We start from the raw sequence: 219,263 nt of genomic DNA, 5'->3' as shown, positions 1-219,263 counted from the left end.
GTGTGTTGGGTCTCGTCTTTTCCGGTCACTTTGAGGACGGCGCCGTCGGGCGCGAGGTTCCCCGTGAGCACGGTGATTGCACCCGTCTCGTGGAACGGGTCGTCGACGGGCTTCAGGAAGTCGACATCCCCGTCGACCTCGCCTGCTCGCGGCTCGTCGCCGCTCGCTGATTCCGACGTGCGTTGCACGTCGCCGTCGACGCCGAGGTGGTCGAGTTCCTCCTCGATGGTGCGGCCGGTGACAGTCATGGCGTCGCCGTGGATGAGGCCAGCGTCGAGCAGGCGCTTGATGACGACCGGAACGCCGCCGACCTCGTGGAGGTCGTTCATCACGCGCGAGCCGCCGGGCTGGAGGTTCGCGACCTTCGGCGTGCGGTCGCTGATCGTGTTGAAGTCCTCGATGTCGAGGTCGACGCCCGCCTCCGCGGCGAGCGCGAGCAGGTGGAGGACGGCGTTCGTCGACCCGCCGAGCGCGACCTGCACGGCGATTGCGTTCTCGAAGCTCTCCCGCGTGAGGATGTCCGAGGGTCGGCGGTCCTCGCGGACGCACTCCGCGGCGAGTTCGCCGGCGCGCTCGGCGACGTCGTAGCGCTCGTCGGACTCGGCGGGCGCGCTCGCGGAGCCAAGCGGCGCCATCCCGATGGCTTCCGAGATGGAGGCCATGGTGTTGGCGGTGAACATCCCGCCGCAGGAGCCCGCGCCGGGGCAGGCCTCGTGTTCCATCTCCTCCAGTTCGTCCTCGCTCATCTCGCCGGCGGCGACGGCGCCGACGCCCTCGAAGACGTTCTGGACGGTGATTTCGCGGCCGTCGTGCTGGCCGGGCATGATGGACCCGCCGTAGAGGAACACGGACGGGAGGTCGGTGCGGATGGAGGCCATCATCATCCCGGGGAGGTTCTTGTCGCAGCCCGCGACGGTGACGAGCGCGTCCATGCGCTCGCCGAACGCCACCAGTTCCACGGAGTCCGCGATGACTTCGCGGGAGATGAGCGACGCGCGCATCCCCTCGGTGCCCATGGAGATGGCGTCCGAGATGGTGATGGTGCCGAACTCGATGGGCATGCCGTCGCCGTCCTCGACGCCTTCGACGGCGGCGTCGGCCACGTCGTCGAGGTGGACGTTACACGGCGTGATGTCGGCGGCGGGGTTCGCGACACCGACCATCGGTGAGGAGAAGTCGGCGTCGTCGTAGCCCATCGCGCGGAACATCGCGCGGTGGGGCGCGCGCTCGACGCCTTCGGTGACGTCGGCGCTCGGGAGGTCTTCGTCCTTCTGCTTGCTCATGTATGGTGGTTACGCGCGCAGCGGTTAAAGCACGCCGACTGAACAGATGTTGCCGGTGACCGGGAAGCGCGACGGCGCGAGCGCTCACCGGCGTCGGCGAACAGATGTTGCCGGTGACCCGCGACGAGGCGATGATGTTCGCCCGAATCGGGTACCGGGAAGGTTTGCCAGCGGCAGAACCACCAACACCGCCCGCGCCGAAGTCGAGAGTATGCCCACTCGGGTCGAGAGCGGTTGCCGGCTCCACTTCGGCTTCCTGAACCTCTCGCTGTCCCACGACCGACTGTACGGGAGCCTCGGCGTCGCCCTCGACCAGCCGCGGGTCGCGGTGGAAGCCGAGCCAGCGGACGGCGTTCGCTGCGACCACGAGCGGGCGCGCGAGCACGCCGAGCGCGCCTGCGAAGTCCTCGACGTCCCGGGCGTCGACCTCACGGTTCACGAGGAACTGCCGCCCCACGTCGGCCTCGGATCGGGGACGCAACTCGCGCTCTCGGTGCTGGCGGCGGTGGCGCGAGCGCACGACTCGGACGCTGACTTGCGCGCGCTCGCGCCGGAACTCGGACGCGGCGGGCGGAGCGGCGTCGGCGTCGCGACGTTCGAGGCCGGGGGATTCGTGCTTGACGCCGGCCACCCGACGGGGTTGTTTACGACGGCGGCGCCGCCCCGGGGCGAGTGGACGGTGCCGGCTGTCGCGGCCCGTCACCGAGTTCCAGACGACTGGCGGTTCCTGCTCGTGGTGCCGGACGCGCCACCCGGAAAGGAGGGCGACGACGAGGACGCGAGCATGCGGTCGGCGGTAGAGGCCGCCGACCCCGGGCTCGCGGACCGAATCTCGGGCGTCGTGACGCGGCGCGTGCTCCCGGCGTTGGCGGGCGAGGACGTGGCGGCGTTCGGCGCGGCGGTCGCGGAGGTCGGGCGGCTGAACGGCGCGTGGTACGCCGATGAGCAGGGCGGCGTCTACCGGCCGCCGGTCGGCTGTATCGTGGACGCGCTCGCCGGAAGTCCCGCCGTTTCGGGCGCGGGCCAGTCGTCGTGGGGGCCGGCCGTGTACGGCGTCACGGACGCGGCTCGCGCCGAGGACGCGCTGGCGGCGGGCCGCGACGCGCTCGACGAAGCGGGCGTCGACGGTGACGTGCGCGTGGTCGCGCCGCGAAACGACGGCGCGCGGGTCACGGAGACGGGGCAGGGAAAAGCGTAAACGCCGCCCGCGCGAGTTCCGGGTATGACGACGATTCCGTTCGGCATCTCGCGGCTGGACGGCCGCATCGGGGGCGGCGCCCCCGAGGGGAGTGTCGTGTTGCTGTCGGGGGAGGCGGGCGCCGGCGCCCGCGAGTTCCTCTACACGAGCGCGGTTCTGAACGGCCTCCGGGCCGCCGACCCGGAGCTGTTCGAGTTACACTACGGCGACCTCCACGGCTCCGCGGTGCCGCCCGAGGACATCCACTACGTCTCTTTCACCGCCGACGAGGCCGAACTCCGCCGCGAAATATCGTTCACGATGGACCGCGAAATCGTCGAGGCGGGCCTCGACGCGGTCACGTTCGCGGACTTCTCGCCGGAGTACTTCCAGTTGAGTCCGGTGCCGCGAGAGTGGTACGCGGGCGCGCACCGCTCGATTTCCGACCTCGGGCAGTCCGACAGCGACCGCCGGGACGTCCTCGAAGCGTTCGCGGACTACCTCGACGAGCACGCCAGCGGCAGCCTCGTGGTCGTGGACTCGCTGACCGACCTCATCGGCGCGCGCGAGCAGGAGATGGCGTTCAGCGACGTGGTGATGACGCTGAAGGGACTGCGGAAGGCCGCCCGCGGCTGGGACGGCCTGCTCTTGTTGCACTTGACTCGGGACGCGGTCACCGAGGAGGAGTTCGGGAGCCTGATGACGTCCGTGGACGGCACCGTGCAGTTCGCGTGGGAGAGCGGCGGGAACGAGCGCGTGCGGACGATGTTCGTCCGCGAGTTCCGCGGCGTGCTCGGGCGCTTGGAGGAGGACGACATCGTGCAGTTCGAGACCGAGATTCACGACGCGGGCTTCGACGTCACCGACGTCCGGAAGATTCGGTAGCGCGGGCAACGATTAAGACGGCCGCGTGCCAAAGACGGGTGAATGGCCGATGGCACGTCGGACGCTGTCGAGACGACGCTGGAGGGACCCGTGGCGTCGTGGCTGTCTGAGCGCGCCGACGACCTCGGGGTGTCGCCCGAAGAGTTCCTCGAACGGGTGCTGGCGGCGTACCGCGAGGCAGACGAGCAGACTGACGTAGCCACCAGCGACGACCTCGACGACCTGCGCGCGGACATCGAGGCCGTGGACAGCGAGTTCGACGAGAAGATTCAGGACGTCCGCGAGCGCGTCATCCAGGTCAAGCGCGACGCCGACGCGAAGGCGCCCGAAGACCACGACCACCCCGAACTCTCCTCGCGGGCCGACGAAGCGGTGGACGCCGCGCGGGACGCCCAAGCCGAGGTCGCGGAGGTCTCGGAGGCGGCGCGGCGGCTCCGCGAGCGCGTGGACGCGGGCTTCGACAACTTCGAGGAGGTGTTGACGTACCTCCGCGACGAGAGCCGGGACCTCGGTCGGAAGACGACGACGCTGGCGACCGCGGTCGTGTCGATGCGGGACTCGGTGGCGTCGCTGGCGGCCGCGGAGGCGCGCCGCGAGCGCGCCGAGCGCCTCCAGCAGCAGGCGAACCTCGCGGGCGTCCGGGAAGCCGAGTGTGAGGAGTGCGAGGAGACGGTGACCGTCGCGCTGTTGACGGCGCCGGAGTGCCCGTTCTGCGCGGCGACGTTCGAGGAGGTGGAAGCGAACCCGGGGTGGTTCGGCACACACGTGCTCGTGACGGGGTCGGCGCCCGCGCTGCCGACCGACGAGAGCGCGCTCGACGAGGAGTCCTGGCTCGGCACCGACGGGGAGACGCTGGAGGCGATGGCTACCGGCAGCGACGACGGCGACGACGGGCCGGAGGTCGTCGACCCGGAGCGCGTCGAGGGCGACGCGACGACGGACTTCGACGGCGCGGGCGACCAGCCCGCGGGTGAGCGCGATGAGTGAGGACGAGCACGAGACCGAATCCGAGGCCGAACCCGAGGACAGAGAGCCGCTAGCGGACCTGCGCGAGGACATCGAGCGCAGCCGCGAAGCGGACGCGGAGACGGACGACGACTTCGAGGACCTGTTCACGGATGTCGATGTCGGCAGCGTCGACGAGGACGAGGTTTGGAAGGACCTCTCGGAGTCCGCGGACGAACCGGTCGCGGACGCGGCGGGCGTCGCGGCGTCCGTGGACGTCGACGGGATGGAGGAGGTCGACCGCGACGTGACGGTCGTCCAGAAGCGCCTCTGTCAGGGCTGCCAGCACTTCTCGGACCCGCCCGAGACGGCCTGCAGACACGACGGCACGACCATCGAGGCGGAGGTCGACACCGACCACTTCCGGGTCGTGGACTGCCCAGTCGTGGCGGCCCGCGAGGAAACCGAGGCGAGTGATTTTTCCGGAGACGAGCCCTAGCTCGGGTATGCAGTTCTGCGACGAGTGCGGGTCGATGATGCACAAGCAGGACGACGAGCTCGTGTGTTCGGGCTGCGAGCACACCGAGCCGGCCGGCGACAGCGGCGAGTTCGTCACGACCGCCGCTCAGGACACCAGCGACGTCATCGAGACGAGCGAGGACGCCAACTTCGAGGGGAAGCCGACCGCCGAGGAGACGTGTCCGGAGTGCGGCCACGGGAAGGCGTGGTACACCATCAAGCAGACCGGGAGCGCGGACGAGCCGCCGACGCGCTTCTTCAAGTGTCAGGAGTGCGGGAGCCGGTGGCGCGAGTACGCCTGATTACTGCAACAGCAGCCACGCGGCGGCGACGGCGAGCCCGCCGAGCGCGGTGGAGGCGACGGCGTGGAGGCGGAGGCGGTCGAGGACGCCGTGGTCGTGGTCGTCGAGGCCGCGGGTGGCGGCGTCGTGGACTTCGCTGCCGGTCTCGCACTCGGGGAGGAAGTCCATCGCGACGTGGAGGAAGATGCCGGCGGCGAACCCGAAGAGGACGGCGCGGAAGGTGGCTCCCGTCGGGAACGAGAGGATCGTGACCGCGAGCGCGGCGATGCCGACGCCCGCTGCGGGGAGCAACAGCATCATCGGGGAGCGACCCTGCGAGACGAGGCGGCGGGCGGCGGCGTAGCCCGCGGGCCCCTTGTGGGAGACGATGGCGAGGCCGAGCAGCGGGCCGAGGTCGGGCATCGCGGTGTAGACGACGCCGATGATGGAGCCGGCGGTCAGCGAGTGCGCGGCCAGTTCCGCGGACGTGCGGTCCAGCGGGAGGTCGCGGTGCGTGACGAGGTGGCCGATGGTGTGCGCGCCGAAGCCGACGAGGATGCCGGCGGCGATGCCGAAGCCGCCGGGTTTGGGGGCGTAGCCGATGGCCTGCGGGACGAGGAACGCGGCGGAGCTGGCGACCATCGCGCCGCTGGCGAGGCCGTACCCCCAGACGAGGCCGGTGGGGTGTTCGGTGCTGGCGCGCGCGCCGAGCGCGGCGGCGCCGGCCATCGCGGCGAACGCGACCCACGCGATGCCGAGGAGCTTCCGGGCGTCGCCCGTGCTGAAGACGTACGCTGACAGCACGAGGAACGCGACGAGGCTGACGCCGCCGAGCCAGGAGGTGCGTGCCCGCGCGCTGGCGACGGACTGCGTGACAGACATTCAGTTATTAAATTATACTGGAGTGTTAATAGGGTGTCGGTTGGCCGGCACGCAGAAGGCCCCTCGGGACCCACGAGCGGTATGGACGTCGTCTCGATGGAGTGGCGTGACGTGTTGGTCGCGAGTTGGCCGGTCGACCCCGACGTCGTCGCCGCCCGCCTCCCCGACGGTATCGACGTGGACACGTTCGACGGCCGCGCGTGGCTGTCCGTGGTGCCGTTCGTGATGGGGAACGTCCGACCGTTCGGCATCCCCGCGTCGATCAGCCGAACGTTCGGCGAACTCAACCTCCGCACGTACGTCACGGGGCCGTCCGGGCCGGGCATCTACTTCTTCAACCTCGACGCCAACGACCGCCTCGGCGTCGCGCTCGCGCGCACCCTGTTCCGCCTGCCGTACTACCGCGCGGAGATGAACGTCACGCGCGAAGGCGACGCAGTCGAGTTCCAGAGCCACCGCACGCACGGCGGCGTTCCGGGCCTCGACTTCGACGCGTCCTACCAGCCCATCGGCGACACAGAGACGGCCACTCCCGGCAGCCTCGAAGCGTTCCTGCTGGAGCGCTACCGCTTCTACGTCGACGGCCGCTCGCGGCTGTTCTGCGGGGAGGTCAGCCACGACCCGTGGCAGCTTGCGCACGCCGACGCGACGTTCCGCACGAACGACCTGTTCACGGCCAATGGCTTCGACCACCCCGAGTCTATGCCTCACCTCGTCTACAGCCCCGGCGTCGACGTCACCGCCGAGCAGGTCCGCGTGGTCTGACTACGCGGTCGCGTCCCGCCACTCGGCGAGGTCCAGCACCGCACCGTCCAATTGCTCGGGCACCGACGCCGCCCACGTGAACAGCCCCGCGACCGACTCGGGGTCGCGGCCGCCCATTCCGTGAAGCGCGGTGTCGACGGTTCCCGGGTCGACGCAGCCGACGGCCTGCTCGCAGTCCGCCGCGAACTGGCGCGCGACGCCCTCGCTTGCGGCCTTCGAGACGGCGTACGCGCCGAATCCGTGTTCGGCGTCACGGGCGACACTCCCGGTCGGCACCACGACCCGCCCGGTCTCGTCCATGTGCGCGAGCGCCTCGCTGACGGCCGCGAACACGCCACGGGCGTTCGTCCGCATCGTGTCGTCGAACGCGCTGTAGGACTCCTCCGAGAGCGATGTCTCCCCAGGTTCGCCGTGGTAGACCGCCGCGCACGGCACCACCACGTCGATGCCGGATGCGTCGCCGGCCTTGGACGCGTGTTCCATGAGCCGTTCGAGTTCGTACTCGTCGCGCACGTCCGCCCGCAGGTACTCGCCGCCCAGTTCCGCTGCGAGCGCGGCCAGCGAGTCGCTGTCCCGGCCGCCGAGCACGACCGTCGCACCGTCGTCGGCGAACGCCCGTGCGACCGCTTCACCGAGGCCGCCGGTCGCACCAGTCACCGCTACCGTGGTCGTCATGGCGGAAGCGACGGCGCGACCCAGCGTAAACCTCCCGAATGTCAGAGCCCGAGCGTGTCGCGGTGCGCGTCGAGGAAGTCGGCGGGCGTGGTGTCGTGGAACGACACGCGGTAGTCGACCTGCACGATTGGCGCGTCCACGTCGACGTACTCGGACAGCGAGTGTGGTGTCCCCGCGAGAACAACTTCGGGGTCGACGTTCCGAATGGTGGCTTCGAGGTCCGCGATCTGGTCGTCGGTGTACCCCATCGCCGGCAGCAGCCCTTCGAGGTGGTCGTACTTCTCCAGGGTGTCCGCGATGGAGCCGACGGCTTCCTCGCGCGGGTCGAGGCGCGTGGCGTCGTAGCGCCGTGCGGCGACCGTCCCCGCGCCGTAGTCGGTGCCGCCGTGCGTCAGCGACGGGCCGTCCTCCACGACGAGTGCTTCTTTCCCCCGGACTGCTTCGGGGTCGTCGACGCTCACCACCGAGTCGGCGTGCAGCAGTTCGGCCTCCGGGTTCACGTCGCGGACGTTCCCGACGACAGTCTCGATCTGGTCGCTGCTGGCGCTGTTCTCCTTGTTCACGACCACGACGTCCGCGTCCCGAAGGTTCGCCTCCCCGGGGTGGTGGGTGAGTTCGTCGCCCGCGCGCAGCGGGTCCGCGAGCACGACGTGGAGGTCCGGCCGGACGAACGGCAGTTCGTTGTTCCCACCGTCCCACACGATGACGTCGGCTTCGGCGCTCGCGCGTTCGACGATGGCCGCGTAGTCGACGCCCGCGTACACGACGTGCCCGCGCTCGACGTGTTGCTCGTACTCCTCGCGCTCCTCGATGGTGAGGCCGTCGAGGTCCGACTCGTCGGCGAAGCGCTCCACGCGCTTGGCGGTGAGGTCGCCGTACGGCATCGGCTCGCGGACGACGGCGACGTCGAACCCCCGCGACTGGAGTTCGCCCGCGAACGCCCGCGCCACCTGACTCTTCCCGCAGCCTGTACGCACCGCGTCCACCGCAAGGACGGATACGTCGGCGTCCAGTTGCATCTCGTCGGGGCCGACCACGCGGAAGTCTGCGCCCGCCGCCAGCGCCCGCGAGGCGACGTGCATCACCTTCTCGTGGGAGACGTCGGAGTACGAGAATACGACCTCGTCGGCGCCGCGCTCGTCGACGACCGATTCGAGGTCGGCCTCCGGGACGATGGGGATGCCGTCGGGGTGGTCCGGGCCCGCGAGTTCGGCGGGGAACGGGTCATGGCCGTCGCTCGCTTCGCCGAGATTCTGGCCCGGCGCCGCGGTGAACGCGACGACCCGGTGGTCGGGGCTGTCCCGGAAGACGGTCAGGAAGTCGTGGAAGTCGCGGCCGGCCGCGCCGACGATGACGACTCGTCGCATACCGTGGTGTCGCCGTGCCACCCTCGTAAGCCTACTCGCCGCTATCCGAGGAAGAACGTCGGGACGTAGAGCACGAGACACGCCAGCGACCCGGCGCGGCCGACCGGTCGGCGCGTGTAGAGGACCGCCAGCACGAGCGCGCTCGCGGCAATCATGTAGCCAACGGACGTGAGCACGCCGTCGACGCCGGTCACGTGGACGCCCGCGAGCGCCGCGCCGACGCCCAGCGAGAACAGCGGGTCCGTGATGTTCGACCCGAGCAGCGTCCCGACGGCGATGCCGGTGCGGTCGCGGCGGACGGCGACCAGCGCCACCGCGATTTCGGGCGCGGTCGTCCCCAGCCCCGTGACGAGCCCGACGAGGTAGCTCGGGACGCCGAGGCTGACCGCGAGGCGCTGGCTCCCGGTCACGAGGAGGTGCCCGCCGACGACGACCAGCGCGACGCCCAACAGGACGTAGCCGGTCGCGCGCTGGAGGGTAAGCTCCGACTCAGCGACGTGCTCGGCGTAGTCCTCGTGTTCGGCGAGCACGGCGAGAAATCCCAGGTACGCCAACACCATGAGCGCGCCCTGAGCGCGCGTGATGGTGCCCGACTGGAGCGCGACGGCCATCACCGCCATCGCGGCGAGCATCCCGCCGCCGTAGACGCGGGTCTTCTGCCGGGCGACCGACAGCGGCGCGGCCAGCGAGAGGATGCCCACGCCCAGCGTAATCTGGGAGGTCGCAGAGCCGACGATGTGGCCGACCACGAGGTCGCCCGAGCCGTACGCCGCGGCGTACAGCGATGTCGCGATTTCGGGCACCGAACTCCCGACGGCGACGACGGTGACGCCGACGAAGAACGTGGAGACGCCGGCGTGCCGGGCGAGCTCGCTCGCGCCGTCGACGACGCGGTCGCCGCCGTAGACGAGCGTCGTGACGCCCGCCAGCAGCGTGAGCAGTGCCGCGAGCACGTTACCGGGCGCGGCCTGCGGGGTGGCGGTCGGAGGCGGAACTACGCATTGCGAGGACGGAGACGCCGCAGGGGGAAAACAGCCGGGGCCGGTCAGCCGGTCAGCACCGCACCGGTGAGGTCACCGAGCGGGCGCGTGACCTCGAAGTCCGGCGTCTGGACGTGAATCGGGGCGTCCGCGGAGAGGTCGTAGAACTTGAAGTGAACCGCGAAGCTCCCGTCCTCGGCGATTGGTGCGGCCTCCGACTGGCCGGACGCCTCGTGGGTCGCCCACGCGTACTCGCCGGCGTACTCGGGGTCGACCGCGCCCTGTATCTTCGCTTCCTGTGGCGGGTCGAAGTTCGTGCCCCGCATCGCGTAGCCGTTGTTCCGCCACGGGACGAACCCCTCGTCGATGACGAAGACGTTCGAGAAGCCGGCCTGCTGGAGCGCGGACGCGCGCACCGACGAGAGGTGGTGCGGGCACCCGCAGTAGCAGACGATGCGGTCGTCGTTCGCCCACCCGCTGATGCCGCCGCCCGAGGACCCGGGCTGTGCGGGGCTGTTCACCGCGCCGTAGATGTGGGCTTGCTCGTAGAACTTCTGTCCGCGGGCGTCCACGAAGCGCGCGTCCGCGCGCTGGTGCCAGTAGTGGGCGACGTCGATTGGCGCGAGGCGAATCGTCTCGCCGTTAGCGGTCGTCGTCGGGAACGACGACGGGTCGACGCTGCGCTCGTCGGGGTCGCCGTAGGCCGGCGGGTAGCCGTCGTCGGGGTTCCCGTCGGCGGGCAGTTCCATGTTCGTGTTGACGTTCGACGAACCGAACAGTCCGAGACAGCCCGAGACGGCAGCCAGCGACCCCGCGGCGCCAGCAGCGAGAAACGCGCGACGGTTCATACTCGACAGTAGTCGTCACCGAAGTAAGGACTGTCGCTGTCGGCGGCCACGGCGGGGAGTCAATTGGTTCACTGCCCGCGAATGCGGCCGAGTTTTCTTCAGTGATGCCGACCAACCCCGACCACGATGGGTCTCCGCAGGCGCCTCCGAACCGGTATCACGCTCGCCCGCCTCAGCGCCACCGTGTTACGCGACCACCCGACGCTGCTTTGGTTCCCGCTGTTCGCCGGCATCGCCGGGGTCGCGTTCTTTGCGCTCTCGGTCGGCGTCGGTCTCGGCTTGCTGCCGCTGGCGGCGCTCGCGAACGCGCCCGACGCGGCGCTGTACGTCGCGCTCGCGGTCGGCTACTTCGGCGCGTCGTTCGTCGTCGTGCTCTTCACCGCGGGGTTGATGTTCGCCGCGAAGGACGCCATCGACGGCCGCGAACCCAGCGTGCGCGGCGGCCTCGCGGCGGCGTGGGGCCACAAGCGCACGCTGTTCGCGTGGGCGCTCGTCAGCACGCTTGTCGGTCTCGTGGTGCGCGCGCTCGAAGAGTCGGACAACCTCGCGGGCATACTCGCGGGCCTGCTGTTGAGCACGTCGTGGGCGGTCGTGACGTACTTCGTCGTCCCCGTCGCCATCTTCGAGGACGAGAACATCCGGGGTGTGTTCGGGCGCAGCATCGACATCGTGCGGGACACGTGGGGCGAGTCGCTGGGCGCGGAGTTCGGCCTCGGGTTCGTCCACGCCGCGCTCTTTCTGGTGGCCCTGCTCGTCGCCGTTGTCGCGTACGTCGTGTCGGGGAGCGTCGCCGCAGCGGCCGCCGTGGGCCTGCCGCTGGTCGTGGTCGCGTTCGTCGTCGCGGCCACGCTGAACGGCGTCGCGAAGGTCGCCCTCTACGAGTACGCGACCACGGGCGAACCGCCGAACTACTTCGAGAACGTCGACTTCGACGTCGGCGGCGGAAACGACGGTACCCGACAGCCCAAGTCGCTGCTCGGGAAACGGCGCCGCGGTGGCATCTAGAGTCGCTCCAGCTCTTCGACAGTCAGGTCGCTGTCGTCCGCGTCGCCCGTATTCGTCGTGCCCGACGGTTCGAACAGCATCACTTTCGTCTCCTCGTGGGCGACCGGGCGGTGTTCGACGCCCGCGGGCGCGACGGTCAGGTCGCCGGGACCGAGGTGGACCGCGTCGTCGCGGTCGTCCTCGCGGTACTCGATAGTGAGGTCGCCGTCGACCACATAGAACAGTTCGTCGACGTCCTCGTGGGCGTGCCAGACGAACTCGCCGTCCAAACGCGCGACCTTCACCTGCTGGTCGTTCAGTTCGGCGAGCACGCGGGGCTCCCACGTCTCCTCGAACGACGCGAACGCTTCGGCGAGCGAACGAGCTTCCATGCGCGGAAGTGGGGGTTGCGGGGCGAAAGGTCGTTCGGCGCCGGCAGCCGTGTGCGAGGGCGTCACAGACTACAGCGGGGACGCAACCCGTTTGTACGGCGGTCACCTGTACCCAATAATGAGTTATCGGATTGGGCTCGTGGGCAAGCCCTCTGTGGGGAAGTCCACGTTCTTCAACGCGGCGACGATGAACGACGTGCCGGAGGGCGCGTACCCGTTCACGACGATCGACCCGGCGGTCGGCGAAGCCTACGTGCGCGTGGACTGCGCGGCACCCGAATTCGACGAGACGTGCACGCCCTCGACGGGCTACTGCGCCGACGGCACGCGCTTCGTCCCGACGAAACTCGTGGACGTCGCGGGGCTCATCCCCGGCGCTCACGAGGGCGCTGGCCTCGGCAACCAGTTCCTCACGGACCTCAACGAGGCGGACGTGCTCGTTCACGTCGTCGACTTCTCCGGGACGACGGACATGGAGGGCGAAACCACCGAGGGCCACGACCCCCGGGAGGACATCGACTTCCTCGAAGACGAACTCGACCAGTGGTACCTGGACATCCTGGAGAAGGGCATCGAGCGCTTCGAGGGCCAGCACGCCGGCGAGACCGCCCTCGAAGTCGAGCTCGCCGAGCAGATGAGCGCGTTCCGCACCACCGACGAGGAGATCAAGCAGGTGATTCTGTCGCTGGGCCTCGAACTCGACCCCGAGACGTGGGACTCTGAGGACCGGATGGCGCTCGCCCGCGAGATTCGCAAGCGCACGAAACCGATGGTTGTCGCCGCGAACAAGATGGACACGGCGGCCGCACAGGAGAACTGGGAGACCATCACCGACGACCCCGACTACGACCACCTGACGTTCGTGCCGACGAGCGCGCACGCCGAGAAGGCGCTCAAGCAGGCCCACGAGGGCGGCGTCGTCGACTACCGTCCCGGCAGCGACGACTTCGAGATTACGGGCGAGGTCGGCGACGAGCAGGCCGCCGGCCTCGAATCGATTCGCGGGTTCCTCGACGAGTTCGGCGGCACGGGCGTCCAGCAGGCCTTGGAGGCCGCGCTGTTCGACGAACTCGGCGTCGTCCCCGTCTTCCCGGGCTCGGCGAACGGGCTCGGGACGACCGACGGCCGCGTGCTCCCGGACATCTTCCTGCTGCCCGAGGGCGCGACCGCCGAGGACTTCGCGTACCACGTCCACAGCGACGTCGGCGAGGGCTTCCTGCACGCCAAGGACTGCCGCGCGAACCGGCAGATTGCGGCCGACCACGAACTCGACGACCGGGATGTCGTCGAAATCGTCACCACGAACTGAGCGCGGGACCGACGCGTTCAGGGACCGGGAGACGAACGGTTCGGCCATGTCACCGTGGCTGGTGTTGCTCGTTGCCGGACTGTTCGAGACCGTCTGGGCGGTCGGCCTCGCGTACACCGACGGGTTCACGGAGCCGCTGCCGTCGGTCGCGACGCTGGCGGCGATGGGCGTCTCCGTCTACTTGTTGTCACGAGCCGTCCAACAGATTCCGGTCGGGACGGCGTACGCCGTCTGGACGGGCATCGGCGCGGTGTCGACCGCGATTCTCGGCGTCTACCTCTTCGACGAACCGGTGTCGGTGCCGCGCGTGCTCTGTATCGGCCTCGTCGTGGTTGGCATCGCTGGCCTCCAACTCACGAGTAGCGGCCACGCTTAGAGCACGACGCCCGAGCGCAGCACCGCGATGAGCGCCGTGAGGACGGGGATGCCGAGGAGCGTGGTGACGAGCACGCTCGTCGACACGTACTCGGGGACGGAGACGCCGTCCGAGCGCGCGCCCGCGGCGAACTCGCCGACGAGAATGACGGGAGTGACCGCGGCGGGCATCGCGGCTTCGAGGACGAATACGCGCGCAACAGTCACGTCCCCGAACGGGACGGCGAGCGCCACTGCGAGCCCGACCAGCGGCGCGACGCCGAGTTTGAGGACGGTCGCGGGCCACGTCCGGGAGACCGCCGCGCCCGTGTCGGTGCGCGCAATCTGGATGCCGAGCACGAGCAACATCACGGGGATCGAGGCGTCGCCGACGAGCTGTAGCGTCTGCATACTGGTGCCACCGGCCGGCGGGACGACGCCGAGCGCGCGAGCCCCAAGCGCCGCGAGAACCGCGTACACGAGCGGCAGGCGGAACACGCGCCGGACGCCGACAAGTCCCGCCGACCCGCCGCTTCGGGAGGCGGCGTAGACGCCGACCGTGTACATCAACACCGACTGCACGGAGAGGAACACGACCGCTGTCTGCCGGCCGACGTCGCCGAACGCGAAGTCCGAGACGGGGATGCCGAGGTTGCCGGAGTTCGTGAACATCGCGACGAGCACGAGCGCGCTCAGAATCGGCTCGCGCTCGCCGACAGCGCGGCCCGCGGCCTCCGCGACGACCCACATCGCGAGCGTGAACGCGACGACAGCGACTGTCAGCCACTGGAGGGTCGACGCGCCGAGCGTCGACCCGGCGAGGCTGTGGAACACCAGCGCGGGCGCGAGCACGTAGACGACCACAGTGTTCAGCGGCTGGGGGTCGACATCTCTCAGCGCACCGAGCGCGTACCCGACGGCCGCGATGGCGACTGTCGGCCCGACCGCACCGAGGAAGATGCCGGTGACGTCGACCATCAGGCTCTCTCCGGGCGCCGCGAGCGGTTCGTGGGCGAGGCGACGGGGCGTGGGTCCGGAAGCACGGTCTCGATTCGATGCTCGCCGTTTGGACGTTTCTGTATTTCGACAGCAGCGCGACCCCGCACCCGAGTGAGGTGTGGTACCACGCCTTCCCGTTGATTTAAACGTCTCGGACGGCTATATCAGGTGTGAGCGAAGAATCTGGGCGCCGCAACCTGCGGATGCCCGACGAAGACGAACTTTTCGCCGTCGTGACCGAACACAACGGCGGAAACCACGTTCGTGTGCGGTGCGAAGACGGCGAGAACCGAATGGGCCGCATCCCCGGCCGCATGAAGTACCGGACCTGGATCAACGAGGGCGACGTCGTGCTCGTCGAGCCGTGGGACTGGCAGGACGAGAAAGCCAACATCGAGTGGCGCTACGACGAGCAGGACGCCGACCAGCTCCGCGAAGAAGGCCACATCAACTGATTCGCGGTCTGCGACGCCGGACTGCAGTTCTCTCTGTATTTCGAGTTCGTAGCGCCGCCGCCGTTCTCACTCCTCGTCGGCCAGCGACACCGTAAGTACGGGCACGTCCGCGGACGCAACGACCTCTCGGGAGACGCTGCCGAGCATCGAGTTCTCGAAGTCGCTGCGCCGCGTCCCCATCACGACGAGGTCCGCCTCCGCGTCGCCAGCGTAGCCGAGAATCTCCTCGCCGGGGTCGCCGCGGCGCAGTTCCGTCTCGACGGCGACGCCCTCGGCCTCGAAGGTCTGTTTGGCCTCGCTGAGCGCGCTCCGTCCCTCCACCCGGAGCTGCTGGACGGCTTCGTCCTGCATCGCTTCGTCGAGCGTGAGGAACGCGCGGTCGTCGACCACGTAGAGCACGTGGACGGTCGCATCGCGGCGCGCGGCGATGTCCGCGGCGTGCGCGAACAGCTTCGAGGACGCGTCGCCGCCGTCCGTCGGGACCAGAATCCGGTCGTACATGGTCGCCGGTAGCACCGACGCCGTAATAGGCGTCGGGATTTCGGCTGGCCGCTTGCGACTACCGCGGCGCCGCCGCTATCTAACGAAACTCCGAAAGAAGCGTGGTGTCGGTGTCGCCGTGAGGCGACGAAAGAACCGAGTTAGAGTCGGACGACGTTCGTCGCGCGCGGACCCTTCTCAGCCTCTTCGATGTCGAATTCAATCTCTGTGCCTTCGGTGAGGTCCTCGCCGCCGACGTCCTCCATGTGGAAGAAAACGTCCTCGTCCGCGTCCTCAGTCTCGATGAAACCGTAACCGCCAGTGTCGTTGAAGAAGTCAACCGTACCTTCTGCCATTACAACCACACGAAAGCCGGGTAGACGGTTAAGGGTTGGCATCCGTCTTTCGTGGCGACGAACGCCTGAAACACGCGCGTTCGCCGGCCTGCGTTTGGCCCTCGGCGGCCAACTGATTTTTTGCGACTCGCGACGCACGCCCGATAATGGCGACACACCACATTCCGAAGGGCGTGAGCCTCGACACGCTCGAGGACATCGTCGCTGGGTGGGACACGGTAGGCGCGGCCGCGGAGCCGAAGTACACGACCGACGTCGCGGACGCGACCGGCATCTCGGACGCGGTCGGCCGTCAGACGAAGTTCCTCGAAGAAGTCGGCGTGCTCGACTCGGACGGACAGAAACACCGCCTCACGGACGAGGGGCAGGCGCTAGCGGGTGCGCTGGCCGTCGACGACGACGAACGCGCGAGCGAGCGCGCCAACGACCTCCTCGCGGACTGGGCGGTCACCGAGGCGGTTCGGGGTATCGTCCGGGAGAATCCGTCCAGCGAGGACGACCTCGTGCCGCTGGTCGGGGCGGTCACCGGGCAGGACCCCGAGAACGGCCGCGCCCGCAGCGGCATTACGACGCTGCTGAACCTGTACGACTGGGCGGGGCTCCTCGACCGCGACGACGAGCGATACGTGCTCCCGGAGGACGAGCGACCGGCGGAGCCGGCAGCAGCGGGCGAGGCCGGTACGGCGGACCACGAACGCGCCGTGGAGCGCGCGGCCGAGCGCGCAGCGGCGGCCGCCGAGCAGGCCGAACGGGCCGCCGACGCGGCGGGCGAGACTGCGGTCCGCGCCGAAGACGCGGCGGAGCGCGTCGCGGCGGTCGGAGAGACTGTGGTGGACGCCGCCGCCCGCGTGGAGCGCGCCGAGGAGTCGGTCGCTTCGGCGACCGCGGACGTCGAGGACGCGGCGGTGGAAGCCACCGAGGCCGGCAGCGAGAGCGAGGCTGAATCAGAGCACGAGGACGTGCTGGAAGCGGAGTTGGCGGACGCCGTGGAGTCCGTCGAAGCGGGAGTGGAGGCGGCCGGCGAGGAAGTCGACGAGCCCGCGGAATCGGGGGCCGAGTCGGTCTCGGACCTCGCGGAAGTGGCCGACCGCGCCGGGCTTCCGGGCGGGAGGGGCGCGACTGAAACGGCCGAGGCGGCGGTCGAGGCGGCGGAGGATGCGCCCGAGACGGCGGTGGAAGCGGCTGAACCGACCGACAGCGCGGCGGGCGCGCCGGCGGTCGACTTGGCGTTGAGCGACGGCACCGAGGTGAGCATCGCGGTTGACGAGGAGAACGGCGTCGAGATATCGGTGGACGGAGACGTCGACCTCGCGGATCTCGACGTACGGGGTGCCGGGGACGCTGCGGAGGCAGCCACCGATGACGACCTGCGAACGGACGGCGGCGCCGAGAACGGCTCGGACGCCGACATCGACGTGTCCGAGGAGGACGGCGCCGTGACCGTCGAAATCGGCGCGGACCCGGGCATCACCATCTCCATCGGCGGCGAGGACGCTGACGGCGAATCCGCGGAGGCGTCCGGGGAAGCCGAGGAAGAGAGCGAAACCGCCGACGAGGCCGTCGAGAGAGTAGTCGAGGAGTCGGCGGGAGAAGCCGGGGAGACGACTGATGAAGCCGCGGGAGAAGCCGAAGAAACCGCCGAAGACGAGGGGGAAGAAGTGGCCGAGGACGCAGGCGAGGACGGCGAACCGACGGCGGTCCCCGGCGAAGCTATCGAAGCGCTCGTGGAGGCGACCGAGGCTTCGGACGTCGAGTCGCTCGTCGAGGACGTTGCGGCCGCCGCCGACGCGGAGACGGACGCGGCCGGCGACAGTGATTCGGGCGGCGGCGAGCACGCGCTCTCGCTGGAAGTCGACTTGGACGCCGACCCAGAGGACCTCGAAGTACTCGTGGGGAGTATCCGGCGCGGGCTGACCGGCGAGAGTGAGGACGACGAGCAGTCCTAGCGGAGCGGGTCGGTGGTGACGAGCAATTTCGGTTTCTGCGACGCAATTTCGCCGTCGTTGCCTCGCTGTTCGTCACGCTCAGCGACAGCTACTCGGTACGAAGAAGTCGGCCTCGGCACTCATAGGGCTCGTCGTCCCGCGGGAGCCACCCCGGGTCGGCCCGGTGTCGTCGTCATCGGCCGCGTGGATGTACTGGGGCCACGGACAAGAGGATTCCGAGCGCGCGTTCGCGCGGCGGCGTCGAGGCGTTCAGACGCCGTCGGGCATCGCGTGGTTCTCGTCGTCGGTGAGGTTGCGGAGGCGGTCGCTGTGTCCCGCGTCGAACTGGGACTGGCACTGGGCGACCCACGACGCGGCGGTGTCGTCGTGCTGTTGGGCCGTGTCGTCGCCAGCGGGGGGTGACGTCGGTGTGGGTGTCGCGTCGGTCTGGGTTTCGGTGGTCGGGTTCGGTTCGGTCGTGGTTCGGGTGTGTGTGCTCAACGTCTAGAGTGTGGTGGAGAGTCGGTCTGGGGGCTGTACGGCCGGGAAGGAGTTACTCGCGTACAGGTACGACCGACATGACGTATCTCCCACTGCGAGGACGAATATAATAAATGTTCCTGTATGATTCCGAAGCGAGCGCAGACCGACCGGGAGCCTACCCGCTACTGAGCGCTGAATCCGGTCCGAGAAACGAGAATCGCAGGCGGCAGAACGAGCGTGGCCGAGCGCTACGCGGGCTCGTCAGTCGTCGTCGGCGGCGGCCGTAGCGGTGGCGTCGTCTTCTTCGGCTTCGGCTGTCTCGTCGTCGACGCGCGGGAAGTTCCGGATGGTGGCGTCGCGGAACGCGTCCTCGTCGAACTCGTGGTCGTCCTCGAAGAACTCGAGGAGCTGCTCGGTGTCCCGCATCGCGTTCTTCAGGCACGTCGATGCGCCCGGCGAGGGCGTGATGTTGAAGATGATGCCGTCGCCCGTAATCTTGGCTTCGCCCATGTCGAGGGACTTCGCCTCCGTGTCGACAATCTGTGGGCGGACGCCGCCGTAGCCTTTCGCGCGCTCGATGTCGTCGAGGGTCGCGCTCGGCACGACCTTCTGGACTTCCGGGAGGAACGTGCGCTTCCCGATTTCGGGGACGTCGTAGACGAGGTTGCGGACGACGTACGGGAAGAGGATGCGGTCGGCGAGGATGTTCGCGTAACTCAGGAACGAGTCGACGTTCAGCCCGAAGACGTCGAAGAAGTCCCCGACAGTGTCGAGTTCGCCGCGTTCGAGCGTCGGCACGAGCTTCGCGGTCGGGCCGAAGCGCGTGATGGAGTCGTCGTGGACGTCGGCGTCCCCGTGGACGGCGGCGAACGGGAGCTTCTTCATCTGGAGCGTGTACACTTTCCCGTTGAGGAAATCATCCGCGAGGAAGAAGCTCCCCGCGACCGGCAGCAGGCTCTTGTTCTCGCCGTAGCCCATCTCCTTGGCGATCTGGAGGCTGTGCGAGCCGGCGGCGACGACGGCGACGTCGGACTCGAACCAGCCCTCGTCCGTCTCGACGAGGAACTCGTCGCCGGTGTCGTTGAGCTCCTTCACTTCAGTGCCGGTGTAGACGTCGACGCCGTCGACTTCCTCGGCTTCGTCGACGAACGACTGAGCGGTCATCCCGTAGTCGACGACGTAGCCGTCCGGCGTCTGGAGCGCGAGCATCTCCTTGTCGTCGTCCCGGCCCTTGACGACGTTCGGTTCGAGGTCCGCGATCTCGTCGCGGTCGATAGCTCGGAGCTTCGGGTAGAGGTCGCCGAACCCCTCCTCGTGGTAGCGGGACTCCAGTTTCTCGACTTCCTCCTCGCCGACCCCGAGGACCATCTTCGAGCGCTTGCTGTGCATCTCGCGGTCGGCGTCCGCGTCTTCGAGGTAGCCGGCGAGCAGTTCGGCGCCCTCCTTGACTTCCTCGGCTTTCTCGAGCGTGTAGTTCGTCTCGATGTCCCCGAAGTGCAGTGTCTGGGAGTTGTTCGTGCTGTGGGAGTTGATGGCCGCGATCTCGTCTTCTTTCTCCACCAGCGCGATGTTCTCGATGTCCGTGAACTTCGCAGCCGTGTACAGCAGCGAAGCTCCGCTGATACCCCCGCCGACGATGAGTAAGTCGTATTCGTCTCTCATGCTTGAGTGTCTCCCGCGCGGTAGTCCGTACAGTAACCTGGGTGGCGATTCTGCTACTTAACTCTCCCTTTCCACGGACGACAGAAATTCTCTCGAAAACGGCGTCGAAGTCGCCTCATTCGGTATTTTTCGCTGGAAGATCGCTGCGTGACGAAGGGGGGTTTCGTCAGTCGTCGTCAGCCGTGGGCGCGCCGCCTGAACTCCGGTCGGCGGCGCCGGCGACGCGATCGATTGCGTCCGCGCCCAGCACCGCGAACGCGACGAATCCGACCTTACTGATGAAGTCGAGGTAGACGACCACGATGGTCTCCATCTCCGGTTGGAGGATGCCGATGCCGGTCGGCGCGAGCACCCACACCACGGGGTACAGCGTCCACAGCACGACCGTGAGGTTCCGCAGCGTCGTGAACGTCGCGTCCACGCGCGGGTCGGCGTTCTCGCCGAGCGCCGCGGGCAGCGTGCGCATCAGCCCGTAGAGGAGCGCGACGTACGCGACGCAGCCGACCGCATAGAACGCCCACTTCTCGGGCGTCGGCGAGAGCGCGGCGCCGATGCCGGCCGCGATGACGACGATGTCGGCCACCACGAGGGCCGCGTACACTCGCTTGCCCGGACGGGACAGCATCGCGAGGTACAACACCAGCAGCGGCGTCGTCGCCAGCCAGTCGGCGTACCGCGCGAGCTGGACTGTGTAGTCGTTCACGTCGAGCGCGCCGACGCCGACCGCCATCAGCGCGTACGCCACCGCGGCGATGCCGGTGACGCCGACGAGGACGGCGTGGAAGCGGCGCCGCGAGGGGTTGTAGATGGCGTCACGCACGGGCAACAGCGTGCCCAGCGTCATGCCGATGGCGCCGACCCAGAACCACGTTTCCAGCGCCATCTCAGTTCACCTCCTCCTCGCCGCGGGCGTCGAAGTCCGCGAGCAAGTCCTCCAAGGTGACCGCCCGCTCCGCGAGGTCGGCGGCGGCGTCCCCGACCTCCGAGAGCGTCTCGGTCTGTTCGTCCGCCGCGTCCGCGACGTCCGTCGACTGCGCGGCGGTCTCCTCGCTGATGCTCGCCACTTCGTCGACGGCGGACGCGACCCGCGAGGCGGCTTCGGCCTGCCGGTCGGTCGCCTCCCGAATCTCGCCGGCCGCGGAGTCCGTCTGCGCGACGAACTCCACGACGTCGTCGAGGGCCGCCGCGGTCTCGTCCACGGTTTCGCGGCCGTCCGCGACGTACTGGCTGGTCTCGCGCATCTCGTCGGCGACGTCGCTGACCTGCTCCTGTAAGTCCAGCAGCCGGTCCTCGACGTCTTGGGCGGCGGCGTGGGACTCCTCGGCGAGGCCCTTCACCTCGTCGGCGACCACCGCGAACCCGTCGCCCTCGGCGCCCGTGCGCGCCGCTTCGATGGACGCGTTCAGCGCGAGCAGGTTCGTCTGCTCGGCGATGTCCGCGATGACGTCGACGACCTCCCCGAGGTCGTCCATCTCGCCGTCGAGAGCGTCCATCGCGGCCGCCGCGTCCTCGGCTTCCGCCGCGACTTCGTCCATCGTCGCGACCGCGTCGTCGGCGGCGTCCTGGCCGTCCTCGACCGCGTCGGCGGCCTGTCCGGCCGTGTCCGCGAGCGACGCGACGGTCTCGGCGACCTCCTCGGCGCTCGCGGAGAGGTCGTCGACCTCCCCAGCGACCTCGTGGAGGCGCTCGGTCTGCTCGGTGGCGCCGTCCGAAATCTCGTCGACGGCGCCGGAGACGTTCGCGCTGGCGTCCATGGCGTCCGTCGCGCCGTCGTCGACGCTGGCGGCCGCCGTGGAGACGTGGTCGGCGAACGAGGACGCCGCGGCGACGCTGTCCTCGATGTCGTCGAGCATCGCGTTCAGCGACCGGCCGACCCGCGCCATCGCGTCGTGGCCGCGGTCGGCGTCGACGCGCCGCGTCAGGTCGCCGTCAGCGACTGCGTTCATCGCGTCGTCGTAGTCCGCAGCCGCGGCCTCCAGTTCGCGCGCTGTCTCCTGGGCGGACTGGCGGGCCTGCTCGGCTTCCTCGCGCTGCGCTTCGGCGTCTTCGCGGGCCGCCTCGGCGTCGGCCTTCGCGGCTTCGGCCTCCGAGAGCGACTCCGACAGCGAGTCCCGCATCCGGCGGAACGACCCGGCGAGCGTGCCGAACTCGTCGTTCCGGTTGGTCTCGATGGTGGTGTCGAGGTTGCCGTCGGCCATCTCGTCGGCGCGCGCCGACAGTTGGCGCAGCGAGATGACCGTCGTCGACCCGAGCGTCACGCCGACGAGCGCGAGACTCACCACCGTCAGGAGGATGAGTCCGACGACGCTGGACGCCACGTAGTCCCCGAGCGCGAACGCCTGGCTCGCGGGCGCGTGAACCATCACGGCCCAGTCGGCGCCCTCGACGGGCGCGGCAGCCATCACGGTCTGACCGTCGTTCATGAACGTCGACTCCGAGAGCGAGCGTTCGAGCATCATCTCGCTGCCCTCGTGGCTCCCGAGCACTTTCGAGGCGTCGGTGTGCGCGACGTTCGTCCCTTGGCTGTTCACGACGACGGTGTCGCTCCCGTCGACGACCTCGTCGAAGCCGCTAGTGAGTTGGTTCACGTTCACCATGTAGACGAGGCGCTTGTCCGGGGCGCCGTCGACCGGCGACAGCACAGCAACCACCGGGAAGTCGACGACGCCGACCTCGAACGGCGCGGTCACGGCGACGTCGCCGGTCCCCTCGAACTCCGGCGGGTCCGTCGCGAACGCCGCGCCCTGTTCGCCGGCGTTCACGCCGGTCAACTCGTCGCTGGAACTCTCGACGATTTGCTGGCTGGCGGCGTCGTAGTAGTGGACCGCCACGACACCGTCGGGCAGTGACTCGCTGGCCGCGAGTTCGTCGAGGAACGACGAAATCTGCTCGCTGTCACCGGACGCGAGCACCGGCCGCGACGACGCCAGCCGCGTCTGGCCGCGCACGTTGTCGAGGAATGCGTCCAGTTGCGCAGCGCGGGCGTCCGCGGTCGCGGACAGCTCCGAGCGCACGTCGTCCTGTAGTTGGTCGTTCGTCTGCTGGTACACCATCGCGCCGACGCCGACGGCAATCGCGACGACGACGAGCAGGGCTACGGCGAGTTTCGCTCCGTAGCTCCCCCGGACTCGTTCGAACTGGCGGGCAATCCCCATCTTCCTCCGTCCAGTCTCCGGGATACGTCAAAAGGGTTGGCCCCCGATTTTCGCTCGTGATACTGTCTCTCGGCGAGTCTCGCCGGGAGACAGCAGATGCGGTGGCACCGCGAAGCGGCGGCGCGCTCAGAGCCCGGTCGGGTGGTCGACGAACGTCGTCCCGACGCCCCAGTCGTCGGCCACCGACTGGAGCGCGCGCACGCCCAGCGTCTCCGTCGCGTAGTGGCCCGCGAGGAACACAGAGATGCCGGCTTCCCGGGCTTCGTGGTAGAGCTTCTGCTTGCCCTCGCCGGTGACGAACGCGTCCACGCCGTCGGCCTCGGCCTCCCGAATCCAGTCCGCGCCGCTGCCCGTGAGTACCGCGACTTCTTCGAGGGTTTCGGGGCCGAAGTCGAGCACTTGCACACCGCCCTCGGGGTCGAGTTCGTCGTCGAGGGTGGCCGCGAGTTCGTCCGTCGTGAACCCCGACGGTGCGGTCCCCCGCGACCCGAGGTGTTCGCCGGCGTGCGCGCCGAACGGCGCGCGGTTCTCCAGCCCGAGCAGGTCGGCGAGCCGCGCGGCGTTCCCGAGTTCCGCGTGGCCGTCCAGCGGGAGATGGGCCGCGTACAGCGCGCAGTCGCCGTCCAGCAGCGCCTGCACGCGGTCGTATTCGCGGCCGGTCACCGCGTCGATGCCGCCCCAGACGATGCCGTGGTGGACGACCAAGAGGTCCGCGCCCCACTCGACGGCTTCCTCGATGGTCGCTGTCGCGGCGTCCACCGCGAACGCCACTCGCTCCACGTCGGCCTCGCCGGGGCCGACCTGCAGGCCGTTCGTGGCGGCGTCCTCGTAGTCGTCGACGCGCAGTCGCTGGTCGTACTTCGCGACGATGTCCGAGAGGTCCATGTACGACTGCGCGGGCCCCGGGAACTTCTAGGCGTCGGCGTACCTTTTGCTGCGCGCGGCGCGAAATCGCGCCGCGCTGGCAAAAGCTACGCCAAAAGCACTCCTCACTCCCTACGGTCGCTCGTCGGCCCGCTCACTCGCTGTGCTCACGGCTGCGCCGTTCGCGCGTATCGAGTCGCGTAGCGGCTCGCTGTGCTCGTTCGCGGTGAGTGTTCTCTCAGAGTAGGGGATAGCGACGCTACGCGTCGGCGTGGGTGTGTATGAACTCCCGGAGGAGTTTCGCCGCGAGCGTGGCGGCCTGTCCGTCGTCGCGGTCGTTGACCTCCACGACGTCGAACGCGACTGACTGCGGGGCGAGCGCGCGAACGAGGTCGCGCATCGTCGCGGAGTCGAGGCCGAACGGCTCCGGCGTCCCCGTCCCCGGTGCGTACGCGGGGTCGGCGGCGTCGATGTCCACTGAGAGATAGACAGACCCCTCCACGTCGGGCGTCCAGTTGGCCGCGTCGTCGGGACGCACAACCGTAACATCACTCTCGGCGGCGCGTTCCCACTCGGCTTCGTTGCCCGAGCGCGCGCCCACGACGATTGCTTCGTCGGCGACGTCGAGCGCGTGGCGGGTGACCGTCGAGTGACTCAGCGCGTCGCCGCCCAGTTCCTCGCGGAGGTCGAGGTGGGCGTCCAGCGCGACGAACGTGTCGGGGTCGGCGGCGCGCACGCCCGCCACGGAGACGGTGTGTTCGCCGCCCAGCACGACCGGCACGGCGTCCGCCCAGTGGACGTCAGTCAGGACGCCTTCGAGGTAGTCGAGGTACTCCGCGGTGTCGTGCCACGCGTGGACGTCGCCGTGGTCGGCGACCCGTAGCTCGGAGAAGTGTGTCCCCGTCGCGGGGTGGAAGTCCTCGAACGTGCGAGCGAACTTCCTGATGCGGTCCGGGCCGAAACGCGCGCCCGGACGGAACGACGTAGAAGCGTCCAGCGGCGCGCCCACGGCGACGTAGTCCGCGTCGGCGAACGGCGCGTCCGCGGACTCGTCGGCGGGGCTGGCGCCGGGGAACATCCGTTACTGGAGAATCTTCCGCTTGTCCTCGAACTCGAGGAACTCGATGTTGTCGTCCGCCGAGAGGTCGAGGTCGGCGGGAATCTGCATCGTCACGGTCTCGTAGGTGTCGAGGTCCATGACCTGCGCGACCGTCTCGGACTCGATCGAGACGACCTGCCCCTGCTTTCGCTCGATGATGGGGACCCAGACCTTCGCGTCGACGGGCTGACTGAAACTGCGCTTCTTCCCGTCGAAGACGCCCTCGGCCTCGACGCGGGCCTTCGCGCTCCCGTGCTTGCCGGGCTTGGCGGTGCTGTAGGCGTTGATCTGACACGGCGTGTCCTCGATCATGACGTAGTTGCCTTCCTGCAGTTCCCGGACTTCGGTCTGCTCTTTCGCCATACGCCCGGATTCACGCCTGCCGTGTATAAACGGTTTGGAACGCGTTCTGGCCGGGAGAGGCCCCCACGCTCGCGGAGACCGCACTTAGAGCACGTCGTCGACGCGCGCCAGCCCCTCGCGGAGTTCGTCGGTCGGCAGCCCGAAGCCGAGCCGGAAGTGGTCGTCGTAGGACTCCCCGCCCGTCGAGAAGCAGTCTCCGGGCGCGAGCACGACGCCGGCGCCCTCGACGACCGTCCGGCAGAACGCCCGCGAATCCTCGAAGCCCGCGGGCACGCGCAGGAAGACGTTGCAGCCGACGGGGTCGGGCCAGTCGAGGCCGTGGCCGCGCGCCCACTCGGCCGTAATCTCGTGGTTCTCGCGGACGTGTTCGAGCGCCGCCGAGCGCAGGCTCTCTTCCTCGCCGTCGAGTACCTGCCGGGCGACGTGCTGGCCGAACTTCGACGGGGAAATCGTCGTGTAGTCCTTCCAGCGCTCTGCGGCCGCCACGACCTCCGCAGGCCCGGCGAGCCAGCCGAATCGGAGGCCCGCGAGCCCGTACGCCTTCGAGAGGCTGGCCGTGCTGATGCCGTACTCGCCCATGCTCGCGACTGGCGGGACCGGGTCCTCGGCGAGCAGCCGGTACACCTCGTCGCCGAGCAAGTAGGCGTCGTTGGCCGCGGCAACGTCGTAGAGCGCGCGCATCGCGCCCTTGGAGTGTTTGCGGCCGGTCGGATTGTTCGGGTTGTTCACGACCACCAACTCGGTCTCGGGCCGAATCGCGTCCGCGACCGCGTCCACGTCCAGCGTCCACTCGGGTTCGTTCAGGGGGACGCGGGTCACGTCGCAGATGGAGTCGGGGACGGCGTGGAGGCTCTGGTAGGTGGGCGTGACGACGACGGCGTGGTCGCCGGGCGACAGCAGCGACTGGAACGCCAGAAAGTTCGCCTCTTGGGTGCCCACGGTACACAGCACCTCGTCGGCGCTCCGGCCGTAGTCCGCGGCAATCGCCTCGCGCACGTCGGGCGCGCCGTCGGTCGGGATGACGTAGCCGAGGTCGCCGGGGTCGGTGTCGAAGCGGTCGGCGGGCACGCTGCGCACGCCGCTCTCCGCGAGCATCACGTCGGCGTCGTGTTCGTACTCCGCGAACCACCGCTCCAACTCGAAGGGGTCGACGTCCACAGTCGGCGTTCTCGCGGCAGCGTCAAAACAGGGCCGGTGGCGGCGTCAGTCCTCGCGGCGCTCGCTGAGGTTCTGCCGCGTGAACTGCGGAGTCGCAAGCGTCCCGCGGCGCTTCCGGAACGACTTGAAGAGGGCGACGCCGACCGCCGCCGTGAACGCGCCCACGACGCCGGCCGCGAGCAAGTCGGCTTCCACGTAGAGGAACGCCGTCGTGGGGAGGCTCGTTGCGAACGTGAGTCCGAGCACCACCCGGCGCGCCAGCCGGTCGACCACGCCGTCGCTGTCTTCGAGGTCCGCGCGCACGTGGAAGTCCTCGCGCTCCACGCGGTCCAGCGCGGACTCCAACTTCGGCGGCACGCGCACCGCAGACTGGGCGGCCTGCTGGAACTGGTCGGCCGTCTCCTCGGCGAACTGCCGAATCGACTCCTCGCGGTAGCCCTCCTCGGAGAGGTAGTCGGTCGCCACCGAGATGAAGTCGAACTCGGGGTCGAGGGTGACACAGACGCCCTCTACGACGGTCGCCACCCGCAACACGAGCGCGAGGTTCGACGGCAGGCGAAGCGGGAACTCGTAGATGGTGTCCTCGACCTGGCCGACGATTTGCTGGACGCGGTACGTCTCGATGTCCTCCCCGCGGGCGTCCTGAATGGCGAGTTCCATCACGTCCGCCATCGTCGCGCGGTCGGCCTCCGGGGAGAGCGTCCCCATCTCGATGAGGGCGTCCAGAATCGCGTCGATGTCCTGGTTGGCGACGGCGACGTAGAAGTCGACGATTTTCGACTGGACGAACTCGTCGACGCGCCCGCTCATCCCGAAGTCGTAGAACACCACTGCGCCGTCGTCCCGCACCGCGAGGTTCCCCGGGTGCGGGTCGGCGTGGAAGACGCCGTCCTCGATTATCATCTGGAGGTACGCGCGCTCGACGGTTTCGGCGACCTGCGAGCGGTCGACGCCGCGGCGGTCCAGTTCCGCCACGTTCGAGATTTTCGTCCCCGGGATGTACTCCATCGTGAGCACGCGGCTGCTGGAGTGCGTCTCGTAGACGGACGGAATCACGATGTCGGGTTCGTCGGCGAAGTTCCCGCGAATCTCCGTGAGCATCTCGGCTTCACGGGCGTAGTCCATCTCCTCGCGGATGGTCTTCGCGAACTCGTCGGCGAGGTTCTGGAGGCTGAACGCCCGCGACTCCCCGACGAAGCGCGCGACCACGGGCAGCGTCCACCGAATCACGCGTAGGTCCGCCTCCACGAGGTCCTCGATGTCGGGCCGCCGCACCTTCACCGCGACCTCGTCGCCGTCTATCTTCGCGGTGTACACCTGGCCGAGGCTCGCGCCGCTGATGGCGTCCGCGTCGAAGTCGTCGAAGCGCTCGTCGACCGGCCCGAGTTCCTCCTCCAGGACGACCTTCGCGTCCTCGTAATCCGCGGGCGGCACGCGGTCTTGGAGGTCCGCCAGCACCTCCACGTACTCCGGCGGGAGCACGTCCGGCCGGGTCGACAACAGTTGCCCGAGTTTGATGAACGTCGGCCCGAGCGTCAACAGCGAATCCAGCAGTCGACGGGCGCGCGCCACCCGCATCTCTGCGGTGACGCGGCGCTTCCCGCCGAACAACACGAACCGCCGCCGGTCACGCAAGTACCCCCACACGAGCGGGAGGAACTGCCAGACCACGACGACGAACCGCCGGTACGCCCTGAACAGCGCCACTCGTCTACCCCTCGATGGGTACGGTGTGGCTGTCGGCGCCGCGCTTGGGCAGTTGGACGTCGAGCACGCCGTCCTCGACGCTCGCGGACGCCCCCTCGTCGGTGGCGTTCGGCGGCAGCGGGAGTTCCAATTCGAGGAACAGCGACCGCTCCTCGCTGCGGTAGTCGAAATCTGCAGGGACGTCCTTCTCGCGGCGCGCGTCCACCGCGAGCGTCCGCCCCTCGATGCGGACGTCGACGGTGTCCGCGGTCGCTCCCGGCACGTCGACGACGAACGCGTAGGCGTCGTCACTCTCTAGGACGTCGACGAACACGGAGTCGGGCAGGCTCCCCAGTGCTTCGCGCAAGCGGGACATACAACGGCGTTGGGTCGGCGCGGCGTTAAACCCGGTGGTCGTCGGCGGGAACGACCGCGAAAACGAAGTGGACCGTCCACGATGGACGGGCGCGCTCGCAGTGGGGGACGACGACGAGCGCGCGAAACCGGCTGTGCTTCGACACACCGGATGGCGTCCTGACAGACTCTGACGCGGACCACGCGGATGGGGGAGTAGCGCGGTCCAACTGCGTCGCCAACGACGAGGGGGATTGGGGGATGTCCGGCGACGCACCGTGACGCTCAGTGTGCCCTGACCGGCGGCGAACGTCTGCCGCCACTCGACTCGAAGGGCGCCGGGGTATTCAACGATGCAGTCGCTCACGCCGGATTACCGACGGTTAAGCCGAATTAAGCCCGGTTTTCGGGCTGTTGGACGGGTTCGTGGGGTGGTTCGGTCGTCGGGGTGGGTGCGCTGGGGTGTTCACGGGTCGGTCGCGAGTCGGTGACCGGTCGCGGGTCGGTCGCGCTGCTCGCGGGTCGCTTCGGTCAGCCACGCTGCTCGCGGGTCGCTCCGCTCCCCGCTCGCCATAACGTGCTCTCCCTACGGTCGAGCACGCGCGCCCACCCTGCTCACGCATCGCTGCGCTCCGCGTTCGCAATAACGCGGCGCGCCTCAGGCGCGCCGCGCTGCTCACGGCTCACTCCGTTCGCCGTTCGCATTAACGCGGCAGTCCGCTGGACTGCCGCGCAGCCTTTACCCCGACCCCAACCCAACACACGCTCATGACCGAACACGACCGGCACGACGCCGGCTTCAAGGAACGAACACGCGTCGAGGCCGCGCGCGAGCGACTCCTCGACCGGGTCGCGGTCCACGACCGCACCGAGCGCGTCGCCCTCGAAGACGCGGACGGGCGGACGGTCGCGACTGCCGTCACCGCCGAGCGGGACGTTCCGCACTACCGGCGCGCGGCGATGGACGGGTTCGCGGTCCGCGCACCGGACACGTTCGGCGCGAGCGACCGCTCGCCGGCGGTCCTCCGCGACGGCGACGCCGAGCGCGTCCACACGGGCAGTGCGGTCCCGGAGTGGGCGAACGCGGTCGTGATGGTGGAGCAGACCGACACCACTGCCGGCGACGTGGAAGTGTTCTCGGCGGTCGGCGAGGGCGAGAACGTCGCGCCGGTCGGCGAGGACGTGGCGGCGGGCGACCGGCTCTACGAGCCCGGACACCGCCTCCGGCCCTCCGACCTCGGGCTGTTGAAGTCCGTCGGCCTGCGCGAGGTCGAGGTCTACGAGCGCCCCGAAGTCGCGGTCGTTCCGACCGGCGAGGAACTCGTGCAGGACGACCCCGAACCGGGCGAGGTCGTGGAGACGAACGGTCTCACTATCTCTCGGCTCACGGAACGATGGGGTGCGAACACTCGCTACCACGATGTCGTCACCGACGACGAGACGGCGCTCGCGGCGGCCGTGGAGGGCAACGTCGACGCGGACATCGTCGTGACCACGGGCGGGTCGTCGGTCGGCGAGCGCGACCTCATCCCGGAGGTCGTCGACGACCTCGGCGAGGTGTTCGTTCACGGCGTCGCGCTGCGGCCCGGCCACCCGGTCGCACTCGGCGAGGTCGCGGGGACGCTCGTGGTGATGCTGCCCGGCTACCCCGTCGCGTGCATCGTGAACGCCGTGCAGTTCCTGCGGCCCGCAGTCAAGCGCGTCGGCGGGATGCCCGTCGACGACCCGCCGAGCGTGCGGGCGCGCCTCGACGGAAAGATTCGCTCCGAACCGGGCGTGCGGACGTTCGCCCGCGTTCGTCTCGGTGAGGGCGGCGACGAGCGCGTCGCGACGCCGGTGAGCGCGAGCGGGAGCGGCGTGCTCTCCAGCGTCGCGCTCGCTGACGGCTGGGTGGTCGTCCCCGAGCAGACGGAGGGCTTCGACGCCGGCGAGACAGTGGCCGTCGAGAACTGGGAGGCGCACCGATGAGCGACCGCAAGCAGTTCCGTGACCTCGCCAGCCCCGAGGAGGCCCACGCGGTCATCGACGGCCTCGACCTCTCGCCGGGCGTCGAGCGCGTCGAACTGGACGACGCGGACGGCCGCGTGCTCGCGGACCGCATCGACGCCCGCCTCGACGTGCCGGGGTTCGACCGCGCGAAGGTCGACGGCTACGCCGTCCGCGCGGCGGACACGTTCGGCGCGAGCGAGACCGACCCCGTTGAAGTGGAGTGCGTCGGCGACATCCACGCGGGCAGCGAACCCGACGTCAGCGTCGGCGAGGGGACGTGCGCCGAGATTTCGACCGGCGCGCCCGTGCCACCCGGCGCGGACGCCGTGGTGATGGTCGAACGCACCGCGCGCGTGGAGCAACGCTCCACGGAAGGAGCGAGCGGTGAAACCGCGAGCAGCGACGGAGACACGGTCACGGTCAGAACCTCGCTCGCGCCCGGCGACGGCGTGATGGTCGCGGGCGCGGACGTGGCGGCGGGCGACCGCGTCCTCGGCCCGGGGACGGTGCTCACGTCCCGGGAAATCGGCCTGCTCGCCGCGCTCGGGATGGAGACGGTGCCGGTGCGCGAGAAGCCCCGGGTCGGCATCGTGTCCACGGGCGACGAACTCGTGCGGCCGGGCGGCGAGGTGAGCCACCGCGCGGGCCAGATTTACGACGTGAACAGCTACTCGATTGCCGCCGCCGTGCGCGACGCGGGCGGCGAACCGGTGCTGTACCCGCACGCCGGCGACGACTACGACGAGCTAGCGCGCGTGCTTCGCGACGCCGCGGACGACTGTGACCTCGTCCTTTCCTCGGGGTCGACCTCCGCGAGCGCGGTCGACGTCGTCTATCAGGTCGTCGAGGAGCGCGGCGAACTCCTCCTGCACGGCGTCAGCGTCAAGCCCGGGAAGCCGATGCTCGTCGGGGAGATGGGCGACGCGGCGTACGTCGGCCTCCCCGGCTATCCGGTCTCGGCGCTCACCATCTTCCGGGCGTTCGTCGCGCCCAAAATCCGGGACGCCGCCGACCTCCCGGAGCCGCGCTCGGCGACCGTCGAGGGACAGATGGCGGTCCGCGAGCGCTACGGCGAGGGCCGCACGCGCCTGATGCCCGCCGGACTCGTGGAGTCCGGGGACGGCGAGACGCTCGTCTACCCCGTCGACAAGGGCTCGGGCGCGACCACGAGCCTCGTCGAAGCCGACGGGACCGTCACCGTCGATGCCGACACCGAGTACCTCGACGAGGGCGAGACCGTCGACGTGGAGTTGTTCTCGCCGTCCGTCCGCCCGCCCTCGGTGTTCGCGGTGGGCGAGCGCGACCCCGGCTTCGACCGCGTGCTCGACCGACTCTCGAACCCGCGATTCCTCGGACTGGGCGCCCGCGAGGGCGCGCGCCGCCTCCGCAACGGTGTGCCGGACGTCGCCGTGACGACGGACAGTCGAGGAGAGGGTGAGGAACTCGCGTCGTGGACCCGGGAGTGGGGGTTGGTCGTCCCCGCAGGAAATCCGCTCGCAATCTCCGGCGTCGCGGACCTCGTGGACGCCGAGGTGACGCTGTCGAATCGTACGACGGCGAGCGGGCTGCGCGACGCCTTCGACGACGCGCTCACCGAGTTGGCCGACGAACGCGACAGCGACCGACGGACGCTCGCCGAGGAAATCGACGGCTACGAGCGCGAGACGAAAGGGACGGAGAGCCCGGCGCGAGCGGTCTTGGAGGGCGACGCGGACGCCGGCCTCGCGCTGCGCGCGACGGCGGACCGCCTCGGCCTCGAATTCGTGCCGGTCGGCGAGCAGGCGGTGCGCGCGCTCGCGAACCCCGAGCGCGTCGAGAAAGCCGGCGTACGGGAACTCGCGGCCGTCCTCGACGACGCCACTGACGTGTTCGCGGACCTCGCGGGCTACGACGCCTAGTCCGCGCTCCGGGGCGCGAAGAAGAGGTCGTCGAAGGACTCGACGCGGTGGTCGCCGAGGACGCAGTGCCCGCGCTTGTGCGGGTCGTGGCGCTCGACGTGGACGCCGTCGAGGCCGGCGTTCCGAGCGGCGCCGACGTCGCTCTCGGCGTCACCGACGTAGACGCCGTCGTGGTCGGGCGCCACGTCGAGGCCGTCGAGCGCGAGTTCGATGGGGCGCGGGTCGGGCTTCCAGCCCGTGTCGTCGTCACAGCAGACCACGACATCGAACCAGTCGCCGATGTCGAGGCTGTCCATCACGGGGCCAGTGAGGAACTCCGCGCAGTGCGTGACCACGCCTACGGGCCCGTCGAGGTCCGCGACCTGCGCGGCGTCGTCGTAGAGGTACGTCGCTTCCGCTCGCGTGGCCGGGTCTTCGACGTCGTGGAACGCGTCCCAGAACGCCGACGGCTCGAACCCCCACTCGCGCAGCTGGGCGTCCCGCGAGCCGCCCAGACCGTGCCACAGCACCTCCGCTTGGTAGTCCGAGAACTCGTGGCCGACGCGGTCGCCGACGCGGTCGAACACCTCCCGCGTGTACGACCACTCGGTGTCAACGAGTGTGCCGTCGAGGTCGAACAGCCAGACGTCGTAGTCGGCGGCCTGCATCAGACCAGCCAGTAAGGGGTTCGCCGCCAAGTGTTTTGCCCCGGCGCGTCAGTCGGTCACTTCCACCGAACTCCCGAGGTACTTGTTCAGCACCTCGGGCGTGCTGTCGGCGTTGAACAGGTCGAGGTGCGCGCCGATTTCCTCCTTGAGCGCGTCGTAGTACTCGCGGTCGGTCTCCAGCGCGCGGTACGCCACGGAGTCGACCGGGACGCCGAGCGCGTCACTCGTCACTTCCCGGAAGTGGTCGGAGTCCCCGATTTCACCGCGCCAGAGGTTGTCCCGGAAGAACAGCCACCCGGGTTCGCCGGGGTCGGCGGCCGCGCGCTCCACGCGCGTCTCGAAGACGTCGGGGTCGACGCGAACCCCACGTTCGGGGTCGAGGCGGAACCGCACGGCGAAGGCGTACCGGGCGTCCATCCTACCGGAGTTCGTCGCAGAGCTCCGCGAGGTCGATGTCCTGTCCCGTCACGCCGCCCGCCTCGTGGCTCGTGAACCGCACTTCGACCTCCTCGTAGCGAATTCGAATCTCGGGGTGGTGGAACTGCTCTTCGGCGAGTTCGCCGACTTCGGAGGCGAACGCCACGCCCTTGAGGTAGTCGTCGAACTCGTACGTGCGCACGATTTCGTCGCCCTCGCGCTCCCAGCCCTCGGGCGTCCGTTGGTCGATTTCGTCCTCGGAGAGGAGTTCTGCCATGGTCGTGCCGTCACACGCCAGCCACAAAACCGTATCCGCCGTCACGACGAAGGACCTGCGCGACGACCCCGGAACTGATGGCCGCGAACTGGTCGCTGACAGTCGCCACCGCGGTCGGCGTCGCGCTCGTCCTCGCGGTCGCGGTCGCCGCGGACGCCGCCGGCCTCACGGGCGCAGCGGCGCTGCTGCCGCCGCTGGCCGCCGGAATAGTTATCGCAGCAGGAATCAGGCTGGGGTACGCTTAGTCCTCGGACTCGGCGGGCGTTGCCTCCCCGGCGGGCGCGTCGAACGGCATCCCGTCCTCGAAGTCCGGGTCGAACAGCTCCAAGGCGGTCGCGATGGTCGACCAGTCGTCCTCCTCGGCGGCATCTCGCAGGCTCTTCGTCGGCGCCGCGAGCAGTTGGCTGACGAGCGCGTCCGCCATCGACTCCAGCACTTCCCGCTCCTCCTCGGAGACATCGCCGCCCGCCGCTTCCAGTTTCGAGACCGCCGTCGAGACCTCGCGGGCCTTCAGGCGGTCGGCGCTCTCGTACATGCGCGCGATGACCTCGTCGGCGCGCTTGCGCTTGTACTGGGCGAGCAGCCGCTGGAACTCCGCTTCCAGCATCGCCTCGACCTCGCGGGCGGCGTCCTCGCGCTGCTCGCGCGTGGACTCGGTGACCGCGTGGAGGTCGTCGAGGTCGTGGACCGAGACTGCGTCGAGGGTTGTCGCGTCGGGCGCGACGTCGCGCGGACGAGCAAGGTCCACGATTACCGTCTCGCCGGCGTCGGCCAGCGCCGTCTCGTCGAGCACGTGTTCGGGGCTGCTCGTCGCGGTGACGACGACGTCCGCGTCCGTCGCGTGGTCGGGCGCCTCGTGCAGCGACGCGGTCTCGGCCTCCGCGTCGACGGCCTCGGCCACCCGGTCGGCGCGCGCGGTCGTCCGGTTCGCAACGACCACGCGGTCGACGCCCGAACTCGCGAACGCCTTCGCCGCGAGCGCGCCCATCTCCCCTGCACCGACGACCAGCGCGCTCGCGCCCTCCACCTCAACTTCGCCTTCGACGAGGCGGACGGCGGCGCTCCCCAGCGACGTGACGCCCTCGTTGATGGCCGTCTCGGTGCGCGCGCGCTCACCGACGTGGATGGCCTTCGTCACCGCCTGCCGGAGCACGTGCCCGATTGCGCCGGCGTCCTGCGCGGTGTCGTAGGCGTCCCGCACCTGGCCGAGAATCTGGTCCTCGCCGACGACCAGTGATTCGAGGCCGGCGGCGACCCGGAGGAGGTGGCGCAGGCTCTCCTCGTGTCCCATCGAGACGGCGCCCTCTGTAGCCGGGTCGAAGCCCGCGGCGGCCAGCGCTCGCTTGCCGGCCCGCGGTTCGTCCGCGACGACGTACGCCTCCGAGCGGTGGCACGTCTGAATCACGAACGCTTCCTCGACGGCCGGCTCGACGAGCAGCGCGTCGAGCGCGTCCGCTTCGCTGTCCGCACTCGCGGCCTCCAACTCCGAGAGGGAGGCCGACTCGTGGGAGACGCGCACGCCCGAGACGACGCCTGTGTTTCCGTTCACGTGGACCACTCTGAGTTCCCCACGACGCCTGTGACGACGTCGTCGGCTGTTTGCCGGGCGTTTGTCCCACCAGTACGTAAAGCCTTCCAAACCGGCCCCGAGCGCACCACCGCCCTGACCGCATCTCGGCGCGTCCCGGGGTCGACGTCCGCGGCTTTCAGTTCCGCCCGGAGGGCCGCTGTCAGCTCCGCCATCCCGCCCGCACCGGCGAGTTCGTCCGTCAGCTGCTCGCGGAGGTACTTCGAGAGCGCGGGACTCGAACCACCAGTCGACACCGCGACCGCCACGGGGTCGTCGCGAACCGTCGCCGGCACGACGACGCTGTCGGCGTCCCGCTCGCCGGACTCGTCCGCGCGATTCACGAGCGCGCCGGCGTCCCGCGCCGCGGCCGCGAACGCGTCGTTGACTTCGCCGTCGTCGGTCGCCGCGACCACGAGCACCGGGTCGGTTCTATCCACCCAGTCGGCTGCGTCCTCGGGGTCGGGAGCGGTCTGCACGCGCTCGGCGTCGCCGAAGTTGGCGTCCGCGAACGCCGGACTGAGAACCACCACGTCGGCCTCGCGGGCGAACTTGCGGGCCTTCCGCGCGCCCACCGGTCCGCCGCCGACGACCAGCACCGTCTCGCCGGTGAAGTCGTGGAACAGCGGAATCACGCGACCGCCCCGCTCATGCGGTGTTGGCGTCCGCGCGCTCGGCCAACCGGATGCCGGTCTTCTTCAGGATGCGCGTCGAGAACAGCGTGTCCCAGTCGTCGTCGCCGACGTCCCAGTACTCGGCCATCACGTCCCGGACTTGCTCGATGCGCTGCTGGCTCTCCGCCTCGCTGCGCCCGTGCGTCATCGCGAAGAAGTTGTACTCCCAGACGCCGTCGTGGCGCGGGCGCTCGTAGCAGTGCGTGACGAAGTCGAGGCTCGCCACCGCGGGACCGACCTCGTCGACGAGGTTGTCGGGCACGTCCCAGACGGTCATCCCGTTCTCCGTGTACCCCAGCGAGTAGTGGTTCGGGATGACGCCGACGCGCCGGACCTTCCCTTCCTCGTTGAACCGCCGCAGCGTCTCCACGACCCAGTCGGTCTCCTGGCCGATTTCCTCGGCGACCGCCTGATACGGCGTCTCCACGACCGGGAGACCGTCCTGCACTTCCAACACGAGGTCGCGCTCGGCCGGCGTCAGCGTGTCGCGGTCGGTCGGGTCCGGCGTCGGCCCGAGGTGCGAGAGGTCCACGTCGCCGTCCGAAATCGGGCCGTCGACGAGGAACTTCGCCTCCACGCGGAACTCCCGCTGCTTCGGGAGGTTGTACGTCGTCTGCCCGGTTTCGGCCTCGATTTCCGTGAGCACGTCCTCGACGTTCTCGTCGTCCGCGACCGACACCACGAACCACATGTTCAGGTGCGGGTGCTCGCGCTCGTAGTTGTGCGCGACCTCGCGGAACCCGTTGACCGTCTCCGCTATCTCGTCGAACTCGTCCTCGGGCGCGTGCATCGCCACCAGGGACGCGTTCCCGCCGATCTCCTCGGCGTTGATGAGCGCGCCGAACCGCGTCAGCACGTCCTCGTCGTCGAGGCGGCGAACCCGGTCGAGCAGGCCCGCCGGGTCGATGTCCACGCCCCGCGACCGGAGCGCGTGCGCCGCCGGCTCGAACGGCCGGTGTACGACCGGGAACCCCCCCTGAAACGCGTTCAGTACCGCGCGGTCCCGGTCGTCGAGGTCCGCGATATCCATAGCCACAACTGAGGGGGCGCGAACCATAAACGGCCCGACTCACGCTACGCACTGGGAATAGAGAAGTACGACAGCGCTTCCGACACCGGTACAGCCGACGCTTCGTGTTCGCGCAGCCGTCCCGGGGTTAGGCGTCGAAGCCGTCCTCCTCGATGCCGACGACGTGTTCGACGCCGTCGAGGGCGCGAATCTCGTCGAGGATGGCGTCGTGGTCGCCGGTCGCCTTCCAGTACAGCACGAGGTCGAACGTCCCCTCGCGGAGCAACTGCTGGCACTCCCAGACGAACTCGTCGCCGTCGAGGGTGAGCCCCTGGTGCTGGTTCACGCCGAACTCGTCGCTGTCGTTGCCCGAGTAGACGTACGTGTCGCCGACGTCGGCGTGCTCGGCGGCGGCGCTGCCGGCGTCGAGGGTGAGCTGGTGGAGCATGCTCTCCGCGCTGGACTCGTAGCTCGTGTGGACGACTGCGCCCGCGAGCTCGATGTCGCCGGGCTGCAGGAGTTCGACCGTCTCCCGGTAGAGGTCCTCGTTGACCGTCTCGCTCATAGCTGAGCCGAGACGCTTCCGTACCATACGTGTGGCGGTTCGCCGCCGCGGAACGCCACGGAGGAGACGCTACGCGTCGGTTACGGAAGTTCGAGGAGAAAGCCCGCGTGCTTTAGCGCGGGGATGAATCCGAGAAATCTTCCGTGAACCACGTTCGAGGTGCGGAACGATATGTTTTAAGTAATCAGCTATCGTGATATTATCTGACTGAGGCGGTCTATCCGCCCGATTAATCGGACAGTATCAGGATTCCCCGACTCCAAGCGGAAGACACCCTCTTCCGTGTCGGAACTCGGGTATAGGCAGTAAGAAGTACCTCCGAATCCCATGCCGGGATAGGAGTAACGGCTGGTTGGCACAGCCCGTCGCCGTCCTTCGAGGTGGCGACAAACCTTGAACATCCCAACTCAGCGGCTCGGTGCCGTGGGAATCTTCTCCCTTCACGGCGGAGAGGATGTCAAGCGGACCCTGACAATCCTCCTGGCGCGACGAGGGTGACGCGAGTGTCCCGCCAACAGACCGCAACCACCACCGAGCAGAAAACTGATACGTGCGACTGTCCTCCTCACGCCTGATGCGAACGTGGCTCCGCTCGGTGTTGAACGCCGGCTACGAGCGCGTGCTCCGCCGCGAGGTCGACGGCGCGCCCGAGCACGTCGCCGTCATTCAGGACGGCAACCGTCGGTACGCCCGACAGCGCGGCGACGACGCGACCGACGGCTACGAGTCCGGCGCCGAGACGACCGAGCAGGTCCTCGACTGGTGCGCCGAACTCGGCGTCCAGGAGCTCACGCTGTACGCGTTCTCCACGGAGAACTTCGAGCGACCACCCGAACAGCAACAACACCTCTTCGACCTCCTCGAAGCGAAGCTGACCGAGTTCGCGGACGCCGACCGCGTTCACGACGAGCGCGTGCGGATTCGCGCTATCGGCGACATCGAGCGCCTCCCAGAGCGCGTCCGCGAGGCCGCGGAGTACGCGGAGGCCCGGACCGCGGGCCACGACGGATTTACGCTGAACGTCGCGCTCGCGTACGGCGGCCGCGCGGAACTGCTCGGCGCCGCCCGCGGCGTCGCGGAAGCCGTCGACGCCGGCGACCTCGACCCCGAAGACGTCGACGCCGCCGAAATCGAGGACCGACTGGCGACCAGTCCCGTCCGCGACGTCGACCTCATCGTGCGCACGGGCGGCGACGAGCGCACGTCGAACTTCCTGCCGTGGCACGCCAACGGCAGCGAGGCCGCCGCGTTCTTCTGCACGCCGTACTGGCCGGAGTTCTCGAAGACGGACTTCCTGCGCGCCGTCCGCACCTACGAGTCTCGGGAGGCGTCGTGGCGGCGGACGCGAGCAGAGCGCGCACTCGCGCTCGTTCGCGCGCTCGGCAGCGAAGTCGGGGAAGCGCGACGCGTCCTCGACCGGCTCCGCGACCACCTCCCCGACCCGCCCGAGGACGTCGAGGCGGAGGGGCAGTCCGCGGACTAACAGTAGAAACACTGCTAGCCAGCGACAATCGCCGTCGGACAACAGATCTTATACGACGGCCGCCCTATCTCGGATTACAGATGGCCATCAATAATAGCGAATTCAAGCGAGTACTCCGCGAAGAGGCGGGTGCTCCATCTGATCTCACGGAGGAAGGTCGAGAGGTGGCCCGTGAACTCGTCGTACTTCCGGACTGACCCTCTGGATGGTGATACGGGAGGACGTTCATCCGTTCTGTGAGCGTCAGTATCGCCGGCTCAAATAGTTAACTTGGATAGCGCCTTTGAACCGCGGCGAACAGTACCTTGTTAGCGGCCGAACCGCCGCTGTCGGTTCTCGTAGTCCAGCACCGCGCGCAGGTAGTCGCGCTTGCGGAAGTCCCGCCAGTTGACGTCCGTGAAGTACAGTTCCGAGTAGACCGACTGCCAAATCATGAAATCGGAGAGGCGCTCGGCGCCCGTCTTGATGACCAAGTCCGGCTCCTCGGCGAAGACGAGTTCCGACTCCACGACGCTCTCGTCGACGTCCTCGGGCTCCATCTCGCCGGCGTCGACGGCTTCGGCGACGTTCCGGACGGCCGTCGCGAACTCCTGTTTGCCGCCGTGGCCGACGCTAATCTGGATGGGGGCGTCCGCGCGCGCCTCGTCGTCGGGGCCGCGGACGGCGACCTCGCGGGGTGCGGACACCCGCGCAAGTTCGCGTTCCAGCGTCGGAACCGCGGCCTCGTCGAGGACGCTCACGTAGACGGTGATGCGGTCGGCGCCGTAGTCGAACGCCCACCCGAAAAAGTCCGCGAGCGTGTCGTACGCGCCGGCTTCGAGGAGGTCGCGCTCCGTGATGACGAGCGCGACGTGGTCGGGCGCGTCGGCGTCGTGGCGGCGCACGCGGAGCGCGAGGTAGCGGTCGTAGAGACCCACACCGTCGCATCCGCCGTCGCGGCTCAAAACCTTGCGGGTCTGCGGGCGTGGCGACCCGACTCCCGGCGGGCAGCGGGTGTCGCGGTTCCCGCTTCGGGGAAGTTAAGTACGGCCCCGGGCAACCCACGACGGACGTGAACTGGAGTCTCCGGCGCGCCGCGGGGTTCGCGCTCGTGGCGTCGCTCTCGCTGCTCGCGCCGTTGCTCGGCCGGGCAGCGGCCGCCCCGTTCGTGCTCGTCGCCGCGGCAGCCGCCGTCGTCCCCGAGGGCCGACTGTTCGAGGTGTTCTCGACGCCGCGCGACCGCCGCGAGGGGCGGCTGTTGGCACTCGTCGGATTCTCGCTGGCGGCCGCCGGCGTCGGCCTCCTCGTGCCGCTGTTCGAGGTGTCCGCGGGCGTGTTCGCCGCGAGCGTGCTCGTCGTCGGGTACGGCGACCTCGGGCGACGACTTGTACTCGTCTCCCGCGAGGACCGCGCGCTCTCGATGGTCGGATTCGTCGTCGCGGGCGCGCTCGCCGCGCTGGCCGGACAGGCCGTCGTCGCCGCGATGGCCGGTCTGCCCGTCGTCACCCCGACGCACGTGTTCCTCGCGTCGAGTGGCGCGCTCACGGCCGGCATTCTACGGTCGGTGTTCGTCGGACGCGACGACCCGGTCGTGCTGGTGACGGTCGCGCTGTTGCTGTGGCTGTTCGCGGTGCTCGCGCCGTTCGACGGCGTGGCGGCGGCGACCGCGTGGGAGCGCGTCGGCGTCGCGCTCGCCGTCACGGCTGGGTTCGGCTACGTCTCCTACGCGCTGGACGCGACTTCGGTCGCTGGGATGCTGACGGGCGTGCTTCTCGGCCTGCTGGCGGTCGTACTCGGGGACTACGGCTGGTTCGTGGTGCTCATCGCGTTCTTCGCCATCGGCAGCCTCACGACGAAGTTCCGCTACGACCAGAAACTCGAACGCGGCGTCGCCGAGGACAACGAGGGCGCCCGCGGCACCGGGAACGTGCTCGGGAACTCCGCCGCGGCGCTGGCCGCGCTCCTGTTGTACGCCGCGCACGCACACGTGCCGCTGTCGGACCTCGCGTACCAGTTCGCGTACGCGGGCGCCGTCGCCACCGCGCTCGCGGACACGCTCTCCAGCGAAGTCGGCGGGCTGTTCGACACGCCGCGGCTCGTCACGACGTTCGAGCGCGTCGAACCCGGGACCGACGGCGCGGTGACGTGGCAGGGCGAGCTCGCGGGGCTCGCGGGCGCGGGCCTCATCGCCGCCATCTGCATCGCCGTCTTCGGGTTCGGGCTCGCGGGCGCCGGCGTCGTCGTCGCCGCAGGAGTCGTCGGCATGACGGCGGACAGCGTCGCTGGCGCGGTCATCGAGGGCGGCGTCGTCGGGAATCAGGCCGTGAACTTCCTCGCGACGCTCTCGGGCGGTATCGCCGGCGGCGCGGTCGCGCTGCTGGTCGGACTCGCGTAACGGTCTCGTTCTGCAGAATTAGTAGTCGTCTGCGGTGTGTACGCGCACGCTCGTCGGCTGTTTGACGAACTCCTCGGCGCTCGTGCCGACGAGCTTTGCGACACCGCGCTGTGCGGCGACATCGAGCAGGCGCTGCGTGACGGTGCCGTCCAGAACCACGACGCGCGGCACGGTCGTCGCGGAGTCGAGTGCGGCTGCCGCGCCGTCCGCGTCCGCTTCCGCGAGCACGCTGAGGTCGTCGTCCAGCAGTCGAACCGTCCCGGAGCCGACGACCGCTTCGACGTGGTCGGCGACCGTTTTCGAGGCGGGTTCGGGCGATTCCGGCGCGGCCTCGCGTTCGGTCTGGACCGCACCCGCCGTGGCGGATGCGGGCGCGGGTGTCGCACTGCCGTCGGTCGCCGCGGTCGCCTCGTCGCCGGGCGTCGGCTCGACGGCCGAAGTCGCTGCGTCCGCGCTCGACTCGTCTCGCTCCGCGTCGCCGTCGTCCTCGCTCACGAGCGTCGCGGAGTCCGCGGGGGTCTTCTCGCGGAGCGCGGCGTCGACGGCCCCCCGGGAGAGGTCCTCGACGGACTCGCCGTCGGGCGGCCGCGCGACGTAGTCGAGGTCGCCGACCTGCCGGAGTTCCCGGAGGATGAGGTCGCCACCCCGGTCGCCGTCGAGGAACGCGGTCGCGGTGCGCTCGCGCGTGAGGGCCGCGACGGCGTCCGGGACGTTCGTCCCCTCGACGGCGACGGCGTTCTTGATGCCGTACTGGAGGAGGTTCACCACGTCCGCGCGCCCCTCCACGACGAGTACGGCATCGCTCGTCGCGACGTTCGGCCCCGCCGGGAGGCCCTCGTACTCGGTGGCGTCCTCGACGCGGACGCTCTCGCGGACCTCGCGGAGGATGTCCTCGGAGTCGATGGCGCCCTCGTCGAACGCCGACGCGAGCAGTTCCTTCGCGCGGTCGACGATCTCCCGGCGCTTGGCGGCGCGCACGTCCTCGATGCGTTCGACCTCGACCTGCGCGCGACACGGACCGATGCGCTCGACGGCTTCCAACGCCGCCGCGAGCGTCGCCGTCTCGACGCGGTCGAGGCTGGACGCGATAGTAATGGTGCCGAAGGACTGGCCGCCCTCGCTGTCGACGGAGACGTCGATGCGGCCGAGTTTCGCGGAGTCCTGCAGGTCGCGGATGTCGAGGTCGTCGCCGAGCAGGCCCTCCGTCTGCCCGAAGGCGGCGCCGACGACGTCGGTGCGCTCGACGACTCCGTCGGCGACGAAGTCCGCGTGAATGAGGTACTTCGCGGTGTCCTCCATCAGTATTGTTCTCTCCTAGAAGTATGGTGGCGTCCGGGAAATAGCTGTCGCGACGTCGTTAGCGGTGACTGGTAGCCGCTGGCTGACGGTCTCACTGGATTCGTTCGAGTGCCGAACTCGCCTGTCACGAGAGCGAGCGGTGTCACTCCGATAAACTGTAGAAAAATTTTCTCTGGTAGCGAGTACAGAGGTTTTCAGCAACATTTAACCGAAGTAGGTAGGCACGTTGCAATACGATGCCTTCACGTTCGGCGGTCGGTTGGGGAATCGGCTTCGTCGTACTCGCCGCGCTCGCCATTCCGTGGTTCCTGTGGGACGACGCGTCGATGGTCGCCGGTCTCCCGGTGTGGATTTGGTGGCACATCGGGTGGATGGTCGTCACCGCCGCGGCGTTCGCCGTGTTCGCGCGCCGCGACTGGGGGCTGTTCGCGGGGGTGGCGCGATGAGCGCGCTCCTCGAAATCAGCATCGTCGCGGCGTACATGGTCGTCGCGCTCGCCGTCGGCGCCGTCGCGTACCGCGTCACCGACCAGACCGCCGAGGACTACTACCTCGCGGGCCGCGGGCTCGGTACTGGGGTGTTGCTGTTCACGACGTTCGCCACCCTCCTCTCGGCGTTCACGTTCTTCGGCGGCCCGAACACTGCCTACAACTTCGGCCCCGAGTGGATTCTCGTGATGGGGCTGATGGACGGCGTCCTCTTCGGCCTGCTGTGGTACCTGCTGGGCTACCGCCAGTGGCTGCTCGGCCGCGCGCACGGCTACGTCACGCTCGGCGAGATGCTCGGCGACCGCTTCGGCTCGAAGACGCTGCGGGGGCTGGTCGCCGCGGTCAGCATCTTCTGGCTGTTCCCGTACGTGATGCTCCAGCAGGTCGGCGCCGGCACCGCGCTCGAAGCGCTCACGAGCGGCGCGGTCCCGTACTGGGCAGGCGCGGGCTTCATCACGCTGTTCATGATTGCGTACGTCGTGCTCTCGGGGATGCGCGGCGTCGCGTGGACAGACACCCTGCAGGGCGTGTTCATGCTGTCGATGGTGTGGCTGGCGTTCGCGTGGATAGCCAGCGCGCTCGCCGCCGAACCCGGCGGCATCGGCGCGGCGATGCCCGCGGAGTTCCGCGCGCTCGGCGGCGGCGTCTACTCGCCGCAGTGGATGCTCTCCCAAGCAATCGGCATCGCGTTCGGCGTGACGATGTTCCCGCAGGTGAACCAGCGGTTCTTCGTCGGGAAGTCCGAGAAAGTCCTCAAGCGCACGTTCGCGCTGTGGCCGGTGCTGGTCGTGTTGCTGTTCGTGCCCGCGTTCCTGCTCGGGTCGTGGGCGCAGGGCGTCGGCCTCGCGATGCCCGACGGCGGGAACATCCTCCCCGTGCTGCTCGCGGAGTACACGCCGGGCTGGTTCGCCGCGCTCGTCGTCGCGGGCGCGCTCGCCGCGATGATGAGCTCCTCGGACTCGATGCTGCTGTCCGGGGCGTCGTACTTCACGCGCGACCTCTACCGGCCGTTCGTGAACGCCGACGCCAGCGAGCGCTACGAGAACAAACTGGGTCGAATCGGCGTCGTCGTCTTCGCCTCGGCGACGTTCGTCGCCAGCCTGTTCACGCCCGGCACGCTCGTCTCCATCGGGGAGACGGCGTTCGGCGGCTTCGCCCAGCTAGCGCTCCCGGTCGGCGTCGCGCTCTACTGGCGCAACACCACGCGCTCGGGGATGCTCGCGGGCGTCGGCGGCAGCCAACTGTTCTATCTCGTGACGGTGTTCGGCCCCACCGTCTACGTCGGCGGCTTTCCCGTGTTTGCGGACGCCTACTGGGGCTGGCTCCCCTCGGTCGTCGGGATGGCTATCGGGCTCGTGCTCACGGTCGGCGTCTCCGCGGTGACCGCGCAAGCCACCAGCGAGGACGCCAGCGTCTACTTCGAGGGCGCCGACTAGCTACCAGTCCGCGAGCCGCTCGTCGACCCACTCGCGGTGCTCGCGGAGGCGTCGCTCGCCCGCATCCGTGAGCAGGAGGCGGTCGTGAACGCCGTCCCGTTCGCGCTCGACGAACCCCGCGTCTTCGAGTTTCCGCACTGCGCCGTTGAACCGCTTCGGGCGGATGCGCTCGTCGTTCTTCCGCTCGATGGCGCGCTTGACCGACTGCTGGGTGGGGTCGCCCTCGCTGGCGACGACCACGCAGACGTCGCGGCGCAGCCCCGACGACAGCCACTTGCTCATAGTTGCGGTTGGCGCGAGCCGGAGAAACCGCTGACGGTCTCGACGAACCACCAGAAATCCCCGGCTCGGCGGCGGCGTTTCGCACGAGCGTCGAACGAACTGTGGCCGCGGGAAACACAGAAGGGGGACGGCTGCACACGTTCGGCCATGAACGAGGCCGAACTGGGCGCGGTCCTCGACCACGAGACCGCCACCGAGCGCGTCGAGGCCGGCGCCGTCCCCGAGTGGGCGCAGCGCCACTTCCGGAACTTCACCGAGTCCGTCACCGGCGAGCGCGACGGCGAGCCGTTCCCCTGTTTCTTCGGGAAGGCGTCCGTCGAGGAGGGGCGGCCGCTGTACGCGTTCGTGGACTCGATGACGCACCCGGACGCGCTGTTCGCGCTCCGCGACGCGCTGCTGGAGTTTCTGGACGTCTACGAGGACCACGGCGACCGCGTGAGCTTCGCGGTGTTCTTCGCGCCGCCCGAGGAGTCGCTGCCGGAGGCGCGCTGGCACGAGCACTTCTGGCACGTCCTCCAGTTCCTCCACGTCGAGGACCCCGAGCCGTGGCCCGCCGACATCCCCACCGACCCCGACGACCCCTACTGGGAGTTCTGCTTCGGCGGCGAACCCATCTTCCCGACCGCCCGCGCGCCGTTCTACGACACCCGGCAGAGCCGGAAGTGCCCGGTCGGCCTCGAAGTCACCTTCCAGCCGCGCACCATCTTCGAGGGCATCACGGGCGACACCGACGCCGGCCAGCAGGCCCGCGACCGCATCCGCAGCCGGCTCGAAGCGTACGACGACGCGGCGTGCCCCCACGCCGACCTCGGCGAGTGGGGGAACGAGGGCGACCGCGAGTGGCCGCAGTACCTCCTCAGCGAGGACGACGACCAGGCGCCGGAGACGTGCCCGCTGAAGGTGACAGCGTGACGGCGGGCGCGACGGGGCGCGTGCTCCTGCTCGTGGACTTCCAGACGGGGTTCGACGACCCCGCCTACGGCGAGCGCAACAACCCCGACGCCGAAGCGAACGCCGCCCGGCTGCTGGCGGCGTGGCGCGAGCGCGGCGACCCCGTCGTCCACGCCCGCCACGACTCCACGGAGCCCGACAGCCCGCTGCGCGCCGACGAACCCGGGTTCGCGTGGAAGCCCGAGACGGCGCCTGCGGACGACGAACCGGTGTTCGTGAAGCGCGTCAACAGTGCGTTCGTCGACACCGACCTCGAAGCCTGGCTGCGCGAGCGCGGTCACGACGAACTCGTCGTCTGTGGGTTGACGACCGACCACTGCGTCTCCACGACCACCAGGATGGCCGAGAACCTGGGTTTCGACGTGTCGGTGGTCGCGGACGCCACCGCGACGTTCGCCCGCGAGACCCACGACGGCGGCACCATCGACGCCGCGGCCAACCACCGCGCGGCGCTCGCGCACCTCCGCGGCGAGTTCGCGGATGTCGTGACCACCGACGCCCTCGTCTAACTCGCGTCGGCGCCGCCGAGCAGGTAGCCGCCGAACGCCAGCACCCACGCGACCCCGAGGTACGCTACCCACCGTTCGATGCCGCCGATACCGAGCGGCGTCCCGTCGCCCAGCGCCACGAACAGGACGAGCGCGAGCAACTCGGAGACGCCGAGCGCGACGGAGACGTACCGCATCGGCCCCCGGACCGTGGCCGCCGCAGCGAGCGCCGCGCACCCGAGACCCGCGAACGCGACCATCGCGGCGACGAAGTGCGGGGCGCCGGTCTGAGAGGGGAACACGCCTACGCCGACGACGCCGACTCCCGCGGCCGCGACGATGCCCGTGAGCAGCACGCGGCCGTACACCGTGTGGAGGAGGACTGCGACGAACGCCATCGCGAGCCCCGTGACTATCATCGTTCCGTTGAACACGACTTGGGGCGCCGCGGGCGCGTCCGCCGCGCCGAGCGCGCTTATCGTCTGGTCGGCCGCACTGTACCCCGGGTAGAGCACTTCCGCGGTGACGAATCCGAGTATCGTCAGCACGCCGCCGACGACGAGCAGCGTGCCGCCGAACGCGCGAGCGCGGCTGGAATCCATGCTCGCCACATCGGCATCGTCCGGCAAGTAAGTACGCCCACCACGGTAGCCTTTTCAGCCGGATTCCCCAAGACTCGGGCATGCAGACGCACGTCGTCCCGGTCGGCTTCGACTACGACCGGCTCATCGCGCCGCTCGTGCGCGAACAGCTCTCCGTCGACCGCGTCGTCCTCCTCGAAGGCGCGGTCGGCAGCGAGGCGAACGTCGAGTACAGCCAGCGCATCTCCCAGAAGCTCGAAGACGACTTCCGGAACCTCCTCGGCGCCGAAACCGAGCGCGTCTCCGTGGTCGACGTCTACGACTACGACGCCGCCTTCGAGCAGGCGTTCGACCTCATCGAGGACGAACTCGACGCCGACCCCGACGGCGAGGTCTGGGTGAACATCGCGTCGATGCCTCGCACCGTCTCGTTCGCGTTCGCTATCGCCGCCCACTCCATCATGGTCGAACGCCCCGAGGACCGCGAACGCATCCACACCTACTATACCGCCCCCGAGAAGTACCTCGAAACCGAACTCGCGGAGGAACTGCGCGCGAGCGCGGACCTCCTCGAAGCCGTCGCGGACGGCGACGTCGACGCCGACGAGGTGCGCGACCAACTCGCGGACGCCCGCGACCTCCTCGCGGAGTTCGACGAACGCGGCACCACCATCGGCGCGAAGGAAATCGACGGCAGCCACGTCGTCGAACTCCCCGTCGCCTCCTTCTCGAACGTCAAGCCCTTCGAGGAACTCATCCTGTTCACGCTCGGCGACCACGGCGAGTTCGACTCCGTCAGCGACCTCGCGAAGACGCTCGCCGCGGAACTCAACGAGGAGTACACGGACAGTTTCCGGTCGAAGGTCACCTACACCGTCGACAAACTCGGCCCCGGTGGCAAGGGGTACGTCGAGCGCGAGGAACACGGGAAGTCGTATCGCACGCGACTGTCTCGCATCGGCGAGCTCTGGGTGCGCGCTCACGAAAACGACGACTAGCGCTGGTGGCTCGTTTGGTTACTGCTCTCGACGACGGTGTTCACTCCTCCTGAAAGCCCTCGGGCGTCTGCGGTCCCGCCGCTCGCTGCGCGCTTCGTTCGCTTCGCTCACTACAGTGCTTGCGTCGCGGGGGTTCCCGCAGCCGCCCTCGCCCTTTCAATCCGCCAGGTGGCCGGCAAACAGGGAGCTACAGGCCAAATCCAACGTGATTCTCCGGGGCCGAAATCGGACTTTTCGGCGGGTCCTCGGGGAGTTCGGGGTCGTTGTAGGCGCCGGGCGCGACGTCGTTCGGGCCGGCGGGGTAGAAGAGGCTCGCGAGTTCCTGAATCTGACCGCGGCCGACCGAGAGTTCGAACTGGCCGCCGCCGTAGAGCGCGACGTCGTGTTCGAACGCCCAGTCGAGGGTCTCGAAGAGGGATTCGAGCGTGCCGAATCGCGAGGGCTTGACGTTCAGCCAACGCACGTCGAAGGGCGTGTCGAGCACGTCGTCGAGGCCGTGAATCGGGGCGTCCCACGCGACGCGCTCGGCGTGGCCGGCGACGACGTCGCGGGTGGCGTCCGTGACCGCGGGGTCCTCGACAGTGGCGTCGGGGAACGTTTCGAAGACGCGCTCGTAGAGGTCGGGGTCCGGGGACTGGTCGACGTCGGTGCCCTCGTAGTGTCCCTTCAGGTCGAACACGCGGACGGCGTCGGTGTCGGCGAGGTACTCGAAGGTCTTGTCGGGCCAGTCGCTCGTGGGGTCGAGTTTGAGTTCGGCGTCCGGGTACCGAGCGAGCAGCGTCTCCACGCGCTCGGTGTCGCCGTCGGGGAGGCGGCTGCTGACGACGAAGCGCACCGGGTCGAACGCGCGGTCGAGGCGGTCCGCGAGCGTCTCGCCCGCCTGCCGGAGCGCGAGGTCGAGCGCGGCGGCCTCGAACCCCCAGCGGCGGTAGTTCCGGAAGGCGTCGCGCTCGGGGTCGTCCGCGGGCCAGAGGTCCGTGTCGTCGAGCGCCGCGGAGAACTCCGCGAACGTGTACTCGCCCGCGAGGTCGAACGCCGCTCCGTCGGTCGTGGCTTCTTCGTGTTCTCGGAGCGCGTCGTGGTGGGCGGTCTCGTAGGTGACGTCCTCGCCGCGGCCCGTCTCGTCGACACCGGAGAGCGCGACGACGGTGGTGGCGCGCGTGAACGCCGGCGTCTCGCGCTCTACGCGGTCGAGACTGACGGACTCGACTGTCAGGGGGAGGTCGGCAATCGCGTCGTACACGGGCGCACAGAGGGCGGCGGAACGGAAAAACCGGGCGGCGGTCAGTCGGCGACCCGGTTCTCCAGCGTCTTCACGCGCGTCGACAGCGCGAGGAACGTCGCCAGCAGCGTGAGCACCACTGCGCCGGCCGCCGCGGTGTCGTGGGCGGGAATCGTGTGGCCCAGTCCGGCGACGACCTCCGCGCGGAGGAGCGTGTGGTGGGGGCCGCCCGCGACGGCGACGAAGTAGTCGACAATATCGTTGAAGCCGTACCACACCGCCGCGACGGCGACGGCGCCGACCGAGAATCGCGCGTAGCGGTGAATCACGAACGCCTCGACGGCCATCCCGAGGTGGCTCAACACGAGGAACCAGTACATCACCCACCAGAGGTCGCCCTGTCCGTTGACGACCAGTTGGACGAACGGCGTCCACAGCCCGAGTTTGATGCAGCCGAAGAACGCCAGCGCGTGCAGCCAGTCGGCGTCGAAATCGAGCTTGTACGCGGCCAGCGACAGCCCGATGAACAGCGTCGCCACGGGACTGTCCGGGACGACCGGCCACGCCACCAGCGGCGTCCCCTCGAACTGCACGCGGTAGTACCAGAACCCGAACGCGGTGCCCGCGAGGTTGATTGCGACGATGACCCACGCCAACCGGAGCGCGACATCCTCCAGCCAGTCGGGTAGCGGCGCGAGATACCACGGGAGGTCCGACCGGGACGGCAGCGACATGTCTGGGGGGTCGCGGGACCGCCGCATAGCTCTGACGGAAGCGGGCCGCCTACCGACCGAACAGCCGCTGGAGGAGGCCGCGGTCGGTCGCGCGCTCGGCGAGAATCATCGAGGTTTCGACATCCTGCACGATGTCGTAGTGGAGGGCGTTCCGGGCGAGGCGCGCGAGCAGTCCCTGTGAGGTCGCACCGATCAACAGCAGCGTGTGGTCGCCGCACTCGCCGGCGATTGCGGACTCGACGTCCCCCGAGTCGTCGACGCGCAACGTCGCGTCTTCGAGGTCGTGTTCGGCCGCCCAGTCGGCGAGGAACCGCTCGCCGGCCTCGTGGTCGTCGGGGCTGTCGACGACGCGCAGGAGCGTGACCTCCGACCCGGCGGTCTGGCGGAGCGTGCGCGCGACCTCCGCGTTCAGGTCGGCGTGGGGGTTGTCCACGACCGGGAGCAAGATGCGGGAGGCGTCGAGCCCGCGGTCCCTGAACACGAGCACGTCCGACGGCAGCCGGTTCGTGAGTTCGTCCAGCGGGCGCTCCGCGCGGCCGTTCGACCAGAGGCGGTCGTCGCCCCACCCCATCACCATGAGGTCGGCGCGCTTGCGCTTCGCGGCGTCGAATAGCTCCTCGAACGAGCGGTGCGAGACCACGGTCGACGTCTCGCAGGGGACGTCGTAGCCCGCGGCCAACTCGCGGATGTCGGACATCAGGTCGTCGGAGTTCTCGACGATACGCTCGTGCTGGTCGACCCGGTAGCCGCCGGGGGTCCGGTCGGGCATCTGGACGATGTGGACGACGTGGACGGACGCGCCGGGCTTCTGACTGGCGAGCGTGCACGCCAACTCCACGAGGTTGGTCTCCGTGCGCGGGTTCGATATCGGGACGACGATGCGGTACTCGTCGGCCTCCGCGAGCGCGCCCTCGGTGTGGTCGATGAGGGGGACGTACGAGCGACCGACGAGCCCACCGAACAGCCACTCGCGGACGGAGAGCTGGCGGTCAGCGCCCTCGAAGCGCGCCGAGGCGAGGCGGTGTTCGGTCGTCTGGAAGTAGTTGACGACGGTGACGAGCAGGACGCCGCCGACGGTGTTCCCGAGCAACACGGGAAGCACGAACTCCCAGAGGCCGGTCGTAACCGACAGCGACCCCCGGAGGACGAGGTACGTCATCTCCGTGAACGAGACGACGGAGTGGTAGAGTCCGCCGAGCGGAATCGCGAGGAACGCCACGTAGACCACGACGATTCGGGAGATAGTGTCCCGGGCGGCGTACTCCACCCAGACGACGCCGGCGACGACCAGTCCCGCGAACGCGGCCTTCGAGAACAGGTCCCACCACGGCGTCGCAACGCCCTTCTGCCCGAGGTACATCGCGACTTCGGCGGCCTCCGGGGAGATGACGCCGCCGAACGCGAGCGCGGCCGCGCCGAGCGCGCCGCCGAGGAAGTTCCCCGCGAGCACGACCGTCCAGTTGCGCAACAGCGCGGGGATGCTCGCGAGGCGTTCCAGCGTCAGCGCGACCGGCGGGAGCGTGTTCTCGGTGTAGAGCTGGTAGCCGCCGATGATGATGTAGATGAAGCCGAGCGGGTACAACAGCGCGCTCAGCACGGGGTCGCCGCCGGTCGTGGCGGTCAGCGAGACGTACAGCATGAACGTGATGGTGATGGCGAAGCCGGCCGCGAGCGCGCTGAAGAACAACTCGCGGCTGCCCGAGGTGATCTCCTCGTCGGCGGCCGCGATGATGCGCTGGAAGATTTCGTTGGACGTGAAGCGGTCGCGGACGACCGAACCGACCGCGGGCGCGCCGCTGCGAGAGCGCTCGATGGCCTCCCGGACGGACTCCTCGGGGTCGGGTGCGTCCGCCGAAGTCGAACCGCCGCCCGGCTCTCGCTTCGGTGGACGGGCGTCGGGCGCGGACGGCGCGTCCGAATCGTCTCTGTCAGTCATTATCGGAGCGTTGGCTGGGGCTCCCTAATCGTTTGCCATCGGGGTGGCGCGACCCGGTCGTTCCGCAACCAACCCAATTAAGCGGCGGCGCCCGCAACACCCTCGTATGGCTACCGAGACCGACCTGGAGGACTTGCGGCGCGGCAGCGACCTCGTGAAACGCGGGTTCGCGAAGATGCAGAAGGGCGGCGTCATCATGGACGTGGTGAACGCCGAGCAGGCCAAGATTGCGGAGGAAGCCGGCGCGGTCGCCGTGATGTCTCTGGAAGCGGTGCCGGCGGACATCCGCAAGCGCGGCGGCGTCGCGCGGATGGCCGACCCCGCGGACGTCGAGGAGATTATCGACGCGGTCTCCATCCCGGTGATGGGGAAGTCCCGCATCGGCCACACGAAGGAAGCCGAGATTCTGGAGGCCGTCGGCGTGGACATGATAGACGAGTCCGAGGTGCTGACGCCCGCCGACGACAAGTACCACATCGACAAGCGCGAGTTCACGTCGCCGTTCGTCTGCGGCGCGCGCAACCTCGGCGAGGCGCTCCGGCGCATCGACGAGGGCGCGGCGATGATTCGCACGAAGGGCGAGGCCGGCACGGGCGACGTGAACCAGGCCGTCCACCACCAGCGCACCATCAAGGGCGCCATCCGCGAGCTCGAGGGGATGACCCACGAGGAGCGCGAGCACTACGCCCGCGACATCGAGGCGCCCGCCGACCTCGTCCACGAGACCGCCGAGATGGGGCGGCTGCCGGTCGTGAACTTCGCGGCGGGCGGCATCGCGACGCCCGCCGACGCGGCGCTGATGATGCACCACGAGTGCGACGGCATCTTCGTCGGCTCCGGTATCTTCGGCGCGGAGGACCCCGAGTCGATGGGCCGCGCCATCGTCGACGCCGTGAACAACTGGGACGACCCCGAGCGCCTCGCCGAGATTTCGTCGAACATCGGCTCTGGCATGAAGGGCGAGGCGAACGCCGACCTCCCCGAAGAAGAGAAACTGCAGGACCGCGGCAACTAAGCGTCGCTCTCGTTTTTGCAGCCGTCGGCGGCAACCACAGCCTGCCGAGCAGCCGCTATCGGGTGGGACTGAAAGGGGCGGCGCGCTCCGGGAAGCACGCCGAAGCAAGCACCGCAGCGGAGCGAGGAGCGCAGCGAGGCGCGCAACTGGAGCGCGCCGGGGCTTTCGAAAACGCGTCGTCTGCCGCCTGTGGGTTGGTTTCGCTCGAGCGAACTAGAAGCCGCCGTAGCGGATGTACACCATCGTGGCGACGACGGCCAACTGGAAGACGCCTTGAATCCCGCCGAGTTTGGCGTTTCGCATCCCGATGTCGGCGATGACTTCGGTGTCGGGGTTCTCGGAGGTCATCTGCTGGTACATCCGGACTTCGCCGGGCATCAACACCCCGAACCCGAGAACGTTGAGGACGGCGACGATGGCGAGCGCGACGACGAAGACGGGTTCGGTCCAGCCGAAGTCTGGCAGCGTCACGGCGAGGTAGCCGAGGCTGACGGCGAGCGCGGCGCCGAACCACGCCTGCCAGCGCCAGTCGCCGAACGCGTCGAACTCCCAGCCGACGAGCAGCAGCGTCGGGACGAGCGCGACGAACGTGAAGATGGCGAGCCAGACGTGGGCGTGCTCGAAGAGGCCGGGGAGGCGGAGCGCGAGCGTGATGCCGCCGGCGATGGTGACCGTGGCGAGCGACGGCAACAGGAACGACGTCTTCGGGGTGAGTCGTTCGAAGAAGTTGGCGCGCTGTTCGACGTCGAGGCCGCCGAGAACGGGGCCGAGGACGACGGCCATGAAGACGTCGATACCGGTCCAGAGGACGCCCGCCATGACGTGGACGTACGTGTGGTGGATGACGTCGGCGAACGTGGTGGCGTACACGAGCGCGAGCAGGGAGACGCCGACGACGCCGACGGCGAACGCGGGGTTCGCGCGGACGGCGAGGCCGCGGACGATTTCGCGGACGCTCATTCGTCCACCGCGGGGAACCCGCGAGTCGGGAGTCTGTCCGTGCCGAGTGCAGCCTGTCGGTGTTGCACACCATCCACGTTTCAATTCCATATCATAACTGTTACGCACGCCACGATGGGGCGTGGTGAGCGCGCGCACGCCGCGGACCATCGACGAATGTCCGGTTTTGCCCCCGAATCGGCGTTCGAGGCGAACGTTCGGACATTCATGGATATAGTGTGGGTAATCCTCCTAATATTTCCTTTGACGTACTGCTGTCTTGCGGTTCTCTGCTTCTACAGGAACGACGATGACAAATCTCGCCGCGCAAAATTCTGTCCAGGGGAAACACGTAAATGGTCGGCGCCCTGCGAGAGTGGTACGATGTCTCACAACGAGGCGCCCGGTGCAAGTCCGGGGGAACGGGTTCTTCCAGGGCACATTAGCCCAACGTAATGAATTCGAGACGGTACGAATCTTCGACACCACGCTGCGTGACGGCGAGCAGACGCCACGGACCTCCTTCAGCTACGAGGACAAGCGCGCCATAGCGGCCGCGCTCGACGACGCGAACGTCGACGTCATCGAGGCCGGGTTCCCGGCCAACAGCGAACAGGAGGCCAAGGCGGTCGCCGACATCGCCGCTTCGACAGACGCGACCACGTGCGGGCTCGCCCGCGTCGTGGAGTCCGACGTCGAAGCCGCTGTGGACGCCGGCGTGGGGATGATCCACGTCTTCGCGTCCACCAGCGACGTGCAGATCGAAGACTCGATGCACAGCACACGCGAGGACGTCGTCGCGCGCTCGGTCGCCGCGGTCGAGCAGGCCGCCGAATCCGGCGCCGAAGTGATGTTCTCGCCGATGGACGCCACGCGGACGGACCCCGAGTTCCTCGCGGAAATCGTCGAAGCGGTCGACGAGGTCGGGGTCGACTGGATCAACATCCCCGACACCTGCGGCGTCGGGACGCCCAAGCGGTTCGGCGAACTCGTCGAGTTCGTCGGCCAGCACACCGACGCCCGCATCGACGTGCACACGCACGACGACTTCGGGTTGGCGACCGCCAACGCCCTGACGGGCGTGGAGTACGGCGCCGACCAGATGCAGGTGTCGGTCAACGGCATCGGCGAGCGCGCCGGTAACGCCGCCTTCGAAGAGGTGGTGATGGCCGCCGAGAGTCTCTACGGTGCCGACACGGGAGTCGACACGACCGCTATCACGGACCTCTCGAAGCTGGTCTCCGAGCGGTCGTCGGTCCCGGTCCCGGTGAACAAGCCCGTGGTCGGCGCGCACGCGTTCGCCCACGAGTCGGGTATCCACGCGGCTGGCGTCATCGAGAACAGCGAGACGTTCGAACCGGGCGTGATGACGCCCGAGATGGTCGGCGCCGAGCGTGAAGTCGTGCTCGGGAAGCACACGGGCACGCACGCCGTCCGCGACCACCTCGAAGACGCGGGATTCGACCCGACGGACGAGGAGGTACGCGAGGTCACGAAGAAGGTGAAAGCCCACGCCGGCGACGACGAAGTCGTCACCGATGCCGTCCTCCGCGCGTTCGCGGGCGAGGTCGGTATCGACCGGGAGACGGAGGAGGTGAAGGCGTAATGTCTCCCGGCAGGTATTGCGCGCCCAGCAACGGCTTTATTCGTCGAGCCCGACTGTCGGGCTACGATGCTGTCCGACGCCACACGCGCGGTCTTTCTCGCGGACAGCGGTGCGATTGTCGGTATTGTAGGGGCGTAAGCTCCCCTACTATCACTTCTCTGCGAACCGACCGGACCAACCGACCACCGACAGCCACCGCAGCATCCGCCATGACACAGTCCACACACGACGCGACACAGCGGGAGGGGTATCGATGACAGACCACGGCGCAGTGACCGAACCCGGCGACGCCGAGCCGGACGCCGACAGCGAGGCCGCCGAGCCGACTGACGCCGCCGACGGTGACGCGACGAAGCGAACGGGCGCGGAGTCCGTCATCGCGTCGCTGGAAACCGCGGGCGTCGAGACGGTGTTCGGCGTGCAGGGCGGCGCCATCATGCCCGTCTACGACGCGCTGTACGACTCCGAGCTACGCCACGTCACGATGGCGCACGAGCAGGGCGCCGCGCACGCAGCGGACGCCTACGGCGCCGTCACGGGCGACCCCGGTATCTGTATGGCGACGTCCGGCCCGGGCGCGACGAACCTCGTGACCGGGCTCGCGGACGCCGACATGGACTCGGAGCCGGTTGTCGCGCTCACCGGGCAGGTCCCCACGGACCTCGTCGGGAACGACGCGTTCCAGGAGACCGACACCGTGGGCGTGACGACCCCGATTACGAAGTCGAACTACTTCGCGTCCAGCCCCGACAGCGTCGGCGAGGACGTCAGCACCGCGTTCGCGCTCGCGAACCACGGCCGACAGGGGCCGACGGTCGTCGACCTGCCGAAGGACGTCACGACCGGCGAGACCGAGGTCGACCCCGTCGAGCCGGAAGTTCCGGGCACCGTCGACGTGCAGACGCACGCCGACGACGAGAAGGTCGCGGCCGCCGCGCAGACGCTCGTGGACGCCGACGAACCCGTGATTCTGGCGGGCGGCGGCGTCGTCAAAGGCGACGCCACCGAGGAGCTGTACGCGTTCGCGACCGAGCACGAAATTCCGGTCGTGACGACGATGCCGGGCATCGGCGCGTTCCCCGAGGACCACGACCTCGCCCTGGAGATGGCGGGGATGCACGGCACCGGCTACGCGAACATGGCCATCACGCTGACCGACTGCCTGCTGGCAATCGGCACGCGCTTCGACGACCGCCTGACCGGCGGCGTCGACTCGTTCGCGCCGGACGCGACGGTCGTCCACGTCGACATCGACCCCGCCGAGATTTCGAAGAACGTCGAAGCCGACCACCCGCTGGTCGGCGACGCTGGCACCGTCCTCGACCAACTGGACGAGGCGATGCCTGGGTCGCCCGAGACCGATGACTGGGTGGCGCAGTGCCGCGAGTGGTACCGAGAGTACCCGTTGGACTACGCGGCGCCCGAGGACGAACCGGTGAAGCCCCAGTACGTCGTCGAGGCCGTCGACGAGGCGACCGACGACGACACCGTGGTCACGACCGGCGTCGGCCAACACCAGATGTGGGCCTGCCAGTACTGGACGTACACGGAGCCGCGGACGTGGGTGTCCTCCCACGGCCTCGGCGCGATGGGGTACGGGCTGCCGTCGGCTATCGGCGCGCGCGTCGCCGCCGACGACGACCAGTCCGTCGTCTGCTTCGACGGCGACGGCTCGTTCATGATGACGTGTCAGGAACTCGTCGTCGCGGTCCGCGAGCAGATGGACATCACCGTGTTCGTGTTGAACAACGAAGCCATCGGGATGGTCCGCCAGTGGCAGGACGCCTTCTTCGAGGGGCGCCGGATGGCCTCCGAGTACCCGTGGGTGCCGAAGTTCGACACGCTCGCGGAGGCGTTCGGTGCGGACGGCTTCCGCATCGAGGACTACGACGACGCCCCCGGCGTCATCGAGGACGCGCTCGCCACCGACGGCCCCGCCGTCGTCGATGTCTACATCGACCCGACCGAGGACGTCTACCCGATGGTTCCGTCGGGCGGTGACAACGGCCAGTTCGCGCTCACGGGTGACCACCTATGAGCGAGCGAGACGCCGACGCAGAGGGGCTGCCCGGCCCCGCTCCGGAGGACCGTCGACGACCGACGGGGCGCCGGAGTTCGCAGGGCATCCGCATCGACCCCGAAGCGGAAGCCGAGCATCCGCCGCGGCGCACCGTCATCTCCGCGCTCGTCGAACACGAGCCGGGCGTGCTCGCGCGCGTGTCCGGGCTGTTCAGCCGGCGGCAGTTCAACATCGAGTCGCTGACCGTCGCTGACACCCAGAACGACGACTGGGCGCGAATCACCGTCGTCGTCGAGGAGCCCGACCCCGGCATCGACCAAGTCGAGAAGCAACTGGAGAAAGTCGTCCCGGTCATCCACGTCCGCGAACTCGAGACCGACGCGGTGACCCGCGAGCTCGTGGTGGTGAAAGTCGACGCCGACCGCCCCCACGAGGTCCACGCGATTACGGAGATGTACAACGGCAAGACCCTCGACGCCGGCCCGCGCACGATCACGGTCGAGCTGACGGGAGACGAGCAGAAGATAAACGACGCCATCGACGCCTACCGGCAGTTCGGCATCCGGGAGATTGCCCGGACCGGACAGACGGCGCTGGCGCGTGGCGAAACCAAGACAGCAGTCGTTCCAGACCACCTCAAATGACAGCAGAAGACGCAGACTTCACGCAGCCAGTGTACCGCGAATCGGATGTCGACCGCGACTATATCGACGACAAGACCGTCGCCGTACTCGGGTACGGCAGTCAGGGCCACGCCCACGCCCAGAACCTCGACGACAGCGGGGTCGACGTGGTCGTCGGCCTCCGAAAGAGTTCCTCGTCGCGGTCGGCGGCGGAAGCCGACGGATTGCGCGTCGAGACCCCGAAGCAGGCCGCTCGGGAGGGAGATGTCGTCGTCGTGCTCGTCCCCGACACCGTGCAGCCGTCCGTGTTCGAGACCATCGAGCCGGAACTGGAGGCCGGCGACACGCTCCAGTTCGCACACGGGTTCAACATCCACTACGGCCAAATTGAGCCGCCGGCGGACGTCGACGTGACGATGATCGCGCCGAAGTCCCCCGGCCACCTCGTGCGCCGGAACTACGAGGCCGACGAGGGCACGCCCGCGCTGCTGGCGGTCTACCAGGACGCCACCGGCGACGCTCGCGACGAAGCGCTGGCGTACGCCGACGGCATCGGCTGCACTCGCGCCGGCGTCCTCGAAACGTCGTTCCAGGAGGAGACCGAGTCCGACCTGTTCGGCGAGCAGGCCGTCCTCTGCGGCGGCGTCACCAGCCTCGTCAAGCACGGCTACGAGACGCTCGTCGACAACGGCTACAGCCCCGAGATGGCGTACTTCGAGGTGCTGAACGAGCTCAAACTCATCGTCGATCTGATGTACGAGGGCGGCAACACCGAGATGTGGGATTCGGTCTCTGACACCGCCGAGTACGGCGGGCTGACTCGCGGCGACGAAATCGTCGACGACGACGTCCGGGAGAACATGGAGGAGGTCCTCGAAGAGGTGCAGAACGGCGAGTTCGCTCGCGAGTGGATTGCGGAGAATCAGGCGGGCCGGCCGTCCTACCGCCAGCGCCGTCAGGCCGAGCAGAACCACGACATCGAGGACGTCGGCGAGCGCCTTCGCGGACTGTTCGCGTGGGCCGACGACGAAGACGAGAGCACCCAAGAAGCGGAGGTGTCCGCGGATGACTGAGCAGACGCTCGCGGACGTCAGCCAGCGCAACCCCGACGCGCCCGACGGCGTCGGCTCCGTGTTCCGACGTGGGCCTGTGGTCGCCGCCGACGGGGGTAAGCGTGCGGCCGAAGGACAGACGATGAAGGACGTCGACCAGACGCCCCCGACCGAGGACGACAGCGCAAACTCGGTCTGGGAGCGCGGCGGCGAACCCGTAGCTGACGAGGACGACGATGAGTGAGGGGACACTGTACGACAAGGTCTGGGACCGGCACACGGTAACCGAGCTTCCGACGGGACAGACGCAACTGTTCGTCGGCCTCCACCTCATCCACGAGGTGACGAGCCCGCAGGCGTTCGGGATGCTGAAAGAGCGCGACCTCGATGTCGCGTACCCCGAGCGCACGTACGCCACCGTCGACCACATCGTCCCGACAGCCGACCAGTCGCGGCCGTACAGCGACGACGCGGCCGAGCAGATGATGAGCGAACTGGAGGAGAACGTGCGCGCCGCGAACATCGAGTTCGCGGACCCGACGACGGGCCGGCAGGGCATCGTCCACGTGGTCGGCCCGGAGCAGGGACTCACTCAGCCCGGGATGACCATCGTCTGCGGGGACTCCCACACGGCGACGCACGGCGCGTTCGGCGCGCTCGCGTTCGGCATCGGCACCTCCCAGATTCGGGACGTGCTGGCGACCGGCTGTGTCGCCATGGAGAAACAGAAGGTGCGCCGCATCGAGGTCACCGGCGAACTCGACGACGGCGTGACCCCGAAGGACGTCATCCTCCAGGTCATCCGGAAGCTCGGCACCGACGGCGGCGTCGGCTACGTCTACGAGTACGGCGGCGAGGCCATCGAGGACATGGACATGGCCGGCCGCATGAGCATCTGCAACATGTCCATCGAGGGCGGCGCTCGCGCGGGCTACGTCAACCCCGACGAGACCACCTACGAGTACCTGAAGGGCCGCGACCGCGTCCCGGACGACGAGGAGTTCGAGGAGCTGAAGGCGTACTGGGAGTCCATCGCGTCGGACGCCGACGCCGAGTACGACGACGTCGTGGAAATCGACGGCGACGCGCTCGAACCCACGGTCACGTGGGGGACGACGCCCGGACAGGGTATCGGCATCTCCGAGGAGATTCCCGCGCCCGAGGACCTGCCCGCAGACAAGGAAGACAGCGCTCGCGCCGCGCAGGAACACATGGACGTCCAGCCCGGCGACACGATGGCGGGCTACCCCGTCGACGTCGCGTTCCTCGGCAGTTGTACGAACGCGCGCCTGCCGGACCTCCGGGAGGCCGCCGAGGTCGTGAAGGGCCACGAGGTCCACGACTCCGTGCGCGCGATGGTCGTGCCGGGCAGCCAGCGCGTCAAAGCCGCCGCCGAAGCCGAGGGCCTCGACGAGGTGTTCGAGGACGCCGGCTTCGACTGGCGCGGCGCCGGCTGTTCGATGTGTCTCGGCATGAACGAGGACCAGCTCGTCGGCGACGAGCGCTGTGCCTCCTCGTCGAACCGGAACTTCGTCGGCCGACAGGGCTCGAAGGACGGCCGCACCGTCCTGATGAGTCCGCCGATGGTCGCCGCCGCGGCGATTACCGGCGAGGTCACGGACGTGCGTGAACTGGAGCGCTTCGAGGAGGTGCGCGCATGAGCGACACCGAATCCGGACCCGCGGAGACCGTCGAGCGCGTCTCGGGGACGGCTGTTCCCGTACGCGGGAACGACATCGACACGGACCAGATTATCCCCGCGCGGTTCATGAAGGTCGTCACGTTCGACGGCCTCGGCGAGTTCGCGTTCTTCGACGTGCGATTCGACGACGACGACAACCCCAAGGAGCACCCGTTCAACGAGGACCACTTCCAGGGCGCGTCAGTGCTGGCTGTGAACTCGAACTTCGGCTGTGGCTCCTCCCGCGAGCACGCGCCGCAGGCGCTGATGCGGTGGGGCATCGACGCCATCGTCGGCGAGTCGTTCGCCGAGATTTTCGCGGGGAACTGCCTCGCGCTCGGCATCCCCACGGTCACGGCCTCGCAGGAGGACATCGAAGCCCTGCAGGACTACATCGATGCCAACCCCGACGAGGAAATCGACGTGGACGTGGTGAACGAGGAAGTCCGGTACGGCGACACGACCATCGACGCGGAAGTCGACGACGCGCAGCGGCGCGCGCTCGTCGACGGCGTCTGGGACACGACCGCGCTGATGGGGGCGAACGCCGACACCGTGCGTGAAACAGCCGAGAGCCTCCCCTACACGAATGTCTGAGGAGATCGCGGTCATCCCCGGCGACGGCATCGGTCAGGAGGTCGTCCCAGTCGCGGTGGACGTCCTCGACGCAGTCGGTGACTTCGAGTTCGTCCACGCCGACGCCGGCGACGCGGTGAAAGCCGAGACCGGCACGCCGCTGCCGGCGGAGACCCGCGAAGCGGTCGAGGCCGCGGACGCGACGCTGTTCGGCGCGGCCGGCGAGACCGCCGCGGACGTCATCCTGCCGCTGCGCTCCGCGGTCGAGTCGTTCGTGAACATCCGTCCCGCTCGCGCGTACCCAGGCGTGGATGCGCTCCGCCCGGAGACTGACGTGGTGTTCCTCCGGGAGAACACGGAGGGCGTCTACGCGGGCCACGAGGACGACCTCAGCGACGACCTCTCGACGCTCACGCGCGTCGTCACGTCGTCGGCGTCCCGACGGCTCGCGGAGTTCGCCTGCGAGTTCGTCGAGGCGGGCCGCGGCCCCGAGGGCACCGAGGGATTCACGGTCGCCCACAAGGCGAACGTGATGCGGAAGACGGACGGTCGCTTCCGCGACGCCGTCGTCTCCACCGCCGCCGAGCACGGCGTCGAGACCGACGAGGAACTGATGGACGCGTTCGCGACGCGCCTGCCGCTGTACCCCGACGACTACGACGTGGTCGTCTGTCCGAACCTCGCGGGCGACGTGCTCTCGGACCTCGCGGCCGGCCTCGTCGGCGGCCTCGGTCTGCTGCCGTCGGCGAACGTCGGCGAGGAGCGCGGCCTCTTCGAGCCCGTCCACGGCACCGCGCCGGACATCGCGGGCGAGGGCGTCGCCAACCCCGGCGCGACCGTGCTGTCGGCGGCGATGCTGCTGGAGTTCCTCGGCTACGACGAGGACGGCCAGCGCGTCCGCGACGCCGTGGAGGGCGTGCTCGCGGACGGCCCGCGAACGCCCGACCTCGGCGGTGACGCCACCACCGAGCAGGTCGGCGACGCGATTCTCGACCGCCTGTAAGCGCCCGCGACCGCGGTCTTCGACTTCTCGCACACGACGTCTCCCAGAGTGACGACTGCCGAGCCATTTGGAACGCGAACACCGCCGAAGAGGAGGCACCGGGTCCCCGCCTAGCAGCGGTGGCGGTGCTCGGCCGGCACGTCGACACCGACCTCGTCGCCGACCGCCGGGGGTGCGTCGGTGAACGCCTCGACGGTCGCGTCGTCAAGCGACAGCGTCACGCGGTAGGTGGCGTCCTCGCGGACGACGCGCTCGACAGTAGCGCGGAGTCCAACCGTGGCGTCCTCGTGGAGTTCGACGTGTTCGGGGCGGAACGCGACGTGGTTGTCCTCGCTGGCGCCGTCGAGACCGCTGGCAAGCGAGGGGACAGCAGTCACGGGAATGACGTTCGCGCCGGTGAAGGCCGCGACCAGCGGCGATGCTGGCTGCTCGAACACGTCCGCTGGCGTGCCGGTCTGGACGACTTCGCCATCGTTCATCACGACGATGCGGTCGGCGAGCGCTCGCGCGGTCGTCCGGTCGTGGGTGACGTAGACGGCAGTCACGTCCGCGAGAACGTCCGCGAGGTCGTCTCGCAGCGACTGGCGCGTCGGCACGTCGAGCGCGGCCAGCGGTTCGTCCAGCAGGAGGACTTCGGGGTCGACGGCCAGCGAGCGCGCGAGCGCGACGCGTTGCTTCTCGCCGCCGGAGAGCGTCGGCGGCGAGCGCTCCGAGAGGTCGCCGACGCCCATCGAGTCGAGGAGGTCGTCGGGGTTCGGGAGCGGGGCGTTCGCTCCGTCTTCGGCCGCCGGTTCGGGGTTCTCCGTTCCCTCCTCGGTTGCTGATTCTGCGTTACTGCGGTCGGCCACGGGGCGGTCGCTGTACCGCTGGCCGAACGCGACGTTCTCGCGGACGGTCCGGTGGGGGAACAGCGCGTAGTCCTGGAACACGAACCCGAACCCGCGGTCCTGCGGCGCGCGGTCCTGAATCTGCTCGCCGTCGAGGCTCACCCGGCCGTCGTGTGCGTGGAACCCCGCGACCGTCTCCAACAGCAGCGTTTTCCCGCTGCCACTCGGACCGAGGACGACCACCGTCTCGCCGGTCTCGACGTCGACGTCGGCGTCGACCGTGAACGGCTCCGCGCCGTCGGCCGCGAACGTCGCGGTGATGTCGGCGGACAGCCCCATTAGGGCATCCCCCCCGCTGCGGAGTCGTCAGTCAGGTACCGCAGAATCAGGAAGACGACCGCCGAGACCGCCAACAGCAGGAACGCGACCGCGCCGCTCTCTTCGAGGCCGCCCTGCAGGTAGGTGTTGTAGACGAACACGGGCGCGTGCTGGGCGGTCACGCGCTCGCCGGCCGGGAGGTAGAAGAACTCAACGCTGTAGGCGACGACGGCGACCGCGCCGAACTCGGAGACGGCCCGCGCCCACGCGAGGAGTCCACCGGTTATCATGCCGCGGGCGGCCAGCGGGCCGGTGACCCGCCGGAACGTCTGGAAGCGGTTCGCGCCGTGAACCTGGGCGGCGTACTCCAGTCGGTCGTCGATGGCTTCGAACGCTTCCCGGGTCGCGTTGACGGCGTACGGCGCGGAGACGAACGTCATCGCCAACACCATCCCGGTCATCGTGCCGAGCACCGAGAGCCCGGGGAAGGCCCCGTCCTGCCCGAAGCCGAAGAGGATGATGATGCCCGCGACGCTGTGCGGGACGACCAGCGGGAGGTCGACGAGGCTCTCCACGAGCGGCTGCCCGGGGAAGCCTTCCGCCAGCAGGTGCGCCAGCGGGACGCCGAACGCGAGACTGAACACCGCAGCCAGCAACGGGCCGTAGACGCCCAGATACAGCACGCGGTGGACGTCGGGGTCGAGTGCTTTCTCGACGACGAGGCCGGGCTGTTGGCGCGCGACGAACAGGGAGACGGGGAGTCCGAGGGCGACGAGCAGGATGCTGCCGGCGGTCGCGGTGGCGACCGCGAACGAGTCGCGAGTCAGCGCGTACGCGGTGACGGCCGTGCTGCCGACGACGAAGTACGCGTACAGCGTCGGTCGGTCGAAGGCGTACGCGGCCGCGAACACGGCCGCTTGGACGGCGAGGAACCCCGCGACCAGCGGCGCGCGACCGAGCCGGTCGAGGCCGCGACTCGTCTCAGACCCGGTACTCATGCTGGCTACTCGTGAGTGGGTGCATTAGTTAACTCGGGTGGTAGCGGCGGCTACAGCTGGAGCGGACCGAGGTTCTCCTGCGCGCTGGCGACGTCCATCACGCGGTCCGGGACGGCGTCCTCGCTGGACGCCGGAACCACGACGGGGTCGACCGGTACCAGCCCCTGCTCTTCGAGGATGGTGCGGCCGGGTTCGGTAGCGAAGTACTCGACCCACTGCGCGCCGCGGCCGGGCGATTCGGCGACGCTCGGTACGGTGAGCCCGTACGCGATGGGCGCACCGGTGAACGTCCCGGAGCCGGTCTCGACTTCTGCTTTCGCGTAGTGTTGGGCGTACTCGCTGGTCGCCTGCGAGAGGTCGACTTCCGGCTGGAGGTCGATGAACGGGAGCCCGGAGGTCGCGGAGATGGACTGGTAGTAGAAGACGTAGTCCAGTTCGCCGGACTCCAGTTGGCCTTCGAGGTTCGTCTCGGTGCCCGTCGGCACGACGGAGTTCTCGCGGAGCGCCTCGTAGGTGGCTTGGTCGTAGAGGCGTTCGCCCTCGAACTCCTCGGCGCCGAGCTGCTGGGTCATCACCGCGCGGTAGCCGCCGGGGTCGACGGCGGGGTCGGAGTGCCCGATGGTGACGTCGTCGCGCGTGAGGACTTCCCACCAGTTGTCCTTCGAAATCTCGTCGGCGCCCGGGGAGTCCTCGCGGTACTGAATCGACATCGAGTTCGTCGTGAAGATGGCGTACCAGTCGCCGAAGTCGGGCACGATGCGGTCGCGGATGAGTCGGAAGTCCGAGACGCCGAGAACGTCCGCGGACCGTCCCTGCTGGGTGATCTTCTGCGTGGACGCCACCGACCCCTGCGCCTCGCGCGTGACGTCGACGCCGTACTCGTCCTCGAACTCCGGTTCCGCCGCGGAGAACGGCGGCGCGAGACTCCCCGCGTGGAAGATGGTCATCGAGTCGGCGAGGTCCGACCCGCCCTCGGTCCCGGTCGCGGTACCCCCGCCGCTGCCGTCGGTCGTCTCGTCGCCGTTGCCGTCGCCGCTTCCCAGAATACCCGAACAGCCTGCGAGGCCAGCGGCCGCACCTGTTCCCAGCGTCGCGAGGAACTTCCGTCGTTGTATTGGCATGGATACATCGGTTGAACTGAACCCACAAAAGTGTTGCTCGACGAGCGTAGCCACTCGCGGTTACGTGTCTCGCGTTCCGCGCAGAAACGTGACCGAGAAGGGGTGCGACCGGCTCAGCGGATGGTCGCTCCGTCGCCCACTCGCGACCGGTACGCGGTGGCGTCCACGCCGTCGCGTTCGAAGCCCCCGACGAGCGCGCTCGCGACCCGGCGCTGGTCGTCGTCGCGACAGACCGCGAGCACCGCCGGCCCCGCGCCGCTGACCGTGACGCCCGTCGCGCCGGCCTCGCGAGCGGCCTCGCAAGCGGTGTGGTAGCCGTCGATGAGGTCCGCACGAGCGGGCGTGACGAGGTGTTCTTCGAGGCCGCGGCCGACGCGCTCGGGGTCGTTGCGACACATCCCGATTGAGAGCGTCGCCGCCGACCCCACGGTGTCGACGAGGTCTTCGATGGATGCGGTTTCGGGGACGACGCCACGGGCGTCGCGCGTGGAGACGACGATGTCCGGGAGGCAGACGACCAACGCGAGGTCCGCGGCGACGCGCTCGATGCCGTCGTCGCGGACGACCGTGAACCCGCCGAGGATGGCGGGCGCGACGTTGTCCGCGTGCGCGTCGCCGGAGACGGCGGCCTCGCCCTGCGCGGCGACGCGGACGAGTTCGCGCTTGCTGAGGTCGCGGTCGTACAGCGCCGCGAGCGCGACGGCGGCGCCCGCGGCGCTGGCGGCCGACGACCCCAGTCCGGAGGACGGTCTGACGCCCTTGTCGATGGTGATGTGTGCGGGTGCGCCGAGTTCCTCGGCGACGACGCCGGCGGTGTTGTCCGCCGGCTCCTCGGGGATGAAGTCCGCACCCATCCCGGTCACGTCGATAGTCGTCTCGGCGGCGCGCTCGACGTGGACGACGTCCGCAGGTCGGTCGAGCGCCACCCCGAACACGTCGAAGCCGCTGCCGAGGTTCGCACTCGTTGCCGGCGCGCGGACGGTAACCATGCCCCACCGTTGCGTGGGGCCTCGCAAAAGCGTAGCGGACTCCGCCACCCGGCGGCGACCACAACGTTAACCCGGAGTCGCGCCCGACCTGAGAGCATGATTGCCATCGTCGGGGGCGGCATCGCGGGCCTCGCGGCCGCGCGCCGCCTGCAGGGCCGCGGCCACGACGTGCGCGTCTTCGAGGCGGCCGACCAGGTCGGCGGCCTCGCCGCGACCACGGAGACCGCCGGCGACCCCATCGAGACGTTCTACCACCACCTCTCGGCCAGCGAGGAGACCATCGTCGACCTGCTGGACCACCTCGGCCTCCGCGAGGACTTGGAGTGGCCAATCGGGAAGAACGCCTACTACGTCGACGGCACCGTCCACCCTATGGACAAGCCGTGGGAGATTCTCGCGTTCCCCCACTGGAGCATCTACGACAAATTCCGCCTCGGAATGCTCACACTCGATGTCGACGTCCGCGGTGGCATCCCCAAGTTCGACACGTACGACGACCTCGAAGACTTCGAGGACGTCCCCGTCAAGGAGTTCTGTATCGAGCACACCACGCGGAACGTCTACGAGACGTTCTTCGAGCCGCTCCTCGAAGCGAAGTTCGGCGAGCGCATGGAGGACGTCTCCGCGGCGTGGCTGCTCGGCCGCATCAAGTTCCGTGGGGAACGCGACCTGCTGCGCGGCGAGCCGCTGGGCTACCTCGACGGCGGCTTCGGCCGCCTGAACGACGCGCTCGTCGAGGACGTCGGCCGCGAGCACATCGACACGAACGCGCGCGTGACGAACGTCGACACCACGGACGGCGAACTCCAGTCGGTGACCGTCGAGCACAGCGACCCCGACGAGGACGGCTTCACGAACGTCGAGACGGTGGACGCCGACGCTGTCGTCGTCGCCGCGATGCCGAACGTCCTCGAATCGCTCACGGGCTACGAGTGCGAGATTACGTTCCAGGGGACGGTCTGCTCTGTCGTCAGCATGGACCGCCAGCTCACCGACACCTACTGGCTGAACATCGCCGACGACGCGCCGTTCGGCGCGCTCATCGAGCACACGAACTTCGTGTCCCCGGAGCGCTACGGCGGCGAACACATCTTGTACGTCCCCAAGTACATTCAGAGCCCCGAGGACCCCGTCTGGCAGATGAGCGACGACGAGGTCAAAGAGCACTGGCTCGACGGCATCGAGGACCTGTTCCCCGAGTTCGACCGCTCGCACGTCAACTGGATTTCCACCGCGCGCAACCCCCGGACGGCGCCCGTCTACGAGCGCGGCTACCTCGACATGGTGATTCCGTACCACCTCGACGACGAGGTCGCCGAGGGCGTCTACTACGCGGGGATGGCCTCGCGCGCCCAGTACCCCGAGCGCTCGCTGAACGGCGGCATCGTCGCCGGGTACGAGTGCGCCGATCGCATCGCCAGCGGAGAGTAGGAGAAGCGAGCGCTCAGTACTGCGTCGCGGGGCGCGTGCCGAGTTCGAGGTCGACGGTTCCTCGGCTGCCGTCACGGAGGACTGTGAGTTCGACGGTGTCTCCGGGCCGCGTTTCGAGCGCGAGGTAACTCCAGAGGTCCTCGGGAGTCGGCACGGTTGTCCCGTCGATTTCGAGGAGGACGTCGCCGCCGACCGGGAGTCGACGGCCGTCGACGTACGCGGCCTCGGAGGGTCGGAGAACGCCCGTGGCGGGGCCGTCGGACGCGACGTTGAGGACGAGCAGGCCGCGGGATTCGTCGAGGTCGTTCGCCGCGGCAATCTGTGGCGTGACGTTCGTGAACGACGCGCCGACGTACGCGTGGTCGTAGTCGCCGGACCGGACGAGTTCGGGGACGACTCGCTGGGTGAGCGCCGCGGAGATGCCGAACGCGATGTTCTCGCCGCCGCCGGAGTTGATGACCGCCAGCACCGACCCGTCCAGAGACATCAATGGGCCGCCGCTGTTCCCGGGGTTGACGGCGGCGTCGGTCTGGATGGCGTCCGGAATCCGGTACCCGGTCGGGGAGGGGATGAGGCGGTCGAGGCCGGAGACGACGCCCGTGGTCGCGGACCCGTTCAAGTTGTAGGGGTTGCCAATCGCGACCACTTCCTGCCCGACGACGGGTTCGCTGTCGGCGAACGGTAGCGGCGTTGCGGGTTCCGGGACCGAGTCGACTTCGACGACTGCGAGGTCGCTGTGCGGGTCGGTTCCCACGACAGACCCCGTACTCCAGTCACCCTCACTGAATCGGATTGCTGCGTCGTCGGCCCGGCCGACCACGTGGGCGTTCGTGACAACGTGTGTTTCGTCGTACACGAACCCGGTGCCTTGACTCCCGTCAGCGCGGACCAGAACCACGGAGTCGATGGTTTCCCGATACACTTCCGCGTACGGGCTGTTTAGCTCGGATTCGGTCTGCGAGATTGTCTCCTGTGGCGCGTCCGAATTCCCCGCGACGCCGGCCGTCGTCTCGCCTCCCGGTGCGGACGACGAGCAGCCAGCGAGCGCTGCGAGTGTGCTCGCACCGCAGAGTTCGAGAAAACGACGGCGGTCCACTGACGACTCAGACATGACGTCAGAGGGAACGCTCCAGCAGCCTGTATGTCTGATGGCGGCTACGTTCCGGGGCTCTTCGTCGGGTCGACGTCGTCGGGCTCCTCGATGTCGCCGCGCTGGACGTCGCCGTCTTCGGTCTCGACGTAGACGTCGTCGGCGTAGCCGCCTTCGGCGTGCTCGAAGTCGGCCTCGTCGAGGCGCTCGGGGGTCGCGGGCGCGTCCTCGATGCCGCCCGCGGGACGGAACTCGCCGAGCGGGTCGTCGACGCTGATGCCGTGCGCGTCGAAGAACGCCTCGTAGCGCTCGTAGTGGTCGGTGAGTTCGTTCGGCGGGAACTCCAGCATCTCCGCCCAGCCGTGGTTGTAGAAGTCGAAGTTCGCGACGATGTGCGTGGTCTCGCGGGCCTCGGCCTCCGAGTAGCCGGCTTGGAGCGCGGCGAGGTACATATCCATCGTCGCGTCGAAGAAGTCTTCGAGGTGGGCCTCGCGCTCCTCCCGGTGGGCTTCGTCGGCCTTCCCCGAGAAGATGCGGACGTGCAGGTCGACCAGCCCCCGCTTCGCGACCGAGCGCACGCCGGGCAGCTCCAGCGCCTTCCGCGACGCGAAGTGCTTGACGTTCTGATGCAGTTTCACGTTCCCGGCTACGGACGCGTGCCTAAAGAACGTCCCGACGCGCCAGCGGCAGCGCTCCCCCACGGCGTGGAATCGACGGCCTGCGTCGTGTTCGCGCAACATTCTCGTCGCGCCGGAGAGATAGCAATCCACTTTAACCCTGAATGAGACAAGCCGTCTATGAGCGAGTCCTACGTGATAATCGGCGACGGCATCGCGGGTAGTTCCGCCGCCGAGGCCGTCCGCGAGGAGGCTCCCGACGCCGACGTCACCGTCGTCACAGACGAGGGCGAGGCCCTCTACAACCGCATTCTCATCAAGGAGTTCGCGAAGGGAAAACTCCCGGAAGCCCCCATCAGCATCCACGAGACGGACTGGTACGACGAGCGCGACATCGACCTCCAGTTGAACACGCTGGTCACCGGTGTCAATCCCGACGCCCACACCGTCGAGACCCACGAGGGCGACGAGATCAGCTACGACAAACTGCTGGTCGCGGCGGGTGGCACGCCCAACCAGCTCCCCGTGGAGAACTCCGACGCCGAGGGCGTCCACCACTTCTGGACGTTCCAGGACGCGCGCAAGATTCGCGAGCACGCTGACGAGGCCGACACCGGCGTGGTCGTCGGTGCGGGCCTGCTCGGCATCGACCTCGCGGCCATCTGCGGCGGGCAGGGCGTCGACGCGAAGTATCTGATGCGCGGCGACCGCTGGTGGCGGTACGCGCTCAGTTCGGAGGGCGCCGAAATCATCCACGACGGCCTCCGCGAGATCGGCGTCGAACCCGTCTTCGAGTCCGGCGCGGACCACTTCGAGGTCGACGACGGCGAGGTCGTCGCGACCGTCGACGGGAACGGCGAGCGCCACGAGTCGGACTTCGTCGGCGTCGCTATCGGTCTCGACTTCAACGTCGAAATCCTCCAAGACACCGAGGCGACCATCGACAACGGCGTCCACGTCGACGAGTACATGCGCACCGACGTCGAGGACGTCTACGCGGCCGGTGACATCACCCAGTACTGGGACACCATCATGGACGAGCGCGCGCAGAACGGCTCGTGGGGCTCCGCGAAACAGCAGGGCGCCCTCGCGGGGCGGACGATGCTCGCGGACGAAGGCCACGACGTCGACATCGAGCCGTTCCGCTGGGTGTCGTCGTACTCGATTACGCACTTCGACTTCCCGTTCCTCTCGTTTGGCTTCCCGACGATGGGCGACGAGTCCTGCGAGCGCAAGTACAGCGACACCGAGTGGCGCCGTCTCGCGTTCAAGAACGGGAAGCTCATCGGGGGCGTGCTCATCGGGAACCTCGCGCCGCAGTCGAAGTACAAGCAGCTCATCAAAGACGAGGCCGTCGTCGCCGACCAGCAGGACATCCTCCTCCAGGAGAACTTCGAAATCGACGAACTCGCGCTCGCCCAAGAACAGTAGCGCTCGCTCCTGTCTCTCGTTCTGCCGTTCGCTGACTGCGTAGTTCCACCAGCCGAGTCGCCAGTATGCTTATGTTCTTTCGTGGCATACGTTGTCACGGCACACGGTACTGCCGGTGAGCACATGAACCCGATTCTGGAAGCAACCGAGACCGCGCCGACGACCGTCGACGAGACGGTCCGCGACTACGACGAACTCCACGACCGAGCACAGGCCGCCCTCCCGGACGCCGTCGACGGCGACGGCGTGACAATCCCCGAGGAGGTCGCCGACGACCTCGCCGACGGCGAAGTCGTCCGCTTCACCGGCTACTATCGCCTCGACATCGCCCAGTAGCGCGGCCCGCGACCGAAGCCGTTTTTCCCGTTCGCGCCCCACGTCCGGCCATGAGCCAATCCGGCGGGAGCACGGACATGACCCTCGCGTTCGAGCTGTCCGCGCTCCAGGAACTCGCGAAACCCGGGACCGCGTTCGCGGGCGCGCGCCAGTGGACCGAGTACGTCGGCGTCGTCTCCGACGAACCCACGTACGTCGTCACCAACTTCACCCGCAAACGCCGCATCCGCCAGGACTTCTTCTCCGGCCCGAAGGGCCGCAAGGAGAGCCTCGAATCCGTCAAACGCCAGTTCGACACCGAACGCCACGTCTTCGTCGGCGTCGACGACGACGACCGCGCGCTCGCCGAGGAAGTCGGCTGGGAGTACCTCCCGCTGGAGGACGCTGCGGAGAAAGCCGACTGGGACCTCGCTAGCGAAACCGACGACGAACCCGAGGAAGAAGCCGAAGTCCGCGACGACTGGCCCTAAAGACGCACTTTTTGCGCTGCACGAGGCGCGGCGAAGCCGCGCCTCGTTCGGCAAAAACTTGCGGAAAAAGCACTCCTCCCTCACTTCGCGCCTGCGGCGCTCCGTTCGGTCGTCGGCCTCCGCTCCCTCGCTACACTCGGTCGCGGAGTGAACCGCTCGCCTCGGGCTCTTCGAGCCGCTCGGCTCACGGATGCTCTTCGACGTTTTACCGTCAGTTCACGTCCTTCCGCCGGAAGTACAGTTGACTGCCCGTAACGAGCAGCAGCGTCGCGGCCACGAGGATGGCGGCACCAGCCAGGTCGTAGGTGCCGTCGACGAGAATCGCGGTCGGGTCGAAGTACCGCATCGGCGCGACGGCGCCGGCCCACGCGTAGTCCGTGCTCGCGAGCAGCGATTCGAGCAGGAACAGCCCGAAGACGGTCGCCATCGCCGCTCGCTGGGCGATGCTCTCGCGGTCCGCGAGGACGCTGAACGCCAGCCCGATTGCCGCGCACGCGAACAGGTACGGGAGCGAGAGGAGGTGGACGACGACGAGTTCGACGGTCCCGATTGGGTAGCCGATGGCGCGCGTCGCCAGCCACGTCACCGCGGCGACCACGACGTTGATGAGGAGGACACCAGGGACGAGGGAGAGGAATCGCTCGGCGACGAGGCGGGCGCGGGAGACGGGCAGCGAGAGCAACACGTCCATGCGGCCGCTCTCGACGTCACTCGAAATCAGGGAAGCGGCGCTGTACGCGAGGTAGAGGCCGAGGAGGATGACCCACGCGAACTGATAGAGCTCGGTCGCGAGGAACCCCTCGATGGTGTTGAACGCGCGCAGGCCGAACGCCTCCACGAACACGGGCGGGAGCGCCTCGACGTACTCCTCGAGGTCGAGATTCCCGGTCAGCGACGGGAAGAACGCGGCGTACATCGCGCTGAACGCCGACAGGCCGACCGAGAGCGCGAGCGCGCCCTTCACGCGCTTGCGGGCGCCGTACGCAGCAATCTCAAGCACCGCCGTCACCCCCGTAGAAGTCGAGGAAGACGTCCTCGAGTGGCGCTTCCTCGACGTCGAGTTCCTGCAGCGGGTAGCGGTCGAGTTCGTCCACGAGCGCGTCCACGTCGCCCGTGAACGTGAACGAAATGCGTGTCGCGCCGTCTGCAGACCGGCGGGTGAAATCCGAGACGCCGGGTACGTCGAAAGCGCCCTCTGGGACGTCGCCGGCGACGCGAGCGCGAACGACCTTCCCGCTGCGGTCGAGCAGGGTTCCGACGTCCTCGACGGCGACGAGTTCGCCGTCGCGGAGCACGGCCACGCGGTCGCAGATGCGCCGCACCTCACTGAGGACGTGACTGGAGAACAGGACCGTGACGCCGCGCTCGCGCTCGTCGCGCACGAACTCGTTGAAGCGGTCCTGGAGCAGCGGGTCCAATCCCGACGTCGGTTCGTCGAGGACAACGACGTCCGGGTCGTGCATGAACGCCTGCACGATGCCGAGCTTCTGGACGTTCCCGGTGGAGTATTCGCGCACGGGGCGGTCCAGCGGCGGTTCGAACCGGTCGAGGAGGTCGGCGCGCCGAGAGCCGCCCTTCAGCGACTCGTGGAGGTCCAACACCTCGCGCCCGGTCGCCTGCTCGTCGAACTGGGGGTTGCTCGGGAGGAAGCCCGTGTCCGCGAGCGCGTCGAGGCGCTGGGATTCGACGGTCGTGTCGTGCCCGAGAATCGAGACGGTCCCCGAACTGGGTGCTTGCATTCCGAGGAGCGTGCGGAGGGTCGTCGTCTTGCCGGCGCCGTTCGGCCCGAGGAACCCGAACACTTCGCCGGCGTCAACCTCGAAGGAGACGTCGTCGACGGCGACGAGGTCCCCGTAGCGCTTGGTGAGGTCGCGGAGTTCGATGGCGGCCATAGCGGACAGACGGACACCCGCACAAAGAAGATTCGGCCCAAACGCACGCGATGCCGAACGACGCAGCCGGTAGCGGGTGGACTGAGCGAACGCCGCGCGTTCGCGAGGGTCGGCAGACGAACGTAGTGAGTCTTCCGGGACTGAAAGGGGCGGCGGAGTCGACGAAGGCGGCCGACGCAAGCACCGCAGGGAGCAAAGCGACCGAGGAGCACAGCGAGGCCCCCGAGTCGACCCCGCCGGGGCTTTCTGGACGTTCTGGTCGGCTTCGCATCCAGCGCGGACGACGGATATTGTTCTGGGCGGCGTTCGCGGGGCTTAACCGCTCGGCGAGTCAACACGGAGCTAATGACCGAGCCGCGCGTACCGGGCGCCGAGGACGACGACGCGTGGGTGGACCTCCCGTGCGGGGAGCAGGCTCACGTGAAGGACTTCGACTTGGGGATGCGGGAGTACGAGTGCTCGTGCGGGGAGACGCACGCGGTCGTGATGGACATGCATCCGCCGTCGCGGTTCGTGCCGGAGGACATCGTCGCGGTGTTGAAGGAGGCGGTGACGCCCGCGCCCGACGACGAGTTCGAGGAGTTCGGGACGGCACACTTGATGGGCGCAGTGATGGAGCAGCTCCCCGAGGACATCGTCGCCGTGGACGAGAGCGAGAACGGCAGCGTCGGCTACGCGCTGTTGTGGGTGACGGACCTCGAAGCGCGCGAACTCCACGAGGTCGTCGTCGAGTTGGTCGTCGAACTGATGGACCACGCGGTGAGCCACGCCGACGACAGCGGCACCGAGAGCGAGTTCGAGCAGCAGATGCAGGAGTTCGACGTCAGCGAGTTCGTGGACGCGTACCGCGCGCAACGGGACTTCGAGGACGAGTACGACACGCCCGCGTAAGTGTCGTCGTCGAAGTCCCAGCGGGAGTCCCGCGAGTAACGCGAGCGGGACGTTGGCGGACTCGTCCGCCAGAACTTCGAGGACGAGTACGACACGCCCGCGTGAGTGTCGTTCGGTGCGCCACCACGAGACTGATTTCTGCCGTGTGTGTCGCGTAGCGACGTTCAGTCGGCGGTGTCGTCACGCTCCACGAGAGCTTCGATTTTCGTAACTCTCCTTCGAACTTCTGTCCGTTCCGCGGGGCTTATTACGATGGGCGAACTCGTCACGAGTAGTAATGAGCGAGCACGACGAACGCACGATACTGCTCATCGGGAGCGGCCCCATTCAGATCGGACAAGCGGCTGAGTTCGACTACTCCGGCGCGCAGGCCTGCCGCGCGCTACAGGAGGAGGGGGTGCGAGTCGTGCTCGTCAACTCCAACCCCGCGACCATCATGACCGACCCCGAGATGGCCGACGCCGTCTACATCGAACCCATCACGACGGACGCTATCTCGGAGGTCATCGCCAAAGAGAATCCCGACGGCGTCATCGCCGGACTCGGCGGTCAGACCGGGCTGAACGTCACCGCGGAACTCGCCGAGGAGGGCGTCCTCGACGAGTACGACGTCGACATCATGGGGACGCCGCTGGACACGATTTACGCGACCGAGGACCGCGACCTGTTCCGCCAGCGCATGGAGAACCTCGGCGAACCCGTCCCGGCGTCGACGACCATCACGCTCGACGAGGGCGAGTCCGTCGAGCACTTCGACGAGGACGCGCTGCGCGAGCGCGTCGAGGCCGCCGCCGACGAGGTCGGCGGGCTGCCGGTCATCGCGCGCACGACGTACACGCTCGGCGGGAGCGGCTCCGGCGTCGTCGACGACATGGACGAACTCGTCGCTCGCGTCCGGAAGGGCCTGCGCCTCTCGCGGAACGACGAGGTGCTCGTCACCGAGTCCATCGAGGGCTGGGTCGAACTGGAGTACGAGGTGATGCGGGACGCCGACGACTCCTGTATCATCGTCTGCAACATGGAGAACATCGACCCGATGGGCATCCACACGGGCGAGTCCACCGTCGTCACGCCCAGCCAAATCATCCCCGACGACGGCCACCAGGCGATGCGCGACGTCGCGCTCGAAGTCATCCGCGACCTCGGGATTCAGGGCGGCTGTAACATCCAGTTCGCGTGGCGCGACGACGGCACGCCCGGCGGCGAGTACCGCGTCGTCGAGGTCAACCCCCGCGTCTCGCGCTCGTCGGCGCTGGCGTCGAAGGCGACCGGCTACCCCATCGCGCGGGTCACCGCGAAGGTCGCGCTCGGCAAGCGCCTCCACGAGATCGAGAACGAGATTACCGGCGAGACCACCGCCGCCTTCGAGCCCGCAATCGACTACGTCGTCACGAAGGTGCCGCGCTGGCCCAAGGACAAGTTCCCGGACGTGGACTTCGAACTCGGCACGGCGATGAAGTCCACTGGGGAGGCGATGGCCATCGGCCGGACGTTCGAGGAGAGCCTCCTGAAGGCGTTGCGCTCCTCGGAGTACGACCCCGACGTCGACTGGGGCGCAGTCGGCGACGACGAACTGGAGGCGGACTACCTGGAGACGCCGACACCCGACCGTCCGTACGCGGTGTTCGAGGCGTTCGACCGCGGCTACACCGTCGACGAAGTCCACGCCCTCACGAACTTCCGCGACTGGTATCTCCAGCGCTTCCAGAACGTCGCGGAAGCCGCAGAGGCTGCCAGCGAGGGCGACTTCACGACCGCCGCCACCGCCGGCTTCACGAACCACGAGATCTCGGCGCTGGCGGGCGGGGAGTTCGACGACGCGAACGCGTCGTGGCTGCCCGGCGCGACCGACGACGCCGAAGACGAACTCGCGCCCGACGGCGCCGGCGCGAGCGTCAACGAAGTCGAGGAGGCCGTCCCCGGCCGCTCGTACAAGCAGGTGGACACGTGCGCCGGCGAGTTCGCCGCACAGACGCCGTACTACTACTCGTCGCGGCGCCCCGAGTGGTTCAACGGCCCGCTCAAGGGCGACGCGGCCGCGGGCGAACTCCGCGTGAACACGGACGTCGACTCGGTGGTCGTCGTCGGCGGCGGCCCCATCCGCATCGGGCAGGGCGTAGAGTTCGACTACTGTTCGGTGCACGCGGTGCGCGCGCTCCGCGAGGAAGGCATCGAGGCCCACGTCGTGAACAACAACCCCGAGACCGTCTCGACTGACTACGACACCAGCGACGGCCTGTTCTTCGAGCCGATTACGGCCGAGGAGGTCGCCGACGTGGTCGAGGCGACCGACGCCGACGGCGTAATGGTGCAGTTCGGCGGGCAGACCTCCGTGAACGTCGCGGACCCGCTGGAGGCCGAGTTGGAGCGCCGTGACGGCGTGGACGCCGAGATTCTCGGGACGAGCGTGGACGCGATGGACCTCGCGGAGGACCGCGACCGGTTCAACGTGCTGATGGACGAACTCGGCATCAGCCAGCCCGACGGCGGCTCCGCGACCAGCGAGGAGGAGGCGCTCGACCTCGCGCACGACATCGGCTACCCCGTGCTCGTCCGCCCGAGCTACGTGCTCGGCGGGCGTGCGATGGACGTCGTCCACAGCGACGAGGAACTCAAACACTACATGGAGGAGGCCGTCCGCGTCAGCCCGGACAAACCCATCCTCGTCGACGAGTTCCTCGCCGACGCGGTCGAACTCGACGTCGACGCCGTCGCGGACGGCGAGGACGTCCTCATCGGCGGCGTGATGGAGCACGTCGAGACCGCGGGCGTCCACTCCGGCGACTCCGCGTGTACGATTCCGCCGCGCTCGCTCGACGAGGAGACGATGGGCCGCGTCCGCGAGGTCACCGAGGCCATCGCGACGGCGCTGGACACCGTGGGCCTGCTGAACGTCCAACTGGCGGTGCAGGACGGCGAGGTGTACGTGTTGGAAGCGAATCCGCGCTCCTCGCGCACGGTGCCGTTCGTCTCGAAGGCGACCGGCGTCCCGATTGCGAAGCTCGCTGCGAAGGTGATGGCCGACTTCTCGCTCTCGGACCTCGACGTCAGCGAGGGCGTCCCCGAGCAGTACAGCGTCAAAGAGGTCGTGTTGCCGTTCGACCGGCTGCCGGGCTCGGACCCGCGCCTCGGCCCGGAGATGAAGTCCACGGGCGAAGTGATGGGCACCGCCGGGAAGCCCGGGCTGGCGTACTGGAAGGCCCAGCGCGCCGCGGGCAACGACCCCGAAATCGGCGGCACCGCGGTCGTCGACCTCCCGGTCAGCGGCTTCGAGGAGTTCTTCGATGTCCAGCAGTTCGACGACCTCTCGGAGGCGATTCGCCGCGGCGACGTCGACTTCGTAATCTCCGACGAGCGCGACGCCCTCGAGACCGCCGTCGAGGAGGAAGTCCCGTACCTCTCGACGGTCGAGAGCGCGAAGGCGATGGTCGAGGGCGTCGCCCACCACGACGACGACCTCGACGTGCTGCCGGTCGGCGACCGCCCGATTCGCGACGAGCAGTGGGGCTAACTCACGCGACGGCGAGTACGGCGGCGCCAGCGACGGCGAACGCGGCGAGCGCGTACCACGGCTCGCGGCGGACGGTGCGGCCGGCGACGCTGCCGTAGCGCCGGAGGCCCAGCGCCGCCGCGACGAACACGACCGCGAGCCCGACGCCGAGGTCGGTGTAGTTTATCGCGTGGAGGTAGCTGGCGAACGCGCCGACGGCGGCGCCGAGCACGCCGGCGTGCCACTCGCGGAACGTGAACTCGTTCTCGGAGAGAACCGAATCCGACATTAGTTTCGACTTTTACGCTCGCGGATTTATACCTTCGGCTGGCGAATCACTCCTGTCAACGCTCCGCCCAAACGGCTTAGTGACCGCGTCGAAAAGCGACGGACAGCATGGCGCTGCCGACGTGGGCGACGCACGTGACCGTCGCGCTCAACATCCTGACGCTCGTTGCGACCACCGTCGCGTGTACGTTCGCGACCATCGCGGCGGTGGGGTTCCGCGGCACGGAGTGGGGGCGCGCGCTCGCGCCGCTCCCGGTGGTGTTCGCGGCGATGACGGTCTCGACGGGCGTGACGTTACACCCCGCGACGCCCGCCGACGGCGGCCAACCCGCGCTGGCGCTGTGGGCGATCGCAATCGTCGCCATCACGGTCTCGTGTTGGCGGTTCGTGACGCTGTTCACGGAACGACGGGTGGTCGGCCGGTGACGTGGCTCGCCAACGCGACCGCGTGGCTGATCTGGTTCGCGGAGGTCGCGGTGCTCGTGGTGCTGTGCGCGGGCTTTGCGTACCCCGTCGTGGCGTACTCGCGGAACGTCCTCTACCGGGAGGGCGTCCTGTTGCTCGTGGCGTCGCTGGGCTGTCTGATGGCCGGGTCGGTGCTGGAACTCCTCGTGGACGTCACCAGCGCCGGCGCGGTCGTCGAAGTGGCGGCGTACGCCGCGTACGCGGCCAGCGGACTGGTGAGCGTCGCGGCGACGTGGCGGTTCGCCCGCGAGTTCGTCGACATCGACCGCGACGGAATCGACGTCGAGACCGCCGAGTTCAGCGGAGGGTTCGAGCGTGACTCCTGAGTTGGACCGGCGGCTCGGTGACCTCGCGGCCGGCGATATCGCGTTCTGCGTGCAGTCCAGCGGCGAGCGAATCGTCGACGCGCTCCCCGAGTCCGCGTTCCGGAACCTGCTGTTGGTGACCACGGACGGGAACCTACGGAAACTCGAACGGAGCATCGAGGCGCGGGGCGGGGACCCGCAACGCGTCGGCGTCGTCCCCGTCGCGGGGACGGAGGTCGACTACGACGGGCCGTTGTGGGTGACCGACCGCGTCGCACCCGGCGACTTGACCGGCGTGAGCATCCAGTTCTCGAAGGCGTTCGAGCATGTCGAACCGGACGCCGGCTGGGTGGTCGTCGACGGTATCGGCGTGCTCTCGATGTACGTCGACGGCGAGCGGCTGTTCCGCCTGCTGGACACGCTCGTGACTGCGATACGCGCACGCAACGCTCGCGGTGTGTTGGCGACCGCTGACGGGGTGCTCGGCGAGCGCGCGATGACGCAGCTACGGGGGCTCGCCGACCAAGAACTGCGCTGGGATTAGTCGGCCGTGGCCGTCGTGGGGCTCGACGCCAGCGCGAGCACGTCGTCGAAGAAGTCGAGGCTGTCGTGGGGGCCGGGGTTGGCTTCGGGGTGGTACTGGCGCGTGATGACGTCCAGTTCCTCGGAGTCCAGTCCCTCCGGAGTGTCGTCGTTGACGTTGATCTGCGTGACTTCGAGGTCGCCGGGTTCGGCGACCGTGTAGCCGTGGTTCTGCGTGGTCATCACGACGCGCCCGGAGTCGTAGTCCAGCACGGGCTGGTTGACGCCGCGGTGGCCGAAGTCCATCTTCTCGGTGGAGCCGCCCATCGCGCGGGCGACGACCTGCTGGCCGAGACAGATGCCCGCGACCGGGAGGTCGCCGACGAACTCGGAGACGAGCGTCTCGGCGGCCTCGAAGTTCGCGGGGTCGCCGGGGCCGTTCGAGATGAACAGGACGTCCGGGTCGACGGCCGCCAGTTCCGCGGGCGTGGTGTCGTAGGGAAGGACGTGGACAGTCGCGCCGCGCTCGACGAGCGAGGAGACGATGGAGCCTTTCGCGCCGCAGTCGACGAGCGCGACGTCGACGTCGCCGTCACCGTGGACTTCGGGTTCGGAGACGCTGACTTGGCCGCCGATGTCCGTGATGTCGCTCATGTGCGGGCAGTCGTCCAGTTGCGCGCGGGCGTCCTCGGGGGTGGCGTCGGGGCCGGCGGCGATGCCGACTTTCATCGCGCCGCCCTCGCGGATGTCGAGGACGAGGTCGCGGGTGTCGAGGCCGTCGACGGCGGGGACGCCCTCCTCGGTGAGCCACTCGGCGACGTCGTCGGTGAGTTCGCGGGCGACGACGGCGCTGGGGTGGACGCGGTCCGACTCGAAGCGTTCCTCTCGGACGCCGTAGTTCCCGATGAGGGGGTACGCGAAGGTGAGCACTTGTGCCTCGTAGGACGGGTCTGTGAGGCTCTCCTCGTATCCGGTGTACGCGGTCGTGAACACGAGTTCGCCTCGCGCTTGCCCGGGTGCGCGGGCGTTGGCTTCCACCACGTCGCCGGTCTCTAACGCGAGGTAGGCGTCCGACATTACGAGATTCAAACGCAGCGCCGGAGTATAAATCTTGCTTTCGTAGATAAGTTACGATATTCGAAATTCTTTTTGTCCGGTGGCCCAACACTGGCGCATGGACGACATCGACCGGCGCATCCTCGACGCGCTCCGACGGGACGCCCGAACCCCCTACACCGAAATCGCCGACGACATCGGCGTCAGCGAGGGCACCGTCCGCAACCGCGTCGACAGCCTCCTCGACGAGGGGGTCATCGAGCGCTTCACCGTCGCCACCTCCACGGGCAACGTGAAGGCGATGATAGAAATCGGCGTCGCGATGGACGTCGACACCCACGAGGTCGGCGACCGCATGGTCGAGTGGGAGCCAGTGGACTTCGTCTGGCAGGTCTCGGGCGAGGACGACATCGTGCTCGTCGTCGACGCCACGGACACCGGCGGCGTGAACGAGCTCGTCTCGAAGGCCCGCGAGCAGGAGGAAGTCGTCTCCACGAAGACCCGCCTCATCCTCGACGAGAAGCTCGGGTGACCGCGACGAGTCGAAGCGCTATTTACCCACGTCCCCGTCGTTGCCGCCATGAGCGACTCAGGGGCAGACGTGCCCGTCCAGTCCGCGCGCGACGACGAGACCGCGGAGAACGCCGAACAGGACGTCGTGGCGGTCGACGCCTACGACGAGAAGGAAGGCCTCGCGAACCGCCTCGACGCCCACACGGGCGACGGCATCCGGCACCGCGCGTTCACGTGCGTGCTGTTCGACGAGGACGGTCGCGTGCTGCTCGCCCAGCGCGCCGCCCGCAAGCGCCTCTGGGACACCCACTGGGACGGCACCGTCGCCAGCCACCCCGTCGAGGGACAGACCCAGAAGGAAGCCACCCGCGAGCGCCTCGAAGAGGAACTGGGCATCACGCCCGACCAGTACGACGACCTCGAAGTCGCGGACCGCTTCGAGTACAAGCGCCACTACCTCGACGAGGGTCTCGAGTGGGAGGTCTGCGCGGTGCTGGTGGCGACGCTCTCGGACACGAGCCTCGACCCCGACCCCGACGAGGTCGGCGGCGTCCTCTGGGCGGACTACGACGACCTCTACGAGAACCCCCGGTACTACCGCCAGCTCCGGCTGTGCCCGTGGTTCGAAATTGCGATGCGCCGCGACTTCGAGGGCGACGCCGACCCCGTGCCGGACGGCACCCGCGAGTAGCGCGAGCCGTCGGTCGGATTTTTCCGCGCTCGCCACGAAGGGTAGCTGTGCTCGAACTCCGACGCCGGGTCTACGACGCGGTGCTCGACCACGCGCGAGCGGACGCGCCGCGGGAGGCCTGCGGCGCGCTGCTCGGCCGCCGGGACGGCGACCGCGTCGTCGCGGAGGCAGTTCGGCGCGTTCCGAACGTCGCGGACGCTCCCCGGGTCACGTACGAACTCGACTCGGAAGCGACGCTCTCTGTCTTCGACGAAGCGGAGGCGACGGGTCGGTCGGTCGTCGGTTTCTATCACTCTCATCCCGCCGGCCCAGCGCACATGAGCGACACCGACCGCGAGCAGGCGTCGTGGCCGGGCTACGTCTACGTGCTCGCGTCGCTGGCCGCGCGACCACCGCTGCTGGACGCGTGGACGTGGACGGGCGAGAGCTTCGAACCCGAAGCTGTCACGCTGTACGAGGACTGAAGACCTATCGGCCGCGGACCGCCGTCCAGACGCCGATTGCGCCCAACAGTACCGCAGGAATCATCGGCACCGCGAGGTACGTGTCGCGGAAGCCCAGCCCGAAGCTCCCGGGCCCGACGACGTAGAGGTACAGCGGCGCGAGCACGCCGGAGACGACGAGCGCGGCGACGACTAGCCACTGCGCTCGCTCGCTCATGCCGCCGGCGTCGTCGTGGTCCTCGCGGGGGTCGTGGGTAACCATTAGCGTTCGCTGTCGGGGATTACCACTACCTTCCCAAAGCCCTCCCGGTTCTCCAACAGTTCGTGGGCGCGCGCTGTCTCGCTCATCGGGAGGGTGTCCCGAACCCGCACGTCGAAGGTGCCGTCCCAGACGTGCGAGAGCGCGTCGTCGGCCTCCCCGGGGGTCGCCATCGTCGACCCGAGCACGGACAACTGGTTCCAGAACAGCCGCTGGACGTTCGTCTCTGGGCTGCCGCCGGTAGTCGCGCCGCAGGTCACGAGCCGTCCGCCCTTCGCCAGCGAGCGCAGCGAGTCGCTCCACGTCGCCTCCCCGACGTGGTCGACGACCACGTCCACGCCGCGCTTGCCAGTCCGCTCGCGGATTTCGGCGGCGAAGTCCTCGGCCTCGTAGTCGATGGCGTGGTCCGCGCCGACCTCCTCGGCGTACCGGAGTTTCGCCTCGCTGCTCGCGGTGGCGTACACCTCCGCGCCCGCGTGGTCGGCAATCTGGACGGCAGCGTGCCCGACGCCGCCGCTCGCGCCGAGCACGAGCACCGATTCGCCGGCCTCGATGTCTGCGCGCGTGTGGAGCATCCGCCACGCCGTCTGGAACACGAGCGGCGCCGCCGCCGCCGTCTCCCAGTCGACGTGCTCGGGCACCGCGACGAGGTTGTCCTCGGGGACCGCGGCGTACTCGCTGTGGACGCCGGGCACGTGTTCGCCGAGGACGTGGAACGACGTACACAGCGGGTAGTCGCCGTCCCGGCAGAACTCGCAGTCCCCGCAGAAGACGCCCGCCGAGACCGCTACACGGTCGCCGGTCTCGAAGCGCGTGACGTCGGAGCCAGTCTCCGCGACGACGCCCGCGGCGTCGCTGCCCGGCACGTGGGGCATCGCCAAATCGAGTTGCGGCATCCCGCGACGCGTCCACACGTCGAGGTGGTTGAGCGCGCCCGCCTTCACGTCCACCAGCACCTCGTCGCGGCCGACCTCCGGGTCCGGGACTTCGCCGTACTCGACGACTTCGGTTCCGCCGTGGCCCGCGAACTGGACTGCCTGCATGCGCGAGGCGTCGCGGCCCCCGACCAAAACTGTGGGGTTCACGCTTTTCCCGTCGGCGCGCGAACCCGCCCCCATGGTCGATTTCCAATCCCGGGAGACGCGACGGGACGACGACGAAGAAGAAGCGCCGGACGACGGCAGCAACGAGCCCGACGACGACCCGCTGACGGAGGAGAGCGAACACCACGAACACGACGAAGACGAGGAGGAACACGACCACCATCACCACGACGTCGAGCGCGTCGGCGTCGCGATTCTCACAGTATCGTCGTCGCGCTCGCTGGACGACGACCCGGCGGGCGACGCCATCGCCGCGGCGTTCGAGGCCGACGGCCACGAGGTCGTCACGCGGGAACTCGTCCGCGACAGCTACGACCGCGTGCAGGGCGGCATCGACAACCTCGCGGACCGCGGCGATGTCGACGTCGTCGTCACCACCGGGGGGACGGGCGTCACGCCCGACGACATCACCGTCGAGGCCGCCGAACCGCTGTTCGAGAAGGAGCTCCCTGGGTTCGGCGAGCTGTTCCGACGCCTCTCCTACGAGGAAATCGGCGAGAAGGTCGTCGCCACGCGCGCCACCGCGGGCGTCGCCGACGGCGTCCCCGTGTTCTGTCTCCCGGGCAGCGAGAACGCCGCTAAACTCGGCAGCGAGGAAGTCGTCGTCCCCGAAATCGGGCACCTCGTCGGACTCGCGAGCCGCGAAGACACGTAGCCTGCGGCTACGCGGCGAGTCGACCGGAAAAGAACGGCGCTACGGCGCGGAAGTTACGGGAGCGTTACGCGAGCGGGGCGACGCTCGCGGACGTGGTCGTCTCGTTGTCGACCGTCTCGTTCTGCACGTCTTCGTCGTCGAGGGTCTCCTCGTCGACCGTTTCGTTGGTGACAGTCTCGTTGTCGACCGTCTCGTCAGCGTCCTGCTCGTCGGCGTCGCCGCCCAGCAGGTCACCCAGCGCGTTCCCGAGGTTGTCGACCTCACCGCTGAGGAACGACTGAATCTGCTCGTGGATGGTGGTCACGTGCTCGGGGACCTGCTCGGGGAGGCCCGTCGGCGGGCCGCGCTCGCCGGCCGCGGAGCCGTTCCGGACCTCGTCGGTCTCGTTACCGGCAGCGTCCGTGCCGTTCGCAGCGGCGTCAGTTCCGTTCACCCCGGCGTGAGCGGGTGCGTTCGCCGCGGGGCCGTCGTCGGTCTCGTTCTCCTCGCCGTCAGCCGTCTCCTCGGCGTCGTCCGCGTCGGAGTTGTCGGCGTCCGAGTCGTCGCCGGCGTCGGCCGGGGCGTTCCCGTTGGCTTCGTCGGGCGCGTTGTCTGTCGGTGCGTTGCCGGGGGTCGCGGCGCCAGCCGCTGCGGCACCGCCGACGAGGACGGTCGCCGCGACGGCCAGCGTGAGCAGTTTGCGTGCGTTCATCGCAGTCGCTTCTCGGACCCGCTTGCACTTAACCCGCGGTATCCCTGAACCCGAATTTCCGGCTCGATAGGCCGTCTAAACCCGAATTAAGCCGAATTAAGCGCCAGTAAAAACTCGCGGCGCGTCCCGACACGGCAGGCCGATGCCTCGCGAGTCGCCGCGCGGCTTCCGCGACGGCCAGCTACTCGTGAGTGAGCACGAGCTTCCCGTGGAAGTCCCCGGCTTCGCCGCGGCGGTGGGCCTCCGAGACGTCCTCGAACGGCAGGTAGTCGGCGATGACGGGTTCGACCACGCCGTCGTCGACGAGCGCGGCGATTTCGCGGAGTTCGTCGCCGATTCGGTCCTGTCCCTCGCCGCGCAGCACGGGGAGGATGACGAGCACGAGGCCGAGTTCGAGAGAGTTGGCGTGCATCGCGGAGAGGTCCTGCGTGGAACTGGACTCCGTGGTGACGACAGTCCCGAACGGCCGCACCGCGTCGAAGGCCGTCTGGAGGTGGTCGTCGCCGACCGGGTCGAACACCACGTCGAAGCCGTCGCCGGTGGCGTGTTCGGCGACGTACTCCTCGACGTCCGTCGTCGTGTAGTCGACGGTGGCGTCAGCACCGAGGTCGGCAGCGAGGTCGCGCTTCTCGGCGGTCGAACCGGTCGCGGTGACGTCCGCGTCGAGGTGGTCGGCGAGCTGGACGCCGATGTGGCCGACACCGCCCGCGCCGCCGTAGACGAGTACTTCGTCGCCGTTTCCGACTTCGGACTTGTCGGTGAGCATCTCCAGCGCGGTGAGGGCGACGACGGGGAGCGCCGCGGCGTCCTCCAGCGGAATCGACTCGGGTGCGGCCGCGAACGTGTCGGCGTGCCCGACCACGTAGTCCGCGAGCGCGCCCTGCCGGCCCGCGCCGCCCGGCATCCCGTACACCTCGTCGCCGACCTCGAAGGCGTCCACGTCCTCGCCGACAGCGTCGACGACGCCGGCGACGTCACAGTGCAGGGTCGCCGGGAACGGCGGCGTGAAGTCGGGGATGTGGCCGCCTCGAATCTTGTAGTCGACGGGATTGAGGCTGGTCGCCGCTACCTCGACGCGGACCTCCTCGGGGTCGGGTTCGGGTGTGTCGACGGTCGCCTCCTCGAAGACGTCCGGAGGGCCGTACTCCTCGACGACGTACGCTGTCATCTGCGAATCAGTCACGTCCGAGCCGACGGGCGTCGCGGGGAAAGAGACACCGGCGTCGGCGCACAGTTCCGGCTCGCGGGACCGTGGATTCACGTCCCGGCGGCGCGCACGCCCACCATGGACAAACAGGACCGCCGCGAGCGCGTCTGGGACGACCTCGAAGCCAGCGGCGAAGCCCGCTTCCCGTTCCCGCCGCACGGCCGCATCCCGAACTTCGCGGGCGCCGACGAGGCCGCCGACCGGCTCGCCGACACCGCCGTCTGGGCGGACGCGGACGTGGTGAAGGCGAACCCGGACGCCCCGCAGTTGCCGGTGCGTCGCGCGGCGCTGCGCGCGGGGAAGACGGTGTACGTCGCGGTGCCGCGCCTCCGAGACGAACGGTGTTTCCTCCGCCTCGACCCCGACGAAGTCGCAGACGTCGACGACGCGACGACGGTCAGCGGCATCAGCGAGTACGGGGAACCGGTCGGCCCCGAGGACGTGGAACCGGTCGACCTCGTCGTCTCCGGGAGCGTCGCGGTCACGGAGCGCGGCGAGCGCGTCGGCAAGGGCGAGGGGTACAGCGACCTCGAATTCGCGCTGCTCCGGGAGTTCGGCCGCGTCGACGACGACACGGCGACGGTGACGACGGTCCACGAGCGCCAAGTCGTCGACGACGCGGTGCCGACCGACGACCACGACGTGCCGATGGACTGGATAGTGACGCCCGAGCGCGTCGTCGAGACGGACTCTCCCACAGGGAAACCCGCAGGAATCGAGTGGGACGCCGTCGACGCCGAACGCCGCGAGGAGATTCCCGTACTGGAGCGACTCGCGCCCTGACGCGGGCCGAAGTTTAAACGGGAGAACGGCGTACGAGGGCGTATGACGGCTTCGAGCGGCGACGACGCGAACGCGAGCGCGGAGGCGGCGCTGTCGGCAGCCATCGACGCGGTCGACGGCGACCCCGAGTGCGCGCTCTGCTCGAAGCCCGCCGACTACTTCCTCTACGAGCCCGGGAGCGTCGAGAAGTTCGTCTGCTGGGAGCACGTCAGCCCGCACTCCGCGGCCGTCGACGGGGAGGGGCGGCGGCCGGGGCGCCCCGTCGCGCTCTCTATCTAGTCCATCGGCGCCATCGTCGCCGTGAACACCGCCACGTCGTCGCTCTCGTTGCGCGCGCCGTGGGCGACGCCGCGCTCGTGGACGACGACGCCCGGCGCCTCGACGGCTTCCTCGTCGTCGCCCTGCACGACGACGAGTTCACCCTCTAGAACGTGGAAGGCGTTCGTCTGGTCGCCGTGCTCGTGAGGTTCGACCTCGGCGCCGGGGCCGAGCGCGAACGCCTTCACGAGTTCGTCCTCGCTGAAGAACAGTTCCTCCGTCACTACTTCGCCCGGCTCGGGGTCGAGGTCGGGATAGCGGTCCAGTGACACGCGAGAACGAAGCCGGCGGAGGCCCTTAGCTGTCGGGTTCGACGAGCTCTTCGGCGACCGTCTCGGGGTCCAGCAGCGCCGGGTCGACCGCGAGGTCGAGGACGCCCTTGACGAACTCGGGCATCGAGTCCGGCGTGTACGCGACGATTCGCAGGTCCGCGTTCTGCTCGCGGGCGACCGGAATCGCGGTCGCCTCGGCGGCGTCCGTGATGACCAGCAGGTCGGCGTCCGCGACGCCGGCGTCTTCGAGGCGGTCCCCGGACGCGACGCCCTCGATGCTGGTGACTTCCACGCCCTCGGCTTCGAGGGCGTCGACGATGCCGCGGTCGGTTCCGACGGCGATTGCCTTCATTCGTATTCGATTGTCGCGGGTGGTTTGTGGGTGACGTCGTAGACGACGCGGGAGACGTTGTCGATGGTCCCCGCGATGCGGGACTGGAGGCGCTGGAGGGTCTCCCACTCCAGTTCCTGCGCCCGCGCGGTCATCCCGTCACGCGACTCGACGGAGCGCACGGCGACGACGTGGCCGTGGACGCGGTTGTCGCCTTTCACGCCGGTGGCCTTCCCGAGCACGGCGGCGAACGCCTGCCACGGGTCGTACTCCTCGAGTTCCTCCTCGACGACGGCGGTCGCCTCGCGGCAGACTTCGACCTTCTCCGGGGTTGCCTCCCCGATGACGCGAACCGCGAGGCCGGGACCGGGGAACGGCATGCGCTCGCTGATAATCTCTTCGAGGCCGAGGTGCCGGGCGACCTCCCGGACCTCGTCCTTGTAGAGGTCGCGCATCGGCTCGACGATGCCCTCGAACCCGACGCGCTCTGGCAGCCCGCCGACGTTGTGGTGGCTCTTGATGGTGCCCTCGCTCTCGATGCGGTCCGGGTAGATGGTACCCTGCACGAGGTAGTCGGCGTCGACCTCCTCGGCGACCGTCTCGAACTCCCGGATGAACTGCTCGCCGATGACGTGGCGCTTCTCCTCGGGGTCGGTGACGCCCGCGAGTTCGTCGAAGAAGCGGTCCTGCGCCTCGACGACGCGGAGGCTGTCCATGTAGTCGAAGACCTCTCGAATCTCGTCGGTCTCGCCCTTCCGCATCAGGCCGGTGTCGACGTAGACGGGGACGAGCTGGTCGCCGACCGCCTCGTACGCCAGCGCGGCGGCGGTAGAGGAGTCGACGCCGCCGGAGAGCGCGATGATAGCGGTGCTGTCACCGAGCTTCTCGCTGATTTCTTCTTTCGCCTCTGCGACGAATTCCTCGACGTCGACCATCAGTTCACCACCTCCGCTTCCGTCTCTGTTTCGTCGAGGACGGCGTCGAGCAGTCCGACGAACGGCGGACTCGCGCGAGTCGGCCGCGACCGGAACTCGGGGTGGAACTGCGTCCCGAAGAAGAACGGGTGGTCGTCGTACTCCAGAATCTCCATGCGGTTGCCGGCCTCCCCGGAGAACGTCAGGCCGTTCTCGGTGAGGTCGTCGATGTACTCGGGGTTGACCTCGTAGCGGTGACGGTGGCGCTCCGTGCAGGACGTATCGCCGTACACCTCGTGGGCGAGCGTGTCCGGCTGAATCTGGGTGTCGTGGGCGCCCAGCCGCATCGTCCCGCCGAGGTCTTCGAGGTCGTACTGCTCGGGCAGCAGATCGATGACCGGGTACGGCGTCTCCTCGTCAATTTCGGCGGAGTGAGCGTCCTCCCAGCCGAGGACGTTACGGGCGTACTCGACGACTGCGAGCTGGAAGCCGAGACAGAGGCCGAGGAAGGGCACGTCGTGTTCGCGAGCGTGCTGAATCGCGCGAATCTTCCCCTCCGTACCGCGGGAGCCGAAGCCGCCGGGGACGACGACGCCGTCGGCCTCCTGGAGACGCTCCTCGTGGTCGTCGTTCATCTTCTCGGAGTCCACCCAGAGAACGTTCACGTCCACGCCGCGCTCGAGGCCGGCGTGCTTGAGCGCCTCGTGGATGCTCATGTAGGCGTCCTCGAGGGCGTACTTTCCGACGAGCGCGATGTCGACCTCGCCGCTGCGGTCGCGGGTCACGAGGTCGCGCCACTCCGTCGAGCGCTCGGCCTCGGGGAGGGCGTCGTCGGCGATGTCGAACTCCTCCATCACGTACTCGTCGAGGCCTTCCTCCTCGACGACGAGGGGCACGTGGTAGACGTCCTCGACGTCCGGGTTCGAGAAGACGGCGTCGGTGGGGACGTCGCAGAACAGCGCGATCTTCTCCTTGACGTCGGGGTCGAGTTCGTCCTCACAGCGCCCCACGAGGACGTCCGGCTGGAGACCAATCGACCGGAGTTCCTTCACGGAGTGCTGGGTTGGCTTGGTCTTCTGCTCGCCCGTCTGGGAGTACGGCACGAGCGTGACGTGCGTGAACAGGATGTCCTCGTCGTCCTCCTCGTGGCTGAACTGGCGCAGCGCCTCGAGGAACGGCATCCCCTCGATGTCGCCCACGGTCCCGCCGACCTCGACGATGCAGACGTCGGAGCCCTCGGCGGCCTCGCGGACGCGCCGCTTGATGTTGTCGGTGACGTGGGGGATAATCTGGACGGTCTTCCCGAGGTAGTCGCCGGCGCGCTCGCGCTCGATGACGTTCTGGTAGACTTTCCCCGTGGTGACGTTGTGGTCGGAGGTCATGTCGACGTCGAGGAACCGCTCGTAGTTCCCCAAGTCGAGGTCGACCTCCCCGCCGTCCTTGAGCACGTACACTTCGCCGTGCTGGTAGGGGTTCATCGTCCCCGCGTCCACGTTGAGGTAGGGGTCGATTTTGACCGCCGTGACGTCGAATCCGGCGTTCGAGAGCAGGCGGCCCAGACTCGCGGCAGTAATGCCTTTCCCCAGCCCGGACATCACCCCGCCAGTAACGAACACGAACTTGCTTCCCAGTGTCGGGTCGTACCCGGTCTCCGTCGGCATACTGACCGTGTGGCGGGCGCGGCAAAAACGGTTTCGGGACGCCGCCGACACGGACGCGCAACCCGAGACTCTCTGTTACTTCTCGGAGATGCCGGGGACGCCCTCGCCGCCGTCGCCGAACAGGAACAGGCCGGGCGACTCGGTGCGCCGGGAGATGGCGGCGACGCGCACGACGTACACGGACAGCAGCGCGAACGGCGCGAGCGCGACGACGTGCACCGAGACCACGACGGAGTGCGAGGTCGGGAGTCGCGACAGGTGCAACAGGAAGAACGACACCACGCCAATCGACGGGACGGCGACGTAGACGAGGTTCTTCGACAGCGCCGCGAACTCCCGGCGGAGGTAGAGGCTCTTGAAGTACGCTCGCGCCACCGCGAAGAACTCCAAGAGGTCTAGCATCTCCTCGAGCGTGTTCGCGGCGTTCTCCGGGAGGTCGTCGCCGTGTTCGGCGCGCAGCCAGTGGAGGTCGTCGACCTGTCGCGCGTAGTCGAACTGCATCGTCGCCAGCACGATTTCCAGCGGGCGTTCGACGTTCCGGAGGTGTTCGTTCATCTCGCCGGACGCGTCCCCGAGGCGACTGAGGTAGGCGTCGAGGTCCGCGCGCACGTCGACGTCGGCCGGTGGGATGTCCGCTTGGAGTCGCTGCCCGCGCTCGACGATGTCCCCCGTCAACAGTTGGAGGAACCCCTCGCTGCTGGCGGGCGCGTGGTCGGCTTCCACGAGTTCTTCGAGCTGTCGGCGGAACTCCGCGGTGTCGCGCACGCGGCCGAACTGCTGGCCGAGCGGGTCCTGTTCGCCGGAGACGAACACGGAGTTGATGGAGACGACGATGGAGACGAGCACGAAGTTCCCCGACAACAGCGTCGTCACCAGCGGCACCGTGGTCTCGTGGGAAGGGGTGCCGCCGACCGTGAGCAGGTGCCCGATAGGACCGAACGCCACCGCGAACGCGGCCAGCAGCGCGCCCGCGACGACTCGGCGGTCGCCGGTCAACACGACCCAATCCCAGACGCCCCTGAAGCGACGCTTCGGCATACACGACCCGTCGGCCAGCGCGGAGAAAGGCATTACGACAGTCCTCCGGGCGAACACCGTAGGTGTCCGGCGAACACTCGGTCAGCAGGCGTCCGCGAGGAACGGCGCCGCGGCGTCCGCGACGTTGTCGGTGCGCCCGACGAAGAAGTGGTCCGCACCGAGTTCGACGACCTCGCAGTCCAACTCTCGGGCTGCCGCCACGACCGGCTCCCAGTCGGCGGTCGTGTCCCGGGTGGCGAAGACGACCTGCAGGGGCGCGGTAATGTCTGCGAGCGCGTCGGCGGCGTTCAGTCCGGCTTCCAGTTCCGCGGCGGGCGCGAGCAGCGACACCGCGCACAACTCCACGTCGACGCTCGCGGCCGCGAGCGCCGCAATTGACGCGCCGAAACTGAACCCGAACAGCCCCACGCGCTCGTAGCGCTCGCTCGCCCACCGGACGGCGTTCCGGGCGTCCTCGCGCTCTCCGAGCCCCTCGTCCCAGTCGCCGTAGTCGAAGCGCAGCGCCGCGACACCGCGCTCGACGAGGGATTCCGCGACGGCGACGAGGCGTTCGTCGCCGCGGTGGCCGCGGTGCTGGGGATGAGGCGGACACAGCACGACGCACGTCGACGCGCCGTCGTCGGGGGAATCGAGCGTCGCCTCCACGTCCCGCGCGCCCGGCACCAGCACGGTCTCTTGTCGCATATGCGCAGATTCGCGGGCCGATGTCGTGTAGGCTGCGGTTCCGTCGGCCCGCTTCGCTCTAGCGTGGGTTACGGAAGTTCGACTACGCGGCTCACGGTTCGCTCTAACGTGACCTCACTGCGTTCGGTCACGCGGCTCGCGGCTGCGCCGCTCGCAAAAACGTGCTCGACCGAAGGGAGAGCACGCCGGTGAAGATTATATGTCCAGAGCCACAAATCACGTGTATGGGTATCGTATCACGCATCTCGTACGCGGTCCGGTCGAAGGTGAACGCGGTCGTCAGTTCCGCCGAGGACCCGACGGAGACGCTGGACTACTCCTACCAGCGGCTCCGCGACCAAGTCCGGGACGTCGAGCAGGGGCTGGCCGACCTGACCGCCCAGAAGAAACGCCTCGAAGTCCAGCGCGAGCGCCTCGCGCAGAACGTCGAGAAGCACGACGACCAGGCGTGGGAGGCAGTCAATCAGGGACGGGACGACCTCGCGCGTCGCGCGCTCGAGAAGAAGCAGGCGAAACGCGATCAGGTCGCGGAGCTCGACGACCAGATTGCGGACCTCGAGCGGACCCAGCGCGACCTCGAGGAGAAGAAAGACGACCTCGAGCGGAAAGTCGAGACGTTCCGCACCAAGAAGGAGACGATGAAGGCGCGCCACGATGCTGCCGAGGCCCAGACGCGGGTCTCCGAGGCCGTCTCTGGAGTGGGAGACGACGACGTCACGAGGGCGATCGAGCGCGCGAAAGACCAAACCGAGGAGCTGGAGGCGCGCGCAGCCGCGATGGACGAGCTCGGCGACCGCGGTGTCCTCGACGGACCGCTGTCCGAGGAGGACCACATCGACCGCGAGCTCGCTGCCGAGCGTGGCGACGACGTCGAGTCCGAGCTGGACGCGCTACGCGCGGAAGCCCGCGACGAGGAATCCGACGAAGCCGTCGACGTGGACGTCGAGGGAACTGGAAGGCACGCGTCCGACCTGGCGGACGAGGACGCCGACGTGGTCCACGAGACTGTCGACGACGCGGTCGAGGAGGAGCTGGCAGCCATTCGCGAGGACGAGCAGGCGTAGCCGGACACGGCCATCGGGTCGCAGCGCGCACTGTTTTTCCGTGCGTGCGTCGAAGGCAGGGTATGGCCGACAGCGACGAGGACAAGCCGAGCAACCGGCTGCGCGAGCGCGTTCCGCGCAGCAACCGGTGGTTCTGGGTCGTGTTGGACGCCGACCGGCGGGCGGTCGCGGGCGGACTGCTCGCGGTGTTGTTCTGCGCGCTGGTCGCTGTCGGGACGCTGTTACCGACGCCGGCGTACGAACTCCTCACCCACGGCGACCCGCACGAGACGCTGTTCGACGCGCTGGTCGCGGCGACGATTACGGGCGTGACCCTCGTGCTCACGTTGAGCCAACTCGTGCTCTCGCAGGAACTCGGCGCGGTGGGCGACCAGCGCGAGCGCATGGAGGGTGCGTTGACGTTCCGCGAGGACGCCGCCGACGCAGCCGGAATGGACGTCGCGCCATCGGAGCCATCGGCGTTCCTCCGCGGGCTCGTGAAAGCGACCCGCGAGCAAGCGGACGCGCTCGCCGACGCCGCGCCCGACGGGGAAGCGGGCGACGCTATCGACACCTACGTGAACAACCTCACGGAGAACGCGCGAGCGGTGACGAGCCAGCTCGACGGCGCCCAGTTCGGGGAGTTCGACGTGGTGTGGGCGGCGCTGAACTACAACTACTCGTGGAAGATTTACGCGGGCGAACGCCTCCGAGTCGAGCACGGCGACGCGTTCGACGAGGAAGCCGACGCCGCCCTCGACGACCTCTTGGAGACGCTGGAGCTGTTCGGGCCGGCGCGCGAGCACTTCAAGACACTGTACTTCCAGTGGGAGCTCTCGGACCTCTCGCGGACGCTGCTGTACGCCGCCGTGCCCGCGCTCGCCGTCGCCATCGCGTCGCTCTTGTTCTTCGACCCGTCGGCGTACCCCGGGAGCACCGTCGGTGTCAACCACGCGCTGCTCGTCGTCAGCGCCGCCGCGACGGTCGCGGTGCTGCCGTTCGCGCTGTTGCTGTCGTACGTCCTCCGCATCGTCACTGTCACGAAGCGCACGCTCTCCATCGGCCCGTTCATTCTCCGGGAGACCGAACGCAGCGGCGACGTCGACTGAGCGCGCCGACGCACCCGACACTTACGTGGCCGTCCGTCCTACCCCGGCGCATGTACGACGCGGTCCTCGTGCCGACGGACGGCAGCGACGCTGCCTCCGCCGGCGTCACGCACGGCCTCGACCTCGCCGCGGAGTTCGACGCGGTCGTCCACGCGCTCTACGTCGTGCCCGAGTCCGAGCGCGCGAGCATCGTCGGCAGTTCGAGCAACCCCGGCGAGTCGAGCGTCGCCGCGGCCGCCGAGCGCGCCGTCGAGACCGTCGCCGCGGCCGCCGACGACCGCGGCCTCGACGCCGAAACCGAGATTCGGAGCGGGACGCCACACCGCGAGATTCTCGACTACGCCGAGGAGGCGGGCGTCGACCTCGTCGTGATGGCGACCCACGGTCGCACGGGCGTCAGCAGGCTGCTCTCCGGGAGCGTCACCGAGCGCGTCGTCCGGAAGGCCGACCGGCCCGTGCTCGTCGCGCGCCGGACGTCGTGACGGCACGAATCGTAAGCTACGTCCCCGCTCCGAGCGTCGGACCGGTGTAATGGACCAGCGTCGGTTCTCGAAACTGCTCGCGTGCGCCGCCGTGCTCGGCGTCGCGGTCGGCCTCGTCGCCACGGGGTTCCGGATTGCGTGGCTGGCCGCCAAGCACGCGCTCTGGCACACCTTCGAGGCGACCTACTGGCGCGTCCCGGTCAGCGTGGCGGCCGGCGTCCTCATCGGCGCCATCCTCTACAAGACGTACTACCCGGGCGCGCTCGCCGCGCTCGTCCGCCAGTTCCACGACGAGGGCAGCGTCCCGCTCGCGGAGAACATCCCCACAGTCCCGGTGGGCTTCGTCGGGCTCATCGCGGGGCAGAACGCCGGCCCGGAAGGAGTCATGAGCGTCGTTGGCGGGAGTTTCGGCACGCAGGCCGCGGAGACGTTCGGCGTGCCGAACGCCGAGAAACTCCTCACGCTCGCTGGCATGGGCGCGGGGTTCGGCGCCATCCTCGGCGCGCCCATCGGCGGCGCGCTGCTGTGGCTGGAACTCCCCCACGAGCGCGGCCTCGAGTACTACGAGGCCATCATCCCGACGTTCGTCGCGAGCTTCGCGGGCTACCTCACGGAGGCCGCAATCGGCGGCTTCCACCTGTTCCCGACGTGGCACGTCTCCGCGGTCGCGCCCATCTCGGGCGGCCAGTTGGTCGCCGCGGCCGCCGTCGCCGTCGTCGCCATCCCGTTCGGCGCGCTCTACACGACCATCTTCGACACCGTGGGGCGGCTGTTCAACCGGTGGTCACCCGCCATCTACGTCCGGACGACCGTCGCCGGCCTCGGCATCGGCCTGCTGGGGTACGCGCTCCCCCTGACGTACTTCTACGGCGGCAGCAAGATGAACCAGCTCGTGGGCACCGACCTCGGGCTCGGGGTGCTGGTGGCGACGTTGCTCGGGACGATGGTCGCGGCCGCGTTCACCATCAACGGCAACTGGATCGGCGGGCTCATCGTCCCGCACATGTTCATGGGCGCGGTGCTCGGGCTCGCGGCGTCGACAGTCGTCCCCGCGCTCCCGCCGATACTCTCGATGCTCGCGGGCATGGCCGCGTTCAACGCCGTCGTCACGGGAACGCCGCTGTCGTCGGCGCTCATCGCCATCGCGCTGACCGACGGCGCGAGCATCACGCCCGTCTTCCTGGCGGCGCTGGTCGGGTTCGTCGGCAGCCCGCTCGTTGGCTTCCTCCAGACCGCGGCGCCGCGCCGCGAACCGCCGAACTTCCACGTCGGCGACTAACCGCGAAAAACGAGTGGCGGGTTACTCCGCGAAGTCCGGTTCCGTGTGCTTCTGTTCGACCTCGTTGTCGAGGTGGTCGAGGAACGCCTCGAGGTCGACGTCGTTGCGCTCGCGCTCCTGGCGGTCGCGCACCGAGACCGTTCCGGCTTCCTCCTCGTCGTCGCCGAGGACGAGCATGTAGGGGACGTTGTCGTCGTGGGCCTGCTGGATTTTCCGGCCGACCGTCCAGTCGCGGTCCTCGACCTCGACGCGGTAGCCGTCCAGTTCGTTCTTCACGCGGTGGGCGTACCCGAGATTGTCGTCGGTCACGGGCAGGATGCGGACCTGCTCGGGCGCCAGCCACGTCGGGAAGCGGCCGTTGTAGTGCTCGATGAGCACCATGAAGAAGCGCTCGTAGCTCCCGTAGAGCGCGCGGTGAATCATCACCGGCTGGTGGGCTTCGTTGTCCGACCCCGTGTATTCGAGGTCGAAGCGCTCGGGCATGTTGAAGTCCAGTTGGACGGTCGGGCCGTCCCACGTGCGCCCGAGCGCGTCCTCGAACGCGAAGTCGACTTTCGGCCCGTAGAACGCGCCGTCGCCGGGTTCGAGGTCGTAGTCGACGTTCTGCTCTTCGAGTACGTCCCGGAGTTGGCTCTCCGATTGCTCCCAGATTTCGTCGCTGCCGACGGACTTCTCGGGACGGGTCGCCAGCGCGACCTCGTAGTCGAGGTCGAAGGTGTCCAGCACCTCGAAGATGAGGTCCATGATGCGCCGCACTTCCTCCTCGATTTGGTCGGCGCGCGCGAACACGTGGCCGTCGTCGATGGTGAACGCCCACACCCGGGACAGGCCGGAGAGTTCGCCGCGCTGCTCGCGGCGGTACACCTTCCCGTCCTCGAAGTACCGCACGGGGAGGTCGCGGTAGCTCCACGAGGACTGGTCGAAGATGGTGGCGTGGCCCGGGCAGTTCATCGGCTTCAAGCCGTACTCCTCGTCGTCGACGTCCATGAGGAACATGTCGTCGACGTAGTTCTCGTAGTGCCCGGACTGCTTCCACAGTTCCGTGCGGAAGAGGTGCGGCGTCTCCACCTCGTCGTAGCCCATGTCGCGGTTCAGGCCGTGGACGTAGTCCGAGAGTTCCCGCAGGACCGTCTTCCCGTTCGGGTGGTAGAGGGGGAGCCCGGGACCCGTGACGTCCGGAATCGAGAACAGGTCCATCTCGGAGCCGAGTTTCTGGTGGTCGCGTTCTTTGGCTTCCTCGCGTCGCTGGAGGTACTCCTCGAGGCCGTCCTCGGTCGGGAACGCCGTGCCGTAGACGCGGGTCAGCGTCTCGCGGTCCTCGTCGCCGCGCCAGTATGCCGCCGAGGTCTCCAGCACTTCGAAGCCCCCGATTTCGCCCGTGGAGTCGACGTGGGGGCCCTGACAGAGGTCCTCGAAGTCGTCCTGCTTGTAGAAGCTCACGGGGTCGTCGCCCGCCGCCTCGGTTTCGAGAATCTCGCGCTTGAAGGGGTTGTCCTCGTACTTCTCGACGGCTTCATCGCGGCCGTACTCGACGCGCTCGACGTCGTAGTCGGCCGCGATGATGTCCTCGGCCTCGTCCTGAATCTCGGCGAGGTCGTCGGCGTCCAGTTCGACGTCCGCGATGTCGTAGTAGAACCCCTCCTCGGTGTACGGTCCGATGGTGAGTTTCGCGTCGGGGTGGTGGCGGACGAGGGCCTGCGCGAGCACGTGCGCGGCCGTGTGCCGGAGGACGTCGAGGTAGTCGTCGGAGCCCTCGGTGACGATTTCGATTTCGCGGTCCTCCGTGATGGGTTCCTCCTTCGCGACGAGTTCGCCGTCCAGCTTCCCGGCGACTGTGTCACGGCCGAGGCCGGGCCCAATTTCGTACGCTACGTCCTCGACCGTCGCCCCGGCTTCGACGTCCAACGTGGCGCCGTCCGGGAGCGTCACAGTAACGCTGCTCATTCTGTCCGTTAGTTCGCCCGGAGGCACCCATAAGCCTGTTGAGACGGTGCGAGTGCGTGCCGAACGCCCGAAACACTGAAGAGGGAACTCAGACCTCTCGCGCGCCCGTCCCCGCTCGCTCGACGGCCTGTAGGTCGACGTGGCCGGCGGGCAGCGGCACGCCCTCGAAGTCGTCCTCGGCGAGCAGCAGCGAGCCGTCGAGGTCCACGTAGTCCAGCAGCGGCGCGAGGTGGCAGGCCGCCGCGATGGAGGCGTTGGACTCTATCATGCAGCCACACATCACTTCGAGGCCGTTCGCGCGAGCGGCGTGAATCAGGCGCTTGGCCTCGCGGAGGCCGCCGGTCTTCATCAGTTTCAGATTCGCGATGTCACAGCGGTCCGCGATGTCGGGCACGTCGCTGGCGACGACGCAGGACTCGTCGGCGGCAATCGGGAGCGGCGAGCGCTCGTAGACGTACTTCAGTCCCTCGCGGTTCTCGGCGGGCACCGGCTGTTCGACGAACTCCACGCCGTACCCTTCGAGCCACTCGATGTTCCGGACGGCTTCCTTGGGCGTCCACGCCTCGTTCGCGTCCACGCGGATGGTGGCGTCCGGCGCGGCCTCCCGGACCGCCGACAGCAGTTGCTCGTCCCGGCTCGTGCCGAGTTTCACCTTCAGCGTGCCGTAGCCCGCGTCGACCGCCTCCGCGGTCTTCTCGCGCATCGTTTCCTCGTCGTCGATGCCGATGGTGAACGAGGTGTCGAGCGCGTTCGTGCCGTCCAGCCCCCAGTAGCGGTACAGCGGGAGGTCGACACGCTTCGCGGCGAGGTCGTGGACGGCGATGCTGACCGCGGCCCGCGCCGCGGGGTTGTCCGAGACGACTTCGCGCATCCCGGTCTCGATGCGCGCGAGGTCGTGGGGGTCGTCGACGCGCTCGACGACGGCCAGCAGGTCCGGCAGTACAGCCTCGACGGTGGCCGCCGTCTCTCCGTAGTGCGCGGAGGGCGCGGCGCCGCCGACGCCGACAGTGCCCTCGTCGTCTTCGACGCGAACGACGACGTTCGCGGCGGTGTCTTGGGTCCCGCGGGCGATTGTGAAGGGGTGTTCGAGCGGGAACTCGCGGCGTTCGAACTCCGTTCTCATCGAATCACCTCGACGACCGACTCGGAGTCGAACCGCACGGGGTCGTCGGCGGGCACGCCCACGGCGTCCGCGAAGTCCGCGACCGCCTCGCGGGCGTCCTCGTCGCTGTCGACGCTGCGCGTGTTCAACATCCCGCCGACGACGTCCGCCTCGGCGACGGGTTCGGCGAACGCCTCGTAGCGCTGCACGAACGACGCGACCGGCGGGAGTTGCTGGTCGTAGCCGTGGACGGAATCGCGGCCGACTTCGTGGCAGAGCACGAGGTGGTCGGGCATCGCGCCGTGGACGATGCTCGCGGTGACGCCCGAGTACGCGGGGTGGACGATGCTCGCCTGCCCCTCCACGAACACGTAATCGTGGTCCGCGCCGGCTTCGAGCACCATGCGCTCGACGGCGCCAGCGGCGAAGTCAGAGACGACGCGGTCGACCGGGATGCCCTCGCCCTCGATGAGGATGCCGGTCTGCCCGGTCGCGACGAACGCCGCGTCCATCCCCTCCTCGCGGGCGGTCTCGTAGAGTTCGCGGGTGGCGGTCATCTTCCCGACCGAGCAGTCCGTGCCGACGGTCGCGACGACGGTGGCGTCGACGCTGTCCGCGACGCCGTCCGCGACGCCGAGGTCCTCGGGGGGCTTGCGCACGTCCCAGAGTTCGCAGCCGTGTTCGGCGGCGAGGTCGGCGAACTCCTCGTCCTCAGCGAGGAAGTAGTGGAGGCCCGAGTAGACGTCACAGCCGCGTTCGAGCGCGTTGCGCACGTCCGGTCGCCACGACTCGTCGAACGCCCCGCCGATGGGCGAGATGCCGACGACGAGCGCGTCCACGTCGTCGGGCACGTCGCTCATCGACGCGACTACGGGCGCGTCCTGCACGTCCGGCACGTGGTCCGAGACCCGGGTTCCGTCGTTGTCCCGGTCGAGGACGGCGACCACGTCGTAGTCGGCGTACCGTAGGACACCCACTGCGGTCTTCGCGCGGCCGGGGAACTGCTCGTGTGCGAGGAGTGCGACTTTCATACGACGACGGAGGCCCCCCGCTGCCTTAAGCCTGAAGCCGGCGGCGCGTACGGGACAGCCACGAGACAGGTCACAGCAGCGACAGCGGCACCGTCCAGAACGTGTCGTGGGCGTCGTCGAGCGCGGCCTCGGGCTTCCCGGTGGCGTCGACGGCGGCGGTGGCGTCGGTGTCGAACTCGTCCAGCAGCGTCCCCTCGCCGACGACGAACACGCGCTCGGCCTCGACGCCCTCGAGCGCACGCTGGCACTTCTGGAGGTGTTCGCTAATCTGCCCCTCGCGGCGGCGCTCGAAGCGGTCCTGCGAGAACCCGCCCTTCGAGTGTTTGCCCTTGACGTCGCTTTCGAACCCCTCGAAGTGGACGCGCTCGGGGTTCGCGCGCGCCCCCGGCTCCGCCTGATACACGCCGAGCGCGAACAGGTCCGCGCGCACGACGGCGAGCGCGTACCGCCCAGTCGGCGCGACCCACTCGCGTTCGACCTGCACCGTCGAATCCCGCGCCACGAACGCCTCCGGGGGGTTCGGCGGGCGCAGCGCCGCGGAGAGCAACCCCTCGCGGTCGCGGACGACCAGACAGGGCGCGGCGCGCTCGACGAGCGGCGCGCGGTCGCCGAACACCTCCCGCACCGCCTCGGGCGGGTCGTCGGGAACGTAGGCCGTGAGCACGCCCTCCTCCGTGCTCTCGACGCTTTCGAGCAGCGAGACGACGCGCTCCCGGCGCTCGCCGCGGAGGTCACGCCGCCCCCTGAACTCGGGGCCCGCGTCCTCGTCGCCGTGCCGCCGCACGCGGTCTTCCAACTCCGTGACTCTGTCTTCGAGTTCGTTGACGCGCTGCTCGGCGTCCTGTCTGTCGCGGACGGCCTCGCTCCGGCGCTCGCTCTCGGCCTCGAGTTGCGCCGCCAGCGACTGCCGTTCGTCCTCCAGTTCCTCGATGCGCTCTTTGAGTTTCGCGCGCCCGAGGAGTCTGTCCAGCATGGACGAACGGCGGCGTCCCGGCCGCTTAGGCGTTTCCCACCGACGCCTCCGACTTCGGTTCTGCCGTCTCTCGCGGCAACCGCACGCACGTTCGACAGTCACTCACCGAGATTCGTGACAAGACACTTAGCGTATGGCTTCTACCGAATATCCGTGCCCTCCGTCCGCTCGGTCGCCCGCGCCCTCCTCGCGGTGGTCGGCGTCGCACTCGTCACGCTCGGCGTCGCCATCGGCGTGCCCGCGCTCGGGCAAGACGGCTTCCCGGTCGGCCTCGCTCTCGGCCTCGCAGTCCTGTCGTTCGCCGCCGGCGGCGCCGAGCGCGGCGCCGCCGCGTTGCTGTCCGGCCGCGGCCTCCGACCCGCACAGCGCGCCGTCCTCAAACTCGCGGGCGTGCTCGCCGTGCTCGCGTTCGTCCTTCCCGCGACCGGACTGTTCGTCGCCCCAGAACTGCTGTACGACCAGTTCGGAGTCGATGCCCTCGTCGCCGCGATACTCGGGTGGCTGTACCTCTCCACGGGCGCGCTCGCCGTCGCCGTGCTCGTGGCGCTGTGGCGCGCCGCCGAACTCGCGTACGCCGCGGTAGCCTACTGAACGGCAACCGCCGCCGCGCCCAGCACGTCCAGCGCGCGCTTGACTTCCGCGCCCGTCGTCACGAACACCAGCAGGCGCGCCGGCTGTCCGCCCACCGGCCGCGCTCGCAGGTCGCGCTCTTCGGCTGTCCGCTCGGCGGCTTCGAGGCCCGCGTACAACTCCACTCGCGCGCGGTCGGACTGCACGTAGACCTCCGCGAGTCGCTCGCCGTCGCACACCACGTCGTAGGCGCGCGCGCCGTCCGTCGTCGGCTCCACGTCCGGGTCCGCGTTCGTCACCGCGAGCGCGTCGTAGGGCGCGTTCTCGTGGCCGGTCACTTCACTCGACAACAGTTCCGCCAGCCGCTTCCCGTCGGTTTCTGTGTTCTCGACCATCTCAGCCCTCCAGTTCGCTGCGTGCTTTCGCCGCCGCGCCGTCCACGTCGACGCCCCGCCGGCGCGCGTACACGACCGCTGCCGCGTCCGCCGTCACGCCCAGCTCCTGCTGGAGTTGATTCACCGCGGCGACCGTCTCCTGTCGGTCGTGGCCCGCGTCGACGACGGCGTCGAGCGCGCGCTCGAACGCCGACCGCTCCTGGAACAGCGACGCGTCCGGCGCGAAGTCGTCGGGAATCTCGACGTCCTCGGGGTCGAACGACGCCGCGAGTTCGCCGTCCTCGCGCTCGACGAGTCCCTCGCCGGTCGCGACGTCCAGCAGGCGCTTGGCTTGGTCCGGGCTCATCCAGTCGCGGTCCAGCGACAGCGCCACCACGAAGGCCTGTTCAGGTATCCTGCGCTTGCCCTTCTGTTTGAACGGCGCGGCGACCGCGACCCGGAGACTCATGCCCGAAGCGACGGCGCCGACGCCGGTAAAACCCGCTGTTCCCGTCCAACCGAGTCTTTCAAGTGCGTCCTTCGCCACTTTCCGGGTATGCAATATCAAGGCCGCTCCAAGCGCTCGAAGACCGGCGCGCGACTCCGTCCCCAGAGCAAGAAGAAGAAGTCCAAGACCGGCCGCTCGCCCACGGAGACGACCGTCGGCGAACAGCGCTTCCGCACCGTCGACGCGCGCGGCAACAACGAGAAGGTCCGCGCGCTCTCCACGAACGTCGCCAACGTCGCCACCGACGACGGCGCCGTCCGCGCCACCATCGAGGACGTCGCCGAGAACGGCGCGAACCCGAACTACGCCCGCCGAAACATCATCACGAAGGGCGCCATCATCGAGACGGACGCCGGCCGCGCCCGCGTCACCTCCCGCCCCGGTCAGGACGGGCAGGTCAACGCCGTCCTCGTCGAATAACGCGGCTTCTCTCTGTCTTCTCGCGCCCGACAGCCGCAGCTGAACCGGCCCCACAGTCTCCCGCGCCCGCACGGAATCTTCCCGTTCAGCCGAACTTATCACGCGCCGCGCCGTACCACGGTCACACTCGAATGTCTGCGACACTGACTCCGTCACCATGAAGACCGGGCGCTACCTGAACGCGGGACTGTTCGTCCTGCTCGCGGTGCTGTGGGGGTTCTCGTTCGTCGCCATCAAGACCGGACTCGGCGAGCTACCGCCGGTGTTCTTCGCGGCGGTTCGGTTCGATGTCGCCGTCCCGTTCCTGCTGGTGTTCGTCGCGTGGCGCTACGACACGTGGCTGCCCCAGAACCGCGCGGACTACGCCGGCGTCGTGGTCGGCGCGGCCGCGCTCATCGCGGGGAACAACGGCTTCCTCTTCCTCGGGCAGCAGGCGATAACGCCGGCCGCCGCGTCCGTGATGTACGGCCTGAACCCGATTCTCGCGCCCGCGCTCGCGTTCGTGCTGCTCGACCAGCGCCTCGACGCGGTCGGCCTCGTCGGCATCGCCGTCGGACTACTCGGCGTCGCCATCATCGTCCAGCCGTCCCCCGAGACGCTCACGTCCGGGTCGACGGTAGGCCAACTGCTCGTACTCGCTGCGGCGATGTCGGTGGCGCTCGGCAGCGTCCTTCTGCAGCGCGTGGACGCCACCCTCGACAGCATTCCGCTGACTGCGTGGGCGATGGCGCTCGGCGCCCTGCTCCTCCACGTGGTGAGCGTCGCCATCGGCGAATCGGCAGCCGGCGCCACCGTCACGATGCCCGTCGTCTACGCGGTGCTGGTCTTGGGTGTGCTCTCGACGGCCGTCGCGTACCCCATCTTCTTCACGCTCATCCGGAAAATCGGCCCCGTCCGCACGAACCTCGTGGCGTACGCCGTCCCCATCTTCGCCGCCATCACGTCGTGGCTGCTGTTCGGCGAGAGCGTCACGCAATCGACGGCAGTCGGCTTCCTCGTCGTCGTCGCGGGCGTCGCGCTCCTCGAACGACAGGTCGTCCGGGAGGAACTCGGCCGCGTCTACCAGCGAGTCAGCCCGACGGCGTAGCTGTGCCGTAGCTGCTGTGAAGCATACGCGCGGCGAAGCCGCGCGTTTCCGCCGCGACGAGCGTAGCGAGTCGCGGGACGTTTTTAGCGTAGCTTTTTGCAAGCGGGGGTGCGCCTCCGGCGCACCCCCCGCAGTAAAAAGGTACTATTGGAACCCGATGTGGCCGCCCTGCTCGCGGCGGGTTTCGGGGTTCTGACTGCCTTTGAACTGTTCTTCGACGCGGTCGTAGTAGTCCATGAGGTCTTCCGTGACGGTGGGGCGGACGTCCTCCATGCCGCGGCGGAAGTGGCGCATCTCGACTTCTTCGGCGTCCTCGTCCTCGCGGAGCGCTTCGATGGCGGCTTCGCGGGTGATGTTCGCGAGGTCGCTGCCGACGTAGCCGTCGGTCACTTCCGCGAGTTCGCGGAGGCTGACGTCGGGCGCGAGCGGGATGTCCTGGGTGTGAATCTTCAGAATCTGCTCGCGGCCCTCGACGTCGGGCTGGCCGACCTGGACGAGGCGGTCGAAGCGCCCCGAGCGGATGAGCGCCGGGTCGATGATGTCGGGGCGGTTCGTCGCCGCGATGACCATCACTTCCTCCATCTCTTCGAGGCCGTCCAGCTCCGTGAGGAGCTGGTTGACGACGCGCTCGGAGACGTTGTTCCCGACTTCTTGCCCGCGGCCGGGCGCGAGGCTGTCGAGTTCGTCGAAGAAGATGACCGTCGGGGAGACTTGCCGGGCTTTCCGGAACGTCTGCCGGATGGCCTTCTCGGATTCACCCACCCACTTCGAGAGCAGCTGCGGGCCGCGGACGCTGATGAAGTTGGCGTTGGTCTCGTTGGCGACCGCTTTCGCCATCAGCGTCTTCCCGGTGCCCGGCGGCCCGTACAGCAGCACGCCCGCGGGCGGGTCGATGCCCATGCGGGTGAACTTCTCGGGCTGATTGAGCGGCCACTCGACGGCCTCCTTGATGTCGTTTTTCGCGTCGTCGAGACCGCCGACGTCGTCCCACGACAGTTTGGGGAGTTCGACGAGGACTTCCCGCATCGCGGAGGGTTCGACCTCGTTGAGCGCGCCCTTGAAGTCGTCGCGCTTGACAATCATCCGGTCGATGAGGCTCGGCGGGATGTCCTCCTCGTCGAGGTCGATTTCGGGGAGGTAGCGCCGGAGCGCGCGCATCGCGGCTTCCTTCGTGAGGCTCTCGATGTCGGCGCCGACGAAGCCGTGGGTGTCGTCGGCCAGCGACGAGAGGTTCACGTCGTCGCTCAGCGGCATGCCGCGGGTGTGAATCTTCAGAATCTCCTCGCGGCCCACCTCGTCGGGGACGCCGATTTCGATCTCGCGGTCGAAGCGACCGGGGCGACGGAGCGCCGGGTCGACGGCGTCGACGCGGTTCGTCGCCGCGATGACGATGACTTGGCCGCGGCCTTCGAGGCCGTCCATCATCGTCAGCAGCTGGGCGACGACGCGGCGCTCGACCTCGCCCGTGACGTCCTCGCGCTTGGGCGCGATAGAGTCCAACTCGTCGATGAAGATGATCGAGGGGGAGTCGTCTTTGGCGTCCTCGAAGATTTCGCGTAACTGCTGTTCGGACTCGCCGTAGTACTTGGAGATAATCTCGGGGCCGGCAATGGAGAAGAAACTCGCCGACGTCTCGTTAGCGACGGCTTTCGCCAGCAGCGTCTTCCCGGTGCCCGGCGGGCCGTGCAGCAACACCCCCTGCGGCGGTTCGATGCCGAGCTTCTGGAAGATTTGGGGGTGTTTCATCGGGAGTTCGACCATCTCCCGGACGCGCTGAATCTCGCTCTCGAGGCCGCCGATGTCCTCGTAGGTGATGCCGCCGCCCGTGCGCTCGAAGCCGCTGATCGGCTCCTCGCGGAGTTCGACGTCCGTGTCCTCCGTGATGAGACAGACGCCCTCCGGTTCGGTCTCGACGGCGATGAGCGGGATGGCCTGCCCCGGCGAGCGCATGAACGGGTGGTTCGTGCTGCTCATCACGGGCACGATGTCCCGCGAGACAACGGGGCGCTTGAGAATCTGTCGTTTGACCATGCCGGCGGCGTCGCTGCCGAACTGGACGCTGGCGTCCTCCGGCGGCGCGAGCACGAGCCGGTCGGCCTTCTGGGCGTCGGCCTTCCGAATCTTGACGCGTTCGCCGATGCCGACGTCGGCGTTCTGCCGGGTGAACCCGTCGATGCGGATGGTGTCGGTGTTCCAGTCCTGCCGGTCGGCGCGCCAGACCTTCGCGGCGGTCGTCTCGGCACCCTCGATTTCGATGATGTCTCCCGGGCTGAGCTTCAGATGCAGGAGCGTGTCGGGGTCGAGGCGAGCGATGCCCCTGCCCGAGTCGTTCGGGTAGGCTTTCGCCACCTCAAGTTGGACTTCGTTCATGATTGGAGGCTACGGCGGATGTGTGCGATTCCGGCGTCGTAACGGAAGTACTTTCCGCCACACCCCACCGTGGCTGTCAACGACTAACACACGAAGGCAGAAAGGCGTGCCGTCTCCCGTTCGTTCTGCCGGGACCGGAGCCGGTCACTCCTCGCGGTGCCTCTCCAGCGCCTCGTCGAGCGTGAGTTCGCCGCGCGCGACCTGCCGCGCGAGCGCCTCGGTGATGGTCCGATTCTGGTCGCTGGCCTCCCGCGACCGGCTCTTGATGACCTGAATCTCGCCCTCCGTGGGTTCGATGCTCCGGCCCTCGACTTCCTCGCCGGTCATCAACGCGATGTTCGCTGCCGCGAGCACGTCGCCCATCCCTCGCGCGCCCGGCCCGAGGAACGGCGTCGTCCCCGTCTCGTCGACTAACTCCACGCGCACGTCGTCGAGGCCGTCGATGATGCGCGCGCCTTCCAGCCGTGCGCCGTCACCCACGCGCACCACGGCGTCGTCCTCGCCCGCGACCTCCTCGCTCACCACTTCGGCGGCCCGCTCGACCGGCACTTGGAACGCCGAGACGACCATCCCACCGCGCAGCACCGCGATGCCGGGCCGGGTCCCCGGGTCGACGCCGACGACGGTCCGCCCCTCGCCGCCCCGCAGGTAGACGAGCGCCTCCTCGACGGTCTGACGGGCGTGATCGGGGTCGGCGACCACGACTGGCGCGTCCGCGTCGATGTCCTCGCCCGCCGTGATGACGACGCCCGTCGTCTCCGGCAGCGGCTCGCCCGGTTCGACCGTCGTGAACGTCACGTCGCGGTCCCGCAGCTCCTCGACGACCTCGTGGTAGACTTCGAAATCCTCGGTCGCGACGACTATCACGACCGCACGTCCGGCCGCCGACAGCAAAACGCTTGCCCGCGGGACGCGCCCCCGGCACACCGGGGGTCTTTTGCCCGGGAGCGACCAATCCCGCAGTAGTGAGCGACGACACCCACATCTCGACTGGCTGTGCCGTCCTCGACGACCTGCTCGGCGGGGGCGTCGAACGCGGCACGGTCACGCAGGTCTACGGGCCGCCGGGCGCCGGCAAGACGAACGTCGCGCTCTCGACGGCCGTGGAGGTCGCCGCCGACGGCGGGACCGCGGTCTACATCGACACCGAGGGGCTGTCCGTGGAGCGCTTCGAGCAGGTGCTGTCCGCGCGCGCCGACGACCCGGAGGACGCCTCCAGTCGCATCGTCATCTCCGACGCCCACGACTTCGAGGAGCAGGCCGAGGCCGTCCGCGACGCCGCGGACTTCGCGGAGCGCGCGGACCTCGTCGTCCTCGACTCCGCCACGGGCTTCTACCGGCTCGAACGCGACGACAACGACGGCGGCGACGCCCTCCGCCGGGTCGCCGACCAAATCACGCATCTCCTCTCGCTGGCGCGCAAACACGACCTCGCTGTCGTCGTCACCAACCAAGTGTTCACGGACGTCGAAAGCGGCAGCGACCGCGTCCGCCCGCTCGGCGGCCACACGCTCAACCACTGGACGGGCGTCGTGATGCGCGTCGACCGCTTCCGCGGCGGCAACCGCCGCGCCACCCTCGAAAAACACCGTTCGAAGCCCGAGGGCGAACACGCTCGCTTCAAAATCACCGACACGGGTATCGAGGGCGCCGACGGCGACGACTACTGAGACGCCCGGTACTCGCCGTGTTTCATCCCGAGGAGGAACGACACCGCCGCGAACACAATCATCGACGGCAGCACCATCATGAAGACGGTGTCCATCCCCATCACGTCCATCGCGGCCAGTCCGGTGACGCCCACCGCGACAATTGCTACCAAGATACCGACCGCTCGGGGGAAGTCGAACTCCATACGACTGCGTTGTGACGCGGCCGACAAATAGGTTCGCGAGTCCGCGACCGCCGCCGAAACCGGCTGGGGAATCGGCCGAACCGAGCATCCGCGAGCGGCACGAGGCGCGAAGCGTTCGAAAATCGCAGAGCGATTTTCGCAGCCCATCAGAACCGCGTTGCGGTTCTGAGGACGCCTCGTTTGTGCGAACGGGGCACGGAGTGACCCGTGAGCGGCGCGAGCGGTTCACTCGCGGCTTCGCCGCGAGGCCGACGAGCGACCACCGCGCCCGGAGGGAGTGGTTCGAAAGGCGCGTCGCGCCTTTCGTCATCACGAAAGACGGTGAAGCCGTCTTTCGAACGACGAGGAGTGCTTTTTCCGCAAGTTTTTGCCAGCCGAGCGGTGCTCTGCACCGCTCGCACAGCAAAAAGTGCGTTTTAGCTGAAAGTAGGCGCTAAGCCCCCTTCCTCAGCGAGCGCCGACCGAACGGGAGGCGCGAGCAGGAGGGGATACAGCGCCGCACAGTTCTCCTACACGGTTCGGTAGCAGACCCATAGGCCCACGTAGTCACAACGTTCTTACAGTAGGATAGTATAATATTGACCGAACCCAATGGAGTACGGCCTCGATTCGGGAGCGCATTCGACGTATTCCCTGCACTACCACCTGATACTCACCACGAAGTATCGGCGCGGAGTGCTCACCGAGGAGCGAACCCAATTCATTCGCGGGGTCATCAGCGGGTTCACGGACAACTACGGCGTCGAACTGACGAACCTCGACGGCGAGGACGACCACGTCCACATCCTGTTCCGAGCGAAACCCACCACGGACCTCGTGAAGTTCATCAACACGGTCAAGGGCGCGACCGCCCGCCGTATCCGCAACGAGTACGCGGACGAACTGAAGACCGAACTGTGGGGAGACTCGTTCTGGAACGACTCGTACTGCCTCATCTCGACCGGGCAGGTGTCGCTGGATGTGCTGAAACAGTACGTAGAGGACCAACGCGAGTAGAATGTACTACGCCTACAAGTACCGTCTCAAGCCGTCCAATGCCCACCGCGAGGAGTTGGACCGCCACCGCGATATTTGTCGGCAACTGTACAACCACACGCTCTACCGCCTCAACGAGTACCAAGACGAACACGGCGAACTGCCGTCGATGACCACCCTGCGGTCGGAGCTACCCGACCTCAAGACGTGGTGGGACGGCCTCTCGGACGTGTACTCGAAGGTTCTCCAAACCGTCGTGGAACGCCTCTTCGACAATCTCAAAGGACTCTCCAAACTCAAGAAGAACGGCTACGGCGTCGGTCAACTCAAGTGGAAGCCGCCACGGGAGTTCCGCAGTTTCACGTACAGTCAGTCTGGCTTCAAGCTCGACAAGAAGGGCGGTCAGACTGTCCTGTCACTCTCGAAACTCGCGGACATACCGATACGGCTCCATCGCGCCATCCCCGACGACGCCACCGTGAAACAGGTCACGGTCAAGAAGGAACCGACGGGCGAGTGGTTCGCCACGTTCGGCGTTCAGAAACCGTCGATGACGGTTTCTGCAGCCCATCAGAAGCCGAAGGCTTCTGAGGACGTCGAAATGGACCGTGAACCGCCCGAACCGCCTGAGAATCCCGAGCGGTGCGTCGGCATTGACGTGGGGATACTCACGTACGCCCACGATACCGACGGGACCGCCGTCGGGTCGCTCGACCTCTCCGCCGAACGGGAACGACTGGAACGCGAACAGCGGTCTCTCTCACGGAAAGAACACGGGTCAAACAACTACGAGAAGCAACGGCGGCGGGTCGCGGAGTGTCACGCCGACCTCCGACGGAAGCGCCGCGACTTCTTGCACAAACTCTCGAACTACTACGCTCGGGAGTACGACCTCGTAGCGGTCGAAGACCTGAACGTGAAGGAGATGATGGAGTCGCCGTCGAACAGTCGCAACACGGCGTCTGCCGCGTGGCGGACGTTCCTCTCGTTCCTCGAATACAAGTGCGAACGGGAAGGAACGCACTTCGTCGCGGTCAACCCGAGCGGGACGACCAAAGAGTGCGCGTCGTGTGGCGTTTCGACCGACAAGCCGTTGTGGGTCCGTGAACACTCCTGTCCTGCCTGCGGGTTTGAGGCGGACAGGGACGCGAACGCGGCGTGGAACATCCTTTCTCGCGGCCTCGAAGACGTAGGAGTGGGACACTCCGAATCAACGCCTGTGGAGACTGCGCTCCCTGTGGATACATCCGTATCTGCAAAGCGCGTCGTGGAAGCAGGAAGCCCTCCCCTCAAGGAGCGAACGACGTCAGCCGTGAGCGAGTAGGGTAGGGTAGTTCACAGTTCGTTCAGTTTCCGGAGGAGCTGGCCCTTGTACTCCTCGTCGCGTTCGACGCCCTTCTGTTCGAGGACGTTGCGTTCGAGGGTGTCCAGCGCCATGTGGAAGGAGTTGTCGGCGCCGTAGCCCTCGCCGCTGCCGGCCATCTGGCCCTTGTTGGTGCGGAGTCGAATCTGGGTCTGGATGAGCGGGGTGCCGCGGAGCTTCTCCTTGTGCTTGTGGAGGCGGACGTGCGCGTGGTGGACGTTCATCTCGCTGTACTTGTTCGCGACGTCCTCGATGCGCTCTTGGACTTCTTCGCGGGAGAGCGCGTCCAGCAGTTCGATGTTCGTAATCTGGACGTCCATGTGCTCCTCCTCGGTGTAGGAGAGCGCGCGCAGCACGTCCGTCTTGGTGACGACGCCGCCCACGACGCGGTCGTCGTCGGCGGGCGTGACGACGAGCCCCGAGAAGTCGTTGTCCAGCATCGTCTGGACGGCGTCCTGCACGGAGTCGTCGACGGTCACCGTCTCGACGGGGCTGGTCATCACGTCGTACACCGGGAGGTCGAGCATGCGTTCGACCTCGCCGCTGCGGTCGCCCCGCGTCGTCTTCGAGATGTCGCGCACGACGAAGTCGACGACGTCGTGGACGGTGACGACGCCCGTGAGGGAGCCGTCCTCGTCGAGGACGGGCAGCCGCGAGATGCCGTGCTTGCGGAGGCGGTTGATGACGACGCCCATGTTGTCATCCTCGGTGACGGTGATGACGTTCTCGCTGAAGATCTGGCCGACGGTGAGCGCGTCGAGGCTGTCGATGACAGCTTCGAGGATGGCGTCCTCGGTGACGACGCCCCAGAGTTCGCCGGCTTCGAAGACGGGCGCGATTTTCGTCCCGCCCTCGACGAGCATGCGGGCGGTGTCGCGGACGTCCTCGGTGCGGTCTACTTTCGGTGCGGAAATCGTGAGCGCGCCGATGCGCGTGTCGTCTTCGATGTGCGAGCCGAGCAGTTGGCGTTCCGTGAGGACGCCCTCGTACTGGCCGGCTTCGGTGACGATGATGCCTTTCGGGTTCTCCTCCTCGAAGATAGAACGAGCCTTCCCCAGTCGTTGTTCAGATTCGACCTCGATGTAGTCGTTGGTCGCGATGTCAGAGATATCCATGGGCCTTCAGTTGGAACGTCGCGGACCAGCGCCTTCAACTTTGTTGCGGCCCGCAGAATCCCGGACTCCCTCCTATGGTTTTGGTGCTGGCGCCCGTAACGTGGCCCGTGTTACCTGTGGGCGTCCCAGACATCGGCGCAATCTTCGGCCCGTACACGTACTTCGCGTCGGAGGTGGCGTTCGGCGCGCTCGCGTTCGCACTCCTCTACCGCGCGGACGCGCTCCGCCGGGCCGGCGTCACCGTCGCCGTGCTCTACCCCATCGCGTACGTCTGGGACTGGTACACGCTCACTATCGGCGTGTTCGCCATCCAACTCCGGACCGGCGTCGACTTCCTCGGCATCCCTGCGGAGGAACACGTCTTCATGGTCGTCGTGCCCGCGCTCGTCGTCGCGTTCCACGAGACCATCCACGGACAGGACTGAAGGCCGTGGCCGTGGTACGACACCTCATGGGAGACCGAGCCTGCTGGCTGGCGTTCTGTCCGGACTGCGACGCGCAGGTGACCGTCGTCGACGAGGAGTGTCCGGACTGCGGGGCGGCGCTGGACTGACCGACCGTCAGTCCGCCCCGAGGGCCGCGCGGAACCGCGCGTCGTCGAACGCCGCGTCAACCCGGGGGACGCGCAGGCAGACCTCGCGGTCCCACGGGTTGACGCGGCGCAGCTCCCGGACGACGCGGGCCGGCGCGGAGTACGTCTCGGCGTCGCCGAACACCGTCACCGTCGCGTCCGCGTCCGCCGGCGGCGCGTCGTGGTCGAGACTCCGGGACTCGTAGACCGCGCCGTACGCGGGCGCGTCCGTCCCGGGGAGCGCCTCCACGTCGAACGCGCTCGTCGTGTCCGTCCCCGCGTGGTGGCTGACTCGCAGGACGGTTCCGTCGGCCTCGATGCCCATACCGGGAGCGCGGCCGCGAGCCCGATAAGCGATGCGCCGTGTGTCGCGCGCTCGACCGACGCCGCGCCGGGTATCCGGTAGATTGACGTGCGAAAGCGGCAATCCGCGTAGTAGACCCGCCACTCGTGCTCGCCGCAACCGCCATCATGGTCCTCGGTATTTGCGTGACTGCTGCCGTCTCCCAGTCCAGCGGCTACCGACTCGGCGGCGTCATGGTGTTGCCGCTACTGGTCGTCTACACCTTCCGCGAACCGGTGACGCCGGTCGTGTTCGCCGTCGCGACGGCGGCCGCGTGGGGCGCGCGCTGGACGCGGAAATCCAGCGCCGCGCGGTCGCCTGACTACTCGACGGCCAGCACGCGCACGTCGAAGACGAGCGTCTTCCCCGCGAGTTCGTGGTTGAAGTCCACCGCGACGTGCTCGTCGGTGACGGCAGTCACGTCCCCGTGGAGGCCGTTCTCGGCTTCGACGTGGAGACCGACCTCCGGGGTCTCCCCGACCATCCCCTCGAACGTCTCGGGGTCGTACTCGCGCACCCGGTCGGGGTCGTGGTCGCCGTACGCCGCCTCCGGGGGGACCGTCACTTCGGCTTCCTCGTCGACGGCCATCCCGACCACGGCGTCGTCGAGCCCCTCGATGACGTCCTCGCGGCCGACGGTGAACGTCAGCGGCTCGAATTCTTCGCGTTCCTTGCCCTGTGCTTCGAGGAGGTCGTGTTCGGCGGCGACGTCGGGGTCCGACGTCGCGAACACGCTCCCGTTCTCGAAGCGACCGACGTACGCGAGGCGCACGCGGTCGCCTGACTCGATAGTGTCTGTCATCGGTGTTCGGACTACTGTCGGAGGTCGTACAGCCGGCGGAACGCGGTCGGCGGGAACCGCAACTCCAAGCGGCTCGGCGGCCGGCCCTTGCCGGCGCGCTCCTCGGCTTGCACGCGCTCGACGACGCCGCTCTCCGCGAGTTCGTAGAGGTAGCGTTTGACCGTCCCCGCCGAGAGGTCGACCCCCGCGCTGATGGCCTCTGTCGTCGCCGTCACCGACGCTCGGTCGTCGGGCGCGAGGTCGACCAGTTCCCGGAGCACGAGTTGCTTGTTCTCCGGGAGCGCGAGCACGCGCCCCAGCGAGACCGACGGCTCGGGCACTTCGGCTATCGCTTCGTCGACGTCCGCGGGCGCGAGGCGGTCGCGGCCGTCGCGGTTCGCGCGGTCGGTCGCGACGAACAGCGCCGCGAGCGCGTCGTGGGCGTTCCCGTCGGCCCAGTCCGCGATGCGGCGCGCGAGTTCGTGCGTGAGCGCCTGCTGGGCCAGTCCCGCAGACGCGCGTGCCATCAACACGTCGACCAGCACTTGGCGGCGGTAGGGTTCGACGCGAATCGTCGTCGCGGTGTACTCCGTGAGTTCGGTCTCCTCGGGCGGCTCCCGGCCAATCGCGAGCCAACTCGCGTTACTCGGCAGTCCCGCGAACAGTTCGACGAGGCGGTCGGCGTCCACGTCGTCGGGCGCGCCCACGTGGTCGACGCCGACGACGACGCCGCCCCGCGACTGCCCGACGCGCTCGTGGAGGCGGTCGCGAATCTCGGCGGTGCCGATTCCGTGCTCGGGCACGCGCTCGTCGACGAGCGCGTCCAGCACGTGGTGGTAGAACGCGAACTCGCTGTTCGTCTCGCGGGCGTCGACGTAGACGAACCCCGGAGCGCTCGGCGACCCGGCGCGCGTGCTCGTGTAGATGACCGACTGCGTCTGCGTGGACAGCCGTTCGAGGTGGCCGAACAGCGCCGTCACCACCGCGGTCTTCCCGGAGCCGCGGGGGCCGTGGACGTACGCGTTCGGCGGCAGCCGACTGTCGAACACTGGTTCGAGGTGGTCCAGCAGCCGTTCGAGGACGGGGCCGCGGTCCGACGGCTCGTCGAGGTGCGTCACCGGCGCCAGCGCCTCGTAGTCCTGCACGAGCCGTGGGGCCGCGTCCCGTCGCTGTCGGCGTTTTATTCGCGCGTCGATGTCCATGAGGTGGGGGAGAGTTCGTTATCCACGGTACCAACCACGTAGTAAAAAGGACCGGGGTTGGTGCGGTTCAGAGCCCGAGGTAGCCCGCGTTCGGGACGACGCCGAGCAGGTAGAGGACGCCGACCGCGAACATCACGACTGCGATGGCCATCGCGGGCGGGTCGACGTGCGTCCCCGAGTGCGAGTAGAACACGCGCTGGGAGACCTCGCCGACCAGTCCGCTGGCGCCGCCGACCGCGCCCGCGGCGAGCAACGCGGCGGCCTCGCTGCCGAACACCGGCAGCGCGAGGACGGCGCCGACCGCGCCCATCAGCGTGATGTGGTGCGTGACCGGAATCTTCTCGACGCCCAACTGGAGGAACAGCAGGCTCATCGCGGAGATGCCGTACCCGAGGAAGATGCTCCCGGTCTGGAGCCAGATGTAGCCCGCGAGCACGCCGCCGACCAGCCCGATTGCGGTGACGCCCGACCAGCGGTACTGGTGGGGGAGCCACGGCTGGGTCGCCAGCCGCCCGGTGGCGGTCCCGCCGTCCGTGGCGACGCGCTCCTCGCCGCGCTCGAACGGCGTCATGTCGAGGAGCCCGGAGCCGGCGGGGCTGCCGACCAGCGGGTAGCCGAAGGCGACGCGCGCGAGCAGCGCCGTCAGCACCACGGAGAGCGCGATGCCGTCCGTGGGGACGCCGAGCCCGCTGGAGACGCGGCTGACGAGCATCCCGAGCGCACCGAACACCGCGCCGACCGCGAGGATGTCCGGCTTCGTGCCGAACGCGTACGCGATGTCCTTCCCGAAGTGGTAGTCCGCGCCGTCGGGGGCCATCTCGGGGTACTTCTTGCCCGCGTACGCGGACGCGGCGACACCGCCCGCGAACGCGATGTGCGGGCCGGTGATGGCGCCGAACCCGATGACGCCGGTCAGTCCCGTGGCGATTTCGCCCTTCGGGACGGCGTCGATGGCGCCGAACTGGCGTTCGAGAATCGCGAGCCCCTCCCCGAGGAAGACGACGAATCCCGTGAGGATGAACGACGGCAGCGCGCCGAGCGCGGCGCCGAACGCGCCGCCCGCGAGCGCCGTAATCAGGAGGACGGCGAACGGCTCGACCTCCATCCCGATGACCGGAATCTGGAGAATCCCGTACATGGGTTAGTCCTCCTGCGCCCAGTCCAGCGAGCGTTCGACGGCGTCGTCCCACCGGCCGTACATCTTGTCGGCTTTCGACTCGTCCATGTCGGGCTCGAACTGGCGGTCGACCTGCCAGTTCGAGCGCAGCTCGTCGACGTCGTCCCAGTAGCCGACCGCGAGGCCGGCGGCGTACGCCGACCCGAGCGCCGTGGTCTCGTCGACCTCGGGGCGCGCGATGTTGGTCTGGATGATGTCGGACTGGAGCTGGCAGAGGAAGTTGTTCTTCACCGCGCCGCCGTCCACGCGCAGCGACGTGGTCTCGACGCCGGAGTCGGCCTCCATCGCTTCCGCGATGTCCCGCGTCTGGTACGCGATGGATTCGAGGGTCGCGCGGACGATGTGTTTCTTCTCGGTGCCGCGGGTCATCCCGACGATGGTGCCGCGAGCGCGGCCGTCCCAGTGGGGCGCACCGAGTCCCGTGAACGCCGGCACCATGTAGACGCCGTCGGTGGACTCGGCGGAGCGCGCGAGTTCGGCGGTCTGGGCGGCGTTGTTGATGAGGTCGACGTCTTCGAGCCACTCGATGGCGGCGCCCGTGACGAAGATGGACCCCTCCAGCGCGTACTGGACGGGTTCGCCCGAGCGCTGGAAGCCGATGGTGGTGAGGAGGCCGTGGTCGGACTCGACGGCCTCGTTGCCGGTGTTCATGAGGTAGAACGAGCCGGTGCCGTAGGTGTTCTTGGCGTCGCCCTCGTCGAAACAGGTCTGCCCGAACAGCGCGGCCTGCTGGTCGCCGAGCGCGCCCGCGACGGGGACTTCGGCGCCGAGGAAGCCGTCCGGGTCAGTGTGGCCGTAGAACTCCTCGTCGGAGGACGGCCGGACTTCCGGCAGCATCTCGGCGGGGACGTCGAACTCGTCGAGCAGGTCGTCGTCCCACTCTAGGTCCCGGATGTTGTACAGCATCGTCCGGGAGGCGTTCGAGACGTCCGTGATGTGGTTGCCGGTGAGGTTGTAGATGAGCCACGCGTCGATGGTGCCCATCAGGAGTTCGCCGTCGCGCGCGCGGTCGCGGAGGTCCTGCGTGCGGGAGGTCTGGAGTTTCAGCGGTTCGGCGTTGTCCAGAATCCACTCGGTCTTCGTCGCGGAGAAGTACGCGTCGGCTTCGAGGCCGGTCTTGTCCCGAATCTCCTCGATGGAGTCGTCGGCTTCCAGTTCCTCGACGCGGTCGGTGGTGCGGCGGTCCTGCCAGACGAGCGCGTTGTGGACGGGTTTGCCGCTGGCGGCGTCCCACACGACGGTGGTCTCGCGCTGGTTCGTGATGCCGAGCGCCTCCAACTGCGTGGCGTCGAGACCGGCGGCGTCCAGCCCCTCGGTCACGGCAGTCTTCGTGTTCTCCCAGATTTCGACGGGGTCGTGTTCGACCCAGCCGGGTTCGGGGTAGAGCTGTTCGTGTTGTTCGTACGCGTTCGCGACGACCTGCCCGCTGTGGTCGAAGACCATGAACCGGGTTCCGGTCGTCCCTTGGTCTATCGAGCCGACGTAGGTGTCTGGCATTGGTTGGTGTGCTCCGTGCGGCGGCCGATTAGTTTACCAGCATCGCCGCTTTGCCAGTAAATAAGAATGGATTATAATAAATGTTACTGTCAGTCTCACGCTCGTCGTGATTCCATCGAACGCGAGTGTACGGCCTATTCGCCCACTACAAGCCCTGTTTCGTGCGCGTTACTGGCTCGTCGGCGCGTGTCGGCGACGACAGCGACGGGAGCGGCAAAGGGCGCGGATACGCCTAAATTTACTGCGAGAGTGGATTCTACGATAAAATAAAGTGTGTGGGCTCCGAACCCCAGCACAGATGGCATCGGTACCACACATCGCCGTCGTCGGCGGCGGTTCGACGGGGGCTGGCGTCGCCCGCGACCTCGCGATGCGGGGCTTCGACGTGACGCTCGTCGAACAGGGCAACCTCACGCACGGCACGACCGGCCGAATGCACGGGCTCCTCCACAGCGGCGGTCGGTACGCCGTCGCCGACCAAGCGAGCGCGCGCGAGTGCATCGAGGAGAACCGCGTGCTCCGCGACATCGCGAGCCACTGCGTCGAGGAGACCGGCGGCCTGTTCGTCAAGCGCCCCGAGGACTCCGAAGAGTACTTTCAGGAGAAACTCCGGGGCTGCGAGGCCTGCGACATCCCCGTCGACGTGGTTTCGGGCGCGGAGGCCCGCGAGATGGAACCCCACCTCGCGCCCGACGTCGAGAAGGCGATTGCCGTGCCCGACGCCGCTATCGACCCGTTCCGGCTGGTGGTCGCCAACGCCGCCAGCGCGCAGGAACACGGCGCGCGCGTCGAGACACACTCCACAGTCACGGACTTGCTCGTCGAGGACGGCGAAGTCGTCGGCCTCGAAGTCGAACACGACTCCGGCCCGGGCAAGCACGTCCACGGCAAGGAAGGCGGCACCGAGGAGATTCGGGCCGACCACGTCGTCAACGCGACGGGCGCGTGGGCGGGCCGCATCGGCGACATGGCGGGCGTGGACGTGGCGGTCCGCCCGTCGAAGGGCGTGATGACTGTGATGAACGTCCGGCAGGTCGACACCGTGGTCAACCGCTGCCGGCCGAAGGGCGACGCCGACATCGTCGTCCCCCACGAGACGACGGCCATCCTCGGCACGACCGACGTGGAGGTCGACGACCCCGAGGACTACCCCGAGGAGCAGTGGGAGGTCGACGAGATGATAGACACGCTCTCGGAGCTGGTGCCGATGCTCGCGGAGGCGCGGACGGTGCGGTCGTTCTGGGGCGTCCGGCCGCTGTACGAGCCGCCGGACGTCGCCAGCGACGACCCGACGGACATCACGCGGGACTTCTTCCTGCTCGACCACGCCGACCGCGACGACGTGCCCGGGCTGACGACCGTCGTCGGCGGGAAACTCACGACCTATCGGATGATGGCCGAGTCGGTCGCCGACCACGTCTGCGAGCGCTTCGGCGTCGACGCCGACTGCCGGACGGCGGACGTCCCGCTGCCCGGCAGCGAGGAGTTCTCCGTGCTCCGGGACTACATGGACGAGTTCGGCCTGCGCTCGCCGGTCGGCCGGCGTAGCGTCGAACGTCTCGGGTCGCGCGCCGACGACGTGCTCGACACCGACGAGCCGAACCCGGTCGTCTGCGAGTGCGAGGGCGTCACGCGCGCCGAAATCCGGGACGCAGTCGAGCAGTCCGGGTCGGACCTCAACGCCGTCCGCATCCGCACCCGCGCGTCGATGGGGAACTGTCAGGGCGGGTTCTGCGCGCACCGCATGGCGAGTGAACTCCACGGCGACGGCGGCTACGACGAGCCGACCGCGCGCCGCGCGTTGGACGACCTCCTACAGGAGCGCTGGAAGGGCCAGCGCCACGCGCTCTGGGGCGAACAGCTCTCCCAAGCGATGCTGAACTACGCGCTGCACGCCACCACGCAGAACCGCGACGCGGACCCCGCCGACGGCGGCGACGTGGACTTCACCGCCTTCGACAGCGGTCCAGATGCGGCCCGCACGGACGGAGGGAACCGTGGCGATTGACTCGGACGTCCTCGTGATTGGCGGGGGACTGGCGGGACTGACGAGCGCGCTCGCCGCGGCGCGAGCGGGCGCGGACACCCGACTGGTCTCCTACAAGCAGAGCACGCTCCGGCACGCCTCCGGTCTCGTGGACGTGCTCGGCTACACGCCCGACGGCGACGGCCCGCTCGTCGACCCGTTCGACGCGATTCCCGACCTCCCCGAAGCTCACCCCTACCGGACCGTCGGCACGGAGATGGTCCGCGAGGCGCTGGCGCTGTTCGACGACGCAGTCCCCCACTACCGGGGGTCGCACACGGACGCGAACGCGCTGGTGCCGACCCACGGCGGGACCGTAAAGCCGACCGCGCGCTACCCGGTGGGCGCCAGCGCCGGCGTCGCCAGCGACGACCGCGACGCGCTCCTCGTGGGGTTCGAGGCGCTGGCCGACTTCGACGCGCCGCAGGCCGCTGCACACCTCGACGCCGCCGGCGTCCCCTTCGACGTGCGCGGCGCGACGATTCGGTTCCCAGGCGACCTCCGCGCGGACGCCAAAATCACGCGGTACGCGAAACTGCTCGACGCCGACAGCCGGGTGCCCGTCGACGGCCGCGACCAATCAGTCAGGGCGGCGCTCGCCGAGCGCGTGCGGGCGGAACTCGACGGCGAGGAGCGCGTCGGCTTCCCGGCGATTCTCGGCGACGACGATGCCGCCGGCGTCCGCGAGGCGCTCGCCGACGCCCTCGGCGCGGCCGTCTTCGAGGTTCCGATGGGGCCGCCGTCGCTGCCCGGCCTCCGCCTCGAAGATGCGCTCTTCGACGCGCTCGACTCGGCGGGTGCCAGCATCGAGACGGGGAACCCCGTCGTCGACTACGACGGCGGCGACCGAATCGAGCGCGTGTCCGTCGAGAAGAACGGCGCGCGCATCCCGTACGCCGCCGACCAGTACGTGCTCGCGACCGGCGGCCTCGTCGGGAAGGGTGTGGAGTCCGACCGCGACGCCGTCTACGAACCAATCTTCGACTGCCACGTCGCGCACGCCGGCGACCGCTACGACTGGTTCGAGGACGACGCGTTCGGCGACCACGCCTTCCCCCAGTTCGGCGTCGCCACCGACGACAGCCTGCGGCCCGAGGAAGCGGACGGCAGCACCGAGTTCCCGAACTTGCGGGCCGCGGGGAGCGTGCTCGGCGGCTACGACTTCGCCGCCGAGAAGTCCGGCGGCGGCGTCTCGCTCGCGACGGGGTACGCCGCCGGCCGCGCGGCGGCCGAGGAGACACGATGAGTGACAGCCAATCCACCGACTTCGACCCAGTGGCACCGAACACCGGAGAGGACTTCGAGCCCGTCGACGTCTTCGACGACAGCGACGACTTCGACCTGCGCCCGGGCGCCGACTCCTGTTACAAGTGCTCGACGTGCGACACCAACTGCCCGGTCGCGGAGGTCGACGACGACTTCCCCGGGCCGAAGTTCCAAGGCCCGGAGCAGTGGCGCCTCAAGCGCCGCGACGACGACCACAGCGTCGACGACTCGGTGATGGACTGCTCGAACTGCATGCGCTGCGACAACGCGTGCCCGTCGGGCGTGAACCTCTCCCAGATGCACAACACCGCCCGCGGCGAGTACGTCAGCGAGGAGCTGAGCAAGCTCTCCGTGGAGTACGTGCGCAACCGCCTGCTCGCGAACTACCGCAAGTCGGCGTGGCTGGCGAGCAAGGTGCCGCGGCTCGCGAACGCCGCGGCGAACTTCGGGCCGGCGCGCTGGCTCGGCGAGAAACTGCTCGGCGTCACCGGCGAGCGCGAGTTCCCCGACTTCGCGACGGAGACGTTCACGGAGTGGTGGGCCGCGCAGGGCGGCGCCGCCGGCTCGAAGGAGCGCGCCCGCGAGGCCCGCGAGCGCCGCGGCGAACCGCTGGACGCCGACAAGCGGGTCGCGTACTTCCACGGCTGCTACGCGGAGTACAACACGCCCGAGGTCGCGAAGGCGCTCGTCCGCGTCTACGAGCACTTCGGCTACGAAATCGTCGTCCCGGAGCAGGGCTGCTCGGGCACCCCGATGTTCGCCAACGGAATGCTCGACGACGCGCGCCGCGACGCCGAACTGAACGTCTCCTCGTTCGCGGACCTCGTCGACGAGGGCTACGACGCCATCGCCTCCTGCACGTCGTGCTCGATGGCGATTCGACAGGAGTACCCCGAGCTGTTCGATATCGACGGCATCGACGACGTCGCTGCGAACACCTTCGAATCCGTGGAGTACCTCCGCATCCACGAGGACCTCGAGGGCGAACTCGCGGACGCCGATGTCGGCGACGACCTCGCCGCGGAGTTCGCGTACCACGCGCCGTGTCACGCCCGCAATCAGGGACTGGACCGGCAGGCCGTCGAACTGTTCGGCGACCTCGACGGCGTCGGCGTCGAGGACGTCGGGGACTCCTGCTCGGGCATCTCCGGGACGTACGGCTGGAAGGCCGAGAAGTACGAGACGTCGATGAAAATCGGCGACGAGATGTTCGACCACATGGAGGCCGCCGACGGCGAGACCGGGATGACGGAGTGCCCGACGTGCGCGATGCAGATGGAACACGGCACGGGCTACGACGTCCGTCACCCGCTGGAACTGCTCGAAGCCGCCGTGGTCGCGTGACTCCGGGCTACCAGAGCAACTATGCGGTCGCGCGAACGCGTGAGGCATATGCGAGCGCGTGTCCTCCTCGTCGTGGCGCTGGTACTCATCGCGGGGTGTGGCGGACAGACAAATCCGAACGCCACGGCGGGCGCGAGCGGACCGACTGACGCGACGACGCAGACGGCGACCGAACCGATGAACCCGTGGGGGACAGAGCGGCTGACCGTCGCCGTCCAGACTGGCGCGTACACGGCCCCGGGATACGTGTCGGCAGTTCGGCGCGCGACGGCGTACTGGAACGACCACCGTGCGGCAAGCGAGTACGACGTCGAACTCTCCTTCGAGCGGAACGCGTCGAACCCCGATGTACTCGTCACGTACGAGCCGCGTATCTCGTTCTGCGGCGGCGAGACGAGCGACGGAACGTTCTACTCATGTGTGGACACGTACGCCAGCGGCGAGCGAGCGTCGGGGACGTCGACCGTCCAGTTGGCCGGCGGCTATACGGCAAACGCCACTGAACGCATCGCGACGCGCGCGTTCGCGGCACTACTCTCGGTTCCCGACGGCGCCGAGACGGCTGATTTCCCGGAGCTGGCTTCGCCGTCGAACCGCGACCCGTGGCCCGAACCGGGTCCCGTCGTTGTCGGCGTCGACCAGACGGCGGCCTCGCGGAACGTGACACCGCTGGTCGAGCAGACCGTCGCCTACTGGGAGAGCGTCAACGACACCGCGAAAAACTACACGGCCGACTTCCGCGTCGATGCGAACGTGTCGGACCCCGACGTACTCGTCCAGTTCGTTCCGAACGTCACCACGTGCGGCGTCGAGTCCGGAACGAGTATTCTCGGCTGTGCGCCCGTCCTTGGTGCCGACGACCGCACGTACGAACTGGAAACAATCGAAATCCAGACCGGCTACACCGACGAGAGCACGCTCGAAACACTGAAACACGAGTTCGGTCACTTGCACGGTCGGCTCCATGGGCAGGCGCCGATGCCGCTGATGAGTGCGACCTCTGATGCCGACCGGCTTCCGATTCCCGATGCGAAAACGGTCGCGTATCCGTGGCGAACGACGAACATCTCTGTGGCGGTCGAGGGCGACACCACGGCGTTCGAGCAGGAACAAGTCGACGCGGCGCTGGGATACTTCGAGTCGGGCGCCCAGGGGTTCTTCGAGGCGGAAAAGCCGTCGTTCACGCGCACGCAGAACACGTCGGCGGCGGACATCGTGATTACCGTGTCCGACGACCGTTCGGCGTGCGGCGACGGCTACGGCGGCGGGTCCTGCGGGAACGTCTTTGGCTACAGCACGGACGCCGACGACGCCCTCGAATACTATACCGACGCGACGATTACGACAGCGAACGCCGACGAGGACAGCGTCGCGTGGCATGTCGGCTACTGGCTCGCGTACTCGTTCGGCGCGCAGGACGGAGAGTTCCCCGAGCCGCTGGACGGCGAGAACGACGACCGCGACGGCCGCTGGTGGGAGTGACCGAGAGACGAATCGCGATTACCGCTCGCTACCGCCTCACAGCGGGTAGTCGCGCGGTTCGTGCTGGACGGAAATCCACTTCGTCTCCGTGACCTCGTGGAGGAAGGCGTCGCTGTTGTACGTCCCCATGCCGGACGCGCCGATGCCGCTGAACGGGACGTGGGCTTCGTCGTTGATGGGCTGGTCGTTGATGTGGACGTTGCCGGTCTCCATGCGCTCGGCGATGTCTTTCGCGACCGAGAGGTCGCCGGCGTGGACGCTGCCGGAGAGCCCGTACTCGGTGTCGTTGGCAATTTCGACAGCCTCGTCGACGTCCGAGAACGGGATGACGGGCGCAATCGGCCCGAAGTGCTCGTTGTCCGCGGCCGCCATGTCGTTCGTGACGCCGGAGAGAACGGTCGGCTTGACGACGAGGGAGTCGTCGACGCCGTCGATGTCGGCGGTTTCGCCGCCGGTTTCGAGGGTCGCGCCCGCGTCGATGGTTTCCTCGACGTATTCGAGCATCTCGTCGCGCTGGGACTCGTCGATGATGGGCCCGACCACGGTGTCGGGCTCGTGGGCGCTGCCGACGGCGAGTTCTTCGGCGCGCTCGGTGAGCTTCCGGACGTACTCGTCGTAGACGTCCTCGTGGACGATGTGGCGGTTGATGGAGATGCAGACCTGGCCCTGGTGGACGAACGACCCGAACGTCGCGCCGTCGACGGCGCGGTCCACGTCGGCGTCGTCCGTGACGACGTGGGCGTTGTTGCCGCCGAGTTCCATCGCCGGGATTGCGAGGTTCTCGCCGGCGAGACCGGCGACGTGTTGGCCGACTTCCGTGGAGCCGGTGAACGAGACGACGTCGCTCTCGGGATGGCTGGCGACGCGGTCACCGATTTCAGAGCCACGACCGGTGACCACGTTCACGACGCCCTCGGGGAGGTCGGTCTCTTCGAAGAGCTTCGCGAACAGCAGGCCGCCCGTAATCGGGGAGTTCGTCGACGGCTTGAGGACGACGCTGTTGCCCGCCGCGATAGCCGGGAGGACCGCCCGCGCGCTCAGATTCAGGGGGAAGTTCCAAGGAGAGATGACGGTGACGACGCCCTTCGGGCCTCGCTCGACGATGTTCTCCTTACCGGGGATGTTGGAGTCGGCGTGTTCGCCTTTCATGCGTCGCGGGAGCGTCGCCGCCTCGCCGGCGTGGTCGGAGGCGATTTGGATGGACGTCTCGCCCATAATCCGGGAGCCACCGACCTCGTGGGCCAGCAGGTCGACAACGCCCTCGTCGTGTTCTTGGAGTGCCTGCAGGAACTGCTGGACGACAGCCGAGCGCTGCGCGGGGGGCGTCTGCGCCCACTCGGTCTGGGCTTCGGCGGCGGCCTCGTAGGCGGCGTTCACGTCGCTCTCGGTCCCAGCGGGGACTTCTGCGACGACTTCGCGCGTCGAGGGGTCCTCGACGGCGATGGTCTCCCCGCTGTCGGCGGCGACCCACTCGCCGTCGATGTACTGCTCGCTCCAGTCGGCGTCGATGGACAGGTCGGTAGTCATCTACGTTTTACCAAACGGTAGAAGGCGGTAAAAGCGGGTGGAATGGAGTGACATCCGCCGATTCACAACCGGCGAACAGGTCGGGAGTTTGGGAGAGCGCCGCTCCCATCCGACGTGTTTTACTGTCTGGTAAACAAAGGAGAACCATGAGCCGCAACGACGCATCCACCGACCACGGCCCCGTCCCCGGCGAGCGAGTCCGTCACGGGACGGGCGTCAACTCGAATCGCGCGTTCCCGACGAACAACCACCCGCAGAACCTCGACCCGTTCGTGCTCTTCGAGCGGTTCTACATCGACCCCGAACAGGGGTTCCCGATGCACCCCCACCGCGGGTTCGAAATCGTCTCCTACATGATCGACGGCGGGATGGAACACGAGGACTCGCTGGGCGTCAGCAACGTCGCCGAGGAGGGCGACGCCATGCGCATCACGACCGGCAGCGGCATCCGCCACTCCGAGTTCCCCGCCGGAAATCGGGGCTGTAACGGCCTCCAGTTGTGGGTGAACCTCCCGCGCGACAAGAAAGACGCCGACCCCGACTACGTCGACGCCACCAGCGCGGACCTCCCCACGACGGAGTACGAGGACGCGACGGTGACGACGGTCGTCGGCGACGAGTCGCCGCTGGACCTCCACACGCCCATGGAGTACCTCGACGTCCGCGTCTCGGACGCTTGGGAGTGGACGATTCCCGAGGACTGGACGGGCTTCGTCTACGGCGTCTCCGGCGACGGAACCGTCGACGGCAGCGAGTTCGGCGAGGGCGACGTCTTCACAGTCACGGACGAGACCGCGGTCGAACTCCGCACCGACTCCGCCCTCCGCGTGGTCGCCGTCGCCGGTCAGCCCCACGACGAGCCGATTCAGCAGCGCGGCCCGTTCGTCCTCTGAACGGTCGTCCCGTCGCCGCTGACAGTTCTCTGTTCCCCGATTCGGCAGTCGCTGCCGGCTTTTACCTGATGGTAAATTACTTCCTCGGGGAGCACGGACACACGACTATGGTAGACGTAGCAGTCGTCGGCGGCGGTCCCGCCGGCCTGTCCGCAGCACAGTTCGCAGCCAAAAACGACCTCGAAACAGTCGTCTTCGACACCGACGAGACGTGGATGCACAAGGCCCACCTCTTCAACTACCCGGGCGTCCGCTCCATGGACGGGATGACCTTCGTCGACATCGCGCAGAAGCAAGCGAAGGCCCGCGGCGCCGACCTCCACGAGGACGAGGAAGTCACCGCCGTCGAGCAGTCCGGTGACGGCTTCTCGCTCACGACCGCCGACGGCGACTACGAGGCCGACTACGTCGTGCTCGCGACCGGCGGTAACCGCGACCTCGCCGAAGACCTCGGCTGCGAGTTCACCGACGAGGACGTCGTCGACGTCAACCTCGACATGGAGACCAGCGTCGAGGGCGTCTACGCGACCGGCGCGATGGGTCGCGCCGAGAAGTGGCAGGCCGCCATCGCTGTCGGCGACGGCGCCGCCGCAGTTCTCGACATCCTCTCGAAGGAGAAGGGCGAGTACTACCACGACTTCGACATGCCGTCGGACGTCCCCGAACTGTAACGCGGCCGCTTCTCACCCGATATTTTTCGCGTGACTGCCCAGCGACAGCGCACCCGCTGGACGCAGTGAACGCAGCAGAAACAGAGCGGGCTAGTCGTCGCGCTCCAGCGAGTCCAGCACGAACTCGTCGATTGCCGCGCGGGCTTCCGCGGGCGCGTCCTCGTGCCCGAGGGAGATGCGGCGCTCGCGGGCCGCGTGAATGACGTCCGTGATTAGCTGCCCCATCCGTTCGGCGTTCACCTCACGGAAGACGCCCTGCTTGATGCCGTCCTCGATGACGGCGACGATGCTGCCGCGGAGCCGCGCGTAGTGCTCCTCGAAGAGCTCGCGGTGCTCGTCGTCGTTTCGCGCGTGTGCGTACAGCTCGTGGTACACCTTCATGCGGTCCCAGTGCGTGAACTCCTCGAACTCCGGCCCGAACAGACACTGGTCGATGCGCGCGTCCAACTCCGACCGCGGGTCCATGTCCTCGGCAACCTCGACGCTGCCCTCGTACTGGTCGATGACGTACTTCAGGAACGACGACAGCAAGTCGTACTTCCCGTCGAAGTGGTAGTGGATGACCTGCCGCGACAGCTCCATCTCCGCGCCGATGTCCCGGACCCGGACGTCCTTGTACCCGTGCTCGCTGAGCGCCCGGAACGTCGCCTCCATAATCTCCTCGCGGGTGTCGTTTGCGCCGACTATCCCGTCTGCCTCGCTCATTACTGTTCTGTTGGGGCGGTAGACTCATATCGGTTTCTTCGTCGCCCTGCCGGCGACAGTGTTACTCGGGCGGGTCCGCGTCGTCACCGAACCCACTCCCGTACCTATCGAGCACTTCCGTGACGGTGACTTCGTAGGCGTCGTACCACTCCGTCCACCGTCGTTTCGCTCGTTCGTGGGCGTCGACGGCGCCGAACTCGTCGAGCGCGTCCAGCGACTCCCAGTAGTAGACGACGAGCACCTCGTCGCTCTCCGGGTCGTTCCACGTGCGCTTGCCCCGATACCCGTCCGTGTCTTCGGCGGCTGCCTGTATTCGGTCGTCGAGCTCGTGGAACTCGTCGTCGTACTCCCCGGGGTCGAGGCGGAAGGTAACGAGGTACATCGATACCTCTCCAATCGCCTGCGGGAGACAAGAGCCTTCCCCGAATGTCTCATCTGACCGAACTCGCACACGATACGCGGTACTCATCGGCGTAAGTTCAGTAGAAGCGGGTTGGGCGGATTGTGAACCTCCGGAAGACGTGCTCGCTCACTGCGTTCGCTGCGCGCGACTTCCGTGGTTCGAATCCGCCGAACGCCATTCACACGAGTACTTCACGCGAAGCGACAGAGCAGTCGCTTCGCGGTGAAGGTTTCAGAGAATGGGTTGGAGCGGATTGTGAACTGGAGCAAGACGGTCGCTCGCTATCACTCGCGCTGCGTCTTGCAGAGTTCAAGTCCGCCCGAACACCACACAACCGAGACGACGCGAGAGACACAGAGGTCTCTCGCGGTCGTTGCGTCAGTAGAAGTGGGTGGGGGCGGATTGTGAACCTCCGGAAGACGTGCTCGCTCACCGCGTTCGCTGCGCGCGACTTCCGTGGTTCAAATCCTTCCAACCGCGCCACACGCGTCGCTCGGAGGCGAGCGACGCGAGAAGTATGGGTTGGGGCGGATTGTGAACCTCGCCGAGACGTTCGTCCTCGCTCCGCTCGGACGCTGCGACTCGTCTGGTTCAAATCCGCCGAACGCCACACAACCGAGACGACGCGAGAGACACGGAGGTCTCTCGCGGTCGTTGCGTCGGTAGAAGTGGGTTGGGGCGGATTTGAACCGCCGACCTCCTCCATGTCAAGGAGGTGTCATAGCCTGACTAGACCACCAACCCGCGGCGGTCTTCGAACGCATTCCAGCGTAGTCCGGGGGTACAGTTGAAGGTTTCGAATCGCCGTACGCGTGGGGGTGAGTCCCCCGGCAGAGTTAAGTCACCGTACAGACTTGTACACTACAACGCGAAACAGTACATTGGTGTCCACAATGCAGGAATACATCGAGCGCGTCACCGCCGGCGAGGACCTCACCCTCGACGAAGCGCGTGACGCCGTCACACGGCTGTTCGAGGACGCGACAGACGCTGAAATCGGCGCGCTGCTCGCCGCGCTCCGCGCGAAAGGCGAGACCGAACCCGAAATCGCGGGGTTCGCGCAGGGGATGCGCGACGCCGCCCACACCATCGACCCGGACCGCGACCCGCTCGTCGACACCTGCGGCACGGGCGGCGACGACTACGACACCATCAACGTCTCCACGACGTCGACGATGGTCGTCGCGGGTGCCGGCGTCCCCGTCGCGAAACACGGCAACTACTCGGTCTCCTCGTCGTCGGGGAGTTCCGACGTACTCGAAGAAGTCGGCGTCGACCTCGACGCCAGCCCCGAAGCGGTCGAGGAGACCATCGAGGAGCACGGCATCGGCTACATGCACGCGCCCGCGTTCCACCCCGCGATGAAGGCGGTCATCGGGCCGCGCCGCGAACTCGGCATCCGGACCATCTTCAACGTGCTCGGCCCGCTCACGAACCCCGCGGGCGCGGACGCCCAAGTCGTCGGCGTCTACGACCCCGACCTCGTGCCCGTCATCGCGCGCTCGCTCTCGCACATGGGCGTCGACCGCGCGCTCGTCGTCCACGGCGACGGGCTCGACGAGTTCGCACTCCACGGCGAGTCCGTCGTCGCGGAACTCGACGGCGGCGACGTCGAGGAGTACACCGTCACGCCCGCGGACTTCGGCCTCGACGAGGCACCTATCGAGGACGTTTCGGGAGGAACACCCGAGGAGAACGCCCGGGACCTCCGTGGCATCGTCACCGGCGACGTCACTGGCCCGAAGCGCGACATCATCCTCGCGAACGCGGGCGCCGCAATCTACGTCGCCGGCGAGGCCGATTCGCTGAAGGAGGGGGCCGAGCGCGCGGCGGAAGCCATCGACTCGGGCGCCGCCGGCGAGACGCTGGAGACGCTTCGCGACCCCGCGACGGCGACGCGATGACGCGCGCGAAAATCTGCGGGCTGACGAAGGAGGCCGACCGCCGCGTGGCTGTCGACGCCGGCGCGGACGCGCTCGGGTTCATCGTCGATGTCCCCGTGGACACGCCCCGCGAGGTGAGCGTCGAGCGCGCCGCCGACCTCGTCGCGGGCGCGCCACCGTTCGTCACCACGGTGCTCGTCACGATGCCCGACACACCAGAGCGCGCGGTCGAACTGGTCGACCGCGTGAACCCGGACGCCGTTCAACTCCACAGTGACGTCTCCGTCACTGACGTCGAACACGTCGCGGCGAACACGTCGGCGGCAGTCCTGAAGACTGTCGACGCCGCCGACCCCGACGGCGCGCGCTACGACGACGCCGCCGACGCGCTACTCGTCGACTCCGTGGACGCAGAGGGCGCCGGCGGCACGGGCCGCACGCACGACTGGGACGCCACCCGCGAGTTCGCCGATTCGGTGGACTCGCCGATCGTGCTCGCGGGGGGACTCACCCCCGAGAACGTCGCCGAGGCCGTCGCGACCGTCGACCCGTTCGCGGTTGACGTGGCCTCGGGTGTCGAGCGCACGGGCGGCGAGAAGGACCACGACGCAGTTCGGCGGTTCGTCGCGAACGCGACCGGGCAGCGCGAGGTGGAAGCGTGACCGACGCCGACGAGGCCGCTGCAGGGCTGGACACCACGCGCAGCGAGTTCGCCGACCTCGCGGCCGACGGTCCCGCCGTGGTCCGCGTCGCCGCGGAACTCGACGTCGACGCGTCGCCGCTGACCGCGTACGCCGCGCTCACGGAGGGGGTCTCCGCGAGCGCCGCGAGCGGAGGTTCGTCACACGAGCAGCGCGAGTGTGACGGTAATTATGGATTCCTGCTGGAGAGCGCCGAGAAGACGTCCGCGAGCGACCCGGACGGTGCGTTCCGACCGTCGGACGCGAACGAGGACCGCCACGCGCGCTACTCGTTCGTCGGCTACGACCCCGCTGCCGTCGTCACCGCCCACCCCGACGGAACGGAGGTGCAGGCGCTGCGCGACGACCGCGTGACGGAGTTCCTCGACGCCGGCGACGGCGACGTGCTCGACCAACTCCGCGGGACGCTCCCGGACGTCGAGCGCCGCGGCTTCCCCGACGAGGACCGCCAACTGCTCGACGGCGGACTCGTCGGTTTCCTCGCGTACGACGCGGTCTACGACCTCTGGCTCGACGAGGTGGGCGTCGAGCGCCCCGACACGCCGCTGCCCGACGCCGAGTTCGTGCTCACGACGCGCACGCTCGTCTTCGACCGCGCGACCGACACCGTCTCGCTCGTGTTCACGCCGCTGGTGGGCGCCGACGACGACCCGGCCGAGGTGTACGACGGCCTCGTCGCTGAAGCCGAGCGCGTGCAGCGCGAACTCGCTGCGGCCCCCGGCCCCGAGTTCGGCGGGTTCGACGTCACCGACGAGCGCGCCGGGCCGCGCGACGACTACGAGGACAGCGTCGAGAAAGCCAAGGAGGCGGTGCTCGACGGCGAAGTCTATCAGGCGGTCGTCTCCCGCACGCGCGAACTCGACGGCGACGTCGACCCGCGCGGCCTCTACGCGGCGCTGCGGGATGTCAACCCTTCGCCGTACATGTTCTTGCTGTCGCACGACGACCGCACTGTCGTCGGCGCCAGCCCCGAGACGCTGGTCGCCGTCCACGACGACACCGTGCTGAACAACCCCATCGCGGGCACCTGCTCGCGTGGTTCGAGCCCCGTCGAGGACCGGCGGCTGGCCGGCGAGATGCTCGCCGACGAGAAGGAGCGCGCCGAGCACACGATGCTCGTGGACCTCTCCCGGAACGACGTGCGCCGCGTCAGCGAACCCGGGAGCGTGCGCGTCCCCGAGTTCATGCGCGTGCTCAAGTACAGCCACGTCCAGCACATCGAGTCCACGGTGACGGGCACGCTCCAGGACGGCCGGGACGCCTTCGACGCGACCCGCGCGTCGTTCCCCGCGGGCACGCTCTCTGGCGCGCCGAAGGTCCGTGCGATGGAGCACATCCACGCGCTCGAAGCGTCGCCGCGGGGTATCTACGGCGGCGGCGTCGGCTACTTCTCGTGGAACGGCGACGCCGAGTTCGCCATCACGATTCGGTCCGCGACGATAAGCCACGCGGGCGAGCGGAGCGAGTCCGCGGAACGAGCGAGTAGCGAGGGACGGAGTCCCTCGGACCGTTCAAGCGGGCGGAGCCCGCGAGAAGACGGCGACGAGCCGCGAGCAGTAGACACCCTCCGCGTGCGCGCCGGCGCTGGCATCGTCGCCGACAGCGACCCCGCCGCGGAGTACGACGAGACGGAGGCGAAGATGGACGGCGTGCTCGCGGCCGTCGACCGCATCCGCGAGGAGAGCGAGGAGCCGACCCCACCGGAGGTAGAGAAATGAACGTCCTGTTCGTCGACAACTTCGACTCGTTCACGTACAACCTCGTGGAGTACGTCTCCGAGCAGCGCGTCGACGGCGAGCGCCCGGCGACGACCGTGCTGAAGAACACCGCGAGCATCGAGGAGGTGCGCGACGTGGACCCGGACGCCATCGTCGTCAGTCCCGGTCCCGGCCACCCGAAGAACGAGCGCGACGTCGGCGTCACCGCGCCCGTCCTCCGCGAAGTCAGTCCGGAGGCGCCGACGCTCGGCGTCTGTCTCGGGATGGAAGCGGCGGTGTACGAGTACGGCGGCACGGTCGACCGCGCGCCCGACCCGATGCACGGCAAGACCAGTCCCGTCGAGCACGATGGCCGCGGCCTCTTCGACGGCATCGAGCAGGAGTTCCCGGCGGCCCGGTACCACTCGCTGGCCTGCGGCGCGATTCCGGACTGCTTCGAGGTGTCGGCGCGCACCGACCACGACGGCACCGAACTCGCGATGGCCGTCCGCCACCGCGAACACCCGATTGCGTGCGTGCAGTTCCACCCCGAGAGCGTACTCACGGCCGCCGGCCACGACCTCGTGGAGAACTTCCTCGCGTCCGTCTAGAAACCGCCGAGGACGTTAATCACGACCCACGCCGCGCCCACGAGTATCGTCGCGATGACGAGCAGTTTCCACGCGACACTGAGCACGAACCGTCCGACCAGCACGATGACGGTGATTGCGACGAGCGCGACCAACAGCGTGCCCAGCGGGGACGACGTCAGGCCGCCGAGTGCGAGCGCGAGTGCAGCGAGCATGCTCGGGTCCACGCAGACCACCGACTTAAGCGAGGTGGCACGCTGGCGGGGTGTGCCCCCTTCGGTTCCACTGGACGACCGGAACTGAAACCCGGGCCACGTCGGTGGCTTCGGCCGGCCACAGTCGACCACTTTCACCACGCTTTGAGTAGCGTTATATCCGCTCCAGCCTAACGGTTCAAGCACGCGGATTCAGGGCGATTTGTGGACCGTCAGCACGGGGGGCCGGAAGCGCAACTACTAACCTCCCGTGCCCGGTACCTTGTCGTCCCTATCGACACCCGGAATTAGACCATCCATGATACACCAACAACCCACTACACGGACTGTACCGAGGAGTGACTGTCAATGAGCACGCCGAACGTCTCCGCGGACGAAGTCCAGCTCCCCATCAAGCGGACGACCGGCGACTCGCTCGAAGAACGACTCACTGCTAACGCATACCACAACATCCTGCCGGCGCGCTACCTCCGCAAGAACACCGACGGCGAACTCGTCGAGGAGCAGGAGGACCTCTTCGTGCGCGTCGCCAAGAACATCTCGCTGGCGGAAGTCGTCTACGAGAGCGACGAGCCGGTGACGGTCACGCCCGACCAGCTCAAGCCCGACCACCCGCGCCGCGACGAACTCGCCGAGGAAGTGTTCGGCGAGGGCGTCTCCCAAGACGACGACGCCGAGGTCGAACTCACCGAGAGCAACGTCAACAAGTTCGCCTACGACACCGTCGTCCCCGAACTCGACGACGACGACGTCCGCGAGCACGTCGAAGCCCAGCGCGAGGAGTTCCAGAGCCTCATGCAGGACCTCTCCTTTATGCCGAACTCCCCGACGCTGATGAACGCCGGCGACGAGCTCCAGCAGCTCTCGGCGTGCTTCGTCGACTCCCCGGACGACGACATCACCGACATCCACCAGACCGCCAAGGAGGCCGCGGAGGTCTTCCAGTCCGGCGGCGGCATGGGGTACGCGTTCTGGAAGCTCCGCCCGTACGGCGACACCGTCGGCTCCACTGGCGGCATCGCCTCCGGCCCGCTGACGTTCATGGAGACGTTCGACCAGATGTGCGAGACCATCGCGCAAGGCGGCGCACGCCGCGGCGCGCAGATGGCCGTGATGCGAGTCAGCCACCCGGACGTCATCGAGTTCATCCACGCGAAGAACAAGGACGTCTCGCTGGCGCACACGCTCAAACTCAACGACCCCGACGACTACACGTACACGGAGTTCTCGGAAGCCCTCGAAGAGGCCCGCGAACTCATCGACGAGGACGGCCGCGTCCCCGAACACCTCCGCAACGCCGTCGAGGGCCACCTCTCGAACTTCAACATCTCCGTGGGCGTCACGGACGGCTTCATGGAGGCCCTCGAGAACGGCGAGGAGTACACGTTCACGAACCCCCGCACCGAGGAGCCCCACATCGCCACCGAGGAGACCGAGGAGATGTACTCCCGGTACGACCTCGGCGAGTACGTCACGCCCGGCGAGGAACTCACGCTCCCCGCGGAACTGGTCTGGGAGCGCATCGTCCAAGGCGCCCACGAGAACGGCGAACCCGGCGTCATCTACCTCGAACGCGTCAACAAGCAGCACTCCTTCGACGTCGAAGAACACCCCGACCACCGCATCCTCGCGACGAACCCCTGCGGCGAGCAGCCCCTCGAAGAGTACGAGGCGTGTAACCTCGGCCACATCAACCTCTCGACGCTCGCCGCGCAGAACGCCCCCGACTGGCGCGTCTGGAGCGAGAACAACGAGTTCGACAGCCTCGAAGACGGCGTCGACCGCTTCCTCGAAGACGCTCTCGACACCGAGGCGTTCGACCACCGCATCGAGCAGGGCACGCGCTTCCTGGAGAACGTCGTCACGATGTCGGACTTCCCCGTCGAGGAGATCGAAGAGAAGGTCGCCGAGATGCGGAAGGTCGGCCTCGGCGTCATGGGCCTCGCGCAGCTGTACATCCAGCTCGGCGTGAAGTACGGCAGCGAGGAGGGCAACGAGATCGCGCGCCAGGTCATGCGCCGCATCAACCACGGGTCGAAGGAAGCCAGCCACGACCTCGCCACCGAGCGCGGGAGCTTCGACGAGTGGGACAAGTCCAAGTACGCTGACCCCACCGAGTACCCCGAGTGGTTCGAACACCACACGGGCGAGGACCCGGCCGACTGGGCGGACGGCTACCCGATTCGCAACCACAACACGACGACCATCGCGCCGACCGGCACCACGTCGATGGTCGGGAACACCACGGGCGGCTGTGAGCCCATCTACAACGTCGCCTACTACAAGAACGTCAGCGACGACGTGCAGGGCGACGAGATGCTCGTGGAGTTCGACGACTACTTCCTCCGCACGCTGGAGGCCAACGACATCGACGTCGACGCGGTCAAAGAAGAAGCCCAAGCGCAGATGTCGAACAACGAGTTCGACGGCGTCGACGGGCTGACGACCGTCCCGGACTCCATCGGCGAGCTGTTCGTCGTGACCTCCGACCTCTCCGGGAAGGACCACGCGGCGGTCCAGACGGCCTGCCAGCAGGGCGTCGACTCCGCCATCTCGAAGACGTGTAACTTCCCGAACGACGCGTCCGTCGAGGACATGGACGAAGTGTACCGCTACATCTACGAGAACGGTGGCAAGGGCGTCACCGTCTACCGCGACGGCACCCGCAGCAAGCAGGTGCTGACGACGCGCGCCGAGAACACCGAGTTCTCCCAGATGGACGAGGACGAGGCCGCCGAAGCCATCGTCGAGACCATCGAGGAGACGTTCGGCGGCATCGAGGGCTTCCTCGACAACGAGGACGTCCAGGCCGCGTTCGGCGAGGACCTCCGCGACATCTTCGCGGGCGAGGAGGACGCCTTCGACGGCGAGTTCGCCGAGAAGCAGGCTCGCCCCGACCTCCTCCACGGCGTCACCCAGCGCGTCGACACGGGCTACGGGAAGCTCTACGTCACCATCAACGAGGACCCCGAGCGCGAGCGGCCGTTCGAGCTGTTCGCGAACACGGGCAACAGCGGTGGCTTCACCGGCTCGTTCACCGAGGCGCTCGCGAAGACCATTTCGGTGGCGCTGCGCTCCGGCGTCGACCCCGAAGAGATTGCGGCCAAGCTTCAGGGCATCCGCTCCCCGAAGGTCGCCTGGGACAAGGGCGAACAGGTCAACTCCATCCCGGACGCGTTCGGTACCGCGCTGCGGCGCTACCTCGACGGTGACGTCGACCGCGCCGCCTACCCCCAGCAGCAGCGTCTCGGCGAAGTGGCCGACGGCGCTTCGACGCCCGAGACTGACGGCGGCGCCGCGGCCGACCCCGCTGTCGGCGGCCCGCAGGGTCCGTCGAACGCCGGCGAGGAACAGCAGACCGAACAGGACGCCACGCAGTCGCTCATCGACGCGGGCGAGAGCCCCGAGTGCCCGGACTGCGGGTCGATGACGCTGTACTACAGCGAAGGCTGCAAGACCTGCGAGTCCTGTGGCTGGAGCGAGTGCTGAACTGAGTCAGTAACCGCTCTGCGTTCTTTTCCCGTTCTCGGCGCGCGAGGGACACGCCTATGCTCGTCGCGCACGCAGCCACGGGTATGAGCGAGCAGTCGACGGGCACGGAACGCGGCGGCAGCCGCTGTCCGATGTGCGACGCGGCGATGTTCAAGCGCCACTGCAAGTACGTCTGCCCGCAGCACGGCGTCCTGTACGATTGTTCGGACACCTTCTGGGTGTCGTAGCGAACCCTCAAATGTGGGGACGAGACCACCTGAGGGCGTGGCAGACCAGACCTACACTGACGAGGACTGTCTGAACGCGCTGCGCGCGGCGGCTGAACAGTTCGGACGGTCGCCACCTCGCCGAACGTACGAGGAAGCTGGATTCCGGCCATCGGCTTCGGTGATTTCGAGTCGATTCGGCTGTTGGAGTGACGCGAAGCGGAGTGCGGGGATTCCGGTGACTGACGGTGGCCGGCCGCCGAAGCCGGTTCGGTCCGACTTCTTCGAAGCAATCGATTCGCCGACGACCGCGTACTGGCTTGGGATGTTGTTCGGTGACGGAAGCCTGGTGGAGCGCGAGCACGGACACCGCGTCCAGTTAACTCAACACGCTACGGACGCGGAACGACTGCGGGCGTTCAAACGAACCATCCGCGCGGAGAACGCGATTATCGAAGACGGGGACGTGCGCCACATTCGAATCGGTGACCCGGAGTTCGTTGCCCACCTGATGAGTCACAACTTCACGACTACGAAGGGGTTCGACGGGACGCTGCCGGCGTTGCGGGCGTGGTCACTCCGCCGAGGATTCCTTCGGGGACTCTCTGACGCCGACGGATACGTGGGTAAACACAAGTGGACGATTACGGACGGCAATCCGAGGCGCCTTCGTGCGCTTCAATCATGGATTCCGTTCGATTCGGACATCGTTTCGGAGGAGTACGACCACCGGTCGTGGGCGTACCTGCGGGTTTCGGGCGTGCTTCCGTCGCTGTATCACTGGCTGTACCCCGACCGGAAGCGGACGAGGCCCGCGCTCGCTCGGAAGCGAGAGACCGCGATTTCTGTCGTCAAATATGCGGTAGATTAACTATGCCACGCCCGGTACGCGACCGGACTCAACAGGACGGCGGCCGCGAGTACGCTGCCCGCGACGATAATGGGGTTCACGTCCGTCGCAGCCATCGTGAACGCGTCGAGTCCGCTGCCGAGTGCGACAGTCGCGACGACCCACGGGAGTTCCCCGACGAACGTCCCGGCCACGAACGACCGGGGGGTCACGTCGCCGGCGCCCGCTGCGGCCGAAACCGGCTCCGCTGGCGTGGGCGCGAACCGCGCGGCGACCAGTCCCCGTACGTCGCCCGTCGCAGCAAAGAACCGGCGGCTCCCGTCAGTGAAGCGCCCGAAAAGTCGGCCGTCTGCGGGCGCATACCGGCCCGCGGCGTACGCCGGGAGGCTCGTGGCGACCGCGCCGCTGAGCGCGATTGGCACGCCCGCGACGAGGCCGTACTGGAAGCCGACGAGCGCGGACAGCACGCTGATGGGCCACCCCAGCAGCGGGCGGACAGCGTAGAGGCCGACCAGCAGCACGGGGAACCACGGGCTCGCAAGCGCACTTTGTAGCGCGCCGAGCGCGTCGGCCGGCCGCGCCACGGCGGCGAGCACGAGCACCGCCGTGAGCGCGGCGCCGGCCGCGTACCGTTTCATCGCCGCGTGCTACCCGAGCAGCGGGTTTAGCGTTGTCCATTCGGGCGTCGCGCAAGCGTTAAGCGCGCGCTCGCCCCACCACGACACATGACCGACGGCGACGCCGGGAACGTCGAGGACCCCGTGGAACTCGGCGTGGAGTTGCTCGCGAACCTCGAATTCGAGTCGCTGCCCGTCGCCGACGCCGTCGACCGCCTCGAAACCGTGACAACGCACCCGCGGACCACTCGCGAGATTCTCGAAGAAGCCGAACGCCGCGGCGTCGTCGAGCGCGAGGGCGGCGACGTCCAACCGCAGGGCGGCAGCTACGTCTCCTTCCAATCCGACGTCATCACCAAAGAGGGCGAGTTCTCGTGTCGGCGCTGTGGCGCGTCCATCAACACGGGCTACTTCATCAACTTCGAGCACGGCGAACTGGGCGCGTTCGGGTCGTCGTGCATCCGCAAAGTCACGGGCCGCGAGTAACTACTCCTCGTCGACGAGGTCGCGCAGCGCAGCGAGTCGGTCGCGCTGGGCCTCGATGACGGCTTCTTGGGCTTCGAGGGCTTCCTGCTGGCGCGCCGCGAGCTCGCGCTGCTCGGCCAGCGCGTCCGCGAGTTCCTCGACGGTCTCTTCGAGGTCGTCGAGTTCCGCGTCCAGTTCCTCGGGGTCGACGGGCGGTTCGACCTTCGCGGCGGCGGTCTGGAAGCCGCTGGACGCGAACTCGTCGCTGTCCGCGCCGTCTGCCGGTTCGCCGGTCTCGGCCGCTGCTGTCGAAGCCGCCGCTTCTCCTCCCGCACTCGCTCCGTCGCCGCTCGCCTCTTCGTCGTCCTCACCGACGCCGCTCGTGTCGATTGGGTCGACGCCGCCGCCGAACGACACTTCCTCGGTCGTCGAGCCTGCGTCCTCGTCGACGTTCATGCGCTCGAACTCCGCGGCGCCCGAGGCGTCGTGATACGCGTAGACGGCTTCCTCGACGGTCTCGCGGACGTCGCGGAACTGCTCGTTGGGCGCCTTGATGCGCTGGGTGCGCGTGGTCGTTTCGAGGACAAGTTGGCTGGAGACGTTGCCGTCCTCGACGTCGATACCGGTCACCGAGTCGTAGCCGATTTCCTCGTAGTCGGTGCCCCAGACGGCCGAGCCGATGTGCTTGACGACGCGGTCGCTGGTCACCACGAGCGTGAGTTCGCTGAACCGGTACGTGCGCTTGACCGTCTCTCCGGGCTGTGTCACGTCGGCAGCGTTCAGCACGCCCGCGAGAATCGGGTGGAGCACGTCGTCGAGTTTCCCCGACGGCACCGAGAACGACTCCTCGCCGTCCAGTCCGTAGTCCAGCGTGAGTTTCGCCTTCCGTCGACCCTCGCTGACCGCGATCCCTTCGGCGTCGTGCGGGAACTCCTCGACGTTCTCGTCGCTCAACAGGCCATCGGCCGTGTAGACGAGCGTCCGCGACGGCGTGACGAACACCGCGTCCTCCCCCTTCAACGGCACGTGTGCGGCGACGTCCTCGTCCCCGAGCGAGGATTGGACGAGCGCAGGTACGTTCATGTTCGCCCGAAGCAACCGCCTCGGCTTAAACCCGGCGGGTGCGTCGACCGAGATAAGAAGGTTCAAGAGCGACCTCGCCCTAGCCGGAATCGAGCCCGGGTGGCTTAGCTGGTCATAGCGCCGCACTCATAGGGTTCCGAGCTTCGGTGCGGCATCCCACTCGCCACGTGGATGCTCAGCATGTCCGCGAGGCCCGCCGAGCCTCGAACCTGGGACATGCGGAGATCGAGGGTTCAAAACCCTCCCCGGGCACTTTCACTACGTCGCTCACGACGGCGAGCGACAGCCACGTGAAGTGACGGCGGCGGTTTTGAACCCGACGAGACGCAGCGTGAGCGGCGAAGCCGCGAGCGACCGTCTCGGCTCGGTTCACAAATCCTCCCCGGGCACTTCTTCAACTTCGACCGTCGAGTAGCGGCTCTGGACGCCCGACGAACCCTCCGAATCCCGAGTGACGACTCCGGAGTGCTCGGGAGGACTCGGGAGCCGTCGAATCGCCGCCAATAACGGTTGTGGCCGGACGAATCGCCGAAATCCCGAAACGCCCTTAGAACGGATTGTAAAACGTTTCGGCGATTCTTAGGCCGTCGTAAAACGTCCCGAAATCGGGGTTACTCGCGGTGAAACGTACTGAAATCCGGGCAACGGTCGACCCCCTATATGGGGTCGGCGCCAGTAGGGTGGAGTAGACGAGGTGAGACCCAATGTCTGCCCCCTCCCGCTCCGCAATCGCCGAGGTCGCATCGGACGCCGTGAACACCCCCGCGTCCGCCACCCTCCTGAAGCCCTTCGAGGTCGCGGGCTTCTGGGCGGCGGTCACGCTCCCGTTCCTGTACACCCCGCTGGTCGTCGCGGGCCCCGACACGACGGCCCAACAGACCGCACTCGTCGCGATGGTCGCCCTCCACGTCGTCGCGCTCGTGCTCGGTCACCGCCACAAGTCGAACTGACGACTCGAAGACGCGCCGCTTAACACCGCCCCCCATCACGGTCCCCGTATGGGTCTCGACGCTGTTTCGCTCGGCGACACCGGGCTCCGCGTCTCCGAAGTCGCCTTCGGGACGTGGCGCTTCGGCCGCGAGAACGACGCCGGCGAGGTCGAAGTCGGCCGCGAGCGCGCACACGAACTTCTCGACGCGTACGCCGACGCCGGCGGCCGTTTCGTCGACACCGCAGACATGTACGGCAGCGGCCGCGCCGAGCAGTACATCGGCGAGTGGCTCGCCGGCCGCGACCGCGACGAGTACGTCGTCGCCTCCAAAATTTACTGGCCCACTCGCGAGGGCCCGAACGGCCGCGGCCTCAACCGCAAGCACCTCCGGAACAACGTCGACGCGATTCTGGAGCGCCTCGATACCGACTACCTCGACGTACTCTACATCCACCGCTGGGACGACCGGACGCCCGCCCGCGAGTTCATGCGCACGCTCGACGAGTTCGTCCGCGACGGGAAGGTCCACTACCTCGGCGCGTCGACGTTCGAGCCGAACGCGTGGAAGGTCGCGAAGGCCAACGAGATCGCGCGCCGCGAGGGGTACGAGCCGTTCACTGTCGTCCAGCCCCGGTACAACGCGGTCAACCGGGAAATCGAGGCGACGTACCTCGACATGTGCCGGGACTACGACCTCGGCGTCGTGCCGTGGTCGCCGCTGGCCGGCGGCTTCCTCACGGGGAAGTACGCGCGCGGCCAAGCACCGCCGGCGGGGACGCGGGGCGCGACTGACCAGCAGTTCGTGGACTCGTATCTCACCGCGGAGAACTTCGACGCGCTCGAAGAGGTCGAAGCCGTCGCCGGGGAGGTCGGCGCGACGCCCGCGCAGGTGTCACTCTCGTGGCTGCTCCACCACGAGCAGGTCGTCGCACCGATTACGGGCGCTCGCACGCCCGAGCAACTCCGCGAGAACCTCGCGGCCGCGGACCTCACGCTGAGCGCCGACCAGTTCGACCGCATCGCTCGCGCGAAGTAGCTACCCCCACGCGGCGCGGACGTTCCCCAGTTCCTCGGCGAGTGCGCGGCGCTTCAGCAGGCAGAAGCCCGCGAAGATGACGGCGAAGCCGGCGACCGTGTGCGGGGTAATCGGCTCCGCGAGCACGAGCAGGCCGACGACCGCGGCGAAGACCGGCGCGACGTAGCTCACGAGGTTGATTTCGATGGGGCCGAGTCGGTCCAGTAGCTCGAAGTAGACGAGGAAGCCGGCGGCGCTGGCGACCAGCGAGAGGTACCCGATGGCGAACAGCGCGTCCGTGTTCCGCGGAATCGTCTGCGTCTCGCCGCGCGCGAGGCTGGCTGCGTGCATGAGGAGCGCGCCGAGCAGCATCGCCCACGCTTCCATCGTCTCGATGTCGAGGTCGTCGTCGACGCGCTGGGTGAGCACGCTCCCGAGCGCGAAGCACGACGACGCCCCGAACACGAGGAGGACGCCGACGGTGTTCCCGCCGAGGAGGTTCGACGGGTCGGGGTTCGAGAGCACGACGACGCCGACGAGTCCGAGCAGGAGGCCGGCGATGCCGCCCGCGGAGAGCCGTTCGGCGGGGAGGAACGCCCGCGCGAATCCGGTCGTGAGGACGGGGCTGAGGCTGACGACGACGGCGGCGACGGCGCTGGTCGTCTGCTGTTCGCCCACGAAGAGGAGCGCGTGGTAGGCGGCGATGAGGAAGACGGCGGCGATAGCGACGACGGTCCAGTCCGCACGCGACTGTGGGAGCCAGTTGTCGGCGGCGTACGCCGCGTACGCGAGCATCAGCACGCCCGCGACGTCGTAGCGGACGGCCGCGAACAGCACGGGCTCGAACCCGGCGTCGAGGCCCGCTTTGATGGCGACGAACGCCGACCCCCATGCCGCTGCGAGCGCGAGAAACAGCGCGGCGTTCCGGTAGTTGGTCACGCCGACCCTCCGAGTGGGGCGACGTTTACGCTTTCGGAGCCGTACCCGTTTTGCCGCTGCCGGCTACCGGGTGCGTTCGTCGTGGAGCGCGCGAAGCACGTCCTGTCGGGTGACGATGCCGACGACGACGTCGTCCTCGATGACGGGGACACGGTTGACGTCGCGTTCGTCGGCGGCGAGGATGCCGAGCACGTCGTCGACGCTGGCGTCCGGGCCGACCGTGAGCACGTCCCGCGTCATAATCTTCGAGACGGGCTTGCCGGCGCTCTTCGCGAGGTCCAGTTCGGTCTCCAGTTCGTTCCACGAGAGGTCGATGCCGTAGTCGAGCGTCTCGAGGAACGGCGGCAGTCCGATGGGAATCCAGACGGTGTGGTCTTTGGGCTGGAACAGCTCTACGAAGTCCCGCTGGGTGATCACGCCGACGAGTCGGTCGTCGTCGTCGACGACGGGGAAGCCGGTGAAGTCACGCCGGGCGAGCTGCTGGAGGACGTCGCTGACTTCGTCGTCCTCGTGGACGGTTTCGACGTCTTCGGTCATCAGGTCGCGTGCCTGCATACGGGAGTCCTCGGGGCCGCGACACGTATCGTTTTGGATGCGGGCCGACTCAGAGCAGGTCGCCGTCGAAGGGTTCGCCGGTGCGGTCGTGGACGGCGACCAGTCCTTCGTCCGGAGTGACCAGGAGGTAGAGGACGACGGCGTCCTCGTGGACGGCGAGAACGGTCTCGACTTCGCCGTGGGCGTCGACTTCGGTGTCCGCCGTGGTGTCGCCGAGTTCGAGCGCGCGCTCGCGGAGTTGCTGGATGCGCGGCAGGAGGTCTTCGTCGAGCCGGCAGTCCTCGACGTACTGGACGTCAACGGCGTCGCGCTCGTACTGGAACACGATACGGAGGGCGTCACCACCCCGCTGCTTGATTGCCTCCGTCGCCCGGCGGAACGTGTCGTCCGGACCACCGCCCGCGAAGGACGTGCTAGCTTCTGCCATACGTAGTGTTACTAAGTTCACACGAATTAGCGTTTGGTATCATTCCGAACAGAAGCATCGGTGAATAAACGTGTTAGCTGTCTGAACTTGCTGGCGCGGTTCCGGACTCTCGGTTCACGTCCACGAAAGGTCGTCGGCTCACCGCGCCAACCGGCGGATTGCTTAAGTTCCGGCGCTCGTAACGTGGCGTATGGCCATCGTGGGCCGGTCGAAACTCCGAGACCTGTTCGACGACTCGCCGACGCCGCACATCGCACACCCCCCACAGTCCCATCGACGGGACTTCTACGTCGCGACTGACGGCTCGTACTCGCGCGACGGCAGTGGGCTCGGCGTCATCGTCGAAACCCGGGACGGCGAGCGCGTCGCGCGCTTCGCCGTGCCCGACGAAGCCCCGAACAACAACGTCGCCGAGTACCGCGCGCTCCACCTCGGTCTGGACGTGCTCGCGTCGCGTGCTCCCCGGGACGCCCGCGTCGGCGTGCTCGTCGACCACAACGACCTCGCGGGCGACGTCAATACCGCGGCGCTTGCCGCCCGCGCCCACGACTACCGCCCGATTACGGAGTTCTCGCCGCCCGCGACAGCCGACCACCACTGGCGCGGCATCCGCGCACGCGTCATGGGTTTCGAGGAGGTTCGCGCGGCGCAACTGGAGAGCAACGCCAACCCCGCGCACGTGCTCGCGAACGCGCCCGAACAGTACGGACACGTCAACGACGAACCCGCTCGCTGTCTGCTCCCCGAACGCGACACCGGCGACTCGCAGGTCCCACCGCCCTCGCGCAGCGACCGCCGCGCGAGCGACTGAAACCCACTTTTTGCGCTGTCGAAAAGCCCTGTTCTCGCTCGAAGAAAAATTCAGACGGCGTGTTTCGGTTCCGTTCTAGTCTTCCTGCTGGGCGTCGACGACGGCGACGGCCGCGAGGTTCACGATATCCTTGACTTCGTCGCCCCGCTGGAGGACGTGGACCGGCTCGTCCATCCCCACCAGCATCGGGCCGATGGCGTCGGCGCCGCCGAGTCGCTGGAGGAGCTTGTAGCCGATGTTCCCGGCTTCGAGGTTCGGGAAGATGAGCACGTTCGCGGGGTCATCGAGGTCGGAGAACTCGTAGGTGCCTTCGAGGATGTCCTCGACGACCGCGCTGTCTGCCTGCATCTCGCCGTCCACGGGGAAGTCGACGTCCGCGTCGCGGAGCATCTGTGCGGCCTCCCGTGGCTTGCGCGTCCCCTCGTTGTCGACGCTGCCGAAGTTCGAGTACGACAGCATCGCGACGCGCGGGTCGACGTTGAACCGGCGCGCGAGTTCGGCGGTGTGTTCGGCGACCTCCGCGAGCACGTCCGCGTCGGGGTCCTGGTTGACCGTGGTGTCCGCGCAGAAGATGACGCGGTTCTTGAACGTCAGCATGTAGACGCCGGCGACGTAGTCGGCGTCCGGCGCGGTGCCGACGACCTGCAGCGGCGGCTTCAACGCGCTCGGGTAGTGGTGCGTGAGACCGGTGAGGAGCGCGTCCGCGTCCCCGGCTTCGACCATCGTCGCACCGAGGTAGTTCGGGTCGCGTTTCACCAGCGACTCGGCCTCGCTGCGCGTGATGCCCTTGCGCTGGCGGATTTCGTGGAGGCGCTCGGCGTACGCCTCGTGGCTGCCCTCGCCGGGGTCGACGATTTCGGGGTCGAAGTCCAGACCCAGCGCGGCGACGACACCGTCGATGGTGTCGCGGTCGCCGATGAGTACGGGTTCGGCGATGCCCTCTTCGGCCATCTGGTAGGCCGCGCGAATCATCTTCTCGTCGTCGCCCTCGCCGAGCGCGACGCGCTTGGGGTCGCTCTTGGCCTTGTTGAGGACGATGCGCATCATCTCGCGGCTCTTCCCGAGGCGCGCTTCCAGTTCCTCGCGGTACGCTTCGAGGTCGAGGTCGCGGCGCGCGACCCCGGAGTCGATGGCGGCCTCCGCGATGGTGGGCGCGACCTCGAACAGCACGCGCGGGTCCAGCGGCTTCGGAATGATGTACTCCGGGCCGAACTGCAGCGGCTGGTCGCCGTACGCCTTCACGACGGCGTCGGGCACGTCCTGTTTCGCGAGGTCGGCGAGCGCCCGAGCGCACGCGACTTTCATGTCCTCGTTGATGTCCGTCGCGCGGACGTCCAGCGCGCCCCGGAAGATGAACGGGAACCCGAGCACGTTGTTCACCTGATTCGGGTAGTCCGAGCGCCCGGTCGCCATGATGACGGTGTCGTCGCGGGCGGCCTTGGCTTCCTCGTAGCCGATTTCGGGGTCGGGGTTCGCCATCGCGAACACGATGGGGTTGTCCGCCATCGACTGCACCATCTCTTGGCTGACGATGCCGCCGACCGAGAGGCCGACGAAGACGTCCGCGTCGGCCATCGCGTCCGCGAGGTCGCCGCCCTCGCCGGCGGGGCTGGCGAACTCGGCTTTGAACTCGTTGACGTCGCGGTCCTCGGTGATGATGCCCGAGGAGTCACACATCGTGATGTTCTCGCGCTCGACGCCCAGCGAGACGTAGAACTTCGCGGACGCGATGGCCGACGCGCCCGCCCCCGAGAAGACCACGTCGAGGTCTTCGAGGTCCTTGTCCGCGATTTCGGCGGCGTTCAGGAGTGCAGCGCCGGAGATGATGGCGGTGCCGTGCTGGTCGTCGTGGAACACGGGGATGTCCATCTCCTCGCGGAGCCGCGTCTCGATTTCGAAGCACTCCGGCGCCTTGATGTCCTCGAGGTTGATGCCGCCGAACGTCGGCTCCATCGCGGCCACCGACTCGATGATGTCGTCGGCGCTCTTCTGGTCGAGTTCGACGTCGAAGACGTCGATGTCCGCGAACCGCTTGAACAGCACGCCCTTCCCCTCCATGACGGGCTTGGACGCCTGCGCGCCGATGTCGCCGAGGCCGAGCACCGCGGAGCCGTTCGAGACGACGCCGACCATGTTCCCCTTCGCGGTGTACTTGAACGCGTCCTCGGGGTCGGCGTCGATGTGGCGACACGGCGCCGCGACGCCCGGCGAGTACGCCAGCGAGAGGTCACGCTGCGTGTTCGTCGGTTTCGTCGTCGAAATCTCGATCTTCCCGGGCGGGTCGCTGGCGTGGTAGTCCAGAGAGTCCTCGTCTAATCCCATGTCGTTGTCTGCCGCGGCGACGGGCAAAAACCTATCCCAACGCGTCGAATGTTGTTACGTCGAACGTCGAAACGCGTCGGGTTCGAGGGGGCGACGTTCCCCCGGAACGGCGTTTCGCACCACGCTGCCCGCGGCTCACGATGTTCGCCGCTCGCTGTAACGTGGCCTCCCTCCGGTCGGGCACGCCACTCGCGGGTCGCTGCGCTCCCCGCTCGCGTTAACGTGGTTCTCGCTCGCTGTCGCTCGCTCCGAACCACGCTCAATACGACACGCCTACGTACACTGACCCAAAAATCTGAGCTATGGACCGCCGCTCCTACCAACTCGCGGCCGTGACGACCGCCCTGACGTTCGCGCTCATCCTCGTCGGCGAGTACACCGCCGTCTCCGGGTCGGGCGCGACCTGTGGGCTGCAGTGGCCCACCTGCAATGGCCAACTACTCCCGCTGGGCCTCCAGCTCCACGATTTCATCGAACAGTTCCACCGCGGGTTCGCGATGTTCGTCGGCTTCTTCATCCTCGGCACCGGCGCCGTCTCGTGGCGACGCTTCGACGCCCGCGACGTCAAAATTGGTGGCGTGCTCGCCGTCGTCCTCCTGCCCATCCAGGTGATTCTCGGCGGCACCACCGTCACGTTCAGCGGCCTCGTCCCGTGGGGGTACATGCCCATCACGCAGGCCGTCCACCACCTCGCCGCGCTCGCCATCTTCGGGACGCTCCTCTACACGACCCTGCGGATGCGCGAACTCGTCGGCGAAGGTATCGGACGCGTCCGAACCGCCTCGCTGGCCGGCCTCGCCGTGCTCCCGGTCGCGCTGGTGTTCTCCCGGAACACCGTCTTCGCCGTGTACGGTACGCGCGTGCAACTGATTCACCACGCGCTCGAACTCCTCGTGTTCACAGCTGCGCTCGCCGCGCTCGTGTGGGCGCGCCGCCGCGGCGACCGGCGCGCCGCGCAGGCGATGGTCGCCACTATCGCCGCCGTCACAGTCCAGATTCTCATCGGGACCGGCGTCGTGCAGTTCTCCGCGACCGTGCAACTCACCTACTACGCGCTCACCGCCGTCGTCGCCGCGCTGTTCGTCTTCGCCGCGCGCGCTGCCGACGCGAGCGAGCACTCGTTAGCGTAACGCGGACACCGCGACGCTTCGGTTGTATTTAAGTTCCTCCCGGTGAATTTGTCTGGTATGTCTAACTTGGATCGACGGACGTTCCTCAAGAGCGTCGGCGGTACCGGCGTTGCACTGACTGTTGCCGGCTGTACCGGCGGCGACGGAGATGGCTCGACGACCAGCGGCACGACGTCCAGTGGCGGCGACACCACCACCACCGAAGACGTCACGACCATCACGCCCGGGACGGCCTCCGGCTTCCCGCCGTTCGAGTTCGTCAACGAGTCCGGTGACCTCGTCGGCTTCGACGTCGACCTGCTGTCCGCGGTCGTCGACCAGACCGACAGCTACGAACTCGGCAACTGGGAGGACCTCGAGTTCAACCAACTCATCGTCGCGCTCGACAACGGCAACATCGACGTCGCGGCCGCCGCGATGACCATCAACGACGAACGCGACCAGACCATCGACTTCACGAACCCCTACTACGACGCCAATCAGGCGGTCCTCGTGCGCGAAGGTGGGAGCTTCCGGCCGGAGAGCAAGTCCGACCTCGCCGACCGCCCCATCGGCGCCCAGTCCGGGACGACCGGCAAAGACCAGATGGACTCGCTCGTCGAGAACGGCACCATCAGCAGCTCGCAGGCCAACACCTACGGGAACTACGTCCTCGCCGTGCAGGACCTCGCCAACGGCAACATCGACGCCGTCATCGTCGACACGCCGGTCGCGGAGACGTTCGTCGCGAACCGCAACGTCGTCATCTCGTTCACCATCCAGACCGGCGAACAGTACGGCTTCGGCGTCCGCGAGAACGCCAGCGACCTCCAGACCGCGCTCAACGAGGGCCTGCAGGCTGTTCAGGACAACGGCACGTACGCCGACCTCACGCAGAAGTGGTTCGCTAGCGAATAACTTCGATGGACCCGACGCAACTCGTACTGCAAGCCGGCCCCGGCGACTGGGAGTTCGTCTGGCGCCAGCGACAGTTCTTCCTCGACGGAACGTGGCTCGCCGTCAAACTGACGTTCTTCAGTATGGTGCTGGGGTTCGCGGTCGGCCTGCCGCTGGGTGTCGTCGAAGCCTACGGCGGCAAGTACTCGAAGGGCGTCGTGCGGCCGCTGGGCGTCATCGTGCGCGGCACGCCCATCCTCGTCATCATCTCGCTGACGTACTTCGCGTTCGGCGTCTCGCCGGCGTTCCTCGCGGCGACGCTCGCGCTCGGTGTGCGGTCGGCGGCCTACCAGAGCCAGATTTTCCGGGGCGCCATCGAGAGCGTCGAGGGCGGCCAGATGGAGGCCGCGCGCGCCGTCGGCCTCTCGAAACTGCAGGCCATCCGCCGCGTCGTGTTGCCGCAGGCGCTGCGGCGCTCGGTCCCGGGATTCCAGAACGAGTTCACCATCGTCCTCAAGGACACCAGTATCGCGTACGCGATTGGCGTCGCGGAACTCCTCAAGCGCAGCTACGACCTCTTCTCCATCCAGACGACCGCCGCGCTGGAAGTGTTCCTCGCGGCGTCGCTCATCTACTTCGTGTTGACGTTCACCGTCAACCGCGGCATCGAACGGCTCCACAGCCACGTCGCCATTCCCGGAGGTAACCACTAATGTCTGACCCACTACTCGACGTCGACGACGTCCACCAGAGCTACGGCGAGGAACGCGTTCTCGAAGGCATCTCCTTCGAGATGGAACGACAGGACGTCAAGGTGCTCGTCGGTCCCTCGGGCTCGGGGAAGTCGACGATGCTCCGCTGTGTCAACCGCCTCACCGACATCGACGACGGCGACATCAGCCTCGACGGCGAATCCATCTACGACTTGGACGCCGACGACCTCCGCCGGCAGGTCGGGATGGTGTTCCAGGACTTCAACCTGTTCGCGCACCTCACCGCGCTGGAGAACGTCACGCTCGGCCTCAAACGCGTGCTCGACTACGGGCCGCGGAAAGCCGTCGAGAAGGCCGCGTGGCAACTCGAACAGGTCGGCCTCCGCGAGCAGGCGAACTCCTACCCCGCGGAGCTGTCGGGCGGGCAGAAGCAGCGCGTCGGCATCGCTCGCGCGCTCGCGATGGACCCGAAACTGATGCTGTTCGACGAGCCGACGTCCGCCCTCGACCCGGAACTCATCGGGGAAGTGCTGGAAGTGATGCGCGACCTCGCCGACGAGGGCATGACGATGCTCGTGGTCACCCACGAGATGGGGTTCGCGAAACAGGCCGCGACTGACGTCTTGTTCCTGGACGACGGGAACCTCGTCGAGCAGGGGCCGCCCGAACAAATCTTCGAGAACCCCGAGAACGAGCGCACCGAGGCGTTCCTCAGCCGCCTCACGCAGCTCCACGGCGGCCAATGACCCGGAGCAAGCAGCGACTCGTTCGGGACGCAATCCTCGGCGTCTTCTGGCTGTGGTTGTCGGTGCGCCTGCTCAACGACTGGTTCGGCGGCGTGCTCGCCCCCGTCGGCCAGCCCTTCTTCGACCCCCAGCCAGTCGCCGACGCCAGCGCCGCACTCGGCGAGGTGGCGCGCGGCGGGCCGCTGTTCGGTGGCGGCGTCGCGGACCTGCTTGATTCCGTGCTGTTCGGCTGGCCGGGAGACATCGCGGACTTACTCGGCTCCGTGGTGTTCGGCCTCGTCGGAGCCGTCGGCGACGCCCTCGGCTCCGTCGCGTTCGCGATGACGTACCTCCCGGACCTCGCGGCGGGCGCGTGGCTCACGGTCGTGCTCACGACGCTGGGCATCGCGTTCGGCCTCGTGATTGCGGTGCCGCTGGCTGCGGCGCGCGTCTACGGCCGCATCACGCACTGGGTCGCGCTCGCGTTCATCGAACTCATCCGCGGGACACCGCTGCTCGCGCAGTTGTTCGTGCTGTACTACGCGCTCCCGCTGTCGCGGTGGTTCGCCGCCGTGCCGTTCGTCGGCAGCGGCATCGTCCCCGCGCAAGCGGTGTGGGTCGCTGTCGTCGGGTTCACCATCAACAGCGCCGCCTACCAAGCGGAGTACATCCGGGGGTCCATCGAGGGCGTCGACCCTGGACAGTTGACGGCCGCGCGCGCAATCGGCCTCACCCAGTTCGAGGGGATTCGCCACGTCGTGTTGCCGCAGGCGCTGCGGTTCGCGATTCCGTCGTGGACGAACGAACTCGTTTACCTCGTGAAGTACTCCTCGCTGGCGTCGTTCATCACGGTCTCGGAACTCTACCACGCCGCCGAGTCCGCCGCCTACGCGAACTACCGCTTCCTCGACTTGTTCGTGCTGGCGGCCGTCGTCTACGTGTTGCTCGTGCTGTCGGCGACGACTACGATGGAGTGGGTTCGCCAGCGCGTCGCGATTCCCGGCGTCGGCGGGTCCGCGGGCGGGCGCTCCTCCGCGGAGTAGTCAGAAGAAGTCGTCCAAGCCCGCTTGGTCGTCGTCCCCGCCCTCGCTCTCCTCCGCTTCCTCGTCGTCTTCGTCGTCCTCGGCTGCTACGTCGACATCCTCCTCGAAACTCGCGCTCCCTTCGAAGGCGCCCCCGGAGTGTTCGACGGCGCGCTCCGAGCGCAGCTGTTCGGCGTCCTCGACGATAGACTGCACTTTGTTCGTAGTCTCCCCGGAGCCCGTGACGAACGAGACGTGCTCGGCGTCGAGGTCGTACGCCGCCGTCATCGCCACGGTCAACTCGCGGTTCTTGCAGTGGTGGGTCATCGTCGCGAGGAACGGCACGACCTTCCGCCGCGCCGTCGACATGCTACAGCCACTGACTTCCGCGACGTTCCGCGCGACGTAGTCGCGCTTCTCCCGGGTGCCCCGCGATGACCCGAGTTTCCGCCAGTACGACGGCGGGCCGTAGCGCGTCCACCCGCCGTGGTCGTGCTGGCGGGAGGCCGCTACGCCCGCCGCGATGTTGTCCGTCGCGTACCGCCAGTACGAGTAGTTCTGCGTCGCGCGCACCCGGCCCAGCCAGATGTCCGCGTTCGAGAGGAACTCGTAGGCGTCCGCGAGCTCGTCGCCGTAGTAGTCCTTGGGCGCGTTGTCCTCCACCCAGTTGATGAGGTCGTCGGGCGTCTCGTCGACGTTGTAAGCGGCCTCTAGTGCCTCTTGGGCGCCCAAGTTCTTGATGAGGTCGTCGAGGAAGTCGAAGATGTCCTCGGTGCGGTCGCGCTCGCCCATCACCACGTCGTCGACGGTCAGCGTCTCTTCGACCTCCGCGAGCGCCTGCAGGTCGTTGACCGCCGACCGCAGGTCCCCGGAGTTCTGCTCGGCGATTGCCTCCAGCGCCTCGTCGTCGTACTCGATGCCCTCGCGCCGGCAGATGTCTCGCAGCACGGGGACGATAGAGCGCTTCGAGACGTCCCGGAACTCGATGTCCTGGCAGGCGTTCCGGAGCGTGTTGCTCATGTCGTAGTACTCGTTGGCGATGAGCACGATTGGCTGCGTCGACCCTTTCACGAGGTCCGTGATGGCCGCGGAGCCGCCGCGGTCGACGTTCCCGTGGAGGTTGTCCGCCTCGTCCATCACGACGAGTTTGCGCCCCCCGGCGCCGCCCGTCAGCGTCCCGGACTTGGCGGCTTCGCCGGCGACGCGCTCGACGACCGACGCCGTGCGCTGGTCGGAGGCATTCAACTCCACGACGTCCCAGCCCTCGTCGGCCGCCAGCGCGTGCGCCGCCGACGTCTTCCCGACGCCCGGACTCCCGTGGAGGATGACGGCCTCCCGGTGGTCCTCCCACGTGTCCGCCCACTCCCGGAGCGCGTCGCGGGCCTTGTTGTTCCCGCGGACCTCCGACAGCGACGACGGGCGGTACTTCTCCGTCCAGTCGGTCATTAACTGGAAGAAGGCGCGAGCCGCGTTTAGTGGTTGCGGAGAGCGTGGCCGACCGCAGGGAGGCCACGTTAGAGCGAACGGCGACCAACGGGAGCCGTGAGCCGCGTGGGCGAGCGAAGCGAGCCCACGTTACCGCGAGCGGGGAGCGCGTGCTCGACCGGACGGGAGAGCACGGAATGGCGAATAGCGAGGGACGAAGTCCCTCGGACCATTCGAGCGGGCGGAGCCCGCGAGAAGACGGTGAACGCAGTGAACCGTGAGCGAAGCGACCCGCGAGCCGCGCGACCGAACGCCACCGTTTCCGCGACGTGTCGCCCGAGAGGCACTGTAACCACCGTCAGGGAGCGTCCTTCGCCTAGTCGGACAGAACGATAGGCTTTCACTTGTCGGCCCTGAACACTGTCGCTAATGTATATCGTCATCGTCGGCGCAGGTGACATCGGCGCTCCCCTCATCGAGATCGCCACGAAGGGGGGCAACGAAGTCGTCGTCATCGAGCGCGACGAGGCGCGCGCAGAGCGGGCGTCGCGGGAGTACGACTGTCTGGTCATCAACGACGACGCGACGTCGAAGGAGACGCTGGAGGACGCGGGCGCGGACCGGGCGGACGCGCTGATTTCGACGACCGACCAGGACGCCACGAACGTGATGGTGTGTCTGCTCGCGCAGGAACTGGAGGTCCCGGACGTCGTCTCGGTCGTCCACAACCCCGAGCACATGAACCTGTTCCGGCAGATCGGCGTGAACACGATGCAGAACCCCCAGCGACTCATCGCGGAGTACCTCTACCGCGCGGTCAAGCGGCCGTCCATCGTCGATTTCATGCGCATCGGTGAGGAGGCGGAGGTGTTCGAGATCTCCGTCGAAGCCGACGCTCCGATTACGGGGAAGACGCTGCGGGAAGCCGACGAAGAGGGGCTGCTCGAAGGCGAGTTGCTCGTCGTCGCCATCGAGCGCGACGAGGGCGAGCCGATAACGCCCCGGGGGAACACCCGCATCGAGGCCGGTGACCTGCTCACGGTGTACTCCAGCGAGGGCGCGACGCCCGAGGTAACTGACGTCTTCGGTCACACAGAAGACCGCTCGTAGCATGACTCGACAGAACGGCGGCGTGCTCCCGACGGACTTGCGAATCATCGCCCGAGACGTCGGGTCCCTGGTGTTGATGGAGGCGGGCTTGATGGCGATTACCTCGCTCGTCGCGCTCGCGTTCCGGGAGTTCCACGCCGCGCTCGCCATCTTCCTCGCAGCGGGCGTGACGGCCGCCGTCGGCGGCGCGGCGAACCGCGGGTTCGCGGACGCACCGGACCCGAAGATGAAACACGGGATGGTCATCGCCGCCGGTGGGTGGCTGATGGTCGCGGCGTTCGGCGCGCTCCCGCTGTTCGCGACGGCGTGGCTGACACCGCCCGCGGCTATGGATGCGTTCGTCCCGGCGGCGATGGACACGAGCGCGTGGCGGCCAATTAGCGTCGGCGGCACGACGACGCTGTCGAGTCTCGCGTACTTTCGCGACCCCCTGCACGCGTTCTTCGAGAGCATGAGCGGGTGGACGGGCAGCGGGCTGACGATGGCCGTCCACGAGCCGTCGCTCCCGCGCGCGCTGCAGTGGTGGCGGTCGCTCATCCAGTGGGTCGGCGGCGTCGGCGTCATCGTCCTCACCGTCTCGATTCTCTCCCGGCCCGGCAGCGGGAGCTACGCGCTCTACCAGAGCGAGGCCCGCGAGGAGAAGATTCACCCGAGCGTCGTCTCCACGGTTCGCACCGTCTGGAAGCTCGTCGTCGGGTACACCGTGGTGTCGGTCGCCCTGCTGTTCGCCGCGATTCACTACAGTGACAGCGAGTACGCCCAGTCGTTGGAGACGTGGGAGGTCGCGTGGCAGGCGCTCAACCACGCGATGACCGCGCTCACGACGGGCGGGTTCTCCGTCACGGACAACTCGATTGCGACCTACAACTCGCCGCTCGTCGAGACGGCGCTCCTCCCAATCATGGTCGTCGGCGCAATCGCGTTCCCCGTCCACTACGTCGTGCTCCACGACCGGGAGTTCGGGGAACTCGTCTCGGACCTCCAGACGCGCTGGCTGTTCGTCCTGCTGGCGGTGGGCGTCGCCGCCCTCTCCGCGCAGAACGTGCTCTCCGTACCCTCGACGTCGGGCGCGTTCGCGACGCAGTCGTTCCTCCCGTTCTCGGTGCCGTCGCTCGACGCCGCCCAACTGGACGCGATTCGGGACTCGACGTTCCAGTGGGTGAGCGCGCTGAGCTGCACGGGGTTCCAGTCGGCGCCCATCGGCCGCTGGCTCGCCGGCGCGAAAGTGATGGTCGTCGGCGCGATGGTCGTCGGGGGCGCTGCCGGGTCGACGGTCGGCGGCGTCAAAATCATCCGCGGGTACACCATCGCCCGCGGCATCGTCTGGCAGTTCTCCCGCGTGTTCCTGCCGAAGAACGCCGTCGTCACCGCGCGCATCGGCGACCGCGTGCTCGACCGCGAGGAGATGGAACGAGAGTTCAGCGAGGCGGCCATCGTCTCCCTGCTGTGGCTGCTCGTGCTCGCCGCCACCAGCGTCGCCCTCGTGAACCTCGCCGGCCCCGAGTTCGGGTACGCCGACGCGCTCTTCGAGGTGGCGTCCGCGCAGGGCAACGTCGGTCTCTCCACGGGAATCACGGGCCCGCGGATGTCGCCGCTCGCGGAAGCGATGTTCACGCTCAACATGTGGGTTGGCCGCCTCGAAATCATCCCCGTGCTCGTGTTCGCTCGCGCCGCGCTCTCGGGGCTGAACCCCTGACTGCCGGACCGCCACTCTTCCGTTCGAGCGGGGCTCAATCCGTTTCAGTGGACTCAGTCGCCACAAAGCCTTTTTACTCTACGGCGAGCATCACAACCATGTCCCAACCCCGCTCACGTAACTCCCTCGCGGCCAACGTCGGCGTCGGTGCCGCCGCGGGCGCCGTCGCGTACGTCCTCGGCTACCTCGTCACCTACCTCTGGCAGGGCTCCACCGTCGGCGAGCAACTGGAGGGGTACAACGCCATCGTGGAACTATTCGGCGGCGACCCGATTCCGACGTGGAAGGCCGTCGGGTGGCTGTTCTACAACGCCCACGGCGTCTCCTTTACGGTCCCGACGTTCGGCAGCGGACAGGCGACGCAGAACCTCATTTCGAACGGCGACGCGTCGATGCTGCTGTACCTCGTGCCCGCCGTCGCCGTCGTGCTCGCGGGCTTCGTCGTCGCACGCTACGCCAACGCCAGCGACGCCGCCGCCGGCGCGCAGGCCGGCGCGAGCGTCCTCGCCGGCTACGTCGTGCTCGCCGCCGTCGGGCTGTTCGTCTTCGAGTACGCCGCGGGCGGGAGCGCGATTCACCCCGAGTACGCGCTCGGCGTGCTGCTCGCGGGCCTCGTCTACCCCGCAGTCCTCGGCGCCGTCGGTGGCGTGCTCGGCGCCGTCACGTCCACTTAGAGGTCGCGGGCGACCATCTCGCCCCAGTGCTGGAAGCCGTACCGCTCGTAGAACGCCTTCGCGCGCTCGTTCTCTCGGTCCACGTCCAATACCAGTCGGTCCAGCGGTAGCGACTGGTCGCGGGCGGCGTCGAGAGCCGCGTCCATCAGGTCGTCCGCGACGCCCGTACCGCGGAACTCGGGAGTGACGTAAATCTCGTTGAGGACCGCGGCGTCCCAGACGAACGCCATCGATTCGGGGAGTACGAAGACGTAGCCCGCGAGTCCGTCCTCGCCCTCGGCGACCTGCATGCAGCGCTCGTTCTCGCCGACACAGCGGCCGACCCAGTCCAGCCAGTCGCTCCGGTACGCCTCGTCGAGTTTCGCCTCGTAGGTGGCCTGCTTGGCCTCGTCTCCCGTCCCCTCGCCGAGTCCCGTCTCGAAGCCGCGCTTCAGTGCCCAGAGGGCGTCGCTGTCGGCGTCCGCGTACGGCCTGACCATACCGCGCGTTCGCTCGGCGCGACATTACCGTTTGGCTTCCCGGAACCGCCCGACGACGCCCGCGATGGCGGTGAGCACGACGACCAACTGGAAGCCCGAGGCGACGACGGGGAACACGCGCTCGGCGTTCGCGGGGTCGCTGCCGCGTTCGAGGTCGACGCCCGTGTAGTAGTGCGTGTTCTCGGTCGTCCCGCCGACCGTACCGCCGCCTCCGGGGTCGTCGCCGAAGTCGACGAACGTCTGGACGACGCCCTCCGTGCTGGAGAGTTCCAGCGACCCCGCGAACGTGTAGAAGCGGTCGTGCAGCGGGTAGAGGAGGTTCACGCCGTTGGTCATCAAATCAGGGAGGATGCCGCCGAACAGGAACGCGACGACGCCCGCGACCGCGACGTGCGGGCCGTTGCGGCCGAACTTCGCGTGGAGCCACGACTCCGCGCGGCGCGTGTCCCAGAAGACCAGCGCGCCGAGGACGGCGGGCAACAGCGCCGTGTGCAGAATGGCACGGTGGCCGCCGGCTATCCAGACGCCGAGGAAGGTGTCGACGTCCGGGAGCGCGGCAAACGCGCAGACCACGGCGAGCGTCTTCGCGTCGAACACTCGGAGCAGCGCCGTCGCCACGAGCGCGCCGAACGCCACGTGGACGACCGTCGAAGGCATGAGTGTGGTAACGACTCACACGAGAATGGCTCTTTCCCTTCGGCACGTGTCGAAGTTCTCCGGTAGGCTTTTTGCCGGCGACACCCGACTTTCGGTCATGACTGACGACCCGCGCGCGGACCTCGCGGAGCGCATCGCCGGCGACATCACGCTCAGCGACGACCCTGGCGCCACGCTCCGGAAGTGGCGCACCGACTTCGACGTCTCCCAGACCGACCTCGCCGACGAACTCGACGTTTCGTCGTCTGTCGTCTCCGACTACGAGAGCGGGCGCCGCTCCAGCCCCGGCATCGCACTCGTCACGCGCGTCGTCGACGCCCTGCTGGACATCGACCAGCGTCGCGGCGGCGACCACATCCGCCAGTACGGGCGCGTACTCTCCGCGGGCTTCGACAGCGAAGTCGTCCTCGACCTGCAGGAGTACTCCACTGCGCTCTCCACCGACGAGCTGTACGACGCCGTCGACGCCACCGAGGTCGTCGAGGGCGACCGCGACACCGTCACCGGCCACACGGTCGTCGACTCCATCGAGGCCATCCGGCGGCTCCGCGCCGGCGATTTCTACCGGCTGTACGGCCAGTCGACGAGCCGCGTCATCGGATTCACCAACGTCTCCCGCGGCGAGGGCCCCGGCATCGCGCTCCGCGTGCTCAAGCCCACGCCGAACGCCGTCCTCCTCCACGGCCTCTCCACCGAGGACCTCTGGGAGCACGCGCCCGCGCTCGCCCAGCGCGACGGCTACTCGCTGGCGGTCACGGAGATGGACATCGACGAGATGCTGGCCGCGCTCCGAGAGCACGCATGAACTGCCAGCGTGGGACGACGAACGCAGTTTAGCGCGCCGCTCAGATTGATTAGCGCACTGATACCTAACTCACTCGGCCACGCACCCTCGTGCATGCAGGGTCGCCGCGTGGTCACCGAACTCCGTCGCCCGGAGTACACGGGCGAGAACCGCTGTCTCCCGTGCACGCTCCTGAACCTGGCGTTGGTCGCGGTCGTCGCGCTCGTGCTCGCCGCCCGGGTCGCGCCAGCCGTCGGCGTCGTCGCCGTCGTTCTCGGCGCGGCGCTAGTGTGGGCTCGCGGCTACGTCGTCCCGGGAACGCCGACGCTCACGAAGCGGTACCTCCCCGAGCGCGTGCTCGCGTACTTCGAGCACGGTGGGCCGGCGGACACGGCGTCGAACGCGGGAGCCGAGTTCGACCCGGAGCGCGCGCTCGTCACCGCGGGCGCACTGGAGCCGTGTGCCGACGGTGAGGACCTCTGTCTGGCCCGGGCGTTCCGCAGGAGCTGGCGCTCGGCGATGCCGGCGGCCGCCGACGACGTCGACGGCGTGCTCGACTCCATGCTCCCCGCGTCGTTCGACGACTCCGCCAGCGTCGAATTCCGGGGTGCGACCGTCGTCGCGCGGGTCGAGAACACGTCCATCGCGAAGTGGCCGTCGCGGGCGGCGTTCGTCGCGGACGCCGCCGGTGCGGTGGCGCTGTCGGACGCCGACCCGGGGTGGGACGAGCGCGGCTTCGCGGAACGCACTCAGCTCCTCGCTGGCCTGCGCCTGTGGCTCGACCGCTGTTCGGTCTGCGACGGTCGCGTCGAACTCGGCGAGGAGACCGTCGAGTCGTGCTGTCGCTCGGTTCCGGTCGTGGCGGCCTCGTGTACGTCGTGTGGCGAGCGCATCTTCGAAGCGCCGCTCCCCGAGAAGTGACTTCGCCGACGACCCCACGCTCAATCTAGGAGTGCCCGGAGGTACGTCCACCGCCGGGTCCACAGCTGGTAGGCGGTGGACGCGGCGACGACCGCGAGCGCCGTGCTCACCACCAGTAACACCGGAATGACCTCCACGACGGGAACGCCGAGCTCGACGGCGACGACGGCGACGAGCGACGCCGTCGCCAGCGTCCGGTAGTAGTCCGCCCACGTGATGCCGTACTTCGTGACGACCTCCATGTAGACGTTGACGTCCCGGGCGCCCGCCTGGAGTTCCACGGTCTTGCGGTGTTCGTCGTAGGCGACGACGCCTTCGCGGTCGAGCTTCGGGAGGTGGGTCTGGTGGAGGGAGTTGTAGACGCTTTCGCGGAGTTGCCGCGGCGGCGGGCGCTCGCCGGACTCGTGGGCGGCGATGGTCTCCGCGAGTTCGCGCAGCGTGACGGTACCGAGAGACTCCTGGAGGTGTTCGAGGACGCGGCGTCGCCGGTCGTTCCGGAGGATGTCGTGGATGTCCGTCTCGGCGAGCGTCGTGGACCGCGTGAGCGCCATGTTCGGTCACGCGCAATCTGTCGGCTTATTTATCGGCTCTCTTACCGGTACACGCCGAGTTTTATTGGAATCCTTACTTCTTGTGGTCGCGCGTAGCGACCCTCTTAGCGGCCGGCAAGCGACGTGTTAAAATATCAATGCGTGCCTTAGGGCGCTCAAATCGGTCGTTTTCGACGCAATTGCGCGATTAGCTATGGGGTCGTCCCGACACGGGTGTGATAGAGCCCGCCACGGTGGCTGGGCCCGACCAGACCATGTCGAAGAAAGTCAAACTCACGCGCCGTCGCGTGCTCGCCGGTCTCGGCACCATCGGGGTTGCCGGTGCCGCCGCCGGGCTCGGGACATCCGCGTACCTCAACGACACCGAATCGTTCGAAGACAACACAATCACCGCGGGCACGCTCGACATGAGCGTCACCGCGACCGTCGAAGCGGCCAGCTCGTACTGGTCGAGCGCCGTCGACCTCAGTGCGACCGCGGACGGTGAAGCAGTCTCCGGCGTCACCATCGACGACGTCAAGCCCGGCGACTGGGGTATCATCTGTTTCGATGTCTCCATCGAGGAGAACCCCGGCTACCTCCAGGTCAGTACCGCGGAACTCACGTCCAGCGAGAACGGCTACACGGAGCCCGAGGGCAGCGACGAATCGGCCGAGGAGGGCGAACTCGACGACGCGATTCTCGCGACCATCTGGGACAGCTACGACGACTCGGGAGACCGCAGCGGCCTCTCCGGATTGGACGGGACGACGAACGTCGACGGCGGTAGTCAGGCCGAGAGCTGGAATTCCTCGCGTGACGAGGGCGGTGTTGTCGACGACGACACTCACTACACCACCCTTCGGGAAGCCTACGACACGTACAGCACGGGCGTCACGCTCGGCGGCAGCGAGGAACCGACCTCGACGAACGCCGCCGAACTCTGCCTGCTGCTCGAAATCCCGACGGAGGTCGGCAACGAGATTCAGGGCGACTCCCTGAGCTTCGACCTCGTCTTCGACGCCGAGCAGTCCCGGAACAACAGCGACCCGTTCGCTGGCAACGGCACCGAGACCAATTCCACGGGGACCTGAGGAACGATGAGTGACAAATCCACTTCGTTCGAACTCTCCCGCCGCAAGGTGCTGGCGGGACTGGGCGGCATCGGACTGGCGTCGGCGGGCGCTGGCCTCGGGACGTCCGCGTACCTCAACGACACCGAGTCGTTCGAGGGGAACACAATCACCGCGGGCACGCTCGACCTGAAAGTCGACTGGCAGCAGTCCTACTACGGGCCGACCGAGTCCTGGGAGTTCGTCAACGCGCACCCGGACCACGACGGCGACGGCGAACAGTCCATCAGCATCGACGACGAGGTGTACCAGTACAGCGACGAGGGCCGGAACCTCGTCGACCACCTCACCTGCGAGAACTTCGACCAGAACTACGAGGAGAGCTTCGGCGAGCAGGACTCGCTGGTCTCGCTATCCGACGTGAAACCCGGAGACAGGGGCGAAATTACGTTCAGCCTCCACCTCTGTAACAACCCCGGCTACGTCTGGATGCAGGCGGGTAACGTCTCCGAGGACGGCGGCGCGCACCCGGAACCCGAGCAGGAAGTCGACTCGGAGAACTCCGCGGACCTCGCGGAGAACATCGACGTCCGGCTGTGGTACGACGAGGACTGTGACAACCGCGTAAACCGCGCGGACATCATGCTCACGATCGACGTCTCCGGCTCGATGCTGTACGACGAGTTCGGCGGCGTCGTCGACGAGGACGACCCCATCCTCGGGCACGACGAGACGACGAAAATCGACCTCGTCGAGCAGGGCGCGAAGAACCTCGTGAACGAACTCGACTCCCTGGGTGCCGACTCGCAGGTCGGCGTCGTGTTCTTCAACGGCTCCTCGGGCGGGTCGCCGCACGTTCAACTCGCCGCGCCGTTGACGGACGACCTCTCGACGCTGACCGCATCGGGCGGCGCGCTCGACGGGCTCCGGCAGACGCTCGCGACCATTGTCGGTGCGAGCACGGCGGACCCGTACGCGGACGTTGACGTCGCGGAAGGCACGTTCATCGGTGAGGGCATTCAGGAGGCTCAGGACGAACTCGGGGCCAACGGCCGCATGCAGGCGGAGGCCGTCGACCTCGTCTTCTCGAACGGGAACTCCTTCTCGGGCGCTGACGGTACGACGTACATCTCGCCGACGAGTGCGGCAGACGACGCCCGCGCGGCCTCGCCCGCGCCCGCGACCGACGTGTACACCGTCGGTATCGGCCCGGACGCCAACGACGCGACGCTGACCGAGATGGCCGGCGAGGACGGGTCGGCGGGGAACGACGCCTCGTACTACCGGGACGTCGAAGACCCCAGCGACCTCCCGGGGACGTTCGAGGGGCTGGCCGGGCTGTTCACCTCGGAGCTCGTGTTCTTCGAGGGCACCCTCAACGAGGCACTCTCGGCGCTCTCCGACGGTGACGGCATCCCGCTCGACGCCGCCGGGACGGCCGAGGGACGCGCCTGCTTCGACCCGCACGTCGGCCACTGTCTCGGGTTCGCTTGGGAGATTCCCGGCGAGGTCGAGAACGAAATTCAGGGCGACACCGTGAGTTTCGACCTCGGATTCTACGCTGAACAGTGCCGGAACAACGACGGCACGGGCAGCGGCTCCACGGACGGCACGACCACGGCACCGTCGTAGACGCACAGGACCAGACCACGACCCACGCTGGCGTGACGCGGCACCGGGCCGCAGTTCGGCGGTTCGACTCCGCCGGTGGGTTTCCCCGCTAGGGGAGCGACACAGATGACCGACAAACGATACGAACTCACACGGCGGAAGCTGCTCGCCGGCGTCGGCGGCGTCGGACTCGCCTCGGCAGGGGCCGGCCTCGGCACGACCGCGTACCTCAACGACACCGAGTCCTTCGAGGGCAACAGCCTGACCGCAGGTGCGCTGAACATGGTGGTGTCGGTGGATGTCGACGACAAGAGTCCGGACCTCCCGGACCCCGTCGTCGACTCCACGGACGAGGACGCCGACGACACGGCCGACGGGAACACCGTCACTATCACTGTCGACGACATGAAGCCGGGCGACTGGTTCATCCTCGACTGGCACGTCGAGATCGACGGCAACCCCGGCTACGTGCAGGTCACGTCGGTCGACGAGGACTACAGCAACGCCGAGGGCGACAACCCGGAAGCAGAGACCGACACTGCTTCGCCGGGCGACCTCGGCGCCGCGCTGCTCACGACAATCTGGGGCAGCAAGGACACGACGGCCGGATCCGACCGCGCGAAGCTCCAGATGCTCGACGAGACCACCGACCACAACGACACGTGGCTGCCCGGGTACGAGCCACCAGACCTCGGCGGCGTCACGGCCAGCGGGGCGCACTACACGACCCTCGACGAGGCCCACGACGTGTACCGCGACGGCGTACTGCTCAGCGACCCGAGCGGCACGCCAATCGAGGTGGGGAGTACGAGCGACAGCGCGGATGTCCACTACTACCAGCTGTTCGAACTCCCGCCCGGCGTCGGCAACGACGTGCAGGGCGACTCGGTGACGTTCACGCTCCGGTTCGACGCCGAGCAGGTCCGGAACAACGGCGACCCGTTCAGCGGCGCGTAGCGATGGCGCGCACAGCCCACGCTGGCACTCGTCGGCGCACTCGCGGCTCACTCTGGGGCCGCCGCGTCGCCGATGGTCGGCGGTTCGATTCCGCCAGTGGGTCTTCCCCGAGGGGGGAGCAACCATGACCGACGACAATCCACGCTATCGGCTTTCGCGGCGGAAGGTACTGGCGGGACTGGGCGGTGTCGGCCTCGCGTCGGCGGGCGCTGGGCTCGGCACGTCCGCGTACCTCAACGACACCGAGTCGTTCGAGAACAGCACTATCACCGCAGGGACACTCGACCTGCTCGTCGACTACTACTCGCACTGGAGCCAGGGAATGGCCGGTTCCGGACAGGTCCAGGGAACCCAGAACGAGAGCGGCACGGTCAGCGGCGAGCTCTCCGACGTCAAGCCCGGCGACAGCGGTTCGCTGGCGTTCTGTCCACGCATCGACGGGAACCCCGCGTACCTGTGGGTCTGTGGCGAGCTCACGGCGAACGACGAGAATGGGCAGCCCGAACCGGAGACCGACGTCGACGACACGACTGGCCCGGGCAACGGCGAGCTCGCGCAGCACGTCACCGTCGACGTCGACTACTGTTCGGTCGACGTCGCCGCGTCCGAGCCCGAAGGCGAGTTCGGCCCCGACGACACGACGAAAATCGCCGACGTCTGGGAGGGGTCGCTGGCGGCGTTCCTCTCGGCCATCCGGAACGGCGTCCCCCTCGACGGCGACGGCAACAGCGACGCCGGCGAGAGCGGCTTCCTCGCGCCCGGCGACCAGGAGTGTTACGCCGGCGGCGCCGACGCCGAGAACGCCTGCCTCTGCATCGACTGGGAGGTCCCCACGACGGTCGGCAACGAGATTCAGTCCGACTCGGTGGGCTTCGACCTGGAGTTCCACGCCGAGCAGTGCCGGAACAACGACGGCACGCACAACCCGTGTGCGGACGGCGACGACGCCGAGTGCGTCGACTGCGGGTTCGAACCCGGACCGACGGACAACGCGTTTTCGAACCTGCTCTCGGTCGGTCCCGACGCGACTTCGGGCTTCCCGGCCGTCGACGCGCGCGTTCGGGTCGACACGCCGGCGGGGAACGCCGGCGACCTCACCGCGTCGAACTTCGCGGTCTGTGAGGGCGGCTGTGCACAGACGCTGGACGTCACGTTCGACTCCGGCGGCATCGTCGACATCGTCGTCGTGTTCGACGACACCGGGAGCATGAGCGGGGAGATTAGCACCCTGCAGAGCGAGGTCACGTCGCTCACGACAGACATCGAGGACGCCGGCATCGACGCCCGCTACGCGCTCGTCTCGTTCAAGGACCTCGAGGAGTTGGACCAGGACTTCACCGACGCGTCGACGTTCCAGACCGCCGTCAACGGACTGAGCGCGTCCGGTGGTGGCGACACGCCCGAGGACAATCTCGACGCACTGGCGGTCGCGACCGGCAACGCCGCCGCTCAGGACGGCGCCGGCGCCTCGCTGTCCGCGTTCCGGTCGGGCGCCCAGCGCGTCGTCATCGACATCACCGACGTCGGCGCGTCGCCCGAGACCGACGCCGACACGCGGTTCAGCCAGTCGGACATCGAGACGTTCCTCGACGACGGGAACTTTTCGTTCTACGCCGTGGCGCCTGCGAGCGTCGGCTCTGGGAGCGTCTCGAAGCGCGACATCGCGGAGAACGTCGACGACGGCTCGTGGATCGACATCTTCGACGCGGACTTCGACACGATTCTGAACGACGTCGTCGGCGCGATTACCGAACCCGCGTACACGCTCTCGTACACGACGACCGACCCGGCGACCGACGGTTCGAGTCGTTCCGTGGATATCCAGATCACGGACCCCGACGAGGGAACCCTCTACGAGTCGGGGAGCTACACCGCGCCCAGCTGAGCGTGCAGCCGACCAGCCCACTTGGAACACGGACCCCGACGCACCCGGTTCGTACCGCGGCGGCCGCGGGACGGTGGTTCGACTCCACCGGTGGGCCTTCCCCGGATGGGAACCAATCATGAGCGACGACGAGCAACACTACCGGCTCTCGCGGCGCAACGTGCTCGCCGGGCTGGGCAGCGTCGGACTGGCGTCGGCGAGCGCCGGCCTCGGCACAACTGCCCTGCTCGGTGATACCGAGACGTTCGAGGACAACACGATTACGGCGGGGACGATGGACGCGAGACTGGACTGGCAACAACGCTACCGCCGGGGGAACGAGACCGAGTACGTCAACGCGTACCCGGACCGATACAAGAACGACCCGGACGACCCCGACCAACTCCTCACGAACAGCTCGCCAGTCGAAGAGCCCGACGGCATCCAGGACCCGATACGGACCCGCGACGACGTCGCTTCGAGCACGTACGAGACCTCGTACGGCGACCTCGGCGAAACCGACCGCACCGTCGTCGAGCAGCGGTATCGCGACCAGTTCGCGGACTCCCCGAATTTTGTCGTGGAGGGGCCGGTCATCGACCTCGACGACGTGAAACCCGGCGACTCGGGGTCGGTCGCCTACAGCGTCCACCTGTTCGACGAGCCCGGCTACGTCTGGCTCGGCGGCTCGTTGGACGACAACAGCGAGGGCGCGGTCACGGAGCCGGAGCTCGACGCCGCGGCCGAGGACGACCCTGGCGACGGCTCCAGCGCGGGTGAACTCCTCGACGCCGTCGAGGTGACGCTCTGGTACGACGACGGCGACGAGACCCGCGAGAGCGACGAGACGCCGCCCGAGCGCCCGCTCGTCTTCGAGGGCACGCTCGGTGGCCTGCTCGCAACGGTCGACGACGGAATACCGCTGGATGGCGACCCCGGAACGGCTGGCCGTGACTGTTTCCCGCAGGACCAGCCAGGCGACGAGCAGGTCCGGTACGTCGGCTTCGAGTGGGAACTCCCCGCGAGTGTCGGGAACGTCGTGCAGGGCGATAGCGTGACCTTCGACCTCACGTTCGCCGCGGTCCAGTGTCGGAACAACGACGGGACGACGAACCCGTTCACGGAGGGGTGACTGTGGGATTGAGCCGCCGGCGACTCCTCGGTTCCGCCGCCACCGTGGGCGCGGCGTCGTTCGTGGGCCTCACAGCGCTCACTTCTGACGCGGTCGCCTACCAGTCGTCGACGACGGTCGGCAGCGACCCGTCGGTTCGCGTGGACTGGCGAGAGACGTACAACGGCGCGGTCGTCGACGACGGCGACGAGCAAGACGGCCCGGTACTCGGCGTCGGGAACGCCCAGCCGGGCGACTCGGGGACGGTGGCGTTCCGCGTGACCCCCGACACCACCCAGAGCGCACGCGTGTCGTTCTCGCTCGCGCTCACCGAGAACAGTGAGAACGGCCGGAACGAGCCCGAGCGCGCCGCCGGCGATACGACGGGCGACCGCGGCGAGCTCGCCGACGCGCTCGACGTCGCGGTCTGGTACGACACCGGAACGCTCGGGTTGTTGGGGTTCGGCGGCTGCGACGGCGACCTCGACGCCGCGGAGACGACGCTGGTGAACGGGTCGCTGGTCGAAGCCGACGCCGCGCTCGCCGAGGGCGTCCAACTCGGTGGCGACTGCATCGACCCGGACAGCGCGGTCTGCGTCGGCCTCTCGTGGTCGTTGGCGGCGTCGACTGGCAACCGAATACAGGGCGACAGCGCCGGGACGTCGCTGTCGTTCACCGTCGAATCGTGTGATGGACCGTGACCATTCCAAGCCGGATTAAGGCGGTCCTTGAACGCCTAAGCGCGTCAATAAGTATGCTTGCCGTGGGCGTGGTTCCAGTCGTGTCCCGAACGGGAACGGGGGGAACCGGCGATGCCTGACGTCTCGCGGCGCGCACTGCTTCGTGGTGTCACGCTCGCCGGCGCGGCGAGCGTCGGCGGCGCAGCGGGCGTCGGGACGCACGCGTTCCTCACGGACGGCCAGCTGTTCCCGGGGAACGACGTGGCGTCCGGGTCGCTCGACCTCCAGGTCGCGACGCTGGTCGAGTCCAACGGCGAGGTCACGACGACGCCCCGACAGGACCCGGCGGCGTTCCCCGCGTCGTTCGCCGAGGAGACCGACGTCACGCTCTCGTTCCGCGACGTCGATCCGGCGAGCGGGCCGGTGTCTGGCTCGGCGACCGTCGCGTTCCGCGTCTGCGACAACCCCGGTCGCGTCTGGCTCCGGGCCGACGGCCCGGCGTCGGCGCTCGCCGACGAGGTCGACGTTACGCTCGCATACGCGTCCACCTGCGGCGACGCCAGCGCCACGATCTTCGAGGGCTCGCTGACCGGGCTCCTCGACGAGTTCGACGGTGGCGTCCGGCTCGGCGCCGGCGGCTGCCGGGAACTCGGGAAGGTCGAACTCCATGGAGGGGCGTTCGTCGCCGAGGAGACCGGTGACTCGCTGGCCGTCGGCGACGTCCCGGGTTCGCTGGCCCTCGACGGCTCGACCACTCTCGAAATCACGGGCGTCCATTGGAAGGACGACGGCGACGAAGTCCGTGGCGTCGACCTGGCCGCCGACGACGTCGAGTTCTGCCGCGTGAACGTCAAGGGCGGTGGCAAACCGACGCACGCCGGCGGTGGGAACGGCGCCAGCGGGAACGAACCGGGCCTCGTGACACACCGCTGGGACTGCGCGTCCGCCGCGACGGCCGTGCTCGCGGGCACGAACCCCGGCGGCCAGCCCAGCGGCCTCAGCCACTTCGTCGTCTACGGTTGCACGGACGACGACGGCTGCGTCGGCTGTGAGCCGGCGTGTCTCACGCTGGACTGGACGCTCCAGACGCCCGACGCGGCCGGCGAGTCGCTGTCGTTCGTGCTCGAACTGTTCGCCAGCCAGTGCCGCCACACCGACCCAACGAACCCATGGCAGTAACGATACTTTCCACGATGTCGCCGCTCGCCCGCAGAACCACGGGGTGGTCGCGGTGACGTCCATCACGCTCCGCCGCACTGTCAGCGCCGTCGCGACCGTGCTCGCCGTCCTCGTCGTCGCCCTGTTCGTCATTCAGGCGGCGCCGTGGCTAGTCGGCGCGGACTCCAGCTACGTCGTCCTCTCCAGCAGCATGGAGCCGTCGCTCTCACCCGGGGACGCCGTCGTCGTCAACGACGTCGACCCGGCCACGCTCGAAGCCGGCGACGTCATCACGTTTGTGCGCTCCGAGGAGTCGACGCCCGTCACGCACCGCGTCGTCGAGGTGGTCGAACGCGAGGACGGGCTGGCGTTCCGCACGCAGGGCGACGCCAACGACGACCCCGACCCCGCACTCGTACCCGCATCGAGTGTGACGGGCGAGGTCTGGTTCGCGATTCCGTACGTCGGCCACGTGGTGCTGTTCGCGAACACGCCGACGGGCCTCGCGGTGCTCGTCGGCTTGCCGATTCTCGCGTTCGTCGCGTCCGAACTCTACGCGTTCGCGCGCGGCGACTCGACGAACGACCGAGAGGCGAACGACGTCACCGTCACTCGGCCAGTCGGGGAACTCGGCAAGCCGAGAGGGATGGACCGGGTCGGCGACCTCCCGTCGCCGCCCGGGTCGACGCACGAAACCGTCAGCGGCGACGCGTTCACGATTACGACCCGCGACCTCAAGCTGAGTTCCGCGGGATTTGGCGTGCTCGCGGTCTACAGTGGGTACGTCGCTTACCGCGACCTCGAACCGGTGAGTGTCGGCGTGTTCGCCGGCGCAGTACTGATCGTCGCGTTCGTCACCGTCGTGTTCGCCGCCGGCGAGGAGTCCCCCGAGCGCAGCGACCGACCGGGCGGCCGCGAGATTCCCGACGGCGGCGACGTGTCCGACGGAGGTAAGGACAGTGACGCGTGAAGTCGGCATCGTCGTGATGGTCGTGGCCGCCCTACTGGCGGGATTCACCGGCGGCATCGCCGTCGCCTCGCTCGCCGACACCGAGACTGTCGGCGTGTCTATCAGCGTCGACAACCACAGCGAGCGCGTGACTGTCTCGAACGCGAACGGGACCGTACAGCCGGGAACGACCGCGAACAACACGACGATCGCACCGACCGCCACCTCGCCGGGCAACGGCACCACTCAGGGACGGAACGGTACGACCACCACTCCAGCGCAGAACGAGACGACGACGGCCCCGGAACAGAACGGGACCACGACCGAGAACGAAACGACGCCGGAGCAGACCGAAACCACGACGACGACCTCAGTCGTGAACGAGACGACCACCACGACACAGACGTCGACGGAAGCAACGACGACGGAACAGAACGAGACTGCGACAGCCACGTCGACGCCAACGAGTACGCCGATGTCTTCGTTCTCGACGACGACCCGGAGCGAGACGACGGCCGAGGAGTGAGTGCCGCGAGCGTTCGTCGTCGGGCCGACCTACTGCTTCCCGTCGAGGTACGCGTCGTACGGCGTCGCGCGCTCCCAGTGGTTCTCGAAACAGCGCGTGGCCCACTCGACGGCGTTGTCGTCCGCGGTGTCGGCGACGATTTGGAGCTGGGACGCCTCCTCGTTGTACCCTCCGAGGTAGACGCGTTTGTCCGCGATAACCAACCGAAAGGCCGGCGGGTCGCCGACGCAGACGTCCAGCGAGCCGTCGTCGATGGCGCGTTCGAGCGCGTCGGCGCTCTCGCGTCGCAGGTGGTCGACGACCGTAGCCGGGTAGAGTATCTCGGCCTGAAGCTCGGCCTGCACCCGGTCGTAGAGGGTGCGCTGGTAGGCGGGGTCGGGCGTCGTCGGCGCGAACTCCCGGATTCTCGAAGACTCCGTCACGAGCGTCAGCAACCGCCGTATCGGTCTGTAGGGGTCGCCGGCCTCGGGCTCGGTCACGGTCGCACCTTCGAACGCGTGGAGGTCGGGTGGTTCGTCGGTCGCTTTGAGCGTACTCAGAAGCGGTGCCAGCATGCGCGCGACGCGCAGCGTGCTGGTCGCGCGCTCGGTCTCCTCCTGGACCACACGACCGAACGGTGTCAGTTCGTAGGAGCCGTTCTGCCGCTCGACGATTCCCAGCGATTCGAACGTTTTCACGACGCGGTGGGCGGTCGAACGCGACACGTCGAGTGCCATCTGCACGTCCGACCGCGTCGCACCCCCGTCCTCGAACACCCGAAAGACCCGTTGCCGACTGATAGCGGTGCGGAGAACGTCGGCTTCGTCACGGTCCACCCCCATGAATCGAACACATACTGTGTGTAACAATAGTGATTCGTGTCAATTACGTCCCAGGATGTGCGGAAATATTCACGTTCTGGGACGATTGTCGTCAATTAACTATACCTTCCACTGTGGCACACTGTTTGTGTGGTCCTCGGTGACGTGGAACGGGGGAGTTTCGCAGGCCGGGGCCACGAGAGGGGGACACGTATGCTCACAGAACGAGATGTGGACGAACCACTGGACAGAGCGGAAATTCACGACGTACTGAGCAACGACCGGCGGTGGCGCGTTCTCGAACTGCTCGGCGACGACGAGCCACGAGACCTGCGTTCGCTCGCGAACGACATCGCGGCCGCCGAATCCGGGGAGTCGCCGGCGCCGCGACAGGCCCGACAGAGCGTCTACGTCACGCTCCACCAGAACCACCTGCCGAAACTCGACTCCCTGGGAATCGTCCAGTACGACGACACGTCCAAGATGGTCGAGCTGGACAGCCGCGCGGACGAAATCGACATCTACCTCGAAGTCGTCGAACGGAGTGAACTCTCCTGGACCGAGTACTACCTCGGCGTCGTCGTACTCGGACTCGTCACGGCGCTCGCCAGCTACACCAGCACGCCGGTGCTGGCGACACTCGACCCGGCCGCCTACTCGTCGGGCGCGCTCCTCGCGCTGTTGCTATCCATCGGCTTCCAGCTTCACGAACAGGGGAGCCCGTGGCTCGACCGATTGAAACGCTCGTAGTTGCCGTCGTCGGATTTTCGCCGGGTGTTCGCTACGCGGTGGCTTCTCCGGGCTCCTCCACTGCAGCGACGCCGCTCCTCCGCAACTGCTAACCCACCGCCCCTCCACTGGGAACGCGTGAAACGAGCACTTGCGTCGCTGGCGGTCGGTACTGTCGTCTTCCTCGTCGTCGCCGTCGGCGTCACCGCGCTGCTCGACGAGGTTATCTGGCCGTCCGCAGTGCTGGGTGTGCCGGCGGGCGTGCTCGCCGGCGCGCTCGCCGCCGTCGGCACCGCGCTCGCGCTCGAAGACCGCTGACTACTCGACGTACGTGTACTGGCGCTCGTTCATCGGGCCCCAGCCGTCGAAGACGAACTCCTCGTCGGGCTGCGTGAACGGCTCCAGTTCGACGGACTTCTCGTGGTTGTGCCGGTCGTGAATCTGCTCGTACTCCGAGAAGGAGAGGTCGTAGCGGCGCTCGACCTGTTCGTCGACGTTCAACGCCGCGACCTCCTCTTCGAAGCCGGGCTGGACGGTCTCCTCGTGAATCTCGGCCTGCGCGCCGGAGCCGTACGACGCCACGAGGAGCTTCTCCCCGGACAGGTCACGGCCCTGCTCGGCGGCGTGCTTGAGCGCGCTGACGCGCGCGATGTGGACCGAGCCCGTGTACCAGTTCCCGACCTGACTGGAGATGGAAAGCGTCGGGTCGATGGCCTCGCCGTACCACTCGCGGTACGCGTCGGTCTCCTTGAGGTCGTCGACGTACGACCGGGTGGCCTCCTCGAACGCCTCGCGGGAGTCGAAGTCGTCGCGGCGCGGCTGCCGGCCGATATCGTCGGCGAGCGCGTCCTCGACGTCCGTCCCGCGAATCATGTGCCGGTAGCCCAGCACCGCGGCCTTCCGCACCATGCCGGGGAACGGCGTGTGGAACGGGATGAACGCGTAGTCGTCGGGGTGGGTCTCGCCCGCGGCGCGCTCGAAGTCCTCCAGCGCTTCGCGCATCCGCGCGAGGTACACCTGCACCGAGCGCTTGCCGTCCACGCTCGGGAACTGCTGGTTCGGCTTCAGGAAGTCCGTCTCGTCCGCGGAGCCGTACCCCTGCTCGGTCGACAACTCGACGAGGTCCGGGTCCTCGGTGATGTACATCGCGACGGCGCCCGCGCCCTGCGTCGCCTCCCCGGAGGAGTCACGCGCGTACAGCGCGGTGTCGGTCGCGACGACGATTGCGCCGCGCCCGCGATTCCGCCCGGCGAGAATCCAGTTCACGGCGTCGTCGAGACTCTGCGTACCCGCGATGCACGCGAACTTCCGCTCGCCCTTGTTCGCGTGGTGGAAGTCCCCGTCGTAGACCTGTTCGAGACACCCGGCGATGTACGTCGACACCGGCTTCGAGTTGTCGAACGACGACTCCGTCGCGACGTCGATGCGCCCGACGTCCTCGGGTTCGAGGCCCTTGCGCTCCATCAGGCGGTGCGCCGCGTTCGCACCCATCGTCACGATGTCCTCGTAGGCGTCCGGGAACGACGACGAGAACAAGCCCAGTCCCTTCGTGTACTTCTCGGGGTCGTCGCCCTGCTCGGGCGCGAACGTCTCCGCGAGGTCGAGTTTCAGCCGCCCCGTTCGCACTTCGATGGCGTCGATGCCGACGCTAGTCATGCGCTCGTCTACGCGAAACGGTCATATGGGTTTGTCGATGGTGGTTTTCGACGGGTGACGAACTATGCAGACCCAGTCGCCCAGTCGTAGTTCCCGTCTTGGTCGTAGCCGACGGCCAGTAGAGTGTACGTCTCGCCGCCCTGAATGTTTGCGTCGGATTGAATCGTAATTGTCCCTGGTTGAATCTGTTGACCACTCCCCGTTCGTGTCGCCGTCGCGACGACATTCTCGTCACTGTCCACGACTACGTACTCAATTCTATCCATGTCGTTGTCCCCGTCGGTGTCCTGAGACTGTACCTGCGCTGTGAACCTGTCTTGGCCCGCGTTCTTACCGAAGTTGTTGACCTGTGTGGATGTCGCACTTGACGAACTTCCGTCGACGGATCCGTTAGCTACGTCCGAAATCAGGCGCTGGTCTACGACGATGCCGTCGTCGTCTTGTACTTGGACGAGGATTTGGTACTGGTCGTTCTCCGCGCCACCAGCGGAGTAGAACGCGGTCCCCGTGGTCCCGGTGATTGTCCTCTGGTCGGTCACGTACACGCTGTCCTCGTTGAGGAACAAGACTTCCGTCTCGGTGAACTTCCCGGCCGAGTCACTCACGTCGTAGTCCACAGTATAGCGAGCGTTGTTGTTCTCCGTGGTATCGATCAAGCTCGAAGAGGCCAGCGTCGGGCTGTCACTCTCCGAGAGGTCGTCGTTCCCACTCGGGTCCTCGCTATCGGCGGTGTCCGTGACCGTTCGTTTCGCCACGGGGTTGCCACTACTCTCATTAAAGACTTCGATGGTAATCTCGTACTCGTCCCCACCAGTTCCGCCGTACTCGTCTTCCCAACCGTAGTCGTCAATATTGTTCCGCGGCTCGAAGCTCGCGTATGTCTGGTCGGCGCCGCCCGAGTCGAGATTCTCGTACGTCACCTCGACGCGGTCGAAGTCTGTGACGCCAGTCGCGTCGTAGGACGTCTCGTACCTCGCGAGTGACCCGGTCTGACCCTGGTCGATAATTTTCGACTCGAATGTGGATGGGCTGTCTTCATCATCACTACCACCACTGTCAGTAGCGTCAACGTCTACGGTTACGTTCTCACGCGCATTTTCGTTCGCCGAAATAGCGAGCGTCACGCTGCCCTGCTTACCTCCGTTGACCACGAATGTCGTCTGTCCGTTCTGATTGGTGACGCGGTGTTGGTTTTCGAAGATATTCGCGACAGTTGACTCGTTGACGTTCACCTTCACCCCACTCTCCGCATTATTGAACCGGTCCCGAGCTTCCACAGTCACGCGGTCGCCACGATTCTCCACGAGCGTCAGGTAGTGCGCTGGCGGATTCTCCGTCCCGCTGCCGACGCCGAGGCGCGCCGTCTGCAGCGTGAACTCCCCGGACCACTCCACGACGGCGACCACGCGGTCCTCGTTGGGAACGTCGACGACGTCGATGACGCCGGGGTGGCTGCCGAGGTCAGTCCGACTCTCCAACTGACTCGCCGAGAGGCGCGTCGGGACAGAGACGTTCACCGGCTCACCGGTCTGGTTCGGCTGGACCTGCACGCGCTGGTAGGGCGCGCTCAGCGTCTCCGGGCTCACGGTCACCGAACTCGCGCGCGACGTGCTCAACGAGCCGTTGAGCGTGACCAGCGTGATGGTCCGCGTCTCGTTGTCCACGAGCATCTGGTCGGTGAGCGGAATCGCGGTGCCGTTGTTCGTGTCCGGGTAGAAGTTCGAGAGCACCGACGTCTCGTAGAGGAGATTCGGCGCGTTGTCGTACTCGTTGTAGTCCGGCTCGTACTCGAGGTACTTCGTGGACGCCGTCCAGCTCCCGTTCAGGAAGTCTTTGGTTTCGTCGTTCGTCGCGTTGATGTTCGAAACGCGAATCGTGTTGTTCTCGTAGCTCCCGGTTCGCAGCGTTCCCGTCGCTGGCGGCGGGTTCATCAGAAAGGCCCGAGACGGGTACTGCGTGCCGAGGGTGACCGAGGCTGGCTGTGCGTTGCCAGTCGCAGCAGACCGCAGAATTCCATTCCGCACGTCCGTCATCTGGTTCTGGACGGTCTGGCTGTGCTTGTACTCGACGTCGGCGTTCTGCGAGGGGACGACCGTCGCTTGGTAGATAGAGAGCGCGATAACGAGCGTAGCGAACAGCAGTATCGCCCCGACCTGGACGGACTGCGCTCGGTTGTCGTCCCTGAAACGCACGGTTGTGTGGACTCGGGCGGGCAGCGCCATAAACGCGACGCCTACCACGGCGTCGCCGGCGACAGCCCGCCGAGAGCTGGCTCGCGGCCGTCAGTCGTCGTCTTCGATGACTTCCGGGTCCGAGAGCGCGCTCTGGAGGCTGTCGAGGCCGTTGACCCACTCCGTGACGAGGCCGTACTCGACGTCGTCGAGTACGTCCATGTCGAGGTCCTCGCCGTCGACGACGCGCGTGCCGGCGCAGGCGCTCAGGCCGAGCGCGCGGTCGAGGTCCTCCTCCTGTTCGGCTTCGACGGCCGCCTGCACGTATCCGGTGACGTCGGTCTCGTCGGCGACGCCGTCGGCGAGGTACTGCTCGGCGCTGTAGAACACGCAGACCAGACTCGTCTGGACGCCGTCGACGAGCATGAGCTTGTCCTCGTCCTCGAAGTCGGGCTCGGAGAGCACGACCTCGCGGATGTCCGTGAGTTCGTCGAGGGCTTCCTCGTCGTCGATTGCGTCGTTGTCGTAGGCCTTCAGGATTTTCGCGACCGCGATGGCGACGTCGTCCTGCAGGTTCAACAGCAGGCGCGCCGAATCCTCGTCCTCGGGGTCGATGTCCTCGTCGCGTAGACGGTCGAGCCAGTTCTGCCAGCGTTCCTCGGAGTAGAACTCCTCCTCGGGGGCACTCATACTCCGTACGCCGGCCGCCCGAGACAAAGGCCTTTCCTTCACCGGAGCGGCGAGTCACGCGTCCGCACGGTCCGCGCTCGCTACTCGTCGAGCGTCCCGCGGGTGTCGATGCCGTAGACGGCTTCGGGGGTCTCGACGTGCGCGATACGGACGGCGTCGTCGTGGCCCTGCTCTTGGAGCCAGCGCACGCGTCGCGGCACCGTCTTCGGCCCCATCACCGCGCCCGGACGGTCGGCGTCGTCCACGAAGTCCGTCTCCATCAGGAACGGCTCGCCGACCTCGACGGCGGTCTCCAGGTACTCTTTGTCGCACATCACGCTCTTCGTGACGCCGTCGAGTTCGCCGCTCGCGTAGTGTTTCACGACGCGCTCGGGCGGCAGCCCCGCGGCCTCGGCCCACTCCGCGACGTCCGTGAGGTCCTCGGTCGATTCGGTGTGGAGTTGGAGCGCGACCCCGGTCTCGGCGGCGCGCGTGCACGCGTGTCGGATGACCTCGTTCGAGGCCTCCCAGACCGCATCGCTGACGTCGTAGTGTGGACGACCGGACTTCAGCGCGACCGCGTGGCCGTCGCTCGCGTACTCCGCCGCGACGTCGATGCCCGCGCGCATCAGTTCACCCGCGTCCTCGGGCGCGAACCCGCGGTCGTCCACCAGTCGCGAAATCAGTCCGGGGTGGACGCCGAGTACGGGCCACGCGCGCCCCGGCAGCACCTCGGTCGCCTCGTCGACGAGGCGGAGCGTCTCCTCGAAGACGGCGCGGAAGTCCTCGCCGTCCTCGACTTCGATGCCGTGGTGCCATGACGGCTTGTTCACCACGAGCAAGTGCGTGCCGCCGAGGTGGACGAAGTCCTCGACGGCGTCGATGCCACGGTTGTCGGCGTCGAGGTGGAGGTGATTGTCGAGTACGGGCGTCCCGAGGTCGGTCATGGCTCGGGGTTGGCGCGTCGTCCTCGAAAAGCTGTTCGTCTCACGCGCCGCGACCGAGCCGAACCGTTATCCCGGACGACGCAGCAGTTCAGTATGGACCCACCGTCCTGACCACTATGCAGGTAGCCATCACCCACCGGCCGTCGTACGCTCACCTCGTCGTCGACCTCGACGTCGGCGAGTCGATTCTCGCCGAACCCGGCGCGATGGTCAGCCACGACCCCACTGTCAGCATCGAAACGTCGTCCACCCGCGGCGGCCTCCTCGGTTCGGCGAAGTCCGTGCTCGGCGGCGAGTCGCTGTTCGCCAACGAGTTCGTCGCCGAGGACGGCCCCGGAACCGTGACGTTCGCGCCGCCGACGCCCGGCGACGTGCAGGAGCACGAACTCCAGAACGAGACCCTCTACGCCGTCGACGGCGCGTTCCTCGCATCCGACCCGGCAATCGACGTCGACTCCGAGTTCGGCGGGCTGAAGTCGCTGCTCGCGGGAGCGAGCATCACGCCGCTGGCGCTGTCGGGCACGGGCAGCGTCTTCCTCGAAGCGTTCGGCGGCATCGAGCGCGTCGATCTTGACGACGGCGAGTCCTACGTCGTGGACAACGAGCACGTCGTTGCGTGGGAGGAGTCAGTGTCGTTCGACGCGCGCCGCGTCGGCGGCCTGAAGTCCACGCTGCTCAGCGGCGAAGGCATCGTCATGGAGTTCGACGGCCCCGGTTCCCTCTGGTACCAGACCCGCGGCCTCGACACGTTCACGAGCGCCATCGCAGAATCACTGCCGACCGCCGGCGACGACGACGGCGGGTTCACCGTCGACATCTGACTACTCGTCGAGAACCACTGCGTCGTCGGCGGCGTTCCGGAGCGCGTCCGACCGCCCGTGCTCGCCGGGCGCGATGGCGAGCGTGCGCACGCCGCGCCGCGCCGCCGTCTCCAGCACGGGCTTGAAGTCCGTGTCGCGAGAGGCGACCGCGAGCACGTCCACGCCGCCCTCCACGACGAGTTCGGTCGCGTCCACCGCGAGTTTCACGTCCACGTCGCCGCTGGTCACGCGGACGTCGTAGCCGCGGGCCTCCGCGGCCTGCATCAACTCCGGGGTCGCGTGCTCGTCGACGTACAGCCGCGTCACCGCCAGTCGCCCGGCCGCTTCGGCGGTGTCCCGCACGTCGTCTAAGTCCACGTCGAACTCCTCGCGGAGGACGTTCGGGCCGTCGACGAACAGCGCCACCCCGCCGTCGGCGTCTTCGTCTAACAGGCCGCTGAGTCGCTGCATACCCGCGTTCGGGGGTGACCGGACAAGAGCGTGCCGGAAGTTGCTCGCGTCGCCCGGGATACGAAAACATTACTTGCCGGCCGCCGACGCGTCGAGTATGGCTCTCCGAACGCCGCCGCTGTACGGTCGCCACGACGACCGCGGCGCGCAGTTCACGGAGTTCGGCGGGTGGGAGATGCCCGTCGAGTTCGACTCCATCCGGACCGAGAACGCCGCGGTGCGGGAGTCGGCCGGCGTCTTCGACGTCTCCCACATGGGGGAAATCGAAGTCGGCGGCCCGGACGCCGAACTGCTGATGCAGCGGCTCACGACCAACGACGTCACCGCGCTCGACCCGGGTGACGCCCAGTACTCGGCGATTACGGACGACGAGGGAGTCATGCTCGACGACACCGTCGTCTACCGGCTTCCCGAGGGCGACGACGCCGAGTTCCTGTTCGTGCCCAACGCCGGCCACGACGAACAGATGTACGACCGGTGGACCGGCTACCGCGACGACCACGACCTCACGGCGACCGTCGACAACGTCACCGGCGAGTACGGCATGGTCGCCGTGCAGGGCCCCGACGCACCGGAACTCGTCGCGGCGCGCGCCGACGACTCCGTGCTCGACCTCGGGCGCTTCGAGGCGAAGTACGCGGCGGTCGCGGGCGTCGAGTGCTGGGTCGCCAACACCGGCTACACGGGCGAGGACGGCTTCGAGGTCGTGTTCCCGGCGGACGGCGCCGGCGCGGTCTGGGACGCGTTCGCCAACGACTGCCAGCCCTGCGGGCTCGGCGCGCGCGACACCCTCCGACTGGAGGTCGGCCTCCTCCTCTCCGGGCAGGACTTCCACCCCGAGGAGAACCCGCGCACGCCCTACGAGGCCGGCATCGGCTTCGTCGTCGACCTCGACACCGAGTTCGTCGGCCGCGACCGCCTCGCCGCCCAGAACGAGTCGGGCGTCGACGAGGAGTTCGTCGGCTTCGTCCTGGAGGAGCGCGGCGTCCCCCGGCACGGCTACGACATCCGGAAGGACGGCGAGACTGTCGGCGAAGTCACGAGCGGGACGATGAGTCCCACGCTCGACGAACCCATCGGCCTCGGGTACGTCGACACCGACTACGCCGACGACGGCACGAGCGTGGAGGTCGTCGTCCGCGGCACCGGCAAACGAGCAACCATCACCCCCACACCTTTCATCGACTCATGAGCTTCGACGTTCCCCAAGACCTGTACTACCTCGAATCGCACGAATGGATAGACCCCGACACCGGCCGCGTCGGTATCTCGGACTTCGCGCAGGACGAACTCGGCGACGTCGTCTTCGTCGAACTCCCCGCCGTCGGCGACGACCTCCAGCAGGAGGCCGAGCTCGGCGTCGTCGAATCCATCAAAGCCGTCTCGGACATCTACGCGCCCGTCTCCGGCGAAGTCACGGACGTCAACGACGCCCTCGAAGACCAGCCCGAACTCGTCAACGACGACCCCTTCGGCGACGGCTGGCTCGTCGAACTCGACTTCGACGAATCAGAGCTCGACGAACTCCTCGACGCCGACGAGTACGCCGAGCAAATCGCCTGAAGCCACTTTTTCCAGCGCTCGCGGCCTCCGGCCGCTCGCTTGCAAAAACGTGGTGAAAAAGCACTCCTCGCTCCAGCGCGCCTCCGGCGCTTAGTCGCTCGTCGGCCCGCGCTCGCTCGCTGCGCTCACTCGCGCGGTGAACCGGCGACCTTCCGGGTCCTGCGGACCGCTCACGGGTCGCTACGCTCCCCGTTCGCGCAGACCGAGGCGCTCGTCCCTCGCGCCTCGCGCCGCTCGCGGATGCTGGCTTTTCCTGCCGAACGTTCTTGTCGTGCCGGTGTGACCGTTCTCGAATGGCACCGACTGTCGACGACCTGCGGAACGAGATTCGAGAGTCCGTCGGGCGGTACACGCGCGTCGAGTCTACTGGCTTCACGAAGGAGGCGCTGGCGGCCATCTGTGGGGCGCTGGGGTACGACGTCCAGAAGGGGAGTCTCCCGTCGAAGTCCGTGATGCGCGCGGAGATTCGGGCGCGCGTCGGGCTGGCCGACGAAGCGGACTCCGAGCAAGCCGGCGGGTCGTTCCGGAAGGCCGACCTCGAAGCCGTCGCGGAGGCGCTCCGCGAGGACTGACACTCGCAACGCTTGCCACTATACCACCTCGTTCGTGACCATTTCGACGTTCGACACTGACTATCGTAGCACGTTCGCGCACACTTCTCCGGTCGGTGGTGTTCCGGAACCGGGGGTATCTTGGTTGTCCGCTCCGCAAGTCCCGCGTATGTCTGGATTCGATGGCGGTCCGTCGCCGGGAGGACGACCATGAGCGGGCGCGAGAGCGGGAGCCCGTACGCGCCACACACCGACGCCGAGACCGAAGCGATGCTGGACGCCGTCGGCGTGGCCGACGTCGAAGCGCTGTTCGACATCCCCGACTCGGTGCGCTTCGACGACGACTTCGGTATCGATGCCAAGTCCGAGCAGGAAGCCGTCACGGAGACGAGAAAGCGCCTGCGGCGCAACGACGACCTGACCGAGTTCCTCGGGCGCGGCCACTACGAGCACTACGTGCCGTCGCTGGTCGACCACCTCGCCCAGCGCTCGGAGTTCCTGACGTCGTACACGCAGTACCAGCCCGAGGTCACGCAGGGGTTCCTGCAGGCGCTGTTCGAGTACCAGTCGATGCTCGTGGAACTCACGGGACTTGGCGTCGCGAACTGCTCGATGTACGACGAGGCGACCGCGCTCGCGGAGGCCGCGCTGCTCGCCAAGCGCGTGCGCGCCGCTGACGGCGACCGCGTGCTCGTCCCCGAGTACGTCCGCGACGGCCACGTCAGCGTCCTCCAGAACTACACGAAGGGCGCGGAAGTCGTCGTCGAACGCTACGGCACCGACGCCGGCAACGTCGACACCGACGCGTTCGCCGACGCCATCGACGACGACGTCGTGATGGTGTACGCCGAGAACCCCACGACGACCGGCGCAGTCGAGGAGCACCTCGACGCCGTCGGTGACCTCGCGGACAAACACGACGCGCTGTTCTGCCTCGGCTCCGACCCGGTCGCGCTCTCCCTCCTCCAGCGCCCCGTCGACGTCGGCGCGGACGTGGTCGTCGGCGACGCCAGCGTCCTCGGCCTCCCCACGAGCTACGGGATGGGACTGGGCGTGTTCGCGTGCCGGGAGGACTTCCTCCGACAAGTCCCGGGCCGGCTCGTCGGCGCGAGCGAGGACAGCGCGCCGCCGGAGGGGGCGCGAGGTGGAGGCGGCGAAGCCGCCGAAACGGGCGGAAACCGCACGTACACGCTCACGCTCCAGACGCGCGAACAGCACATCCGCAAGGAGCGCGCGACGTCGAACATCTGCACGAACCAGGCGTGGGTCGCGCTCCGTGCCGCCATCCACGCCGCGTCGCTGGGCTCCGAGGGGCTGGTGAACCTCGCCGAGCGCATGGTCGAACTCCCGCGCGACCTCGCGGCCGACCTCGACGCCATCACGGGCGTCCGCGCGCCCGTCCACGACCGCCACCACTTCCGGGAGTTCCTCGCGCACACCGACCAGCCCGCGCCTGCCATCGCCAGCGACCTCGAAGCCGACGGGTTCGCCGTCCACGCGGTCGGCGACCACCGGCTGCAGGTCTGCGTCACGGACGCCAACGAGCACGCCGCCGACCGCCTCGTCGCCGCGTTCGAGGAGGTGACCCACTGATGGAGCACTACGACCAAGCCGCCTACGAGCAGGCCGACGGCGACCAGTACGAGCCGCTGCTCTCGGAGAAAGACGAGACGACCACGGAAGTCGAGTCGTCGCTGCCCGACGAGCTGACGCGGGACAAACTCGAACTGCCGAGCCTCGCGGAACCCGAACTCGCGCGCCACTACGTCCGGCTCAGCCAGCAGAACTACGGCGTCGACTCCGGGCCGTACCCGCTGGGCTCGTGCACGATGAAGTACAACCCCCGCTTCACGGAGGACATCGCCGCGCTCGACGCCGCGAGCGTCCACCCTGACCGCTCTGCCGAGAGCGTGCAGGGAACGCTGAAACTCCAGTACGACCTGCAAGACTACCTCGGACGCATTGGCGGAATGGACGCCGTCACGCTCCAGCCACCCGCTGGCGCAGCCGGGGAGTTCGCGGGCATCCTGCTCGCGGACGCCTACCACGAGGCCAACGGCGAGGGTCACCGCGACGAAGTCGTCATCCCGGACGCCGCGCACGGCACGAACTTCGCGTCGGCGGCCTTGGGCGGGTACGACGTCGTCGAGATTCCGTCCGGCGACGACGGCCGCGTCGACATCGACGCCCTCGACGCCGCGCTCGGTGAGAACACCGCCGCGCTGATGCTCACGAACCCGAACACGCTCGGCCTCTTCGAGCGCGACATCGAGCGAATCGCGGACATGGTCCACGACGCGGGCGGCCTGCTCTACTACGACGGTGCGAACCTCAACGCCCTGCTCGGCCGCGCGCGCCCCGGCGACATGGGCTTCGATGTCATGCACTTCAACGTCCACAAGACGTTCGCGACGCCCCACGGCGGCGGCGGCCCCGGCGCGGGTCCGGTCGGCGTCACCGACGACCTTGCGGCGTTCCTCCCCGAACCCCACATTCGACAGACGGACGGCGGTAGCTACGAGCGCTACACCCCCGAGCACTCCGTCGGGAAGGTCCACGGCTTCTCGGGGAACTGGCTCGTCCTGATAAAGGCGTTCGCGTACATCGACCGCCTCGGCGACGACGGCCTCGGCGACGCCTCCGCGAAGGCCGTCCTGAACGCGAACTACCTCGCCGAACAGGTCGACTACGACGTGCCACTGGGACCGTTCCACCACGAGTTCGTCGCCAGCGCGGGCGACCAGGACGCTGCCGACGTCGCCAAGCGCATGCTCGACTACGGCGTCCACCCGCCGACGACGAAGTGGCCGGACCTCGTCGACGAGGCGCTGATGACCGAACCGACGGAGGTCGAGACGAAGAGCAACCTCGACGACCTCGCGGACGCGTTCAACGCCGTCGCCGGCGAGGACGACGAGACCCTCGAATCCGCGCCGAATCGAACGACTGCCCGGCGAATCGACCAGACGGCAGCCGCGCGGAACCCGCGGCTGTCGTGGCACGACCTCGACTAACGCAGCGGCGCTGAGCGCGGACTTTTAGCCAATCCTTATTACTCAAAGCGCCGTCGATTAATACATGACCGTCGTCAGCGTCTCGATGCCCGACGAACTCCTCGAACGACTCGACGAGTTCTCCGAGGACCACGGCTACACCGGCCGCAGCGAGGTCGTCCGAGAGGCCGCGCGCAACCTCCTCGGCGAGTTCGAGGACAAACAACTGGAGGACCGCCCGCTCATCGGCGTGGTCACCGTCCTGTTCAGTTACGAGAACTCCACCGTCGAGGAGCGCATGATGAACCTCCGCCACGAGTACGAGGGCCTCGTCACGAGCAACGTTCACAACCACGTCGGCGACCACTACTGCATGGAGCTGTTCATCCTCGAAGGCAAGCTCGACGAGATTTCGGAGTTCGTGGGTCGCGTGCGCGCCACGAAGGACACGATTACGGTCGACTACTCGGTGATACCCGTCGACGGCTTCACGCCGCTGGCCGAGCGCTAGTCGACCACCCGCGGCTCGTAGATGCGTTTTCTGGCGTCCGGAATGTAGACGCGCTCCTCGATTAGCGCCGCGTCTTTCAGCAACGCGAGCCCGTGGCGGGTGGTGCGCTTCGAGAGCCGCGTCCGGTCGCGGAGTTCGGCCTGCGTGAGCGGCGAGTCGTACTCGAGAACCTTGTAGACGAGTTTCGCGCTCGGCGGCAGGTCCGTCAGGGCGTCGCTGTCGGGAGTCGGCGATGCGTCGTTACCGTCGGCAAAAACGACCACTGGTCTCTGCCATACACGTCCGCCGACGCCGGGCGGGTAGTTAGGCGTTTGGCTCCTCCCAGAAACAGCCGGTGACCCGACGGAATTTGATATAGCGGTATATGATTTACACGCTACCGCTCGAACGCGCACTCAGTTGGTAGATGGACCGACTGTACGGCTCGGCTACCAGTTCCTGCCAGTTGTGGGTGTAGCGGTCCATCACGTCGCCGACGTCCCCGCGCAGGTACTTCACGAGGTAGCCGTCGTCGGTCCGCTGGCGCAGCTCCGTCGTGAAGAAGTGCCGGAAGTAGTGCGGGGTGACGTTCTCCTCGACGCCCGCGCCGGTCGCGTACCACCCCTGCTCGCGCGCCAAGTCTGTGACGTACGCCCGCACCATCTCGCTGGTCAGCCGCTCGCCGTAGCTCTCGGAGACGTTCACGAACAGCGGCTCAGCCGGCGACTCCACGTCCGGTCGGATTGCCAGCCACTCCACCAGCTCGCGCTCGACTTCCTCGTCGACGGGGATGCGCGTGTCGCGGTGGCGCTTGTTCCCCTCGGTCCGCTTCCCGCCGTTGACGGTGTCTCCGACGTCGATGTCGCTGGTGACGAACAGTGTGTTCTCGCGGTCGCTGACGGCCGCTCGCGGCTGGACGCCGTAGTGCTGGGCTATCGCGGAGTGAGAGAGATTGACGTCACGCAAGTCCAGATTGCACAGTTCGCCGACGCGGATACCGGTCTTCGCCAGCACCACCACGATAGCGCGGTACAGCGGGTTCCGAATCGCGCCGACGAACTCCTGCATCTCCTTGACCGCGATGCGCCGCCGCGTTGGCGAGGAGTCCCCGCGCTCGCTCATCTCCTCCATCACGACGACCATCGGGTTCTCGTCGAACTCCCCGGTCTGGACCATGTACCCGTAGAAGCGGTTGACGTGGACGGCCTTCGTGCGAATCGACCCTGGCGCGTAGTCGGCCTCGCGCAGCGACTGAATCCACTTCAGGCAGTCACTCCGGGTCGCGTCGTCGATCGGCGTCTCGCGGCTGGCGAGGAATGCACGGAACTGGCGGAGCGTCGTCCGGTAGTCCGCGATGGTACTGGACGAGCGGCCGTACAACTCCATCTCGTCGAGGAACGTCCGAACGGGGCCGTCAACGGAGTCGTTCGTTGTGTCTAGTGACACGGTCAGTCGTCCTCCGAGCGAACGACGAGGCCGTCCTGCTGGATGTCGTAGTCGATTCGGCCGTCGTCGTCGAGGCGAGCCAGACAGTCCGTGACCGTCTGCTCGATGTCGCCGGAGATCTCCTCGACGACGGCGTCGCGACTGGCGCCGTCGGCGTCGTCGATGACGTCGACGATTCGCCGCTCGACGAAGTCCGCTAGAGTGGTGTCTTCGGCGTCTGAACCCTGGGGGTCGAGGCCGAAATCACGCCGTCCAGCGTTGACCATCGACCGGACGTACGCGGCGCGGCTGGCGAACCCCATCTGCTCGGCTTCCTCGTCGTAGACCTCGCGCTGGTGTCGCGGGACGGCGACGTTGAGCTTCACGTCCTCGGTCATGGTGTGGACCGTCTCGCGGTCGCCGGTTAATCGTTTTGGTGTCTGTAGGCGGATTAGGGAGATAAGCCCGACTAGAGAACCAAAGAAACGCCCTTCGACCACCCCAGTTTGGTTATCAACGATAGATTACTGCGGTAAGATGGCTACAGCAACCAATGAATTGGGTCCCGTCACGACTGCCTCAGTCAGTCGAACCGAAGCCACGCGCAGGTGTTCGAGGGCGCTCGGGGGTGGCCGTGTCGGAGTTACGACCGGCGACAGATTCTCTTCACTCGAATCTACTTGGTGGGCGGGCGCGCAGCGACGCGCCCGGTCCAGCGGCTACACGATTGCGTCGAACGGCAATCGGAGCACACGGGCGAAGCAGTCGCGAGCGAGCCGTCAGCGCCTCGCTACGCTGTCTGCTTCGAGGTACGGGCTTCTGAATGATAGTCGGGTGGCTGATTCACTCATCGACTGCACGTCCCCGCAGAAACTGTGTAATCGCCGGCGCGCGTAGATGGTGTCACATTCTCCGCGTGGTGCGGGGTTCGCGGATCGGGAAGCAGAGTCGAGGAGTGAGTGCGAAACGGTCGATTACGCGGAGGCCGAGGAGTCGATGTCGCCGTCGATGCGGACGAACCCGTAGTTACAGTCGGGGCAGTACCACTTCGTCTTCTGTCCGAGGTGGAGTTCGGTGGCCGCAGCGCGGTAGAACGTCTGCTCGTCGCCGCACTCCGGACAGTCGTGTTCGAGTTCGCGAGCCATACGCGCTGTTCTGCGGGCCACACCATTCAACGTACTGGTTTTCCGGACCACGCACCACAGGTAAACCAAATACGACGATACAAAGTTCGAGGGTCAGCCCGTGGTGCAAGGGTCAAGTGGCTCTGTCGCGGACATGCGGTATGGCCGACGACGACATCGACGACGTGGACCGAGCCATCCTGTACGCGCTCCAGGAGGACGCCCGGAACATGTCGTCGGGAGACATCGCAGAGCGAACGGGGACGTCGGACAGCACCGTCCGCAAGCGCATCCAGCGACTGGAGGACAGCGGCGTCGTCAAGGGGTACAGCGCGAGCGTCGACTACCAGCAGTCCGGGTACCCGCTCCGGATGTTGCTCTACTGCACGGCGTCGATTCCCGAGCGCGGCGACCTGATTCCCGAGATTCTGGCGATCGACGGCGTGGTCTCCGTGCAGGAGTTGGTCACCGGCGACGAGAACCTCCTCGTCACGGCCGTCGGCGAGTCGGACGACGACATCACGTCGGTCGCGCAGGAACTCCTCGACATGGGGTTGACCGTCGCCGACGAGGTGCTCGTCCGGAGCCACGAGACGACGCCGTTCGGCGGCTTCGACCCGGAGAACGGACGCTAATTGTTCCAGCCGCGTGCGTCCGAGGGCGCGTGACGTTCAATCGCGCTCGGTGAACTCTGCTCTCGACCTGACGAACGACTGCGGCCACTGGACAGTCCTCTCGGACGCGGAGCGAATAAACATAATGTTCTATCATCTACTTCTAACGAACAATTTGTGAGAATAGCCAACTTTAATAGACGAACTGTTCTCTTGTCTGCATAGACGCGACCGGACCGGTCTCCGAGTAGGCTCGGGCCGAATCGGTTGCAGACCGAACCATGTCGGGACAGGACACAACGACGACGACGGTCGGACCACTCCCGGACGCGACGGCGGAGTCGCCGTTCGCGCCCGCCGCACTCACGTGGCTCGTGTGGGCGCTGTTCGCCGCGAGCGTCGGCGCGCTCGTCGTTCGAGCGCGAACCGCGGGCGCGTGGGAGTTCAGCGGGGTGGTCTCCGTCGACGGACTGACCGTGCTGATGTGGGCGGTGGTCGCCTTCTTCAGCGGCGTCGTCCACAGCTACTCGCGGCGCTACGTCGCGGGGAGCGCACACGAGACGGCGTTCTTCGCGAATATATTCGCGTTCACGCTCGTCGTGATGGCGCTGGTCGCCGCCGACCACGTCGCCCTCTTCGGCGTGCTCTGGCTGGCGATGGGACTGGTGATGGCGGAACTCGTCGGCACCGTCGACGGCTGGCCGCAGGCGAGAGCCGCCGCCTCAGTCGCCCGCAAGCACTTCCTCGCCAGCAGCGCGCTGTTGGGCGTCGCGCTGACGGCGCTGTGGTGGACGACCGGCGCGACGACCATTTCCGGCGTCGCCGCGAACGCCGACGCGCTCGGCGGCCCGGTGTGGCTCGCCGCGGCCGTCGCACTCGTGCTCGCGGCGATGATTCAGTCCGCGCTCGTGCCGTTTCAGACGTGGCTGCTCTCCTCGATGACCGCGCCGACGCCGGCGTCCGCGCTGATGCACGCGGGCTTCGTCAACGCGGGCGGCATCCTCTTGGCGCGCTTCGCGCCCGTGGTCACCGTCGACGCCACGCTGATGCTCGCGATAGTCGCCGTCGGCGCGGTCAGCGCGGCCGGCGGGAAGCTCCTGAAGTCGGTCCAGACCGACGTCAAGAGCAAGCTCGGCTGTTCGACGGTCGGCCAGATGGGGTTCATGATAATGCAGGCGGGCCTCGGGTTCTTCGCCGCCGCCGTCACCCACCTCATCCTGCACGGTTTCTACAAGGCCTACCAGTTCCTCGGCTCCGGCGGCCAGGTCGAACCCACCAGCCCGACCGAGGGAACCCCGCACACCGCGGACGGCCTCCCCAGCGTCACCGGCGCCGCCGTGACGCTGCTCACCGGCCTCGCGGGCGGCGCGCTGTTCGCCGTGCTGACCGGGAAGGGGATGCACGTCGACAGCGGCCTCCTGTTGACCGTCTTCGTGGTGTTCACCACGATGCACGCGGCCCGCGACGCGATTGGCCACACGTCGCTGTCGGCAGCCGCTCGCTACGTCGCCGTCCCGCTGGTGTTCTTCCCCGCCATCCTCGTCTACGCCGCGGTGTACGAGGGCGTCGCGGGACTGCTCCCGGTCGAGGCGGCGCCGACGGAGCTGACTGTTCTCCACGCCGCCGTCGCCGCCGCGTTCGCTGCAATCTACCTCGCCATCGAGACCGGCGTCCACGAGCGCAGTCGGTGGCTCTACGTCGCCCTGCAGAACGCCAGTCGGCCGTCGCCGGCGACCGTCTTGACGTCCACGGAGGAGTACGATGACAACTGAGACAGCTATCCACGACAGCATCGAGGAGGCGGCCGGCGTCGTCGGTTCCCTGTGGCCCGTCCATTCGTTCGTGACGGCGAACCCGCTGGCCGGCTTCGAGGACCAGCCCTTCGAGCAAGCGGTCGCGCGCGCCTCGGACCTGCTGGGCGGGCGCGGCTACCCGAGCGCGGAAGCGCTCCGTGCGGCGCTGGACAGCCGGCAGATAGACCGCGACGCCCTCGACGCGGAACTCGCGGCGGCCGGCTACGACGACGACCCCGAGGCGCTGCTCGACCGCGTGGCCGACGCGACCACCACCGACGACACCGCTGCTGACGACGCCACGGAGCGCGTCGACCGCGTGCTGTCGAAGTGGCTGTCCGCGTTCCTCGACGAGGGGAGCGCGCACTGGTCGATGCCGAACCGCGGGGCCGGCTTCTACACCGCGTTCCGCGAGGTCGCCGCCCACGACGGCGAAATCCCGAACGACGGCGTCGCCGCGGACCTGCCGGAGTCGCCGATCGAGACCATCGCCGCGGTGCTGGAGCCGTACCCCGAGGACGAGTGGAAGGGAATCTTCGAGGCGGAACTGGCCGCGCTCCCGGGCTGGACGTGGTTCGTGAACCGCCGCGTCGAGGACGACGGCGAGTGGCAGTCGGCGCACCCGATTTCGCTTGCGGGCTACCTCGCGGCGCGGCTGGCGCTGCTGGACGCCCACGGCGTCGACCTCTCGCCCGCGGGTGACACCGACCCGGACCCCGCGGACGAAATCGCGGCGGCGTTCCTGCGCGCGTGGGAGGCGACCTACCGCGACGACCTCGTGAGCGCCGTCGCCGCCGAGAGCGAGTCGCTGGCCGACGACGAGGCGTCGAGGCGCCCGGACGCCCAACTGGTCTTCTGCATCGACACGCGCTCGGAGATTATCCGCCGGCACGTCGAGGCCACCGGCGACTACGAGACCCACGGGTACGCGGGGTTCTTCGGCGTCCCCATCGAGTACGAGGGCTACGACGCTGACGTCTCCGTGGACGCCTGCCCGCCGATAGTCGACCCCCAACACCGCGTCACCGAGACGCCGACCGACGACGACCGGCGGGCAAGCCGCGACCGCTGGACGGGCCTCCGCGAGGCCGCCACCGAGGTCGTGGAGACGCTGGAGGCCAACGCCGCCACCGCCTACGGGTTCGTGGAGAGCGCGGGCAGCGGCTACGGACTCGCGCTCGCGGCCCGCACGCTCGTCCCCCAGCGCGTCCGCACCCTCGCTGGTGCCGCCGGCGAGCAGGTGCCCGGCGTCCACGAGTTCTGTGAGCCAGCACTCGACCACGAACACCGCGACGGCGCGCTCCCGTCCGGGCTGACGACCGAGGAGCGCGTCGAGTACGCGGCCAACGCCTTCGAGCTGATGGGCTTCGAGGAGTTCGGCCGCCTCGTCGTCTTCACCGGCCACGCCAGCGAGACCGCGAACAACCCCTACGGGTCGAGTCTGGACTGCGGCGCCTGCGCGGGCAACCCCGGCGGCCCGAACGCTCGCGTGCTTGCGGCCATCTGCAGCGACGACGCCGTCACGGACGCGCTCCGGGAGCGCGGCTTCGATATCCCCGAGGACACCGTCTTCCTCGCCGCCGAGCACAACACGACCACCGACGAAATCGAACTCTACGACGGCGACGTCCCCGAGAGCCACGCCGCCGACCTCGAACGGTTGCGCGCGGACCTCGCGACCGCCCGCGAGGGCGCGGCCGCCGAGCGCGTCGAGTCGATGGGGGGCGACGGCGCGGCCGTCAGCGAGACCGAGCGCCGCGCCGCCGACTGGGCGGAGACGCGCCCCGAGCTGGGACTGGCCGGCAACGCCGGGTTCGTCGTCGGCCCCCGCGAACTGACCAGCGACCTCGACCTCGACGGCCGCGCGTTCCTCCACTCCTACGACCACTCGACGGACCCGGACGGCGACGCGCTGGCCGCGATACTCACGGGGCCGATGGTCGTCACGCAGTGGATAAACACCCAGTACTACTTCTCGACGGTCGACAACGCCGTCTACGGCAGCGGGTCGAAGATCACGCACAACCCGGTCGGCAACCTCGGCGTCTACCAGGGGAACGGCGGCGACCTGATGACGGGCCTCCCGCTGCAGTCGCTGACGACCGCTGCCGACGAGTCGTACCACCAGCCGCTGCGCCTCTCCACGGTCGTCCACGCGCCCGTCGAACGCACCGAGGCCGTGCTCGCGGACAACGAGCAACTGCAGGTGCTGTTGGACAACGACTGGCTCTCGCTGACGGTCGTCGACCCGACGCGGGACCACCGCGCGTTCGAGTACGAGCGCGACCTCTCGTGGACGCCCGCCGTCGAGCCGGAAGAACCAGAGGCCGAGAAACAGCGCGCGCCAGCGGTCGCAGACGACTAACCCGCACTCACGTTCTTCTCACTCGCCGGGAACGAACACGTCCCCGCGTGCGTCAGTCCGGACGCCGTGTCTGGCGTCCGCGACGGACTCGGGCGGGTCGTCGTCGCGGTATCGGCTCGCGTAGCTCGCTTGTAGTGCGTCCCGCACACAAGCCCGAGCGGCGGCGCCGACGCGCGTGGCGCTCCCGGAGAACGCCGCGTCCTCGCCCGTGGGGTCGGTGGCTGCGACGACGGCGTCTGTCGTCGTCCCCGGGAATCCCGCGACGTCGAGCAGGGTCGCCGCCTTCGCTTCGGCGGCGACGGCGACGAGATTCGCGAGCGCGGCGTCGTCGAGGGCGCGCGTCGTCCCGACGAACACGTTCACCGTCCCAGCGACGGCCTCGGGTTCCTCGGGGAGCGCCCCGCCCTCGGGTTCTATCGGGAGCGCCGCGGGGTTCGAGACGCCGACGGTCGCGACGGCTTCGACCGGGCCACGGCGTGCGCCCCGGGCGTGGCGCTGGGCGACGCCCGTGAGCAACACAGGAGCCGCGCTCGTGGACTGGAAGCTCGCCTCTGCGAGGCGCTCGCGGACGTACGCGTCGAGGTCGGCGGGGTTCCAGCCCTCCGGCACCGTGACGTTGAACGCGCGGTCGGCGTCCGCGAACCCGCCGTCCCAGCCGGTCGACAGCCAGCGCGTCCGCTCGCGTTCGAGTTCGAGAACGCCCTCACGCGTGGTCGCGTCAAACATCGCCGAGCACCGCCAGCAAGCGGTCGTTCTCCGCAGGCGTGCGGACGGCGACGCGCACGTGGCTGTCCAATCCGCGGAACGTCGTCGCGTCCCTGATTGCGACGCCCCGGGATTCGGTGGTCTCGCAGAGCGCGCTCACGTCGCGGTCGCCGACGTCCAGAAGGAGGAACGGCGCGTGCGAGTCGAACACGTCGAAGTCGCCGGCGAGCGCGTCCACCATCCGGCGGCGTTCGCTGGCGACGCGCTCGCGGGTCTCGCTGACGAACTCGCGCTGGCGCATCGCGTGCGCGCCGACGGCCGACGCGGGCGTGCCGAGGTTCCACGCACGCCGCGCCGTCCGCAGGTCGCCGAGACGGTCGCCGGTCGCAACGAGGAAGCCCGCACGGAGTCCAGGTAACCCGAACAGTTTCGTGAGCGAGCGCGCGACAACGACGCCGGGCGTCCCGGCCAGCGACGGGGCGTCGGTGAACCCGAGGAACGCCTCGTCGACGAGTAGTTCGGTGTCGGCGTCCCGGCAGCGCCGCGCGAACTCGCGGAGCGCGTCCGGGTCGGACAGCTCTCCGGTCGGATTGTTGGGGTTGCAGACGACGGCCATCGCGTGCTCGCTGGGGTCGGCGGCGAGGAGTTCGTCGTGCGGGACGAAGACGGGGTCGCCGCCCTGTAGTTCGACTTCTCGCGCGTACTCGCCGAAACTCGGGTACGGAACGAGCACGCTGTCGCCGGGTTCGACCCGCGTCTCGATTGCGAGGCGGATGCCCGCGAGGCCGCCCGGCGTCGGCACCACTCGGTCGGCGGCGCAGTCGACGTACGCCGCGCCCGCCTCGCGGAATTCGGGGTAGTCGTCGTTCGGGTAGCGCGCGGCGTCGTCGAGCGCGCCCTCGTACACTTCGCGGACGCCCGGCGGCGTCCGGGGGTTGACGTTCGCGGAGAAGTCCAGCACGTCGGGGTCGTTGCTGCCGCCGTGGGGCACGCGGCCGGCGTCGCGGACGGCGTCAGGTTCCATCGTCTCCCTCCACGCTCCCGCGGCAGTTCGGTGCGTCGGTTCGCGGCGCGAGCAGGCGCTCGGCGAGCGCGGCGTCCGCGCGGCGGTTGACGTTCACCGCGAGGCGAGCGTCGTAGCTGCAAAACACTGAGTCCTCGCCCTCGCCGACGACGTTCACGCCGGTCGGCGCCCACTCGTCCTCCCCATCGACGCTCGCGCCGAGCGCGTCCTTCAGCGCGGTCGGGACGCGCACGCTCGTGGAGCCGTCGGCCGCGTCCAGTACGGTGTCGACCACCGCACCGTCGAGCAGCGGGAGGTCGGCTGCGACCGTCAGCACGGGCGTTTCGACGGATTCGAGCGCGGTCGTCAGGTCCGCGACGTAGCCGTCCCCGTGCGTCTCGACGAGCGGGAGGTCGCCGTCGAGGTGCGCGCGCGTCTCGGGCGCGTTCGGTGAGACGACGGCGTACGTGGTGTCGACGCGGCTCTCGGCGAGCGCGTCACGCACGCGGTCGACCATCGGGCGGCCCGCGACTTCGAACAGCGGCTTCTCGGAGTCGCTGTCGAGGCGCGTCCCGCGGCCGCCACACATCAGTAGAGCGTCCACACGACCACCCCCACGTGGAGTCCGGCGACGCGCGCGAGTTCGTTGACGGCGCCGAAGACGTCGCCGTTCACGCCGCCGAGCAGCGCACGGAGCCGCCACAGAACGAACGCAGCGGCGGCGATGGCGCCGGCGAGCGCGCCAGCGGCCGCCGGCGTCGGCCACGAGAGGACGACGGCGGGCGCGGCGACGAGCGCGACAGGGAGCAGGGCTCGGGCGTTCGCGCGCTCGGTGAACTGCGACCCCAGTCCCTCGTGGGCGGCGGTGCCGAGGCAGGCCACGCTCGCCATTCCGGTTTTCGCGCCGACTTCGGCGGCGACGACGACCGCGAGCGCGGCGCGCGTCGGCAACCCCGCGACGCCGAGCGCCCCGAGCGCGAGACCCGCGACGATGACAGCAACCGCTGTGACCGCGCCCACGCCGACTTTCGTGTCCTTGAGCACGCGCGTTCGCTCCTCACTGTCGCCGTGGACGACGAGCGCGTCCCCGGCGTCCGCAACGCCGTCGAGGTGGTTGACGCCCGTGACGGCGAAGACGACCGCGAGGTACGCGAGCGCGACGGTCCCCCCGGGGAGCGCGTCCGCCGCGAGGAACGGGACGGCCAGCAGCGCGCCGACGGCGTAGCCCGCGAGCGGGAACGCCCACGGCGACTCCCGGAATCGCTCCCACGCGCTCTCGGTGTGGCCGACGGGGAGTCGCGTCAGGAACCCGAGCGCGCCCCGGAGCGCGGTCACGACCACGCGACCACCCCCGCCGCGAGCGCGTACGCGAGCACGCCAGCCGCTCCGACGACGCGGACGCCGCGCTCGCTCTCCGCGACGCTGGGGAAGTCGGTGCCGAGCGGCAGATCGTAGACGCCCGATTTCGCGAGGCGGACGCCTAGCGCGGCGGCGAGCGTCGCCATCGGCCACCCGGAGTTCGGGGATGGCGGCGCGGCAGCGTGCTCGCGGGTGCGGACTACGGACCCGACGTCGAGCGCAGCGATAGCGACGAGTGCGGCGCTCAGGCGCGCGGGCAGCCACATCACGAGGTCGTCGAGGCGCGCGCTCGCGGTGCCGACGCGCTTCGAGCGGTAGCCGAGCATCGAGTCGAGCGTGTTCACCGCCTTCACCCACGCCGCCGCACCAGCGGCGACCGGCAGCGAGACGGCCGCGCCCGCGGTGAACGCCAACAGCGGCGCGACGAGACCGTCCGCGAGGTTCTCGGCGGCGCTCTCGACGGCCGCACTCCGGAGTTCGCCCGCCGAGAGGTCGCTGGCGTCGCGTCCCGCCAGCGACAGCAGGCGCTCGCGGGCAGCGTCGAGGTCCGCGTCAGTGGCCGCGACGACGGCGCGCACTTCGCCGAGTAACATCCGCAGGCTGGTCGTCGAGAACAGCGCGAGGCCCGCGACTGCCGCCGCGGCGACGTCGACGCTTCCCGCGAATGCGACGAGCGCGCTCACGGCGCCTGCGGCGGCCAGCGGGAGCACGACAGCCACGAGCGCGCCGACCGCGTGTGGGTGCGCGAACTCGCGGTCGAACGGCGCGACAGCGCGCCCGAACCACGCGACGGGGTGCACGCGCGTCGGTGGCTCCGCGAGCGCGGTTTCGAGGCCGAACGCGAGCGCGACGGCCGCGACTGCGGTCAGCGACACGGTATCGCCTCCAGTGCCGCCGGGACCTCGCGGAGCGGCGTTTCGTCGAGGAGAATCGCGCGTCCCCCGTGGGCTTCGACGCCGCCGTCCGTCGCGGCGTCGTCTCCGACGTGGACGAGCGCGCTGGGGGGCGCACCGAGGGCGTCCGCGGCGGCCTCGAACGTGCGCGGGTCGGGCTTCCGCCAGCCGCAACCGACGCTCGTTACGACGATAGCGATGTCGAGGCCGGCGCGGTCGAGCGCGCGTTCGACGAGGCCGGGGACGCTGCAGTTCGAGAGCACGGCGACCGCGCCGCGGTCGCGCGCCGCGTCCAGCGCTGCTCGCGCGCCCTCGCGGCGCTGTACGGGCCGGTCGAACGCCGCCAGCGTCGCGTCGCGGACGACGGCTCTCTCGGCGTCGACGCCGCGGCTCTCCAGTGTGGCCGCGACGTGGCCGGGAAGCGGTTGCTCGGCGCCCTCCGGCACGGGGCCGTGGGGTTCGCGATAGGCCGCGGCCCAGTCGTCGGGCACCGGCACGCCGCGGGCCGCGAGGGCGTCCGCGACGGCGTTCGCGGGGTCGTCGGGGCGCTCGGCGGCGACCAGCGTCCCGAAGAGGTCGAACGACGTTGGCACTGTAGTTTACTTACTGCAAGTAGACTTGAATCGGTCGGTGGGCCTACGCCGGGAGGTCGAGCGCGGCAAGGTCGACGTGCTCGCGCACGAGGGCCGCGGCCGCGTCGTAGGGCGACTCGCGGTCGGTCGCGACACTCGGACGCTCCCGGTCAACGTGCGCGTAGACCGCATTCACGAACGCCTCGCGCGCCGCCTCGTTCTCGAAGAGGCCGTGGAGGTACGTGCCGAGCGCGCGGTCGGTCGCGGCGCTCGTCGGACCGACCGGGTTCGCGAGCGACTTCGGGACGCTCGTCCGACCCATGTGAATCTCGTAGCCCGAAACCTCGCCGGAGGCGTCCGCCAGCGGGCCGGAGCCGTCCAGTTCGCGAGTGACCGCTTCGACGCGCTTGTCCTCCCGAAACTCGGTCTCGACGGGGAGCAGTCCGAACCCCGGGAATTCGTCCACGTCGTCGGTGGACTCGACGCCGGCGTTCGCGACGCGCTCGCCGAGCAACTGGTAGCCGCCGCAGAGCCCCACGACGGGGCCATCGAACGCTCGAAGCGCCTCTCCGAATCCGGCCGCGCGCAACTCACGGAGGTCGTCGACCGTGTTCTTCGTCCCCGGGAGGACCACCGCGTCGGCGTCGTCGAGGCCGGCCCCCGGCGGCACGTACGCTACGCGGACGCCCGGAACACGCGCGAGCGGTTCGAGGTCGGTGAAGTTCGAGATGCGAGGTAGCCGAGGGACTGCGACGGTGACCGCTCGGTCCTCAGTCGCGCCGTCGTCGTCGCCGAAGACCGTGCGCTGGTCCTCGTCCGGGAGCGAGAGGCTGTCCTCCTCCGGAAGTCCGGGGTCGTCGTACGGCACCACGCCCGCGATTGGGACGCCGGTGCGCTCCTCGATTTCCTCGATGCCGGCGTCGAGCAGCGACGGGTCGCCCCGGAACTTCGTGATGACGGCGCCGACGACGCGCTCGCGGACGTCCTCGGGGAGCAGTTCGAGCGTGCCGTAGAGGCTGGCGAACGCGCCGCCGCGCTCGATGTCCACGACGACGAGGACGTCCGCGTCAGCCAGTCGAGCGGTCTCGATATTGGCGAGGTCGCGGTCGTGGAGGTTGACCTCCGCGATGCTGCCCGCGCCCTCCGCGACGACGACGTCGTGGGCGGCGGCGAGGCGTTCGTGGGCGGCTTCGGCGGTCTCGCGCGCGTCCGCCCAGTGGTCGTCGTAGTAGTCGCCCGCGGCGTAGTGGCCGACAGCCTGCCCGTCGAGGACGAGTTGGCTCTCGGCGTCCCCGCGCGGCTTCAACAGTACGGGATTGTGGTCGGTGGTCGCGGGGACGCGCGCCGCTCGGGCCTGCACGTACTGGGAGACGCCGATTTCGCCCCACGCGCTATCTGCGGCGTCGTCGGCTACCGGGACGGCGCGGGCGTTGTTGCTCATGTTCTGGGCTTTGAATGGCGCGACCGACACCCCCGCATCGGCGAGGTACCGGCAGAGCCCGGCGGCGACGGTGCTCTTCCCGACGTGGGAGGCCGTCCCCGCGACGAGCAGCGTCCGCGCGTCGGCCATCAGTACTCGGTGCCCTTGCGGGCGCGCTGGCCCGCGTCGATTGGGTGCGTCTGTTTGCGGACTTCGGTCACGAGGTCCGCGCGCTCGGTCGCGTACGCGGGTTCGTCGTGGCCGCCCGTCAGCACGAGTTCGAGGTTCTCGGGTTTGTTCTCGATGAGCGCGACGATGTCCTCGGGGTCGACGAGGCCGCGGTTCGCGGCGTACAGAATCTCGTCCAGAATCAGCATGTGGACGCCGTCGTCCGCCGGGCCGTCCAGCGGCAGGTCGCCGTCGGTGTCGCTGGCGTCGACGAGTTCGCGCGCTCGGGCGAGGCCGCCCTGCGCGCGCGCTCCGTGTTCGTCGTCGTCGCTGCCGTCGAGGAAGCCGTGCCAGCCGTAGTGCCCTGAGTTCTCGTACGTGAACCCCGGCATCTCGGCGATGGCGTTGTACTCGCCGCGCACGTCCTCGACGCTGGCGGTCCCGCCCTTCATGAACTGGAGGAGGTGGACGCGGTGGCCGTGGCCGGCCGCCCGGAACCCCATCCCGAGCGCGGCGGTGGTCTTGCCCTTCCCGTCGCCGTACCAGAATTGGACGAGCCCGAACTCCTCGGGCGCGCTCGGCGTGATTTCGCGCGCTGTCGGCGTCCGGCCTTTCCCGGGCGTTCGCGCGTGCTGGTCGTCCCGCTCGTCGTCGCCGTGTTCGTCTGTCATAGGTTCTGGATGAACGCGTCGAAGGCGCCGCTGTCGGCGTGGACGTGGGCGTACGTGCCCAGCGTCCGGTGTTCGGTGAGGCCGTCCTGTTCGTCGGTAATGCCGGTTCCGCGCTCGACGTCGAACGCGAACCGCGCGTCGCTCGCGACCGCTGCTTCGGAGTAGTGGAACTCGTGACCGCGCAGTCGCTGGCCCGCGCTCGCGGTGAGTGCGTCGCCGCGAGCGCGCAGTTCCACGTGGTCGAGGGCTTGGTAGCGCTCCCGCATCGTCACGTTCGCGGGGAGCACGCCCGCCATCTCGTGCGTCTCGCCGTCGGTCGTCGTCAGCGACTCCGCGAGCGCCATCAGGCCGCCGCACTCGCCGAGCACGGGGAGGCCGTCCGCCGCCTGCTCGGAGAGCGAATCGAGCGCAGGAGACTCGGCGAGAGCCTCGGCGTGTAGTTCCGGGTAGCCGCCGGGCAGGTAGACGCCGTCGCAGTCGGGGAGGGCGTCGCCAGCCACGGGGGAGAACGGCACCACGTCCGCGCGCTCGCGGAGTCGCTCCCGGGTCGCGGGGTACGCGAAGCAGAACGCCGCGTCCGACGCCACCGCCACGCGCTTCTCGGTCTCGGGCCGGTCCTCGCTGGGCTCGGGTCGCGGCGGTTCGCGTGCGAGCGTGGCAATCTGTTCGGCCTCGACGTGTTCGGCGGCGGCGTCGACGGCCTCGGGGTCGACGGGCGACTCGTCGCCCATGTGGAGGCCGAGGTGGCGGTCGGGAATCTCCAGTCGGTCGTCCGGCGGCACGCGCCCGAGGTACGCGACGCCCTCGGGGAGTGCGTCCCTGATACCGTCGGCGTGGCGGCCGCCGTGCGCGCGCTGGGCGAGCACGCCGACCACGTCCACGTCGAAGCCTGCTTCGGCGGCGTATTCGCGGAAGCCCAGCGCCGTCGCGCCGACGCTCTGCATCCCCGCGCTGGCGTCCACCACGAGCACGACCGGGAGGTCCAGCAGTTCGGCGACGCGCGCGGTGCTGGCGACGCTGCCGTCGTACAGCCCCATCATCCCCTCGACGACGCAGACGTCGCCGTCGCCGCGGTAGTAGTTCCGGCGCACGCCCTCCTCGCCCGAGAGCCACGGGTCCAGCGAGCGCGAGGGCTTCCCCGCGATTGGCTCGTGGTGGCTCGGGTCGATGAAGTCCGGGCCGGCCTTCGCCGGCTGCGGGTCGTAGCCGGCGGTTTCGAGCGCGCGCAGGACCGCCAGCGTCGCGACGGTCTTCCCGACGCCCGACGCCGTGCCGCCGAGAACGACGCCTCTCACGGCGTTGCCTCCCCGGTCACGCGGTCGTAGACGGCCACGATGGCCTCCCGGACGGCGTCCATCCCGACGCCGGCTTCGTCGGCGAGCGCGAGCGCGCCGCCCATCCCGACGCCTTCCTTCGCTTCGCCCGCGAGGTACGCCGCCATCGCGGGGTGGTCGTCGCGTCGCTCGAAGCCCGGGTCGGTGACGGTGAGCGCGAGGTCGTTGTCGGCGGCGAGCGCGCGCACGTCCGCGGAGTCGTCGGCCGCGACGAACGACGTGGTCGCGAGTTCGAGGCCATCCGTGAGGCCGGCGTGCCGGACGAGCGCGCCCGCGGTAGCGAGTTGGGTACCGCCCGCGAGCACGACTTCCGTGTCGGCTTCGAGCGCGCCGACCGCCAGCCCCGAGACGGCTGCGAGCACGGGGTCGCCCATCTGTCGGACCGCGGCGGTCGGCTGGCCGGCGAGGTCGCCGCGGTCGAGGCCGCTGGTGGCCAACCCCTCCTCGACGACCTCGCGCTTGAGTTCGAGGGGGTTCTCGGGGAGCGACGAGGAGACCGCGCGGCGCTCGCCGAGCGCGGCGAGGACGCCCATCGCGGTGGTGGTGCCGCCGGGAATCGTCTCCGCGAGCACGAGGCGGTCGGCGGGGAGGTCGGCGCCGAACCGGCGCGCGGCAGCGAAAATCGAACCCGCGTCCGGGACTGGCTCGGGGTCGCGCACGTCGCCGCCGCGCGCCGCGCCCACATCGACGGTGGGCGCGCCCGTGGGTTCGGCGAGGCCGGCGTCGACGACGATGCTCTCGAAGTCGACGCGCTCGCGTGCGGCGCGCGTGACGACCGCGGGAGTCGGACAGCCGGTGGGGCTGACGGGGACGACGGGGGCGCGCACGGGGCGGCCGTACGCGATGATTTCGGCGTCCGCGCTGGGCGTGTGCGCCATCAGCGCGGGGTCGGCGCCGGCGGCGCTGATGCCGTCGATGGCCGCCGTCTCCGTGGAGCCGGCAACGAGCGCGAACAGCGTCTCGGGCGTGTCAGTCACGTTCGCGGAGAGAACACAAATGGACTTTAATTCAGCGGTCGGGTTCGTCAGAAGTGGCTTCGTTCGGCGCGGCCAGCGCAAGCTATTAGGGGAGTGCGCACGCGACGTTACACAACCCGAGTTGGATTAGAACAATCCAACTTTACTATCATGACACGCGACGCTCTCGTCCTGCTCGGCCGGGACACGCCCCACGCCCGCGAAACGCTCGCCACCCACGCCAGCCGCCTGCGCGACCGCGGCGTCGCGGACGCGGTCCACGCCTGCCACTTCCGCCACGAGCCGCGGCGGGACCTCCGCGACCAACTGGCGGCCGTCGACGCCGACCGCGCGTTCGCCGTCCCGATGACGGCCGCGCACGGCCGCGAAACCACCGTCGGCGTCCCCGCCGCGCTTGACCGCCTCGACGCCGCGGTCCACTACTGCGAGCCCGTCTGTCGCAGCCCCGCGGTCACGGACGCGCTCCGCGACCGCGCCACCGCTGCGGCCGACGGCACCCCCGCTGCGCTCGGCCTCGTCGCGCTCGGCTCCAGCTCTCGGCCCTACCACCGACAGGTCGCGGAGTACCACGCCGCCCGCCTGCGCGCGAACGGCGACTACGACGACGTCACCACCAGCTATCTCGTCCAGAACCCCGCCGCGGAGTGCCTGCGCTACAACCTCGACGCCGACGACGCCGTCGCCGTCCCGCTGTTCGTCGCGGGCGGCGACGCCACCGACCGCGACATCCCCGACCGCCTCGAACTCGACCGCGGCGGCCTCTCGTACGCTGACCCGCTCGGCGCCCACCCGCGGCTCACGGACGCCGTCGAAGCCCAACTCGCCCAGCAGCGCGTGCTCGCTGGCCACGACGGCGTCACCTTCGAAGCGTCGCTGACCGCCGATGCCGCCGCGTTCGCCGCCGACGGCGACGGCCGGTAGGGGCCGCCCGCCGGACGCAGTGAGCCGCCCTCCCACGCAATTCTTTTTGCGTTGACGTTTCTTCCCGGAGATATGGACCTCCGCCCCCTCGTCTCGCCCGCCCTCTACGGCGGCGTCGCGGCCGCCGTCGTCGCCGCGCTCGGCTACGCCGTCGCGGCCTCGCAGTCGCTCCCGCTCACCATGCCCGCGTTCGTCTACGCGTTCGGCGGCCTCACCGCCGTCGCGCTGCTCGCCGGCACCAGCAGCATCAACGAGAACTCCGAGACGCCCGACGTCGTGGCCAGCGGCGACCAGACACTGTCCCCGCCCACCGAGGCCGGCGGACCGCGCCGCCTGCTGTTCATCTGCTTCTCGCTGGCGCTCGCGCTCGCGGGCGTGGTCGGCGTCGCGGTGTTCGCGTGACCCGACGCGCGCGCTGCGACTACGCGTAACTATTACGTCACTTCTCCGGGAACTGCGCGTGTGTCCGACTACTCGCCCCCCTCGCTCCCCCGCTCGTGGACCGTCGCCCTCGTCGCCCTCCTCGCGGCCGCGTTCGCGTACTCGGTGCTGATTGTCCACCAGTTGCTGCTCGGCCTGCTCCCCACGCTACTGGTCGGCGTCGGCTACTACGCGTGGCGGGTGCTCGCCGCGCTCGAAGCGATTGCCGGCGCGCTCTGAACGGCGCGCTACGGTCGGCGGACCGCCAGCACCGAGAGGTCCGAGAACGGCGTCTCCTCGCCGGCGTAGTTGGCGAGGTCGGCGAGGGTCGTTCGCGTTATCTCCTCGTCGTCGTGAGTCAACTTCTCCAGCACGAGCGCCGGCAACTCGGGGTCGGCGCCCGCGTCCACCAGGTCGGCGGCGACGTCACCCGGCATCAAGTCGAACGGCCGCGGCAGCACGAGCAGGTGGCGCTCGCCCACAGATTCGCGGAGCCGCGCGAGGTCGTCGGTCAGGTCGCCGCTCTTGTGGAGCGTGACGAACTCGGTGTCCTCCATCGGCGTGCGCGCCCGGCTCGCCGCCACCTGCAGCGACGAGACGCCCGGAATCACGCGCACGGGCCGCTCCACCGCACGCTCGACCTTCCCGAGGAACTGGTAGCCCGAGTGGTTCGGGTCGCCCATCAGCACCGCCGTCCCGCGCTCGCCGGCCGCGACGCGCTCCGCGAACGTCGCCAACGTCTCGCCCTCGTCGCGGTAGCCACACGTCAGCAGGTCTGCGTCCGTGTGGTCAGCGACGAACTCCACGACCGTCTCGAACCCGACGACGACGCCCGCCTCGCGTATCGCGCGCTCGCCGCGCGGCGTCAGGAACTCCGGGTTCCCGGGGCCGACGCCGACCGCGTGGACGACTCGCTGACCGTCCGCCGCTGCTTCGGGACCGCTGGCCGCGAACGCCGCCGGGTCCGGCCCCGAATCGAGGTCGTAGTCGTCGCTCACGGCTCCAAGTCGACGTCGCCGTCACGGGCGTCGCTGGCGACGTGAACCAGTTCGTTCGTGAGGCCCGCTGCGAGACCGCTGCCGCCGCGTCGCCCGACGTTCGTAATCGCGGGGACGCCGTTCGCGGCGGCGGCCTCGCGGAGGCGCTGCCGGCTCTCGGCGGCCTTCACGAAGCCGACGGGCGTCGCGACGACGACCGCGGGCCGGGTACCGTCCTCGATGCAGTCCGCGAGCGCGAGCGCCGCTGTCGGCGCGTTCCCGACGACCGCGATAGCGCCGTCGTAGACACCCTCCTTGTCCAGTTCGAGGACCGACGCGGCGGTCCGCGTCATCCCCGTCTCGGCCGCCAACTCGGCGCCGTTCCCGATGGCCTTCCGCACCTCGCAGTCGTGACCGCGGCCCGTCACGCCCGCCTTCACCATCGTGATGTCCGTCACGATTGGCGTCTCGTCGAGTACCGCGCGAGCGCCCTCCCTGACCGGTTCGCTGTCGTCGCCGCCCGTGAACCGGACGAGGTGCTGGAACTCGGGGTCGCCGGTCGCGTGCACGGACTTCTGTCGCACGCGGTCCGCGAGCGTCTCGTCGGGCACGAGTTCGCGCACGCGGTCCATGCTCGTCTCCGCGATGTCCATCGCGTTCTCGGTGGTCGCCCCGAGGTCGGCGTACGACTCGAAATTACCGTCAGTCGTCATCCGAGGGCACCTCCGTTGGGTCAGCAGTCGATTCACGCGACGAGCGCGCTTCGAGGTCGCCCTCCACCTGCAGATTCAGGTCTCGCAGCCGTTCTTCGGTGTCGTCGTCGGCGTCCCAGAGGCCGCGCTCGATGGCCTCCAGAAGGGTGTCCGTGATGGAGTCCAGCGCCCACGGGTTCACGTCCCGCAGCCACTCTTGGCGGTCCTCGTCGAAGGCGTACTTCTCGGCGACCTCGCTCCAGAGGTGGTCCGAGACGATGCCGGTGGTGGCGTCCCACCCGAGCGTCACGTCGACCGTCGAGGACAGGTCGCCGGCGCCCTTGTAGCCGTGCTCCTCCATCGATTCGAGCCACTCGGGGTTGAGGACCCGCGCCCGCATCGCCTTCCGCACCTTCTGCTCGTTCGTGTACACGTCCACGTTGTCCGGGTCGCTGGAGTCCCCGACGTACGACGCCGGCTCCTCGCCGGACTCCTCCGCGACGGCGGTGATGAAGCCGCCGTGGAACGCGTACCAGTCCGAGGAGTCGAACTCGTCCTGCTCGGCGGTGTCCTCGATTTTCACGGTCGCCTCGACGTTCCCGAGGCGGCGCTCGAACGCGTCGTGGGCCTCCGAGACCTTCCCCCGGGACCCCATCGCGTAGCCGCCCCACTGGACGTAGACGTCCGCGAGGTCCGAGCGGTCCTCCCACTCGCCCTCGTCGACGGCCTTGTTCGTGCCCGCGCCGTAGCCGCCCGGACGCGTCGTGAACACGCGGTGCTTCGCGGCGGACTCGGGGTCGTCGACGCCCTCCTCGGCCAACTGCTCGGCGTCCTCCTCGACGTGCTTCTTCACGTAGTTCCGGTCGTGTGGCTCGTCGAGTGCGACGACGGCGTCCACGGCGTCGTGAATCACGCCCGCCGCCTGCGGGAACGCGTCACGGAACAATCCGGAGACGCGCGTCGTCACGTCGATTCTCGGCCGCCCGAGTTCGTCCAGCGGAATCGGCTCCACGTCGTCGACGCGCCCGGCGTCCGTCCACACCGGGCGCACGCCCATCAGCCCGAGCACCTGCGCGATGGTCTCGCCGCGCGTGCGAACCGTGGGTGTCCCCCACGCGACCACGCCGATTTCCTCGGGGTACTCGCCCTCCTCCGTGTAGTGCCGCTCCGCGACGCCCTCGGCGACTTCACGCCCGACGTCCCACGCGGGCTTGGCGGGCACCTTCCGCGGGTCCAGCGTGTAGAAGTTCCGGCCCGTCGGCAGCAGGTCGACGCCGCCCCGAGTGGGCGCGCCGCTCCCGCCCGGTTCGACGTACTCGCCGTTCAGTGCGTCCGCCGTCTGGGGAATCTCGGTTTCCGCGCCGAACACGCGCGGCGCCGCCTCCTCGCAGATGAACGCCAGCACGTCGCGCAGGTCGTCGTGCGCGCCCGACTTCGCCCGCGCGTCCCCGAGCGTGTCGATGTCGACCACGAGGAGGTTCATGTTCACCTCGCTGTCGCTCTCGACGTTCGACGCGGGCACGTCGAAGCCCTCCGCCGCGAGCGTCTCCACGAGGTCGACGCTCGTTTCGTACACCTCGTCGGCGGCCTCGGCGTACGTCATCCCCAGTTCCTCGCTGTACGCGCCCGGGGAGTCCAGCATCGTCTGGTAGTCCACGCCGAGGACGCCCGCGACCGACTCGCGCAGCGACGGCGCGCCTGGGTTTTCGAGGCGCGTGAGCGCGACGAGGTACTCCACGAGGCGGTCGCCTTCCGGCGGTTCGCCCATCGTGTGGAGTCCCAGCCGAATCTGCGTGGTCTTCACGTCCGTCACGTACTCGTGGACACGCTCGACCAGTTCCTCGATGTCCACGTCGTCGCCCGATACGCTACCTTCTGCCAGCGACGTGCCTGCTTCGTCGGGACCGCGAACGTCCGCTTTCTCCGAAATCTCGCCCTCGATGCCGAGTTCGACCGCGAGGTCGAGGTCGTCGACGTGCTCGCGGATGCGGTCCGCGAGGTGGTCCTCGGAGTCCGCGCCGACTCCCGTTCCGGCCTCCCGGTAGCGCGAGGCGAGTTCTTCGAGTTCCGCGAGGTTGTCGTACGCGCCGGCGTTGCTCATCACGGGCGTGAGGTAGTCCACGACCGCGGCGTACGACCGGCGCTTGGCCTGCGTGCCCTCGCCGGGGTTGTTGACGATGTACGGGTAGACGTTCGGCAGGTCGCCGAGCAGCGCGTCCGGCGCGCTCGCTGAGTCGAGGCCGACGGTCTTCCCGGGCAGCCACTCCAGACTGCCGTGCGTGCCGAGGTGGACGACGGCGTCCGCGTCGAAGTCGTTTCGGAGCCACGCGTAGAACGCGTAGTAGTCGTGTGGCGGCTGGAGGTCGCTGTCGTGGTAGACCTTCTCCGGGTCCATCCCGAACCCGCGCGGCGGCTGGACGGTCACGAGCACGTTCCCGAACTCCACGCCCGGAATCGCGAACGGACGCTCGGGTGGGTCGCCCCACTCTTCGACCACGTTCTCGCGGAACTCGGAGTCGGCGTCCGCCCACCAGTCTGCGTACTCCTCGGGCGACACCACGTCGACGCTGTGTTCGCGCACACCGCCAGACGCGTCTGACGAGCCCACGCTCGCTTCGCTCGCGCGGACGTCCTCGGGCGCGACCCAGCGGTCGTCCAGCGTGAGCTGGCTCGTCAGTCGCTCGATGAGGGCCTGTCCCTCGGGGGGCGTCTGGCCGTCTCGCGGGTCGCTCCGCTCCCCGCTCGACTGTGCCGAGGCGCTTCGCGCCTCGCTACCGAGATTGTACCCGCGTGCGTCCAGTTCGTCGAGCAGATTCACCGTGCTCTCGGGCGTGTCGAGGCCGAACGCGGTGCCGATGCCGTCGTCGCTGGGCGGGTAGTTGTGGAGCACGACGGCGACCTGCTTCTCGTCGTTGTCGAGGTGGCGCAGGCGCGCCCAGTTCACCGCGAGGCCGGCGGCGTGGTCGACGCGGTCCTCGATGGGGAAGTGCTGCTTCGGCGCGGTGCCGATGCCCGCGTCGTCGTCGGTGCGCTCTTTCCCCGAAATCGGGTGCGTGATGACGTTGCCGTCGAACTCCGGGAGTGCGACCGAGAGCGCGAGTTCGAATCCCATCACGCCCGTGTCCGCGGAGTCGTAGCGGGAACGCGAGCGCATCGTCGTTACCGTCTGGAGGACGGGCACGCCGAGGCGGTCGAGGAAGACGTCCTCGGCCGAATCGCCTTCGTCGGAGGCCGAGCGGCCGCGCTCGTCCATCGACAGCGAGAACATGAACGAGGAGAGCACGGCGTCGACGACTGGCTCGCCGTCTTCTAAGAGCCACGTGTCGGTCACCCACTCGGCGTCTTCTTGTTCGTCGGTGTCCGTGGCTGGATTACAGAAAATCGGGAGGGCGTTTGCGCCCTGTTCTTCCAGCGCGCGCACGATGCTGTCGACGTAGCGCGTGTTCTCGTGGGTCCAGTGGGACTCGTAGAACCAGACCGCCACGGTGGGTGCGTCCGGGTCGAAGGTCGCGCGGAGTTCGTCGTACTCGGCGCCCGGGTGGTCGGGGTGGTAGACGCCCTCCGTGGGGAGCGCGACGGGGTCGTCGTACGCGCGCTCGGCGGGGGAGTAGCGGTCGACGAGGAAGCGCAGGCAGTTCGCGACGTTCGCGGTGCCGCCGCGGTCGAGGTACTCGTAGACGGTGTCGCGGTCCTCGGCGGCGACAGTGGTGTCTTCGACGGCGTAAGCGTCGCCCGTGGACTTGACGACCAGCGGGACACCCGCCTCCCGGAGGCGGTCGATTGCGCGGTCGTAGCCGGGCATGCTGTCCTCGGCGCCGTGCAGCCAGAACACGGCGGCGTCGGCGTCGCTGGCGGCGTCGACGAACGCCTCGACGTCGGTGTCGTCGTCGAGGTCGCTCTCCGAGCGCGCGAGGACGTCGGCCTCGACGCGCTCGGCGGCCGCCTGAATCGAGCCGAGCTCGTTCTCGGTCGCGGTGTAGAGTGCAATTTGAGGCATAAGTGTGTTAAACCCACATTGCAGTATTACAACTATGGTTGAATTAGGAAGCGGCAAAAAGGTGTCGCCCGGGCGACGCGCCGCGGCGCCGTTCCCCGCGGTCGTCGGCCAGCGCGACCTCAAGGACGCGCTCCTCGCGGTCGCCGCCAACGACTCCCTCGACGGTCTCCTCGCGACCGGCGAGAAGGGCACCGCCAAGTCCACGACCGCACGCGCGCTCGCCGACCTACTCCCCGACCAGCGCGCCGTCGCCGACTGTCCGTACGGCTGTCCCCCCGACGACCCCGACCACCAGTGCGCGGACTGCCGCGAACGCGACGACCCGCCAGTCGAGTCCCGGCCGGTCCCGTTCGTCACGCTCCCGCTGGGCGCGTCCCGTGACCGCGTCGTCGGGTCGCTCTCCGTGCCGGACGCTCTCGACGGTGACGCCGAGTTCAACCCTGGTTTACTCGCGCGAGCGAACCGCGGGTTCCTCTACGTCGACGAAGTGAACCTCCTCGACGACCACCTCGTCGACGTCCTCCTCGACGCCGCGGCCTCCGGGGTCAATCGCGTCGAACGCGACGGCGTCAGCGTCACCCACCCCGCCCAATTCACCCTCGTCGGCACGATGAACCCCGAGGAGGGCGACCTCCGCCCGCAGTTCCGCGACCGCTTCGCGCTCCACGTCGACGTCGCGGGCAGCGACGACCTCGACGAGCGCGCCGAAATCGTCTCGCGCGCGCTCGACGGCTTCGACGGCGACTACGCCGAGGCGACCGAGCGCGTCCGCGAACGCCTGCTCGACGCGCGCGAGCGCCTCTCCGACGTCGACCTGCCCGAGTCGCTGGTCCGCGACATCACCGAACTCTGCCGGGACGCGGGCGTCGACGGCCACCGCGCGGACGTCGCGACGGCCCGCGCCGCGCGTACGCTCGCCGCCCTCGACGGCCGGCCGACGGTCACGGAGGCAGACGTGCAGCGCGCCGCCGAGTTCGCGCTCCCCCACCGCCTCCAGTCGCGGCCGTTCGAGGACGCGCCCGACCCCGAGGACGTGGTGGACGACCACTTCGAGGACGAATCCGGGAGTGAGGACGAACCGACTGACGGCGAGACGAACGGAGACGCGAGTGACGACCCGGACGCCGAGTCCAGTGACGAAGCGGACGACTCCGACTCGGACTCCGAGCACGAACGCGAACCCGAATCTGGTGGCGAAGCGGACGACGACGAGAGAGCTGGCGGCGTCCCGGAGGGCGCGCACGCGTCCAACAGCGACTCTGGAAGTGAGGACGAGTCGGGTGACGACCGAGAGAACGACGCAGAATCGGACGGCGACGACGAGGCGGCTGCGCCGCTCGTCCCGGGCCAGTCGCGCGCCGAGACGGTCGAACCCGGTGCTGGGCGCGCGCCCGAGACGGAGACGCCGGACGCCGAGCGAGACTCCGGGAGCGGACGCGCGGCGGCGACCCCGAGCGCGGACAGTCGCGGGCCGCGCGTGCGGACCGAGCGCGCGTCCGCGACGGACAGCGTGGACGCCGCGGCGTCGGTGCGGGCGGCCGCCGCGCGCGGCAGCGAGACCGTCGAATCCCGGGACCTCCGGCAGTCCGTGCGCGCTGGGTCGGCGTCGGCGCTGGTGGTGTTCGCGGTGGATGCCAGCGCGTCGATGCGCGGACCGATGCGCGCCGCGAAAGGCGTCGCGCTGGACGTGCTGCGGGACGCCTACGAGCGCCGCGACGAGGTAGCGGTCGTGACGTTCGCGGGAGAGGACGCTAACGTGGTGTTGCCGCCGACGGACAGTGTGACGCTCGCTGCCCGACACCTCAAGTCGCTGCCGACGGGCGACCGTACGCCGCTGCCTGCGGGCCTGCGCGCCGCTGACGACGTGCTGGCGCGCGCGGACCCGGACGCCGCCGTCGTCGTGGTCGTCACGGATGGCCGCGCGAACGCCGGGACAGACGCCCCGACCAGTGACACGCGCGAGGCCGCGAGCGCGCTCGCCGACCGCGGCGCGGAAGTGCTCGTCGTGGACGCCGGGGACGGCGACCGCGCGAGCCTCGTCGGCGACGTGGTGCGAGCGTCTGAGGGCGAGCGCGTTCCGCTGGACGCGCTGACGCCCGAGCGAATCGACGGCGCGGTCTCCGCCGCGCGGGGTGACGGCCGATGAGCGGACTCGGCGCTGGCCTCGGTGTCCTCGGTGCGGCCGCGGTGCTGGGCGTCACGCACGCGCTGGAACCCGACCACGCCGCCGGCATCTCCGCGCTCACGAGCGACGCGGACCGCTGGACGCACGCCGCGTTCGTCGGCGGGAGCTTCGCCGTCGGGCACGTTCTGGTCGTGGTCGCGTGGGTCGCCGGCCTCACGCTGCTCGGCACCGCCGCGAGCGCGGTGCCCGCGGTCGTCGACGAGTTCGGCCACCTCGTCGCCGCGGGGATTCTCGTCGCCGTCGCTGCCCTGCTCGCGGTGACGGGTGTGCGCCGGCTCCGCGGGCGGTCCGCGCGCCCGACCCCCGAGGACGCGTCGAACCTCGTCGGCCGACTGCTCTCCCGGCTGCACGTCCACCTCCACAGCCACAGCCACGAGACGCGAGCGGACTACCTCCGCACGGGCGTCGTCGGGTCGCTGTTCGCCCTCTCGCCGCCCGTGAGCATGCTCGCGCTCGTCTCCGCGGTCCTCCCGACCGCGGGCCTCTCCGCGACCGCCGCCAGCGTCGGCGTCTACGCGGTCGCGCTCACCGTCACGATGGTCGTCGTCGGCACCGGACTGGGGAGCGCGTTCACGGCGGCGCGCCAGCGCGGCCGGCACGCCCACGCCGCCGTCGAACTCACCGCGAGCGTCGTCGTGCTCGCGTTCGCCGTCCAACTGGTCGCCTGAGCAGTCGTCGATGCGTTCTCTTCGTTGAGCGTATCGTCCGAAACAGCCGTCACGTTCAGCGGGAAGACTTACGTGGCAGGCTCCTGAAATCTAATATATGATGACAGACACGAGAGTTTCTATCGCCCGTGGGCTGTCTGTCGTGTGTACGGTGGCGTTTCTTGGTGTGTTAAGCTACTATTTGGGCCAGCCGGGCTTCACGTGGACCCGACTGGCGTTGTTCGTGGTTCTCGGCGGACTGGCAGTCGTAGGAACGGCCGGGGTATTCTATCAGCGGGAACTGATTGCGGTCGGTGGGGCCTGCGCCCTGCTCCTGATGGGGTTCTTGCAGGCTGCCCTCTGGGTGTACATCTTCCCCGTTATCGCTATCTTCGTTGTTTCTGCTCTCCTCATCGCAACCGACGAGCAGCGAAAGACTCCAGTCACGGGATAGGACTGATTGAGTTTCCATCGCTCGGTGCGCAGACCTACTCACCGATTCGAGCGCACCAGTATCAGGCGTGCTCGTCCTACGTAGCGACGACCGCGAAAAGAGAGGGTCCCGCTACTCGTCGCCGGGGAACGCGTCGTGCAGCGAGTGGTGGGTCTCGCCGAGGTCCGCGAGCAGCGAGTCGCCGTGATTCGCCACGCGCGCCAGCGACCGCTCGGCGTCCCGCACCGCGACGAGGCGGCCGCGGAGGTAGTCGTACTCGGGGTCGCTGTCGTCGGTCGCGGCGACCTGTTCTTCGAGGTCCACGAGCGCGGCGTCGAGGTGGCGTTGGAGCGCGGACAGCGACTCCGCGTTCGCCAGCCCCTCGATGGGGCCGTCGAGGTGTCCTTCCAGTTCCTTCTCGGCGTGCTCGCGGGCGCTCCGGTCGTCGGTGCCGAGGACGTTCATCAATCCGAGTCGTAGGGCTTCGAGTTCGTGGCAGGTCATAGCAGTTGGGCGTCGAGGTCGGCGACGATGCGGTCCGCGTCGAGGTGCGAGGAGACGATGCGGTCGGCGTCGTCGGGAGCGACGCGCTGGTACCAGACGCCGTCCGGGTAGACGGCGACGTTCGGGCCGTCGCCGCACTGGCCGAGACACGACGAGCGCGTGACGCGCACGCTTCCGTCGTCGGCGTCCCGCGCGGCCTGCCGGAGGCGTTCGAGCACCGCGGGCGCGCCGTCGGCAGCGCACGTCTGATTCGTGCAGACGGCGACGTGTTTGTCGGGGGCGTCGTGGGCATGGGGGTCGTCGGCGACGTTCTCGCGGTCGGCGTGGGTCTCGCGGTGGTCGAGCGCGCGCAGCATCGCCTTCGCGCCCCCGACGTCCTCCTCGTAGCCGTCGAGTTCGACCTTGTACTTGCAGGTGTCACAGGACATCTCCACGCTGCCCGTGCGCGCCTCCTGCCAGCGGTCCGCGAGCACGTCCAATAGTCGCGAGTCCGTGCCCAGCGGGTCGCCGCAGGCCGCCTCCACGTACGGGTACTCGGCGTCGAAGTCGTCGGCGCCGTCCCGAATGCGGCCCGTGAGCACGCCGTCGCCGAGCATGTACGGCAGGACGACTACGGCGTCCGGGCGGTGTTTGGCGACGTCGTGGAGCGTGTCGCCCAGTGTGGGTTCGGTCACGCCGATGAACGTCGGCTCCACGCGGGAGAACTCGCGACCCTCGTGGAGCAGGCGCGCGAGCTTGTGGACGTCAGCGTTCGCGTCCGGGTCGCTGGACCCCCGAGCGCACAGCACGACGGCCACGTCGTCGTCGGTTCGGTCGACGCCGAGATCGGCTTCCACGCTCGCCGCGCGGTCGTCCAGTAGGTCGACGATGGCGGGGTGGACGCCGAGATGCGAGCCGTTGTCGAAGTCGATGTCCGGGTGGTCGGCGCGCGCCTGCCGGAGCGCCGCTGGCACGTCGGTCTTGACGTGGCTGGCGGCGAACAGCGATAGGTGGACCACCGAGATGCTCGAGACGGCGGGCGCGAGCGCGTCGATGGCGTCCCCGATGGAGGGCTCCGCGAGTTCGAGGAAGCCCGCGTCCACGGGGACGCCGAGTCGACTTTCGAGGTCGGCGGCGAGCGTCCGCACCTGTTCGTTGGACTCCTCGCGCCGAGAACCGTGGCCGACTAGCAGCACGGCTTCGTCGTTCAGGCTCCCTGTGGGGCTGTCGGTGCGACTCACGGCTCACCACCCGGTACGGACTCCACGCCCTCCGACTGTTCGAGGCTCCGGCGGAGCTTCCGGCGGCGCGACGGCGCGAACAGCCCCGATGCCTCGCTGTCCTCGTACAGCCACGCGCCGAGTTCCGGCACGGCGTCGTCCTCGACGCTGAAGTAGTACCCCGACGACGCCTCCGAGACCTCGCCGTAGGGCGCGTCGACGGGCGCGTCGTCGAGCAGCGACCGAATCGCGTCGAGGAGCGCGCGGTCCTCGTGGACGAACGAGAGGCCGACGGTCCCCGACGAGGACTTGAAACAGACGGTGCCGCAGGACTCGACGAGGCCGCGCAGCAGGTGGCGGGGGTGGTCGCGGAACGCGTCCAGCCGGTAGCCGCCCGCGTCGCCGTCCAGCGGCAGGCCGAACGCGGCCGCCGCGCGGGCCGCGAGGCCGCCGAACACCTGCACCGTGTACTCGTCCTCGCGGCGCGTCACCGACGTGTCGTGGGCGTACTCGCGTTCCTCGACGCGGTGGCCGGTGCGCTCGCCGCCGGCGATGGCTGCGAGTTTGTCCGCGGCGTCCTCGTCGCTCGTCTCGACGGTCACACAGGAGTCGGTGAGCCGACCCGCGCCCGCGACGTGCCCCCAGAAGTACGCGGTTTCCGGGTGCGCGGCGAGCGCGGACGCCGGCGCGTCGACCAGGGTGTCGGCGCTCATCCGTCCACCTCCTCGACGGTGATGGCGTCGAACGGGCACGCCGCCGCGGCGTCCTCGGCGTCCGCGACGCGCTCGTCGTCGAACGTTCCGACGACGGTCTCGTTCGTCTGCTCGATAGCGCCGTCGTCGCTGTCCTCCGGGGGCGCCGGGTCCGCGCTCGGGTCGAGCGTGGCGATACCGTCGTCGTCCTCGACGAACCGTGGGTCCCGCGTCAGGCACGCGAACACGCCGTCGCAGGCCTCGCGGTCGATAGTAACGCGGTACATCAGTAGTCGTACTTCGTCTCGTAGCCGCGCGGGGTGACCATCCGGTCGTCGAAGACGTACGTGTCCTCGTTGCCGACGACGACAGTCGTCGTCATGTCCACGAGGTCGGTCTCGCCGTACGACTCCAGTTCCCCCAGCGTCGTGAGTTCGACTTCCTCGTCCTCGCGGCCCGCGCCGTGGACGATGCCGACGGGCGTGTCCTCGTCGCGGTGCGCGAGCAGAATCTCGCAGGCCTTCTGGAAGTTCTCGCGGCGCTTCCGGCTCCACGGATTGTAGATGGAGATGGTGAACCCCTCACCGGCGACGGCGTGCAGTCGCGACTCGATTTCCGGCATCGGCGTGAGGTGGTCCGACAGCGAGACGCTGACGGAGTCGTTGACGAGCGGCGCGCCCAGCCGCGCCCCGCAGGACTGCGCCGCGGGGACGCCCGGCACGACCTCGAAGTCGAGTGCGGAGGCGGTCGCACCCTTCGACTCCACGATTTCGAGCGCGAGCCCCGCCAGCGCGTAGACGTTCGGGTCGCCGCTCCCGACGATGGCGACGTCGTTGCCCGCGAGCGCGCGGTCGATGGCCTCCTCCGTGCGGGAGACCTCGCCGCACATCGGCGTGTCGTAGATGTCCTCGGCGTCGTCGGTGATGTCGTCCGGGATGAGGTCGATGTACGTCGTGTACCCGACGATGTGTTCGGCGTCCGCGAGCGCGGCCTTCGCGCGCTCGGTCATTCCCTCGGGCTGGCCGGGACCGAGACCCACAGCGGTCAGCGCTCCGGGGTCGGCGTCGAAGTCGTCGGCAGTCGAGCCGACCTTCTCCTCCGTCGAGTCCGACGCGCCGCACTTCGAGGAACTCGACGAACCTTCCGACTTCGAGGACGCGCCACAGCTCGACGAACTGGCGTCGTCCGTCGAGGACGCGCCGCACTTCGACTCGCTCGTCGACGCCTCCGTCGAGGTGGCGCCGCAGTTGCTGCTCGATGCGTCCGTCTCGGTGGTGGTGTCGTCAGTGCTCATCAGAAGTCCTCCACGTCACGCCCGCCGCGCGGGGTGACGAGGTGTTCGCGGTGGTCGTTGGTCCATACCTCCGTCTCGTGGTTCCCGACGAGAATCGAGGTGCCCATGCCGCCGACCTTCTCGTCGTGGTCAGTGACCTCCCCGAGCGTCGTCACGGTGTGTGTCTCGCCGTCCGCGTTCCGGCCGGCGTCGCCGCGTCCCGCGTCGTTGATGATGGCGACGGGCACGTCGTCCGCGCGCTCCTCGCGGAGCACGCCCACGGCGCGCTCGTAGTCCCGCCAGCAGTTGTAGAGGACGACGACGAACCCGCTGATGGCGGCCGCCCGGAGCTTCTCCTCGATTTCCTCCCAGCCGCGCCACTTCTCCGAGAGGGAGATGGTGCAGAAGTCGTTCGACAGCGGCGCGCCGAGGTTCGCCGCGCCGCCCAGCGCCGCCGTCACGCCCGGCACGATTTCGATGGGGACGTCGTAGGCTTCGTCCTCCTCGGCCATCAGGTAGACCAAGTCGGACTTCCCGTAGACGTTCGGGTCGCCGCCGGAGACGTGCGCGACGTCCTCGCCGTCGCGGACGCGCTCGAACGCCTCGCGCGCGAGTTCGACCTGCCGGCCCATCGTCGACCGCACGATTTCCTGGTCGGGACGCTCGCCGGAGTCCTCCGGCGGCAGCGTGCCGTCGCGCCGCAGGAACTCCTGATAGAGGTTCGACGCGACCACGCAGTCCGCCGTCCGCACCACGTCTTTCGCGCGCTGGGTCATCCCGCCCGGGAGGCCCGGGCCGATGCCGACGACGTACAGCGTGCCGTAGTCGCTGGTGTCCGTGGCGGTGGCGGCGTCGCTGTCAGTAGATGTATCAGCGCTCATCGTCCCACCGCCACCGTGACCGCTTCGTCGTAGCGCTCCTTCTCGACGAGCAGGTCGTGCTCGCGGCCGCCCGCGATGGCCGACGCCTCCGCGATGCCGGGCCAGCCGATGAGTTCCTTCGACCGGGAGGGCGTCGGGCCCTCGTGGTCTTCGAGGGTCTCCTTCTCGAAGGAGACGACGCCCAAATCGAGTTCCTCGGCGGCGGCGAGCAGCCCGTTTTCCTCTTCCTTCCGGGTGCCCGTCGCGACGAACTCCACGTCGTCGAGGTCGTAGTCCGTGGGTTCGAGGCTCGCCTCCCACGCGTCGAGGAACTGGTCTTTGGCCGCGCCGGAGACGCTGCCCGTGCCGAGGACGACGCCGTCGTCGCCGTTGCGCTGCAACACGGTCACGTCGTCGTCAGCGAGGACGGCCGCGGGACCGTCGAGGCGCGCGACCGGGCCGAGGTTCTCGTCGAGAACGGCGAGGTTCGTCGCGACCGTGGAGTCGCCGTTCACGACGTGCGCGTCGAGGGCCTTCGCGCGCTCCTCGACGCCCTGCTTGCCCGCGGCCTCGCTGGCCGTGGTCATCGCCGGGACGGCGCCCATCGACGCGAGGTCGTCGGCGACCTGATTCGCGCCGTGGTGGCCGCCCGTGAGCGGAATCGCCCACGTCAGTTCCTCGTCGACCACGACGACCGCGGGGTCGTCCCACTTGTCGTCGAGCAGCCCCGCGGTCTTTCGCATCGCGATGCCGGAAGCCATCAGGCCGACGAAGCAGTCGTACTCGCCCCAGTACTCCTCGAAGACGTCGCCGTGGTACTCCAGAATCTCGATGGAGTCGTAGCGGTCGCCGATGCCCGCCACGATGTCCTCGGCGGTGCTCATCTTGCGCTCGAACGCCACGATGGCGATGTCCTCCGCTACTTCGCCGTCGGAGTCGGGCGTCGAACAGTGCGCTCCAGTGTCGTCGTTGCTGTCAGTGCTCATGGTCAGTCGTCTGCCTCGCTCTCGCTGCCGCTGCGGTTCGCCCAGTCGCCGTAGAGGTACGAGCGGTCGTAGTTCGCGCCCGCGCCGGCGTCGCCGATGACGACGAGCGCGGAGGCTCGATAGCCCGCGTCCTCGACTTTCTCCCCGATGGTGTCGACGGTGCCCTCGATGACGTCTTCGTCCGGCCACGACGCGTGGTAGACGACCGTTACGGGGGTGTCGGGGTCGTGGCCGTCGTCGAGAAGGCGGTCCATCACGTCCGGGATGGCGTGCGTGCCGAGGTAGATGCAGGTCGTCACGTCGCCCATCTCCACGAACTCCGAGATGTGGTCGTCGTCGGCGTCCAGCGTGCGGCCCTGCGGCCGCGTGAACGCGACGTGGTTCGCGGTGCCGTTCAGCGTGAGTTGCGTGCGCAGCGTCGCCGCCGCCGCGAACGCCGACGTGACCCCGGGGACGATGTACGTCGGGACGCCTTCCTGTTCGAGGGCGTCCATCTGCTCCAGCGCGGCGCCGTAGATTGCGGGGTCGCCGCTGTGCAGGCGGACGACCGTCTTCCCGGACTCGTAGGCGTCACCCATTAGCGGCACCAGTTCTTCGAGATCCTTCCCCACGGAGGAGACGGTCTCGGCGTCCGCGCAGTAGTCGTCGAGGAGTTCGCTGTTCACGAGCGACCCCGCGTGCACCACGAGGTCGGCGTCCGCGAGCAGGTCTCTCCCGGTCACCGTGAGCAGGCCGGGGTCGCCGGGTCCGGCACCGACGAACGGGACGCCGTCCTGCACGTCGCCCGCAGTGTGTTCGTACACGCGCTCGTCGCGTTCGCGCTCGCGGCGCTCGCTGGCGGCGTCGATGGCGTCCTGCGGGTCGGTCGCGTCAGTCACCGCCGACCACCCCGCTGGCGTCGTCCGCGCCGTCGCTGGCGTCCTCGAAGGCCGTCGGGCGGTGCTTCTCTAGGTCGGCGCGCTCGGCGTACGCGAGCGTGTAGTAGTCCCGGTCCGCGATTTCGGTGGGGTCACTCGTCACGCGCTCCTCGCCCTGCTCCATGAACAGCCGCCGGCCGTAGGTCACGTCGTAGCCGGCGTCCGCGAGGCCTTCGTGGGTCGCGGGCGCGTCCGTGACCTTGAACAGAATCATGCGGTCCGGGCCGGTGGGGGAGTTTCCCTGTGCGGCCTCGCGGAGCGCGAGCCCCGCGCCCGCGTCGATTTCCACGCCGAGCGCGGTGGCGAACGCGGTGACCGCGCTGACGCCCGGGACGACCTCCACGTCCACGTCGGGGTGGAAGGCGTCGAGCGTGCGGCGGAGGTGACCGAACGTCGAGTAGACGTTCGGGTCGCCGAGCGTCACGAACGCGGCGTCCCCGTCGCGGGCACGCGGCGCGACCTCCGTGGCGGCGTCCCGCCACGCGTCGCGGAGTTCCTCTGGGTCGCGGGTCATCGGGAAGTCGAGGTCGCCGATGCGCGACTCGGGGACGTGTTCGGTGGCGACCGTTCGCGAGAGCCGGCCGGGCGAGTAGACGACGTCCGCGGTTTCGAGGACGCGCTTCCCGCGCACGGTCACGAGGTCGGCTTCGCCGGGGCCGAGGCCGACGCCGTAGAGGGTCATCGGTCGCCCTCCGCGGCGTCCTCGGTGGCGCTCCCGACGAGCATGTAGACGGGGTTCTGGGAGTCGAAGGAGGTCGCGCCAGCGAGCTCGTAGCCGTGGCTCACCTGGAACTGGACGACCTCCTCCAGGAGGTCGCGTTCGCGGAACGCTTCGGTGGCAGCGCCCGCGACCTCCAGCCGGGAGACGTTCATCACGACCGTCTCGACGCCCGCGTCGACGGCGTAGTCGAGGACGGCCTCGTAGTTCCGGCTGCCGCCGAGGAACAGCGCGTCGGCGGCCTCGGGGAGGCCGTCGGGGGCTTCGGCGTGGCGGACGTCGACGGCGTCCGCGAGGCCGTTCGCCGCGAGGTTCCGTTCGGTGGTCTCGACGCGCTCGCGCTTGCGCTCGACGGCGGTGACGCGGCCAGCGTCGCGGGCGGCGTCGGCCGTGACTGCACCCGTACAGGAGCCGACTTCGGCGAAGTGGTCGTCCGGGCCGAGCGCGAGTTTGGCCCGGAGGACGGCTCGCACCTCCGATTTGGTGGGTCCCGCTTTGGCGTCGTGGGGGAGTCGGGTCTGTGACATCACCGAACACAACAGCAGTAGCGCCTAAAACAATTTTGGTTGTATTAGGGAAAGTGGGTTTTCGTTAGGTGCCGGGAAACGGCCGGTAGCGCAAGCGAGAGCGAAGTTTACACAAAGATACTTGAATTAGGGACGGCTCAGGTAGCAGTAATGAGCGATTCGAGCACCGTCGGGGAGCTGGGGGTTCTCCGGAGCAAGCGGAACGCCACGCGCTACCAGATACTCGTCGAAATCGCCGAACGCCAGCCAGCGGTCAGCCAGCGCGAAATCGCGGAAGCAATCGGCGTCACCGCCCAAGCCGTCAGCGACTACCTCGGCGACCTCGTCGAGGACGGCCACGTGCGCAAGCACGGCCGCGGTCGCTACGAGGTCACCAAGGAGGGCGTCGACTGGCTCATCTCACAGACCGACGACCTCCGGTCGTTCGTGGAGTACGTCTCCGAGAACGTCATCGAGGAGGTCGACGTCGACACCGCTATCGCGACCGCCGCAATCGAGGAAGGCCAACGGGTATCGCTCGCGATGCAGGACGGCGTGATGCACGCCACGCCCGGCGACGTCGGCAGCGCCACCGCCGTCGCGGTCACCTCGGCGGAACCCGGGCAGGACGTCGGCGCCGCGGAGTTCGAGGGGATGCTCGACTACCAGCCCGGCGAGGTCACCGTGCTCTCGGTCCCCGCCGTCCGAGAGGGCGGGAGTCGCGCGGTCGCGGACGGCACCGTCGAAGTCCGCCTCGCGGACCACGACCGCGTGGCTGCTGCGGGCGTCGAAGCGCTCGTCGCCGTGCGGGACGCCGGCGTCGAACCTGACATCCGCTTCGGCACCGCCGAAGCCGTCCCGGAAGCCGCCAGCAAGGGACTGTCCGTGCTGCTCGTGGCGACGACCGACCGGCTCTCCGAACACACCGACCCGCTGCGCGAGCGCAACGTCGGCTACGAGGTCGTCGAAGCCGGCGAGGACTGACCGGGGAACTGTCGCCCGCGACTTTCGCTGGATTCTGGTGCCCGCTCCCTCGCCGTTTCGGACGAGCGACGCCCCGCGGCAGGTGTGTTTATTACACCACAGAACTGTAGACTATCTGAGTGTACCTGCATGGACGAAGCCGAACTCCAGTCCATCGTCCAAGCGGCCGAACAGAATCCGGCGTCGGCTGTCGAGGCGCTCGACGAACTTGCCGACGCACTGGACGCCGAGACGGCTGCCGAGCGGAATCTCGCCGTCAGGGCCTACAGCCGACTCGCGTCGGAGTACCCGGAGCGGGTCGGTGAGCACGCGTCGGCCCTGCTCGACCGGGTGGAGGACCCGAACAACGTCGTGCGCTACAACGCGCTACTTGGCTTCCAACACTTAGCCGACGCCGGGCATCCGGCGCCCGCACTCGACGCTCTCGACCGCATCGCGGCCCGCGTCGACCCGGGGGAAGAGCAGTACGACGAGGCCAGAGAGGCCGTGCTGAACCTTCTCAACAAGCTCGCGGTC

Annotated in this window: 229 protein-coding genes, 2 tRNA genes and 1 pseudogene (2 of these 232 only partly in view); 114 read left to right on the top strand and 118 right to left on the bottom strand. The window is 68.6% G+C overall.

The genetic code is table 11. The annotated features are described in order from the left end of the window. Window positions 1-1,283 carry the 5' portion of a dihydroxy-acid dehydratase gene (ilvD, locus tag AVZ66_RS10265; protein ID WP_058983991.1) on the bottom strand. It extends 478 nt beyond the left edge of the window, so 1,283 of the gene's 1,761 nt are visible here — the first part of the coding sequence; its start codon is at window positions 1,281-1,283; the stop codon falls past the left edge of the window. A 211-nt stretch (window positions 1,284-1,494) separates the two neighbouring features. On the opposite strand from ilvD, the gene AVZ66_RS10260 reads away from it, so the two are divergent. The 5 genes from AVZ66_RS10260 to AVZ66_RS10240 are packed head-to-tail and all read left to right on the top strand — an operon-like array spanning window position 1,495 to window position 5,111. Beyond that, complete coding sequence (locus tag AVZ66_RS10260; protein ID WP_058983990.1) at window positions 1,495-2,481, top strand: beta-ribofuranosylaminobenzene 5'-phosphate synthase family protein; 987 nt, start codon at window positions 1,495-1,497, stop codon at window positions 2,479-2,481. A 24-nt stretch (window positions 2,482-2,505) separates the two neighbouring features. Then, entirely contained in the window at window positions 2,506-3,345 is an 840-nt protein-coding gene (locus AVZ66_RS10255) for a hypothetical protein (protein WP_058983989.1), read from the top strand. A gap of 42 nt (window positions 3,346-3,387) precedes the next feature. Then, on the top strand, window positions 3,388-4,332 hold the full coding sequence (locus AVZ66_RS10250; RefSeq protein WP_058983988.1) for a hypothetical protein: 945 nt from the start codon (window positions 3,388-3,390) through the stop codon (window positions 4,330-4,332). Further along, a complete protein-coding gene (locus tag AVZ66_RS10245; protein WP_157575646.1) occupies window positions 4,325-4,789 on the top strand; it encodes a hypothetical protein in 465 nt (154 codons plus the stop codon). The genes AVZ66_RS10250 and AVZ66_RS10245 overlap by 8 nt, the downstream gene beginning before the upstream one ends. A 7-nt stretch (window positions 4,790-4,796) precedes the next feature. Continuing rightward, window positions 4,797-5,111 carry a transcription factor S gene (locus tag AVZ66_RS10240; RefSeq protein WP_058983986.1) on the top strand — a complete coding sequence of 105 codons (315 nt, stop codon included), beginning with the start codon at window positions 4,797-4,799 and terminating at the stop codon, window positions 5,109-5,111. Here AVZ66_RS10240 and AVZ66_RS10235 read toward each other — a convergent pair whose 3' ends face one another. After that, window positions 5,112-5,972: a hypothetical protein gene (locus tag AVZ66_RS10235; RefSeq protein ID WP_058983985.1), complete on the bottom strand. Its 861-nt coding sequence runs from the start codon at window positions 5,970-5,972 to the stop codon at window positions 5,112-5,114. It lies immediately after the preceding gene. A gap of 81 nt (window positions 5,973-6,053) precedes the next feature. Between AVZ66_RS10235 and AVZ66_RS10230 the strand changes: the two genes are divergently transcribed. Continuing rightward, the gene (locus AVZ66_RS10230; RefSeq protein ID WP_058983984.1) at window positions 6,054-6,737 is read left to right on the top strand and encodes a YqjF family protein; all 684 of its coding nucleotides are present in this window, start codon (window positions 6,054-6,056) and stop codon (window positions 6,735-6,737) included. Here AVZ66_RS10230 and AVZ66_RS10225 read toward each other — a convergent pair whose 3' ends face one another. From AVZ66_RS10225 to AVZ66_RS10210, 4 genes are all read right to left on the bottom strand, one after another. Further along, window positions 6,738-7,412 carry an SDR family oxidoreductase gene (locus AVZ66_RS10225; RefSeq protein ID WP_058983983.1) on the bottom strand — a complete coding sequence of 225 codons (675 nt, stop codon included), beginning with the start codon at window positions 7,410-7,412 and terminating at the stop codon, window positions 6,738-6,740. Between the two features lie 41 nt (window positions 7,413-7,453). Further along, the gene (locus AVZ66_RS10220) at window positions 7,454-8,779 is read right to left on the bottom strand and encodes a hypothetical protein (protein ID WP_058983982.1); all 1,326 of its coding nucleotides are present in this window, start codon (window positions 8,777-8,779) and stop codon (window positions 7,454-7,456) included. Window positions 8,780-8,820: 41 nt separating this feature from the next. Beyond that, window positions 8,821-9,732, bottom strand: a complete 912-nt coding sequence (locus AVZ66_RS10215) for a sodium:calcium antiporter (protein WP_058983981.1) — start codon at window positions 9,730-9,732, stop codon at window positions 8,821-8,823. 92 nt (window positions 9,733-9,824) lie between these two features. Continuing rightward, the gene (locus tag AVZ66_RS10210) at window positions 9,825-10,607 is read right to left on the bottom strand and encodes a rhodanese-like domain-containing protein (RefSeq protein ID WP_058983980.1); all 783 of its coding nucleotides are present in this window, start codon (window positions 10,605-10,607) and stop codon (window positions 9,825-9,827) included. Window positions 10,608-10,733: 126 nt separating this feature from the next. Between AVZ66_RS10210 and AVZ66_RS10205 the strand changes: the two genes are divergently transcribed. Continuing rightward, window positions 10,734-11,612 carry a DUF6159 family protein gene (locus AVZ66_RS10205; protein WP_058983979.1) on the top strand — a complete coding sequence of 293 codons (879 nt, stop codon included), beginning with the start codon at window positions 10,734-10,736 and terminating at the stop codon, window positions 11,610-11,612. On the opposite strand, the gene AVZ66_RS10200 is transcribed toward AVZ66_RS10205, so the two are convergent. Continuing rightward, the gene (locus tag AVZ66_RS10200) at window positions 11,609-11,983 is read right to left on the bottom strand and encodes a cupin domain-containing protein (RefSeq protein WP_058983978.1); all 375 of its coding nucleotides are present in this window, start codon (window positions 11,981-11,983) and stop codon (window positions 11,609-11,611) included. The two genes, AVZ66_RS10205 and AVZ66_RS10200, sit on opposite strands and share 4 nt — an antisense overlap. 118 nt (window positions 11,984-12,101) lie before the next feature. Between AVZ66_RS10200 and AVZ66_RS10195 the strand changes: the two genes are divergently transcribed. Then, a complete protein-coding gene (locus AVZ66_RS10195; protein WP_058983977.1) occupies window positions 12,102-13,292 on the top strand; it encodes a redox-regulated ATPase YchF in 1,191 nt (396 codons plus the stop codon). 46 nt (window positions 13,293-13,338) lie between these two features. After that, window positions 13,339-13,668 (top strand): multidrug efflux SMR transporter, encoded by a 330-nt coding sequence (locus AVZ66_RS10190; protein WP_058983976.1) that lies wholly within the window; start codon window positions 13,339-13,341, stop codon window positions 13,666-13,668. Here the strand turns inward: AVZ66_RS10190 and AVZ66_RS10185 are convergent. Then, window positions 13,665-14,624 carry an AEC family transporter gene (locus tag AVZ66_RS10185; protein ID WP_058983975.1) on the bottom strand — a complete coding sequence of 320 codons (960 nt, stop codon included), beginning with the start codon at window positions 14,622-14,624 and terminating at the stop codon, window positions 13,665-13,667. The genes AVZ66_RS10190 and AVZ66_RS10185 overlap by 4 nt on opposite strands. Before the next feature lie 191 nt (window positions 14,625-14,815). Here AVZ66_RS10185 and eif1A point away from each other — a divergent pair, with 191 nt between their 5' ends. Further along, a complete protein-coding gene (gene eif1A, locus AVZ66_RS10180) occupies window positions 14,816-15,100 on the top strand; it encodes a translation initiation factor eIF-1A (RefSeq protein WP_058983974.1) in 285 nt (94 codons plus the stop codon). Between the two features lie 66 nt (window positions 15,101-15,166). On the opposite strand, the gene AVZ66_RS10175 is transcribed toward eif1A, so the two are convergent. Both AVZ66_RS10175 and AVZ66_RS10170 read right to left on the bottom strand, forming a co-directional pair. Continuing rightward, window positions 15,167-15,601, bottom strand: coding sequence for a universal stress protein (locus AVZ66_RS10175; protein WP_058983973.1), 435 nt, complete (start codon window positions 15,599-15,601; stop codon window positions 15,167-15,169). A gap of 140 nt (window positions 15,602-15,741) precedes the next feature. Further along, window positions 15,742-15,936, bottom strand: a complete 195-nt coding sequence (locus tag AVZ66_RS10170) for a cold-shock protein (protein ID WP_058983972.1) — start codon at window positions 15,934-15,936, stop codon at window positions 15,742-15,744. A 146-nt stretch (window positions 15,937-16,082) separates the two neighbouring features. Between AVZ66_RS10170 and AVZ66_RS10165 the strand changes: the two genes are divergently transcribed. Then, window positions 16,083-17,882 (top strand): hypothetical protein, encoded by a 1,800-nt coding sequence (locus AVZ66_RS10165; RefSeq protein ID WP_058983971.1) that lies wholly within the window; start codon window positions 16,083-16,085, stop codon window positions 17,880-17,882. 249 nt (window positions 17,883-18,131) lie between these two features. Here the strand turns inward: AVZ66_RS10165 and AVZ66_RS10160 are convergent, their stop codons facing one another. From AVZ66_RS10160 to AVZ66_RS10115, 10 genes are all read right to left on the bottom strand, one after another. Further along, complete coding sequence (locus AVZ66_RS10160; protein WP_058983970.1) at window positions 18,132-18,362, bottom strand: hypothetical protein; 231 nt, start codon at window positions 18,360-18,362, stop codon at window positions 18,132-18,134. Window positions 18,363-18,605: 243 nt separating this feature from the next. Beyond that, window positions 18,606-20,006 (bottom strand): FAD-dependent oxidoreductase, encoded by a 1,401-nt coding sequence (locus AVZ66_RS10155; RefSeq protein WP_058983969.1) that lies wholly within the window; start codon window positions 20,004-20,006, stop codon window positions 18,606-18,608. 166 nt (window positions 20,007-20,172) lie between these two features. After that, window positions 20,173-20,889 (bottom strand): bacteriorhodopsin, encoded by a 717-nt coding sequence (locus AVZ66_RS10150; protein ID WP_058983968.1) that lies wholly within the window; start codon window positions 20,887-20,889, stop codon window positions 20,173-20,175. Between the two features lies 1 nt (window position 20,890). Then, window positions 20,891-23,161 (bottom strand): methyl-accepting chemotaxis protein, encoded by a 2,271-nt coding sequence (locus AVZ66_RS10145; protein WP_058983967.1) that lies wholly within the window; start codon window positions 23,159-23,161, stop codon window positions 20,891-20,893. 126 nt (window positions 23,162-23,287) lie between these two features. Then, window positions 23,288-24,046, bottom strand: a complete 759-nt coding sequence (locus AVZ66_RS10140) for a Nif3-like dinuclear metal center hexameric protein (RefSeq protein WP_058983966.1) — start codon at window positions 24,044-24,046, stop codon at window positions 23,288-23,290. A 238-nt stretch (window positions 24,047-24,284) separates the two neighbouring features. Further along, window positions 24,285-25,103: an agmatinase gene (speB, locus tag AVZ66_RS10135; RefSeq protein WP_058983965.1), complete on the bottom strand. Its 819-nt coding sequence runs from the start codon at window positions 25,101-25,103 to the stop codon at window positions 24,285-24,287. 3 nt (window positions 25,104-25,106) lie between these two features. Then, window positions 25,107-25,487, bottom strand: a complete 381-nt coding sequence (locus tag AVZ66_RS10130) for a translation initiation factor IF-5A (RefSeq protein WP_058983964.1) — start codon at window positions 25,485-25,487, stop codon at window positions 25,107-25,109. A gap of 84 nt (window positions 25,488-25,571) precedes the next feature. Further along, the gene (locus AVZ66_RS10125; RefSeq protein WP_058983963.1) at window positions 25,572-26,645 is read right to left on the bottom strand and encodes an aminotransferase class I/II-fold pyridoxal phosphate-dependent enzyme; all 1,074 of its coding nucleotides are present in this window, start codon (window positions 26,643-26,645) and stop codon (window positions 25,572-25,574) included. A gap of 45 nt (window positions 26,646-26,690) precedes the next feature. Continuing rightward, on the bottom strand, window positions 26,691-28,352 hold the full coding sequence (locus AVZ66_RS10120) for an AarF/ABC1/UbiB kinase family protein (RefSeq protein ID WP_058983962.1): 1,662 nt from the start codon (window positions 28,350-28,352) through the stop codon (window positions 26,691-26,693). A 4-nt stretch (window positions 28,353-28,356) separates the two neighbouring features. After that, the gene (locus AVZ66_RS10115; RefSeq protein WP_058983961.1) at window positions 28,357-28,707 is read right to left on the bottom strand and encodes an Hsp20/alpha crystallin family protein; all 351 of its coding nucleotides are present in this window, start codon (window positions 28,705-28,707) and stop codon (window positions 28,357-28,359) included. A gap of 746 nt (window positions 28,708-29,453) precedes the next feature. Between AVZ66_RS10115 and glp the strand changes: the two genes are divergently transcribed. Continuing rightward, entirely contained in the window at window positions 29,454-30,653 is a 1,200-nt protein-coding gene (gene glp / locus AVZ66_RS10110) for a gephyrin-like molybdotransferase Glp (protein ID WP_058983960.1), read from the top strand. Beyond that, window positions 30,650-32,572: a molybdopterin biosynthesis protein gene (locus AVZ66_RS10105; RefSeq protein WP_058983959.1), complete on the top strand. Its 1,923-nt coding sequence runs from the start codon at window positions 30,650-30,652 to the stop codon at window positions 32,570-32,572. Before glp ends, AVZ66_RS10105 begins: the two co-directional genes overlap by 4 nt. On the opposite strand, the gene AVZ66_RS10100 is transcribed toward AVZ66_RS10105, so the two are convergent. The 3 genes from AVZ66_RS10100 to AVZ66_RS10090 are packed head-to-tail and all read right to left on the bottom strand — an operon-like array spanning window position 32,569 to window position 33,913. After that, on the bottom strand, window positions 32,569-33,219 hold the full coding sequence (locus tag AVZ66_RS10100) for an HAD family hydrolase (RefSeq protein ID WP_058983958.1): 651 nt from the start codon (window positions 33,217-33,219) through the stop codon (window positions 32,569-32,571). The genes AVZ66_RS10105 and AVZ66_RS10100 overlap by 4 nt on opposite strands. 48 nt (window positions 33,220-33,267) lie before the next feature. Beyond that, window positions 33,268-33,636, bottom strand: a complete 369-nt coding sequence (lwrS, locus tag AVZ66_RS10095) for an LWR-salt protein (RefSeq protein ID WP_058983957.1) — start codon at window positions 33,634-33,636, stop codon at window positions 33,268-33,270. A gap of 1 nt (window position 33,637) precedes the next feature. Continuing rightward, window positions 33,638-33,913, bottom strand: a complete 276-nt coding sequence (locus tag AVZ66_RS10090; protein ID WP_058983956.1) for a 4a-hydroxytetrahydrobiopterin dehydratase — start codon at window positions 33,911-33,913, stop codon at window positions 33,638-33,640. Window positions 33,914-33,990: 77 nt separating this feature from the next. Here AVZ66_RS10090 and AVZ66_RS16265 point away from each other — a divergent pair, with 77 nt between their 5' ends. After that, on the top strand, window positions 33,991-34,158 hold the full coding sequence (locus tag AVZ66_RS16265; protein WP_157575645.1) for a hypothetical protein: 168 nt from the start codon (window positions 33,991-33,993) through the stop codon (window positions 34,156-34,158). Here the strand turns inward: AVZ66_RS16265 and hemA are convergent. The 4 genes from hemA to AVZ66_RS10070 form a co-directional block, all read right to left on the bottom strand. After that, window positions 34,155-35,462, bottom strand: coding sequence for a glutamyl-tRNA reductase (gene hemA / locus AVZ66_RS10085; RefSeq protein WP_058984697.1), 1,308 nt, complete (start codon window positions 35,460-35,462; stop codon window positions 34,155-34,157). The two genes, AVZ66_RS16265 and hemA, sit on opposite strands and share 4 nt — an antisense overlap. Beyond that, window positions 35,459-36,115 carry a bifunctional precorrin-2 dehydrogenase/sirohydrochlorin ferrochelatase gene (locus tag AVZ66_RS10080; RefSeq protein ID WP_058983955.1) on the bottom strand — a complete coding sequence of 219 codons (657 nt, stop codon included), beginning with the start codon at window positions 36,113-36,115 and terminating at the stop codon, window positions 35,459-35,461. Before AVZ66_RS10080 ends, hemA begins: the two co-directional genes overlap by 4 nt. A 13-nt stretch (window positions 36,116-36,128) precedes the next feature. Then, a complete protein-coding gene (locus AVZ66_RS10075) occupies window positions 36,129-37,184 on the bottom strand; it encodes an Lrp/AsnC family transcriptional regulator (protein WP_197407751.1) in 1,056 nt (351 codons plus the stop codon). A 127-nt stretch (window positions 37,185-37,311) separates the two neighbouring features. Further along, entirely contained in the window at window positions 37,312-37,728 is a 417-nt protein-coding gene (locus AVZ66_RS10070; RefSeq protein WP_058983953.1) for a DUF5778 family protein, read from the bottom strand. 574 nt (window positions 37,729-38,302) lie between these two features. On the opposite strand from AVZ66_RS10070, the gene uppS reads away from it, so the two are divergent. Next, entirely contained in the window at window positions 38,303-39,211 is a 909-nt protein-coding gene (gene uppS / locus AVZ66_RS10065; RefSeq protein ID WP_058983952.1) for a polyprenyl diphosphate synthase, read from the top strand. A gap of 308 nt (window positions 39,212-39,519) precedes the next feature. Here uppS and AVZ66_RS10060 read toward each other — a convergent pair whose 3' ends face one another. Continuing rightward, window positions 39,520-40,128, bottom strand: coding sequence for an undecaprenyl diphosphate synthase family protein (locus AVZ66_RS10060; RefSeq protein WP_058983951.1), 609 nt, complete (start codon window positions 40,126-40,128; stop codon window positions 39,520-39,522). Between the two features lie 134 nt (window positions 40,129-40,262). Between AVZ66_RS10060 and AVZ66_RS10055 the strand changes: the two genes are divergently transcribed. After that, window positions 40,263-41,585, top strand: coding sequence for a DUF92 domain-containing protein (locus AVZ66_RS10055; RefSeq protein ID WP_058983950.1), 1,323 nt, complete (start codon window positions 40,263-40,265; stop codon window positions 41,583-41,585). 18 nt (window positions 41,586-41,603) lie between these two features. Here AVZ66_RS10055 and dnaG read toward each other — a convergent pair whose 3' ends face one another. Beyond that, entirely contained in the window at window positions 41,604-42,884 is a 1,281-nt protein-coding gene (gene dnaG, locus AVZ66_RS10050; RefSeq protein ID WP_058983949.1) for a DNA primase DnaG, read from the bottom strand. A gap of 236 nt (window positions 42,885-43,120) precedes the next feature. Between dnaG and AVZ66_RS10045 the strand changes: the two genes are divergently transcribed. Next, entirely contained in the window at window positions 43,121-43,330 is a 210-nt protein-coding gene (locus tag AVZ66_RS10045; RefSeq protein WP_058983948.1) for a DUF3311 domain-containing protein, read from the top strand. Next, the gene (locus AVZ66_RS10040; RefSeq protein ID WP_058983947.1) at window positions 43,327-44,808 is read left to right on the top strand and encodes a sodium:solute symporter; all 1,482 of its coding nucleotides are present in this window, start codon (window positions 43,327-43,329) and stop codon (window positions 44,806-44,808) included. The genes AVZ66_RS10045 and AVZ66_RS10040 overlap by 4 nt, the downstream gene beginning before the upstream one ends. Here AVZ66_RS10040 and AVZ66_RS10035 read toward each other — a convergent pair whose 3' ends face one another. Beyond that, entirely contained in the window at window positions 44,809-45,090 is a 282-nt protein-coding gene (locus tag AVZ66_RS10035) for a PadR family transcriptional regulator (protein WP_058983946.1), read from the bottom strand. A 147-nt stretch (window positions 45,091-45,237) separates the two neighbouring features. Here AVZ66_RS10035 and AVZ66_RS10030 point away from each other — a divergent pair, with 147 nt between their 5' ends. Together AVZ66_RS10030 and AVZ66_RS10025 are read left to right on the top strand one after the other, a co-directional pair. Further along, window positions 45,238-46,002, top strand: coding sequence for a YqcI/YcgG family protein (locus AVZ66_RS10030; RefSeq protein WP_058983945.1), 765 nt, complete (start codon window positions 45,238-45,240; stop codon window positions 46,000-46,002). Then, complete coding sequence (locus tag AVZ66_RS10025) at window positions 45,978-46,550, top strand: cysteine hydrolase family protein (protein ID WP_231727102.1); 573 nt, start codon at window positions 45,978-45,980, stop codon at window positions 46,548-46,550. The genes AVZ66_RS10030 and AVZ66_RS10025 overlap by 25 nt, the downstream gene beginning before the upstream one ends. On the opposite strand, the gene AVZ66_RS10020 is transcribed toward AVZ66_RS10025, so the two are convergent. After that, on the bottom strand, window positions 46,547-47,131 hold the full coding sequence (locus tag AVZ66_RS10020; protein WP_058983943.1) for a DUF998 domain-containing protein: 585 nt from the start codon (window positions 47,129-47,131) through the stop codon (window positions 46,547-46,549). The two genes, AVZ66_RS10025 and AVZ66_RS10020, sit on opposite strands and share 4 nt — an antisense overlap. Window positions 47,132-47,211: 80 nt before the next feature. Here AVZ66_RS10020 and AVZ66_RS10015 point away from each other — a divergent pair, with 80 nt between their 5' ends. Beyond that, window positions 47,212-48,108: a DUF6293 family protein gene (locus AVZ66_RS10015; protein WP_058983942.1), complete on the top strand. Its 897-nt coding sequence runs from the start codon at window positions 47,212-47,214 to the stop codon at window positions 48,106-48,108. 187 nt (window positions 48,109-48,295) lie between these two features. Here the strand turns inward: AVZ66_RS10015 and AVZ66_RS10010 are convergent, their stop codons facing one another. Genes AVZ66_RS10010 through AVZ66_RS10000 form a run of 3 tightly spaced genes read right to left on the bottom strand, consistent with a single transcriptional unit; the run spans window position 48,296 to window position 52,000 of the window. Then, window positions 48,296-49,351, bottom strand: coding sequence for a hypothetical protein (locus AVZ66_RS10010; protein ID WP_058983941.1), 1,056 nt, complete (start codon window positions 49,349-49,351; stop codon window positions 48,296-48,298). A 41-nt stretch (window positions 49,352-49,392) separates the two neighbouring features. Continuing rightward, window positions 49,393-50,064, bottom strand: coding sequence for a DUF1405 domain-containing protein (locus tag AVZ66_RS10005; RefSeq protein WP_157575644.1), 672 nt, complete (start codon window positions 50,062-50,064; stop codon window positions 49,393-49,395). Window positions 50,065-50,113: 49 nt separating this feature from the next. Beyond that, window positions 50,114-52,000 (bottom strand): formate/nitrite transporter family protein, encoded by a 1,887-nt coding sequence (locus tag AVZ66_RS10000; protein ID WP_058983939.1) that lies wholly within the window; start codon window positions 51,998-52,000, stop codon window positions 50,114-50,116. 106 nt (window positions 52,001-52,106) lie between these two features. Here AVZ66_RS10000 and pdxS point away from each other — a divergent pair, with 106 nt between their 5' ends. Next, on the top strand, window positions 52,107-53,015 hold the full coding sequence (gene pdxS / locus AVZ66_RS09995; RefSeq protein ID WP_058983938.1) for a pyridoxal 5'-phosphate synthase lyase subunit PdxS: 909 nt from the start codon (window positions 52,107-52,109) through the stop codon (window positions 53,013-53,015). Between the two features lie 213 nt (window positions 53,016-53,228). On the opposite strand, the gene AVZ66_RS09990 is transcribed toward pdxS, so the two are convergent. After that, window positions 53,229-53,975, bottom strand: coding sequence for a hypothetical protein (locus tag AVZ66_RS09990; protein WP_058983937.1), 747 nt, complete (start codon window positions 53,973-53,975; stop codon window positions 53,229-53,231). Between the two features lie 385 nt (window positions 53,976-54,360). Between AVZ66_RS09990 and AVZ66_RS09985 the strand changes: the two genes are divergently transcribed. The 8 genes from AVZ66_RS09985 (at window position 54,361) to AVZ66_RS09950 (ending at window position 62,515) form a co-directional block, all read left to right on the top strand. Next, on the top strand, window positions 54,361-55,560 hold the full coding sequence (locus tag AVZ66_RS09985; RefSeq protein ID WP_197407750.1) for a LeuA family protein: 1,200 nt from the start codon (window positions 54,361-54,363) through the stop codon (window positions 55,558-55,560). Between the two features lie 253 nt (window positions 55,561-55,813). After that, window positions 55,814-57,598 carry a biosynthetic-type acetolactate synthase large subunit gene (ilvB, locus tag AVZ66_RS09980; protein ID WP_058983935.1) on the top strand — a complete coding sequence of 595 codons (1,785 nt, stop codon included), beginning with the start codon at window positions 55,814-55,816 and terminating at the stop codon, window positions 57,596-57,598. Next, on the top strand, window positions 57,595-58,224 hold the full coding sequence (gene ilvN / locus AVZ66_RS09975) for an acetolactate synthase small subunit (protein WP_058983934.1): 630 nt from the start codon (window positions 57,595-57,597) through the stop codon (window positions 58,222-58,224). The genes ilvB and ilvN overlap by 4 nt, the downstream gene beginning before the upstream one ends. After that, window positions 58,221-59,276, top strand: coding sequence for a ketol-acid reductoisomerase (gene ilvC, locus AVZ66_RS09970; RefSeq protein WP_058983933.1), 1,056 nt, complete (start codon window positions 58,221-58,223; stop codon window positions 59,274-59,276). Before ilvN ends, ilvC begins: the two co-directional genes overlap by 4 nt. Then, window positions 59,269-59,499, top strand: a complete 231-nt coding sequence (locus tag AVZ66_RS09965; RefSeq protein WP_058983932.1) for a hypothetical protein — start codon at window positions 59,269-59,271, stop codon at window positions 59,497-59,499. Before ilvC ends, AVZ66_RS09965 begins: the two co-directional genes overlap by 8 nt. Beyond that, window positions 59,492-60,916: a 3-isopropylmalate dehydratase large subunit gene (gene leuC, locus AVZ66_RS09960; protein WP_058983931.1), complete on the top strand. Its 1,425-nt coding sequence runs from the start codon at window positions 59,492-59,494 to the stop codon at window positions 60,914-60,916. Before AVZ66_RS09965 ends, leuC begins: the two co-directional genes overlap by 8 nt. Next, window positions 60,913-61,533, top strand: coding sequence for a 3-isopropylmalate dehydratase small subunit (gene leuD, locus AVZ66_RS09955; RefSeq protein ID WP_058983930.1), 621 nt, complete (start codon window positions 60,913-60,915; stop codon window positions 61,531-61,533). Before leuC ends, leuD begins: the two co-directional genes overlap by 4 nt. After that, window positions 61,526-62,515, top strand: a complete 990-nt coding sequence (locus AVZ66_RS09950; protein ID WP_058983929.1) for an isocitrate/isopropylmalate dehydrogenase family protein — start codon at window positions 61,526-61,528, stop codon at window positions 62,513-62,515. Before leuD ends, AVZ66_RS09950 begins: the two co-directional genes overlap by 8 nt. Window positions 62,516-62,625: 110 nt before the next feature. Here the strand turns inward: AVZ66_RS09950 and AVZ66_RS09945 are convergent, their stop codons facing one another. The 4 genes from AVZ66_RS09945 to AVZ66_RS09930 all read right to left on the bottom strand — a co-directional run bounded on the left by AVZ66_RS09945 (window position 62,626) and on the right by AVZ66_RS09930 (window position 66,768). After that, complete coding sequence (locus tag AVZ66_RS09945; protein WP_058983928.1) at window positions 62,626-63,681, bottom strand: ABC transporter ATP-binding protein; 1,056 nt, start codon at window positions 63,679-63,681, stop codon at window positions 62,626-62,628. Then, on the bottom strand, window positions 63,681-64,658 hold the full coding sequence (locus AVZ66_RS09940) for an ABC transporter permease (protein WP_058983927.1): 978 nt from the start codon (window positions 64,656-64,658) through the stop codon (window positions 63,681-63,683). The genes AVZ66_RS09945 and AVZ66_RS09940 overlap by 1 nt, the downstream gene beginning before the upstream one ends. 50 nt (window positions 64,659-64,708) lie before the next feature. Beyond that, a complete protein-coding gene (locus tag AVZ66_RS09935) occupies window positions 64,709-65,779 on the bottom strand; it encodes an extracellular solute-binding protein (protein ID WP_058983926.1) in 1,071 nt (356 codons plus the stop codon). Between the two features lie 113 nt (window positions 65,780-65,892). Then, window positions 65,893-66,768 carry a homoserine kinase gene (locus AVZ66_RS09930; RefSeq protein ID WP_058983925.1) on the bottom strand — a complete coding sequence of 292 codons (876 nt, stop codon included), beginning with the start codon at window positions 66,766-66,768 and terminating at the stop codon, window positions 65,893-65,895. A gap of 96 nt (window positions 66,769-66,864) precedes the next feature. Here AVZ66_RS09930 and AVZ66_RS09925 point away from each other — a divergent pair, with 96 nt between their 5' ends. Further along, window positions 66,865-68,199 (top strand): NAD(P)/FAD-dependent oxidoreductase, encoded by a 1,335-nt coding sequence (locus tag AVZ66_RS09925; protein WP_058983924.1) that lies wholly within the window; start codon window positions 66,865-66,867, stop codon window positions 68,197-68,199. 13 nt (window positions 68,200-68,212) lie between these two features. On the opposite strand, the gene AVZ66_RS09920 is transcribed toward AVZ66_RS09925, so the two are convergent. Next, the gene (locus AVZ66_RS09920) at window positions 68,213-69,310 is read right to left on the bottom strand and encodes a S1C family serine protease (RefSeq protein ID WP_058983923.1); all 1,098 of its coding nucleotides are present in this window, start codon (window positions 69,308-69,310) and stop codon (window positions 68,213-68,215) included. Window positions 69,311-69,354: 44 nt separating this feature from the next. Next, complete coding sequence (locus tag AVZ66_RS09915) at window positions 69,355-69,927, bottom strand: DUF6149 family protein (RefSeq protein ID WP_058983922.1); 573 nt, start codon at window positions 69,925-69,927, stop codon at window positions 69,355-69,357. Between the two features lie 159 nt (window positions 69,928-70,086). Between AVZ66_RS09915 and AVZ66_RS09910 the strand changes: the two genes are divergently transcribed. From AVZ66_RS09910 to AVZ66_RS09900, 3 genes are all read left to right on the top strand, one after another. After that, on the top strand, window positions 70,087-71,337 hold the full coding sequence (locus AVZ66_RS09910; RefSeq protein WP_058983921.1) for an NAD(P)/FAD-dependent oxidoreductase: 1,251 nt from the start codon (window positions 70,087-70,089) through the stop codon (window positions 71,335-71,337). A 123-nt stretch (window positions 71,338-71,460) separates the two neighbouring features. After that, complete coding sequence (locus AVZ66_RS09905) at window positions 71,461-71,673, top strand: hypothetical protein (RefSeq protein WP_058983920.1); 213 nt, start codon at window positions 71,461-71,463, stop codon at window positions 71,671-71,673. A gap of 50 nt (window positions 71,674-71,723) precedes the next feature. Continuing rightward, window positions 71,724-72,143, top strand: coding sequence for a hypothetical protein (locus tag AVZ66_RS09900; RefSeq protein ID WP_058983919.1), 420 nt, complete (start codon window positions 71,724-71,726; stop codon window positions 72,141-72,143). A gap of 211 nt (window positions 72,144-72,354) precedes the next feature. On the opposite strand, the gene AVZ66_RS09895 is transcribed toward AVZ66_RS09900, so the two are convergent. Together AVZ66_RS09895 and AVZ66_RS09890 are read right to left on the bottom strand one after the other, a co-directional pair. Beyond that, window positions 72,355-73,143 carry an ABC transporter permease subunit gene (locus tag AVZ66_RS09895; RefSeq protein WP_058983918.1) on the bottom strand — a complete coding sequence of 263 codons (789 nt, stop codon included), beginning with the start codon at window positions 73,141-73,143 and terminating at the stop codon, window positions 72,355-72,357. Then, the gene (locus AVZ66_RS09890) at window positions 73,136-74,035 is read right to left on the bottom strand and encodes an ABC transporter ATP-binding protein (RefSeq protein ID WP_058983917.1); all 900 of its coding nucleotides are present in this window, start codon (window positions 74,033-74,035) and stop codon (window positions 73,136-73,138) included. Before AVZ66_RS09890 ends, AVZ66_RS09895 begins: the two co-directional genes overlap by 8 nt. Window positions 74,036-74,380: 345 nt before the next feature. Between AVZ66_RS09890 and AVZ66_RS09885 the strand changes: the two genes are divergently transcribed. Both AVZ66_RS09885 and carB read left to right on the top strand, forming a co-directional pair. Next, window positions 74,381-74,926, top strand: a complete 546-nt coding sequence (locus tag AVZ66_RS09885) for a DUF5815 family protein (protein WP_058983916.1) — start codon at window positions 74,381-74,383, stop codon at window positions 74,924-74,926. Window positions 74,927-75,203: 277 nt separating this feature from the next. Then, window positions 75,204-78,437, top strand: a complete 3,234-nt coding sequence (carB, locus tag AVZ66_RS09880; protein ID WP_058983915.1) for a carbamoyl-phosphate synthase large subunit — start codon at window positions 75,204-75,206, stop codon at window positions 78,435-78,437. A gap of 1 nt (window position 78,438) precedes the next feature. Here carB and AVZ66_RS09875 read toward each other — a convergent pair whose 3' ends face one another. After that, window positions 78,439-78,705, bottom strand: coding sequence for a hypothetical protein (locus tag AVZ66_RS09875; RefSeq protein WP_058983914.1), 267 nt, complete (start codon window positions 78,703-78,705; stop codon window positions 78,439-78,441). Between the two features lie 107 nt (window positions 78,706-78,812). Here AVZ66_RS09875 and AVZ66_RS09870 point away from each other — a divergent pair, with 107 nt between their 5' ends. From AVZ66_RS09870 to AVZ66_RS09860, 3 genes are read left to right on the top strand one after another with little or no spacing between them, the layout of a single operon-like run. Then, window positions 78,813-79,130 (top strand): hypothetical protein, encoded by a 318-nt coding sequence (locus AVZ66_RS09870; protein WP_058983913.1) that lies wholly within the window; start codon window positions 78,813-78,815, stop codon window positions 79,128-79,130. Continuing rightward, the gene (locus tag AVZ66_RS09865) at window positions 79,127-79,495 is read left to right on the top strand and encodes a hypothetical protein (RefSeq protein WP_058983912.1); all 369 of its coding nucleotides are present in this window, start codon (window positions 79,127-79,129) and stop codon (window positions 79,493-79,495) included. Before AVZ66_RS09870 ends, AVZ66_RS09865 begins: the two co-directional genes overlap by 4 nt. Continuing rightward, a complete protein-coding gene (locus AVZ66_RS09860) occupies window positions 79,485-80,018 on the top strand; it encodes a hypothetical protein (protein WP_157575643.1) in 534 nt (177 codons plus the stop codon). Before AVZ66_RS09865 ends, AVZ66_RS09860 begins: the two co-directional genes overlap by 11 nt. Here the strand turns inward: AVZ66_RS09860 and carA are convergent. Continuing rightward, window positions 80,015-81,073, bottom strand: coding sequence for a glutamine-hydrolyzing carbamoyl-phosphate synthase small subunit (gene carA, locus AVZ66_RS09855; RefSeq protein ID WP_058983910.1), 1,059 nt, complete (start codon window positions 81,071-81,073; stop codon window positions 80,015-80,017). The two genes, AVZ66_RS09860 and carA, sit on opposite strands and share 4 nt — an antisense overlap. 97 nt (window positions 81,074-81,170) lie before the next feature. On the opposite strand from carA, the gene AVZ66_RS09850 reads away from it, so the two are divergent. Genes AVZ66_RS09850 through AVZ66_RS09840 form a run of 3 tightly spaced genes read left to right on the top strand, consistent with a single transcriptional unit; the run spans window position 81,171 to window position 82,720 of the window. Then, window positions 81,171-81,584, top strand: a complete 414-nt coding sequence (locus tag AVZ66_RS09850; protein ID WP_058983909.1) for an Lrp/AsnC family transcriptional regulator — start codon at window positions 81,171-81,173, stop codon at window positions 81,582-81,584. A gap of 48 nt (window positions 81,585-81,632) precedes the next feature. Next, window positions 81,633-82,256: an isopentenyl-diphosphate Delta-isomerase gene (gene idi, locus AVZ66_RS09845; RefSeq protein ID WP_058983908.1), complete on the top strand. Its 624-nt coding sequence runs from the start codon at window positions 81,633-81,635 to the stop codon at window positions 82,254-82,256. Between the two features lie 47 nt (window positions 82,257-82,303). Then, on the top strand, window positions 82,304-82,720 hold the full coding sequence (locus tag AVZ66_RS09840; protein ID WP_058983907.1) for a desampylase: 417 nt from the start codon (window positions 82,304-82,306) through the stop codon (window positions 82,718-82,720). Between the two features lie 4 nt (window positions 82,721-82,724). On the opposite strand, the gene AVZ66_RS09835 is transcribed toward AVZ66_RS09840, so the two are convergent. Then, window positions 82,725-82,961: a hypothetical protein gene (locus AVZ66_RS09835; RefSeq protein WP_058983906.1), complete on the bottom strand. Its 237-nt coding sequence runs from the start codon at window positions 82,959-82,961 to the stop codon at window positions 82,725-82,727. After that, complete coding sequence (locus AVZ66_RS09830; RefSeq protein WP_058983905.1) at window positions 82,961-84,001, bottom strand: zinc-binding dehydrogenase; 1,041 nt, start codon at window positions 83,999-84,001, stop codon at window positions 82,961-82,963. Before AVZ66_RS09830 ends, AVZ66_RS09835 begins: the two co-directional genes overlap by 1 nt. Window positions 84,002-84,074: 73 nt before the next feature. On the opposite strand from AVZ66_RS09830, the gene AVZ66_RS09825 reads away from it, so the two are divergent. Beyond that, window positions 84,075-84,716 (top strand): molybdenum cofactor biosynthesis protein B, encoded by a 642-nt coding sequence (locus AVZ66_RS09825; RefSeq protein ID WP_058983904.1) that lies wholly within the window; start codon window positions 84,075-84,077, stop codon window positions 84,714-84,716. Between the two features lie 64 nt (window positions 84,717-84,780). Here AVZ66_RS09825 and AVZ66_RS09820 read toward each other — a convergent pair whose 3' ends face one another. Then, complete coding sequence (locus AVZ66_RS09820) at window positions 84,781-85,407, bottom strand: hypothetical protein (protein ID WP_058983903.1); 627 nt, start codon at window positions 85,405-85,407, stop codon at window positions 84,781-84,783. Window positions 85,408-85,588: 181 nt separating this feature from the next. Then, complete coding sequence (locus AVZ66_RS09815; RefSeq protein WP_058984696.1) at window positions 85,589-86,575, bottom strand: zinc-binding dehydrogenase; 987 nt, start codon at window positions 86,573-86,575, stop codon at window positions 85,589-85,591. A gap of 117 nt (window positions 86,576-86,692) precedes the next feature. On the opposite strand from AVZ66_RS09815, the gene AVZ66_RS09810 reads away from it, so the two are divergent. Then, window positions 86,693-87,397, top strand: coding sequence for a 5-formyltetrahydrofolate cyclo-ligase (locus AVZ66_RS09810; protein WP_058983902.1), 705 nt, complete (start codon window positions 86,693-86,695; stop codon window positions 87,395-87,397). Between the two features lie 42 nt (window positions 87,398-87,439). Beyond that, complete coding sequence (locus tag AVZ66_RS09805; RefSeq protein ID WP_058983901.1) at window positions 87,440-87,676, top strand: hypothetical protein; 237 nt, start codon at window positions 87,440-87,442, stop codon at window positions 87,674-87,676. Here AVZ66_RS09805 and AVZ66_RS09800 read toward each other — a convergent pair. The 6 genes from AVZ66_RS09800 to AVZ66_RS09775 form a co-directional block, all read right to left on the bottom strand. Further along, on the bottom strand, window positions 87,673-87,987 hold the full coding sequence (locus tag AVZ66_RS09800; RefSeq protein WP_058983900.1) for a cupin domain-containing protein: 315 nt from the start codon (window positions 87,985-87,987) through the stop codon (window positions 87,673-87,675). The genes AVZ66_RS09805 and AVZ66_RS09800 overlap by 4 nt on opposite strands. Window positions 87,988-88,012: 25 nt before the next feature. Then, window positions 88,013-88,339, bottom strand: coding sequence for a hypothetical protein (locus AVZ66_RS09795; protein WP_058983899.1), 327 nt, complete (start codon window positions 88,337-88,339; stop codon window positions 88,013-88,015). Beyond that, the gene (gene guaA / locus AVZ66_RS09790) at window positions 88,336-89,253 is read right to left on the bottom strand and encodes a glutamine-hydrolyzing GMP synthase (protein WP_058983898.1); all 918 of its coding nucleotides are present in this window, start codon (window positions 89,251-89,253) and stop codon (window positions 88,336-88,338) included. The genes AVZ66_RS09795 and guaA overlap by 4 nt, the downstream gene beginning before the upstream one ends. Further along, the gene (locus tag AVZ66_RS09785; protein ID WP_058983897.1) at window positions 89,253-90,893 is read right to left on the bottom strand and encodes a CTP synthase; all 1,641 of its coding nucleotides are present in this window, start codon (window positions 90,891-90,893) and stop codon (window positions 89,253-89,255) included. Before AVZ66_RS09785 ends, guaA begins: the two co-directional genes overlap by 1 nt. A gap of 75 nt (window positions 90,894-90,968) precedes the next feature. Further along, entirely contained in the window at window positions 90,969-91,931 is a 963-nt protein-coding gene (locus tag AVZ66_RS09780) for a hypothetical protein (protein WP_058983896.1), read from the bottom strand. Window positions 91,932-92,012: 81 nt separating this feature from the next. Then, window positions 92,013-92,615, bottom strand: a complete 603-nt coding sequence (locus AVZ66_RS09775) for a dienelactone hydrolase family protein (protein WP_058983895.1) — start codon at window positions 92,613-92,615, stop codon at window positions 92,013-92,015. 224 nt (window positions 92,616-92,839) lie between these two features. On the opposite strand from AVZ66_RS09775, the gene AVZ66_RS09770 reads away from it, so the two are divergent. From AVZ66_RS09770 to AVZ66_RS09755, 4 genes are all read left to right on the top strand, one after another. Further along, window positions 92,840-93,679, top strand: coding sequence for a PspA/IM30 family protein (locus AVZ66_RS09770; RefSeq protein WP_058983894.1), 840 nt, complete (start codon window positions 92,840-92,842; stop codon window positions 93,677-93,679). A gap of 62 nt (window positions 93,680-93,741) precedes the next feature. Then, window positions 93,742-94,767: a hypothetical protein gene (locus tag AVZ66_RS09765; protein ID WP_058983893.1), complete on the top strand. Its 1,026-nt coding sequence runs from the start codon at window positions 93,742-93,744 to the stop codon at window positions 94,765-94,767. Window positions 94,768-94,817: 50 nt separating this feature from the next. Next, on the top strand, window positions 94,818-95,249 hold the full coding sequence (locus AVZ66_RS09760) for a universal stress protein (protein ID WP_058983892.1): 432 nt from the start codon (window positions 94,818-94,820) through the stop codon (window positions 95,247-95,249). A gap of 49 nt (window positions 95,250-95,298) precedes the next feature. Beyond that, window positions 95,299-96,528 (top strand): chloride channel protein, encoded by a 1,230-nt coding sequence (locus AVZ66_RS09755; RefSeq protein WP_058983891.1) that lies wholly within the window; start codon window positions 95,299-95,301, stop codon window positions 96,526-96,528. A gap of 21 nt (window positions 96,529-96,549) precedes the next feature. Here AVZ66_RS09755 and thrS read toward each other — a convergent pair whose 3' ends face one another. The 4 genes from thrS to AVZ66_RS09735 all read right to left on the bottom strand — a co-directional run bounded on the left by thrS (window position 96,550) and on the right by AVZ66_RS09735 (window position 101,578). Next, entirely contained in the window at window positions 96,550-98,472 is a 1,923-nt protein-coding gene (gene thrS, locus AVZ66_RS09750) for a threonine--tRNA ligase (protein ID WP_058983890.1), read from the bottom strand. An 88-nt stretch (window positions 98,473-98,560) separates the two neighbouring features. Beyond that, complete coding sequence (locus tag AVZ66_RS09745) at window positions 98,561-99,595, bottom strand: dipeptide epimerase (protein ID WP_058983889.1); 1,035 nt, start codon at window positions 99,593-99,595, stop codon at window positions 98,561-98,563. Further along, window positions 99,592-100,605 carry a DUF1611 domain-containing protein gene (locus tag AVZ66_RS09740; protein ID WP_058983888.1) on the bottom strand — a complete coding sequence of 338 codons (1,014 nt, stop codon included), beginning with the start codon at window positions 100,603-100,605 and terminating at the stop codon, window positions 99,592-99,594. Before AVZ66_RS09740 ends, AVZ66_RS09745 begins: the two co-directional genes overlap by 4 nt. Before the next feature lie 70 nt (window positions 100,606-100,675). Continuing rightward, window positions 100,676-101,578, bottom strand: coding sequence for a Vms1/Ankzf1 family peptidyl-tRNA hydrolase (locus tag AVZ66_RS09735; RefSeq protein ID WP_058983887.1), 903 nt, complete (start codon window positions 101,576-101,578; stop codon window positions 100,676-100,678). Window positions 101,579-101,731: 153 nt separating this feature from the next. On the opposite strand from AVZ66_RS09735, the gene AVZ66_RS09730 reads away from it, so the two are divergent. After that, complete coding sequence (locus tag AVZ66_RS09730; protein ID WP_058983886.1) at window positions 101,732-102,169, top strand: hypothetical protein; 438 nt, start codon at window positions 101,732-101,734, stop codon at window positions 102,167-102,169. On the opposite strand, the gene AVZ66_RS09725 is transcribed toward AVZ66_RS09730, so the two are convergent. Together AVZ66_RS09725 and AVZ66_RS09720 are read right to left on the bottom strand one after the other, a co-directional pair. Beyond that, the gene (locus AVZ66_RS09725) at window positions 102,163-102,543 is read right to left on the bottom strand and encodes a hypothetical protein (protein WP_058983885.1); all 381 of its coding nucleotides are present in this window, start codon (window positions 102,541-102,543) and stop codon (window positions 102,163-102,165) included. The two genes, AVZ66_RS09730 and AVZ66_RS09725, sit on opposite strands and share 7 nt — an antisense overlap. A 1-nt stretch (window position 102,544) precedes the next feature. Further along, entirely contained in the window at window positions 102,545-102,991 is a 447-nt protein-coding gene (locus AVZ66_RS09720; RefSeq protein WP_058983884.1) for a DUF2240 family protein, read from the bottom strand. 87 nt (window positions 102,992-103,078) lie between these two features. Here AVZ66_RS09720 and AVZ66_RS09715 point away from each other — a divergent pair, with 87 nt between their 5' ends. Next, window positions 103,079-103,450 carry a 30S ribosomal protein S8e gene (locus AVZ66_RS09715; protein WP_058983883.1) on the top strand — a complete coding sequence of 124 codons (372 nt, stop codon included), beginning with the start codon at window positions 103,079-103,081 and terminating at the stop codon, window positions 103,448-103,450. Between the two features lie 157 nt (window positions 103,451-103,607). Beyond that, on the top strand, window positions 103,608-104,537 hold the full coding sequence (locus AVZ66_RS09710; protein ID WP_058983882.1) for a DMT family transporter: 930 nt from the start codon (window positions 103,608-103,610) through the stop codon (window positions 104,535-104,537). Between the two features lie 144 nt (window positions 104,538-104,681). Here AVZ66_RS09710 and AVZ66_RS09705 read toward each other — a convergent pair whose 3' ends face one another. After that, window positions 104,682-106,907 carry a CDC48 family AAA ATPase gene (locus AVZ66_RS09705; RefSeq protein ID WP_058983881.1) on the bottom strand — a complete coding sequence of 742 codons (2,226 nt, stop codon included), beginning with the start codon at window positions 106,905-106,907 and terminating at the stop codon, window positions 104,682-104,684. A 144-nt stretch (window positions 106,908-107,051) separates the two neighbouring features. After that, complete coding sequence (locus AVZ66_RS09700) at window positions 107,052-107,774, bottom strand: hypothetical protein (protein WP_058983880.1); 723 nt, start codon at window positions 107,772-107,774, stop codon at window positions 107,052-107,054. Window positions 107,775-107,872: 98 nt separating this feature from the next. On the opposite strand from AVZ66_RS09700, the gene radB reads away from it, so the two are divergent. Further along, on the top strand, window positions 107,873-108,577 hold the full coding sequence (gene radB, locus AVZ66_RS09695) for a DNA repair and recombination protein RadB (RefSeq protein WP_058983879.1): 705 nt from the start codon (window positions 107,873-107,875) through the stop codon (window positions 108,575-108,577). On the opposite strand, the gene AVZ66_RS09690 is transcribed toward radB, so the two are convergent. Beyond that, complete coding sequence (locus AVZ66_RS09690) at window positions 108,571-108,762, bottom strand: hypothetical protein (protein WP_058983878.1); 192 nt, start codon at window positions 108,760-108,762, stop codon at window positions 108,571-108,573. The two genes, radB and AVZ66_RS09690, sit on opposite strands and share 7 nt — an antisense overlap. A gap of 591 nt (window positions 108,763-109,353) precedes the next feature. Between AVZ66_RS09690 and tnpA the strand changes: the two genes are divergently transcribed. Continuing rightward, window positions 109,354-109,758, top strand: a complete 405-nt coding sequence (tnpA, locus tag AVZ66_RS09685; protein ID WP_058983877.1) for an IS200/IS605 family transposase — start codon at window positions 109,354-109,356, stop codon at window positions 109,756-109,758. A gap of 1 nt (window position 109,759) precedes the next feature. Further along, complete coding sequence (locus AVZ66_RS09680; RefSeq protein WP_058983876.1) at window positions 109,760-111,061, top strand: RNA-guided endonuclease TnpB family protein; 1,302 nt, start codon at window positions 109,760-109,762, stop codon at window positions 111,059-111,061. 11 nt (window positions 111,062-111,072) lie between these two features. On the opposite strand, the gene AVZ66_RS09675 is transcribed toward AVZ66_RS09680, so the two are convergent. Then, window positions 111,073-112,215, bottom strand: a complete 1,143-nt coding sequence (locus tag AVZ66_RS09675) for a CBS domain-containing protein (protein WP_058983875.1) — start codon at window positions 112,213-112,215, stop codon at window positions 111,073-111,075. Window positions 112,216-112,289: 74 nt separating this feature from the next. On the opposite strand from AVZ66_RS09675, the gene AVZ66_RS09670 reads away from it, so the two are divergent. Beyond that, window positions 112,290-112,640 (top strand): lycopene cyclase domain-containing protein, encoded by a 351-nt coding sequence (locus AVZ66_RS09670; protein ID WP_082678824.1) that lies wholly within the window; start codon window positions 112,290-112,292, stop codon window positions 112,638-112,640. Window positions 112,641-112,775: 135 nt separating this feature from the next. Here the strand turns inward: AVZ66_RS09670 and AVZ66_RS09665 are convergent, their stop codons facing one another. The 5 genes from AVZ66_RS09665 to glpK form a co-directional block, all read right to left on the bottom strand. Beyond that, window positions 112,776-113,111 carry a hypothetical protein gene (locus tag AVZ66_RS09665; RefSeq protein ID WP_058983873.1) on the bottom strand — a complete coding sequence of 112 codons (336 nt, stop codon included), beginning with the start codon at window positions 113,109-113,111 and terminating at the stop codon, window positions 112,776-112,778. A 340-nt stretch (window positions 113,112-113,451) separates the two neighbouring features. Continuing rightward, window positions 113,452-113,931 carry a peptidylprolyl isomerase gene (locus tag AVZ66_RS09660; protein WP_058983872.1) on the bottom strand — a complete coding sequence of 160 codons (480 nt, stop codon included), beginning with the start codon at window positions 113,929-113,931 and terminating at the stop codon, window positions 113,452-113,454. Window positions 113,932-113,942: 11 nt separating this feature from the next. Continuing rightward, window positions 113,943-115,112, bottom strand: a complete 1,170-nt coding sequence (locus tag AVZ66_RS09655) for a Cdc6/Cdc18 family protein (protein ID WP_058983871.1) — start codon at window positions 115,110-115,112, stop codon at window positions 113,943-113,945. Window positions 115,113-115,179: 67 nt separating this feature from the next. After that, entirely contained in the window at window positions 115,180-116,250 is a 1,071-nt protein-coding gene (locus AVZ66_RS09650) for a hypothetical protein (protein ID WP_058983870.1), read from the bottom strand. Window positions 116,251-116,253: 3 nt separating this feature from the next. Further along, the gene (gene glpK / locus AVZ66_RS09645; protein ID WP_058983869.1) at window positions 116,254-117,786 is read right to left on the bottom strand and encodes a glycerol kinase GlpK; all 1,533 of its coding nucleotides are present in this window, start codon (window positions 117,784-117,786) and stop codon (window positions 116,254-116,256) included. Window positions 117,787-118,084: 298 nt separating this feature from the next. Here glpK and glpA point away from each other — a divergent pair, with 298 nt between their 5' ends. Genes glpA through AVZ66_RS09625 form a run of 4 tightly spaced genes read left to right on the top strand, consistent with a single transcriptional unit; the run spans window position 118,085 to window position 123,904 of the window. After that, window positions 118,085-119,794 (top strand): anaerobic glycerol-3-phosphate dehydrogenase subunit GlpA, encoded by a 1,710-nt coding sequence (gene glpA, locus AVZ66_RS09640; RefSeq protein ID WP_058983868.1) that lies wholly within the window; start codon window positions 118,085-118,087, stop codon window positions 119,792-119,794. Continuing rightward, window positions 119,784-121,058: a glycerol-3-phosphate dehydrogenase subunit GlpB gene (gene glpB, locus AVZ66_RS09635; protein ID WP_058984695.1), complete on the top strand. Its 1,275-nt coding sequence runs from the start codon at window positions 119,784-119,786 to the stop codon at window positions 121,056-121,058. The genes glpA and glpB overlap by 11 nt, the downstream gene beginning before the upstream one ends. Beyond that, window positions 121,055-122,422 (top strand): anaerobic glycerol-3-phosphate dehydrogenase subunit C, encoded by a 1,368-nt coding sequence (locus tag AVZ66_RS09630; RefSeq protein WP_058983867.1) that lies wholly within the window; start codon window positions 121,055-121,057, stop codon window positions 122,420-122,422. The genes glpB and AVZ66_RS09630 overlap by 4 nt, the downstream gene beginning before the upstream one ends. Before the next feature lie 48 nt (window positions 122,423-122,470). Continuing rightward, entirely contained in the window at window positions 122,471-123,904 is a 1,434-nt protein-coding gene (locus AVZ66_RS09625) for a hypothetical protein (RefSeq protein ID WP_058983866.1), read from the top strand. A 36-nt stretch (window positions 123,905-123,940) separates the two neighbouring features. Here the strand turns inward: AVZ66_RS09625 and AVZ66_RS09620 are convergent, their stop codons facing one another. Then, on the bottom strand, window positions 123,941-125,431 hold the full coding sequence (locus AVZ66_RS09620; RefSeq protein WP_058983865.1) for an aldehyde dehydrogenase family protein: 1,491 nt from the start codon (window positions 125,429-125,431) through the stop codon (window positions 123,941-123,943). A 146-nt stretch (window positions 125,432-125,577) separates the two neighbouring features. Here AVZ66_RS09620 and AVZ66_RS09615 point away from each other — a divergent pair, with 146 nt between their 5' ends. Together AVZ66_RS09615 and AVZ66_RS09610 are read left to right on the top strand one after the other, a co-directional pair. Next, window positions 125,578-126,324, top strand: a complete 747-nt coding sequence (locus AVZ66_RS09615) for a pirin family protein (RefSeq protein ID WP_058983864.1) — start codon at window positions 125,578-125,580, stop codon at window positions 126,322-126,324. A gap of 107 nt (window positions 126,325-126,431) precedes the next feature. Beyond that, window positions 126,432-126,995, top strand: a complete 564-nt coding sequence (locus tag AVZ66_RS09610) for an NAD(P)/FAD-dependent oxidoreductase (protein WP_058983863.1) — start codon at window positions 126,432-126,434, stop codon at window positions 126,993-126,995. A 90-nt stretch (window positions 126,996-127,085) separates the two neighbouring features. Here the strand turns inward: AVZ66_RS09610 and AVZ66_RS09605 are convergent, their stop codons facing one another. From AVZ66_RS09605 to AVZ66_RS09595, 3 genes are all read right to left on the bottom strand, one after another. Next, on the bottom strand, window positions 127,086-127,700 hold the full coding sequence (locus AVZ66_RS09605; protein WP_058983862.1) for a TetR/AcrR family transcriptional regulator: 615 nt from the start codon (window positions 127,698-127,700) through the stop codon (window positions 127,086-127,088). A 61-nt stretch (window positions 127,701-127,761) separates the two neighbouring features. Continuing rightward, window positions 127,762-128,082, bottom strand: a complete 321-nt coding sequence (locus tag AVZ66_RS09600) for an antibiotic biosynthesis monooxygenase (protein ID WP_058983861.1) — start codon at window positions 128,080-128,082, stop codon at window positions 127,762-127,764. 690 nt (window positions 128,083-128,772) lie between these two features. Then, window positions 128,773-128,847: transfer RNA gene (locus AVZ66_RS09595), tRNA-Val, on the bottom strand. Between the two features lie 149 nt (window positions 128,848-128,996). On the opposite strand from AVZ66_RS09595, the gene trpD reads away from it, so the two are divergent. The 4 genes from trpD to trpG are packed head-to-tail and all read left to right on the top strand — an operon-like array spanning window position 128,997 to window position 132,995. Continuing rightward, a complete protein-coding gene (gene trpD / locus AVZ66_RS09590; protein ID WP_058983860.1) occupies window positions 128,997-130,007 on the top strand; it encodes an anthranilate phosphoribosyltransferase in 1,011 nt (336 codons plus the stop codon). After that, the gene (locus tag AVZ66_RS09585) at window positions 130,004-130,648 is read left to right on the top strand and encodes a phosphoribosylanthranilate isomerase (protein WP_058983859.1); all 645 of its coding nucleotides are present in this window, start codon (window positions 130,004-130,006) and stop codon (window positions 130,646-130,648) included. Before trpD ends, AVZ66_RS09585 begins: the two co-directional genes overlap by 4 nt. Window positions 130,649-130,674: 26 nt before the next feature. Next, entirely contained in the window at window positions 130,675-132,405 is a 1,731-nt protein-coding gene (gene trpE / locus AVZ66_RS09580; RefSeq protein ID WP_082678872.1) for an anthranilate synthase component I, read from the top strand. Then, on the top strand, window positions 132,402-132,995 hold the full coding sequence (trpG, locus tag AVZ66_RS09575; RefSeq protein WP_058983857.1) for an anthranilate synthase component II: 594 nt from the start codon (window positions 132,402-132,404) through the stop codon (window positions 132,993-132,995). Before trpE ends, trpG begins: the two co-directional genes overlap by 4 nt. Here trpG and AVZ66_RS09570 read toward each other — a convergent pair. Then, on the bottom strand, window positions 132,992-133,189 hold the full coding sequence (locus AVZ66_RS09570) for a hypothetical protein (RefSeq protein ID WP_058983856.1): 198 nt from the start codon (window positions 133,187-133,189) through the stop codon (window positions 132,992-132,994). The two genes, trpG and AVZ66_RS09570, sit on opposite strands and share 4 nt — an antisense overlap. A 348-nt stretch (window positions 133,190-133,537) precedes the next feature. Between AVZ66_RS09570 and AVZ66_RS09565 the strand changes: the two genes are divergently transcribed. The 4 genes and pseudogenes from AVZ66_RS09565 (at window position 133,538) to AVZ66_RS09560 (ending at window position 137,758) form a co-directional block, all read left to right on the top strand. Continuing rightward, the gene (locus AVZ66_RS09565) at window positions 133,538-136,678 is read left to right on the top strand and encodes an adenosylcobalamin-dependent ribonucleoside-diphosphate reductase (protein WP_058983855.1); all 3,141 of its coding nucleotides are present in this window, start codon (window positions 133,538-133,540) and stop codon (window positions 136,676-136,678) included. Window positions 136,679-136,764: 86 nt separating this feature from the next. Then, window positions 136,765-136,908, top strand: a complete 144-nt coding sequence (locus tag AVZ66_RS16650) for an HVO_2523 family zinc finger protein (protein ID WP_197407749.1) — start codon at window positions 136,765-136,767, stop codon at window positions 136,906-136,908. A 13-nt stretch (window positions 136,909-136,921) separates the two neighbouring features. Next, window positions 136,922-137,110: pseudogene (locus AVZ66_RS17155) on the top strand (homing endonuclease associated repeat-containing protein); the annotation flags it as partial. A 15-nt stretch (window positions 137,111-137,125) separates the two neighbouring features. Then, complete coding sequence (locus AVZ66_RS09560) at window positions 137,126-137,758, top strand: hypothetical protein (RefSeq protein ID WP_157575642.1); 633 nt, start codon at window positions 137,126-137,128, stop codon at window positions 137,756-137,758. Here the strand turns inward: AVZ66_RS09560 and AVZ66_RS09555 are convergent. Beyond that, window positions 137,755-138,375: a TVP38/TMEM64 family protein gene (locus AVZ66_RS09555; protein ID WP_058983853.1), complete on the bottom strand. Its 621-nt coding sequence runs from the start codon at window positions 138,373-138,375 to the stop codon at window positions 137,755-137,757. The two genes, AVZ66_RS09560 and AVZ66_RS09555, sit on opposite strands and share 4 nt — an antisense overlap. An 87-nt stretch (window positions 138,376-138,462) precedes the next feature. Here AVZ66_RS09555 and AVZ66_RS09550 point away from each other — a divergent pair, with 87 nt between their 5' ends. Further along, on the top strand, window positions 138,463-138,840 hold the full coding sequence (locus AVZ66_RS09550; protein WP_058983852.1) for a DUF5830 family protein: 378 nt from the start codon (window positions 138,463-138,465) through the stop codon (window positions 138,838-138,840). Here the strand turns inward: AVZ66_RS09550 and AVZ66_RS09545 are convergent, their stop codons facing one another. Beyond that, the gene (locus AVZ66_RS09545; protein ID WP_058983851.1) at window positions 138,841-139,902 is read right to left on the bottom strand and encodes a hypothetical protein; all 1,062 of its coding nucleotides are present in this window, start codon (window positions 139,900-139,902) and stop codon (window positions 138,841-138,843) included. Window positions 139,903-139,995: 93 nt separating this feature from the next. Here AVZ66_RS09545 and AVZ66_RS16260 point away from each other — a divergent pair. The 3 genes from AVZ66_RS16260 (at window position 139,996) to AVZ66_RS09535 (ending at window position 141,869) form a co-directional block, all read left to right on the top strand. Next, window positions 139,996-140,154 (top strand) — tRNA-Met (locus AVZ66_RS16260). A gap of 452 nt (window positions 140,155-140,606) precedes the next feature. Beyond that, a complete protein-coding gene (locus AVZ66_RS09540; protein WP_058983850.1) occupies window positions 140,607-140,852 on the top strand; it encodes a hypothetical protein in 246 nt (81 codons plus the stop codon). Between the two features lie 48 nt (window positions 140,853-140,900). Then, the gene (locus AVZ66_RS09535; protein WP_058983849.1) at window positions 140,901-141,869 is read left to right on the top strand and encodes an aldo/keto reductase; all 969 of its coding nucleotides are present in this window, start codon (window positions 140,901-140,903) and stop codon (window positions 141,867-141,869) included. Here AVZ66_RS09535 and AVZ66_RS09530 read toward each other — a convergent pair whose 3' ends face one another. From AVZ66_RS09530 to AVZ66_RS09520, 3 genes are all read right to left on the bottom strand, one after another. After that, window positions 141,870-142,787: a DMT family transporter gene (locus AVZ66_RS09530; RefSeq protein ID WP_058983848.1), complete on the bottom strand. Its 918-nt coding sequence runs from the start codon at window positions 142,785-142,787 to the stop codon at window positions 141,870-141,872. It abuts the gene before it with no gap. A 63-nt stretch (window positions 142,788-142,850) separates the two neighbouring features. Continuing rightward, window positions 142,851-143,342, bottom strand: a complete 492-nt coding sequence (locus AVZ66_RS09525; protein ID WP_058983847.1) for a CBS domain-containing protein — start codon at window positions 143,340-143,342, stop codon at window positions 142,851-142,853. A gap of 49 nt (window positions 143,343-143,391) precedes the next feature. Continuing rightward, complete coding sequence (locus AVZ66_RS09520) at window positions 143,392-143,769, bottom strand: hypothetical protein (protein ID WP_058983846.1); 378 nt, start codon at window positions 143,767-143,769, stop codon at window positions 143,392-143,394. 190 nt (window positions 143,770-143,959) lie between these two features. Here AVZ66_RS09520 and AVZ66_RS09515 point away from each other — a divergent pair, with 190 nt between their 5' ends. Further along, window positions 143,960-144,580 (top strand): hypothetical protein, encoded by a 621-nt coding sequence (locus tag AVZ66_RS09515; protein ID WP_058983845.1) that lies wholly within the window; start codon window positions 143,960-143,962, stop codon window positions 144,578-144,580. A 75-nt stretch (window positions 144,581-144,655) separates the two neighbouring features. On the opposite strand, the gene AVZ66_RS09510 is transcribed toward AVZ66_RS09515, so the two are convergent. Next, window positions 144,656-146,902, bottom strand: coding sequence for an NADP-dependent malic enzyme (locus AVZ66_RS09510; RefSeq protein WP_058983844.1), 2,247 nt, complete (start codon window positions 146,900-146,902; stop codon window positions 144,656-144,658). A gap of 302 nt (window positions 146,903-147,204) precedes the next feature. On the opposite strand from AVZ66_RS09510, the gene AVZ66_RS09505 reads away from it, so the two are divergent. From AVZ66_RS09505 to AVZ66_RS09485, 5 genes are read left to right on the top strand one after another with little or no spacing between them, the layout of a single operon-like run. Beyond that, window positions 147,205-148,032 (top strand): COX15/CtaA family protein, encoded by an 828-nt coding sequence (locus AVZ66_RS09505; RefSeq protein WP_058983843.1) that lies wholly within the window; start codon window positions 147,205-147,207, stop codon window positions 148,030-148,032. Window positions 148,033-148,089: 57 nt separating this feature from the next. Continuing rightward, complete coding sequence (locus AVZ66_RS09500) at window positions 148,090-148,929, top strand: transporter substrate-binding domain-containing protein (protein ID WP_058983842.1); 840 nt, start codon at window positions 148,090-148,092, stop codon at window positions 148,927-148,929. Window positions 148,930-148,934: 5 nt separating this feature from the next. Next, window positions 148,935-149,621, top strand: a complete 687-nt coding sequence (locus AVZ66_RS09495) for an amino acid ABC transporter permease (RefSeq protein WP_082678823.1) — start codon at window positions 148,935-148,937, stop codon at window positions 149,619-149,621. After that, on the top strand, window positions 149,621-150,367 hold the full coding sequence (locus tag AVZ66_RS09490) for an amino acid ABC transporter ATP-binding protein (RefSeq protein WP_058983840.1): 747 nt from the start codon (window positions 149,621-149,623) through the stop codon (window positions 150,365-150,367). Before AVZ66_RS09495 ends, AVZ66_RS09490 begins: the two co-directional genes overlap by 1 nt. After that, entirely contained in the window at window positions 150,364-151,389 is a 1,026-nt protein-coding gene (locus tag AVZ66_RS09485; protein WP_058983839.1) for an amino acid ABC transporter permease, read from the top strand. The genes AVZ66_RS09490 and AVZ66_RS09485 overlap by 4 nt, the downstream gene beginning before the upstream one ends. Here AVZ66_RS09485 and AVZ66_RS09480 read toward each other — a convergent pair whose 3' ends face one another. Then, window positions 151,390-152,814: a replication factor C large subunit gene (locus tag AVZ66_RS09480; RefSeq protein ID WP_058983838.1), complete on the bottom strand. Its 1,425-nt coding sequence runs from the start codon at window positions 152,812-152,814 to the stop codon at window positions 151,390-151,392. 408 nt (window positions 152,815-153,222) lie between these two features. On the opposite strand from AVZ66_RS09480, the gene AVZ66_RS09475 reads away from it, so the two are divergent. The 3 genes from AVZ66_RS09475 (at window position 153,223) to AVZ66_RS09465 (ending at window position 156,273) form a co-directional block, all read left to right on the top strand. After that, window positions 153,223-153,903: a TrkA family potassium uptake protein gene (locus AVZ66_RS09475; RefSeq protein ID WP_058983837.1), complete on the top strand. Its 681-nt coding sequence runs from the start codon at window positions 153,223-153,225 to the stop codon at window positions 153,901-153,903. A gap of 1 nt (window position 153,904) precedes the next feature. After that, on the top strand, window positions 153,905-155,599 hold the full coding sequence (locus tag AVZ66_RS09470; RefSeq protein ID WP_058983836.1) for a potassium transporter TrkG: 1,695 nt from the start codon (window positions 153,905-153,907) through the stop codon (window positions 155,597-155,599). 98 nt (window positions 155,600-155,697) lie between these two features. Beyond that, window positions 155,698-156,273 (top strand): hypothetical protein, encoded by a 576-nt coding sequence (locus tag AVZ66_RS09465; protein ID WP_058983835.1) that lies wholly within the window; start codon window positions 155,698-155,700, stop codon window positions 156,271-156,273. Here the strand turns inward: AVZ66_RS09465 and AVZ66_RS09460 are convergent. Both AVZ66_RS09460 and AVZ66_RS09455 read right to left on the bottom strand, forming a co-directional pair. Continuing rightward, window positions 156,270-156,752, bottom strand: coding sequence for a GNAT family N-acetyltransferase (locus AVZ66_RS09460; RefSeq protein ID WP_058983834.1), 483 nt, complete (start codon window positions 156,750-156,752; stop codon window positions 156,270-156,272). The genes AVZ66_RS09465 and AVZ66_RS09460 overlap by 4 nt on opposite strands. A gap of 24 nt (window positions 156,753-156,776) precedes the next feature. Beyond that, window positions 156,777-157,409: a metal-dependent hydrolase gene (locus tag AVZ66_RS09455; protein WP_058983833.1), complete on the bottom strand. Its 633-nt coding sequence runs from the start codon at window positions 157,407-157,409 to the stop codon at window positions 156,777-156,779. A gap of 97 nt (window positions 157,410-157,506) precedes the next feature. Between AVZ66_RS09455 and AVZ66_RS09450 the strand changes: the two genes are divergently transcribed. After that, window positions 157,507-158,214, top strand: coding sequence for a helix-turn-helix domain-containing protein (locus AVZ66_RS09450; protein WP_058983832.1), 708 nt, complete (start codon window positions 157,507-157,509; stop codon window positions 158,212-158,214). A 93-nt stretch (window positions 158,215-158,307) separates the two neighbouring features. Continuing rightward, window positions 158,308-159,114, top strand: a complete 807-nt coding sequence (locus AVZ66_RS09445) for a hypothetical protein (protein WP_058983831.1) — start codon at window positions 158,308-158,310, stop codon at window positions 159,112-159,114. A 20-nt stretch (window positions 159,115-159,134) separates the two neighbouring features. Here the strand turns inward: AVZ66_RS09445 and AVZ66_RS09440 are convergent, their stop codons facing one another. Continuing rightward, window positions 159,135-159,665 (bottom strand): hypothetical protein, encoded by a 531-nt coding sequence (locus tag AVZ66_RS09440; protein WP_058983830.1) that lies wholly within the window; start codon window positions 159,663-159,665, stop codon window positions 159,135-159,137. 254 nt (window positions 159,666-159,919) lie between these two features. Between AVZ66_RS09440 and AVZ66_RS09435 the strand changes: the two genes are divergently transcribed. The 9 genes from AVZ66_RS09435 (at window position 159,920) to AVZ66_RS09395 (ending at window position 169,573) form a co-directional block, all read left to right on the top strand. Then, a complete protein-coding gene (locus tag AVZ66_RS09435; protein ID WP_082678871.1) occupies window positions 159,920-160,738 on the top strand; it encodes a SipW-dependent-type signal peptide-containing protein in 819 nt (272 codons plus the stop codon). Between the two features lie 6 nt (window positions 160,739-160,744). Next, window positions 160,745-162,349: a vWA domain-containing protein gene (locus tag AVZ66_RS09430; RefSeq protein ID WP_058983828.1), complete on the top strand. Its 1,605-nt coding sequence runs from the start codon at window positions 160,745-160,747 to the stop codon at window positions 162,347-162,349. A 105-nt stretch (window positions 162,350-162,454) separates the two neighbouring features. Then, the gene (locus AVZ66_RS16645) at window positions 162,455-163,285 is read left to right on the top strand and encodes a SipW-dependent-type signal peptide-containing protein (RefSeq protein WP_058983827.1); all 831 of its coding nucleotides are present in this window, start codon (window positions 162,455-162,457) and stop codon (window positions 163,283-163,285) included. Window positions 163,286-163,409: 124 nt separating this feature from the next. Next, complete coding sequence (locus AVZ66_RS16640; protein WP_058983826.1) at window positions 163,410-165,170, top strand: SipW-dependent-type signal peptide-containing protein; 1,761 nt, start codon at window positions 163,410-163,412, stop codon at window positions 165,168-165,170. Window positions 165,171-165,288: 118 nt separating this feature from the next. Next, entirely contained in the window at window positions 165,289-166,281 is a 993-nt protein-coding gene (locus AVZ66_RS16635) for a SipW-dependent-type signal peptide-containing protein (protein WP_058983825.1), read from the top strand. Between the two features lie 2 nt (window positions 166,282-166,283). Beyond that, a complete protein-coding gene (locus tag AVZ66_RS09410; protein WP_058983824.1) occupies window positions 166,284-166,961 on the top strand; it encodes a hypothetical protein in 678 nt (225 codons plus the stop codon). A 111-nt stretch (window positions 166,962-167,072) separates the two neighbouring features. Continuing rightward, window positions 167,073-168,119, top strand: a complete 1,047-nt coding sequence (locus AVZ66_RS16630) for a hypothetical protein (protein WP_058983823.1) — start codon at window positions 167,073-167,075, stop codon at window positions 168,117-168,119. A gap of 52 nt (window positions 168,120-168,171) precedes the next feature. Further along, window positions 168,172-169,068, top strand: a complete 897-nt coding sequence (locus tag AVZ66_RS09400) for a signal peptidase I (RefSeq protein WP_197407748.1) — start codon at window positions 168,172-168,174, stop codon at window positions 169,066-169,068. Continuing rightward, window positions 169,058-169,573, top strand: a complete 516-nt coding sequence (locus AVZ66_RS09395) for a hypothetical protein (protein WP_058983821.1) — start codon at window positions 169,058-169,060, stop codon at window positions 169,571-169,573. The genes AVZ66_RS09400 and AVZ66_RS09395 overlap by 11 nt, the downstream gene beginning before the upstream one ends. 29 nt (window positions 169,574-169,602) lie before the next feature. On the opposite strand, the gene AVZ66_RS09390 is transcribed toward AVZ66_RS09395, so the two are convergent. Then, on the bottom strand, window positions 169,603-170,394 hold the full coding sequence (locus AVZ66_RS09390) for a winged helix-turn-helix domain-containing protein (RefSeq protein WP_058983820.1): 792 nt from the start codon (window positions 170,392-170,394) through the stop codon (window positions 169,603-169,605). A 192-nt stretch (window positions 170,395-170,586) separates the two neighbouring features. Between AVZ66_RS09390 and AVZ66_RS09385 the strand changes: the two genes are divergently transcribed. Together AVZ66_RS09385 and AVZ66_RS09380 are read left to right on the top strand one after the other, a co-directional pair. After that, window positions 170,587-171,123: a hypothetical protein gene (locus tag AVZ66_RS09385; RefSeq protein WP_058983819.1), complete on the top strand. Its 537-nt coding sequence runs from the start codon at window positions 170,587-170,589 to the stop codon at window positions 171,121-171,123. Window positions 171,124-171,240: 117 nt separating this feature from the next. After that, on the top strand, window positions 171,241-171,420 hold the full coding sequence (locus AVZ66_RS09380; protein WP_058983818.1) for a hypothetical protein: 180 nt from the start codon (window positions 171,241-171,243) through the stop codon (window positions 171,418-171,420). On the opposite strand, the gene hmgB is transcribed toward AVZ66_RS09380, so the two are convergent. From hmgB to AVZ66_RS09360, 4 genes are all read right to left on the bottom strand, one after another. Beyond that, the gene (gene hmgB / locus AVZ66_RS09375) at window positions 171,421-172,758 is read right to left on the bottom strand and encodes a hydroxymethylglutaryl-CoA synthase (protein WP_058983817.1); all 1,338 of its coding nucleotides are present in this window, start codon (window positions 172,756-172,758) and stop codon (window positions 171,421-171,423) included. It lies immediately after the preceding gene. A 62-nt stretch (window positions 172,759-172,820) separates the two neighbouring features. Next, window positions 172,821-174,950 carry a hypothetical protein gene (locus AVZ66_RS09370; RefSeq protein WP_058983816.1) on the bottom strand — a complete coding sequence of 710 codons (2,130 nt, stop codon included), beginning with the start codon at window positions 174,948-174,950 and terminating at the stop codon, window positions 172,821-172,823. 90 nt (window positions 174,951-175,040) lie between these two features. Beyond that, window positions 175,041-175,619 carry a DUF2150 family protein gene (locus AVZ66_RS09365; RefSeq protein ID WP_058983815.1) on the bottom strand — a complete coding sequence of 193 codons (579 nt, stop codon included), beginning with the start codon at window positions 175,617-175,619 and terminating at the stop codon, window positions 175,041-175,043. Window positions 175,620-175,699: 80 nt separating this feature from the next. Next, a complete protein-coding gene (locus AVZ66_RS09360) occupies window positions 175,700-176,545 on the bottom strand; it encodes a TatD family hydrolase (RefSeq protein ID WP_058983814.1) in 846 nt (281 codons plus the stop codon). 116 nt (window positions 176,546-176,661) lie between these two features. Here AVZ66_RS09360 and AVZ66_RS09355 point away from each other — a divergent pair, with 116 nt between their 5' ends. After that, window positions 176,662-177,366 (top strand): TIGR00266 family protein, encoded by a 705-nt coding sequence (locus tag AVZ66_RS09355; RefSeq protein WP_058983813.1) that lies wholly within the window; start codon window positions 176,662-176,664, stop codon window positions 177,364-177,366. On the opposite strand, the gene AVZ66_RS09350 is transcribed toward AVZ66_RS09355, so the two are convergent. Next, entirely contained in the window at window positions 177,367-177,816 is a 450-nt protein-coding gene (locus AVZ66_RS09350; protein WP_058983812.1) for an NYN domain-containing protein, read from the bottom strand. 97 nt (window positions 177,817-177,913) lie between these two features. On the opposite strand from AVZ66_RS09350, the gene gcvT reads away from it, so the two are divergent. From gcvT to AVZ66_RS09320, 6 genes are all read left to right on the top strand, one after another. Then, a complete protein-coding gene (gene gcvT / locus AVZ66_RS09345; RefSeq protein WP_058983811.1) occupies window positions 177,914-179,008 on the top strand; it encodes a glycine cleavage system aminomethyltransferase GcvT in 1,095 nt (364 codons plus the stop codon). Continuing rightward, entirely contained in the window at window positions 179,005-179,379 is a 375-nt protein-coding gene (gene gcvH / locus AVZ66_RS09340; protein ID WP_058983810.1) for a glycine cleavage system protein GcvH, read from the top strand. The genes gcvT and gcvH overlap by 4 nt, the downstream gene beginning before the upstream one ends. Before the next feature lie 293 nt (window positions 179,380-179,672). Beyond that, window positions 179,673-179,951, top strand: a complete 279-nt coding sequence (locus AVZ66_RS09335) for a hypothetical protein (protein ID WP_058983809.1) — start codon at window positions 179,673-179,675, stop codon at window positions 179,949-179,951. A 189-nt stretch (window positions 179,952-180,140) separates the two neighbouring features. After that, the gene (gene gcvPA, locus AVZ66_RS09330) at window positions 180,141-181,523 is read left to right on the top strand and encodes an aminomethyl-transferring glycine dehydrogenase subunit GcvPA (RefSeq protein WP_058983808.1); all 1,383 of its coding nucleotides are present in this window, start codon (window positions 180,141-180,143) and stop codon (window positions 181,521-181,523) included. Continuing rightward, window positions 181,523-182,944, top strand: a complete 1,422-nt coding sequence (gcvPB, locus tag AVZ66_RS09325; protein WP_058983807.1) for an aminomethyl-transferring glycine dehydrogenase subunit GcvPB — start codon at window positions 181,523-181,525, stop codon at window positions 182,942-182,944. Before gcvPA ends, gcvPB begins: the two co-directional genes overlap by 1 nt. Before the next feature lie 64 nt (window positions 182,945-183,008). Next, complete coding sequence (locus AVZ66_RS09320; RefSeq protein WP_058983806.1) at window positions 183,009-183,434, top strand: CopG family ribbon-helix-helix protein; 426 nt, start codon at window positions 183,009-183,011, stop codon at window positions 183,432-183,434. Here the strand turns inward: AVZ66_RS09320 and AVZ66_RS09315 are convergent. The 4 genes from AVZ66_RS09315 to AVZ66_RS16625 form a co-directional block, all read right to left on the bottom strand. Then, complete coding sequence (locus tag AVZ66_RS09315; RefSeq protein WP_058983805.1) at window positions 183,431-183,697, bottom strand: hypothetical protein; 267 nt, start codon at window positions 183,695-183,697, stop codon at window positions 183,431-183,433. The genes AVZ66_RS09320 and AVZ66_RS09315 overlap by 4 nt on opposite strands. Before the next feature lie 106 nt (window positions 183,698-183,803). Continuing rightward, window positions 183,804-184,859 carry a tyrosine-type recombinase/integrase gene (locus AVZ66_RS09310; RefSeq protein WP_058983804.1) on the bottom strand — a complete coding sequence of 352 codons (1,056 nt, stop codon included), beginning with the start codon at window positions 184,857-184,859 and terminating at the stop codon, window positions 183,804-183,806. Window positions 184,860-184,861: 2 nt separating this feature from the next. Then, a complete protein-coding gene (locus AVZ66_RS09305) occupies window positions 184,862-185,236 on the bottom strand; it encodes a DUF5805 domain-containing protein (RefSeq protein ID WP_058983803.1) in 375 nt (124 codons plus the stop codon). A gap of 576 nt (window positions 185,237-185,812) precedes the next feature. After that, window positions 185,813-185,983, bottom strand: coding sequence for a hypothetical protein (locus AVZ66_RS16625; protein WP_197407747.1), 171 nt, complete (start codon window positions 185,981-185,983; stop codon window positions 185,813-185,815). 140 nt (window positions 185,984-186,123) lie between these two features. Here AVZ66_RS16625 and AVZ66_RS09300 point away from each other — a divergent pair, with 140 nt between their 5' ends. The 3 genes from AVZ66_RS09300 to AVZ66_RS09290 all read left to right on the top strand — a co-directional run bounded on the left by AVZ66_RS09300 (window position 186,124) and on the right by AVZ66_RS09290 (window position 190,734). Continuing rightward, on the top strand, window positions 186,124-186,597 hold the full coding sequence (locus AVZ66_RS09300) for an Lrp/AsnC family transcriptional regulator (protein ID WP_058983802.1): 474 nt from the start codon (window positions 186,124-186,126) through the stop codon (window positions 186,595-186,597). Between the two features lie 260 nt (window positions 186,598-186,857). Then, complete coding sequence (locus tag AVZ66_RS09295) at window positions 186,858-188,348, top strand: proton-conducting transporter membrane subunit (RefSeq protein WP_058983801.1); 1,491 nt, start codon at window positions 186,858-186,860, stop codon at window positions 188,346-188,348. Further along, window positions 188,338-190,734: a DUF2309 domain-containing protein gene (locus tag AVZ66_RS09290; protein ID WP_058983800.1), complete on the top strand. Its 2,397-nt coding sequence runs from the start codon at window positions 188,338-188,340 to the stop codon at window positions 190,732-190,734. The genes AVZ66_RS09295 and AVZ66_RS09290 overlap by 11 nt, the downstream gene beginning before the upstream one ends. Window positions 190,735-190,752: 18 nt before the next feature. Here the strand turns inward: AVZ66_RS09290 and AVZ66_RS09285 are convergent, their stop codons facing one another. Genes AVZ66_RS09285 through AVZ66_RS09240 form a run of 10 tightly spaced genes read right to left on the bottom strand, consistent with a single transcriptional unit; the run spans window position 190,753 to window position 199,836 of the window. Further along, complete coding sequence (locus AVZ66_RS09285; RefSeq protein WP_058983799.1) at window positions 190,753-191,460, bottom strand: adenosylcobinamide amidohydrolase; 708 nt, start codon at window positions 191,458-191,460, stop codon at window positions 190,753-190,755. Next, the gene (cobD, locus tag AVZ66_RS09280) at window positions 191,453-192,463 is read right to left on the bottom strand and encodes a threonine-phosphate decarboxylase CobD (RefSeq protein WP_058983798.1); all 1,011 of its coding nucleotides are present in this window, start codon (window positions 192,461-192,463) and stop codon (window positions 191,453-191,455) included. Before cobD ends, AVZ66_RS09285 begins: the two co-directional genes overlap by 8 nt. After that, complete coding sequence (locus tag AVZ66_RS09275; RefSeq protein ID WP_058983797.1) at window positions 192,453-193,031, bottom strand: NTP transferase domain-containing protein; 579 nt, start codon at window positions 193,029-193,031, stop codon at window positions 192,453-192,455. Before AVZ66_RS09275 ends, cobD begins: the two co-directional genes overlap by 11 nt. After that, window positions 193,031-193,783, bottom strand: a complete 753-nt coding sequence (gene cobS, locus AVZ66_RS09270; protein WP_058983796.1) for an adenosylcobinamide-GDP ribazoletransferase — start codon at window positions 193,781-193,783, stop codon at window positions 193,031-193,033. Before cobS ends, AVZ66_RS09275 begins: the two co-directional genes overlap by 1 nt. Further along, on the bottom strand, window positions 193,774-194,676 hold the full coding sequence (cbiB, locus tag AVZ66_RS09265) for an adenosylcobinamide-phosphate synthase CbiB (protein ID WP_058983795.1): 903 nt from the start codon (window positions 194,674-194,676) through the stop codon (window positions 193,774-193,776). Before cbiB ends, cobS begins: the two co-directional genes overlap by 10 nt. After that, a complete protein-coding gene (locus AVZ66_RS09260) occupies window positions 194,667-195,287 on the bottom strand; it encodes an HAD family hydrolase (protein ID WP_058983794.1) in 621 nt (206 codons plus the stop codon). Before AVZ66_RS09260 ends, cbiB begins: the two co-directional genes overlap by 10 nt. Before the next feature lie 43 nt (window positions 195,288-195,330). Continuing rightward, complete coding sequence (locus AVZ66_RS09255; RefSeq protein WP_058983793.1) at window positions 195,331-196,836, bottom strand: cobyric acid synthase; 1,506 nt, start codon at window positions 196,834-196,836, stop codon at window positions 195,331-195,333. Further along, entirely contained in the window at window positions 196,836-197,525 is a 690-nt protein-coding gene (locus AVZ66_RS09250) for a cob(I)yrinic acid a,c-diamide adenosyltransferase (RefSeq protein ID WP_082678821.1), read from the bottom strand. Before AVZ66_RS09250 ends, AVZ66_RS09255 begins: the two co-directional genes overlap by 1 nt. Continuing rightward, window positions 197,522-198,820: a cobyrinic acid a,c-diamide synthase gene (locus AVZ66_RS09245; protein WP_058983792.1), complete on the bottom strand. Its 1,299-nt coding sequence runs from the start codon at window positions 198,818-198,820 to the stop codon at window positions 197,522-197,524. Before AVZ66_RS09245 ends, AVZ66_RS09250 begins: the two co-directional genes overlap by 4 nt. Then, a complete protein-coding gene (locus AVZ66_RS09240; RefSeq protein ID WP_058983791.1) occupies window positions 198,817-199,836 on the bottom strand; it encodes a nicotinate-nucleotide--dimethylbenzimidazole phosphoribosyltransferase in 1,020 nt (339 codons plus the stop codon). Before AVZ66_RS09240 ends, AVZ66_RS09245 begins: the two co-directional genes overlap by 4 nt. A gap of 150 nt (window positions 199,837-199,986) precedes the next feature. On the opposite strand from AVZ66_RS09240, the gene AVZ66_RS09235 reads away from it, so the two are divergent. The 3 genes from AVZ66_RS09235 to AVZ66_RS09225 all read left to right on the top strand — a co-directional run bounded on the left by AVZ66_RS09235 (window position 199,987) and on the right by AVZ66_RS09225 (window position 201,417). Next, entirely contained in the window at window positions 199,987-200,757 is a 771-nt protein-coding gene (locus AVZ66_RS09235) for a sirohydrochlorin chelatase (RefSeq protein WP_058983790.1), read from the top strand. Between the two features lie 72 nt (window positions 200,758-200,829). Beyond that, a complete protein-coding gene (locus tag AVZ66_RS09230) occupies window positions 200,830-201,159 on the top strand; it encodes a hypothetical protein (RefSeq protein WP_058983789.1) in 330 nt (109 codons plus the stop codon). A 60-nt stretch (window positions 201,160-201,219) separates the two neighbouring features. Then, window positions 201,220-201,417: a hypothetical protein gene (locus AVZ66_RS09225; protein WP_058983788.1), complete on the top strand. Its 198-nt coding sequence runs from the start codon at window positions 201,220-201,222 to the stop codon at window positions 201,415-201,417. An 8-nt stretch (window positions 201,418-201,425) separates the two neighbouring features. Here AVZ66_RS09225 and AVZ66_RS09220 read toward each other — a convergent pair whose 3' ends face one another. From AVZ66_RS09220 to AVZ66_RS09210, 3 genes are read right to left on the bottom strand one after another with little or no spacing between them, the layout of a single operon-like run. After that, window positions 201,426-202,175 (bottom strand): cobalt-precorrin-7 (C(5))-methyltransferase, encoded by a 750-nt coding sequence (locus AVZ66_RS09220; protein WP_058983787.1) that lies wholly within the window; start codon window positions 202,173-202,175, stop codon window positions 201,426-201,428. Beyond that, window positions 202,172-202,867: a precorrin-8X methylmutase gene (locus AVZ66_RS09215; protein WP_058983786.1), complete on the bottom strand. Its 696-nt coding sequence runs from the start codon at window positions 202,865-202,867 to the stop codon at window positions 202,172-202,174. Before AVZ66_RS09215 ends, AVZ66_RS09220 begins: the two co-directional genes overlap by 4 nt. Next, window positions 202,857-206,843, bottom strand: coding sequence for a cobaltochelatase subunit CobN (locus AVZ66_RS09210; RefSeq protein ID WP_058983785.1), 3,987 nt, complete (start codon window positions 206,841-206,843; stop codon window positions 202,857-202,859). Before AVZ66_RS09210 ends, AVZ66_RS09215 begins: the two co-directional genes overlap by 11 nt. A 34-nt stretch (window positions 206,844-206,877) precedes the next feature. Between AVZ66_RS09210 and AVZ66_RS09205 the strand changes: the two genes are divergently transcribed. From AVZ66_RS09205 to AVZ66_RS09195, 3 genes are all read left to right on the top strand, one after another. Then, on the top strand, window positions 206,878-208,989 hold the full coding sequence (locus tag AVZ66_RS09205) for a VWA domain-containing protein (RefSeq protein WP_058983784.1): 2,112 nt from the start codon (window positions 206,878-206,880) through the stop codon (window positions 208,987-208,989). After that, window positions 208,986-209,696, top strand: a complete 711-nt coding sequence (locus AVZ66_RS09200; RefSeq protein ID WP_058983783.1) for a hypothetical protein — start codon at window positions 208,986-208,988, stop codon at window positions 209,694-209,696. Before AVZ66_RS09205 ends, AVZ66_RS09200 begins: the two co-directional genes overlap by 4 nt. Before the next feature lie 97 nt (window positions 209,697-209,793). Beyond that, a complete protein-coding gene (locus AVZ66_RS09195) occupies window positions 209,794-210,129 on the top strand; it encodes a hypothetical protein (RefSeq protein ID WP_058983782.1) in 336 nt (111 codons plus the stop codon). A gap of 111 nt (window positions 210,130-210,240) precedes the next feature. On the opposite strand, the gene AVZ66_RS09190 is transcribed toward AVZ66_RS09195, so the two are convergent. The 10 genes from AVZ66_RS09190 to cbiT are packed head-to-tail and all read right to left on the bottom strand — an operon-like array spanning window position 210,241 to window position 217,784. After that, window positions 210,241-210,612, bottom strand: a complete 372-nt coding sequence (locus tag AVZ66_RS09190; protein ID WP_058983781.1) for a DUF3209 family protein — start codon at window positions 210,610-210,612, stop codon at window positions 210,241-210,243. Continuing rightward, window positions 210,609-211,832, bottom strand: coding sequence for a CbiX/SirB N-terminal domain-containing protein (locus tag AVZ66_RS09185; RefSeq protein ID WP_058983780.1), 1,224 nt, complete (start codon window positions 211,830-211,832; stop codon window positions 210,609-210,611). Before AVZ66_RS09185 ends, AVZ66_RS09190 begins: the two co-directional genes overlap by 4 nt. Beyond that, window positions 211,829-212,524, bottom strand: a complete 696-nt coding sequence (locus tag AVZ66_RS09180; protein WP_058983779.1) for a hypothetical protein — start codon at window positions 212,522-212,524, stop codon at window positions 211,829-211,831. Before AVZ66_RS09180 ends, AVZ66_RS09185 begins: the two co-directional genes overlap by 4 nt. Next, entirely contained in the window at window positions 212,521-212,790 is a 270-nt protein-coding gene (locus AVZ66_RS09175; RefSeq protein ID WP_058983778.1) for a ferredoxin, read from the bottom strand. Before AVZ66_RS09175 ends, AVZ66_RS09180 begins: the two co-directional genes overlap by 4 nt. After that, entirely contained in the window at window positions 212,790-213,797 is a 1,008-nt protein-coding gene (gene cobJ, locus AVZ66_RS09170; protein WP_058983777.1) for a precorrin-3B C(17)-methyltransferase, read from the bottom strand. Before cobJ ends, AVZ66_RS09175 begins: the two co-directional genes overlap by 1 nt. Continuing rightward, window positions 213,797-214,657 (bottom strand): precorrin-3B C(17)-methyltransferase, encoded by an 861-nt coding sequence (locus tag AVZ66_RS09165; RefSeq protein ID WP_058983776.1) that lies wholly within the window; start codon window positions 214,655-214,657, stop codon window positions 213,797-213,799. Before AVZ66_RS09165 ends, cobJ begins: the two co-directional genes overlap by 1 nt. Beyond that, a complete protein-coding gene (cbiG, locus tag AVZ66_RS09160) occupies window positions 214,654-215,622 on the bottom strand; it encodes a cobalt-precorrin 5A hydrolase (protein WP_058983775.1) in 969 nt (322 codons plus the stop codon). Before cbiG ends, AVZ66_RS09165 begins: the two co-directional genes overlap by 4 nt. Before the next feature lie 2 nt (window positions 215,623-215,624). Beyond that, complete coding sequence (locus AVZ66_RS09155; protein ID WP_058983774.1) at window positions 215,625-216,500, bottom strand: cobalt-precorrin-4/precorrin-4 C(11)-methyltransferase; 876 nt, start codon at window positions 216,498-216,500, stop codon at window positions 215,625-215,627. Next, the gene (locus tag AVZ66_RS09150) at window positions 216,493-217,221 is read right to left on the bottom strand and encodes a cobalt-factor II C(20)-methyltransferase (RefSeq protein ID WP_058983773.1); all 729 of its coding nucleotides are present in this window, start codon (window positions 217,219-217,221) and stop codon (window positions 216,493-216,495) included. Before AVZ66_RS09150 ends, AVZ66_RS09155 begins: the two co-directional genes overlap by 8 nt. Continuing rightward, the gene (gene cbiT / locus AVZ66_RS09145; RefSeq protein WP_058983772.1) at window positions 217,218-217,784 is read right to left on the bottom strand and encodes a precorrin-6Y C5,15-methyltransferase (decarboxylating) subunit CbiT; all 567 of its coding nucleotides are present in this window, start codon (window positions 217,782-217,784) and stop codon (window positions 217,218-217,220) included. Before cbiT ends, AVZ66_RS09150 begins: the two co-directional genes overlap by 4 nt. Window positions 217,785-217,934: 150 nt before the next feature. On the opposite strand from cbiT, the gene AVZ66_RS09140 reads away from it, so the two are divergent. After that, window positions 217,935-218,747, top strand: a complete 813-nt coding sequence (locus tag AVZ66_RS09140) for a MarR family transcriptional regulator (RefSeq protein ID WP_058983771.1) — start codon at window positions 217,935-217,937, stop codon at window positions 218,745-218,747. 129 nt (window positions 218,748-218,876) lie between these two features. Next, window positions 218,877-219,263: the 5' portion of an ion channel gene (locus AVZ66_RS09135; protein WP_058983770.1), read on the top strand. It continues 2,844 nt past the right edge of the window; only the first 387 of its 3,231 coding nucleotides appear in the window; it begins with the start codon at window positions 218,877-218,879; its stop codon lies off the right edge, out of view.

The organism is Halobacterium sp. CBA1132, from assembly GCF_001485535.1.
In the GTDB taxonomy this organism is placed as follows: Archaea; Halobacteriota; Halobacteria; order Halobacteriales; family Halobacteriaceae; genus Halobacterium.
Note: the sequence above shows the minus strand (reverse complement) of the source record. Positions and strands in the feature narration are given on the sequence as shown.

Excerpts from the sequence above, each read along its gene's own strand:
- AVZ66_RS10260 (WP_058983990.1), top strand. The coding sequence starts at position 1,495 with ATGCCCACTCGGGTCGAGAGCGGTTGCCGGCTCCACTTCGGCTTCCTG.
- AVZ66_RS10255 (WP_058983989.1), top strand. The coding sequence starts at position 2,506 with ATGACGACGATTCCGTTCGGCATCTCGCGGCTGGACGGCCGCATCGGG.
- AVZ66_RS10250 (WP_058983988.1), top strand. The coding sequence starts at position 3,388 with ATGGCCGATGGCACGTCGGACGCTGTCGAGACGACGCTGGAGGGACCC.
- AVZ66_RS10245 (WP_157575646.1), top strand. The coding sequence starts at position 4,325 with ATGAGTGAGGACGAGCACGAGACCGAATCCGAGGCCGAACCCGAGGAC.
- AVZ66_RS10240 (WP_058983986.1), top strand. The coding sequence starts at position 4,797 with ATGCAGTTCTGCGACGAGTGCGGGTCGATGATGCACAAGCAGGACGAC.
- AVZ66_RS10235 (WP_058983985.1), bottom strand. The coding sequence starts at position 5,972 with ATGTCTGTCACGCAGTCCGTCGCCAGCGCGCGGGCACGCACCTCCTGG.
- AVZ66_RS10230 (WP_058983984.1), top strand. The coding sequence starts at position 6,054 with ATGGACGTCGTCTCGATGGAGTGGCGTGACGTGTTGGTCGCGAGTTGG.
- AVZ66_RS10225 (WP_058983983.1), bottom strand. The coding sequence starts at position 7,412 with ATGACGACCACGGTAGCGGTGACTGGTGCGACCGGCGGCCTCGGTGAA.
- AVZ66_RS10220 (WP_058983982.1), bottom strand. The coding sequence starts at position 8,779 with ATGCGACGAGTCGTCATCGTCGGCGCGGCCGGCCGCGACTTCCACGAC.
- AVZ66_RS10210 (WP_058983980.1), bottom strand. The coding sequence starts at position 10,607 with ATGAACCGTCGCGCGTTTCTCGCTGCTGGCGCCGCGGGGTCGCTGGCT.
- AVZ66_RS10205 (WP_058983979.1), top strand. The coding sequence starts at position 10,734 with ATGGGTCTCCGCAGGCGCCTCCGAACCGGTATCACGCTCGCCCGCCTC.
- AVZ66_RS10200 (WP_058983978.1), bottom strand. The coding sequence starts at position 11,983 with ATGGAAGCTCGTTCGCTCGCCGAAGCGTTCGCGTCGTTCGAGGAGACG.
- AVZ66_RS10195 (WP_058983977.1), top strand. The coding sequence starts at position 12,102 with ATGAGTTATCGGATTGGGCTCGTGGGCAAGCCCTCTGTGGGGAAGTCC.
- AVZ66_RS10190 (WP_058983976.1), top strand. The coding sequence starts at position 13,339 with ATGTCACCGTGGCTGGTGTTGCTCGTTGCCGGACTGTTCGAGACCGTC.
- AVZ66_RS10185 (WP_058983975.1), bottom strand. The coding sequence starts at position 14,624 with ATGGTCGACGTCACCGGCATCTTCCTCGGTGCGGTCGGGCCGACAGTC.
- AVZ66_RS10175 (WP_058983973.1), bottom strand. The coding sequence starts at position 15,601 with ATGTACGACCGGATTCTGGTCCCGACGGACGGCGGCGACGCGTCCTCG.
- AVZ66_RS10170 (WP_058983972.1), bottom strand. The coding sequence starts at position 15,936 with ATGGCAGAAGGTACGGTTGACTTCTTCAACGACACTGGCGGTTACGGT.
- AVZ66_RS10165 (WP_058983971.1), top strand. The coding sequence starts at position 16,083 with ATGGCGACACACCACATTCCGAAGGGCGTGAGCCTCGACACGCTCGAG.
- AVZ66_RS10155 (WP_058983969.1), bottom strand. The coding sequence starts at position 20,006 with ATGAGAGACGAATACGACTTACTCATCGTCGGCGGGGGTATCAGCGGA.
- AVZ66_RS10150 (WP_058983968.1), bottom strand. The coding sequence starts at position 20,889 with ATGGCGCTGGAAACGTGGTTCTGGGTCGGCGCCATCGGCATGACGCTG.
- AVZ66_RS10145 (WP_058983967.1), bottom strand. The coding sequence starts at position 23,161 with ATGGGGATTGCCCGCCAGTTCGAACGAGTCCGGGGGAGCTACGGAGCG.
- AVZ66_RS10140 (WP_058983966.1), bottom strand. The coding sequence starts at position 24,046 with ATGGACCTCTCGGACATCGTCGCGAAGTACGACCAGCGACTGCGCGTC.
- speB (WP_058983965.1), bottom strand. The coding sequence starts at position 25,103 with ATGTTCCCCGGCGCCAGCCCCGCCGACGAGTCCGCGGACGCGCCGTTC.
- AVZ66_RS10130 (WP_058983964.1), bottom strand. The coding sequence starts at position 25,487 with ATGGCGAAAGAGCAGACCGAAGTCCGGGAACTGCAGGAAGGCAACTAC.
- AVZ66_RS10115 (WP_058983961.1), bottom strand. The coding sequence starts at position 28,707 with ATGTCCCGCTTGCGCGAAGCACTGGGGAGCCTGCCCGACTCCGTGTTC.
- glp (WP_058983960.1), top strand. The coding sequence starts at position 29,454 with ATGACCGAACACGACCGGCACGACGCCGGCTTCAAGGAACGAACACGC.
- AVZ66_RS10105 (WP_058983959.1), top strand. The coding sequence starts at position 30,650 with ATGAGCGACCGCAAGCAGTTCCGTGACCTCGCCAGCCCCGAGGAGGCC.
- AVZ66_RS10100 (WP_058983958.1), bottom strand. The coding sequence starts at position 33,219 with ATGCAGGCCGCCGACTACGACGTCTGGCTGTTCGACCTCGACGGCACA.
- lwrS (WP_058983957.1), bottom strand. The coding sequence starts at position 33,636 with ATGGACGCCCGGTACGCCTTCGCCGTGCGGTTCCGCCTCGACCCCGAA.
- AVZ66_RS10090 (WP_058983956.1), bottom strand. The coding sequence starts at position 33,913 with ATGGCAGAACTCCTCTCCGAGGACGAAATCGACCAACGGACGCCCGAG.
- AVZ66_RS16265 (WP_157575645.1), top strand. The coding sequence starts at position 33,991 with ATGGCCGCGAACTGGTCGCTGACAGTCGCCACCGCGGTCGGCGTCGCG.
- AVZ66_RS10075 (WP_197407751.1), bottom strand. The coding sequence starts at position 37,184 with ATGGATATCGCGGACCTCGACGACCGGGACCGCGCGGTACTGAACGCG.
- AVZ66_RS10070 (WP_058983953.1), bottom strand. The coding sequence starts at position 37,728 with ATGAGCGAGACGGTCAACGAGGACCTCTACCGGGAGACGGTCGAACTC.
- uppS (WP_058983952.1), top strand. The coding sequence starts at position 38,303 with ATGCGAACGTGGCTCCGCTCGGTGTTGAACGCCGGCTACGAGCGCGTG.
- dnaG (WP_058983949.1), bottom strand. The coding sequence starts at position 42,884 with ATGGAGGACACCGCGAAGTACCTCATTCACGCGGACTTCGTCGCCGAC.
- AVZ66_RS10045 (WP_058983948.1), top strand. The coding sequence starts at position 43,121 with ATGCCTTCACGTTCGGCGGTCGGTTGGGGAATCGGCTTCGTCGTACTC.
- AVZ66_RS10040 (WP_058983947.1), top strand. The coding sequence starts at position 43,327 with ATGAGCGCGCTCCTCGAAATCAGCATCGTCGCGGCGTACATGGTCGTC.
- AVZ66_RS10035 (WP_058983946.1), bottom strand. The coding sequence starts at position 45,090 with ATGAGCAAGTGGCTGTCGTCGGGGCTGCGCCGCGACGTCTGCGTGGTC.
- AVZ66_RS10030 (WP_058983945.1), top strand. The coding sequence starts at position 45,238 with ATGAACGAGGCCGAACTGGGCGCGGTCCTCGACCACGAGACCGCCACC.
- AVZ66_RS10020 (WP_058983943.1), bottom strand. The coding sequence starts at position 47,131 with ATGGATTCCAGCCGCGCTCGCGCGTTCGGCGGCACGCTGCTCGTCGTC.
- AVZ66_RS10015 (WP_058983942.1), top strand. The coding sequence starts at position 47,212 with ATGCAGACGCACGTCGTCCCGGTCGGCTTCGACTACGACCGGCTCATC.
- AVZ66_RS10005 (WP_157575644.1), bottom strand. The coding sequence starts at position 50,064 with ATGTCGCTGCCGTCCCGGTCGGACCTCCCGTGGTATCTCGCGCCGCTA.
- AVZ66_RS10000 (WP_058983939.1), bottom strand. The coding sequence starts at position 52,000 with ATGACTGACAGAGACGATTCGGACGCGCCGTCCGCGCCCGACGCCCGT.
- pdxS (WP_058983938.1), top strand. The coding sequence starts at position 52,107 with ATGGCTACCGAGACCGACCTGGAGGACTTGCGGCGCGGCAGCGACCTC.
- AVZ66_RS09990 (WP_058983937.1), bottom strand. The coding sequence starts at position 53,975 with ATGAGCGTCCGCGAAATCGTCCGCGGCCTCGCCGTCCGCGCGAACCCC.
- ilvB (WP_058983935.1), top strand. The coding sequence starts at position 55,814 with ATGACAGACCACGGCGCAGTGACCGAACCCGGCGACGCCGAGCCGGAC.
- ilvN (WP_058983934.1), top strand. The coding sequence starts at position 57,595 with ATGAGCGAGCGAGACGCCGACGCAGAGGGGCTGCCCGGCCCCGCTCCG.
- ilvC (WP_058983933.1), top strand. The coding sequence starts at position 58,221 with ATGACAGCAGAAGACGCAGACTTCACGCAGCCAGTGTACCGCGAATCG.
- AVZ66_RS09965 (WP_058983932.1), top strand. The coding sequence starts at position 59,269 with ATGACTGAGCAGACGCTCGCGGACGTCAGCCAGCGCAACCCCGACGCG.
- leuC (WP_058983931.1), top strand. The coding sequence starts at position 59,492 with ATGAGTGAGGGGACACTGTACGACAAGGTCTGGGACCGGCACACGGTA.
- leuD (WP_058983930.1), top strand. The coding sequence starts at position 60,913 with ATGAGCGACACCGAATCCGGACCCGCGGAGACCGTCGAGCGCGTCTCG.
- AVZ66_RS09950 (WP_058983929.1), top strand. The coding sequence starts at position 61,526 with ATGTCTGAGGAGATCGCGGTCATCCCCGGCGACGGCATCGGTCAGGAG.
- AVZ66_RS09945 (WP_058983928.1), bottom strand. The coding sequence starts at position 63,681 with ATGGGGCTGTCCGCCGACATCACCGCGACGTTCGCGGCCGACGGCGCG.
- AVZ66_RS09940 (WP_058983927.1), bottom strand. The coding sequence starts at position 64,658 with ATGAGTACCGGGTCTGAGACGAGTCGCGGCCTCGACCGGCTCGGTCGC.
- AVZ66_RS09935 (WP_058983926.1), bottom strand. The coding sequence starts at position 65,779 with ATGCCAATACAACGACGGAAGTTCCTCGCGACGCTGGGAACAGGTGCG.
- AVZ66_RS09930 (WP_058983925.1), bottom strand. The coding sequence starts at position 66,768 with ATGGTTACCGTCCGCGCGCCGGCAACGAGTGCGAACCTCGGCAGCGGC.
- AVZ66_RS09925 (WP_058983924.1), top strand. The coding sequence starts at position 66,865 with ATGATTGCCATCGTCGGGGGCGGCATCGCGGGCCTCGCGGCCGCGCGC.
- AVZ66_RS09920 (WP_058983923.1), bottom strand. The coding sequence starts at position 69,310 with ATGTCTGAGTCGTCAGTGGACCGCCGTCGTTTTCTCGAACTCTGCGGT.
- AVZ66_RS09910 (WP_058983921.1), top strand. The coding sequence starts at position 70,087 with ATGAGCGAGTCCTACGTGATAATCGGCGACGGCATCGCGGGTAGTTCC.
- AVZ66_RS09905 (WP_058983920.1), top strand. The coding sequence starts at position 71,461 with ATGAACCCGATTCTGGAAGCAACCGAGACCGCGCCGACGACCGTCGAC.
- AVZ66_RS09900 (WP_058983919.1), top strand. The coding sequence starts at position 71,724 with ATGAGCCAATCCGGCGGGAGCACGGACATGACCCTCGCGTTCGAGCTG.
- AVZ66_RS09890 (WP_058983917.1), bottom strand. The coding sequence starts at position 74,035 with ATGGCCGCCATCGAACTCCGCGACCTCACCAAGCGCTACGGGGACCTC.
- AVZ66_RS09885 (WP_058983916.1), top strand. The coding sequence starts at position 74,381 with ATGACCGAGCCGCGCGTACCGGGCGCCGAGGACGACGACGCGTGGGTG.
- carB (WP_058983915.1), top strand. The coding sequence starts at position 75,204 with ATGAGCGAGCACGACGAACGCACGATACTGCTCATCGGGAGCGGCCCC.
- AVZ66_RS09875 (WP_058983914.1), bottom strand. The coding sequence starts at position 78,705 with ATGTCGGATTCGGTTCTCTCCGAGAACGAGTTCACGTTCCGCGAGTGG.
- AVZ66_RS09870 (WP_058983913.1), top strand. The coding sequence starts at position 78,813 with ATGGCGCTGCCGACGTGGGCGACGCACGTGACCGTCGCGCTCAACATC.
- carA (WP_058983910.1), bottom strand. The coding sequence starts at position 81,073 with ATGTCGGACGCCTACCTCGCGTTAGAGACCGGCGACGTGGTGGAAGCC.
- AVZ66_RS09850 (WP_058983909.1), top strand. The coding sequence starts at position 81,171 with ATGGACGACATCGACCGGCGCATCCTCGACGCGCTCCGACGGGACGCC.
- idi (WP_058983908.1), top strand. The coding sequence starts at position 81,633 with ATGAGCGACTCAGGGGCAGACGTGCCCGTCCAGTCCGCGCGCGACGAC.
- AVZ66_RS09835 (WP_058983906.1), bottom strand. The coding sequence starts at position 82,961 with ATGGTTACCCACGACCCCCGCGAGGACCACGACGACGCCGGCGGCATG.
- AVZ66_RS09830 (WP_058983905.1), bottom strand. The coding sequence starts at position 84,001 with ATGCAGGCAGTCCAGTTCGCGGGCCACGGCGGAACCGAAGTCGTCGAG.
- AVZ66_RS09825 (WP_058983904.1), top strand. The coding sequence starts at position 84,075 with ATGGTCGATTTCCAATCCCGGGAGACGCGACGGGACGACGACGAAGAA.
- AVZ66_RS09820 (WP_058983903.1), bottom strand. The coding sequence starts at position 85,407 with ATGAACGCACGCAAACTGCTCACGCTGGCCGTCGCGGCGACCGTCCTC.
- AVZ66_RS09815 (WP_058984696.1), bottom strand. The coding sequence starts at position 86,575 with ATGACAGCGTACGTCGTCGAGGAGTACGGCCCTCCGGACGTCTTCGAG.
- AVZ66_RS09810 (WP_058983902.1), top strand. The coding sequence starts at position 86,693 with ATGGACAAACAGGACCGCCGCGAGCGCGTCTGGGACGACCTCGAAGCC.
- AVZ66_RS09805 (WP_058983901.1), top strand. The coding sequence starts at position 87,440 with ATGACGGCTTCGAGCGGCGACGACGCGAACGCGAGCGCGGAGGCGGCG.
- AVZ66_RS09795 (WP_058983899.1), bottom strand. The coding sequence starts at position 88,339 with ATGAAGGCAATCGCCGTCGGAACCGACCGCGGCATCGTCGACGCCCTC.
- guaA (WP_058983898.1), bottom strand. The coding sequence starts at position 89,253 with ATGGTCGACGTCGAGGAATTCGTCGCAGAGGCGAAAGAAGAAATCAGC.
- AVZ66_RS09785 (WP_058983897.1), bottom strand. The coding sequence starts at position 90,893 with ATGCCGACGGAGACCGGGTACGACCCGACACTGGGAAGCAAGTTCGTG.
- AVZ66_RS09780 (WP_058983896.1), bottom strand. The coding sequence starts at position 91,931 with ATGCCGAAGCGTCGCTTCAGGGGCGTCTGGGATTGGGTCGTGTTGACC.
- AVZ66_RS09775 (WP_058983895.1), bottom strand. The coding sequence starts at position 92,615 with ATGCGACAAGAGACCGTGCTGGTGCCGGGCGCGCGGGACGTGGAGGCG.
- AVZ66_RS09770 (WP_058983894.1), top strand. The coding sequence starts at position 92,840 with ATGGGTATCGTATCACGCATCTCGTACGCGGTCCGGTCGAAGGTGAAC.
- AVZ66_RS09765 (WP_058983893.1), top strand. The coding sequence starts at position 93,742 with ATGGCCGACAGCGACGAGGACAAGCCGAGCAACCGGCTGCGCGAGCGC.
- AVZ66_RS09760 (WP_058983892.1), top strand. The coding sequence starts at position 94,818 with ATGTACGACGCGGTCCTCGTGCCGACGGACGGCAGCGACGCTGCCTCC.
- AVZ66_RS09755 (WP_058983891.1), top strand. The coding sequence starts at position 95,299 with ATGGACCAGCGTCGGTTCTCGAAACTGCTCGCGTGCGCCGCCGTGCTC.
- thrS (WP_058983890.1), bottom strand. The coding sequence starts at position 98,472 with ATGAGCAGCGTTACTGTGACGCTCCCGGACGGCGCCACGTTGGACGTC.
- AVZ66_RS09745 (WP_058983889.1), bottom strand. The coding sequence starts at position 99,595 with ATGAGAACGGAGTTCGAACGCCGCGAGTTCCCGCTCGAACACCCCTTC.
- AVZ66_RS09740 (WP_058983888.1), bottom strand. The coding sequence starts at position 100,605 with ATGAAAGTCGCACTCCTCGCACACGAGCAGTTCCCCGGCCGCGCGAAG.
- AVZ66_RS09735 (WP_058983887.1), bottom strand. The coding sequence starts at position 101,578 with ATGCTGGACAGACTCCTCGGGCGCGCGAAACTCAAAGAGCGCATCGAG.
- AVZ66_RS09725 (WP_058983885.1), bottom strand. The coding sequence starts at position 102,543 with ATGGTCGAGAACACAGAAACCGACGGGAAGCGGCTGGCGGAACTGTTG.
- AVZ66_RS09720 (WP_058983884.1), bottom strand. The coding sequence starts at position 102,991 with ATGAGTCTCCGGGTCGCGGTCGCCGCGCCGTTCAAACAGAAGGGCAAG.
- AVZ66_RS09715 (WP_058983883.1), top strand. The coding sequence starts at position 103,079 with ATGCAATATCAAGGCCGCTCCAAGCGCTCGAAGACCGGCGCGCGACTC.
- AVZ66_RS09710 (WP_058983882.1), top strand. The coding sequence starts at position 103,608 with ATGAAGACCGGGCGCTACCTGAACGCGGGACTGTTCGTCCTGCTCGCG.
- AVZ66_RS09705 (WP_058983881.1), bottom strand. The coding sequence starts at position 106,907 with ATGAACGAAGTCCAACTTGAGGTGGCGAAAGCCTACCCGAACGACTCG.
- AVZ66_RS09690 (WP_058983878.1), bottom strand. The coding sequence starts at position 108,762 with ATGGAGTTCGACTTCCCCCGAGCGGTCGGTATCTTGGTAGCAATTGTC.
- tnpA (WP_058983877.1), top strand. The coding sequence starts at position 109,354 with ATGGAGTACGGCCTCGATTCGGGAGCGCATTCGACGTATTCCCTGCAC.
- AVZ66_RS09680 (WP_058983876.1), top strand. The coding sequence starts at position 109,760 with ATGTACTACGCCTACAAGTACCGTCTCAAGCCGTCCAATGCCCACCGC.
- AVZ66_RS09675 (WP_058983875.1), bottom strand. The coding sequence starts at position 112,215 with ATGGATATCTCTGACATCGCGACCAACGACTACATCGAGGTCGAATCT.
- AVZ66_RS09670 (WP_082678824.1), top strand. The coding sequence starts at position 112,290 with ATGGTTTTGGTGCTGGCGCCCGTAACGTGGCCCGTGTTACCTGTGGGC.
- AVZ66_RS09665 (WP_058983873.1), bottom strand. The coding sequence starts at position 113,111 with ATGGGCATCGAGGCCGACGGAACCGTCCTGCGAGTCAGCCACCACGCG.
- AVZ66_RS09660 (WP_058983872.1), bottom strand. The coding sequence starts at position 113,931 with ATGACAGACACTATCGAGTCAGGCGACCGCGTGCGCCTCGCGTACGTC.
- AVZ66_RS09655 (WP_058983871.1), bottom strand. The coding sequence starts at position 115,112 with ATGGACATCGACGCGCGAATAAAACGCCGACAGCGACGGGACGCGGCC.
- AVZ66_RS09650 (WP_058983870.1), bottom strand. The coding sequence starts at position 116,250 with ATGTACGGGATTCTCCAGATTCCGGTCATCGGGATGGAGGTCGAGCCG.
- glpK (WP_058983869.1), bottom strand. The coding sequence starts at position 117,786 with ATGCCAGACACCTACGTCGGCTCGATAGACCAAGGGACGACCGGAACC.
- glpA (WP_058983868.1), top strand. The coding sequence starts at position 118,085 with ATGGCATCGGTACCACACATCGCCGTCGTCGGCGGCGGTTCGACGGGG.
- AVZ66_RS09630 (WP_058983867.1), top strand. The coding sequence starts at position 121,055 with ATGAGTGACAGCCAATCCACCGACTTCGACCCAGTGGCACCGAACACC.
- AVZ66_RS09625 (WP_058983866.1), top strand. The coding sequence starts at position 122,471 with ATGCGAGCGCGTGTCCTCCTCGTCGTGGCGCTGGTACTCATCGCGGGG.
- AVZ66_RS09620 (WP_058983865.1), bottom strand. The coding sequence starts at position 125,431 with ATGACTACCGACCTGTCCATCGACGCCGACTGGAGCGAGCAGTACATC.
- AVZ66_RS09615 (WP_058983864.1), top strand. The coding sequence starts at position 125,578 with ATGAGCCGCAACGACGCATCCACCGACCACGGCCCCGTCCCCGGCGAG.
- AVZ66_RS09610 (WP_058983863.1), top strand. The coding sequence starts at position 126,432 with ATGGTAGACGTAGCAGTCGTCGGCGGCGGTCCCGCCGGCCTGTCCGCA.
- AVZ66_RS09605 (WP_058983862.1), bottom strand. The coding sequence starts at position 127,700 with ATGAGCGAGGCAGACGGGATAGTCGGCGCAAACGACACCCGCGAGGAG.
- AVZ66_RS09600 (WP_058983861.1), bottom strand. The coding sequence starts at position 128,082 with ATGTACCTCGTTACCTTCCGCCTCGACCCCGGGGAGTACGACGACGAG.
- trpD (WP_058983860.1), top strand. The coding sequence starts at position 128,997 with ATGCAGGAATACATCGAGCGCGTCACCGCCGGCGAGGACCTCACCCTC.
- AVZ66_RS09585 (WP_058983859.1), top strand. The coding sequence starts at position 130,004 with ATGACGCGCGCGAAAATCTGCGGGCTGACGAAGGAGGCCGACCGCCGC.
- trpG (WP_058983857.1), top strand. The coding sequence starts at position 132,402 with ATGAACGTCCTGTTCGTCGACAACTTCGACTCGTTCACGTACAACCTC.
- AVZ66_RS09570 (WP_058983856.1), bottom strand. The coding sequence starts at position 133,189 with ATGCTCGCTGCACTCGCGCTCGCACTCGGCGGCCTGACGTCGTCCCCG.
- AVZ66_RS09565 (WP_058983855.1), top strand. The coding sequence starts at position 133,538 with ATGAGCACGCCGAACGTCTCCGCGGACGAAGTCCAGCTCCCCATCAAG.
- AVZ66_RS16650 (WP_197407749.1), top strand. The coding sequence starts at position 136,765 with ATGAGCGAGCAGTCGACGGGCACGGAACGCGGCGGCAGCCGCTGTCCG.
- AVZ66_RS09555 (WP_058983853.1), bottom strand. The coding sequence starts at position 138,375 with ATGAAACGGTACGCGGCCGGCGCCGCGCTCACGGCGGTGCTCGTGCTC.
- AVZ66_RS09550 (WP_058983852.1), top strand. The coding sequence starts at position 138,463 with ATGACCGACGGCGACGCCGGGAACGTCGAGGACCCCGTGGAACTCGGC.
- AVZ66_RS09545 (WP_058983851.1), bottom strand. The coding sequence starts at position 139,902 with ATGAACGTACCTGCGCTCGTCCAATCCTCGCTCGGGGACGAGGACGTC.
- AVZ66_RS09540 (WP_058983850.1), top strand. The coding sequence starts at position 140,607 with ATGTCTGCCCCCTCCCGCTCCGCAATCGCCGAGGTCGCATCGGACGCC.
- AVZ66_RS09535 (WP_058983849.1), top strand. The coding sequence starts at position 140,901 with ATGGGTCTCGACGCTGTTTCGCTCGGCGACACCGGGCTCCGCGTCTCC.
- AVZ66_RS09525 (WP_058983847.1), bottom strand. The coding sequence starts at position 143,342 with ATGCAGGCACGCGACCTGATGACCGAAGACGTCGAAACCGTCCACGAG.
- AVZ66_RS09520 (WP_058983846.1), bottom strand. The coding sequence starts at position 143,769 with ATGGCAGAAGCTAGCACGTCCTTCGCGGGCGGTGGTCCGGACGACACG.
- AVZ66_RS09515 (WP_058983845.1), top strand. The coding sequence starts at position 143,960 with ATGGCCATCGTGGGCCGGTCGAAACTCCGAGACCTGTTCGACGACTCG.
- AVZ66_RS09510 (WP_058983844.1), bottom strand. The coding sequence starts at position 146,902 with ATGGGATTAGACGAGGACTCTCTGGACTACCACGCCAGCGACCCGCCC.
- AVZ66_RS09505 (WP_058983843.1), top strand. The coding sequence starts at position 147,205 with ATGGACCGCCGCTCCTACCAACTCGCGGCCGTGACGACCGCCCTGACG.
- AVZ66_RS09500 (WP_058983842.1), top strand. The coding sequence starts at position 148,090 with ATGTCTAACTTGGATCGACGGACGTTCCTCAAGAGCGTCGGCGGTACC.
- AVZ66_RS09495 (WP_082678823.1), top strand. The coding sequence starts at position 148,935 with ATGGACCCGACGCAACTCGTACTGCAAGCCGGCCCCGGCGACTGGGAG.
- AVZ66_RS09490 (WP_058983840.1), top strand. The coding sequence starts at position 149,621 with ATGTCTGACCCACTACTCGACGTCGACGACGTCCACCAGAGCTACGGC.
- AVZ66_RS09485 (WP_058983839.1), top strand. The coding sequence starts at position 150,364 with ATGACCCGGAGCAAGCAGCGACTCGTTCGGGACGCAATCCTCGGCGTC.
- AVZ66_RS09480 (WP_058983838.1), bottom strand. The coding sequence starts at position 152,814 with ATGACCGACTGGACGGAGAAGTACCGCCCGTCGTCGCTGTCGGAGGTC.
- AVZ66_RS09475 (WP_058983837.1), top strand. The coding sequence starts at position 153,223 with ATGTATATCGTCATCGTCGGCGCAGGTGACATCGGCGCTCCCCTCATC.
- AVZ66_RS09470 (WP_058983836.1), top strand. The coding sequence starts at position 153,905 with ATGACTCGACAGAACGGCGGCGTGCTCCCGACGGACTTGCGAATCATC.
- AVZ66_RS09465 (WP_058983835.1), top strand. The coding sequence starts at position 155,698 with ATGTCCCAACCCCGCTCACGTAACTCCCTCGCGGCCAACGTCGGCGTC.
- AVZ66_RS09460 (WP_058983834.1), bottom strand. The coding sequence starts at position 156,752 with ATGGTCAGGCCGTACGCGGACGCCGACAGCGACGCCCTCTGGGCACTG.
- AVZ66_RS09455 (WP_058983833.1), bottom strand. The coding sequence starts at position 157,409 with ATGCCTTCGACGGTCGTCCACGTGGCGTTCGGCGCGCTCGTGGCGACG.
- AVZ66_RS09450 (WP_058983832.1), top strand. The coding sequence starts at position 157,507 with ATGACTGACGACCCGCGCGCGGACCTCGCGGAGCGCATCGCCGGCGAC.
- AVZ66_RS09445 (WP_058983831.1), top strand. The coding sequence starts at position 158,308 with ATGCAGGGTCGCCGCGTGGTCACCGAACTCCGTCGCCCGGAGTACACG.
- AVZ66_RS09440 (WP_058983830.1), bottom strand. The coding sequence starts at position 159,665 with ATGGCGCTCACGCGGTCCACGACGCTCGCCGAGACGGACATCCACGAC.
- AVZ66_RS09435 (WP_082678871.1), top strand. The coding sequence starts at position 159,920 with ATGTCGAAGAAAGTCAAACTCACGCGCCGTCGCGTGCTCGCCGGTCTC.
- AVZ66_RS09430 (WP_058983828.1), top strand. The coding sequence starts at position 160,745 with ATGAGTGACAAATCCACTTCGTTCGAACTCTCCCGCCGCAAGGTGCTG.
- AVZ66_RS16645 (WP_058983827.1), top strand. The coding sequence starts at position 162,455 with ATGACCGACAAACGATACGAACTCACACGGCGGAAGCTGCTCGCCGGC.
- AVZ66_RS16640 (WP_058983826.1), top strand. The coding sequence starts at position 163,410 with ATGACCGACGACAATCCACGCTATCGGCTTTCGCGGCGGAAGGTACTG.
- AVZ66_RS16635 (WP_058983825.1), top strand. The coding sequence starts at position 165,289 with ATGAGCGACGACGAGCAACACTACCGGCTCTCGCGGCGCAACGTGCTC.
- AVZ66_RS16630 (WP_058983823.1), top strand. The coding sequence starts at position 167,073 with ATGCCTGACGTCTCGCGGCGCGCACTGCTTCGTGGTGTCACGCTCGCC.
- AVZ66_RS09390 (WP_058983820.1), bottom strand. The coding sequence starts at position 170,394 with ATGGGGGTGGACCGTGACGAAGCCGACGTTCTCCGCACCGCTATCAGT.
- AVZ66_RS09385 (WP_058983819.1), top strand. The coding sequence starts at position 170,587 with ATGCTCACAGAACGAGATGTGGACGAACCACTGGACAGAGCGGAAATT.
- hmgB (WP_058983817.1), bottom strand. The coding sequence starts at position 172,758 with ATGACTAGCGTCGGCATCGACGCCATCGAAGTGCGAACGGGGCGGCTG.
- AVZ66_RS09365 (WP_058983815.1), bottom strand. The coding sequence starts at position 175,619 with ATGAGTGCCCCCGAGGAGGAGTTCTACTCCGAGGAACGCTGGCAGAAC.
- AVZ66_RS09360 (WP_058983814.1), bottom strand. The coding sequence starts at position 176,545 with ATGACCGACCTCGGGACGCCCGTACTCGACAATCACCTCCACCTCGAC.
- AVZ66_RS09355 (WP_058983813.1), top strand. The coding sequence starts at position 176,662 with ATGCAGGTAGCCATCACCCACCGGCCGTCGTACGCTCACCTCGTCGTC.
- AVZ66_RS09350 (WP_058983812.1), bottom strand. The coding sequence starts at position 177,816 with ATGCAGCGACTCAGCGGCCTGTTAGACGAAGACGCCGACGGCGGGGTG.
- gcvT (WP_058983811.1), top strand. The coding sequence starts at position 177,914 with ATGGCTCTCCGAACGCCGCCGCTGTACGGTCGCCACGACGACCGCGGC.
- gcvH (WP_058983810.1), top strand. The coding sequence starts at position 179,005 with ATGAGCTTCGACGTTCCCCAAGACCTGTACTACCTCGAATCGCACGAA.
- AVZ66_RS09335 (WP_058983809.1), top strand. The coding sequence starts at position 179,673 with ATGGCACCGACTGTCGACGACCTGCGGAACGAGATTCGAGAGTCCGTC.
- gcvPA (WP_058983808.1), top strand. The coding sequence starts at position 180,141 with ATGAGCGGGCGCGAGAGCGGGAGCCCGTACGCGCCACACACCGACGCC.
- gcvPB (WP_058983807.1), top strand. The coding sequence starts at position 181,523 with ATGGAGCACTACGACCAAGCCGCCTACGAGCAGGCCGACGGCGACCAG.
- AVZ66_RS09320 (WP_058983806.1), top strand. The coding sequence starts at position 183,009 with ATGACCGTCGTCAGCGTCTCGATGCCCGACGAACTCCTCGAACGACTC.
- AVZ66_RS09305 (WP_058983803.1), bottom strand. The coding sequence starts at position 185,236 with ATGACCGAGGACGTGAAGCTCAACGTCGCCGTCCCGCGACACCAGCGC.
- AVZ66_RS16625 (WP_197407747.1), bottom strand. The coding sequence starts at position 185,983 with ATGGCTCGCGAACTCGAACACGACTGTCCGGAGTGCGGCGACGAGCAG.
- AVZ66_RS09300 (WP_058983802.1), top strand. The coding sequence starts at position 186,124 with ATGGCCGACGACGACATCGACGACGTGGACCGAGCCATCCTGTACGCG.
- AVZ66_RS09295 (WP_058983801.1), top strand. The coding sequence starts at position 186,858 with ATGTCGGGACAGGACACAACGACGACGACGGTCGGACCACTCCCGGAC.
- AVZ66_RS09290 (WP_058983800.1), top strand. The coding sequence starts at position 188,338 with ATGACAACTGAGACAGCTATCCACGACAGCATCGAGGAGGCGGCCGGC.
- AVZ66_RS09285 (WP_058983799.1), bottom strand. The coding sequence starts at position 191,460 with ATGTTTGACGCGACCACGCGTGAGGGCGTTCTCGAACTCGAACGCGAG.
- cobD (WP_058983798.1), bottom strand. The coding sequence starts at position 192,463 with ATGGAACCTGACGCCGTCCGCGACGCCGGCCGCGTGCCCCACGGCGGC.
- AVZ66_RS09275 (WP_058983797.1), bottom strand. The coding sequence starts at position 193,031 with ATGTGTGGCGGCCGCGGGACGCGCCTCGACAGCGACTCCGAGAAGCCG.
- AVZ66_RS09255 (WP_058983793.1), bottom strand. The coding sequence starts at position 196,836 with ATGGCCGACGCGCGGACGCTGCTCGTCGCGGGGACGGCCTCCCACGTC.
- AVZ66_RS09250 (WP_082678821.1), bottom strand. The coding sequence starts at position 197,525 with ATGACAGACGAACACGGCGACGACGAGCGGGACGACCAGCACGCGCGA.
- AVZ66_RS09235 (WP_058983790.1), top strand. The coding sequence starts at position 199,987 with ATGACACGCGACGCTCTCGTCCTGCTCGGCCGGGACACGCCCCACGCC.
- AVZ66_RS09230 (WP_058983789.1), top strand. The coding sequence starts at position 200,830 with ATGGACCTCCGCCCCCTCGTCTCGCCCGCCCTCTACGGCGGCGTCGCG.
- AVZ66_RS09215 (WP_058983786.1), bottom strand. The coding sequence starts at position 202,867 with ATGACGACTGACGGTAATTTCGAGTCGTACGCCGACCTCGGGGCGACC.
- AVZ66_RS09210 (WP_058983785.1), bottom strand. The coding sequence starts at position 206,843 with ATGCCTCAAATTGCACTCTACACCGCGACCGAGAACGAGCTCGGCTCG.
- AVZ66_RS09205 (WP_058983784.1), top strand. The coding sequence starts at position 206,878 with ATGGTTGAATTAGGAAGCGGCAAAAAGGTGTCGCCCGGGCGACGCGCC.
- AVZ66_RS09200 (WP_058983783.1), top strand. The coding sequence starts at position 208,986 with ATGAGCGGACTCGGCGCTGGCCTCGGTGTCCTCGGTGCGGCCGCGGTG.
- AVZ66_RS09195 (WP_058983782.1), top strand. The coding sequence starts at position 209,794 with ATGATGACAGACACGAGAGTTTCTATCGCCCGTGGGCTGTCTGTCGTG.
- AVZ66_RS09190 (WP_058983781.1), bottom strand. The coding sequence starts at position 210,612 with ATGACCTGCCACGAACTCGAAGCCCTACGACTCGGATTGATGAACGTC.
- AVZ66_RS09180 (WP_058983779.1), bottom strand. The coding sequence starts at position 212,524 with ATGAGCGCCGACACCCTGGTCGACGCGCCGGCGTCCGCGCTCGCCGCG.
- AVZ66_RS09175 (WP_058983778.1), bottom strand. The coding sequence starts at position 212,790 with ATGTACCGCGTTACTATCGACCGCGAGGCCTGCGACGGCGTGTTCGCG.
- cobJ (WP_058983777.1), bottom strand. The coding sequence starts at position 213,797 with ATGAGCACTGACGACACCACCACCGAGACGGACGCATCGAGCAGCAAC.
- AVZ66_RS09165 (WP_058983776.1), bottom strand. The coding sequence starts at position 214,657 with ATGAGCGCTGATACATCTACTGACAGCGACGCCGCCACCGCCACGGAC.
- cbiG (WP_058983775.1), bottom strand. The coding sequence starts at position 215,622 with ATGAGCACTGACAGCAACGACGACACTGGAGCGCACTGTTCGACGCCC.
- AVZ66_RS09150 (WP_058983773.1), bottom strand. The coding sequence starts at position 217,221 with ATGACCCTCTACGGCGTCGGCCTCGGCCCCGGCGAAGCCGACCTCGTG.
- cbiT (WP_058983772.1), bottom strand. The coding sequence starts at position 217,784 with ATGTCACAGACCCGACTCCCCCACGACGCCAAAGCGGGACCCACCAAA.
- AVZ66_RS09140 (WP_058983771.1), top strand. The coding sequence starts at position 217,935 with ATGAGCGATTCGAGCACCGTCGGGGAGCTGGGGGTTCTCCGGAGCAAG.